The sequence below is a fragment of the Nocardia sp. NBC_00508 genome (genome assembly GCF_036346875.1).
Taxonomy (GTDB): Bacteria; Actinomycetota; Actinomycetes; order Mycobacteriales; family Mycobacteriaceae; genus Nocardia.
The window spans coordinates 7,166,960-7,397,645 of record NZ_CP107852.1 but is presented as its reverse complement, the minus strand read 5'-3'; the positions used below and the strand labels follow the sequence as shown (position 1 = coordinate 7,397,645).

At 67.0% G+C, this 230,686-nt stretch carries 186 protein-coding genes and 7 pseudogenes (2 of these 193 cut by a window edge); 98 read left to right on the top strand and 95 right to left on the bottom strand.

The features are described 5' to 3' along the window. Positions 1–69: the 3' portion of a wax ester/triacylglycerol synthase family O-acyltransferase gene (locus tag OHA40_RS33220; protein ID WP_330230748.1), read on the top strand. Its footprint begins 1,299 nt before the window's first position; 69 of the gene's 1,368 nt are visible here — the last part of the coding sequence; its start codon lies beyond the left edge, outside the window; the stop codon is at positions 67–69. Positions 70–93: 24 nt separating this feature from the next. Here the strand turns inward: OHA40_RS33220 and OHA40_RS33215 are convergent, their stop codons facing one another. Both OHA40_RS33215 and OHA40_RS33210 read right to left on the bottom strand, forming a co-directional pair. After that, the gene (locus tag OHA40_RS33215; RefSeq protein ID WP_330230747.1) at positions 94–750 is read right to left on the bottom strand and encodes a DUF2267 domain-containing protein; all 657 of its coding nucleotides are present in this window, start codon (positions 748–750) and stop codon (positions 94–96) included. A 470-nt stretch (positions 751–1,220) separates the two neighbouring features. Next, positions 1,221–2,096, bottom strand: coding sequence for a DUF302 domain-containing protein (locus OHA40_RS33210; RefSeq protein ID WP_330230746.1), 876 nt, complete (start codon positions 2,094–2,096; stop codon positions 1,221–1,223). Between the two features lie 214 nt (positions 2,097–2,310). On the opposite strand from OHA40_RS33210, the gene OHA40_RS33205 reads away from it, so the two are divergent. From OHA40_RS33205 to OHA40_RS33195, 3 genes are read left to right on the top strand one after another with little or no spacing between them, the layout of a single operon-like run. After that, positions 2,311–2,793: an adenosine-specific kinase gene (locus OHA40_RS33205; RefSeq protein WP_330230745.1), complete on the top strand. Its 483-nt coding sequence runs from the start codon at positions 2,311–2,313 to the stop codon at positions 2,791–2,793. A 17-nt stretch (positions 2,794–2,810) separates the two neighbouring features. After that, a complete protein-coding gene (locus OHA40_RS33200; RefSeq protein WP_330230744.1) occupies positions 2,811–3,722 on the top strand; it encodes an ABC transporter ATP-binding protein in 912 nt (303 codons plus the stop codon). Next, complete coding sequence (locus tag OHA40_RS33195) at positions 3,719–5,326, top strand: ABC transporter permease (protein ID WP_330230743.1); 1,608 nt, start codon at positions 3,719–3,721, stop codon at positions 5,324–5,326. Before OHA40_RS33200 ends, OHA40_RS33195 begins: the two co-directional genes overlap by 4 nt. 26 nt (positions 5,327–5,352) lie before the next feature. On the opposite strand, the gene OHA40_RS33190 is transcribed toward OHA40_RS33195, so the two are convergent. After that, positions 5,353–6,342, bottom strand: a complete 990-nt coding sequence (locus OHA40_RS33190) for an Acg family FMN-binding oxidoreductase (RefSeq protein ID WP_330230742.1) — start codon at positions 6,340–6,342, stop codon at positions 5,353–5,355. Between the two features lie 206 nt (positions 6,343–6,548). Between OHA40_RS33190 and OHA40_RS33185 the strand changes: the two are divergent. Both OHA40_RS33185 and OHA40_RS33180 read left to right on the top strand, forming a co-directional pair. Beyond that, a pseudogene (locus tag OHA40_RS33185) lies at positions 6,549–7,079 on the top strand (HAD family hydrolase); the annotation flags it as partial. Positions 7,080–7,239: 160 nt separating this feature from the next. After that, positions 7,240–7,768 (top strand): annotated as a pseudogene (locus tag OHA40_RS33180) (glycosyl hydrolase family 65 protein); the annotation flags it as partial. Here OHA40_RS33180 and OHA40_RS33175 read toward each other — a convergent pair. Beyond that, positions 7,769–8,632 (bottom strand): universal stress protein, encoded by an 864-nt coding sequence (locus tag OHA40_RS33175; RefSeq protein WP_330230741.1) that lies wholly within the window; start codon positions 8,630–8,632, stop codon positions 7,769–7,771. Positions 8,633–8,818: 186 nt separating this feature from the next. Between OHA40_RS33175 and OHA40_RS33170 the strand changes: the two genes are divergently transcribed. The 3 genes from OHA40_RS33170 (at position 8,819) to OHA40_RS33160 (ending at position 37,194) form a co-directional block, all read left to right on the top strand. Beyond that, positions 8,819–10,531: a SulP family inorganic anion transporter gene (locus tag OHA40_RS33170; RefSeq protein WP_330230740.1), complete on the top strand. Its 1,713-nt coding sequence runs from the start codon at positions 8,819–8,821 to the stop codon at positions 10,529–10,531. Positions 10,532–10,600: 69 nt separating this feature from the next. Beyond that, positions 10,601–11,506, top strand: a complete 906-nt coding sequence (locus OHA40_RS33165; RefSeq protein ID WP_330230739.1) for a universal stress protein — start codon at positions 10,601–10,603, stop codon at positions 11,504–11,506. Positions 11,507–12,732: 1,226 nt separating this feature from the next. After that, positions 12,733–37,194, top strand: a complete 24,462-nt coding sequence (locus tag OHA40_RS33160) for a non-ribosomal peptide synthetase (protein ID WP_330230738.1) — start codon at positions 12,733–12,735, stop codon at positions 37,192–37,194. Between the two features lie 426 nt (positions 37,195–37,620). Here OHA40_RS33160 and OHA40_RS33155 read toward each other — a convergent pair whose 3' ends face one another. The 3 genes from OHA40_RS33155 to OHA40_RS33145 all read right to left on the bottom strand — a co-directional run bounded on the left by OHA40_RS33155 (position 37,621) and on the right by OHA40_RS33145 (position 43,630). Beyond that, the gene (locus tag OHA40_RS33155; RefSeq protein ID WP_330230737.1) at positions 37,621–39,972 is read right to left on the bottom strand and encodes an arylsulfatase; all 2,352 of its coding nucleotides are present in this window, start codon (positions 39,970–39,972) and stop codon (positions 37,621–37,623) included. A 373-nt stretch (positions 39,973–40,345) separates the two neighbouring features. Beyond that, positions 40,346–42,181 (bottom strand): acyl-CoA dehydrogenase, encoded by a 1,836-nt coding sequence (locus tag OHA40_RS33150; RefSeq protein ID WP_330230736.1) that lies wholly within the window; start codon positions 42,179–42,181, stop codon positions 40,346–40,348. Positions 42,182–42,403: 222 nt separating this feature from the next. Beyond that, the gene (locus OHA40_RS33145; protein WP_330230735.1) at positions 42,404–43,630 is read right to left on the bottom strand and encodes a TetR/AcrR family transcriptional regulator; all 1,227 of its coding nucleotides are present in this window, start codon (positions 43,628–43,630) and stop codon (positions 42,404–42,406) included. Positions 43,631–44,183: 553 nt separating this feature from the next. Between OHA40_RS33145 and OHA40_RS33140 the strand changes: the two genes are divergently transcribed. Together OHA40_RS33140 and gndA are read left to right on the top strand one after the other, a co-directional pair. Further along, positions 44,184–45,104, top strand: a complete 921-nt coding sequence (locus tag OHA40_RS33140) for an alpha/beta hydrolase (protein ID WP_330230734.1) — start codon at positions 44,184–44,186, stop codon at positions 45,102–45,104. A 316-nt stretch (positions 45,105–45,420) separates the two neighbouring features. Then, a complete protein-coding gene (gene gndA / locus OHA40_RS33135) occupies positions 45,421–46,866 on the top strand; it encodes an NADP-dependent phosphogluconate dehydrogenase (RefSeq protein ID WP_330230733.1) in 1,446 nt (481 codons plus the stop codon). A gap of 161 nt (positions 46,867–47,027) precedes the next feature. Here gndA and OHA40_RS33130 read toward each other — a convergent pair whose 3' ends face one another. Next, on the bottom strand, positions 47,028–49,016 hold the full coding sequence (locus tag OHA40_RS33130; protein WP_330230732.1) for a heavy metal translocating P-type ATPase: 1,989 nt from the start codon (positions 49,014–49,016) through the stop codon (positions 47,028–47,030). A gap of 94 nt (positions 49,017–49,110) precedes the next feature. Here OHA40_RS33130 and OHA40_RS33125 point away from each other — a divergent pair, with 94 nt between their 5' ends. The 3 genes from OHA40_RS33125 to OHA40_RS33115 all read left to right on the top strand — a co-directional run bounded on the left by OHA40_RS33125 (position 49,111) and on the right by OHA40_RS33115 (position 52,483). After that, complete coding sequence (locus tag OHA40_RS33125; protein WP_330230731.1) at positions 49,111–49,473, top strand: ArsR/SmtB family transcription factor; 363 nt, start codon at positions 49,111–49,113, stop codon at positions 49,471–49,473. 576 nt (positions 49,474–50,049) lie between these two features. Next, on the top strand, positions 50,050–51,042 hold the full coding sequence (locus tag OHA40_RS33120; protein WP_330230730.1) for an EamA family transporter: 993 nt from the start codon (positions 50,050–50,052) through the stop codon (positions 51,040–51,042). Positions 51,043–51,478: 436 nt separating this feature from the next. Next, positions 51,479–52,483: a hypothetical protein gene (locus tag OHA40_RS33115; RefSeq protein WP_330230729.1), complete on the top strand. Its 1,005-nt coding sequence runs from the start codon at positions 51,479–51,481 to the stop codon at positions 52,481–52,483. Between the two features lie 74 nt (positions 52,484–52,557). Here OHA40_RS33115 and OHA40_RS33110 read toward each other — a convergent pair whose 3' ends face one another. The 3 genes from OHA40_RS33110 to OHA40_RS33100 are packed head-to-tail and all read right to left on the bottom strand — an operon-like array spanning position 52,558 to position 54,118. Further along, positions 52,558–53,172, bottom strand: coding sequence for a hypothetical protein (locus tag OHA40_RS33110; RefSeq protein WP_330230728.1), 615 nt, complete (start codon positions 53,170–53,172; stop codon positions 52,558–52,560). Next, positions 53,162–53,731 carry a TetR/AcrR family transcriptional regulator gene (locus OHA40_RS33105; RefSeq protein WP_330230727.1) on the bottom strand — a complete coding sequence of 190 codons (570 nt, stop codon included), beginning with the start codon at positions 53,729–53,731 and terminating at the stop codon, positions 53,162–53,164. Before OHA40_RS33105 ends, OHA40_RS33110 begins: the two co-directional genes overlap by 11 nt. Before the next feature lie 48 nt (positions 53,732–53,779). Further along, positions 53,780–54,118: an MmcQ/YjbR family DNA-binding protein gene (locus OHA40_RS33100; protein ID WP_330230726.1), complete on the bottom strand. Its 339-nt coding sequence runs from the start codon at positions 54,116–54,118 to the stop codon at positions 53,780–53,782. 305 nt (positions 54,119–54,423) lie between these two features. Between OHA40_RS33100 and OHA40_RS33095 the strand changes: the two genes are divergently transcribed. Next, complete coding sequence (locus tag OHA40_RS33095; RefSeq protein ID WP_330230725.1) at positions 54,424–55,878, top strand: lipase maturation factor family protein; 1,455 nt, start codon at positions 54,424–54,426, stop codon at positions 55,876–55,878. A 199-nt stretch (positions 55,879–56,077) separates the two neighbouring features. Here OHA40_RS33095 and OHA40_RS33090 read toward each other — a convergent pair whose 3' ends face one another. From OHA40_RS33090 to OHA40_RS33080, 3 genes are all read right to left on the bottom strand, one after another. Continuing rightward, positions 56,078–56,818, bottom strand: coding sequence for an SDR family oxidoreductase (locus OHA40_RS33090; protein WP_330230724.1), 741 nt, complete (start codon positions 56,816–56,818; stop codon positions 56,078–56,080). Positions 56,819–57,003: 185 nt separating this feature from the next. Continuing rightward, positions 57,004–57,159, bottom strand: coding sequence for a hypothetical protein (locus OHA40_RS33085; RefSeq protein ID WP_330230723.1), 156 nt, complete (start codon positions 57,157–57,159; stop codon positions 57,004–57,006). 29 nt (positions 57,160–57,188) lie between these two features. After that, positions 57,189–57,659, bottom strand: a complete 471-nt coding sequence (locus OHA40_RS33080; RefSeq protein WP_330230722.1) for a hypothetical protein — start codon at positions 57,657–57,659, stop codon at positions 57,189–57,191. A gap of 329 nt (positions 57,660–57,988) precedes the next feature. Here OHA40_RS33080 and OHA40_RS33075 point away from each other — a divergent pair, with 329 nt between their 5' ends. Further along, positions 57,989–58,573 (top strand): TetR/AcrR family transcriptional regulator, encoded by a 585-nt coding sequence (locus tag OHA40_RS33075; RefSeq protein ID WP_330230721.1) that lies wholly within the window; start codon positions 57,989–57,991, stop codon positions 58,571–58,573. After that, the gene (locus OHA40_RS33070) at positions 58,570–59,796 is read left to right on the top strand and encodes an NADH:flavin oxidoreductase (protein ID WP_330230720.1); all 1,227 of its coding nucleotides are present in this window, start codon (positions 58,570–58,572) and stop codon (positions 59,794–59,796) included. The genes OHA40_RS33075 and OHA40_RS33070 overlap by 4 nt, the downstream gene beginning before the upstream one ends. A 139-nt stretch (positions 59,797–59,935) precedes the next feature. Here the strand turns inward: OHA40_RS33070 and yczR are convergent, their stop codons facing one another. After that, entirely contained in the window at positions 59,936–61,357 is a 1,422-nt protein-coding gene (yczR, locus tag OHA40_RS33065; protein ID WP_330230719.1) for an aminotransferase-like domain-containing protein, read from the bottom strand. Positions 61,358–61,421: 64 nt separating this feature from the next. Here yczR and OHA40_RS33060 point away from each other — a divergent pair, with 64 nt between their 5' ends. Beyond that, positions 61,422–61,769 (top strand): cupin domain-containing protein, encoded by a 348-nt coding sequence (locus OHA40_RS33060; RefSeq protein WP_330230718.1) that lies wholly within the window; start codon positions 61,422–61,424, stop codon positions 61,767–61,769. Between the two features lie 73 nt (positions 61,770–61,842). Here the strand turns inward: OHA40_RS33060 and OHA40_RS33055 are convergent, their stop codons facing one another. Then, entirely contained in the window at positions 61,843–62,079 is a 237-nt protein-coding gene (locus tag OHA40_RS33055) for a hypothetical protein (RefSeq protein ID WP_330230717.1), read from the bottom strand. A gap of 6 nt (positions 62,080–62,085) precedes the next feature. Between OHA40_RS33055 and OHA40_RS33050 the strand changes: the two genes are divergently transcribed. Then, complete coding sequence (locus OHA40_RS33050; RefSeq protein WP_330230716.1) at positions 62,086–62,349, top strand: hypothetical protein; 264 nt, start codon at positions 62,086–62,088, stop codon at positions 62,347–62,349. A gap of 26 nt (positions 62,350–62,375) precedes the next feature. Here OHA40_RS33050 and OHA40_RS33045 read toward each other — a convergent pair whose 3' ends face one another. Both OHA40_RS33045 and OHA40_RS33040 read right to left on the bottom strand, forming a co-directional pair. Further along, a complete protein-coding gene (locus tag OHA40_RS33045) occupies positions 62,376–62,972 on the bottom strand; it encodes an NADPH-dependent F420 reductase (RefSeq protein WP_330230715.1) in 597 nt (198 codons plus the stop codon). A gap of 42 nt (positions 62,973–63,014) precedes the next feature. Further along, entirely contained in the window at positions 63,015–63,842 is an 828-nt protein-coding gene (locus OHA40_RS33040; RefSeq protein ID WP_330230714.1) for an inositol monophosphatase family protein, read from the bottom strand. 136 nt (positions 63,843–63,978) lie between these two features. On the opposite strand from OHA40_RS33040, the gene OHA40_RS33035 reads away from it, so the two are divergent. Continuing rightward, the gene (locus OHA40_RS33035) at positions 63,979–64,881 is read left to right on the top strand and encodes a LysR family transcriptional regulator (protein WP_330230713.1); all 903 of its coding nucleotides are present in this window, start codon (positions 63,979–63,981) and stop codon (positions 64,879–64,881) included. Positions 64,882–65,103: 222 nt separating this feature from the next. Here the strand turns inward: OHA40_RS33035 and OHA40_RS34855 are convergent. Next, positions 65,104–65,292 (bottom strand): annotated as a pseudogene (locus OHA40_RS34855) (hypothetical protein); the annotation flags it as partial. A gap of 897 nt (positions 65,293–66,189) precedes the next feature. Here OHA40_RS34855 and OHA40_RS33025 point away from each other — a divergent pair. Genes OHA40_RS33025 through OHA40_RS32970 form a run of 12 tightly spaced genes read left to right on the top strand, consistent with a single transcriptional unit; the run spans position 66,190 to position 84,519 of the window. Next, positions 66,190–66,459: an acyl carrier protein gene (locus OHA40_RS33025; protein WP_330230711.1), complete on the top strand. Its 270-nt coding sequence runs from the start codon at positions 66,190–66,192 to the stop codon at positions 66,457–66,459. Next, entirely contained in the window at positions 66,456–72,380 is a 5,925-nt protein-coding gene (locus OHA40_RS33020; RefSeq protein ID WP_330230710.1) for an aminotransferase class III-fold pyridoxal phosphate-dependent enzyme, read from the top strand. Before OHA40_RS33025 ends, OHA40_RS33020 begins: the two co-directional genes overlap by 4 nt. Next, complete coding sequence (locus tag OHA40_RS33015) at positions 72,377–73,234, top strand: hypothetical protein (protein WP_330230709.1); 858 nt, start codon at positions 72,377–72,379, stop codon at positions 73,232–73,234. Before OHA40_RS33020 ends, OHA40_RS33015 begins: the two co-directional genes overlap by 4 nt. Next, positions 73,231–73,485, top strand: coding sequence for an acyl carrier protein (locus OHA40_RS33010; RefSeq protein ID WP_330230708.1), 255 nt, complete (start codon positions 73,231–73,233; stop codon positions 73,483–73,485). The genes OHA40_RS33015 and OHA40_RS33010 overlap by 4 nt, the downstream gene beginning before the upstream one ends. Beyond that, a complete protein-coding gene (locus tag OHA40_RS33005) occupies positions 73,482–75,224 on the top strand; it encodes a fatty acyl-AMP ligase (protein ID WP_330230707.1) in 1,743 nt (580 codons plus the stop codon). The genes OHA40_RS33010 and OHA40_RS33005 overlap by 4 nt, the downstream gene beginning before the upstream one ends. Next, positions 75,221–76,630, top strand: a complete 1,410-nt coding sequence (locus OHA40_RS33000; protein WP_330230706.1) for a cytochrome P450 — start codon at positions 75,221–75,223, stop codon at positions 76,628–76,630. Before OHA40_RS33005 ends, OHA40_RS33000 begins: the two co-directional genes overlap by 4 nt. Continuing rightward, positions 76,627–79,374: a PEP/pyruvate-binding domain-containing protein gene (locus tag OHA40_RS32995; RefSeq protein WP_330230705.1), complete on the top strand. Its 2,748-nt coding sequence runs from the start codon at positions 76,627–76,629 to the stop codon at positions 79,372–79,374. Before OHA40_RS33000 ends, OHA40_RS32995 begins: the two co-directional genes overlap by 4 nt. Continuing rightward, positions 79,371–80,663: an aminotransferase class I/II-fold pyridoxal phosphate-dependent enzyme gene (locus tag OHA40_RS32990; protein ID WP_330230704.1), complete on the top strand. Its 1,293-nt coding sequence runs from the start codon at positions 79,371–79,373 to the stop codon at positions 80,661–80,663. The genes OHA40_RS32995 and OHA40_RS32990 overlap by 4 nt, the downstream gene beginning before the upstream one ends. A gap of 1 nt (position 80,664) precedes the next feature. Next, positions 80,665–82,071 (top strand): nucleotidyltransferase domain-containing protein, encoded by a 1,407-nt coding sequence (locus OHA40_RS32985; RefSeq protein WP_330230703.1) that lies wholly within the window; start codon positions 80,665–80,667, stop codon positions 82,069–82,071. Further along, complete coding sequence (locus OHA40_RS32980; protein ID WP_330230702.1) at positions 82,068–82,802, top strand: HAD family hydrolase; 735 nt, start codon at positions 82,068–82,070, stop codon at positions 82,800–82,802. The genes OHA40_RS32985 and OHA40_RS32980 overlap by 4 nt, the downstream gene beginning before the upstream one ends. Then, a complete protein-coding gene (locus OHA40_RS32975) occupies positions 82,787–83,728 on the top strand; it encodes a diacylglycerol/lipid kinase family protein (RefSeq protein WP_330230701.1) in 942 nt (313 codons plus the stop codon). The genes OHA40_RS32980 and OHA40_RS32975 overlap by 16 nt, the downstream gene beginning before the upstream one ends. After that, entirely contained in the window at positions 83,725–84,519 is a 795-nt protein-coding gene (locus OHA40_RS32970) for an SDR family NAD(P)-dependent oxidoreductase (RefSeq protein ID WP_330230700.1), read from the top strand. Before OHA40_RS32975 ends, OHA40_RS32970 begins: the two co-directional genes overlap by 4 nt. A gap of 304 nt (positions 84,520–84,823) precedes the next feature. Here the strand turns inward: OHA40_RS32970 and katG are convergent, their stop codons facing one another. Both katG and OHA40_RS32960 read right to left on the bottom strand, forming a co-directional pair. After that, positions 84,824–87,055 (bottom strand): catalase/peroxidase HPI, encoded by a 2,232-nt coding sequence (gene katG / locus OHA40_RS32965; RefSeq protein WP_330234467.1) that lies wholly within the window; start codon positions 87,053–87,055, stop codon positions 84,824–84,826. Positions 87,056–87,093: 38 nt separating this feature from the next. Next, on the bottom strand, positions 87,094–87,510 hold the full coding sequence (locus tag OHA40_RS32960; RefSeq protein ID WP_330234466.1) for a Fur family transcriptional regulator: 417 nt from the start codon (positions 87,508–87,510) through the stop codon (positions 87,094–87,096). Positions 87,511–87,804: 294 nt separating this feature from the next. On the opposite strand from OHA40_RS32960, the gene OHA40_RS32955 reads away from it, so the two are divergent. Then, the gene (locus tag OHA40_RS32955; RefSeq protein ID WP_330230699.1) at positions 87,805–88,131 is read left to right on the top strand and encodes a hypothetical protein; all 327 of its coding nucleotides are present in this window, start codon (positions 87,805–87,807) and stop codon (positions 88,129–88,131) included. A gap of 363 nt (positions 88,132–88,494) precedes the next feature. On the opposite strand, the gene OHA40_RS32950 is transcribed toward OHA40_RS32955, so the two are convergent. Then, positions 88,495–88,827 carry a hypothetical protein gene (locus OHA40_RS32950; RefSeq protein WP_330230698.1) on the bottom strand — a complete coding sequence of 111 codons (333 nt, stop codon included), beginning with the start codon at positions 88,825–88,827 and terminating at the stop codon, positions 88,495–88,497. A gap of 242 nt (positions 88,828–89,069) precedes the next feature. On the opposite strand from OHA40_RS32950, the gene OHA40_RS32945 reads away from it, so the two are divergent. Then, on the top strand, positions 89,070–91,127 hold the full coding sequence (locus tag OHA40_RS32945) for an ATP-binding protein (RefSeq protein ID WP_330230697.1): 2,058 nt from the start codon (positions 89,070–89,072) through the stop codon (positions 91,125–91,127). A 225-nt stretch (positions 91,128–91,352) separates the two neighbouring features. Here OHA40_RS32945 and OHA40_RS32940 read toward each other — a convergent pair whose 3' ends face one another. From OHA40_RS32940 to OHA40_RS32865, 16 genes are all read right to left on the bottom strand, one after another. Continuing rightward, on the bottom strand, positions 91,353–92,378 hold the full coding sequence (locus OHA40_RS32940; RefSeq protein WP_330230696.1) for a saccharopine dehydrogenase family protein: 1,026 nt from the start codon (positions 92,376–92,378) through the stop codon (positions 91,353–91,355). A 31-nt stretch (positions 92,379–92,409) separates the two neighbouring features. Next, positions 92,410–93,591, bottom strand: a complete 1,182-nt coding sequence (locus OHA40_RS32935; RefSeq protein ID WP_330230695.1) for an acyl-CoA dehydrogenase family protein — start codon at positions 93,589–93,591, stop codon at positions 92,410–92,412. Beyond that, positions 93,588–94,961 carry an FAD-binding oxidoreductase gene (locus OHA40_RS32930; protein ID WP_330230694.1) on the bottom strand — a complete coding sequence of 458 codons (1,374 nt, stop codon included), beginning with the start codon at positions 94,959–94,961 and terminating at the stop codon, positions 93,588–93,590. Before OHA40_RS32930 ends, OHA40_RS32935 begins: the two co-directional genes overlap by 4 nt. Before the next feature lie 44 nt (positions 94,962–95,005). Further along, a complete protein-coding gene (locus OHA40_RS32925) occupies positions 95,006–95,329 on the bottom strand; it encodes a hypothetical protein (RefSeq protein WP_330230693.1) in 324 nt (107 codons plus the stop codon). After that, the gene (locus OHA40_RS32920) at positions 95,326–96,624 is read right to left on the bottom strand and encodes an ATP-grasp domain-containing protein (protein ID WP_330230692.1); all 1,299 of its coding nucleotides are present in this window, start codon (positions 96,622–96,624) and stop codon (positions 95,326–95,328) included. Before OHA40_RS32920 ends, OHA40_RS32925 begins: the two co-directional genes overlap by 4 nt. Before the next feature lie 22 nt (positions 96,625–96,646). Continuing rightward, the gene (locus OHA40_RS32915) at positions 96,647–97,690 is read right to left on the bottom strand and encodes an NAD(P)/FAD-dependent oxidoreductase (RefSeq protein WP_330230691.1); all 1,044 of its coding nucleotides are present in this window, start codon (positions 97,688–97,690) and stop codon (positions 96,647–96,649) included. A gap of 1 nt (position 97,691) precedes the next feature. Beyond that, positions 97,692–99,236, bottom strand: a complete 1,545-nt coding sequence (locus OHA40_RS32910) for a class I tRNA ligase family protein (protein ID WP_330230690.1) — start codon at positions 99,234–99,236, stop codon at positions 97,692–97,694. Continuing rightward, a complete protein-coding gene (locus OHA40_RS32905; protein ID WP_330230689.1) occupies positions 99,233–99,610 on the bottom strand; it encodes a cupin domain-containing protein in 378 nt (125 codons plus the stop codon). Before OHA40_RS32905 ends, OHA40_RS32910 begins: the two co-directional genes overlap by 4 nt. 70 nt (positions 99,611–99,680) lie before the next feature. Then, positions 99,681–100,976, bottom strand: a complete 1,296-nt coding sequence (locus tag OHA40_RS32900) for a lysine N(6)-hydroxylase/L-ornithine N(5)-oxygenase family protein (RefSeq protein ID WP_330230688.1) — start codon at positions 100,974–100,976, stop codon at positions 99,681–99,683. A gap of 215 nt (positions 100,977–101,191) precedes the next feature. Then, positions 101,192–102,811, bottom strand: a complete 1,620-nt coding sequence (locus tag OHA40_RS32895; RefSeq protein WP_330230687.1) for a peptide ABC transporter substrate-binding protein — start codon at positions 102,809–102,811, stop codon at positions 101,192–101,194. Beyond that, positions 102,808–104,061: an MFS transporter gene (locus tag OHA40_RS32890; protein WP_330230686.1), complete on the bottom strand. Its 1,254-nt coding sequence runs from the start codon at positions 104,059–104,061 to the stop codon at positions 102,808–102,810. The genes OHA40_RS32895 and OHA40_RS32890 overlap by 4 nt, the downstream gene beginning before the upstream one ends. A gap of 63 nt (positions 104,062–104,124) precedes the next feature. Continuing rightward, the gene (locus OHA40_RS32885) at positions 104,125–105,069 is read right to left on the bottom strand and encodes an isocitrate lyase/PEP mutase family protein (protein ID WP_330230685.1); all 945 of its coding nucleotides are present in this window, start codon (positions 105,067–105,069) and stop codon (positions 104,125–104,127) included. Between the two features lie 65 nt (positions 105,070–105,134). After that, positions 105,135–106,520 carry an NB-ARC domain-containing protein gene (locus tag OHA40_RS32880; protein WP_330230684.1) on the bottom strand — a complete coding sequence of 462 codons (1,386 nt, stop codon included), beginning with the start codon at positions 106,518–106,520 and terminating at the stop codon, positions 105,135–105,137. Between the two features lie 397 nt (positions 106,521–106,917). Then, positions 106,918–107,070: a hypothetical protein gene (locus OHA40_RS32875; RefSeq protein ID WP_330230683.1), complete on the bottom strand. Its 153-nt coding sequence runs from the start codon at positions 107,068–107,070 to the stop codon at positions 106,918–106,920. Between the two features lie 125 nt (positions 107,071–107,195). Further along, positions 107,196–107,609 (bottom strand): rhodanese-like domain-containing protein, encoded by a 414-nt coding sequence (locus tag OHA40_RS32870; protein WP_330230682.1) that lies wholly within the window; start codon positions 107,607–107,609, stop codon positions 107,196–107,198. Positions 107,610–107,845: 236 nt separating this feature from the next. Continuing rightward, positions 107,846–108,451: a cysteine dioxygenase gene (locus OHA40_RS32865; protein ID WP_330230681.1), complete on the bottom strand. Its 606-nt coding sequence runs from the start codon at positions 108,449–108,451 to the stop codon at positions 107,846–107,848. Positions 108,452–108,973: 522 nt separating this feature from the next. Between OHA40_RS32865 and OHA40_RS32860 the strand changes: the two genes are divergently transcribed. Beyond that, positions 108,974–110,149: a DUF3089 domain-containing protein gene (locus tag OHA40_RS32860; RefSeq protein ID WP_330230680.1), complete on the top strand. Its 1,176-nt coding sequence runs from the start codon at positions 108,974–108,976 to the stop codon at positions 110,147–110,149. A gap of 152 nt (positions 110,150–110,301) precedes the next feature. Here the strand turns inward: OHA40_RS32860 and OHA40_RS34850 are convergent, their stop codons facing one another. Both OHA40_RS34850 and OHA40_RS32850 read right to left on the bottom strand, forming a co-directional pair. Beyond that, entirely contained in the window at positions 110,302–110,631 is a 330-nt protein-coding gene (locus OHA40_RS34850) for a peptidoglycan-binding domain-containing protein (protein ID WP_442943868.1), read from the bottom strand. 132 nt (positions 110,632–110,763) lie between these two features. After that, positions 110,764–111,639, bottom strand: a complete 876-nt coding sequence (locus OHA40_RS32850) for a BTAD domain-containing putative transcriptional regulator (RefSeq protein WP_330230679.1) — start codon at positions 111,637–111,639, stop codon at positions 110,764–110,766. A gap of 412 nt (positions 111,640–112,051) precedes the next feature. Here OHA40_RS32850 and OHA40_RS32845 point away from each other — a divergent pair, with 412 nt between their 5' ends. The 8 genes and pseudogenes from OHA40_RS32845 (at position 112,052) to OHA40_RS32810 (ending at position 118,908) form a co-directional block, all read left to right on the top strand. After that, entirely contained in the window at positions 112,052–112,996 is a 945-nt protein-coding gene (locus tag OHA40_RS32845; protein WP_330230678.1) for a serine/threonine-protein kinase, read from the top strand. Between the two features lie 422 nt (positions 112,997–113,418). Further along, positions 113,419–113,637, top strand: a pseudogene (locus OHA40_RS32840) (alpha/beta fold hydrolase); the annotation flags it as partial. Positions 113,638–113,823: 186 nt separating this feature from the next. Then, positions 113,824–114,522: a hypothetical protein gene (locus OHA40_RS32835; RefSeq protein WP_330234465.1), complete on the top strand. Its 699-nt coding sequence runs from the start codon at positions 113,824–113,826 to the stop codon at positions 114,520–114,522. Positions 114,523–114,834: 312 nt separating this feature from the next. Then, on the top strand, positions 114,835–115,515 hold the full coding sequence (locus OHA40_RS32830) for a TetR/AcrR family transcriptional regulator (protein ID WP_330230677.1): 681 nt from the start codon (positions 114,835–114,837) through the stop codon (positions 115,513–115,515). A gap of 369 nt (positions 115,516–115,884) precedes the next feature. Then, a complete protein-coding gene (locus OHA40_RS32825) occupies positions 115,885–116,637 on the top strand; it encodes an SDR family oxidoreductase (protein WP_330230676.1) in 753 nt (250 codons plus the stop codon). Positions 116,638–116,647: 10 nt separating this feature from the next. After that, on the top strand, positions 116,648–117,631 hold the full coding sequence (locus tag OHA40_RS32820; RefSeq protein WP_330234464.1) for an NADPH:quinone oxidoreductase family protein: 984 nt from the start codon (positions 116,648–116,650) through the stop codon (positions 117,629–117,631). A gap of 42 nt (positions 117,632–117,673) precedes the next feature. Next, positions 117,674–118,435, top strand: coding sequence for a 3-oxoacyl-ACP reductase FabG (fabG, locus tag OHA40_RS32815; RefSeq protein ID WP_330230675.1), 762 nt, complete (start codon positions 117,674–117,676; stop codon positions 118,433–118,435). A 20-nt stretch (positions 118,436–118,455) separates the two neighbouring features. After that, complete coding sequence (locus tag OHA40_RS32810) at positions 118,456–118,908, top strand: MaoC family dehydratase (RefSeq protein WP_330230674.1); 453 nt, start codon at positions 118,456–118,458, stop codon at positions 118,906–118,908. Between the two features lie 74 nt (positions 118,909–118,982). Here OHA40_RS32810 and OHA40_RS32805 read toward each other — a convergent pair whose 3' ends face one another. Beyond that, the gene (locus OHA40_RS32805; RefSeq protein ID WP_330230673.1) at positions 118,983–119,357 is read right to left on the bottom strand and encodes a cupin domain-containing protein; all 375 of its coding nucleotides are present in this window, start codon (positions 119,355–119,357) and stop codon (positions 118,983–118,985) included. Positions 119,358–119,423: 66 nt separating this feature from the next. On the opposite strand from OHA40_RS32805, the gene OHA40_RS32800 reads away from it, so the two are divergent. The 3 genes from OHA40_RS32800 to OHA40_RS32790 all read left to right on the top strand — a co-directional run bounded on the left by OHA40_RS32800 (position 119,424) and on the right by OHA40_RS32790 (position 122,496). Further along, positions 119,424–119,864 carry a MarR family winged helix-turn-helix transcriptional regulator gene (locus OHA40_RS32800; RefSeq protein ID WP_330230672.1) on the top strand — a complete coding sequence of 147 codons (441 nt, stop codon included), beginning with the start codon at positions 119,424–119,426 and terminating at the stop codon, positions 119,862–119,864. Between the two features lie 287 nt (positions 119,865–120,151). After that, positions 120,152–121,375 carry an acyl-CoA dehydrogenase family protein gene (locus OHA40_RS32795; protein ID WP_330230671.1) on the top strand — a complete coding sequence of 408 codons (1,224 nt, stop codon included), beginning with the start codon at positions 120,152–120,154 and terminating at the stop codon, positions 121,373–121,375. 119 nt (positions 121,376–121,494) lie between these two features. Then, a complete protein-coding gene (locus OHA40_RS32790; RefSeq protein ID WP_330230670.1) occupies positions 121,495–122,496 on the top strand; it encodes an NADP-dependent oxidoreductase in 1,002 nt (333 codons plus the stop codon). An 84-nt stretch (positions 122,497–122,580) separates the two neighbouring features. On the opposite strand, the gene OHA40_RS32785 is transcribed toward OHA40_RS32790, so the two are convergent. Both OHA40_RS32785 and OHA40_RS32780 read right to left on the bottom strand, forming a co-directional pair. Next, positions 122,581–123,201 carry a TetR/AcrR family transcriptional regulator gene (locus OHA40_RS32785; protein WP_330230669.1) on the bottom strand — a complete coding sequence of 207 codons (621 nt, stop codon included), beginning with the start codon at positions 123,199–123,201 and terminating at the stop codon, positions 122,581–122,583. Between the two features lie 140 nt (positions 123,202–123,341). Beyond that, positions 123,342–124,697, bottom strand: coding sequence for an MFS transporter (locus OHA40_RS32780; protein WP_330230668.1), 1,356 nt, complete (start codon positions 124,695–124,697; stop codon positions 123,342–123,344). Between the two features lie 336 nt (positions 124,698–125,033). Here OHA40_RS32780 and OHA40_RS32775 point away from each other — a divergent pair, with 336 nt between their 5' ends. After that, positions 125,034–126,707: a cutinase family protein gene (locus OHA40_RS32775; protein WP_330230667.1), complete on the top strand. Its 1,674-nt coding sequence runs from the start codon at positions 125,034–125,036 to the stop codon at positions 126,705–126,707. 139 nt (positions 126,708–126,846) lie between these two features. On the opposite strand, the gene OHA40_RS32770 is transcribed toward OHA40_RS32775, so the two are convergent. The 3 genes from OHA40_RS32770 to OHA40_RS32760 form a co-directional block, all read right to left on the bottom strand. Then, the gene (locus OHA40_RS32770) at positions 126,847–127,242 is read right to left on the bottom strand and encodes a hypothetical protein (protein WP_442943867.1); all 396 of its coding nucleotides are present in this window, start codon (positions 127,240–127,242) and stop codon (positions 126,847–126,849) included. 194 nt (positions 127,243–127,436) lie between these two features. Then, positions 127,437–128,636 carry a lipase family protein gene (locus OHA40_RS32765; RefSeq protein WP_330230666.1) on the bottom strand — a complete coding sequence of 400 codons (1,200 nt, stop codon included), beginning with the start codon at positions 128,634–128,636 and terminating at the stop codon, positions 127,437–127,439. 39 nt (positions 128,637–128,675) lie between these two features. Then, positions 128,676–129,617, bottom strand: a complete 942-nt coding sequence (locus OHA40_RS32760; RefSeq protein WP_330230665.1) for a carbon-nitrogen hydrolase family protein — start codon at positions 129,615–129,617, stop codon at positions 128,676–128,678. A 639-nt stretch (positions 129,618–130,256) separates the two neighbouring features. Here OHA40_RS32760 and OHA40_RS32755 point away from each other — a divergent pair. Further along, complete coding sequence (locus OHA40_RS32755) at positions 130,257–130,898, top strand: antibiotic biosynthesis monooxygenase family protein (RefSeq protein WP_330230664.1); 642 nt, start codon at positions 130,257–130,259, stop codon at positions 130,896–130,898. A 48-nt stretch (positions 130,899–130,946) separates the two neighbouring features. Here the strand turns inward: OHA40_RS32755 and OHA40_RS32750 are convergent, their stop codons facing one another. Further along, the gene (locus OHA40_RS32750) at positions 130,947–132,296 is read right to left on the bottom strand and encodes a family 1 glycosylhydrolase (RefSeq protein ID WP_330230663.1); all 1,350 of its coding nucleotides are present in this window, start codon (positions 132,294–132,296) and stop codon (positions 130,947–130,949) included. A gap of 676 nt (positions 132,297–132,972) precedes the next feature. On the opposite strand from OHA40_RS32750, the gene OHA40_RS32745 reads away from it, so the two are divergent. Continuing rightward, the gene (locus tag OHA40_RS32745; RefSeq protein ID WP_330230662.1) at positions 132,973–134,088 is read left to right on the top strand and encodes a hypothetical protein; all 1,116 of its coding nucleotides are present in this window, start codon (positions 132,973–132,975) and stop codon (positions 134,086–134,088) included. A 30-nt stretch (positions 134,089–134,118) separates the two neighbouring features. Here OHA40_RS32745 and OHA40_RS32740 read toward each other — a convergent pair whose 3' ends face one another. After that, positions 134,119–135,105: an aldo/keto reductase gene (locus OHA40_RS32740; RefSeq protein ID WP_330230661.1), complete on the bottom strand. Its 987-nt coding sequence runs from the start codon at positions 135,103–135,105 to the stop codon at positions 134,119–134,121. A 506-nt stretch (positions 135,106–135,611) separates the two neighbouring features. On the opposite strand from OHA40_RS32740, the gene OHA40_RS32735 reads away from it, so the two are divergent. The 3 genes from OHA40_RS32735 (at position 135,612) to OHA40_RS32725 (ending at position 138,501) form a co-directional block, all read left to right on the top strand. Then, positions 135,612–136,448 carry an SDR family oxidoreductase gene (locus tag OHA40_RS32735; RefSeq protein WP_330230660.1) on the top strand — a complete coding sequence of 279 codons (837 nt, stop codon included), beginning with the start codon at positions 135,612–135,614 and terminating at the stop codon, positions 136,446–136,448. 74 nt (positions 136,449–136,522) lie between these two features. Then, entirely contained in the window at positions 136,523–137,572 is a 1,050-nt protein-coding gene (locus OHA40_RS32730) for a 3-oxoacyl-ACP synthase III family protein (RefSeq protein WP_330230659.1), read from the top strand. 2 nt (positions 137,573–137,574) lie between these two features. After that, positions 137,575–138,501 (top strand): hypothetical protein, encoded by a 927-nt coding sequence (locus OHA40_RS32725; protein ID WP_330230658.1) that lies wholly within the window; start codon positions 137,575–137,577, stop codon positions 138,499–138,501. Positions 138,502–138,550: 49 nt separating this feature from the next. On the opposite strand, the gene OHA40_RS32720 is transcribed toward OHA40_RS32725, so the two are convergent. The 3 genes from OHA40_RS32720 to OHA40_RS32710 all read right to left on the bottom strand — a co-directional run bounded on the left by OHA40_RS32720 (position 138,551) and on the right by OHA40_RS32710 (position 142,322). Continuing rightward, the gene (locus tag OHA40_RS32720; RefSeq protein ID WP_330230657.1) at positions 138,551–139,129 is read right to left on the bottom strand and encodes a DUF2165 domain-containing protein; all 579 of its coding nucleotides are present in this window, start codon (positions 139,127–139,129) and stop codon (positions 138,551–138,553) included. Between the two features lie 302 nt (positions 139,130–139,431). After that, positions 139,432–141,396, bottom strand: a complete 1,965-nt coding sequence (locus OHA40_RS32715) for a glycoside hydrolase family 15 protein (RefSeq protein WP_330234463.1) — start codon at positions 141,394–141,396, stop codon at positions 139,432–139,434. A 749-nt stretch (positions 141,397–142,145) separates the two neighbouring features. Next, a complete protein-coding gene (locus OHA40_RS32710) occupies positions 142,146–142,322 on the bottom strand; it encodes a hypothetical protein (protein ID WP_330230656.1) in 177 nt (58 codons plus the stop codon). Between the two features lie 147 nt (positions 142,323–142,469). Here OHA40_RS32710 and OHA40_RS32705 point away from each other — a divergent pair, with 147 nt between their 5' ends. After that, a complete protein-coding gene (locus OHA40_RS32705) occupies positions 142,470–147,926 on the top strand; it encodes an ATP-binding protein (RefSeq protein ID WP_330230655.1) in 5,457 nt (1,818 codons plus the stop codon). A 127-nt stretch (positions 147,927–148,053) separates the two neighbouring features. On the opposite strand, the gene OHA40_RS32700 is transcribed toward OHA40_RS32705, so the two are convergent. The 4 genes from OHA40_RS32700 to OHA40_RS34845 all read right to left on the bottom strand — a co-directional run bounded on the left by OHA40_RS32700 (position 148,054) and on the right by OHA40_RS34845 (position 151,551). Continuing rightward, positions 148,054–150,093: an ATP-binding protein gene (locus tag OHA40_RS32700; RefSeq protein WP_330230654.1), complete on the bottom strand. Its 2,040-nt coding sequence runs from the start codon at positions 150,091–150,093 to the stop codon at positions 148,054–148,056. 56 nt (positions 150,094–150,149) lie between these two features. Then, positions 150,150–151,058: an AfsR/SARP family transcriptional regulator gene (locus OHA40_RS32695; RefSeq protein WP_330230653.1), complete on the bottom strand. Its 909-nt coding sequence runs from the start codon at positions 151,056–151,058 to the stop codon at positions 150,150–150,152. A gap of 83 nt (positions 151,059–151,141) precedes the next feature. After that, complete coding sequence (locus tag OHA40_RS32690) at positions 151,142–151,441, bottom strand: alpha/beta fold hydrolase (protein WP_330230652.1); 300 nt, start codon at positions 151,439–151,441, stop codon at positions 151,142–151,144. After that, complete coding sequence (locus OHA40_RS34845; RefSeq protein WP_442944090.1) at positions 151,438–151,551, bottom strand: hypothetical protein; 114 nt, start codon at positions 151,549–151,551, stop codon at positions 151,438–151,440. The genes OHA40_RS32690 and OHA40_RS34845 overlap by 4 nt, the downstream gene beginning before the upstream one ends. Before the next feature lie 271 nt (positions 151,552–151,822). Between OHA40_RS34845 and OHA40_RS32685 the strand changes: the two genes are divergently transcribed. After that, the gene (locus tag OHA40_RS32685) at positions 151,823–152,995 is read left to right on the top strand and encodes an aminoglycoside phosphotransferase family protein (protein ID WP_330230651.1); all 1,173 of its coding nucleotides are present in this window, start codon (positions 151,823–151,825) and stop codon (positions 152,993–152,995) included. Between the two features lie 239 nt (positions 152,996–153,234). Further along, a complete protein-coding gene (locus OHA40_RS32680) occupies positions 153,235–154,488 on the top strand; it encodes a cytochrome P450 (protein WP_442943864.1) in 1,254 nt (417 codons plus the stop codon). On the opposite strand, the gene OHA40_RS32675 is transcribed toward OHA40_RS32680, so the two are convergent. Together OHA40_RS32675 and OHA40_RS32670 are read right to left on the bottom strand one after the other, a co-directional pair. Beyond that, positions 154,454–155,431 (bottom strand): serine/threonine-protein kinase, encoded by a 978-nt coding sequence (locus OHA40_RS32675; protein ID WP_330234461.1) that lies wholly within the window; start codon positions 155,429–155,431, stop codon positions 154,454–154,456. The two genes, OHA40_RS32680 and OHA40_RS32675, sit on opposite strands and share 35 nt — an antisense overlap. 193 nt (positions 155,432–155,624) lie before the next feature. Beyond that, positions 155,625–155,891 carry a hypothetical protein gene (locus OHA40_RS32670; RefSeq protein WP_330230650.1) on the bottom strand — a complete coding sequence of 89 codons (267 nt, stop codon included), beginning with the start codon at positions 155,889–155,891 and terminating at the stop codon, positions 155,625–155,627. 538 nt (positions 155,892–156,429) lie between these two features. On the opposite strand from OHA40_RS32670, the gene OHA40_RS32665 reads away from it, so the two are divergent. Together OHA40_RS32665 and OHA40_RS32660 are read left to right on the top strand one after the other, a co-directional pair. Beyond that, a complete protein-coding gene (locus tag OHA40_RS32665) occupies positions 156,430–157,179 on the top strand; it encodes a FadR/GntR family transcriptional regulator (RefSeq protein WP_330230649.1) in 750 nt (249 codons plus the stop codon). Then, positions 157,179–157,922 (top strand): hypothetical protein, encoded by a 744-nt coding sequence (locus OHA40_RS32660; RefSeq protein ID WP_330230648.1) that lies wholly within the window; start codon positions 157,179–157,181, stop codon positions 157,920–157,922. The genes OHA40_RS32665 and OHA40_RS32660 overlap by 1 nt, the downstream gene beginning before the upstream one ends. A gap of 593 nt (positions 157,923–158,515) precedes the next feature. Here the strand turns inward: OHA40_RS32660 and OHA40_RS32655 are convergent. After that, positions 158,516–159,136 (bottom strand): TetR/AcrR family transcriptional regulator, encoded by a 621-nt coding sequence (locus OHA40_RS32655; RefSeq protein WP_330230647.1) that lies wholly within the window; start codon positions 159,134–159,136, stop codon positions 158,516–158,518. A gap of 250 nt (positions 159,137–159,386) precedes the next feature. Here OHA40_RS32655 and OHA40_RS32650 point away from each other — a divergent pair, with 250 nt between their 5' ends. Both OHA40_RS32650 and OHA40_RS32645 read left to right on the top strand, forming a co-directional pair. Beyond that, on the top strand, positions 159,387–160,313 hold the full coding sequence (locus OHA40_RS32650; protein ID WP_330230646.1) for a metal-dependent hydrolase: 927 nt from the start codon (positions 159,387–159,389) through the stop codon (positions 160,311–160,313). Positions 160,314–160,321: 8 nt separating this feature from the next. Next, positions 160,322–161,482 carry a hypothetical protein gene (locus tag OHA40_RS32645; protein ID WP_330230645.1) on the top strand — a complete coding sequence of 387 codons (1,161 nt, stop codon included), beginning with the start codon at positions 160,322–160,324 and terminating at the stop codon, positions 161,480–161,482. Positions 161,483–161,560: 78 nt separating this feature from the next. Here OHA40_RS32645 and OHA40_RS32640 read toward each other — a convergent pair whose 3' ends face one another. Beyond that, on the bottom strand, positions 161,561–161,767 hold the full coding sequence (locus tag OHA40_RS32640) for a hypothetical protein (protein WP_330230644.1): 207 nt from the start codon (positions 161,765–161,767) through the stop codon (positions 161,561–161,563). A 247-nt stretch (positions 161,768–162,014) separates the two neighbouring features. Here OHA40_RS32640 and OHA40_RS32635 point away from each other — a divergent pair, with 247 nt between their 5' ends. The 3 genes from OHA40_RS32635 (at position 162,015) to OHA40_RS32625 (ending at position 164,862) form a co-directional block, all read left to right on the top strand. Further along, the gene (locus tag OHA40_RS32635) at positions 162,015–162,677 is read left to right on the top strand and encodes a cyclase family protein (protein ID WP_330230643.1); all 663 of its coding nucleotides are present in this window, start codon (positions 162,015–162,017) and stop codon (positions 162,675–162,677) included. A 79-nt stretch (positions 162,678–162,756) separates the two neighbouring features. Beyond that, on the top strand, positions 162,757–163,584 hold the full coding sequence (locus OHA40_RS32630; RefSeq protein WP_330230642.1) for a helix-turn-helix domain-containing protein: 828 nt from the start codon (positions 162,757–162,759) through the stop codon (positions 163,582–163,584). A 90-nt stretch (positions 163,585–163,674) separates the two neighbouring features. Further along, on the top strand, positions 163,675–164,862 hold the full coding sequence (locus OHA40_RS32625; RefSeq protein ID WP_330230641.1) for a methyltransferase: 1,188 nt from the start codon (positions 163,675–163,677) through the stop codon (positions 164,860–164,862). Positions 164,863–164,926: 64 nt separating this feature from the next. Here OHA40_RS32625 and OHA40_RS32620 read toward each other — a convergent pair whose 3' ends face one another. Together OHA40_RS32620 and OHA40_RS32615 are read right to left on the bottom strand one after the other, a co-directional pair. Next, positions 164,927–165,535: an SLATT domain-containing protein gene (locus tag OHA40_RS32620; protein WP_330230640.1), complete on the bottom strand. Its 609-nt coding sequence runs from the start codon at positions 165,533–165,535 to the stop codon at positions 164,927–164,929. 230 nt (positions 165,536–165,765) lie between these two features. Continuing rightward, positions 165,766–166,050: a hypothetical protein gene (locus OHA40_RS32615; RefSeq protein ID WP_330230639.1), complete on the bottom strand. Its 285-nt coding sequence runs from the start codon at positions 166,048–166,050 to the stop codon at positions 165,766–165,768. A gap of 745 nt (positions 166,051–166,795) precedes the next feature. Between OHA40_RS32615 and OHA40_RS32605 the strand changes: the two genes are divergently transcribed. Beyond that, a complete protein-coding gene (locus OHA40_RS32605; RefSeq protein WP_330230638.1) occupies positions 166,796–167,188 on the top strand; it encodes a hypothetical protein in 393 nt (130 codons plus the stop codon). A 239-nt stretch (positions 167,189–167,427) separates the two neighbouring features. On the opposite strand, the gene OHA40_RS32600 is transcribed toward OHA40_RS32605, so the two are convergent. Next, positions 167,428–168,018, bottom strand: a complete 591-nt coding sequence (locus tag OHA40_RS32600) for a TetR/AcrR family transcriptional regulator (RefSeq protein ID WP_330230637.1) — start codon at positions 168,016–168,018, stop codon at positions 167,428–167,430. 87 nt (positions 168,019–168,105) lie between these two features. On the opposite strand from OHA40_RS32600, the gene OHA40_RS32595 reads away from it, so the two are divergent. Further along, positions 168,106–169,122: a saccharopine dehydrogenase gene (locus tag OHA40_RS32595; RefSeq protein WP_330230636.1), complete on the top strand. Its 1,017-nt coding sequence runs from the start codon at positions 168,106–168,108 to the stop codon at positions 169,120–169,122. Positions 169,123–169,126: 4 nt separating this feature from the next. Here OHA40_RS32595 and OHA40_RS32590 read toward each other — a convergent pair whose 3' ends face one another. The 6 genes from OHA40_RS32590 to OHA40_RS32565 form a co-directional block, all read right to left on the bottom strand. Then, a complete protein-coding gene (locus OHA40_RS32590; protein ID WP_330230635.1) occupies positions 169,127–169,756 on the bottom strand; it encodes a response regulator transcription factor in 630 nt (209 codons plus the stop codon). After that, on the bottom strand, positions 169,753–170,859 hold the full coding sequence (locus tag OHA40_RS32585) for a sensor histidine kinase (RefSeq protein ID WP_330230634.1): 1,107 nt from the start codon (positions 170,857–170,859) through the stop codon (positions 169,753–169,755). Before OHA40_RS32585 ends, OHA40_RS32590 begins: the two co-directional genes overlap by 4 nt. A 14-nt stretch (positions 170,860–170,873) precedes the next feature. Next, positions 170,874–171,839, bottom strand: coding sequence for an SDR family NAD(P)-dependent oxidoreductase (locus OHA40_RS32580; protein ID WP_330230633.1), 966 nt, complete (start codon positions 171,837–171,839; stop codon positions 170,874–170,876). A gap of 94 nt (positions 171,840–171,933) precedes the next feature. Next, a complete protein-coding gene (locus OHA40_RS32575; RefSeq protein ID WP_442943863.1) occupies positions 171,934–173,172 on the bottom strand; it encodes a NupC/NupG family nucleoside CNT transporter in 1,239 nt (412 codons plus the stop codon). A gap of 180 nt (positions 173,173–173,352) precedes the next feature. Next, positions 173,353–174,336, bottom strand: coding sequence for a hypothetical protein (locus OHA40_RS32570; protein ID WP_330230632.1), 984 nt, complete (start codon positions 174,334–174,336; stop codon positions 173,353–173,355). Positions 174,337–174,526: 190 nt separating this feature from the next. Further along, on the bottom strand, positions 174,527–175,546 hold the full coding sequence (locus OHA40_RS32565) for an aldo/keto reductase (RefSeq protein ID WP_330230631.1): 1,020 nt from the start codon (positions 175,544–175,546) through the stop codon (positions 174,527–174,529). A 44-nt stretch (positions 175,547–175,590) separates the two neighbouring features. Here OHA40_RS32565 and OHA40_RS32560 point away from each other — a divergent pair, with 44 nt between their 5' ends. From OHA40_RS32560 to OHA40_RS32535, 6 genes are all read left to right on the top strand, one after another. Next, entirely contained in the window at positions 175,591–176,289 is a 699-nt protein-coding gene (locus tag OHA40_RS32560; RefSeq protein WP_330230630.1) for a TetR/AcrR family transcriptional regulator, read from the top strand. Between the two features lie 439 nt (positions 176,290–176,728). Beyond that, complete coding sequence (locus OHA40_RS32555) at positions 176,729–177,040, top strand: hypothetical protein (RefSeq protein ID WP_330230629.1); 312 nt, start codon at positions 176,729–176,731, stop codon at positions 177,038–177,040. After that, a complete protein-coding gene (atpB, locus tag OHA40_RS32550) occupies positions 177,037–177,759 on the top strand; it encodes a F0F1 ATP synthase subunit A (RefSeq protein WP_330230628.1) in 723 nt (240 codons plus the stop codon). The genes OHA40_RS32555 and atpB overlap by 4 nt, the downstream gene beginning before the upstream one ends. 68 nt (positions 177,760–177,827) lie before the next feature. Beyond that, entirely contained in the window at positions 177,828–178,088 is a 261-nt protein-coding gene (gene atpE / locus OHA40_RS32545) for an ATP synthase F0 subunit C (protein WP_330230627.1), read from the top strand. A gap of 4 nt (positions 178,089–178,092) precedes the next feature. Next, complete coding sequence (locus OHA40_RS32540; RefSeq protein WP_330230626.1) at positions 178,093–178,560, top strand: F0F1 ATP synthase subunit B family protein; 468 nt, start codon at positions 178,093–178,095, stop codon at positions 178,558–178,560. Next, entirely contained in the window at positions 178,547–179,083 is a 537-nt protein-coding gene (locus OHA40_RS32535) for a F0F1 ATP synthase subunit B family protein (protein WP_330230625.1), read from the top strand. The genes OHA40_RS32540 and OHA40_RS32535 overlap by 14 nt, the downstream gene beginning before the upstream one ends. Before the next feature lie 10 nt (positions 179,084–179,093). Here the strand turns inward: OHA40_RS32535 and OHA40_RS32530 are convergent, their stop codons facing one another. Further along, positions 179,094–180,434, bottom strand: a complete 1,341-nt coding sequence (locus tag OHA40_RS32530) for an amidase family protein (RefSeq protein ID WP_330230624.1) — start codon at positions 180,432–180,434, stop codon at positions 179,094–179,096. A 238-nt stretch (positions 180,435–180,672) separates the two neighbouring features. Here OHA40_RS32530 and OHA40_RS32525 point away from each other — a divergent pair, with 238 nt between their 5' ends. From OHA40_RS32525 to OHA40_RS32515, 3 genes are read left to right on the top strand one after another with little or no spacing between them, the layout of a single operon-like run. Then, entirely contained in the window at positions 180,673–181,317 is a 645-nt protein-coding gene (locus OHA40_RS32525) for an urea carboxylase-associated family protein (protein ID WP_330230623.1), read from the top strand. Then, entirely contained in the window at positions 181,304–182,425 is a 1,122-nt protein-coding gene (locus OHA40_RS32520; protein ID WP_330230622.1) for an NADH:flavin oxidoreductase, read from the top strand. Before OHA40_RS32525 ends, OHA40_RS32520 begins: the two co-directional genes overlap by 14 nt. Positions 182,426–182,483: 58 nt before the next feature. Further along, on the top strand, positions 182,484–183,317 hold the full coding sequence (locus OHA40_RS32515) for a polysaccharide deacetylase family protein (protein ID WP_330230621.1): 834 nt from the start codon (positions 182,484–182,486) through the stop codon (positions 183,315–183,317). Positions 183,318–183,336: 19 nt separating this feature from the next. On the opposite strand, the gene OHA40_RS32510 is transcribed toward OHA40_RS32515, so the two are convergent. Next, on the bottom strand, positions 183,337–184,941 hold the full coding sequence (locus OHA40_RS32510) for a PucR family transcriptional regulator (protein WP_330230620.1): 1,605 nt from the start codon (positions 184,939–184,941) through the stop codon (positions 183,337–183,339). A 555-nt stretch (positions 184,942–185,496) separates the two neighbouring features. On the opposite strand from OHA40_RS32510, the gene OHA40_RS32505 reads away from it, so the two are divergent. Genes OHA40_RS32505 through OHA40_RS32490 form a run of 4 tightly spaced genes read left to right on the top strand, consistent with a single transcriptional unit; the run spans position 185,497 to position 188,535 of the window. Next, complete coding sequence (locus OHA40_RS32505; RefSeq protein WP_330230619.1) at positions 185,497–185,895, top strand: TOBE domain-containing protein; 399 nt, start codon at positions 185,497–185,499, stop codon at positions 185,893–185,895. Positions 185,896–185,906: 11 nt separating this feature from the next. Then, positions 185,907–186,680 (top strand): molybdate ABC transporter substrate-binding protein, encoded by a 774-nt coding sequence (modA, locus tag OHA40_RS32500; protein ID WP_330230618.1) that lies wholly within the window; start codon positions 185,907–185,909, stop codon positions 186,678–186,680. A 50-nt stretch (positions 186,681–186,730) separates the two neighbouring features. Then, positions 186,731–187,489, top strand: coding sequence for a molybdate ABC transporter permease subunit (gene modB, locus OHA40_RS32495; protein WP_330234459.1), 759 nt, complete (start codon positions 186,731–186,733; stop codon positions 187,487–187,489). Next, complete coding sequence (locus tag OHA40_RS32490) at positions 187,486–188,535, top strand: ABC transporter ATP-binding protein (protein ID WP_330230617.1); 1,050 nt, start codon at positions 187,486–187,488, stop codon at positions 188,533–188,535. The genes modB and OHA40_RS32490 overlap by 4 nt, the downstream gene beginning before the upstream one ends. 113 nt (positions 188,536–188,648) lie before the next feature. On the opposite strand, the gene OHA40_RS32485 is transcribed toward OHA40_RS32490, so the two are convergent. Beyond that, positions 188,649–188,882: an imine reductase family protein gene (locus OHA40_RS32485; protein ID WP_330230616.1), complete on the bottom strand. Its 234-nt coding sequence runs from the start codon at positions 188,880–188,882 to the stop codon at positions 188,649–188,651. Between the two features lie 181 nt (positions 188,883–189,063). Here OHA40_RS32485 and OHA40_RS32480 point away from each other — a divergent pair, with 181 nt between their 5' ends. After that, positions 189,064–190,470: a selenium-binding protein SBP56-related protein gene (locus OHA40_RS32480; RefSeq protein ID WP_330230615.1), complete on the top strand. Its 1,407-nt coding sequence runs from the start codon at positions 189,064–189,066 to the stop codon at positions 190,468–190,470. A gap of 253 nt (positions 190,471–190,723) precedes the next feature. Continuing rightward, on the top strand, positions 190,724–191,542 hold the full coding sequence (locus OHA40_RS32475) for a class I SAM-dependent methyltransferase (protein WP_330230614.1): 819 nt from the start codon (positions 190,724–190,726) through the stop codon (positions 191,540–191,542). A 116-nt stretch (positions 191,543–191,658) separates the two neighbouring features. Here the strand turns inward: OHA40_RS32475 and OHA40_RS32470 are convergent, their stop codons facing one another. Continuing rightward, positions 191,659–192,318 (bottom strand): hypothetical protein, encoded by a 660-nt coding sequence (locus tag OHA40_RS32470; RefSeq protein ID WP_330230613.1) that lies wholly within the window; start codon positions 192,316–192,318, stop codon positions 191,659–191,661. Positions 192,319–192,336: 18 nt separating this feature from the next. Here OHA40_RS32470 and OHA40_RS32465 point away from each other — a divergent pair, with 18 nt between their 5' ends. Further along, positions 192,337–192,591, top strand: a complete 255-nt coding sequence (locus OHA40_RS32465) for a hypothetical protein (protein WP_330230612.1) — start codon at positions 192,337–192,339, stop codon at positions 192,589–192,591. A gap of 8 nt (positions 192,592–192,599) precedes the next feature. Here OHA40_RS32465 and OHA40_RS32460 read toward each other — a convergent pair whose 3' ends face one another. The 3 genes from OHA40_RS32460 to OHA40_RS32450 all read right to left on the bottom strand — a co-directional run bounded on the left by OHA40_RS32460 (position 192,600) and on the right by OHA40_RS32450 (position 194,327). Then, a complete protein-coding gene (locus OHA40_RS32460) occupies positions 192,600–193,022 on the bottom strand; it encodes a VOC family protein (protein WP_330230611.1) in 423 nt (140 codons plus the stop codon). 93 nt (positions 193,023–193,115) lie between these two features. Next, positions 193,116–193,529: a DUF7144 family membrane protein gene (locus OHA40_RS32455; protein WP_330230610.1), complete on the bottom strand. Its 414-nt coding sequence runs from the start codon at positions 193,527–193,529 to the stop codon at positions 193,116–193,118. A 384-nt stretch (positions 193,530–193,913) separates the two neighbouring features. Then, on the bottom strand, positions 193,914–194,327 hold the full coding sequence (locus OHA40_RS32450; protein WP_330230609.1) for an SHOCT domain-containing protein: 414 nt from the start codon (positions 194,325–194,327) through the stop codon (positions 193,914–193,916). 745 nt (positions 194,328–195,072) lie between these two features. Here OHA40_RS32450 and OHA40_RS32445 point away from each other — a divergent pair. After that, a complete protein-coding gene (locus tag OHA40_RS32445) occupies positions 195,073–196,551 on the top strand; it encodes a metallophosphoesterase family protein (protein ID WP_330230608.1) in 1,479 nt (492 codons plus the stop codon). A 29-nt stretch (positions 196,552–196,580) separates the two neighbouring features. On the opposite strand, the gene OHA40_RS32440 is transcribed toward OHA40_RS32445, so the two are convergent. Then, the gene (locus OHA40_RS32440) at positions 196,581–197,702 is read right to left on the bottom strand and encodes a helix-turn-helix domain-containing protein (RefSeq protein ID WP_330230607.1); all 1,122 of its coding nucleotides are present in this window, start codon (positions 197,700–197,702) and stop codon (positions 196,581–196,583) included. A 169-nt stretch (positions 197,703–197,871) separates the two neighbouring features. Between OHA40_RS32440 and OHA40_RS32435 the strand changes: the two genes are divergently transcribed. Together OHA40_RS32435 and OHA40_RS32430 are read left to right on the top strand one after the other, a co-directional pair. After that, positions 197,872–198,711 (top strand): hypothetical protein, encoded by an 840-nt coding sequence (locus OHA40_RS32435; RefSeq protein ID WP_330230606.1) that lies wholly within the window; start codon positions 197,872–197,874, stop codon positions 198,709–198,711. 142 nt (positions 198,712–198,853) lie between these two features. Beyond that, positions 198,854–199,249 (top strand): nuclear transport factor 2 family protein, encoded by a 396-nt coding sequence (locus tag OHA40_RS32430; protein ID WP_330230605.1) that lies wholly within the window; start codon positions 198,854–198,856, stop codon positions 199,247–199,249. A 27-nt stretch (positions 199,250–199,276) separates the two neighbouring features. Here OHA40_RS32430 and OHA40_RS32425 read toward each other — a convergent pair whose 3' ends face one another. Further along, a complete protein-coding gene (locus OHA40_RS32425; protein ID WP_330230604.1) occupies positions 199,277–200,593 on the bottom strand; it encodes a glycosyltransferase 87 family protein in 1,317 nt (438 codons plus the stop codon). A 451-nt stretch (positions 200,594–201,044) separates the two neighbouring features. Between OHA40_RS32425 and OHA40_RS32420 the strand changes: the two genes are divergently transcribed. Next, entirely contained in the window at positions 201,045–201,950 is a 906-nt protein-coding gene (locus OHA40_RS32420; protein ID WP_330228469.1) for an IS5 family transposase, read from the top strand. A gap of 241 nt (positions 201,951–202,191) precedes the next feature. Here OHA40_RS32420 and OHA40_RS32415 read toward each other — a convergent pair whose 3' ends face one another. Then, positions 202,192–202,611, bottom strand: coding sequence for a DUF6223 family protein (locus OHA40_RS32415; RefSeq protein WP_330230603.1), 420 nt, complete (start codon positions 202,609–202,611; stop codon positions 202,192–202,194). 216 nt (positions 202,612–202,827) lie between these two features. Here OHA40_RS32415 and OHA40_RS32410 point away from each other — a divergent pair, with 216 nt between their 5' ends. From OHA40_RS32410 to OHA40_RS32400, 3 genes are all read left to right on the top strand, one after another. Further along, on the top strand, positions 202,828–203,943 hold the full coding sequence (locus tag OHA40_RS32410) for a sensor histidine kinase (RefSeq protein WP_330230602.1): 1,116 nt from the start codon (positions 202,828–202,830) through the stop codon (positions 203,941–203,943). Further along, entirely contained in the window at positions 203,940–204,602 is a 663-nt protein-coding gene (locus tag OHA40_RS32405) for a response regulator transcription factor (RefSeq protein ID WP_330230601.1), read from the top strand. Before OHA40_RS32410 ends, OHA40_RS32405 begins: the two co-directional genes overlap by 4 nt. Positions 204,603–205,372: 770 nt before the next feature. Beyond that, complete coding sequence (locus OHA40_RS32400) at positions 205,373–205,783, top strand: hypothetical protein (protein ID WP_330230600.1); 411 nt, start codon at positions 205,373–205,375, stop codon at positions 205,781–205,783. Between the two features lie 19 nt (positions 205,784–205,802). Here OHA40_RS32400 and OHA40_RS32395 read toward each other — a convergent pair whose 3' ends face one another. The 3 genes from OHA40_RS32395 to OHA40_RS32385 all read right to left on the bottom strand — a co-directional run bounded on the left by OHA40_RS32395 (position 205,803) and on the right by OHA40_RS32385 (position 207,805). After that, positions 205,803–206,351, bottom strand: a complete 549-nt coding sequence (locus OHA40_RS32395) for a hypothetical protein (RefSeq protein ID WP_330230599.1) — start codon at positions 206,349–206,351, stop codon at positions 205,803–205,805. A gap of 16 nt (positions 206,352–206,367) precedes the next feature. Then, a complete protein-coding gene (locus OHA40_RS32390; RefSeq protein WP_330230598.1) occupies positions 206,368–206,634 on the bottom strand; it encodes a helix-turn-helix transcriptional regulator in 267 nt (88 codons plus the stop codon). 214 nt (positions 206,635–206,848) lie between these two features. Next, entirely contained in the window at positions 206,849–207,805 is a 957-nt protein-coding gene (locus OHA40_RS32385; protein WP_330230597.1) for a LysR family transcriptional regulator, read from the bottom strand. 64 nt (positions 207,806–207,869) lie between these two features. On the opposite strand from OHA40_RS32385, the gene OHA40_RS32380 reads away from it, so the two are divergent. From OHA40_RS32380 to OHA40_RS32340, 9 genes are all read left to right on the top strand, one after another. After that, positions 207,870–209,000, top strand: a complete 1,131-nt coding sequence (locus OHA40_RS32380; protein WP_330230596.1) for an XdhC/CoxI family protein — start codon at positions 207,870–207,872, stop codon at positions 208,998–209,000. Between the two features lie 80 nt (positions 209,001–209,080). Beyond that, positions 209,081–209,971 (top strand): FAD binding domain-containing protein, encoded by an 891-nt coding sequence (locus OHA40_RS32375; RefSeq protein ID WP_330230595.1) that lies wholly within the window; start codon positions 209,081–209,083, stop codon positions 209,969–209,971. Between the two features lie 2 nt (positions 209,972–209,973). Further along, entirely contained in the window at positions 209,974–210,492 is a 519-nt protein-coding gene (locus tag OHA40_RS32370) for a (2Fe-2S)-binding protein (RefSeq protein WP_330230594.1), read from the top strand. Then, a complete protein-coding gene (locus OHA40_RS32365) occupies positions 210,489–212,879 on the top strand; it encodes an aerobic carbon-monoxide dehydrogenase large subunit (RefSeq protein ID WP_330230593.1) in 2,391 nt (796 codons plus the stop codon). Before OHA40_RS32370 ends, OHA40_RS32365 begins: the two co-directional genes overlap by 4 nt. Before the next feature lie 13 nt (positions 212,880–212,892). Then, complete coding sequence (locus OHA40_RS32360) at positions 212,893–213,798, top strand: XdhC family protein (protein WP_330230592.1); 906 nt, start codon at positions 212,893–212,895, stop codon at positions 213,796–213,798. After that, the gene (locus tag OHA40_RS32355; protein ID WP_330230591.1) at positions 213,795–214,388 is read left to right on the top strand and encodes a nucleotidyltransferase family protein; all 594 of its coding nucleotides are present in this window, start codon (positions 213,795–213,797) and stop codon (positions 214,386–214,388) included. Before OHA40_RS32360 ends, OHA40_RS32355 begins: the two co-directional genes overlap by 4 nt. Next, entirely contained in the window at positions 214,388–215,272 is an 885-nt protein-coding gene (locus tag OHA40_RS32350) for an AAA family ATPase (RefSeq protein ID WP_442944089.1), read from the top strand. The genes OHA40_RS32355 and OHA40_RS32350 overlap by 1 nt, the downstream gene beginning before the upstream one ends. A gap of 13 nt (positions 215,273–215,285) precedes the next feature. Further along, a complete protein-coding gene (locus OHA40_RS32345; RefSeq protein ID WP_330230589.1) occupies positions 215,286–215,897 on the top strand; it encodes an SRPBCC family protein in 612 nt (203 codons plus the stop codon). Continuing rightward, entirely contained in the window at positions 215,894–217,093 is a 1,200-nt protein-coding gene (locus OHA40_RS32340; RefSeq protein ID WP_330230588.1) for a vWA domain-containing protein, read from the top strand. The genes OHA40_RS32345 and OHA40_RS32340 overlap by 4 nt, the downstream gene beginning before the upstream one ends. 82 nt (positions 217,094–217,175) lie before the next feature. On the opposite strand, the pseudogene OHA40_RS32335 reads toward OHA40_RS32340, so the two are convergent. The 7 genes and pseudogenes from OHA40_RS32335 to OHA40_RS32305 all read right to left on the bottom strand — a co-directional run. Then, positions 217,176–217,511: pseudogene (locus tag OHA40_RS32335) on the bottom strand (AMP-binding protein); the annotation flags it as partial. Next, positions 217,508–218,452 carry an alpha/beta hydrolase gene (locus OHA40_RS32330; RefSeq protein WP_330230587.1) on the bottom strand — a complete coding sequence of 315 codons (945 nt, stop codon included), beginning with the start codon at positions 218,450–218,452 and terminating at the stop codon, positions 217,508–217,510. The pseudogene OHA40_RS32335 and the gene OHA40_RS32330, both read right to left, overlap by 4 nt. After that, on the bottom strand, positions 218,449–219,324 hold the full coding sequence (locus tag OHA40_RS32325) for an SDR family oxidoreductase (protein ID WP_330230586.1): 876 nt from the start codon (positions 219,322–219,324) through the stop codon (positions 218,449–218,451). Before OHA40_RS32325 ends, OHA40_RS32330 begins: the two co-directional genes overlap by 4 nt. Beyond that, positions 219,324–220,787, bottom strand: coding sequence for a flavin-containing monooxygenase (locus tag OHA40_RS32320; protein ID WP_330230585.1), 1,464 nt, complete (start codon positions 220,785–220,787; stop codon positions 219,324–219,326). Before OHA40_RS32320 ends, OHA40_RS32325 begins: the two co-directional genes overlap by 1 nt. A 2-nt stretch (positions 220,788–220,789) precedes the next feature. Continuing rightward, entirely contained in the window at positions 220,790–221,293 is a 504-nt protein-coding gene (locus OHA40_RS32315; protein WP_330230584.1) for an SRPBCC family protein, read from the bottom strand. A gap of 27 nt (positions 221,294–221,320) precedes the next feature. After that, positions 221,321–222,355 carry a PDR/VanB family oxidoreductase gene (locus OHA40_RS32310; protein ID WP_330230583.1) on the bottom strand — a complete coding sequence of 345 codons (1,035 nt, stop codon included), beginning with the start codon at positions 222,353–222,355 and terminating at the stop codon, positions 221,321–221,323. 14 nt (positions 222,356–222,369) lie between these two features. Beyond that, positions 222,370–223,260, bottom strand: coding sequence for a metal-dependent hydrolase (locus OHA40_RS32305; RefSeq protein ID WP_330230582.1), 891 nt, complete (start codon positions 223,258–223,260; stop codon positions 222,370–222,372). A 98-nt stretch (positions 223,261–223,358) separates the two neighbouring features. Between OHA40_RS32305 and OHA40_RS32300 the strand changes: the two genes are divergently transcribed. Further along, positions 223,359–223,976 (top strand): TetR/AcrR family transcriptional regulator, encoded by a 618-nt coding sequence (locus OHA40_RS32300; RefSeq protein ID WP_330230581.1) that lies wholly within the window; start codon positions 223,359–223,361, stop codon positions 223,974–223,976. A gap of 66 nt (positions 223,977–224,042) precedes the next feature. Here the strand turns inward: OHA40_RS32300 and OHA40_RS32295 are convergent, their stop codons facing one another. Further along, positions 224,043–224,282: a hypothetical protein gene (locus OHA40_RS32295; protein WP_330230580.1), complete on the bottom strand. Its 240-nt coding sequence runs from the start codon at positions 224,280–224,282 to the stop codon at positions 224,043–224,045. 448 nt (positions 224,283–224,730) lie between these two features. Then, a pseudogene (locus OHA40_RS32290) lies at positions 224,731–225,502 on the bottom strand (class I SAM-dependent methyltransferase). Positions 225,503–225,732: 230 nt separating this feature from the next. Between OHA40_RS32290 and OHA40_RS32285 the strand changes: the two are divergent. Then, the gene (locus tag OHA40_RS32285; protein WP_330230579.1) at positions 225,733–226,686 is read left to right on the top strand and encodes a fatty acid desaturase; all 954 of its coding nucleotides are present in this window, start codon (positions 225,733–225,735) and stop codon (positions 226,684–226,686) included. Between the two features lie 363 nt (positions 226,687–227,049). On the opposite strand, the gene OHA40_RS32280 is transcribed toward OHA40_RS32285, so the two are convergent. The 5 genes and pseudogenes from OHA40_RS32280 to OHA40_RS32260 form a co-directional block, all read right to left on the bottom strand. Next, complete coding sequence (locus OHA40_RS32280; protein ID WP_330230074.1) at positions 227,050–228,285, bottom strand: IS110 family transposase; 1,236 nt, start codon at positions 228,283–228,285, stop codon at positions 227,050–227,052. Positions 228,286–228,499: 214 nt separating this feature from the next. Next, positions 228,500–228,685 carry a hypothetical protein gene (locus OHA40_RS32275; protein ID WP_330230578.1) on the bottom strand — a complete coding sequence of 62 codons (186 nt, stop codon included), beginning with the start codon at positions 228,683–228,685 and terminating at the stop codon, positions 228,500–228,502. 39 nt (positions 228,686–228,724) lie between these two features. Further along, positions 228,725–229,576, bottom strand: a complete 852-nt coding sequence (istB, locus tag OHA40_RS32270; protein ID WP_330230577.1) for an IS21-like element helper ATPase IstB — start codon at positions 229,574–229,576, stop codon at positions 228,725–228,727. Then, positions 229,573–230,391: pseudogene (locus OHA40_RS32265) on the bottom strand (Mu transposase domain-containing protein); the annotation flags it as partial. The gene istB and the pseudogene OHA40_RS32265, both read right to left, overlap by 4 nt. Positions 230,392–230,446: 55 nt before the next feature. After that, on the bottom strand, positions 230,447–230,686 hold the 3' portion of the coding sequence (locus OHA40_RS32260; RefSeq protein WP_330230232.1) for an IS256 family transposase. 993 nt of this gene lie beyond the right edge of the window; the window shows 240 of its 1,233 coding nt (coding positions 994–1,233); the start codon falls outside the window, past its right edge; the stop codon is at positions 230,447–230,449.

Here is a 230,686-nt window from a genome sequence, read left to right as displayed (position 1 = left end):
GAGATCCAGCGGCTGCGGGAGCACGCCGAGTTACGGCGGCTGCCCCGGCCGGGGATGGCCGGGGAGTGAACAGGGACGACGGGCCCTCCTGGATCAGCGTGTCGATGCGGTGGAGCCGGTCAGCCCTTCGGCGAGCAGAATCCGGTGGGCCTGCTGAGCCGCGGATACCCGCGCGGCGTTATGCGTTTCGCCGCCGAGCGGTTCCTCGAGGCCGCGAACGAGGGCTGCCACCGCGTCGGACAGCGCCCGCAGCCGGTTGTCGAATTCGTCGATGCGAGACGGCTGCGGTCGGGCGACCGCCGCCGATGCCGACAACGTGCTGGCGAGGTCCGATCCCCGCAGGATGGACCGCAGATTCTCCGGCAGCAGCGCGAACACGTGGTCTAGCTGTCCGGGGGAGAACAGGTCGGTGAGCGAATCGGTGACCGCGCCGGCGAGCGCCACTGCCTCGTCGCGCGAAACGCCTGCCTCGGCGGCGAACTGGGCGAGGAACGACGGCACATCGTGCCGGACGGGGACGTGCGCGGGAACCCAGCCTTCGTAGAAGATCCCGCGCAGCAGTTCGGGCAGCTGGGCGCTCAGGTGCGCGGCCGCACTGACGCCGATGCGGTCACGCACCGAATGCAGCCAGGCGCGCAGAGCGCGGTGCGCGAAAGGACGGTCCTCGGTACCGAGCCCGTCGGCAACGGCGCGCAGCCACTCGTGAGCGGTGTGGACCGCAGGGGCGAGGGGGTCACGGTGATAACTCATGGGTTCGCCTTTCACGGATGGGTCGAGGAGCGAATGCGCGGCGTCCGATCGGATCGCGCAGCACCCCGCGCCCGACGCTGAACAAGCAGACGTCGCGGCCCGGTGAACTCGTCGCGGTGGGCGCGCACGTAGTCGACGGCGGCGGGTAGGAGAGCCATGTCGTGTACCGCACTACCCAGCCCCGGAGTGTCGAAACGGGGCGGTCGGGAGCGTGCTGGATCTCCATATCCACGAGCCTGCTCGCGTGCGCCGGGTCGGGTGAGAGGCCTCGTGCCCGTGCCGGTGGGACCATCGTCACCGCTGGTCACGCCCGGCGATTCCACTGCAGACAGGCTGCGCCGCCACGCGCGCGAGCCCCAGTGAACCGGACGACGTTCGCCCCTACCGGTGATCCGCCCGCGCCGCCCCGCGCAGAAGTAGACCGTTCGGCCTCGCGGAGAGCCGGAGGCCGGGTTCGGCGCGGAGCCCGATCACGCCGGTGCCGGTTCACGGAGGCTCTCCAGCGCGGCGGCGAGTAGCCGGCGCGCGTCTTCGGCGACCGGCCGCAGCGCCGGCTGGGTGCCGCGCACCAGCAACTCGGGATCCGTGGCCTCGACCAGCGTGCCGGTGTCGACCGAGCGCACCACCACACTGCACGACAGCAGTAGTCCGGCCTGGCGATCGGCCGTCAGCGCGCGATAGGTCAGCCCCGGATCACAGACACCGAGGAGCAGGTAGTTCTCGATGTGTTCGCCGAGCGCCTCGTGCAGTGTGGCCTGCACATCGACCTCGGCGATCACACTGAGCCCCTGCTGCCGCAACGCCTCCCGGGTTCGTCGGACAGCCACGTCGAACGGCGCGTCGAGATGTATCGAGATGGCCGGCGCGGGGGCCACCGGCAAGCGGATCTCCGTGAGCAGCCGCCGTGGATCGGTCACCTCGTCGGGACCGATCAGGTACGCCTCGGTCGGCGGTCCGGTCGGCCGATAGCCGGAGTTGTGCAGCCATTCCCGCAGCGCCACATAGGCGGCGCCGAGATCGCGGTAGCTGCCGCGGTGGCAGGTGCGGGCGACGAGCGTTCCGGGCACCACCACCACTTCCGCGCCGGAACTCGGGCCCAGCTTCGGCGCTGGTTCCACCGGTACGCCGAAATCCACCGGGATCGCCTCGTCGACGGGCAGCTCGTGGTGGAACGTGATCGTCGGCGCACCACTGGCGGTCAATCCGGCGCGTTGCGCGATCTGGGTCAGTTCCCGCATTCCCTCGACGATGTCCTCGCCGAGCAAAGTCGGGTTCGGACGGATCTCCCGTGGTACCCGCAGCACCGTTTCGGGTGCCGACTCCACCAGAGCCACCCGGTACTCCATCGAGGCCTCCTCGGTTCATCTGCGATGAGCGTGCGCCGCGCGGGTCGCCACTGCACAGGGGCGAAGGTCCCGCGACAGGGGGCACTACCGCCGTCAGGGCGACCGGTGTCGTGTCGAATCCCGGTGCCACCGACCGGCACAAGGGAAGAAGATCCCGCCCCGCCGGGACCAATTGCCCTGACGGCCGCGACGCGCCGAGTCGCACGATGTTCCGATGGAGTTGACTGCGGTGCGTATCGACAAACCGGACGATCTCAACGTGATCATCGGGCAGTCCCACTTCATCAAGACGGTGGAAGACCTCCATGAGGCACTGGTCGGGATCGGTCCGCAGCTGCGCTTCGGGCTGGCGTTCTGCGAGGCATCCGGGCCGCGGCTGGTCCGTCGCTCCGGCAACGACGATGACCTGGTCGAGCTCGCCACGAAGAACGCGGTCGCGGTCGGCGCGGGACACTCGTTCATCGTGTTCCTGCGCGAGGGATACCCGGTCAATGTGCTCAACGCGGTGCAACACGTTCCGGAGGTCTGCGGCGTTTTCTGTGCCACAGCGAATACTGTCGAGGTGCTGATCGCGGAGACGGAGCTGGGCAGGGGCATAGTCGGCGTGATAGACGGGGCCGCGCCGCTTGGCGTGGAAAGCGCGGACGACGAGGAAGACCGCAGGCAGCTACTCCGCCGGATCGGCTACAAGCTGTAGCCGAAAAGGATGCCGCGATGACCGAGCCCGCGATCTGCATCACCGGTCTCACGAAGTCGTTCGGTACCGTGCGGGCGCTCGACGGTCTGGACCTGTCCGTGCGCACCGGTGAGATACACGGATTTCTGGGGCCGAACGGCTCGGGCAAGACAACGACGATCCGGATCCTGCTCGGACTGCTGCGCGCCGACTCCGGGACGGTGCGCATGCTCGGTGGCGATCCCTGGTCCGACGCGGTCGCCCTGCACGCCCGGTTGGCCTACGTGCCCGGTGAGGTCCTGCTCTGGCCCGGGATCACCGGTGGCGAGGTGATCGACGTGATGGGGCGACTGCGCGGGGATACCAATCGGCGGCGCCGCGCCGAGCTGCTGGAGAGATTCGATCTGGACCCGCACCAGAAGGCGCGCGCCTATTCGAAGGGCAACCGGCAGAAGGTCGCGCTCGTCGCGGCATTGTCCTCGGACGCGGAACTGCTGCTGCTCGACGAGCCGACCGTCGGCCTCGACCCGCTGAAGGAGGCCGAATTCCAGCGCTGTATCACCGAATCGAAGAGCGAGGGCCGGACCGTGCTGCTGTCCAGCCATGTTCTCGCCGAGGTGGAGGCGCTGTGCGACCGGGTGAGCATCATCCGGCGCGGACGCACCGTGGAAAGCGGCACGCTGTCCGAGCTGCGGCATCTGACGCGCACCACGATCACCGTCGAAACCATCCGGCCGGCAACGGATCTGGACGCGGTGACGGGCGTGCACGACCTGGTCCGCGACGGCACGCACACCAGATTCGACGTCGACACCGCCCACCTCGACCCGGTGCTGCGCATACTGGCCGATCTCGGCGTACGCAGTCTCACCAGCGCACCGCCGAGCCTGGAGGACATCTTCCTGCGCCACTACGGCGCCCCGGTCCCGGCAGCCGAGGAGAAGCGGTGAGCGTCGCGTCGATGCTGCGCCAGAACACCCCCGGAGCAGGCACCCTGCTGCGGTTCGCGCTGCGGCGCGAGCGATTCACGATGCCGTGCTGGGTGGTCGGCATCGCCGCGCTGCTGGCGTTCCAATCCCTTGGCAGTCAGCGCTTCTACGACACACCGCAGAAACTCGCGCAGATCCGCGAGACGATGAGCGCCAACGCGGCCGCCATCGCCATGGGCGGGCCGACCCAGCTGCTGCACACCATCGGCGGCGAGATCGTGTTCGAGATCTTCGCCTATCTGGCGGTCGTGGTCGCGTTGATGAACATGTTCCTGGTCGGGCGGCATACGCGCTCGGACGAGGAAACCGGGCGGGCCGAACTGTTCCGTTCAGCCCGAGTAGGACGCCGGGCCCCCGCCGTCGCGGCGCTGGCGCTGGCCGGGCTCGCCGATGTCGCCGTCGTGCTGGTGGTCTTCGCCGCCGCGGTCGGCACCGGGCTTCCGGCAGGCGGTTCGCTGCTGCTCGGACTCGTCACCGGCGGTGTCGGCGTCACCTTCGGCGCTCTCACCGCGGTCGCGGCGCAGATCTTCGAGAACCCGCGCAGCGTCTACGGAGCAGTCGGATTGGCTCTCGCGGCCGCCTACGTGGCACGCGCGATCGGCGATGTCCGAGGCGGTGCCGCTTCCTGGACATCGCCGATCGGGTGGGGGCAGCGCAGCTACCCGTTCGCAGGCGACCGCTGGTGGACTCTGCTGCTGTTCGCCGCCGCGACCCTCGCGCTCACCGCCGTCGCGTTCGCCCTGCTCGAACGGCGTGACTTCGGCGCGGGACTGCTCTCGTACGGGACCGGTCGCGCGACCGCGTCGTGGGCGCTGAGTTCACCGCTGGGCCTGGCCTGGCGGCTGCAGCGCGGCTCGGTGTGTGGTTGGGCGATCGGTGTTTTCGCGCTTGGCGCGGCATATGGCTCGTTCGCCGACAGCATCGAGGACTTTCTTGCCGACAATCCGGAGATCGCCGCCTACCTGCCCGGCGGTGTGGCCGACGCGGTGGATTCGTATCTGGCACTGACGGTCTCGATCGTCGCGCTACTTGCCTCCGCGTTCGGAGTCAGCAGCGTGCTACGCGCCCGCGGCGAGGAGACCGCGGGCCGAGCCGAACCGGTGCTCGGTTCACCCGTCAGCCGGTATTCCTGGCTGGCGAGCCACCTGGCGGTCGCTCTGGGCGGCAGTGCGTTCATGCTGGCTGTCGGGGGTTTCGGCATCGGGCTGGCGTACGGGTTGACGATCGCGGATGCTGTTCAGCCGCTCCGGATGACCGGCGTGGCGTTCGGGTACGCGCCCGCGGTCTGGCTGGTGGTCGCCGTCGCGGCGCTCGGATTCGGCTGGTTGCCCAAGGCGGCCGTCCCGCTGGCTTGGGCGGCGTTCGCCTACTGTGCCGTCGCCGTGCTGTTCGCGACGGCCTTCGATCTGCCCGACTGGTTCGACGATGCGTCTCCGTTCACGCATACTCCGCGGGTGCCACTCGAAACCCTCACCGCCGCACCGATTCTCGTGATCACCATGGCAGTAGTGGCCGCACTGGCGATCGGCATCGCCGGATTCCGCCGCCGTGATGCCGGGTACTGACCCGCGGTCTCGATGGCGGCGCGGAGTCAGCTCTCGGATTCGGGCATGTCGAGGATCTCGGTGAGTGGTCGGCGCGGTGTCGCCGGACCTTCCTGCGCGGGCTCGGGCTCGAGTCCCACCCGGATCAGGACCTGTGGCAGGTGGGAGCGGCCGGTCAATTCCTGGACGACGGCGCGACTGCCCGGCATCTCGGTGAGATGGGTCAGCGGACATGTCGCGAACCCCGCGAGGGTGCACTCGAGCAGCACGGTGGACAGCACCTCACCGCAGCGCAGCAGGTCGTCCGGCGCGTCGCTGTCGGTGGACAGGACGAGGATCACCGAATGGTCCGCGGTGATCTCGCTGCGCCGCTGTGTTCCAGTGGCCGCCGGAAACTTACGTCCCACGCTCACGCGCTGCCGTTCCTCCGGGGAGATCAGGGCTTCCCCCGGGACACCGGCATCGGCGACCGTGTGCCCCGTCCACCACTGCAATTCGGCGTGGTATCCGGAGTCGTAGCGACGCAGGGCCGCGGTCATCTCCGAGGCGCGGGCCAAGGTGGGCCGGCTGTCGTCCCGCAACACGTCCAGGGTGGCATCCTCCGGGTCGAAGGTGGTCCGCAGGACCGATTCGAAATCGGACCACCCGGTCGGCGCCGCGAACGGCAGCCGGTCGGTGTGCCGCCGGAGAATGGCGTCCGCGCGGGCTCGGTCGCCATCGGTCACGATCTGGGCCGGTCGGAAGGCGATGGTGGCCAGGTGCTCGCGACGGTTCGGGTCGGGGAAGCGGGCGACGAGGATCCGCCAGCCGGTCGCGGCCATGGCTGCGCGCAGGTGGTTCAGGGCGATACCGCAGCTGATCAGCATCTGCCTGCCGAATGTATCCGTCGCCGGCAGCATGCGTTCGGGCTCAGCGAAAAGGCGCAGCGCGTCGCCGTCGAATGTCCAGTGCCAGGGCTGGCTGTTGTGTAGCGACGGCGCCCTGGCAGCGAGCAGGACGGCCTTCTCGATGGTTGCACCGGTCGGTAGCTGTTTCATATCGCTGACGGTAGGTCTCGGACAGCCGGTGCCGGAGGAGTCGTTGGTCCCGGATCTCGCCGCGGTGGTCCCGCCTGTCCGGCTGCGGTAGCGGACCTTTGCCCCTGGACGGGACGAATCGACTCGTTCAGGCTGGACGAGTGGAGAACGGTGCACCGGCGGCGCCGCGGATCGATTCGCGCCACCACGACGCGGTGATCTTCGACATGGACGGGGTGGTGACCGACAGCGCGTCGATTCACGCCGCGGCCTGGGCGGAACTGTTCGACGACTTCCTGACCCGGCGTGCGGCGGGCGCCGGACAGGACCGGTCCCCGTTCACCGAATCCGACTACCTGCGCTTCGTGGACGGCAAACCACGATATCGGGGCGTGGAGGACTTTCTTGCCGCGCGCGGCATCACCCTGCCCTGGGGCAACGCCGCCGGAATCCGCACCGGCGTGTTCTCCGCCAGCCGCCACTGCGTCGAGGTGCTCACGGCCGCCCGGATCACCGACCTGTTCACCGTGCGGGTGGACGGCGTCGATGCCGAGGAGCTGGGTCTGCCCGGAAAACCCGACCCGGCAATGCTGTTCGAGGCCGCACGCAGGCTGGACGCCGAACCCGACCGTACGGTGGTCGTGGAGGACGCCGAGGCGGGCGTGGCGGCCGGCCGACGCGGCGGCTTCGCGCTGGTCATCGGCGTCGACCGGCATGCGAACGCCGACCGTTTGCTGACATCGGGCGCCGACGTGGTACTCGACGACCTCGTTCGGGTGCGGTTACGCGGGGGCTTCCGGCGGATGCCAGAGGTTCCGGACGTCGTCGAATGCTGTTCTCGCATCGAGGATCTGCTGAGCACGGAGAAGGCCGCGGTACTGCTCGATTTCGATGGAACTCTGGCCGATATCGTCGCCGCTGCTCGGCCATCTCGGCTACGAGCTGCCCGGCGAGATGATCCCCCGCACGATCGACTACTACCTGGCGCGCACCTCCCACGGTTCGACACTGAGCGCGCTGGTGCATTCCTGGGTGCTGGCCCGCGCCAACCGCGATCGCGCCGTGGAATTCTTCGATCTCGTGCTCGAGTCCGACGTCGCCGACATCCCAGGGCGGCACCACCGCGGAGGGGATTCACCTCGCCGCGATGGCAGGCAGCATCGATCTGCTGCAGCGCTGCTTCACCGGGCTGGAGATCCGCCGCGATCGGCTGATCTTCTGCCCCTACCGGCCGGAATCGCTCGGTTCCCTGTCGTTCCCGATGGTCTACCGCGGCCACCGGCTCACCGTGCGCGTCAGCGGCGACGGCGTCGAGGTCAGTTCGGATCCCGGCGCGTCGCCGCCGATCGAGATCACCTGCCGGGACCAGGCCGCTCGACTGGCGCCCGGGGATACGGTCAGGTTGCCGCTGAACCCGGCAGCCCGACCGGTGACGGCGAGCGAGTGATCAGCTCACCGACCTGACGATGATCACCGGCTTGTTCGCCCCGTGCAGCACCGCCTGGCTGACCGAACCGAGGGTCATCCCGGCGAAACCGCCACGCCCGTGGCTGCCGACGACGATCAACTGCGCATGCTCGCCCTCCTCGAGCAATCGCTTGGCGGGGCGGTTTTCGACGACGATGCGCCGCACCGGCACCTCCGGATACTTCTCGCCGTACCCGGCCAGGCTCTGGGCGAGCAGTGCCTCGGCCTCTTCCTGCATTTCGCTGCGCGAGGCATAGCGGAAGAACTCCGACCAAGTGTGCACCGCGACCAACTCCGCACCGCGGTGCGCGGCCTCGTCGAAGGCGATCTCGATGGCGTGGGCGCTGCGCCCCGACCCGTCGACGCCGACCACCACAGCCCCGTCGGAGGGGTCTGCGGTCTCCGGGATCACCGCGACGGGGCATGCGGCGTGCCGGGCCAGCGCCGTGCTGACCGAGCCGAGGACGGTGCGGCTGAAGGCGCCGAGCCCGTGGGTGCCGACGACGAGTAGACGCGCGGAGCCGGATCGGTCGCGCAGGACCGGGATCGGCGGTGCCTCGACCAGATCGGTACTGATGTCGAGTTCCCCGGTGGGGGAGGTTGTCGAGACGGCGGTTTTGCGCGCGAGGTCGAGCGCTGTCCGTCCCTCCTGCAGGTAGCTGTCGTAGTCGAGATACGGAACACTGATTCCGGGGCCGAAGTCCCTCGGCGCGCCGATCGTGTACACGATGTGCAGCGGCGCGCGACGGTTGGCCGCATAGATGGCGGCCCAGCGCACGGCGGCAAGCGCGGGCGACGAGCCGTCGACGCCGACGAGGACGGGGGGATTGTTGCTGGCGCGCACGGCCTGCTCCTCTGCGCGGTGTGCTGCGGAACTGGAGGATTACGACGCTACGGGCGGTGGGAAGCGGACGGACAGAGCCCACCGACACCTACCGTGGGACCTTCGCCCCAAAACTGATGATCACCATTGCCGGGCGGAGTCCGATTTCGGCCGCATCCTCGGCGGTCGGTAGGCGATGCTGGAACGGTGCTGGCACGTTTGCTCCCAGGGATCCGGCAATTCGAGGGTTACCAGCGGGCATGGCTGCGGTCCGACCTGCTCGCGGGTATCACCGTGGCCGCGTACCTCGTCCCGCAGGTCATGGCCTACGCGACCGTCGCGGGACTGCCGCCCGTGGCGGGGCTGTGGGCGGCATTGGGGCCGCTGGCGGTCTACACCCTGCTGGCGACCTCGCGTCAGCTCTCGGTAGGTCCGGAGTCGACCACCGCGCTGCTCACCGCCGTCGCGCTGGCTCCGCTCGCGCTGGGCGACCCCGCTCGGTACGCCGCACTGGCGGCGGTGCTCGCACTGCTGGTCGGCGTTCTGTGTCTGGCCGGTGCGGCCGCCCGGTTGGGCGTGCTGGCGGATCTGCTGTCGAAACCGGTTCTGGTCGGGTACCTGGCGGGCACCGCCGGGATCATGATCGTCGGCCAGCTCGAGTCGGTGACCGGGGTGCCGGTCGAGGGCGAATCCATTCTCGCGGAACTGCGTTCCTTCCTCGAGAACCTGGACCAATGGCACGGGGCCACCGTCTGGCTCGCGGCGGCGGTGCTGACGGGTCTCTTGGTGCTGGCTCGGCGTGCTCCGCGGGCGCCGGGGCCACTGATCGCGGTGTTGCTGGCGACCGCGGTGGTGGCGGTCTTCGCTTTGGACCGTTTCGGCATCCGCACGGTCGGCGCGATCCCCGCCGGGATTCCGGCGCCCGGCCTGAACTCGGTCGCCATGAACGACGTCGCGGCGCTGATCCTCCCCGCGGTCGGCATCGCGGTAGTGGCCTTCTCCGACAACGTCTTGACCGCCCGTGCGTTCGCGGCCCGCCACGGATACCGCGTGGAAGCGAACACCGAACTCGCCGCCCTCGGCGCGGCCAACCTCGGGGCCGGGCTGCTGCACGGATTCCCCGTGAGCTGTTCCGCCAGCAGAACCACGATCGCCGACGCCATGGGCGCTCGCACCCAGCTGTACTCACTGGTCACGCTCGGCGGTGTGCTCGCGGTACTGTTCGGAGCCCGCGGCATCCTCGCGGCCTTCCCGACCGCGGCGCTGGGAGCGCTGGTCATCTACGCGGCGCTGCGGCTGATCAACCTGCCGGAGTTCCGTCGTATCGCCCGATTCCGGCGTAGCGAGCTGGTGCTGGCGCTCGGCACGGTCGTCGCGGTACTCGGCCTCGGTGTGCTCTACGGCGTGCTGATCGCGATCGCGCTGTCGATCTTCGATCTGCTGCGCCGGATCGCCCGCGCCCACGACGCGATACTCGGCTTCGTCCCAGGGCTGGCCGGAATGCACGACGTCGACGACTATCCCGACGCGAAACCTGTTCCCGGACTGGTGATCTACCGCTACGACGCCCCGCTGTGCTTCGCCAACGCCGAGGACTTCCGGCGCAGGGCGCTGGCAGCGGTGGATGCTCGGTCCGGACGCGGAGGTCTTCCGGTGCGCTGGTTCGTGCTCAACGCGGAGGCGAACGTGGAAGTCGACCTGACCGCGCTGGACGCGGTCGAACAACTCCGGGCCGAACTGGCCGAGCGGGGGATCGTCTTCGCGATGGCGCGCGTCAAACAGGATCTGCGCGTCGACTTGGACGCCTCGGGGTTGACATCGAGGATCGGCGAATCGCACATGTACCCGACGCTGCCGACCGTGGTCGCTGCCTACCGCGCGGACCGGAATGCGGGGTCCGACGGCCCGTCCACCGAATGACCTTCGTCTCTGCCGGTCGCACGCAGGACGCGCGATGCTCGAAGTCGTGGCAGCAGAGAGGACACGCCTATGGCCGCCACCGAAAGCGCCTCGCACTCAACAGCGGTCGACTATCCCATCCTGGCGGCCGTGGACGGCTCGCCCAGCTCGTTTCAGGCGGTAGCGTGGGCTGCCGTCGAAGCAGCCCTGCATCACCGCGCCATGCACATCGTCACCTCGATGGCGATCCGGACCGGTTTCGGGCCGGGCATCTCGCTGGGCGAGGCCGACCTGGAGTGGTTGCGCAGCGACGGCGAACGCATCCTCACCGAGGCCACGCGCGTTGCACGGACGGCCGCGCCCGGCGAGGAACCTGCCATCACCACCGAGCTGACCTTCGAACTGATCATTCCTCTGCTCATCGAGCGGTCGGCGCGAGCGCGGATGTTGGTGGTCGGCAGCCGCGGGCGCGGCGCTTTCCAGCGGGGACTGCTCGGTTCGGTGAGTACCGCGACAACTCACCACGCGCACTGTCCGGTCGCGGTGATCCACGGTGCCTCGGCGATCGATGCCGTGTCGGCTCGGCAACCGGTGCTCGTGGGAGTCGACGGAACCAGCAACAGTGCGCCCGCCGTCGAGCTCGCGTTCGAGGAGGCGTCTCGGCGGAATGTCGACGTGGTCGCCTTGCACGCCTGGAGCGACAGCAGCGGGCTGGACGTACCGGTCCGCGGATGGGACGGCGCTCGGGAATCCGCCGAGGCGGTCCTGGCCGAGAGTCTCGCGGGCTGGGCCGAGCGCTACCCGGACCTCGCCGTGCGGCGCATCGTCACCGTGGACCGCCCGGCGCGATCCCTGCTCGATCAGTCGGCGAACGCCCAGCTCGTGGTGGTCGGCACGCACGGTCGAGGCGGATTCGTCAGCATGGTGCTCGGGTCGACGAGCAATGCGCTGCTGCACTCGGTAGAGGTGCCCCTGCTCGTCGTTCGTTCGCGATGACCTTGATAAAACACATCTCCCAGATCGAAGGGCCGGCTTATCCGCCGCGGGCGACGTAACCCCTCGCGCGATGCAGCTCATCGCCGAACTATTGTCCGGAGAATTCGCGGCGGAGGTGTCGGACGCAGAGCCGATACGCCTCTGATCGAGGTCGAGTTCCCTTGCGGGAATTACCCGCTGCCCAATGGCCCGCGCTCGGCACGGCCGACGAGCAGATCATTTCCGCCGCCAGGCCGATCCCGTTGCGCTGTTGGCCAGCTGACGCGTGACGTCTCACCCGCGACCGACCGGCACGACACCTGGTTCTCGGCCGCGACCGGCGGATGGCTGCCCGGATTCTGTTCGCTGGACCGGGGTCATCGCGGATACCGCAGCATCACGATCTGCCACGCCGGCCCAATAATGACCGGCAACCCTGTCGATAGCTTGCACTGAAAAGAAATTCGATAACCAGGCCATACTGTTGTCGCAAGTGATCTCGGCGGTTTCCGTCTTTCCGTATCCAGCATTGCCGCAATGAAGCTGGCACCGCAAGGATGAGCGGCTACGAACGGAAAGGAATTAAGTGTTGCCATGGCATTGCCATAAGCGTCACCGTGCACATCTTGCCGCAAGAGGTCGAGCCGGAGTGGGTGGGATGACACGCAGACTGGTCGGTACTGGCCGACCGACAGCCCGAGACCGCCCATCCCTGGCCCGTTTTGATCCGAACGTAGGATGTACCATCCCAGATCGCGGGTTTGGCCACGTGGATCTGCTTGTAGCGCCGACGACGCTGCGGACGATATGGGTGCGGAGTGGCCATGTCGACCGGGTCCATGGTGGTCACACCGCCTCGGATGAGGATCGAAACGCCCGGCTCGCAGACGGAGTTGGGCGGTCGATATGGCTACACTGAGCCTGACTGCTGTCAGATAGCTTGTACCACCCTGAGCGTTCCTGCGTCACCACGTATTCAAAGGTCTTGTTTTCAGATTCCGAGACGTTGAGAAATGCCGACATGCGGGAGGTGTGGGAGTCGCCGTAGAAGTCTCCACGGCGCTCGGTTGAGATACCGGGCGCGGACGGATCGAGCTGTACGCGGTACCTGATCGGCGCGTTGAAGAGCAGGGGTAGCGCCGTTTCGAAGTAGACAAAGTGCATATAAAAGGCAGATTCCGGATGCGGTGAGGCGACGTGCTTCCGCTGTACTCGCGCGCGTCCGGGTATGAATAAGGGGTCACGCGATGAATCTGAAGTCAGACGGAACTGCCGACGGCGATCTGGGGCTGATTCCACTCTCGAGGGCGCAGTACGGCATGTGGCTCGCTGACCACGTGCCCGGCGGACCGGCTGTCAACATCGCACAGTATGTCGAGATCCAAGGTCCGGTAGATATCGACGCGTTCGCCAAGGCCGTGTACGACGCCGGGCACGAAACGGAGTCTCTCGTCGTACGGGTAGTCGAATCCGACGGTCGGCCATACCAATTCGTCGACCGCAGCATCGGCTACGAAGATCCCGTGCTGGATGTCAGTGACGCGGACGATCCGGTCGCGACGGCGATGGAATGGATGCGCCGCGACTACAACACGAAGGCGGTCGACCTGAGCCGGGACCGGCTCACCGAGACGCGGCTGCTCAAGGTCGGCGAAGACCACTACTTCTGGTACGGACGCGCCCACCATCTCGTGGTCGACGGCTACGGCGCGTTCAATGTCGTCACCCGGATCGCCGAACACTACAACGCCCTGGTCGAGGGCAGGCCGCCGACGCGCTTGGTCGCGGCGAGCCTGCGCGACATCATCGAAGCGGAGCGCACGTATCGCGCCAGCCCCCGGTTCGAATCCGATCAAGCGTACTGGCTCGACAAGGTCGCGGACATCCCGCCGCCGGTGAGCCTGTCCGGCCGCACCGCGCGGTCGAGCAAATTCGACCGCGTAGCAGGCTTGCAGCTTCCGTCGCAGTTGTCCGACATGCTCGATCGATTCGCCGACGAGATGGATGCCTCGGCCGCCCAAGTGGTGATCGGCGCGTTCGCCGCATTCCTCTCCCGAATGACCGGTACCGACGACGTCGTGCTGTCCATGCCGGTGAGCGCGCGCGTGACGAAGCGCCTGCGCAATGCCGCCGCGATGTTGGCGAACATGGTGCCCATTCGATTCGCCATCGGCGCGACGACCACGGTGGAAGAGGTGGTCCGCGCGTCGGTGTCCGAGCTCGTGTCGGCCATGCGGCACCAGCTGTACCGCTTCGAAGACCTGCGCCGAGATTCGAAAGCGCTGGACGCGTCCGCGAACTCGTTCGGCCCGATCGTCAACATCCTGTTCTTCGATTCGGAGATCCGCCTCGGCTCAGCCGCAGGACGATACCGCGCACTGACCTCGGGCGTGCTCGACGACCTGCAGCTGAACCTGTACCGCTCCGGTGCCGATGCGCCGCTTCTCATCGAGCTGCACGGCAACGCGAACCTGTACGGGCAGGACGAACTCGAATCGCACGCGCACCGGTTCATCGACTTCCTGTCCCGGCTGATGGAGTCGCCGCTGGACACGCGCGTCGCCGACATCCAGCTCGTCGGCCCGGCCGAGGAACTGCGGATCGTCGAGGAACTCGCGGGACGCGACGGCGAATCCCCTTCTGCGACATTGGTGGACCTGCTCACCCGGCAGGCGGCCGCTACTCCCTCCGCCGTGGCCGTCACCTCCGGCGCGACCGCGCTCACATATCGCGAGTTGGATGAGCGTTCCAACCGATTCGCCCGCAGGCTGATCGCTCTCGGTGCGGGACCGGAAGCACTGGTGGCCATCGCGATGCCGCGGGACGCCGATCTGATCGTCGCTGTGCTCGGCGTGCTGAAATCGGGTGCGGGGTATCTTCCGTTGGACGTGGCCCACCCCGCCGACCGGATCGACTACGTGCTGAACGACGCTGGTCCGATCGCTGTGGTGACGACTCGAAGCATGCGCGAGCAGGTGCCGGGTGATCCCGGCCGCGTGGTGCTGTTCGACGACGTTCCCGCTACGTGCGACAGTGACGCGGATTCGATCACCGATGCCGATCGGAAGCGACCGCTGCGTCCCGGCCACCTCGCCTACGTCATCTACACATCCGGATCGACCGGGCGGCCGAAGGGCGTGTCGATCACCCATCGCGCCGTCGCGACGTACTTGGTGAACTCGTGTGCCGAGATCGGCATCCGCACCGAGGACGTGTGGACGTTGTTCCACTCGTTCGCCTTCGACTATTCGGTCTGGGAGATCTTCGGCGCGTTGGTCACCGGCGGCCGCATTGTCGTGGTGGACAGCCTCACCACGCGCTCGCCCGACGACGTCGTGCGCCTGGCGGCACGCGAGAAGGTGACTGTCTTCAGCCAGACACCGTCGGCGTTCTCCCAGTTCGCAGCCGCCCACCAGCGGTACGCGCACGCCGATGCGCCCGAAGGCGAGCTCTCCCTTCGATTGGTCATCCTCTCCGGCGAAGCGCTGAATCCGGCAGGGTTGGCCGACTGGTACGAGCACAACCCGAACCTGCCCGTGCTGGCCAACAGCTACGGGATCACCGAGACGACTGTGTTCGTCACCTACACCGATCTGACCGCGGACGTCGCGGTGCCCGGCGCGCCGAGCACGGTCGGTCCGGCGCTGCCGGGCTTGCGGACATATGTCCTGGACGAGCGGTTGCGTCCGTGCGCACTGGGCGCCTGGGGCGAGATCTATGTCGCGGGAGACCAACTCGCCCGCGGCTACCTCAACCGTCCCGCGCTGTCCGCCGGACGCTTCGTCGCCAATCCGTTCGGCACGACCGGCGAGCGTCTCTATCGCAGCGGCGACATCGCGCGATGGAATCACCAGGGCGAGTTGGAATATCGCGGCCGCGCCGACCAACAGGTGCAGTTGCGTGGGTTCCGGATCGAGCTGGACGAGATTCGCAACGCCCTGCTGACGCACAGCACCGTCTCGACCGCGGTCGTTGTCGTCCATCTGCCCGGCACGGAGGCGGCCCGGCTCGTCGGATATGTCGTGCCCGCCGGCGACGCCACGTGCACGGCCGACGCCCTGCGCGCGCACGTGGGTGCACTGCTGCCGGAGTACATGGTTCCGTCGAGCATCGTCGTCATAGACGCGGTGCCGTTGACCGTCAACGGCAAAGTGGACTATCGGTCGCTGCCCGAGCCGGTCTTCGATTCGGCCGCGGCGTACGTCGCACCGCGCACGGTGGTCGAGGAGTCGATCGCCGACGTGTTCGCCGAGGTTCTCGGCACGGAGCGGGTCGGCGTGCTGGACAGCTTCTTCGAACTCGGCGGCAATTCGATCACCGCGACCAGTGCCGCCGTGCGCATCGCGGAGGTCACCCGGTGCGACGTGTCGGTGCGTGACCTGTTCATCAAGCAGACGGTGGCCGAACTCGCCGCTCATCTCGAAGACGGGCACCGCTCCGACCGTCCCGTGCTGAAGGCGGCGCCGAGACCCGAGCCCATCCCGCTCGCCCCCGCCCAGAACCGGATGTGGCTGGTCAATCAGGCCGATCCGGAGTCGGCGGCCTACAACATCCCCCTCGTGGTACAGCTGTCCGGACGTCTCGACGCCGAGGCGCTGCGCGCGGCGCTGACGGACGTGATCGATCGGCACGAGTCGCTGCGCACCTGCTATCCCACCGTGGATGGTGTGGGGACACAGGTCGTCGTGCCCGCGGAACAGGTCGTCGCCGATCTCGATCTGACCCCGCAGCCGACCGATCCCGACGATGTCGCGCACCGGATTCGCGAACTGGCTTCCATCGGGTCCGACCTGCGTGGGCGCCCGCCTATCCGGGTCGCGCTGCTGGCGACAGCCGACCGGCGACAGCATGTGCTCGTCGTGGTTCTGCACCACATCTGCTGCGACGGTTCGTCGCTGCGGCCACTCGCGGCCGACGTCGCGACCGCCTACGAGGCAAGGGCGGAAGGCAAGACGCCGGACTGGCAGCCCTTGACCGTGCAGTACGCCGACTACAGCATCTGGCATCGCAGCCTGCTCGGCGGCGCGGGCGATCCGAATTCGCTCGCGTCGCGCCAGTTGCGCTACTGGGCAGCGCAACTGGCAGGTATGCCGCCGGTGCTGGAGCTGCCCGCGGATCGTCCGCGTCCGGCCCGCCAGTCGATGCGCGGCGACATCGCGGACACCGTGATCCCGGCCGAGACCTTCGCCGGAATCGAGCAGTTGGCTCGTGCGGCCAACGTCACGACCTTCATGGTCGTCCACGCCGCGCTGGCCGTGCTGCTGGCCCGGCTGTCGGGGGCGGCGGACATCACCATCGGGACACCGGTCGCCGGTCGTGGCGAGCGCGCGCTCGAGCCGCTGGTCGGCATGTTCGTCAATACCGTGCCGCTGCGCACCGAGGTGCGTTCCGAGGAGCAGTTCCTCGCGTTCTTGTCGCGTGTCAAAGCCGTCGACGTCGACGCTTTCGCCAACAGCGACCTGCCTTACGAACTCGTCGTGGAGGAACTGCATCCGAAGCGGTCGATGGCGTACGCATCGTTGTGCCAGGTGTACCTCGCCTTCGAGAACATGGACCGCGCGAGCTTGGAGCTGTCCGAGCTCACGGTCGAGCTCCTCGATCCGGGGGCCGAACCGGCGAAGGTGGACATCATCGTCACAGTCGCCGAAAACACCGCAGGCGGCGGCGATGTCGCATTGCGGATCAACTACGCCACCGACCTGTTCGATCGGGAGACGGTCGAGGAGCTGGCGGCGCGATTGAATCGAATCCTCGATACCTTCGTGTCGAATCCGCGGGCGCGGGTGGGCGATGTCGATCTGTTGTCGGGGATGGAGCGTCTGGGGTTGGTCCCCGCGTCAGGTGGACGTGCCGAGGATCCGCGGGTGTTGGCCGAGGTGTTCTCGGTGCGGGATCGGCGTGCGCCCGCAGTGGTGTCGGGCGAGCGTGTGGTCTCGTACGGAGAGTTGGACGACTGGTCGAATCGTGTTGCGCGGGCGTTGATCGAGTGGGGAGTCGGTCCGGGGGACCAGGTCGCACTGGCGATGGGGCGGTCGGTGGAGTACGTGGTCGGGGTGTGGGCGGTGGCCAGAACCGGTGCCGCGTTCGTGCCGGTCGACCCGCGGTACCCCAGCGAACGGGTCGCGCATATGGTCGCCGACTCCGAGATCGAGGTGGCGATCACCGTCGACGCCTCGCGCTCTCTGCTGCCCGGCCAGGTGCGGCAGCTGGTCCTCGACGACCCCGCGGCGAAGGCATTCATCGCGACGCAATCCCCGGCCGCGGTGACCGACGCGGAACGCCTGCGGCCCTGCCGGATCCTCGATACGGCGTACGTGCTGTACACGTCGGGGTCGACGGGCACGCCGAAGGGTGTTGCGGTCACGCATGAGGGCCTGGCGAATTTCGCGATCGAGCAGCGGGAACGCTATCAAGTCGACCACCGGTCGCGGGTGTTGCAGGTGGCCGCCCCCGGGTTCGACGCGGTGATGCTCGAGTTGCTCATGGCCCACGCGAACGGCGCGGTATTGGTGGTGTCGCCGCCGGAGGTGTTCGCCGGGACCGCGTTGGCGGAGTTCATTCGCGCGCACGAGGTGTCGCATGCGTTCGTCACGCCGAGTGTGCTGGCGACGATGTCGCCTGCCGGGCTCGATTCACTGCGGGTGCTGGTGGCGGGTGGGGAGGCGGTCTCGGTCGAGACGGTGACGGTGTGGGCGCCGGGACGTCGGCTGCACAACGGATACGGGCCTACCGAAACCACGATCATGGTCGCGATCAGTGATCCGCTGTGTGTCGGCGACCCGGTCACGATCGGCGGCCCGATCCGCGGCGTCGACGCGGTGGTGCTGGATGACCGGCTGCGGCCCGTTCCGGTCGGGGTGACCGGACAGTTGTACGTCTCCGGCGTACAACTGTCCCGCGGATACCTCAACCGGCCCGCCGCCACGGCCGTCACGTTCGTCGCCAACCCCTACGGTCCGGCCGGTACGCGCATGTACGGCACCGGCGACCTGGCGCGCTGGACCGCCGATCAAACCCTGGAGTACCTCGGGCGCACCGACTTCCAAGTGAAGATCCGCGGCCAGCGGATCGAACTCGGCGAGATCGAAGCCGCCCTCGCCGGCCATGCCACGGTGGCGACGGCGGTAGCGGTGGGCGTCACCACGGATGGCGGATCGCGCCTGGCCGCGTACGTGGTGCCCGCTGACGGCGCCGTCGACCCGGCGGAGCTGGTGAAATATGCCGCGCAACGCTTGCCGTCCCACATGGTCCCGGACACGGTGATGGTGCTCGACACGCTCCCGCTGTCCTCGGTGGGCAAGGTCGACCGTAGGGCCTTGCCGGAACCGGAGTTCGCGCCTGCCACCGAATTCGTCGCGCCGCGCAACGCGACAGAGCAGATCGTCGCCGATATCTGCGCGGAGGTCCTCGGCGTCGATCGCGTCGGCGTCCTGGACAGCTTCTTCGATCTCGGCGGCAACTCGCTGTCGGCCACCCGGGCGGCGGCGCGGCTGAGCGGCGCGTTCGGCGTCGAAGTGCCGCTGCGCACGATCTTCGAGACGCCGACGGTCGGGGCATTGGCGCAGCACCTGCGCAGCGCCGAGGCGGCAGGACGGGAACCGCTCGTGCCGCAGGAGCGGCCGGAACGGATACCGCTCTCGCCCGCTCAGGCGCGCATGTGGTTTCTCAATCAGTTCGACACGAGCTCGCCGCTGTACAACATTCCGCTGGTTGTCCGCATGTCGGGCGATCTCGACGCGGTGGCCATGCGCGCGACGATCGCGGATGTGCTGGAACGCCACGAGTCACTCCGTACCGTCTATCCGGACAGTGACAGCGGACCACACCAGGTGATCGTCTCGCTGGAGACCGCCCTGCCCCCGTTGACGCCAGTGCCGGTCGCACCGAGCGAAATCGAGGCGCGCATCGCCGCGGAGGTGACCGTCGGGTTCGACGTCACCTCCGAGGTGCCGTTCCGGATCGCCTTGCTGCGCAGCGCAGCCGACGAACACACGCTGGTACTCGTCGTTCATCACATCAGCTTCGACGGCTCGTCGCTCGCACCGCTCGCCGCGGACCTGATGACCGCGTACCAAGCCCGGGTCCGCAACCAGACACCGCAGTGGGCCCCGTTGCCCGTGCAGTACGCCGATTACACCCTGTGGCAGCGGAAGTTGCTCGGCAGCGAAAACGACCCGCACAGTCCGACCGTCGCCCAGACGGAGTATTGGCTCAGGGCGCTCGCCGATCTGCCCGAGGTGCTCGATCTGCCCACCGACCGTCCGCGGCCGGCGAAGCAGTCGTTCCGCGGTGCGACGGTGTCGACGACCCTGCCCGCCGAGCTCCATCGTGCGGTCGTCACGCTGGCCCGCCGCCACGACGCCACGGTCTTCATGGTGATGCACGCGGCGTACGCGGCCTTGCTGGCCCGGCTTTCGGGAACCGGTGACATCGCGGTCGGCACACCGATCGCCGGTCGCGGCGAGCCAGGGCTCGACGGCCTGGTCGGCATGTTCGTCAACACACTGGTGTTGCGGACGCAAATCGAGCCCGGCGCGTCCTTCCTGCGGATTCTGGACCAGGTCCGGGCCACCGACCTGGCCGCGTTCGAGAACGCCGACATTCCGTTCGAGCGTCTGGTCGAGGTGCTCAATCCGCCGCGCACGACCGCGCACGCGCCGTTGACGCAGGTGGGATTCTCGTTCCAGAACATCGAGATTCCCACCGTCGAGTTCGATGGCCTGACGGTTTCCACCCGGATGGCCGATCCGAGCATGGCCAAATACGACGTGCATCTCAATCTCGTCGACGCTCTGGAACCGGACGGCGAACCGGGCGCCATGGCAGTCGAATTCGGTTACGCGACCGATCTGTTCGACGAAACGACGATCACCGCGATGTTCGACCGCTACCTGCTGCTGCTGCGCGCGATCGTCGAGGATCCCAGCCGTGCCGTCGGCGACATCGATCTGCTGACCGCATCCGAGGCACGCGAACTGGCCGCGCGTTCGACCGGAGCGACGACGCGAGCGCCGTCGGCGACCATCGCGGCCCTGTTCGCCACGCAGGCGGCGGCGACACCGCAGAGCACAGCGTTGCTCGACGCCGAAGGCGGCGATCGGCTCAGCTACCACCAGTTCGCGGCACGGGTGAACGCGCTGGCCCGAGCGCTGATCGGACGCGGGATCGGCCCGGATACCGTGGTGGCCGTCGCGATGCATCGCTCTGTCGATCTGCTCACCACGCTGTATGCGATCCATGCGGCGGGCGGCGCGTACCTGCCCCTGGATCCGGATCATCCGGTCGAGCGCATACGTGCCGTCCTCACCGCCGCGCAGCCGAGGGCGGTGCTCACCCGTCCGGTCGACGGGGCGAGCCTGCCCGACGACGTGCCGGTATGGACGCTCCAGGAATTCGAGGCCGAGCTCACGGAGCCGTCGCCGGTGACGGATGCCGATCGAACCCGGCCGCTGCATCCGAACGATCTGGCGTACGTCATCTACACCTCCGGCTCGACCGGCGTGCCCAAGGGCGTGGCGGTACCGCATGCCGCGGTCGTGAATCAACTCCGGTGGATGCGGGAGCACTACCGGCTCAGCGGCGACGACGTCATGCTGCTGCGGACGCCGGTGACGTTCGACCTGTCGGTCTGGGAGCTGTTCTCCGCGTTGACCTGTGGTGCGGCGTTGGTTGTCGCGGGTCAGGACGCGCAGCGCGACCCCCGCGCCGTGGCCCGGCTGATGGCCGAACATCGCGTGACAACCGTGGATTTCGTGCCGTCATTGCTCTCGGCTTTCCTCGAGGTGGCCGACCCGCACGAGTTCCCGGACCTGCGGCGGGTGCTGTGCATCGGTGAGGCGCTGCCGGCCGAGACCGTCCGCCGGTTCCGGGATCTCAGCGACGCCCGCATCGACAACCTGTACGGACCCACCGAGGCCGCGGTCAGCGTGACCGCGCACCGCATCGACGCGGTCGACGGCGTCGCCGTACCGATCGGTGTCCCCGAGGCGAACGTGGTCGTCCACGTGCTGGATTCGCGGCTGCATCCGGTTCCGGTGGGCGTGACCGGTGAGTTGTACCTGGGCGGCGTTCAGTTGGCCCGGGGATACCACGACCGTCCCGGTCTGACGGCGGCGACGTTCATCGCCGACCCCTTCGGCGACGCCGGCGGTTCCCGGCTGTACCGCACCGGCGACCTGGTTCGCTGGGACGAGGCCGGTGCCCTGCGTTACGTCGGGCGCGCCGACACGCAGGTGAAGGTTCGTGGCCTCCGGATCGAGCTCGGCGACATCGAAGCCGCGCTGGTCGCGCACGAGCTGGTGAGCGCGGCCGTCGCGCAGGTGCGCACCGACGGACGCGATCAACGCTTGGCCGCCTACGTGGTTGCTGGAGAAGCCATGGATGCCAAGGAGATTCGCGGCTTCCTGCTGGAACGACTGCCCGCCTACATGGTGCCGTCGTCGGTGGTCAGGATCGACTCGATCCCGCTCACCGTGAACGGGAAGGTCGACTACCGAGCGCTGCCCGCGCCGAGCGATCAGCAGACCGAATACCGCGCGCCGCGAGGGCTCGTCGAACAGACCATCGCCGCGGTATTCGGCGAGCTGTTCGACCGGCCCGAGGTCGGCGCCGACGACAACTTCTTCGACCTCGGCGGAAATTCGCTCATCGCGACCCGCGCGCTGAGCCGCATCGGCGACGTCGTCGACGTGTCCATCCCGGTCCGGGTGATCTTCGAGGCGCCGACCGTCGCCGAACTCGCCGAGCGCATCGCGCAGTTGCGTGCGCTCCCGAGCCTTCCCGCGCCGGTACCGAAACCGCGGCCGGATCGTATTCCGCTGTCGCATGCGCAAACTCGGATGTGGTTCCTCAACCAGTTCGATCCCGATTCACCCGGATACGTTGTGCCGCTCGCAATTCGGCTGGATGGTGTCCTCGATCTCGAGGCGCTGACCGCGGCCATTGGTGACATCGTCGAGCGGCACGAGAGCCTGCGGACGATGTATCCGGCCGTCGACGGCACGCCGACCCAGGTCGTGCTGGATGCGGCCGACGTCCTCGCCGGCTTCGATCTCACCCCGCAGCCGATCGGTGAGCGGGAGCTGTCCCGCCTGCTGGCGGAGTTCTGCGGCGTCGGATTCGACGTGGCGAAGGGCGTGCCGCTGCGCGTGGCGCTGTACCAGCTGTCGGATGAGGCCTGGACGGTCGCGTTGGCCGCGCACCACATCAGCTGCGACGGCTTTTCGGTGGCGCCACTGGCCGCGGACCTGGTGACGGCCTATCGGGCGCGGTCGGGCGGGAATGCGCCCGACTGGGCGCCGCTGACCGTGCAATTCGCCGACTACGCCCTCTGGCAGCGCGAAGTGCTCGGCTCGACGGACGATCCGGGTTCGTATATGGCCCGCGACATCGCCTACTGGCGAGCCCAACTCGCGGGCATACCGGACCTGATCGAGTTGCCCACCGATCGGCCGCGGCCGGTCGAACAGACCCAGCGCGGCGCGGTGATCCATGTCGCGATCCCCGGTGAGCTGCAGGGGCGGGTCCAGGCGCTGGCGCGCCGAGCCGGGGCCACGACGTTCATGGTGGTGCACGCGGCACTCGCGGTGGTGCTGTCTCGACTGTCCAGCAGCGATGACGTCACCATCGGTGTGCCGCACGCGGGTCGTGGCGACCGGTCGCTGGACAACCTGGTCGGGATGTTCGTCAACACCTTGGTGATGCGCACCCGGATCACGCCCGACCAGACCTTCCTGAGTCTGCTGGATCAGGTGCGGCGCACCGACATCGCGGCCTTCGACCACGCCACCGTCCCATTCGAGCAGTTGGTGGAGGCGCTGAACCCGGCACGGTCGACCGCGCACACGCCGTTGTTCCAGGTGCTGCTCGCCTACCAGAACATGGCGCAAGCGCGCGTCCAACTTCCGGATCTGGCCGTCGAGAGCGTGGATCCCGGCGACAGTGCCGCGATCTACGACCTGCTGCTCATGATGACCGAAGGCCACGGCGCGCACAACGAGCCGACCGGCATGACATTGCGCCTGACCTATGCCACCGACCTCTTCGACGAGGACTCCGTCCGGCGCTTCGCCGAGCGATTCGTCCGCGTTCTGGACGCCGCCGCGACCGACGCCGAGTCGACCGTCGGTGCGATCGACCTGCTCGACGATGCCGAGCGGCACCAGGTGCTGGAGCGATGGAACGACACCGGTGGCTCCGCCGCGCCCGGCCGGACACTCGTCGACGCCTTCGACGAACAGGTCGCGCGCACTCCGGACCATCCGGCGATCCGCCTTCCGGGCGAAAGCGCGTTGACCTACCGGGACTTCGACACTCGGGTCAACCGCTTGGCCCGCTGGCTGATCGCGCGTGGCGCCGGACCGGAAACGGTTGTGGCGGTGGCGATCCGCCGATCGACCGAGCTCGTCACGGCGCTGTACGCGGTGGTGAAAGCGGGAGCAGCGTTCCTGCCGATCGACCCCGGTCACCCGAGCCAACGGATCGCGAACGTGCTGGGTGCGGCACAGCCGCTGGTGGTGCTGACCACCTGCGCCGATGGCGACACGCTGCCCGGGGGATTCGAGTCCGTTCCGATCGATGGACTGGACGTCGCCGGTCTGTCCGATGCGCCGATCCTGGACGCGGAGCGGAGCGCGCCGCTGCGACCGGACAACATCGCGTACGTGCTGTTCACCTCCGGCTCCACCGGCGTTCCGAAGGGCGTCGCGCTGACCCATGCCGCGACCATGAGCCAGTTGGCCTGGGCGCAGCGGCAGTGGCCGCACGACGCGTCCGACGCGGTGCTGCACAAGACTCCGATCACGTTCGACATCGCCGTGTGGGAGTTGTTCTGGCCGCTGCAGACCGGCGCGCACATCGTCGTGGCCGAGCCCGGCGGACACCGGGATCCGGTGTATCTGACCGACGTCATCGCGCGTCATCGGATCACCACGGTGCACTTCGTCCCGTCGATGCTCGATGTCCTCCTCGAGACCACCGGCGCTGAGTTGCCGTCGATCCGGCGGGTGTTCGTCGCGGGGGAGGCGCTGGCACAACGGACGGTCGATGCCGCGTCGCGCGTGTTCGGTAACGCGGACCTGGTGAACTGGTACGGACCGGCGGAGGCAGAGGTCGTCACAGCTCAGCGGTGCATGCCGAATGCGACGACCACGACGGCGGTCCCGATCGGTGCACCGGCGTCCGGGATGAAGGTCTACATCCTCGACTCGCGGCTGCGACCGGTTCCGGTCGGCGTCGTGGGTGAGCTGTACGTCTCGGGCGTCCAGTTGGCGCGTGGTTATCACGCGCGCGCCGACCTCACGTGCGGCGCCTTTGTCGCGCATCCGTTCGGCACAGCGGGTGAACGGTTGTACCGCACCGGCGATCTGGTTCGGTGGCGCAAAGCCGGAGAGCTGGAGTACTTGGGCCGCGGCGACTTCCAGGTGAAGGTGCGCGGCCAGCGCGTGGAACCGGGTGATGTCGAAGCCGCACTGCATGCGATTCCGCAGGTCGCGCGTGCCGTGGCGATCGTGACGGCGGAACGGATCGTCGGCTACGTGACACTGACGCCGGGCGCGGTCATCGATGGCCGCGCGATCCGCGACCAGCTCACCCGGACGCTGCCGTCCTACCTGGTTCCGGACGGCGTGCAGGTGCTCGACGCGATGCCGCTCACCGCGAACGGCAAACTCGACCGTGCGGCGCTGCCGCAGCCGGTGTTCGACAGCGGCGAGGCGTTCGTCTCGTCACGGACCGACCGGGAGGCGGTGCTGGCGCGTCTGGTCGCGGAACTCACCGGCGCCGACCGCGTGAGCGTTACCGCGAACGTCTTCACAATCGGTGTCAATTCGCTGTCCGCGGCCCAGCTCGCGGCGCGAGCCCGGGCAGCCCTCGGCGTCGACGTCGGAATCCGGGACATTTTCGACGCACCGACGATCGCCGGACTGGCCGAACGGATCGCGACGCGAACCCGATCCGCGGTCGTGCCGCTCACACCGCGGCCGCGGCCGGCGGCCATTCCACTGGCGGCGGCGCAACGACGGATGTGGTTCCTCAACCAGCTCGACACCGACTCGGCGGCATACAACATCTGTTTCGCGGCGAGGTTGACCGGCCCGCTGGACGTCGACGCACTGCGAGCGGCGTTCCGCTATGTGGTGACCCGGCATGAGCCGTTGCGAACCGTGTATCCGGCGGTCGACGGCGAACCGTGCCAGGTCGTGCAAGATGCCGCGGCGATGACCGCGGATGTGTTTCTCGACCCGGAGCCGGTCGGCGGCGAGACGGAACTGGCCGAACGCATCGGCACCGCCGTCGCGACGGGATTCGATATCGCGCAAGCGGTACCCGTCCGGGCGAGGCTGTATCGCACCGCGGCGGACGATCACGTGCTGGTGCTCGTGGTGCATCACATCGCGGCCGACGGCTCGTCGATGGCTCCGCTGGCCCGTGATGTGTTCGCCGCCTACCGGGCGCGGGTGAACGGCCGCGCACCGCAATGGGAACCGTTGACGGTCCAGTACGCCGACTACGCGATGTGGCAGCGCGAGGTACTCGGCTCCGAGGACGACCCGACGTCGCTGATGGCGCGCCAGCTCGAGTACTGGCGCAAAGCCCTCGCCGACGCGCCGGAACTGCTCGGTTTGCCGACGGACCGGCCGCGGCCGGCGACCATATCGACGGCAGGCGGCAACATCCGCTTCGAACTGCCGGCCCGGCTGCACGACGACATCGTGCGGCTGGCGCATCGTGAGGGTGTCACCGTGTTCGTCGTGTTGCACGCGGCATTGGCGATTCTCTTGGCGCGCACCGCGCACAGCGACGACATCTCGGTGGGCACCCCCGTCGCCGGTCGCGGCAGGCAGGAGCTGGACGATCTGGTCGGCATGTTCGTCAACACGGTGGTGTTGCGGACACGGGTCGACGACGACCGCTCGTTCCGGGAACTCTTGACCGAGGTACGCGACGTCGACCTGGAAGCGCTCGCGCACGCGGACCTGCCCTACGAACGGTTGGTCGAGGTTCTCGACCAACCGCGTTCAACGGCGTATTCACCGCTGTACCAGGTGATGTTCGGGTTGCAGAACACCCGCGCGGCCCGGTTCGAGCTGCCCGGCGTCGGAGTCGAACTCCTCGACCCCGGCATCGCGCAGGCCAAGGCCGACCTCACGGTGTTGCTGACCGAGCGCGTCGACGGTGCTCGACCCGCCGGGATCGACGGCGAGATCATCTATGCCACCGATCTTTTCGTCGAGTCCACCGCGATATCGATGGCGGAGAGGTTCGTTCGTGTCCTCGAAGCGGTCACCTCCGATCCGGCCCGCCCGATCGGGGCGATCGGGCTGCTGAGCGCCGAGGAGACCGAACAGCTGGTCCCGTCGAAAGGCGGCGCCGCCGCGCAGTCTTGCTTGCTGCCCGATCTGCTGGCTTCGGCCGTGGCGGCGGACCCGTCGGCGGTCGCCCTCGTCGGCAATTCCGAAACGCTCACCTACGCGGAGCTCGACCACCGGGCCGACCGGCTCGCCCGCCATCTGCTCGCCCGAGGTGTGCGGCCGGGCACACACGTCGCACTGGCCGTGCCGCGATCGGTCGACTACCACGTCGCGATGTGGGCGATCGCGAAAACCGGCGCGACCTTCGTTCCGGTGGATCTGCGGTATCCCGTCGAGCGAATCGCGCACATGGTGAACGATTCCGGCGTCGAGACCGGAATCACGCTCGCCGCCGCACGCACCGCACTGCCGGACGGCGTCCGATGGCTGGTGCTCGACGACCCGCGTTCGGCCGCCGAGATCGCCGCGCGGTCCGATCGCGCGGTGACGGACACGGATCGCGGTCGTGCACTGCGAGTTCAGGACGCGGCGTACCTGATCTACACGTCCGGATCGACGGGTACACCGAAGGGCGTCGTGGTCACGCACGAAGGGTTGGCGAACTTCGCGGCCGAGCAGCGGGAGCGCTATCGGGTGGATGCCACGTCGCGCGTGCTACAGGTGGCGTCGCCCGCCTTCGACGCGGTCCTGCTCGAGACCTTGATGGCGCACGCCGCCTGCGCGTCGCTGGTCGTATCGCCGCCGGAGGTGTTCGGCGGCCCGGATCTGGCCGAGTTGATCCGCACGCATCGGGTGTCGCACGCGTTTCTGACACCGAGTGTGCTGGCGACGATGTCGCCGGCAGGCCTGGAGTCGGTGCGGATGCTGGCGGTCGGCGGGGAGATGGTGCCCGCGGACCTGATCGCCGCCTGGGCGCCGGGACGACAGCTGCACAACGTCTACGGTCCGACGGAGACCACGATCGTGATCACGATGAGTGATCAGGTGCGGCCTGGCGACCCGATCAGCATCGGCGGCCCGATCCGGGGTGCGGAAGCCATGGTTCTGGACGCGCGGCTGCGTCCGGTGCCGGTCGGCGTCGCGGGAGAGCTCTACCTGTCGGGTGTTCAGTTGGCGCGCGGATATCTGAACCGCCGCGGCGCGACGGCGGCCGCGTTCGTGGCGAATCCCTATGCTGAGCCCGGTTCGCGGATGTATCGCACCGGCGACATCGTCCGCTGGAACGCACAGCGGGCACTGGAGTACATCGGCCGCAGCGACTTCCAGGTCAAGATTCGCGGCCAGCGCATCGAGCTCGGCGAGATCGACGCCGCGCTGCTCGCACATCCCCGGGTGGCCGCCGCGGTGACCGTCAGCCGCCGCGGACCCGGCGGGCAGCCTCTGCTCGCCGCGTACATCGTGCCGGAACCGGGAGCTGTCATCGAACCGGGCACCGTGCTCGATCACGTCGCCGCGGTATTGCCCGCTCACATGGTGCCATCGGCGGTCACCGTGCTCGATCGCATGCCGATCGGCTCGACCGGCAAGGTGGATCGGAAGGCGCTGCCCGAACCGGTGTTCCAGGCCGCCGCAGACGATGCCGTCGCGGCGTCGACCGAGCTGGAGCGCACCATCGCGGCCGCGTTCGCGGACGTGCTCGGCATCGCCTCGGTGGGGGTGACCACCTCGTTCTTCACCCTCGGCGGTGATTCCATCCTGTCGATCCAGTTGGCGTCTCGGCTGAAGTCGGCAGGTGTCGTCGTCACCGCTCGGGACATCTTCGAGCACAAGACCGTTCGGGCACTGGCCCGCGTGGCCGACGCCGCGGAACGGGTCTCGCTGGAGGAGCTGCCGGGCGGCGGTGTGGGCGAAATCCCGTTCACACCGGTGGTTTCCTGGTTCGTCGACCGGCTCGGGGCTGCACCCCGGTTCGCCCAGTCGATGCTGGTGCGCTTGCCTGGTGACACGCGCGTCGCGGAGGTGACCTCGACCGTGCAGGCAGTGCTCGACCAGCACGACATGCTGCGCTCGCGGCTGCGCGAACGACAGTTCGAGGTACTGCCTGCGGGCACTGTCGATGCCGCTGGTTCGGTGCTGACACGCACCTTCCGCGCCGACGCCGCGCCGGGCAGCGACGGATTCACCGCGGTGCTGGACATGGCACTGGCCGAGGCATCCGACTGCCTCGACCCGGCATCGGGCAGGATGCTGCAAGTCGTTTGCCTGCTTCCGGAATCGGGTGTGGCCGCGGATGCCCGTGCCCTCATCGTGATCCATCACCTGGTTGTCGACGCGGTGTCGTGGCGGATCCTGATCCCCGATTTCGTGGCTGCCTGGCAGCAGGTCGCGCAGGGGCGAGCGGTCGAGCTGCCCGCACAGGGCACGTCGATGCGCCGCTGGGCGCACGCGTTGGCCGACGCCGCCGCGGGCCGCGCCGGTGAGGTCGAGCTGTGGCAGCGGATGGGTGCGGCGGCCGATCCGCTGCTCGGCCGCGCGGCATTGGATCCCGCCGTCGACACCCACTCGACCGTGCGCCATCTGGCGGTATTCATCCCGACCGACGTGACCTCGGCGTTGCTCGACGCGGTGCCCGCAGCGGCGCGCGGCAGCGTCGACGACGCGCTGCTGGCCGGTCTGACCCTGGCGCTGACTCGCTGGCGCGGTCGGCGTGGCATCGCGCACTCGGGCATGAAGGTCCTGTTGGAAGGCCATGGTCGCGCGGAGCAGATCGCTGAGGGAGCAGACCTCTCCCGCACCGTGGGCTGGTTCACCAACACCTATCCTGTGGCACTCGAGCTGAACGGCACCGAGGCGGCGGACCCGCGCGCGGCGGTGAAGTCCGTCAAAGACCAGCTGCGCGACATCCCCGACAAGGGAATCGGCTACGGTCTGCTGCGCTACCTGAACACCGGGACGGCCGACCGGCTCGCGGCATTGCCGGAGCCGCAGATCAGTTTCAACAATCTGGGCCGGGTCGGCGTCGATCTCACGACACTGTCGGACCTCGCGTGGATTCCGACCGACGAGCGGTTCGACCGGCGGGCCGCGTTCGATCCGGATATGCCCGCCGCGGCGGCTGTCACGATCGATGTGAACGTCGTGGACACCGCGGCCGGGCCTCAGCTGTCGGCGCACGTGGGATACGCCGCGCGGTTGCTCGATCACGACGAGGTGGCCGAACTCGTCGACGAATGGGTCGATGCCGTGACCGAGATCGCCGCCGCGGCAAGCGCGGACGACGACTGGGGATTCTCGCGGGCCGACGTTCCGCTGGTCGACGTCACGCAGTCCGACCTGGACGCTTTCGCCGACCGGTACGGAACCCTGACCGACGTGTGGTCACTGGCGCCGCTGCAGGCAGGGTTGCTGTTCCACGCCGAACTCGCCGCGGGCGAACTCGACGTCTACACGGCGCAATCGGTGCTCGGCCTGTCCGGCGTCGTCGACGAGGACCGGCTCGAACGATCGGCGGCAGCGTTGCTCGCCCGGCATGCCAACCTGCGCGCCGCCTTCGTCCGGACGGCCGATGGCGTTCCCGCGCAGGTCGTTCCCGCCGCGACCGCGGTGCCGTGGCGAAGCATCGACCTGACCGGCAGCACGATGACACCGGATGAGCTGATCGCGGCCGAGCGGGCGGTCCCGTTCGATCCCGCCGATCCTCCGCTGTTGCGGTTCCTGCTCATCGCGGTGTCGCCACATGACTTCCGGCTGGTGCTGACCGCGCATCACCTGCTGCTGGACGGCTGGTCGTTGCCGCTGCTGTGGCGTGAGCTGATCGGCTTGTACGCGGTGGGCGCCCGGACGGACCTGTTGCCCGCTGTCGCGTCGTACCGCACGTACCTGGAATGGCTGGATCGGCGCGAGTTGTCCACCGGCGTCGAGGCGTGGCGAGACGTGCTGCGCGACTTCACCGAACCGACGCTGGTCGCCGATTCGCGCACGGACGCCACCGTCGACATTCCGATCGATCTCGAAGTCGTGCTCGATCGCGCCGCCACGGCCGAGTTGGTGGAGTTCGCTCGGGCACGCGCGGTCACGATGGCGACGATCGTGCAGTTCGCCTGGGCCATGGTCCTGGGGAACCAGCTCGGCACCGAACGCGTGGTGTTCGGAAGCACCGTCTCCGGGCGTCCCGCCGACCTGCCGGGCGTCGAGTCGATGATCGGCCTGTTCATCAACACGATTCCGGTCGCGGCGCACGTGCGCCGCGACCGGACTATCGAGGATGCGCTGAATCGGTTGCAGGCGAACAATACTCGCCTGCTCGACCATCACGACGTCGAGCTGTCGCAGATCCTGTCAGCCGCGGGCGCTGCCCAGTTGTTCGACACCCTGGTCGTCTTCGAGTCGTATCCGGTCGACAGCAGTGGACTGGGCGACGCGGACATCGACGGAATGCGGGTGGTCTCGTCGGACGGCAGTGACGCGGCGCACTACCCGATCACCGTCCAGGCGCACCAGACCGACGAGTTGCACGTCAGAATCCGATACCAGCGGGCCCGCATCGATGACCGGACCGCGGCCGGACTCGCCGCGCGTCTGGACACGGTGCTGCGCGCCATCACGACCGATCCGCAGGCGCGGCTCGGTGCGGTTGATCTGTTGTCCGCGGGGGAGCGCCGTGATCTGGTGCCCGCCTCGTGCGGAAGTGCCGAGTCGCCGCGCGCGCTCCCGGAGTTGTTGTCCGCCGGTGTGACGGTGAATGCGGATGGGACAGCGGTGGTTTCGGGCGAGCGCACGCTGTCATACGCGGAGTTGGATGCCTGGTCGAATCGGGTGGCGCGAGAGTTGATCGACTGGGGTGTCGGTCCGGGCGATCAGGTCGCGTTGGCGATGGCGCGGTCGGTGGAGTTCGTGGTCGGCATGTGGGCGGTAACCAAGGCGGGCGCGGCGTTCCTGCCGATCGATCCGCGGAATCCGGCCGAGCGCGCCGCGCACATGGCCGCGGACTCCGAGGTGCGGGTCGCGGTCGCGGTCGAGGCGTCCCGGGGACTGCTGCCTGACCTGGTCCGGCTGCTGGTTCTCGACGACCCGGACACCGAGAAGTCGATCGCGGCGCGATCGTCGGCAGTGGTGAGCGACGCGGATCGTATACGGGCAGTGCACGTCCGGGATGGGGCCTATGTCCTGTACACCTCAGGGTCGACGGGGACGCCGAAGGGTGTCGCGGTCACGCATGAGGGCTTGGCGAACTTCGCGGCGGTGGTGCGCCACCGCTTCGGCGTGGACAGCACGTCACGCGTGCTGCAAGCGGCCGCTCCAGGGTTCGATGTGGTGGTTCTCGAGGTGCTGCTGGCCCATGCGAACGGCGCTGTCCTCGTGTTGCCGCCACCGGACGTGTTCGGCGGCCCGGAATTCGCGGCGTTGATTCGGGCGCAGCGGGTGTCGCACGCGTTCATCACACCGAGTGTGCTGGCCACGATGTTGCCAGAGGGACTGGACTCGTTGCAGGTGTTGGTCGCCGGTGGCGAGGCGGTGACGCCGGAAACGGTCGCGGTGTGGTCTCCGGGCAGGCAACTGCTGAACGGGTACGGGCCGACCGAAGCCACGATCTTGGCCGGGATCAGTGATCCGCTGTACCCCGGTGATCTCGTGACGATCGGTGGTCCGATCCGTGGCGTCGAGGCGGTCGTGTTGGACGCGTGGTTGCGGCCGGTGCCGGTCGGCGTGGTGGGGGAGCTGTATCTCGCGGGTGTGCAACTGGCCCGCGAGTATGTGAATCGGCCCGCGACGACGGCGGGTGCGTTCGTAGCGAACCCGTTCGGTGCGGCCGGCTCGCGCATGTACCGCACCGGCGACCTGGCGCGCTGGACACCCGAGCACACCGTCGAATACCTCGGCCGCAGCGACTTCCAAGTCAAGATCCGCGGTCAACGCATCGAACTCGGCGAGATCGAAGCCGTCCTCGCCCGCCATCCCGGGGTGGAACACGCCGTCGTCGTGTTGCGGGAGGACGAGCGCGGTATCGACCGGCTCGTCGGCTACCTCGTCGGCGACGAGGAGGTGGATCCGAGTGCGGTCCGGGCGGACGCCCGGCTGCGGTTGCCCGGGCACATGGTGCCCGACGCCTGCGTGGTGCTCGATGAGCTTCCGCTCACCAGGACCGGCAAGCTCGATCGGCTGGCGCTTCCCGCACCGGAATTCTCCGATAGCCGGGAGTGGATCGCCCCGCGGACCGAGGCCGAGCGACGCGTCGCGGAAGTGTTCGGCAATGTTCTGGGCGTCGATCGGGTCGGAGCAGTTGATAGCTTCTTCGACCTCGGCGGCAACTCGCTGTCGGCGACGCGGGTGACCGCACAGTTGAGCACGGCGCTCGGCGTGCGCATCGGCGTCCGGGACCTGTTCGACACACCAACGGTGGCCGAACTCGCCGCAAGCCTGGCTACTTTCGAGCGCAGGGAGCAGGTGCAGCTGCGGCCACGCACTCGGCCCGCCCGTGTGCCCTTGTCTCTGGCGCAGCAGCGGATGTGGTTCCTCAATCAGCTCGACACTTCGGTCGGCGCCTACAACATCCCGCTGGTGATCCGGCTGAAGGGCGAACTCGATCTCGATGCCTTGCAACGCGCGTGCGAACTGGTCATCGACCGGCACGAGTCGCTGCGGACCAAGTTCCCGATCACCGAAGGAACACCGCATCAGGTCGCGGTCGGCGCCGACGAGGTCGTACCCGCGCTCACGGCGGTCAGGATCGATGAAGAGCAGCTGATGCCGCGGGCGGTCGCCGCGGTCTCGGCGAGCTTCGACGTGACACAGGCGCCCCCGCTGCGCATCGAGCTGTTCCAACTCGATGCCAGGGAGCACGTTCTGGTGATCGCCGTGCACCACATCTGCGCCGACGGACAGTCCATGATGCCGCTCGCACGCGACGTGGCGCTGGCCTACCAGGCGAGCAGGCAAGGGACGGAGACGATGTGGCCGGTCCTCCCGGTCCAGTACGCGGACTACACGATGTGGCAGCGCGAAGTGCTCGGCGACGAGCACGATCCCGCCTCGGTCATGTCCCAGCAGTTGCGCTTCTGGAAAGACACCCTCGGCGGGCTGCCCGAACTGCTCGAGTTGCCGACCGACCTGCCCCGGCCGCCGGTGGCGTCCATGCGCGGCGGCACGGTGGATTTCGAGATCCCCGCCGCGGTGCAGGCGCGGGTCGGCGCGATCGCTCGCGAGTCGAACGCGACGGTCTTCATGGTCCTGCACGCCGCGCTGACCGTCGCACTGTCCAGGTTGGCCGGTGTCGACGATGTCGCCGTCGGCACCCCGGTGGCAGGCCGTGGGGAGCGCGAACTCGACGATCTCATCGGCATGTTCGTCAATACGCTCGTGTTGCGATCGCGGGTGTCGTCGCGCCAGTCGTTCACTGAATTGCTCACCGCCACACGCGAGACGGACCTGGCCGCGTTCGCGCACGCGGACGTGCCCTTCGAGCAGGTGGTAGAGGCGGTGAATCCGCCACGCTCCACCGCGCATCTTCCGCTGTATCAGGTGACCATCGACGTCCAGAACCTCAGCGCGGCAGCGTTGGAGCTGCCGGGGCTCACTGTCGAGGCGGTCGAGAACGGGTTCGAACCCGCCCAGGCCGACCTGAACCTGAAATTGGTTGAGCGGCTCGGTGACCAGGGTCGTCCGGATGGCATCGTGGGACGGCTGACCTATGCGACCGATCTCTTCGTCGAAGAGACGATGACTCGGTTCGCGCAGGCGTACGTGCGGATCCTGGCGGAAGTGACCGCGAACCCGGAGGTCGCCGTCGGTGATATCGACCTCGTGGGTCCGGCGCAGCGGCGCGAATTGCTCGACGCGTCGGGCAATGATGGCGTCGCGGTTGCCGAGACGACCCTCGCGGAGCTGTTCGCGGCCAGGGCCGCCGCACAGCCGGATGCGGTCGCGGTGACCGATGGGGAGTCGCAGCTGACCTATGCGGAGCTGGATCGGCGCGCAGGCGCGGTGGCCGCTCGGCTCGTCGAATACGGCGTGGGGCCCGAGGCACTGGTAGCCGTGGCGTTGCCGCGCTCGATCGAGCTGATCGCCGGGCTGCTCGGCGTGCTGCGGGCGGGCGCGGGATACTTGCCGCTGGATGTGGCGTATCCGCCGGAGCGATTGCGGTTCATGCTCGACGACGCGAGCCCGGCGGCGGTGTTGACGTCGGCAGATCTGGTCTCGGCGGTGCCGGAGTACGCGGCGCCGGTCGTGCTCGTCGAGGATTGCGTGGACACTCCCGCAGGCGTTTCCGCACCGGCGGCGTCGGGTGCGCGACCGGGCAACGTCGCCTACGTGATCTACACCTCGGGCTCGACGGGCCGGCCCAAGGGCGTGACGGTCAGCCATCGGGAAGCGGTCACGTTGTTCGCCAACGCGGCCGAGCGGTTCGATGTCGGTCCCGACGACGTGTGGACGATGTTCCATTCGTACGCCTTCGATTTCGCGGTGTGGGAGATCTGGGGTGCGCTGTTGTCCGGCGGCAGGGTGGTCGTCGTCGACTACGAAACGTCCAGGTCGCCGGAGGCGTTCGTGGACGTCGTCGCACGGGAGCGCGTGACGGTGTTGAGCCAGACTCCCTCGGCGTTCTACGGATTCGCCGATGCCGAGCGCAGGTACCGCGAATCCGGTTGCCCGGCTGGTGATCTCGCCTTGCGTTACGTCGTCTTCGGTGGCGAAGCGCTCGACGCCTCGCGTTTGAGCGCCTGGTTCGCCACGCACGCGCCGGGGGCACCGCGATCGGTGAACATGTACGGGATCACCGAGACGACCGTGCATGTGACGTTCGCCGAGGTCACGCAGGCCGAGTCGGCCGGGATCGGGTCGCCGCTGCCGGGGTTGCGAGTTTATGTCCTCGATGGCCGGTTGCGTCCGGTGCCGATCGGAGCCGTCGGAGAGATCTATGTGGCCGGTGGGCAACTTTCGCGTGGCTATCTCGGAGCTCCGGCGCTGACCGCGGGCCGCTTCGTGGCGAACCCCTTCGACCCGAAGGGCACCCGGCTGTATCGGTCGGGAGATGTGGGCCGGTGGCGGAAATCCGCCAGCGGGCTGGAATTGCTGTACGCGGGCCGTGCCGACGCGCAGGTACAGTTGCGCGGCTTCCGGATCGAGCTGGGCGAGGTGGAGTCGGCGCTGCTGCGCCATCCGGGCGTCGCCGAGGCGGCGGCCGTGGTGCACCGCCACGACCGCGGCGTGGATCAGCTGATCGGCTACGTGGTCGGCGCCGACGGACAGCGGATCGATCCGAGCGAGGTCCGGATGTCCGCTGCTCAGGTGCTGACGAGCTACATGGTGCCGTCGGCGATCATGGTGTTGCCCGAGCTGCCGCTGACGGTCAACGGCAAGCTCGACCGGAAGGCACTGCCTGCTCCCGATTTCGACGAATCAGCGAGCAAGTTCATCGCGCCGCGGACCCACACGGAGAAGATGATCTGCGACGTTTACGCGCAGGTTCTCGGCGTCCAGCAGGTCGGCGCGTCGGACGGGTTCTTCGATCTCGGTGGCAATTCGCTGCTGGCCACGATGGTGGTGACCGAGTTGCGGGCCCACGGCGTGACGATCGCGTTGCCGTGGATGTTCGACGACGCGACGCCGATGGCGCTCGCGAGCCGGGCCGACGGCGCGGAGGGAGGCTCCGGCCTGCAAGTGCTGCTTCCGCTGCGTGCGAGCGGAGCGAAGCCCGCGGTATTCGCCGTGCACCCCGCGGGCGGTTTGGCGTGGTTCTACGGCGGACTGGTCGAACATCTGCACAAGGATCGGCCGGTCTACGGATTGCAGGACCCCCACGTCGTGGTAGGCGAACCAGGTGCGGCATCCGTGGATGAACTGGCGAAACGCTATGTGGCCGAGATCCGCCGAGTACAGCCGACCGGACCGTATCACCTGCTCGGCTGGTCCTTGGGCGGTGCGATCGCGCATGCCGTCGCGGTGCGGCTCCAGCGCGACGGCGCGCAGGTCGGCATGCTGGCCATGATGGACAGCGCTGTCGGCGCACCGGAGGCCCTGGCCGCGTCGATGAGCACCACCGCGGATGACCCCGCGCCGGGAGAACTGATGGCCGACCTGCTCGGCGGGTGGCGTGAGCTGTTCGATCTCGGCGGCGAGGTGACCGCAGGCACCCACGAGCAGGCATGGGCCGTCATCCGTGATCAGGTGACCGCGAGCGGGATGTTCACTTCCGAACAGGTCGATCGGGTCATGGAGAGCTTCGAAACCGCGAGCGGCATCGCCCAGGACTACCGGCCCGGAGTCTTCGACGGCGACGTCGTCTTCTTCACCGCAGGAAAAGACCGCGTCGACCACGACGCTGTCGTGCAAACGTGGCGACCCTTCATCACCGGCGACCTGCACAACACGGTCGTCGAAGCACGCCATCTCGAGTTGACTCACCCATACGCACTGGCCGTCATCGGTCCGACCCTCGAAAGGTTCATGAACGAATGCTGACGACTCTCCAGCAATTCCGTGCGAATTGTTGCGTCTGTACGGGCTGTCCGCGCAAACACGTCAGGACCCGAGCCTGATCAGAACCGAACTGCACGAGGTATACGCGGTCAGGCCGGGGGAGATCTGACCGGTTCCGATCGCGGGTCGGGCTCGAGCCGGGTGAGTGGTGTTGCACGTCGGCGCGTGTGACACCACTCACCTGTGATACCCGGGGACGGCCTGGCTGGTCAGCCGGATCAGGGTCGGCCCACATCCACTACGGCCGCGAAACCACCACAGCGACAGGCACATCCACCCGCACATCGACACACCGTGCCATCGCCGCCCCCGTCACCGCCGAAGATGCGCCAGCCGGACCTGCTCGATCTCCACCGCGGCTCTGTCGTGTGAGTCGGAGCGGAGGCGGCTCCCGGCTGAGCGGTGGGCCTACTGCCGGGCCATGTGCATGCGCATCTCGCTGTGCATATCGGTGATCAGCTCTCCGGAGAGGTCGACGACGACGGTGTGCAATGTGCCGGTGAACCGGAACGGAGGTTCGTAGTCGGAGACCACCGCGGAGCCCGGGTTGGCGCCGCAGGTCATCCCGCCGGGGTTGAACGCGACCGGCGTGATGAACGGGAAATCGGCCTCGCCGACCAAGCTGCGGTCGATGTAGAGCCGAGCGCGGCCCGGTGTGCCTTTGCCATTGGCGAAATCGGGCGCACCGGTGGGTTCGAATTCGAAGCGCAACTCGTGGCGGCCTTCGGGAACGAGGTCCGCGGGGGAGACCCGGTGGACGGTGCGCCGAACGTAGTTGTGGGCGTAGTGCAATCGGCCGTCCTTGACGAAGAAGGACCAGCCTCCGACGTTGGTGCCCTGGCAGAGCAGGACGCCTTCAGCGCCGCCGGGCGGGATCTCGACATCGGCGGTGACACTGTGCGGACGGTTCAATACCCGAGGGGAGACGGCCGCGGGCAGCGTCTCGGTGCCGGGCCGAAGTGTGTACCGGGTCTGTGCCTGCGTGATCTGCGGGCGCTCTGCCACCAGCCGTTGCAGGCCGCTGCCGTCGATGGGCAGTACCTCGTATCTACCGGCTTCCACGTACCACAGTGAGATCATTTCGATGAGCTTGTCGCGGTGTTCGGCGGCGAGGTCACGGGTCTCGGCGAAGTCCTCGGCGATGTGGTACAGCTCCCAGTGGTCGGCGTCCAGCTTGCCGAGGTCCTCCGCGGTGATAGGGCTGCCGAAGGGTTTGTCCGCCTCGGCGAAGGACGGCCCGGGCCACGGGCACACGGCCCGCCATCCGTCGTGGTCGATCGCGCGGTGACCGAGCATCTCGAAGTATTGCGTGTGATGCTGGGTCGGTGTGGTCGGGTCATCGAACGTGTGGGCGAAGCTGACACCGTGAATAGGCGACTGTGATACGCCTTTGATGGTGGCCGGGGGTTCGATTCCGAACGCGTCCAGGACAGTCGGAACAATGTCGATCAAGTGTGCGTACTGGGTTCGCACTTCACCCTGTGCCGCGATGCCGCGTGGCCAATGGACCAGAAACGGATCGCTGACGCCACCGCGGTAGGTCTCGCGCTTCCACCGCCGGAAGGGCGTGTTGCCCGCCGAGGTCCAGCCCCACGGGTAATGGTTGAACGTGGTCGGTCCGCCGAGTTCGTCGATGGCTCGAAGACTGTCTTCCAGCGGTTCCGGGGCGTTGTTGAAGAACTGCAGCTCGTTCGTGGTACCTGAGACGCCGCCCTCGGGGCTGGCTCCGTTGTCGGAGACGAGCATGATCAAGGTGTTGTCGAGTTCGCCGGTGTGCTCCAGAAACTCCAGCAACCGTCCGATGTGGTGGTCGGTATGCGCGAGAAATCCGGCGTAGACCTCCATCATTCGCGCGGCCAGGCGGCGCGCGTCAGGCGACAGGGAGTTCCAGTCCGGCACATCCGGGTCACGGCGGGAGAGCCGGGCGTCCGGCGGTACGACGCCCTGCCGGAGTTGGCGGTCGAAGGTGGACTCGCGGTAGGCGTCCCAGCCGTCGTCGAATCGGCCTCGGTAGCGATCCGCCCACTCCTTCGGTACATGGTGGGGTGCGTGGGTCGCCCCGGTGCAGAAGTTCAGGAAGAACGGCTTGTCCGGGGCGACCTGCTTCGCGCTGGCGATGAAGGAGATCGCCTTGTCGACCAGATCCGCGGTCAGATGGTAGCCCTCGTCGGGCGTCCGGGGCGGCTCGACCTGGTGGTTGTCGTGCACCAGATCCGGATACCACTGGCTGGTGTCGCCGCCGAGGAAGCCGTAGAACCGCTCGAAACCCCGGCCGAGGGGCCAACGATCGTAGGGGCCGGCCGCCGATTCCTGCTCCGACGGCACCAGGTGCCATTTGCCGACCATGTAGGTGTTGTACCCGTGCTGCAGCAGCATCTCGGAGAGGAATCCGTTCTCGAACGGAATGTTGCCGTTGTAGCCGGGATATCCCGTGGCTATCTCCGTGATGCCCGCCATCGCGTTGGCATGGTGGTTGCGACCGGTGATCAAGCAGGAACGCGACGGTGAGCACAGTGCCGTCGTATGCATGTTGTTGTACAGCAGTCCGCCCGCGGCCAGGCCGTCGATATGCGGTGTGGAGATGGGACTGCCGTAACAACCGAGCTGTGCGAATCCCGTGTCATCGAGCACGATGAACAGCAGGTTGGGCGCCCCCGGTACCGCACGCACCGGTTGGGGCCACGCGGGCCTCGACACGTCGGTCGTTCGCCCGATGATTCCAGGAAAAGCTGTTCCCCGCCGGTACTCCTCGAGCGCCATAACTCGTCCTCCGTCCTGCCGGATGGAACTGGATACCGCCAGCTTGCTCGTTCGAGCAGCGATGCAACGCATCGACACTGCGTCAACGAGATGGTTCGGCTGCGTGCCTTACTGGAATCGAATTCTTGCCCTGAAGCTCAGGCAACCCTCATCGTCAATGGCTCCGGAATGTGCAGGTGGCCGGGCCATGCCAATGCCGACCGGGGAGGACGAACGCGACCCATCCACTACTGCGACGGCACAGTGAAATGCTAAACGACGAGCAGCGCGGATGTCATTTTTTTCCGCTCCCGCGGCCAGTGCCATCTGGCCGCGGGAGCGGTGACTGCCGGGACCAGGTGACCCGGCGAGCCCACGTGTTCAGGCTCTGGTGTCAGAACGCGGCTTCGTCCAGTTCCATGACGCTGATGTCGACATCGGAGATGACCGACCATTCAGCGCTGAGGTGGGGGAGGACGGTCTTGGCGAAGAAGGACGCGACGGCGACTTTGCCCTCGTAGAACGCACGATCCCGGTCGCCGGTGCCGGAATCGAGGGCGGCGAGAGCGATCTCGGCGGCGACGATCAGCCGCCACGCGACGAGCAGGTCGCCGACTGCGAGCAGGAATCGCACCGAGTTGAGTCCGATCTTGTACAGCTCGGTGGGACTTTCCTGCGCGGCGAGCAGGTGCTGGGTGAACCTGCCCGCCATGTCCTGGACGTCCTCCAGCGCGGTGGCCAGCAGCACCTTCTCGGCCTTCAGGCGGCCGTTGCCGGTGGTGGACTCCGCTGTTTCCCGTATCTTCCCGGCGACGTGGGCCAGCGCGACGCCGTGGTCGCGGGCGATCTTGCGGAAGAAGAAGTCCTGCGCCTGGATGGCGGTGGTGCCCTCGTACAGCGAGTCGATCTTCGCGTCCCGGATGTACTGCTCGATCGGGTAGTCCTGCAGGAAGCCGGAACCACCCAGGGTCTGCAGCGACTCGGTGAGGTACTGGTAGGCCCGCTCCGAACCGACACCCTTGACGATCGGCAGCAGCAGATCATTGACCCGCGCGGCGAGTTCCGCGTCCGCACCCGAGATATGCTGGGCCACAATGTCGTTCTGGTGTCCAGCGGTGTAGAGGTAGATCGCGCGCAGGCCTTCCGCGTACGCCTTCTGCATCATCAGTGCCCGGCGCACGTCGGCGTGGTGGGTGATGGTCACCTTTGGCGCCGCCTTGTCCGCCATCTGCGTCAGGTCGCTGCCCTGCACGCGGGTCTTGGCGTATTCGAGGGCATTGAGGTAGCCGGTGGACAGGGTGGCGATCGCTTTGGTGCCCACCATCATGCGGGCTTCCTCGATCACCTTGAACATCTGCGCGATGCCGTTGTGCACTTCACCGGCCAGCCAGCCCTTGGCCGGGATGCCGTGCCCGCCGAAGGTGACCTCACAGGTGGTGGAGGCCTTCAGGCCCATCTTGTGCTCGACGTTGGTGACGAAGGCGCCGTTGCGCTCACCGATCTCGCCGGTCTGGTGGTCGAAGTGGAACTTCGGCACGAAGAACAGCGACAGGCCCTTGGTGCCGGCTCCCGCGCCCTCGGGGCGGGCCAGCACCAGGTGCATGATGTTCTCGAACAGGTCGTCGGAGTCGGCGGAGGTGATGAACCGCTTCACGCCCTCGATGTGCCAGGAGCCGTCCTCCTGCTGGATCGCCTTGGTGCGGCCGGCGCCCACGTCGGAACCGGCATCGGGCTCGGTCAGCACCATGGTGGCGCCCCAGTTGCGTTCGGCCATGAGCTCGGCCCAGCGCTTCTGCTCCGCGGTGCCGATGCCGTGCGTGATGTGGGCCATGATCGCGCCGGTCAGGTACAGGTAGGCCGCTGGCTGTGCGCCCAGGACGAATTCGCTGATCGCCCAGCTCACCATGGCGGGAGCGGGTACGCCGCCGATCGCCTCGGTCTTGCCTACGCGCCACCACTCGGCGTCCTGCCAGGCGCGCACAGCTTTCTTGAACGATTCCGGGAGGCTGACCGAGTGGGTGGCCGGATCGAAAACCGGTGGGTTGCGATCCGACTCAGCGTACGGTTCGGCGACCGGCCCTTCGGCCAGGCGCGCCGCCTCGGCCAGCATCGACCGCACGGTGTCGCCGTCCAGGTCGCCGAACGCTCCTGACTGCAAGATGGCGTCGAGTCCGTACACCTCGAACAAGTTGAACTCGAGATCGCGCACGTTGCTCTTGTAATGGCTCACGGGCCAAATGCCTTTCGGGAAACCGGCCGCTGTATCGGCGAGGGATGCGGTAGGGCGCACGGATCGGTGATCACCCACGGCATACTGTGCGGTACGGATGACCCGAAATCAATTCGAAGTTAATTACCACTAAGTTCATGGTCGAGCGTCCGGTTGCCTCCTATTCGCTGATAGCGCAGGATTGGCCCGGATAAGTGAATAGCGACTAAGTGGCGTAAATCACTATGTGGAAACTCGACCGCGGACCGGCGCCGATTCGATCCCTTCTCCGATCGCCACCAGGACGTCGACCAGATCGACGCGCCATCGAAAACGTGGATTGCGGACGGCGTCGATGACCACGGTGGCCACGGCGCGAATCAGCACGCGCGCGACCGGGGGAGACAACTCGGGCCGGACGGCCTGCAACATGCGGCCCCACTGGGCGATGCAGTCCAGGCGGACCCGCCGGTATCGCTGCACCGCGTCGACGGGCAGGTGCCTGGTCTCGCTGACGGTGATGGCGAGCAGATCGGGTTCGTCGGCGCCCAACTGGGCGAAGCTGCGCATGAGCGATCGCATCGATTCCTCGGCGCTGCGGCCATCGGCGACCGCACGGGCGAGCAGCAGGCGAAGCCATTCGTCCTGCCGGCGGACGATCTGGTCCAGCAACTCGGCCTTGCTCGAAAAGTGGTGGTACAGGGCGGGGCCCGTGACGCCTACGGCTGCGCCGATGTCCTCGATTCCTACCGCCGCATAGCCGCGAGTGCTGAACAATCGCGCCGCCTCCGCGAGCATTCGTTCCGACCGCAGCGCCCGGTCCAGTTCGGTGTTGCCGGTATCGGTGCGCGGTGGCCGGGTCGGCGCGCGGCCCGCCGGGTACTCGGGCAACTCGGTGGAGATCACGGCCGCGACGGCGGCGTCGAGCACCTGCGCGGCGACGGGTGCGGGCAATTCGGCACGGTAATAGGACGGACTGACCGCGACCGACAGCACACACCAGCTCAGCAGCTCGACATCCGGGGTGGTCAGCTCCGGCCGACGTGCGCGGATCGTGTGCCGCAGATATCTGGTGAGCCGCGAAACGCGGACCAGCACCGCGGCCTTGTCGGCAGGTGTCAGATTGCGGAACTCCAGCTGCCACAGCCTCGGCAGGCCGCGCAGTTCCAGTGCCACCCGCACCACCTGGGCCAGTACGGCGGCACCGGAATCATCGGCGCGGTACGCAGCGCCGAGCCGGTCCAAAGTGTCGTCGAGGCCCACCAGCAGGCACTGACCCAGCAGCTGCTGCTTGGTGCGGAAATGCCGGTACAGCGCGGCCGCCGAAATACCGACCGCCGCCGCGATATCGGCCATCGACGTGCCGTAGTAGCCGCCGTGTGCGAACGCGTCCACCGCGGCGTCCAGGATCATCGCGCGCCGATTCGGCGGCCTCCGCCGCGGCTCCCTGCCGTTGCCCTTCGTGCTCACGCGCACAGTGTCGCGTATCGAGCGCTCGGCAACCGGCCTTGGGGGCCGACCATCGGCGGGGACGGCTGCACCCGAACGTGGATGTCAGGAGTTGCGCCGGGCTACCAGGGCTACCAGATCGGCCGCAGTGCGAATTGCCTTCGTCCGCGGACGACCGTCGGTGGTTCCACCGGATCCGGGCCCAACTCGCGCCGCGGATCCGGGATCTGGGCCGCTCCACCCTGTGCAGGCCAACTTCTGGCCGACATCCTGCGACCGGGCACATCCGGAGTACAGCCAGAATGGGCTGATGAGCCCACTGCCCGCCTGCACAGCTTCAAAGCTTGACGACCAGATGCCTTCGTGTCATCGACGGTCGGAGCGCCGCACGGGTGGCCGCGGATCTTCGAGGGGTTCGATCAGCCGCATTCCATCGCATCGTGCCTTATCCCACTACAACGTGGAGTCCTCAACCAATAGTTGTGGCTAGCACGTGGATTGGTTGTTTGATGCCCGTCGCGCCATCTGGTTGCATTCTCACTCCGCACGGCACGCGGCTGCGAACGGGAGGAACATGGAGATCGGACTGAGATGGCTGATCGATGAGGAACTCGACGCTTACGTCGAGGAGAGTCGACAGTTCAATGCAGCCTCGAGAGCTGTCGCAGGCCCGACCACTGTCGAGGAGCTACGGCAGGCCCGGGACAGGCAGGCCACGTCTCTCACGCCATCGGGTAACAGGGCCACCCAGGACACCGCCGAATTCGGCGGGCGTCGAGTCCCGGTGCGGATCACCGTCCCCCGAGAAACCGAGATCCGTGGCGCCTACCTCGACATCCACGCCGGAGGGTTCTATCTCGGATCAGCGGCGAGTGGGGATGCCCGCAATGCTCGTCTGGCCGACAATCTCGGCGTGGCCGTGGTGAGCGTCGACTATCGACTGGCGCCCGAGCATCCATGGCCTGCGGCTCCCGACGATTGCGAAACCGCTGCCCTCTGGCTCCTGGAACGGGCGGAGTCATTGTTCGGGACAACGGAACTGGCGATCGGCGGAGCATCGGCGGGATCCACTCTGGCCATGACCACCTTGCTGCGTCTACGAGACCAGGGCCTCGCCGATCCGTTCGCCGGTGCTGTCCTTCAGTTCGGCGCCTACGACCTCAGCGGGCAATCTCCCGGCGCCAAACTGTACGCCGACGAGTTCTTCATCGAGGCGTATGTCGGCCACATCGCCGACCGGACCGACCCCGATATATCTCCCCTCTACGGCGACCTCTCCGACCTACCACCAGCGCTACTGGTAGTAGGACGTCTCGATATCCTCCTCGAGGACAACCTGGCTATGGCCGCCCGGCTCTCCGCGGCAGGAAACGATGTGGACATCCGGGTGTACCCCGAGTCCACACACGCATTCACCTTTCGCCCGACCGGCATGGCCGCCGCCGCCCTTCGGGATATCGAATCGTGGCTTGCATACCGTCTGGCCAGGAAATAGTCCAGCAGGCTGTTCGAGGGATCGCCTCTCTCCTCGAGGGCTGTCATCTCAGGAACTCTCGACGCATTGCGCGACTGCCCGATCCCTTCGCATGCAACCTTGCCGGTCTCTTTCGAAACAGGTCGGGCTTCGACGGTGGCTGTACGGAACGCACGGAGAACCGCACCTGGGCTGACGCACCGGACGCGACCATGCGCAACAGACTCGGACCGACCGGGTAGGTAAGGTCTGAGGCGTCGTGGAACGGACTCCACGAGGCACCCGCCGAACGGCTTCGCGCGGACACGCCACACCTGTCGAACGAGAGAGCTGATTGATGCCGACCTCTACAGCACGTGCACAGATCGGGGTCACCGGCCTGGCGGTCATGGGTAGCAACATCGCCCGCAACTTCGCCAAGCACGGCTATACGGTGGCGCTGCACAACCGCAGCATCGCCAAGACCGACGCACTGCTCGAGGCACACGGCGACGACGGCGACTTCGTGCGCACCGAAACCACCGAGGAGTTCGTCGCCGCGCTGGAGAAGCCGCGCCGGGTGCTGATCATGGTGAAGGCGGGTGCCGCCACGGATGCCGTCATCGAGGAACTCGCAACCGCGATGGAGCCGGGCGACATCATCATCGACGGCGGCAACGCCCTCTACACCGACACCATCCGCCGCGAAGCCGCGCTGCGGGAACGGGGATTGAACTTCGTCGGCGCCGGTATCTCGGGTGGCGAGGAGGGCGCGCTCAACGGCCCGTCGATCATGCCCGGTGGCCCGAAAGAGTCCTACGACTCGCTCGGTCCGCTGCTGGAATCGATCGCGGCGAAAGTCGACGGAACGCCGTGCTGCACCCATATCGGTCCGGATGGTTCCGGGCACTTCGTCAAGATGGTGCACAACGGCATCGAGTACGCCGACATGCAACTGATCGGCGAGGCCTACCACCTGTTCCGCGACGCGCTCGGCTTCGACGCGAAGCAGATCGCCGACGTGTTCACCCAGTGGAACTCCGGTGACCTGGAGAGCTACCTGGTCGAGATCACAGCGGAGGTGCTCGAGCAGGTCGACGGGAAAACGGGCCGACCGCTCATCGATGTCATCGTCGACGCCGCCGAGCAGAAGGGTACCGGGCGCTGGACGGTGAAGTCCGCCCTGGATCTCGGGGTGCCGGTGACCGGTATCGCCGAGGCGGTTTTCGCGCGGGCCCTCTCCGGTTCGCGCGCACAGCGTAAGGCTGCCGCCGGTCTCGCTGCGGGCCGGTTGGCGGACAAGCCCACCGATGTCGAGCAGTTCACCGAAGACATCCGGCAGGCGCTCTACGCGTCGAAGGTCGTCGCTTACGCCCAGGGCTTCGATCAGATCGCCGCGGGAAGCGCCGAGTACAACTGGCACCTGCGCCCCGGCGACCTCGCGACGATCTGGCGCGGCGGCTGCATCATCCGGGCCCGGTTCCTGAACCGGATCAAGGAAGCCTACGACGAGAACCCGGAACTGCCGAGCTTGATCCTCGCGCCCTACTTCCGTGCGGCGATCGAGACGGCGATCGACAGCTGGCGGCGCGTAGTGTCCACCGCGACCCTGCTGGGCATCCCGGTACCGGCGTTCGCGTCATCCCTGTCGTACTACGATGCCCTGCGCGCCGAGCGCCTCCCGGCCGCGCTCACCCAGGGGCAGCGCGACTTCTTCGGTGCACATACCTACGAGCGCATCGACGCCGAGGGCAAGTTCCATACGCTCTGGAGCGGCGATCGCAGCGAAGTCTCTGCGGACTGAGCAAAGCCTGTGCGTTCCTGTGACCGCAGGGTGTAATTGTCGCTTGCCGCTGTATGCGTCACTGCGGCGAATGCGCCCGCCCGGAGAGATCATCCTGAGTTGTTTTCCCTGGGGCACAGTGATTCTCGGCCATGTGAGCAGGAACAGCACGAGTAGCCCGACTACTCGGATCGATGGCGGTTTCCGGCGGCGCGTTCCCAGGCTGCCCCGCGTAGCAGTCGTAGCCCGTTGAGCCCCACAATGACCGTGGATCCCTCGTGTCCGGCGACGCCCAGCGGCAGGGGCAGGGTCCCGACGAGGTCCCAGACGGTGAGCACGCCGATGAAGGTGGCGGCTATGGCCAAGTTGGCCACGACAACTCGACGCGCCTGTCGTGCCAGCGCGATCACCGTGGGAATCGTGGTGAGGTCGTCGCGAACGACGACGGCGTCGGCGGTCTGCAAAGTCAGGTCGGCACCCGCGCCGCCCATCGCTATGCCTACCTCGGCGGCGGCGAGGGCCGGTGCATCGTTGATGCCGTCACCGACCACGGTCACCTTTTGTCCGTCGGCCTGCAGTCGCCGCACCGCGGTCACTTTGTCGTCGGGCAGCAGTTCGGCCCGGACATCGGTGATGCCGACCTGCGCGGCAATCCGGCCGGCGGTAGCGCGGTTGTCGCCGGTCAGCAGTACCGGCGCGGTGCCGGTCAGTTCGGTGGCGCCGCGCACGGCCGTCGTCGCTTCCGGTCGAAGCTGGTCGGTGATGGCCAGCACGCCGATCGGGAATTGCTCGCAGGTCACGATGACAGCGGTGTAGCCGCTGGTCTGCAATGAGTCGACGGTGGCGCGCACTGCCTCGGTTTCGGGAGTGCTGTCGGTTTCCGGTCCCATGGTGGCGGGGGAGCCGACGCTGATCAGCCGGTCGCCGACGCGGGCGGTCACGCCGCGACCGGGATGTGCGGTGAATCGGGCTATCTCGGGCAGTCCGAGGTCCCGGACGCGCGCCGCGCGCACGATGGCCGCAGCCAGCGGATGCTCGCTGGGCCGCTCGGCCGCCGCGGCGAGTCGCAGCACCTCGGCATCGCTGAATCGCGAGTCCAGACAATGGATTTCGATGAGTTCGGCCGCGCCGCGGGTGAGGGTGCCGGTCTTGTCGAACGCGATCCGCTCGGTGGCGCCGAGCTTTTCCATCACCACCGCGGATTTGACCAACACGCCGTGGCGACCCGCGTTGGCGATTGCCGCCAGCAACGGCGGCATCGTCGCCAGCACGAGCGCGCAGGGGGAAGCGACGATCATGAAAGTCATCGCCCGCAACAGAGCGCGCTGCACGGTGTCCCCGAGCAGCAGTGGGATGGCGAACACCGCCGAGGTGACCACCACCATGCCGATCGAGTAGCGCTGTTCGACCTTCTCGATGAACAGCTGTGTGCGGGCCTTGGTCTGCGCGGCCTGCTCGACCGATGCCGCGATCCGCGCGACCATCGAGTCCTCCGCGCGGCGCTCGACCCGAATACGCAGGGCGCCAGTGCCGTTGAGAGTCCCGGCGAATACCTCGTTACCGACGGTTCTGTCCACCGGTAGTGGTTCACCGGTGATGGTGGCCTGATCGACTTCGCTGCCGCCGGAGATCACGGTCGCGTCCGCGGCGATCCGCTCACCGGGCCGCACCACGACGACATCCCCGACTCGGAGTTCGGCGGCGTTCACCGTCTCTTCCGCATTGTCGCCGATCACCCGGTTCGCAGTGTCGGGCGTGAGATCGAGCAGCCCGCGCACCGAATCCTCGGTCCGGGCGGTGGCCAAGGCTTCCAGGGCGCCGGAGGTGGCGAAGATGACGATCAGCAAGGCGCCGTCGGTGATCTGACCGATTGCCGCCGCACCGATCGCCGCGGCGACCATGAGCAGGTCGACGTCGAGCGTCTTCTCCCGCAACGCCCGCAACCCCGCCAGTCCTGGCTCCCACCCGCCAGCTGCATAGCAGGCCAGATACAACGCCCACCACGGCCACTGCGGCCCACCGATCAGCTGCACCGCCAGACCAGCCAGGAACAACACCGCGGCCAAGGCTGCCCATCGAACCTCCGGCAGAGCGAACAACCGGGTCCGGCGCACCGGCACCAGACCGGGTATCGGATTCGGACGAGTCGGCGCGAGGGTCGGCGCGGCCACGGCTCACCTCCAAGACAGCGAATGAACAGACGGCCCAACCATATCAGAAAATATGAACAGGTCTTCATTTATTCCTGGAGTATGCTCTTCGGTTATGGGACACGGCATAGGAGGCAGAGACCGGCCTGCCGCGCGCCTTGATCCCGATTCCGCCAATCATGTGGCGACCACGCTGCAGGCGCTGGCCACCCCGAGCAGGCTGATGATCCTCACCGAGCTGCGCCAAGGCCCGCAATCGGTGAGCGCACTCGCCGACGCGATCGGAATGGAGCAGTCCGCTGTGTCCCATCAGCTTCGGCTGCTGCGCCACCTAGGGTTGGTCACCGGAGCCCGCACCGGCCGCAGCATCGTCTACAGCCTCTACGACAACCACGTCGCCCAGCTCTTGGACGAGGCGATCTACCACAGCGAACACCTGCGCCTCGGATTGTCCGACCGTCCCGAAAGCACGGGGTGACCGTCCGTATCCGACGGGCGACACTCCGGATCAGCCGAGCCGGGGCCGAAATCTTCAGCGGCCTCGAGGCCGAGACGCATTGCGCCACAGGACGGGTGCCGAATACATCCTGAGCATTGATCGATCACATCCGTATCTTGTGCGCCACGGCACAGCGCCAGACACATTTCGCAACATTTCCCCCGAGTTCTGGCAACCAACCGGCTGACAAATCGTTGCTTAGCAAACCTATGGTCTTGAGCTGTGAAACACGGCTGCGCGCAGCGCACGACGCCCCGATACCGTCCACTTTGGAGTGGAGCGGGCTGAATTGGGTCCACTCGCCTGACCGGTCGGCACACGCCGCAAATCCGGAGCCGACGCGTCGCTATAACCCAGCACAGTCGCGGGTCGAGCACGTGCTCCTGGCGGCGCACTGAGATAGCACCGGAACCACTCCTACGCAGAACGATTCGCGCGCCTCGCCGATCCACCTGAACGGTCGGCGAGTTGCGACGCGTCCGAATGCGGCTCGTGCACACAACCCACGCCGCTTACGCACACGGGCGTAGGCGCGTCCCCGAAACGGAGCAACACGTGGTCATCAGTCCTGTCCAGGACATCCCCGCACGCAGCGCGCCGCGCTTCGCCCCGCAACGCGGCGGCGTGCCCACTTCGCTACTCGTGATCGTCGCGATGGTCAGCATCCAGCTCGGAGCGGTCGTCGCCAAACATCTGTTCTCGATCGCCTCGCCCACGACGGTCGCGTGCGCCCGGATCGTGCTGGCCGGCGCGTTCGCCATGCTGCTGTGGCGGCCTGCGCTGCGAGTGGAGCGCACAGCGCTGTTCCCGATCGCCGGGCTCGGGGTAGCGATCGCCGCCATGAATGTGTGCTTCTACGCGGCGCTGGACCGCATTCCGCTGGGTATGGCGGTGACCATCGATTTCCTCGGCCCACTCACCATCGCGCTGATCGGCTCGCGCCGCTGGCGCGACGCGCTATGGGTGGCGTTCGCGGGCGCGGGGGTTTTGCTGCTGGTCGATAGCGAAGGACCGCTGTCATGGACCGGCGTACTGTTCGCTATGGCCGCCGGTGTGGGCTGGGCTGCTTACATTGCGTGCAGCGCCGTGGTCGGCAGGCATACCTCCGGGCACGACGGACTGGCCTTGGCCATGGGATTCGGCGCGCTGCTCGCGTTGCCGCCAGTGATCGCGAGTGGTGCTGCGATAGTGCTGAGTCCGGTGTTCCTGGTCGGGGCGGCGACGCTGGCCGTACTGTCCTCACTCGTGCCGCACGCGATCGAGTTGGAGGCTCTGCGCAGGATCACACCAGCGGTGTTCGGCGTGATGATGAGCCTCGAACCAGCGGTGGCCGCGGGCGTCGGACTGCTACTGCTGGGCGAGGAATTGCAGGTCGTCCAGTGGCTGGGTATCGGCCTGGTGGTCGTGGCGTGCGCCGGCGCGGCGCGCGGTCCCGGCGAAACGCAGTCTCGAACAGTGTCGAAGGAGCGTGTGCGGATGTCGCGTTCCAGGGGGCTGAACAAGCCCTCAACTCGGCAGCATTCGGCGTCGTCGCGGGCGGAATTTTAGTGAAAGTCGATGTCGGTCAGTGTATTTTGGTGCCGCTACCAGCAGCGCCACGATTGCGTCGAATGCGCGGCGCTCCACCGGGCTCCGTTGAAACTTGGACTATCAGTGAGATAGGCAACATCAAATCTCGGTGAACTTTTCGCATCTACCGCCGGGTACGTGATCGAATGCTCTGCAACTGACGTCGAACCCGCTTGCCGGTGCGGGTCCATGGATCCAGGAGGTTGTAGCTGTGGCCGACGCAAGCGTGCCCACGCTACGTCCGTCCGAGCTGGAAAAATCGGCCGAGCGTGACGCCGTTGCCGATGGCCCTACCCGGCAGCTCGGATATCGACAAGTTCCCGATGCCCCTACCCGGCAACTCGGGTATCGGCAGGTTCCGGATGGCCCGACCCGGCAGGTTGGTTATCGCCAGCTCAGGTCGCGGCCATCACGGATGGTCACGTTCCCCGAGGCGGCCGGAGACGGGCTGTTGCCGCAGGTCTCCGATGGAGACGTCACGACGTTTCTGGCGGACGCCTACCGGAGCCTGCCGCCCGCCGAGTTCGCGCGCATCGACGCCGTCTACACCAACGGAATCCGCGCGACCTGCCGCTGGCTGGCCGAACACAACGGGCAGCCATGCGATCACGACCTCAATCGGCACGACCAACGCAGGTGGCTCGACCCCCTCGGCGCCGGTCTCGCGGCGCACATGCTGACGGTCCTACAGCCTCGCCTCGCCGTGCCGGATCGCCTCCGTCAGGGTTCCGGCGGCGGATTGGTCGCCGAGTGGAACGACATCCTGAGCCTGTACCGGTTCCTCGGTGGTCTCGTCGCCGATAGTCCCAGCCGCGGACACACCATCACCCGCCTCCGCGGCGCTCAAGCCGCATTCCTGCTCCATGGACTGCGCCTCGATCTGCCACCGGATCTCGCGTACTCGGTCGGACCGGGGCTGACCACGACCCCGATCGATCACGAGACCATCACCCGTATCCGTGCCAGGACCGCCAACCCGGTGGAAGCGGCCGCGCTGGCCACCGCACTGTTCACCGGCGCTACCGCAATGGAACTCAATGCGATTCCCTGCGTCGCCCTCACCGCCGACGCGCTGATCTTCAACGGCCCGATCGGTTACGCACACGCTCCCGACCTATATGTATGGGCGATACCGCCGTTGGCGCGCCCGCTGCTCTACGAGGCCCGCGTCTACCGGGAAGCGCACGACACACCCAACAGCAAACTCTTCGCCGGTGCAGTCGGTGGAGCGGGCTTCCGTCTGCGCAGACTCGCCGCGGCATGCGAGGTGACCCTCCCGGACCTGTACCACTGGCACCACAGCTGGATACGACAAGCCGGGCTGCTCCGCATGTCCGAACAACCGACCCCGGTTCGCAACACCGATTTCCTGTTCGGCCTGAAGCTCGCTCCCCGCCCTCGCCGACGCCGCGCGCGCTGACGACGGCGATGACCCGGATCCGGCGCGATGGGTTCAGCTGGTGCGACCCGACCCAGGACATCCCCGGTTCCGATTCACATGCTCGGGCGAGGACGACCTCGCGTTGCAATGGGGACCTCCGGAATAAGATGGCAGACCAGCAGTTTGAGATAGAACAGCGGGACGAACCATGCCAGTAGCGCCGGTACCGGGAATGCGATCAGATTGACCAGGAGCACGGCCATATAGGCCGCCATGGCAACTGGACGGCGCAATCCGGCCGGAACGGATTCGATCAGAAGCGCGGACCCGAGCAGCAGCAGGGTGTTGGCGACGAACCACACCGGATCATCGAGCAGCAGGAAGCCGACAACGGCGAGATGCAGGGTGTGGACCGCGACGAAACCCAACCGGCCCCCCGATGAGCGGGTGCGGTGGTACCAGCGTTTCGCCGAGTTCGTCGCGTTGGTCAATACGCCTCCGACGACGTCGCAGGCAATAACGATCGACACCGCGATCTCCGCGACGCTGCGATCGGAAAACTTTGGCCAGCAGTAGCTTACGAGAAGCAGAAGACAGATCGCGCCGCCGACGTATTCCACGGCCGCCTCTGCCCGGCTCTTCCCAGGGCCCATGAACCGTTCCAGGCGTCCGGCCCACCCGGCAGATGTCGCCGGAATCGCCCAATCCGCTTGCAGATCACCGCGCATGGGGAGGCCCCCACAATCCGGCTAGCAGGCTGAAGATCTGATCGGTATCGCCGCCACCCGCGAGCGCCCAGTGATCGCCGACGCGGAGCACAGCGGCGGATGCCGAAGTCAGGAGCTCACGGTCCACGTCCGTGCGGATGACGCCGAGGTCGACGCCGTTCTCGATCACGGCGGCCAGCCAGGATCGCTCGTCTGCGGTGGCATTCCGGGTGATGGCGGCATCGGCGAGGGCCCGATCGAGGGGGTTGTCCTCGAGGAAGCGGACGAGTCCGGCCGAGTCCTCGCGGAGGCGCGCCCAGAACGCGTCCGGCGTATGCGCTGGGATCCAGGTGCCCAGTTGTCGCCGCAGCCGATCGGAGACGTCGGAGAGCACCAGCCCGAGGACGTCGTCCTTACCGTCGAAGTACTGGTAGGCGGAGGTCTTGGAGATAGCCGCGTTGGCGATGATCGCGTTGTATGAGGCGGCCTCAGGGCCATGGTGTGCGAACTCGGTCTTCGCGGCGTCGATTATGGCGCGTTGTCGTTCGGGTGGGAGCCGGTAGAAGCGAGGAAGGGGCATGTACCAATGGTACATGCCTCTGGTGCGCACCATTGGTGCACTTCTGTGTCACCGAGCGTCGTCGACCAGATGCCGGGGTGCGGCTTGCCGCCAGGAGTCGAGAACGATGGTTTCCAGTTCCTCCCCGTCCTCCAGCGCGACGAGACGCACCCGCACCCAGGCGTTGTTGGCTTCGTGCGCGGCGATCCAGAACTTGTCCGGTTCGGCGACAACGAGTTCGTCGCGCTCGGCGATGGGGCAGCGGACGGCCATCGACGTCTCGGCCTCCGGCAGCGTGAGGAACAACTTGCCTGCGACCCGGAAAGTCGCCATGCCCCACGTGAACTGTTCGGATGTTTCCGGCAGCGACAGGGCAAAGGCGCGGGCATCGTCCCCAGTGGCACTCATGCGCTGAATCCTTCCAGGCGTCATCGACACTCCCGAACGTGGTCGGGCGGAATCGACGCCGAATTCCGGCCTGGCACACGTGGCAACAGCTGGGTCCGCATAGGGCGCTGCACAACCCACGAAAGCACAGTTTGTACCCGATGTAGCGGGGTAGTCCTACCCGATGACGCCACGGCCCTGAGGCCGACCCGTGTCCTGCTCGACGCCGCGACGTTCCGGCATCCGCCCTCGGGTTCGCGGGCTGACGGGTTAAGGTGGGCGGAGGTGGGTTACGAACGTCCGCGATCCGAGGAGGAGTTGCGGGCATGGAATGGTTCACCGCACCCGAATACTGGTTGGGCAGGCAGGTACTGACGCGCGGTGCCGCAGCCATCTATCTGATCGCCTTCGTCGCGGCTGCCCGGCAGTTCCGGGCGCTGATCGGCGAGCACGGCATGACGCCGGTGCCGCGGTTGTTGGCGCGGCGGTCCGTCCGTGCGGCGCCGAGCATCTTTCATGTCCACTATTCCGACCGGTTCTTCGCTGTGGTCTGCTGGTTCGGTGCGGCGGTGTCCGTGGCGATGGTCGCGGGCGTGGCCGACTGGGTGCCGTTGTGGGCCGCGATGCTGCTGTGGCTGACGCTGTGGATCCTCTATCTCTCGATCGTCAACGTCGGTCAGGCATGGTATTCGTTCGGCTGGGAGTCCCTGCTGCTCGAAGTCGGCTTCATCGCGATCTTCCTCGGCAACGACCGCACCGCACCGCCGGTGCTGGTGCTGTGGCTCGCGCGCTGGCTGCTGTTCCGCGTCGAGTTCGGCGCGGGCCTGATCAAGCTGCGCGGCGATCGGTGCTGGCGTGATCTCACCTGCTTGTACTACCACCATGAGACGCAGCCGATGCCAGGGCCGCTGAGCTGGTTCTTTCATCACCTGCCCAAGCCGCTGCATCGGGTCGAGGTCGCCGCCAACCATTTCGCTCAACTCGTCGTGCCGTTCGGCTTGTTCGCTCCGCAGCCGGTGGCGAGCATCGCCGCGGCCATCATCGTCGCCACCCAGCTGTGGCTGGTACTGTCCGGCAACTTCGCGTGGCTGAACTGGGTGACGATCGTCCTCGCCGCTGGCGCGATCAGCCAGTCCTCGGCGGCAGCGGTACTCCCGGTGCCCACCCCGCCCGCTCTGCCGGGACCACCGCTATGGTTCGCGGGCCTGGTCATCGGGTTCACGGTGCTGGTGGTGTTCCTGAGCTACTGGCCCATGCGCAACATGATCTCCAGTCAGCAGCTGATGAACCGGTCCTTCAACCCCTACCACCTGGTGAACACCTATGGCGCCTTCGGCACCGTCGGCCGGATCCGCTTCGAGGTGGTGATCGAAGGCACCGCGGAGCCGACGATCACCGAACAGACCGCGTGGAAAGAGTACGAATTCAAAGGAAAGCCCGGTGACCTGCGCCGGCTTCCACGACAATGGGCGCCGTATCACCTGCGCCTGGACTGGCTCATGTGGTTCGCCGCCTTCTCACCGCACTATGCGCGGGACTGGCTGGGCCCGTTCCTGATGCGACTGCTGGAAAACGATCGGGCGACGCTTCGCCTACTCCGGTACAACCCCTTCCCCATGTCCCCGCCGCGTTACGTGCGCGCGCAACTGTACGAGTACCGCTTCACCACACCACGGGAGCTGGCTCGCACCAGAGCCTGGTGGCATCGCACGCTGGTGAGCCGATACGTCCCACCGGTAACCCTCACCGACGACCAACCCCGCCACCTCGGCCTCGAATGACGGTGGTGCGGCGGCGAGGAATCCGATGCGACACAGTCGAACACGCCGATTTGTTTCGCTGACCCATTCGCATCGCGCCGCACGGCGTGGTCGGGCTACCGCAGAACGCGTTTCTACCGCCGGTCGAGCTGGCTGTGTCCACCGAAATCGAAGCGGCCGCACAGCTATTGGAGTCGCGGCCGGGACGGTATTCCCTGGTTTACCGGGCCACCTCGAGCCAGTCCTGGTAGTGCGTGGGCGCCAGTTGTGCGTCCGGTCCCGCGGTGAGCACATCGCCGGTGACGGCTGCGAACATGCCGGCCTTGTCGTCGGTGATGACGGCCCGGCTGTCGTGCTGTGCCGCCACGGTGATCCTGCCGAGTTCATCGAGGGGAAAGACGTCCGGTCCGGCGATGTTCCTGATCCCCTGCAGCGGGGTGCCGGTGGAGACCTCGACGACCGCGTCGACGACGTCCGCGGCGGCGATCGGCTGGAGGCGGGTGGCGGGCAGGTGGACGGTGTCGCTGTCGGAGGTCGAGGAGAAGACCGCGTCCATGAACTCGAAGAACTGGGTGGCGCGCACGATGGAGTACGGCGTCGGCCCCTGCCGGAGCATGTCCTCCTGCAGGGTCTTGGCACGGTAGTAGTCCAGCTGGGGCACCTGGTCCACTCCGACGACCGAGAGAATGACGTGATGTCCGACACCGGCACGCTCTCCCGCGGCGAGCAGATTGTTCATGGAGGTGCGGAAGAAGTCCAGGGACGCCTCGTCGAAGGTCGGCGAGTTCGCCACGTTGACCACGACCTGAGCGCCCTCCAGCGCCTGGTCCAGGCCCTTCCCCGAAATCAGGTCGACACCGGTGGACGGTGCCGCCGGGATGGCCTCATGTCCGGCTGCGGTCAGCTTCTGGACCACCTGCGAGCCGATCCGTCCGGTACCGCCGATGACTGTGAGCTTCATGGTTCTCACCTTTCACGTGGGAACCCCCGGCATCCCCGGAGGTACATACCGGTCGATTGCACGATGTCCGAAATCCTGAGCACATCCGACCGGTTCAGCAGGGCGCACGCGTTGGTGATTCGGTCAGGTTCCATGCGGTCACGCGCAACAGGGACCAGCGTATGAACACCCGGTCGAAGCTTGCTTCATCCTTTGCGAGTGAAACGCCGCTCCACCGCGCCGCTGCCGGTGATCACCCCTTCTCGCCGGAAGTCCCGCGCCGCGTTGTCGATTCGGCCCTCGCGCAGCAGCGGATGCCGCACCCGAGCATGCGGACCAGCCGCCGCAGGGGCCGAATCCACGAAACGCAGGCACTCGTCGGCTCAATGGATCACGAATCGGCCAGGCTTGCCCGGGCCGCGGTCATGAAAGAGATCTTGTACTCCTCGAGGTGTTCGTTCACCTCGGCATCGATTTCCCGCCACACCGCCTGGTTGAGTGCGCGCCCGTAGTCGTGAACCGGGCCTTGGAGGACCGGCGCGCAGAGCAGCACGAGGCTGCGTTCGCCGATCCACAGCTTCGTCATCGTCGCTTGGGCTCGCGTCATCCAATCGTCCTCATCCTCCCCCCACGATTCCGGACGGGTGTAGGCGGCTCGCTCGGCCTCCTGCGCACAGGCGATGAAGTCCTTGATCGCTTGGACTTGTTCGGCGCGGCGCGCTTCGGCGGTGGCTGCGGCCTGCCGCTGCCGCTCGGTGCGCTCCGCGGATCGCTGCGTGGTCCGCTGCGTGAACGCCGTCAACCCGCCGCCCAGGACCACGCCGACAAGCGAAAAGGCAGACGCCCATAGTTCCCCCGGCATAGCTAGACCACTCCTTTGAAACCGGCTTGGATCCGTCCGGTCACATGGTGTCATTCGCGACTCGACAGGGACAACTGACTTCTGACCGGCGGTGCGCCGGAACGAATTCGGTTGTGCGGCTCGGCGACGAGCTCGGTCCGCCAGAGCGCGCACGATTGCCCCCATGCCGCTGCTCAGATGCTCCAGGAGTTGGCCATCCCGTGAACCGCCCGAGCACCGGCGGCAGTCCGATATGGATCATCGAACCGCGGCGGCCGACGTCGGGCGGAGTTGTCCCGATCGTTCAATCAATGATTGAAACATTGTTCGAGCCATGCTTGACTGGTGACATGACTGACCAGGTCTCCGCAGCGGTGAGCACCCGGGAGCGACTTCTTGCCGCCGCGGAACGACTGCTGTTGACCGGTCGATACGACGATGTGTCGGTCCGGAGCATCTGCGGCGAGGCCGGCGCGAACCCGGCTGCGGTGCACTACCACTTCGGGTCGAAGGACGCGCTGGTCGCGGCGTTGCTCGAGGACCGGTTGGGGCCACTGTGGGCAACGCGGTTGTCCGCGGTGACCGCCGAGCGCGGTTCGGTGGCCGAGGTCGTCGACGCCGTCATCGAGCCCTTCGTCGAATTGGCCGCCGATCCGGTAGGCCGGTTGCACCTGCGGCTACTGGCCCAGTTCGTGCTGGGGCGGCATGCGACCCAGTGGCGGCAGCCGTGGTTCCGGATGGACTCGTGGGTTGCCCTCCTGCCAGGAGTCGACGAGCAGGAGAGCCGCCGACGCTGGATGTTGGCCTTCGACTTGATCATCACGCGATTCGGCGGCGCCGCAACCACTGAGCGGACGATGTCGGACGCGGCGGTGGACTCTCTGCGTGACTTCGTTGTCGCCGGGCTGACCACCGCCAAGGGAAAACAGCGATGAACGAGATATTCGCACCGGCCGAGTTGGGGCCGATCACCTTGCGCAACCGGGTGATCAAGGCGGCGACGTTCGAGGGCCGTACCCCGGACGCACTGGTGACCGACGATCTGATCGAGTTCCATCGAGAGACTGCGGCGGGCGGGGTCGGCATGACGACGGTCGCCTATTGCGCCGTCACACCGGGTGGACGAACCGACCGGCATCAGATCTGGATGCGCCCGGAGGCGGTGCCGGGCTTGCGCAAGTTGACCGACGCTGTCCATGCCGAGGGTGCGGCGGCGAGTGCGCAGATCGGGCATGCCGGTCCGGTCGCAAACGCGAGATCCAACGGCGTTCCCGCGCTCGCTCCCAGCAGAATGATCAGCCCGCTCACGATGCGCTTCACGAAGGTGCCCGATCTGGGGGAGATTCGCGAGCTCGTCGCCGCGCACGCGAACGCGGCGACGCTGGCCGCGCACGCGGGATTCGACGCGGTGGAAATCCATTTCGGGCACAACTACCTGGTCAGCTCGTTTCTGAGCCCGAAGTTGAACCGGCGCACCGACAGGTACGGCGGTTCCACCGTCAACCGTGCCCGGTTGGCGCGCGAAATCGCCTGTGCGGTACGCGAAGCTGTGGACGGACGGCTCGCGGTGATCGCGAAGCTCAACATGGATGACGGCGTACCGGGCGGACTGACAGTGCCCGAGTCGCTGCAAGTGGCGGCGTGGTTGGAGACGGACGGCACGCTGGATGCGCTGGAACTGACCGCTGGAAGCTCGCTGCTCAACCCGATGTTGCTGTTCCACGGCCGTGCGCCACGCCGGGAGTTCGCGAACGTCCTTCCCATACCGGCGCGCTGGGGTTTCCGCCTTGTCGGCCGGTCCTTCCTGAAGGAGTACCCCTATCGAGACGGGTACCTGCTGGATCGGGCCCGCCAGTTCCGCAGGGAGCTGTCGATGCCGCTGATCCTGTTGGGCGGCATCACGAATCTGCGGACCATGCAGCAGGCGATGACCGAAGGATTCGACTTCGTCGCTATGGGCCGGGCGCTGCTGCGAGAACCGAACCTACTGCACCGCATCCGATCCGACGGCGCTACGCAGTCGGCCTGCGTCCACTGCAATGAATGCATGCCCACGATATATACGCGCACCCGCTGCGTCTACCGGCCCGATCGATCCGGTGCGCCGATCCAGTTGACGGTGTCCGGCATGGACGGCGGACCGAAGGAACAGATCTGACCGGCCGCGTTGCGGGCGACGTCGTGCGGACCAGTGCATGCCCGCGCGCTCCTGATGGCGCACGGCGAACAGGCCCCTCATCGACGACCTTCGCGGTGCCCATGCGCGAGCGGAGCTGACCGTTCTCGATTCTGCGCGGTCAGACAGCCAGTGTCGGCGGTGTGGTGGCCGGTTGCGCGGGTGGGCGATAGTCGTGCCAGGCGGTGGCGAGACGGGTGACAGCTCTGATGAGGGTGCTTTCCGGGTGGCGGAAGTGCAGGCGTATGTAGTCGTTGCTGCCACCGGCCGCGTCGAGCCCGCTGCCTGCGAGCACGGCGACACCGTGGCGAAGAGCGGTCTGGGCGAACGAGTTGCCGTCGCCGTAGGGCAGCCGCACCCACAGTGTCTGGCCACCGCGGACGGCCGACACCGTCCACTCGGGAAGCTGTGCGGCCAGCGCACCCAGAAGCGTGTCGTGGCATGACTGCCGTTGCGCCGCATGGCTTGCGCACAGTGGATCCAACTGGAGGACCAGCCGCGCCGCGGCGAGTTGCACCGGTAGATTTCCCCCGAGGTCATGTACCGCCCTCAGACGGGTGACGCGTTCTACGACCGGGATCGGCGCGCGGATCCAGCCGATGCGCAAGCCGCCCCAGATGCTCTTGCTCAACGACCCGATGGCGATTGCGGCGTCCGCGTCGACGGCGAACGGCGGTATGACCTCATCCGGGAACGCGAGGTCTGCGAGTACCTCGTCGGCGATGAGCGCGACGCCTGCGGCAGCGGCCACTTCGGCGATTCTCCGTCGGATCAGGCGGGAAAGAACTGCGCCCGTGGGATTCTGGAACGCCGGGGTGAGGTAGCCGAGGACCGGACGGCGCGCTCGGACAGCCGCCTCGAACCCGGCGAACCCGACCGGCAGTGCATCCAAGACGGCCGCTTGTTCGCGGAATGCCTCGAGCGCGCCTGGATAGGTCGGCGTCTCGACCAGAACTCGATCGCCGGGGGCAATGAACGCGCGCGCCAACAGTGACAGCGCTTGCTGGCCACCGTTGGTGACGAGAATCCGATCCGGATGCGTCGGCGCCCCCAGCCGGGTGTAACGCTCGGCAATAGCCTCGCGCAGGATCGAACAACCGGCAGGGTGATAACCGATGTCAGCGGTTATCGACGCCAACTCGGGCAGCATGGCGGTGAACGCAGCGGTCACCTCCGGGGGCGGTGCGGCGGGCGCGGCACAAGCCAGCGAGATCAGCTCAGGGTCCGGCTCCAGCAGATGCAGGAACATCGGCGCACTGGTGGTATTCGTCGCCGCCACCGGCGCCGCACCCGCGACCCGAGTGCCGCTGCCTTGGCGCCGTACGATCCGGCCTTCGCCTTCCAGAAGCCCGTAAGCGGCGACCACCGTACTGCGTCCGACGGAGAGAATCCGCGCGAAGACCCGATCCGGCGGCAACACACTTCCCGGCGGGAGTTCGCCCTCATCGATCAACTGGCGCAGCCGTGCCGCGAGCAGCAGATACAACGGACCGCGCCCCGTGGACCAACGGCCGAGACGATGCACTACTTCGATTGGCTCCATCAGCGAACCAATTTTGCCGGATTGGCCCTGGTCGTGCCAAGCCGAGCCCACCACCATGGCGCACATGAGCAAAGAAACGACCACTTCACCCAGCCGAGCTGTTTCCATCTCCGACACCATCGCCACATTGCCGGGGCCGTTCCAGCAACGCGAGTTGGCACAGGTCAATGACACCGTGGTCCGCGCCGCCCGGCTCGAGGGCGAGTTCCCCTGGCACTACCACGACGAGGACGAACTGTTCCTGTGCTGGGACGGCACCTTCCGCATCGAACTCGAAGGTCGCCCACCGGTCACTCTCGGGGCGGGCGACCTCTTCGTCGTCCCCAAAGGAATCCGGCATCGCCCCGTCGCGGAGACCCGGGCCCACGTCCTGCTTGTCGAGCGACCCGAGACCAAGCAGTACGGCAACTGAATATGCTGCGGCCGAATAGCTGGGGTTCCGGTAGTAACCGCCGGAAAAACAACGGATATGGCGTAGCTGCCGGTCAGCGCCGCCGATTGGCTCCTGGACCGAGCAGGCTGGTCAGCTCACGCATTGCCTGCGGTGACGGCTTGAAGTAGCGGCGCAGGTTCTCGGCCTTTCGGTGTCGCGATTTGGCCATCAGCTCGAGCAGGCTGGCCCCGGACTCCCTGAGGTGGGTCAGGCCCGAATGCCTGAGTTCGTGCAGATCCCAGCCGGTTCCGGGTCCGGCGAGCGCGGTTCGCGACACCAGTTCAGCCATTTGGCTGTGGACCTGCGACACACCATGCCGGACCCGCGCAACTCCAGCGCGGCCCGGCACCCGGTGATGAGCTACCTGCGTACCCATTGCACAGAACCCGATCTGAGCGTTGACATCATCGCCCGCGATTGCGTGCTGTCGCGCCGCGCGCTGTATCGCCTCAACGAACGGACCTTCTATCGCACCTTCCGCGCCACGACCGAGTTCACTCCGCTCGAATACCGCATCGCCGCACGCCGCACGTCCAGCAGAGATGTCCCGATGCGGTAGGCAGCAGAGCACCCGGGCCGTGTTGATCAGTGAGCGATCGAGATGGCGAAGGGCGCGAAGCCGCGTGATCGGATCACGTGCGGTACGAACAGGATCGCGGCTTCGGTGGCGCGCGCGGTCTCGATCCCGCCGAGGTCGGTGATCCACTCTTGGTGCCAGCCCAGGTCGGTGAGAAGCCCGGCCACGACCTGCTTGGCCTGCGCGTCGTCGCCGGAGAGAAATACCGTCGGGGCTTGAGTGAGGGTGGTGGGCGCGGTCATCACCGTGTAGAGCATCGTGTTGAGTGTCTTGACCACGTGCGTGTCGGGCAGGGCCGCCTGCAGTTGCTCGGCCAGGCTCGAGCCGGGGTAGAGCAGCTCTGCGGGCAGCCCGTCGGGTCCGTCGACGGTGGCGTTGGCGACATCGATCAGGATCTTGCCGCGCAGTTCCTCGCCCAGCGCGGTGAGCCGCTCGAACGAGCCGGTGCCCAGGGTGGCGTTGATAACGATCTGCCCCGCCCGAACAGCCGCAGTAGCAGCGCCCGGCGAACGATCCGCCACGGTCACATCATGTCCGGCCGAGCTGAGAGCGCTGGCCAAGTTGCCGCCGACGCGGCCGTTGCCGAGAATAGCGATGTTGCTCATGGTGAACAGTCCTTCTGTGTAGCGGTGTTGTGGTCGGTGGGGTCAGCGCGAGAGGGTGGTGACCGCGGCGGCGTGGACGCCGGGGGCGGTGGCCAGGAAACTGTCGCTGTCGGGGGTCCAGGGGCGGCCGTCGGTGGTGCAGATCTGTCCGCCGGACTCGGCGACCAGCAGCGCTCCGGGCAGCAGGTCCGCGCGGGCCCCGGCGAACTGCCAGAATGCCTCGATCCGCCCGGCGGCCACGTTCGCCAGATGCAGGGTCGCGGGCACGGCTGTGCGCACCACGAGCGCGTCGAGAAGCATCTCGGTGATCGAGGAACCCACCCGCCGCACCAGGCTCTCCTGCTCGTCCGGGCGGGCCTGGCTCGTGGCCACGATGCTCAACCCGAGGTCGGTGGCCCCCGATACGTGCAGACGGCGACCATCGAGGTAGGCACCGCCACCGGCGAGCGCGGTGTAGGTGTGCCCGGTCAACGGCAGATGGACCACGGTGAGCACCGGCGCGTTCTCGCGCACCAGGGTGGCGGTCACCGCCCACTCCGGCAGGGCGTGCAGGTGATTGACGTTGCCTTCGGCCGGATCCACCACCCACCATTCACCGCCCGGCAGCGCGCCACCGTGGAGTTCCTGTTCCTGCTCCACCCAGCCGGCGTGCGGGCGCAGCGCGTGCAAGCGGGGGCGCAGGATGTCCAGGACCGCGTCGTCGTTGGCGGCCAGCGCACTCATCAATTCTTCACGGGTGCGGGACAGGGTGACCTCGCCAAAACGTTCACGCAACGGCGCGCTGGCCGCGCGGACGGCGGCCTCGGTCTGCGCGAGCAGTGCGGCGTCGGCGACGGTGGCGACGGGGGTGTCGGTCATCGACTCGGGCATGGTGGTGCTCCTTGTCTGAGCAGCGGTGATGTTCTCGGCCGGGTGAGTGGTCGTCGTTCGTTTCCCGGTCTTCTCGACCGTAGAAGCCGCCATCATTAACATCAAGTGCATGTAAGACACGCTTAAGATGACTGTCATGCAATTGGATTTGAATCTGCTCGCAGCCCTCGACGCGCTCCTGGAAGAAGGCAGCGTGGCAGGTGCGGCGGAGCGCTTACATGTCACCGCCCCGGCGATGAGCCGAAGTTTGGGCAGGATCCGGCGCACGACCGGGGATCAGATCCTGGTCCGCACCGGACGGACGATGACCCCTACGCCCTACGCGCTGGCTGTGCGCGAACAGGTCCACGATCTGGTGGGGCAGGCCCGCGGCGTGCTGGCACCCAATCGTGAACTCGACCTCGCCACGCTCGAACGCACATTCACCCTGCGCTGGCACGACGCCTTGGTCGCCCTCAGCGGCCCCCGCCTGCTCGCGGTCGTGCGCGAGCAGGCACCCCGGGTGCGGCTGCGTTTCATCGCCGAATCCAGCATCGACACCCCCGGGTTACGGCGCGGGGAAATCGACCTCGCCGCCGACGCCGACCCCCCGAACGCCCCCGAGATCCGCGCGGATCGCATCGCCCAGACCCAGCATGTGATCGCTGTGCGCCACGGGCACCCGCTCACCGAGGTCGAGACCCTCACCCCCGAGCGGTACGCCGCAGCCGAACACATCACCGTCTCGCGGCGCGGACGCCTGAGCAACCTTCTCGACGACGCGCTCGCCCGCCTCGATCTCACCCGCCACGTGGTAGCGAGCGCGCCCACCGAACGAGCCGCCCTCGAATTCGTGCGAGACTCCGACCTCGTCGTGACCACCCCGCAATCCACCGCGCGCGTGGGCGCGGCGGACCTCGGCCTGGCCCTGTTGGCGCTGCCGTTGCAGTTGCCGCCCGCTGCGGTGTACCTGTCATGGCACCAGCGCTACGACACCGACCCCGCACACATCTGGCTGCGCGAGCACGCACGAACCGCGTTGACCAGCGCGATGAGGTGACCAGCCACGCAGGAAGCCCGAGATCGGCTGCGGGACAGCGAATACGGCGGCATCGCCGCATCACGGCACAGCGACTGCTTCGGTCAGCCTCTTTCGCGCCATCGGCGAGGACAGTTGATCAGAAAAGAGTGTCGCGCACCCGCAGCGGCCGGTATCCGGAACCCCGTGATCACGCGGCAGGCGCGGCTTGGCCTGCGCGAGCGCGGGTCGGTGACGATCGCCAGCAGATCGTCGAGCAGGGCCGGTTGACAGCCACCGCAACCGCGAGATCCCCAGCGAGGCATCGGTCACCAGCAGCGCGTCCAGCTCCGCGCAGCGGGTCGGGGTGAACTCGTGGGCGAGGCGGTCGAAGGTCTCGCGCTGGGCCTGCTCGCGGGCGTGGGCGATGCGTTCGACCATGGTGACCGGGCCGAGCGGCGGCCGGTTCGGTCGAGGTCCTGTGGGCACGCGCCGCAACAGCCTCCGTAGCCGCCGCCCGACAGGTCAGCATCCCAACGACGCTCGGCACCGCCGCATCGGTCGGTGCCGAGCGCGCCCACCCGTGGGGAGAGGCGCACGCTCGACGCTCCACTTGCCACAGAGAAGTCAGATCGCTCGGTTGTGGCCAGTCACAGCAGTTCTGCATACTGCTGGCCAGTAATGAAAGCCGTCACATGCGGGGGCGGTCGCAGAAGTTAGCTGGTTCTCCGGGTCGGTGCACAGCCTCGGCGTGGACCTGAAGAGACTGTGACCTGACTTCCCATTGGTGCCGGAGTGCGGTACCAATGAATTCAAGAAGTAAATACCTGTTGGTCGGTATTAATTTCCACTTGTACCCCCGGTGAATGGGGTGTGAACAGCAGCGCTTCCAGAAATGGACACTTTATTGTGTCGCGCGGTAACAGTTGTTTCCTTTTTGCCCTGCGCATCGCCTTTGTCAAATCGTCTGAGACAGGGCAGGTCCGGCTGGGGTTTTCAGGCCTTGCCGATTTGTTTCGGAAACCAAACCGAAGGAAATTAGCTCAAAAGTTGCAATGGAATGAAACCCATGGTGCATCACGGGTTTTCACATTGCAGCCCGCATTGTGCGGGTGTACAGATGTGAGAACGCGTTGCGGTGCGTCGGCACCCTTGCGCGGTATGTGCGGGACCGCGGGATACGGCAGTCCCGTTCGCGGAAATCGGAGGGCATGTGATCGCAGACTCCGCGGGTGTCGAATCCTGCGCTGAACTGTGGAGATACGGTTCGTCGCAGTCGGAGGGGCGTCCAGTGGCACATATGTACCCCCGGTCGGGAAAAGCCTGCTGCGCGGCGGAAGGAGGCGCTCGATGAATGTATCCGATGCCATTGACGAACGGGTGCGCGCGTTGTTCTCGCGCGGTCTGCACGTGGCAGAAATAGATGTGGACACCCCATTGCTGGATTATGGCTTGGACTCGGTGCGGTCGGTGGAGTTGGTGATCGAGCTGGAGCGGGAGTTCGGCATCACGATCTCTGACGAGGAGGCCGCGACGCTACATACCACACGGGAAGTGATCGCTTGTGTGTCGGCAAAGGCGACACACAAGCGGCGCGCAGGGGCCGGAGCGCGAGCGTGACCGTGCATTCCAGGCTGCCGGAACAAGCGTCGCCCGCCGCATCCGGTCCCTTTACCGACTTCGCCGAGTACAACCGGCCTGGCTTGGCCCAGTTGCTGCGCGCCTGTCACCTGGACGTGGTGTACACCGCCGCGGAAGGCGACCATCTCGTCCGAGCCGACGGCACCCGGGTCCTGGATCTGGTCGGCGGGTTCGGCGCCGCGCTGTTCGGGCACAACCATCCAGCGCTGGTACGAGCGGCAACGGCGATGCTGAATCAGCAGGTGCCCTTCGTGGCGCAGGGCAGCGTCCGGCCGGGCGCCGCGAGGCTGGCGCGGCGGCTGTCGGAGTCGGTCGGCGCGAGCACCGGCCGGGAATACGTCGTCACCTTCGGCTCCACCGGGGCCGATGCGGTCGAAGCGGCGATCAGGCATGCCACGGTCGCCCATGCGCGAGCCCTGTCCGCATTGGACGCCGAGATACGGCGCACGCTGCGTCGGCTGCGCCGCGACGGCCTGCACGACGTCCGCCCGTCCGCGCCTGTCGACGACGCCGAGCCGCGGACGGCCGCAGCGGTGCTCACCGAGACGCTGGATCACATCGCGCGGTTACGTGAACGCGGGCCGGTGTTCGTCTCGCTGGCGGGCGCGTTCCACGGCAAGAGCGTCGGGGCCTTCGCGCTCACCGAACAGGCCGACACCCCACCCGACCTGGTAGTGCCCGGCCCGGAGCGGCGCAGGCTCGACACCTGGACGCCGGACGAGGTCGTCAGCGCGTTCGCGGATGAGCTGTGCACGATAGGCGTCATCGGCTTCGACGCCGCGGGAGCCCCCGTTCGCACCTGGCGGCGACTGTCGCCCGTCGCGGCGGTGTTCGCCGAGCCCGTGCAGGGAGAAGGCGGCGTGCGTGAGGTCCCCGCAGACACCCTGCGGGCACTGCGCGAACTCGCCGACCGGCACACGGCGGCACTGGTCTTCGACGAGATCCAGTGCGGCATGGGACGCACCGGAACGTTCTTGGCGTCGGCGCCGTCGGGAGTGCGCGCGGACTATTACCTGATGTCGAAATCGCTCGGCGGGGGACTGGTCAAGATCGCCGCGCTGCTGGTGGACCGGCGGCACTCCGTCGCCGACTTCGGGCGCTACCACACCTCCACCTTCGCCGACGACGAGCTGTCCGCGACGGTCGCGGACGCGGCACTGGACCTGTTGCGCGACAACCAGATCCGGATCAGCGACGCGGGGGCGCGGCTACGGTCGCGACTGGACGCGGTGGCGGGCCGCTGGCCGAAGGAGATCGTGGCCGTGCGCGGGCGCGGTCTCCTCCAAGGAGTGCAGTTGCGGGTGCCGGAGCCGGAATCGGCGCTGCTGCGCGAGATCTGCGCACCCGACCTCTTCGGCTACGTGGTGGCCGGATACCTGTTGCACCGGCACGCGATCCGGATGCTGCCGACGCTGTCGGCGCCGACTACGCTGCGCGTTCAGCCCTCGGCCTTCGTCACCGACAGCGACCTCGCCCGGCTGGCCGCAGCGCTGGACGACGTCGCCGCGCTGCTGCACCGCGGCCAGTACGCCCGGCTGCTGGCGCACTTGGCCACGCCGGTCAGCACCGAAATCTCGGCGCTGGACCGCGCTCCGCTCCCGCGGCGCGACGACACCCCACCGGCGCGGGACAGACACGAACGGATCAGGGTGGCATTCCTGGCAAACCTGCCGGAGACCACGGATCTGCGGCGGCTCGCCCCCGAGTTGGCGGAATGGACCGATGCGGAGTTCGCCGCGCTGTTCGAACGTCTGCGCGCGGTGGCCGACCCCTTCGAACTCACCAGGCAGACGGTCACTTCGCCGACCGGCGCCGAGGTGGAGATGTTGCTGATCGCGGTTCCGCTCACGGCCGAGCAGATCGTCGCGCACCAGCGCGCCGGCGAGCGCACCTACGTGCGCGATCTGGTGTGGCTCGCGGTCGAACAGGCGGTAGCGGCCGGTGCCAGGGTGATCGGTCTGGGCGGCTACACGTCGATCGTCACCGACGCCGCGCGCGAGGTGACGGAGGACGCCGTTACCGTCACTTCCGGCAACTCACTCACGGCGGCCTGCGCCCATGCGGTGCTGCGCGCCGAACTGGCCGCACTCCCGCCGGGGCAGCGGCGGGTCGGCGTGCTCGGGGCACTCGGCAACATCGGCGCCGTCATGGCCGAACTCGTCGCGCCGCTGGCTGATTCGCTGGTACTGGTGGGCAGGGCGGGCGCCGGAACGCGGCTGCGCCGGGTGGCCGCCGGGCTGCCGGGCGAGGTCGTCGTGAGCGAGGATCTCGCCGCGCTGCGCGATTGCCGGGTCGTGGTGACCGCCACCAACTCGGCCGCGCCGCTGGTTACGGCCGAGCATCTCGCCACCGATTACCCAGTGCTGATCTGCGATCTGGCCGTGCCGGGCGATGTGGACCCGGCGGTAGCCGAGCATCCGCACCTCACCTTGGTCGACGGCGGCCGCATGGCGCTGCCGCTCGGCCAGACGCCTGCTCTTCCCGAAACCGGGTTGCCCGCCGGAATCGTGTACGCGTGCATGGCCGAGACGCTGCTGCTCGGTTTCGAACCGCGCACCGCGAGCCCGTCCTACGGCGCGCTCACCGCGGCGGGCGTACGCGACGCGCGTGAACTCGCCGCCCGGCACGACATTCGCCCGGTTCTGCTGCCGACAGGAGCCACCACTGTGATCACCCCCGCCACCGCGCCCGGTCCTACGCCGATGTTCCTCGGCGCGGCCGACTTCACCCCGTCTCGGGCGGGCGGCAAAGCTGCCACCCTGCATGAGCTGCTTTCCGACGGATTCGCCGTCCCACCCGGCTTCGTCGTGCCCGCCGACCTGGACCTGGACGCCGTGTGCGACGACGAACTGACCGGCTGGGTGCGGGCGATCGGCGGCTTCCCGGTGGCGGCGCGCTCCAGCGGTGTGCTCGAGGACCTCGATGACGCCAGTTTCGCCGGGCAGTACGAGTCCTACCTCGACATCACCGACGCGGCCGCGCTCCGGACGCAGATCGAGAAGTGCCGCGCGTCGGTGCGTAACGAGCGGGTGCGGGCCTATCTGTCCCGGCACGGTCTGGCCGAGGCGAACGCGACGGTCGCCGTCCTGGTGCAGCGCATGGTCGAAGCCCGTTGCGCCGGTGTGGGTTTCAGTATCGACGTGCTATCCGGCGTCGAGGAGCACGCGGTGGTGGAGACCTGCCACGGCGTCGGCGAGCGCTTGGTCTCCGGACAGGTCGACCCGACTCGCTACACCCTGCGGCTGTCCGACGGGGGTGTGGTGGCGCGCGACGCGGGGGCGGAGGACGTCCACCTGGACGCCGCCGACACCGCGGCGCTGGCTGCGCTGCTGCTCACCGTGCAGGCGCGCCGGCATCGGCCACAGGACATCGAATGGGCGATCGACGGCGACGGCGCGCTGTGGCTGTTGCAGTCACGGGCGGTCACCGCGATCAGCTGGCGCACCGACATCGACCAGTTCTCCGATGCGGACCTGCGCGACGGCGGCGTCTCTGCACGGGTGTGCACGCCGATGATGTTCTCGTTGTACGACAACGCCTTCCAGTACTCGATGCAGCGGTTCTTCGAAGGGCTCGGGTTGGCCGAGCCGGGGGAGGAGCCGGACTGGATGGCCATGTACTACGGCCGTGCCTACTGGAACGTCAGCGCGGTGAAGAAGTGCTTCCAGCGCATTCCCGGCTTCGACGAGCAGCATTTCGACGACGACCTGGGCGTCCTCAACGAATACGGCCCGCAGGGGCCGATTCGTACCCCGAACACGCCGTTGACGATTGCCCGCGCACTGCCCGTCGCGTTGGCCGTGCAGCGCAGCTACCGTGCACAGCTCGACGCCGTCGACGCGTTCGCCGCGAGCTGGCCCGCCAAGCACGAAGCCTGGCGCGAACGAGTGCGCGCGCTGCCGCACACCGACGAGGCGACCTTCGCCGCCGACCTGGCCGATTGCCTGCTCACCGTGCATGCGGCCACCGAGCGCACCTATTTCACCACCATCTACCACAACTCCAGCGTGCAGACCGATTTCAAACAGCTGCTGGACAAAGTGGACGCCGCTACCGGCGCGACCACCTCGGCGATCGCCCTCATGGGCGGTCTCGCCGAGATCAGCCACATGGCGCTGCAGCGCGGCATCGTCGAATTGCACCGCGTGGCCGCCGAATCCGGTCTGGACGGCCCGGCCTGGGACGAGGCGCTCGCGGCTTTCCTGGACGAACAAGGTTTCCACGCCGACGCCGAACTCGACCTGACCTGCGCGCGCTGGTCGGAGGAACCGCAGCGAGTGCGTTCGATGATCGCGGTGATGCTCGACAACGGCACCGTGCCCGCCGATCCCGCGAGCACCCTGGTGGAGCAACGCAATCGGTATGAGACCGAATTGGCGGCGGTGCGCGCCCGGGTCCGTGCCCGGCCGACCACTCGGGTGCGGTACGCCAGGGCGCTGGACAAGCAGATCGAGCGGATGCGGCGCTATCTCGTCGCCCGCGAGCGGATGCGCGAATTCTCCTCGCAGTGCTACGCCGTGGTCCGCGCCTACGTGGTGGAAGCCGGTACCCGGCTGGCCACCGCAGGCGTGCTGGAACACGCCCATGACGCGTTCCAGCTGACGATCCACGAGCTCACCGATCTCGTCGCGGGGCGAGTGGCCGCCGCCGACCTCGCGCCGGTGATCGCCTACCGCCGCGCGATGTACACGGGCTATCGCGATCTGACGCCACCGCACGAACTCGGCGGCGGGGTGACCGTCGCGGCGGTGCGCGCGGTGGGCGATGGCGACCTGTCCGGCCTCGGGTGCAGTCCGGGCGTGGCCGAGGGCACCGCCCGGGTGATCACCTCGCTCGCCCACATCGACCAGCTGCGCGAAGGCGACATCCTCGTCACGCGGTTCACCGATCCGGGCTGGACACCCGCGCTGGGCTTGGTGGCGGGTGTGGTCACCGAGGTGGGCGGCATGCTGTCGCACGCGGCCGTGATCGGACGCGAGTACGGCATTCCGGCCGTGCTGAACGTGGCGGGAGCGACCACGGCGGTGCGGTCGGGTCAGCGCATCCGGGTCGACGGCGGTGCGGGTCTGGTGCAGGTCCTCGACTCTGGCGGCACGGCGGACGAACCCGTGCTGATCGAGTCGGCCTCCGACGCACCGCGACCGGACGCCGCCACGTGCGCCGTGCCGGACGCGGACCCGCCGCCGGTCCAGCCGATTCAGGAAATAGCAACGAGCACAACGGATCTTGTCATATCGCCGCGCACCGGTCGCGGCTCCGGAAAGGACACGACACTGACCGCACGCAAACGTCTCATCTGCCTCGCGGGTGGCGACGGTTCGGGCAAGACGACCCAGGTGGCCAGGATCGCCGCCGAGTTCGAGGCACAGGGGCACAGCGTCGCCGCGGTGACGATCTGGGACGCATTCCTCGATCCGAAGGTCTCCTCGAAGCTCCCCTGGCGCAATCCCGCCGAGATCTACGGCTACCTCCAGTTGCTCAGCCCGCTCAGTCGCGCGCACTTCCTGTTCCACGCCATGCAGCTGTCGCTCGACCTGGCCGCCGAACGCGGCGCGGACATCGTGCTCGCGAACGCCTATTGGTACAAGTACTACGCCACCGAAGTCGCGCACGGCGGAGATCCGGCCGTGCTGCGCAGCCTGGCGGCTGGATTCCCGGAACCCGACCGCACCTTCTATCTGGCCGTGCGTCCGCAGGAGGCGCTGGCCCGCAAGCGATTGCGCAGTGACTACGAGAGCGGCTACGGCGACGAGGAGTCGTTCCTGGCCTTCCAGCAGCGCAGTCACGAGGCGCTCGACGCGTTGTCGGAGGAGTACGGCTGGATCCGCCTCGACGGCGCCGCGGCGCCCGCCGAGGTCACCCGCGCCGTGCTCACCCAGTTGCGCGAGGACGACCGATGAGCGCCCCCCATACCCGCCGGGTGGCCCTGGTCGGCATCGACGGCGCGGGCAAGTCTTCGGTGCTGGCAGGGCTGCGCGCGCTGGCCGAGCCCGCGGGCGTCGGCACGTTCGCCTCGATGACCTGCCCCGACTTCCACGACACCGGGAACGTTCCGCTCGCCGATCTGTCCCGGCAGCTCCGGGCGTTCAGCGTCGGCTGCGACGAGATCGGTGACGTGGCGATGAAGGCCACCGCGATGTATCTGCAGATGACCCTGTTCGGCCCGGTGGAACAGCACTTTCTGCGCACCTGGTCACCGGATGTGCTGGTCTGCGAGCGGCATCCGTTGATCGAACTGCTGGTCTACGGCCCGCTGTACGTCGCGCTGGCGGGTACCGACGGACGCTGCCGCGAGCGGGAAGACGAGATCGCCGCGGTGCTGGAACGGCATCGGCCCGGGACCTTCGCCGACATCCTGGCTTGGCAGCACGCCCAGGCGGCGCGGCTGGGCAGTTCGCCGGACCCGTGGCTGCTGCTGTCGGAGATCGCGGAACTGGTGGGGCGCGACATCTCCGGCGCGGTGTCCGGCTTCGCCGAACGGTTCCGCACCACGCTGCCCGACGCGGTGCTGTGGCTTGACGCGCCGCCCGAGCAGGCCGCGGCCCGCTGTCTGCAGCGGTCTTCGCACGGGCCCGTCGAGGCTCATGAGACGGCGGAGCGGCTGGCCGCTCTGCGCACCGGCTATGAGCGGGTGCGCGAAACCCTCGCGACTGCTTTCCCCGAGGTGGGGTTCCACCGCATCGATACCGGCGACGGCGTCGACCTCGAGGAATCGGTGCGCGCCTGTGTGACGGAAGGGAAGTTGCTGGGATGAGCACGCGCGGAGACATCGGCGCGGCCGATCTGGAGGCGCGGGTACGCGCGATCGTCGGGGAAGTGCTGTGGGTGGCTGCCGCCGACTTGGACCCGGCGGCGCCGTTGATCGACTACGGACTCGACTCGCCGACCGCCATCGAACTGACCATTCAGCTGGAACAGGCCTTCGCCGTGACCATTCCGGAGGACGTCGCCGTCCGGCTGACCACGGTCGCCACGATCGTGCGATACGTCGAGGACCAGGCATGACCACACTATCCGAGGCACTACGCCCCGCACACGCGAGCATCGTGCACGCGCTGCTCGCGAGCGGTGAGCGTGGCGCGGCGTCCACGATCATCATGGCCGAGCGTGCCGCGGCGCACGGCGACGACGAGATCCGCTGGCGGCACGACGATCTCGTTGGCGTGGCGCGCCGGGCGGCGGCCGGTCTGGCCGACGCCGGGGTGCGCCAGGGCGACCGGGTGCTGCTGTGCCTGCCCACGTCGGCGGAGTTCGTCACGGCGTTCTTCGGCGCACTGCTGCTCGGCGCGGTGCCCACCGCGATCGCCACCCCGGGCGGGTTCGGCGCAGCGGAGATCTTCCAGGACCGCTTCACCCGGCTGCTGGGCTATCTGGAACCGGCGGCCGTGGTGGCGACCGGATCGGTGCTGTCCGGTCTGCCCCTGCCCGCGCCGGTGGCGGCGATCGACGCCTCGGCACTGCACGCGCTGGCCGGCGCGCCGGACGCGCCGGCGCTGGAGCCCCGCCTGCCCGCGCCGGACGATCTCGCGTTCATCCAGGCCACCTCCGGCTCTACCGGCGCGCCGAAGGGAGTCCAGGTCACGCACGCGAATCTGGCCGCCAATTGCGAGCAGATCGCGCGCGCCGCGGCGATGGGCCCCGGCGACACCTGGGTGAGCTGGCTGCCGCTACACCACGACATGGGCCTGATCGGCGGGTTCCTGACGCCGCTGTTCCGCGGCGCCGAGGCGGTGCTGATCCCACCGAGCCGTTTCCTGCGCCACCCGGGCGACTGGCTGCGCGCGGTCCACCGCCATCGCGGAACCATCACCGCCGCACCGAACTTCGCCTACGGCTATGCCGCGGCGCGGATCGCCGACAGCGAACTCGACGGAGTGGACTTGTCCGAGTGGCGGTTTCTGTTCTGCGGCGCTGAACCGATCCACCCGGCGACGGTACGACGGTTCGTCGACCGGTTCGGTGCCTGGGGACTTCCGGCCGACGCGCTCGTGCCTTGTTACGGGTTGGCCGAGGCCTCGCTCGCGGTGACGGTGTCCCGGCCGCGGGCGCCGATAGCGTACGACTCGGTCTCGCGCCGGGCACTCGCCGAAGACGGTGTGGTCGTGGACGTTCCGACTGGGGACGGCGACGCGCTCGAGATCGTCGACTGCGGTGCGCCCGTGGCAGGCACGGAGGTCCGCATCGTGGACGAGGACGATGCGCCGCGCGGCCCTGATCTGGTAGGTCGTGTGCAGTTCCGCGGACCGTCCACCACACCCGGCTACTTCCGGTTGCCCCAGGCCGGCGCCGCGACGCGCGTGGACGGCTGGTGGGACACCGGCGATATGGGCTATCTGCGGGACGGACGACTGCGGATCACCGGGCGGCGCAAGGATCTGATCATCATCCGGGGGGCGAACTATCTGCCCACCGACTTCGAGATCGCCGCCGAGCAGGTGCCGGGCGTGCGGCCCGGCGGCGTGGTGGCGGTGGGACGAACCGACGCCGAAGGCATGTCGGAGGAGCTGTATCTGATCATCGAATCAGCCCTGGAGCCAGTGGATTACGACGCGCTGGCCCGGGCCGTTCGCGCCGCGGTGAGCAAACGCACCGGCGTGCTGGCCGCGGGCGTCCGAATTGTCGCTCCGCGCAGCATTCCCAAAACCACCAGCGGCAAGGTGCAACGCGCCGCGGCGCGGCGCCTGCTCGAGGACGATCCGGAAGCACTGGTCGGCGCCGGGCACGGGGGAGATGTGACGCGATGACCCTGGTGACCCGAAACGGCGATCGCGTTCTCGACGGTCCGGTACAACGGCATCCGCTCGGTGCCTACCCCGATTATCGGGCCGACCCGCTCACCCTGTTCTACGAGTCCGCGCTCGCCTACGGCAGCGTGCGGCTGCGGCTGGCGCACCAGCACATGCACCTGCTGGTCGAGCCGGAACACATCGAACAGGTGCTGGTCACCCATGCGGCACGATACGAGAAGGGAATCAGCTACCGGAGCCTGAATCATCTGCTCGGCCCCGGCCTGCTGACCAGCGGCGGCGAACTGTGGAAACGACAGCGCGCCTTGATCAAACCGGCCTTCGCGCGCCGCCACGTGGAGACCGAGATCCCGCTCATGGTCGAGTGCGGACAACGGATGGCTACCCGCCTGGACGCACGCGCCACGGAGGGCGCGGCGTTCGACCTGGTGCCCGAGGTGATGGGATTCGCCGCCGACGTGGTGTGCCGCGCGGTGCTCGGCGCGGACATCGACGGCGTGCTCCCGCAGATCGAAGACGATGTGCGCGACGGGGTTTCCTGGGTGATGCGGCACATGGCCGCGCCGATCCAAGTCCCGCCCGAGGTGCCGACGCCGGCCAATCGGCGGCTGCACGGCGTGCGGCGGCGTTTGCACCATGTGGTGGACGAGGTGATCCGGCGTCATCGGCACAGCGACTCCGATGCCCACTCGCTGCTGGCTCGATTGCTCGCCGCGCGCGACGACGCCGGGCACGCGATGGACGACGCGCAACTGCGGCATGAGGTGCTGACCTTCCTGCTGGCGGGGCACGAGACCACCGGAGGAGCGCTGGCCTGGACGGTCTACGAGCTGTGCCGCAACCCGGCGGCGCTGAACCGGGTACGCGCCGAGATCGACGCGCTACCGAACGGTCTGGACGATCCGGACGCCGTGCGCGCCGCGCTGCCCGGATTGGAGCACACCGGCCGCGCCATCGACGAGGCAATGCGCCTGCACCCGCCGGCGTGGGCGTTCAGCCGCACGGCGCTCGAGCCGGACCGCTTCGACCGGTTCGATCTGGCTCCCGGCGCGATCGTGGTGATCAGTCCCTTCGTCAATCATCGGCTGCCCCGGTTCTGGGACTCGCCGCTGACTTTCGACCCCGACCGGTTCACGAAAGAGCGGAACCGGGCGCGCCCGCCGTTCCGGTACTTCCCCTTCGGCTGGGGCGCGCATCTCTGCGTAGGTCAGCAGATGGCGCTGATCGAGATCCGCGTGGGTCTCGCGATGCTGCTGTCCCGCTACGACATCGAACTGGTGAACGGGATGCGGGTGCGCGAGCGCCCCGAGATCTCGAACACCCCAGACCCGGTCCTGGTCCGCCTGACCCGGCGCGAGCGCGCCGCCACGGCGACACGGACAAGAGAGGAGGCCGCGCGATGACCAGTACCACCACCGGCGCGATACTGCGCGCCGAAACCCTCGCGAAAGACCCGGCGGCCGAGGCGCACGGGGGCGCCAAGGCAGCCAATCTCGCGAGGCTCCACGCCGCCGGACATCGGGTACCGCCGTTCGCGGCGCTGAGCACCGACGCGTGCGCGCGGGTACTCGCCCCGGCGGCGGACGCCGTCGCCGAGCTGCTGGCCGGGCTCGACCCGGACGACCCGACCGCGCTGCGGACCGTGTCGACCCGGATCCGCGCGCTCGTCGAGGGGCTGCCCCTGCCCGGGGACGTCGCGGCCGAACTGGACGCCATGATCGCCGAACTGTCCACGGCCGCGTCGTCCACGGCGCGGGACGTCCGCTTCGCGGTGCGCTCCTCGGTGCGCGGCGAGGATTCGGCCACCGACTCCTTCGCCGGACAGCTCGATACGGTGCTCAACGTCTCCGCAACGGACCTGCCGGTCGCGATCGGCACTGTCCTCGCCTCCGCCTGGTCGGAACGTGCGCTGTTCTACCGGGCGCGCCGTGGTCTCGACAGCGCGCCGATCGCCTGCGCCGTCGTGGTACAGGTGCTGCTGGACAGCGCCGTGTCCGGGGTGGTGTTCAGCTGCAATCCGCAGACCGGCGATCCGTCCGAAGCGGTCGTCGCGGCGGCACTCGGGCTCGGCGAGGGTGTGGTGGCGGGAACGGTGGACTGCGACACCTACTTCGTCGATCGCGGCACCCGCGTCATCACTTCGCGCGTCGTCGTCGACAAGCACAGTCGCGTGACACCGTCGCGTGGCGGTGCGGGCACCACCGTCGAAGATCTCGGCACCCCGGTGACCGCTGCCAGTTTGTCCGACCCGCAGATCCTCGAACTGGCCGACACAGCAGGCGAACTCGCCGACCGCTTCGGCACACCGCAGGACATCGAATTCGCCTACACGCCCGACGGGCGGCTGCACTTGTTGCAGGCCAGGCCGGTCACCGTGACCGGTGCGCGGGAGACCGTCTTCGACAACGTCAACGTCGCCGAATCGTATCCGGGATTGTCGAGCCCGCTCACCTTCTCCATCCTTCGAGCGGCCTACGAGCAGGTCTTCCGCGCGTGCCACCGGGATTTCGGCGCCACCGCGCGGATCGTGGAGCGCAACGCCGCAGACCTGTACCCCTATCTGGTCGGGACCGCGCGCGGCCGCATCTACTACAACATCAGCAACTGGTACCGGCTCTTCCTCGAGATCCCCGGCATGGACTTCGCCATCGAAGGATGGGAGGCCGCGCTCAACATCGAGAACCGGTACCGTCGGCCGGACGCGCCTGCCCGTGGCATCGCCCAGGTGCGCGCGATCGCCTCGCGGCTACGGGTCGTCGCGATCATCCTGCGCGGCTGGCTGCGACTGCCGCGGCGGCTGCGTGCGTTCTTCACCGAACTGGCGGCGGCCACCGCCGACCTCGAACGGCGCCTGAACGCGGAAACGCCGGAGCGCGAACGCGATGCAGAGGCGTTGCTGGCCTGGACCGAACGCTTCTTCGCCGAGCTCGTGCCCGCGTATTCGGTGCAGATCTTCAACGACTTCCTCGCCCAGCAGATGTTCCATGTGGTCGGGCTGCAGCTGGGTCGGGCGGGCCTGGCCGAGGACGCGGCGCTCACCTTGCGCAACGAATTGTTCTGCGGTGAGGACGGTGTCGACAGCGTCGACCCGGTGCGGTCGGCGCTCGCACTCACTGCCCGGGTGCGCACCGATCCCGCGCTGCGCGCGCTGTTCGACGGTCCCGCCACCGCGCGTGAGGTGTGGGCGGCGTTGTCGGACGACAGGTTCGCCGACTTCCGCGCCGCCTGCCTGCGCCACATCGCGGAGTTCGGCGACCGCACCGTGGACGAACTCAAGTTGGAGACCGATCCGCTGGGCGAGCATCCCGAGCGTTTGGTGCCGATGCTGCGTAATTACCTGCGCGGCGGGCAGAACGCCGATGACATGGTCGCGCGGGAGCAGGCCATCCGCCGCGCGGCGGAGGGAACAGCGGCACGACTGTTCGCACGTAACCCCGTGCAGCGCATCGCCTTCCGACTTGCACTCCGGCTGGCGCGCGAACACGTGAAGCAGCGGGAGAACATGCGACTCGGTCGCAGCCGCTCCTTCGGTTTGGTGAAGCGGGTGTTCCGCGAGTACGGCAGACAACTGCATATGGCAGGTCTGCTGGACGATCCGCGTGATGTCTTCTGGCTCACCTACGAGGAGATCGCCGCCCTCACCCGCGGCACCGCTGTGGACACCGACGCTGCCCGCACCGTTGCCCTGCGCAAGGCCGACCACGATCGCTGGCGTACGCAACGACTGCCATCCCGCATCACCACCACCGGGATCGCGGCGGCAGGCATCGCCGATCCCGGCCTGGAGGAACCCGGCGAAGGTGCCGTGGCCGGCGCCCGGGTGCTGCACGGAATCGGTTGTGCCCCAGGACGTGTCGAAGCGCCCGCGCTGGTGTTGCGCACCCCCGACCCGGACGTGGCGATCGACGGGCAAGTGCTGGTGGCCTCGACCACTGACCCGGGGTGGGTGTTCCTCATGGTCGCGGCGGGCGGCCTGGTGAGCGAGCGGGGCAGTCTGCTCTCGCACACGGCCATCATCGGACGCGAACTCGGCATCCCCACGGTCGTCGGCGTCCCGGGGATCACCCATCTGGTCGGCAACGGCGACGTCCTGGTGCTGGACGGCCGGGCCGGAACCGTGACGCTCGGACAGGAGCAGCGATCATGACCGCGCCCGATCTCGCCCATGGCGAGAACTTCAGCCTCGAACACTATCTCGACCCCGCGGCGCATACGTTCGAACAGCGTTTCGCGGAGTTCCGGCCCTACGCGGAGCACGCCCGCGGCAGCGGGTTCGTGCTGCGCGAGGTGGCCGGTCCTTCCGGCGCGATCGTGCCGGTGCGCGATCCGGCGACCGGCGCGACCGACGAGCTGATCATGCTCGGGTCCAACAACTACCTCGGTCTGGGCAACGAACCGCGGATCGCCGAGGCCGCCATCGCGGCGATCCGGGAATACGGTGTCGGGCATGGCGGCCCGCCGCTGCTCAACGGCACCACCACCCTGCACCGGCAGCTCGAGGAACGGCTGGCCGAGCTGAAGGGCTCCGAGGCGGCCATGATCTTCTCCTCCGGCTACGCCGCCAACGTCGGCTGGGTGACCGGTCTGCTGCGCAAGGGCGACGTGCTGCTCTACGACGAGCAGAACCACGCGAGCCTCTACGACGGCATCCAGCTCGGCCGGGTGCGCTCGATGGCCTTCGCGCACAACGACCTGCGTCACCTGCGCCACCGGCTGATGCAGATCCGGTGGCGCAACCCGGGTGCGAACATCGTGGTGGCCGTCGAAGGCGTGTATTCGATGGACGGCGATATCGCCCCGCTGCCGGAGATCCGCGCGTTGTGCGACGCGTTCGGCGCATGGCTGGCGGTGGACGACGCCCATGGCACCGGAGTACTCGGCGCCCGCGGGCACGGCACCGCCGAGCACTTCGGGCTCGGACCGGGCGCTGTGGACCTGTCCATGGGCACCTTCTCGAAGGTCTTCGCCGGCACCGGCGGTTTCGTGACCGGCTCCCGGGACCTGGTGGACACGCTGCGCTTCTTCGCCCGCTCCTACATGTTCTCCGCCGCGCTGGCGCCGCCGGTCGTCGCGGCGGTGCTCGCCGGGATCGACTTCCTGGCCGAGCATCCGGAACGGGTGCGGCAACTGCACGACAACGTGGCGTACTTCGTGCGCGGGTTGCGCTCCATGGGTTTCGTAGTGGATCCGCAGACCGCGATCATCCCGATCCTCGTGCCGCATCGCAGCGCCGTCGCGGACGTGGTCACCGCACTGCACCGGGAGGGGGTGTTCGTCAATGGCGTCGAATTCCCGGCGGTGCCCCGCGACCAGCAGCGCCTGCGAATCAGCATGATGGCCACCCTCAGCAGGGACCACCTCGACCGCGCGCTGAACCGGATCGACGCCGTCGCCCGCCGTTTCGGCTTCCATCCCGAACAAGAAGGGATCGCCTGATATGACCGACACCATGATCGCCGCAGGCGGGACGGACATCGAACGTCTGCTGGTGCACGCCGCGCTGGCCGCGCCCAGCGAATCAGAACGCGCCGAGCTGGTCGAGCTGGCCCACCGGGTCACGGAGTGGGCGGGGTTCTTCGAGCTGGCGCAGCTCAACGCGACCGCGCCGCTGGTGCGGCGCTCGCTGCTCGCCGCCGGGGTGTATTCGCTCGTCCCCCCGCTGGTGCGGGTACGGTTCGACGCCGTCGCGGAGCGGATCGGGGCCGCGAACGACCGCAGGCTGGCCGGTGCTGTCCAGCTGTTGCGCCGGTTCGACGAACGCGGTGTGCGCTGCGTGGTGCTCAAGGGCATGCTCTTCGCGACCGAGATCTACCACGACCCGCGCTACAAGCGGATGAACGATCTGGACATCCTGGTGGAACCGGAGCAGGTCGACGTCGTCATCGAGATCTATCGCGAGCTGGGGCTGTTCGCGACCTCCGAGCTGCTGGGCAAAGCGCCCAAGGTGCGAACCGAGCGCTCGCACCACCTGCCCTCGTTCGTCTCCCGCGACGGCGCGCTCGTGGTGGGCACACACTGGGGGCTGATCACGCCGCTCGCGCCGTACACGGTCGACTACGTCGCGATCTGGAAACGTGTGCGGCGCATCGACTTCCACGGTGTCCCCGCGTGGGCGATGGCGCACGAGGACAACTTGCACCATCTGGGTATCCACCTGCCCTACTACAAGACCGGCGTCCGCGAACTCGCGGACGTGTGGAACCTGGCCCGGTATGCGGGCGCTGATCTCGACTACGACCTGCTCGCCGCCGAGATCGCGGCAGCGGGCAGCGAAAGGCTGATGTACCACGCCCTTTCGCTCGCCCACCAGCTGGTGCCGAACTCCCGGTTCGCCGTGCTGCTGGACCGGATCGCGCCGCGCGTGGACCGGTTCACCCGCGGCGACACCGCGCGCAAGATCGCCGACGTGCACGCACTGCTCCGCAGCCGTTCCACGCACACCTCCCGAATCGAGAAGGCCTACACCGAGTTCAACATGACCGCCGACGCGCGGGAGAAGCTGGACGGGTTCGGCCGGCTGTGGTCCGGGCTGCTGCTGGTCCCGGGCGCGGAGGCGAACCGGATGAGCTCCCTTCGCGACCCCGGCGCGCTGTCCGCCCTCGGCGCCCGAGTTGTCGCGCCGTACCGCCTGACCCGCGTATTCCAGCGCGACCTCGGCCGATGGCTGTTCCCCGCCGCGCTCGCCAAGACGGTCTACGACTTGGGCGCGGCATATGCGGGGGAGCTGCGGTCGCGCACCGGAGTCGGCGGTGCGCGCCCCACGCCCCCCGGCATCGACGAATACGCGGCGCGGCTCGGGCTGACCAAGGCGGACCTGCAAGCGGTACTGGATAGCCAGGAATGAGCGCGAGACGCACCGTACTGTGGGACCTGGACGGCACCCTGATCGGGCTGCGGCAGCGCACGTTCGCGACGTTGATGCCCGCTGGGGCGGCCTGGGTGTTCCGCGATCTGATGCCGCCGCACCGTTTCCTGCCGATGTTGCGTCACACACTGCGGGACGTGCGCGCCAATGACACCGACCACACCAATACGGAGCTGATGCTGCGACTGCTCGCGGAACGCGTCGGCACCGGGCGCGACGTGGCCGCGGCCCGCCTTGCCCGGCTGTCGGAGGTCGAATTCGTCCGGCTGCGAGCGTGTTTCCCGCCGCTCTCGGAAGCAGTGACGGCGGTGAACCGGTTGGCGTCGGCGGGCGCGCGCCAGGTGGTCGCGACCAATCCGCTGTGGCCGCGAAGCACCGTCGAGACCAGGATCCGCTGGGGCGGACACGACCTCGCGTCGTTCGCCTTCGTCACCAGTGGCGAGACCATGCGCCGGGCAAAGCCGCGGCTCGACTTCTACCGCGAACTGCTCGACCGTCTGGGTGTGACGGCGGGGGAGTGCGTGATGGTCGGCAACGACCCACACCAAGACGGACCCGCGACGCAACTGGGAATTCCGGTGTTCCTCGTCGGCGCGCGGTTCGCGGACATACCACCAGCGGTGGCCCGGACCGGATTGGTCACCACGGGAGACCACCGCGCGCTTCGCCGGTGGCTCGGCATCGAGGAGAATTCGTGCTCGTCGTCCTGAACCCCCGCTCGAACGCGGGAACCGCGCTGCGTCGCTGGCAGCCGTTGGAATCCCTACTGAGCGAACGATATACGGACATGTCCGTCGAACTGCCCACGGGCGCGGAGCACGCCATCGAGGTGGTGCGCGCGGCCGTCGACCGGCCGGACCCACCATCTGTGCTCGTCGCTGCCGGGGGCGACGGCATGGTCAACCTGGTGTTGAACGCGCTGATGGACCCCGCCACCGACCGCCCGCGCGCTGCCGAGTCGGCGCTCGGCGCGGTGGGACTGGGCAGTTCCAACGACTTCCACAAGCCGGTGCCCCCGAGCGCACGCGTAGGCGGCATTCCGGTGCGGCTCGACGCGGCGCGTGCCGATCTCGTCGACGTGGGCAAGGCCAGCGTGCTGCTGTCCGATGGCACGCACGCGGTCCGTTATTTCCTGCTCAATGCCAGCATGGGACTCGTTGCCGCGGGCAATCATTCGTTCAACCACGCCACCGGCGTGGTCGGCTGGCTCAAGTCGCGCAGCGTCGAAGCCGCCATCCTCGCCACGGCGCTCACCACCATCGCCACGCACCGTCCGCTTCCGGTCGCGGTGCGCGGTGGCGACTGGATCCATACCGCGCCGATCACGAACATCGGCGTGCTGAAAAGCGTGCACTTCGCGGGCGGGATGCACTACGACACCGCGGTCACTCGCAGCGACGGCCAGTTCGATGTGAACATCTGGTCTGCGGCGGGCAGGCTGCGCACGCTCGGACTGATCGCCGGGCTGTACGCGGGGCGGTTCCGGCGCTCCCGGCTGGCGGCGTGCTACCGGGACGCGGCGGTGGAGCTGCGGCCGGACCGTCCGGTGCCGCTGGAACTGGATGGCGAGATCACGATGGTGGAATCGGCGCGGCTGGAAGTGCTGCCCCGGGTGCTGAAGGTGTGCGCCGCATGACCATCGTGCTCATTACCGGAGCCGCGAACGGCATGGGCGCGGCCACCAGCGAACATCTTGCGGCGCTGGGCTACACGGTCGAAGGATGCGACCGAGTGGCAGCCCCCGGCGTCGCCGAGGTGGACGTGCGCGACGCCGAGGCGCTGGGCCGCTGGGTGAAGGACGCGCACACCAGGCACGGCCGGATCGACGCGGTCGTCACCTTCGCGGCCTACGGCGTGGTCGGGTCGGTCGAGGAGACCACGCCCGAGGAGGCCGCGGCGCTGTTCGACACCAACGTTCTCGGCACCCAGCGGGTGCTGCGAGCCGTTCTGCCGCGGCTACGCGACCAAGGCACGGGCCGAGTGATCGTGGTGAGTTCGGGCGCGGGCGCCATCGCCGAACCTTACGGCGGTTGGTATTCGGCCACGAAGGCGGCAGTCGAACGGATCGGCGAGGCCGCTCGGATGGAGGCGGCCCATTTCGGCGTGCACGTGTCGGTCCTCATCCCGGGGTGGACCGTCACCCCCATCATCGACACGGCGGAGCACGTGTCTGCCCCGATCGCCGCATACGACCGTGACCGCGCGGCCGTGCTGGAACTGGTACGCGGCTATCTGGCCGCCGGACAGCCCGCCGCGGCGGTCGCCGAGAAGGTCGCGGCGATCCTCGCCGCCGACCGGCCACGGCAGTCCTATCTGTGCGGCCGAGACGTCCGGTTGTCCTTCTGGACCCGCAGGCTGGTCCCGGCCTTCGCCTACGAGCGATTGGTGCGGCGATACTACGGATTCCATCGCCCCTTCGGCCGATGACCCGAGGCTCCGCGCAAGCGCGGCAACGACCTTGCGCTCGCCACACGCAGCGATCCGGATATCGGCACGCCTCGGCAGCGCCGAGCAGGGCGAGCGAGAACTGGTGCTGGGCAACATCTCCGCCGATGGCGAATGGCAGCGTCTCGGAGACGAACCGACCGACCCGATCGCCGACGCGGAACTCCTCGCCCTGAATATCCGGCTCACGATCGGGAAATGCACGGCATTCCGCGAACCGACATGGTTCGCGGAATGCCGCCCGAGGCGTGGATGTCCGACCCGGGGGCCGGACATCGCACCGGGATCAGGCCAGTTCGAACCGGTCGAGGTTCATCACCTTGTCCCACGCGGCGATGAAGTCCTGGACGAACTTCTGCTTCGAGTCGTCCTCCGCGTAGACCTCGGCGAGGGCGCGCAACTGCGAATTCGATCCGAAGACCAGGTCGACGCGGCTGCCGGTCCACCTGACCGCACCGGTGGCGCGATCCTTGCCGGCGTAGGTCCCGTCGTCGGCCGGCGACGGCTCCCACTTCGTGCCCATGTCCAGCAGGTTCACGAAGAAGTCGTTGGTCAAGGACTCGGGAGTCGAGGTGAACACGCCGAGGGGCGACTGCTGGTAGTTCGCGCCGAGCACGCGCAGACCACCGACGAGGGCGGTCATCTCGGGAGCGCTGAGGGTCAGCAGGTTCGCCTTGTCGATCAGCAGGTACTCCGCCGAGAGACGGTTGCCCTTCCCGAGGTAGTTGCGGAAGCCGTCGGCATTCGGCTCGAGTGCGGCGAAGGATTCCACGTCGGTCTGCTCCTGCGTGGTGTCCGCGCGTCCCGGCGTGAACGGCACCTCGACGTCGAATCCGGCGTTCTTGGCGGCCTGTTCGACTGCTGCGCATCCGCCCAGCACGACGAGATCGGCGAACGACACCCTGGTATTCCCGGTCTGGGCGGCGTTGAAGGCCTCCTGGATCTCTTCCAGGGTGCGCACCACCTTCGCCAGTTCGTCGGGGTTGTTGACCTCCCATCCGGTCTGCGGCTGGAGGCGAATACGTCCACCGTTGGCGCCGCCGCGCTTGTCGCTGCCGCGGAACGACGATGCTGCTGCCCACGCGGTCGAAACGAGCTGTGCGACAGTCAGACCCGCCCCCAGGATCCGGCCCTTCAGGGTGGCGATGTCGACCGAGCCGATGAGGTCGTGCGTCACCGCGGGGATGGGGTCCTGCCACAGCAGCGGCTCCTCGGGGACGAGCGGCCCGAGGTAACGGACGATGGGCCCCATGTCGCGGTGGGTCAGCTTGTACCACGCCTTGGCGAACTCGTCCGCGAGTTCGTCGGGGTGGTCGAGCCAGCGACGGGTGATCTGCTCATAGACGGGGTCGAACCGCAGCGAGAGGTCCGTCGTCAGCATCACCGGGGTGTGGGTCTTCGACGGCTCGTGGGCGTCGGGCACTGTGCCCGCACCCGCGCCGTCCTTGGGAATCCACTGCCACGCACCAGCAGGGCTCTTGGTTTTCTCCCACTCGTGGCCGTACAGGGTTTCGAGGAAGCTGTTGTCCCACTTGGTCGGCGTGGGCGTCCAGGCCCCTTCGAGGCCGCTGGTGATCGCGTCCTTGCCCACGCCGGTGCCGAAGGAGCTCTTCCAGCCGAGCCCCTGCTCCTCCAGCGGGGCCGCCTCGGGCTCGGGGCCGACGAGGTCGGCCGGTCCGGCGCCGTGCGTCTTGCCGAAGGTGTGGCCGCCGACGATGAGCGCCGCCGTCTCGACGTCGTTCATGGCCATGCGGTGGAATGTTTCCCGAATGTCGATGGCCGCGGCGAGCGGGTCCGGGTTGCCGTTGGGGCCCTCCGGGTTCACATAGATCAGCCCCATCTGGACCGCGGCCAGTGGGCGCTCAAGGTTCCGCTCACCGGTGTACCGCTCGTCGCCGAGCCACGTCTGCTCGGGACCCCAGTAGACATCCTCCTCCGGCTCCCACTGGTCGATCCGGCCGCCGCCGAAGCCGAATGTCTCGAAGCCCATCGACTCCAGCGCGACATTGCCTGCGTAGACGATCAGGTCGGCCCAGGAGAGTTTCTTGCCGTACTTCTTCTTGACCGGCCACAGCAGGCGGCGAGCCTTGTCGAGGCTCGCGTTGTCGGGCCAGCTGTTGAGCGGCGCGAATCGCTGCATGCCGGCCCCGGCGCCGCCGCGGCCGTCGTTGATGCGGTAGGTGCCCGCGGCATGCCAGGCCATCCGGATGAAGAACGGCCCGTAGTGGCCGTAGTCGGCGGGCCACCACTCCTGTGAGGTCGTCATGACCTCCTCGATGTCCTGCTTCACCGCGGTCAGATCGAGGGTCTCGAATTCCGCGGCGTAGTCGAAACCCTCGCCCATGGGATTCGCGACAGCGGGGTTCTTCTGGAGGATCTTCAGATTCAGCTGGTTCGGCCACCAGTCACGGTTGCCTCCGCCCTCGGTCGGGTACTTCAGGCGACCGGACGCGACGGGGCACCCGGTTACTCCGGGTTCCGTTTGGGCCTCTGCAATGGGCGGATGTTCCTGAGGCACGGGCATGTCCTTTCGGTAATGGGGTGAATCGGCTGTGATCATGGGTGTGCTCGGGACGCTTCCGATGTCGCGCAGTCGGGGCAAAGCCCCCAGTAGATGACTTCGGCCTCCTCGAGGACGAAACCGTTGTGGTCCGACGCGGTCAGACAGGGCGTCTCGCCGACGGCACAGTCGACGTCGGCGATGACGCCGCACGACCGGCACACGACGTGGTGGTGGTTGTCCCCGACCCGCGTCTCGTAGCGCGCTACAGAGCCCATCGGCTGGATGCGCCGGACCAGTCCCGCGGCGGTCAGTGCTCGCAGCACGTCGTACACGGCCTGGTGGGACACCGCACCGAGGGTCTCGCGCACGCGAGCGAGGATCGAGTCCGTATCGGAGTGGGGATGGTCGTGCACCGTGGTCAGAACCGCCAACCGCGGTGCCGTCACTCGCAGGGCCGCCCCGCGCAACATGCGCTCGAAGTCCGAATTCTTGGGCACAATCGAAGTGTGCCGGTTTTTCTGGAATCAATCAAGTATCTGGGCTGTGCAATTTTGAGCGCAGCTCCGACCGGCCCGAACTCACTCGGAGCGCAGCAGCAGCCATCCGAGCCGCATGCGCCGGGATGTTGACATCACATGCTGTTGACAACGTATGATGTCAGAACCTCGCTCAGCCCGATCAACTCGATGCAGAAGACGCCGCGAGAGCTGTGGGCAGGCAGGCGCTTGAACCGATTCAGCAACGACCGTGGCAAGGGAGCAGGGGTGAGGGCGAAACCACCCGCGCTGGGATACCTCCGCAAGGATGTGTCAGGTGTGTCCCAGGCTTGGGACGAGGCGCAGCTGCGGAGCTTGGCGAAACGGCTGGGCTACGAACTGTCCAAAACCGTCACCTTCGGCGCAGGAACCGATGAGCCGGTGGACCGCTTGATCGACGCCGTCCGAGCCGGCGCGGTCGATGCGGTCATCTCACCGGGCCTGCATCACTTCGATGGGGCGGTACCCGAGGAATTGGTGGAGGTGTGCGACCTGATCACCGTGACACCACAGCAGACCTTCTCGCGAACGGTACTACCGCAACTCTGGGCGTAGGCCTGACGACTGGGCAGCACGCCAGGTCTGGTAGGCCCACGCCGGTACCCGAGGGTGTGCTCTTTGTCGACGGTGTCGACATCGGCGCCCCGGGAAATGCGCGACCCGCCCGGCGCCGCAGCAGCGCCGGGCGGGTCACTTCCCCGTTACCGAGCGGACGCCGCCACGTCCACCGGGCATAGCCATGGTACGCAATTGCGAAGCCATATAGGTGAAGCCACGCAAGATTCCGGAGAATGCGACGGTGACCGATCAGGAGTGAGCACGTCATGGGCGGGTGCACGAATTAGCTGTCGAACTCGTCGTGATTCGTTTCCGGCGTGCGGTTGTGCCGGTTGTCCGGTTCGACGAGTTGTGGGCGTGTCACTGCGGCTGGCAGTGGTTGCCGGTGGTCATTGCCTCGTTCGCGTTGTGGATGATGGTGTCGAGCTCGTCTCGGGTATGCACCAGGTCGGTGATCTGCCGATCGATCCGATCGCGTTCGGCCACAAGTCGATCCACCAGTGCCGGAGCAGATTCACCGGTGGGACAGGTGGCGGCGTGGCACGTGGTGACCGATGCCGTACCCGCCAATGGGGCGAAATCGCCGACGAGGTAGCGGTTTACGCAGCGACTGCCCGGCCCGTCGTCGAGGCTGGGATTCGACGGCATCGAACTACACGACGCCAACCCGGCTATCTCGACTACCCGAGTCATCAGTACTGACATAGCGAGGCCCCAAGGACGTCCAATAGAGCGATCGAGATTCCGAACGGACTGGGCGCCAAATGCTACACGTCGAGACCAGTTCGTTGCTGTCGGCTATCAGCGGGTGAGGTTCGGGATCATGCCGTTATAGCCCGGCTCCCGGCTGTTCAGGCCACGGTCAACCGTCCGGAGTTGGATCATGGTACGGGTAGCTGGAAGGCGGTTGCCGGAGGGGTGATTGGGGCCCGACGATGGACAAGCACATTCAGGTGGGCGATCGGGGGAGCGATCCGGACGATCACAAGTACCGGATGCGGATCAGCCGGTTGGCGATCGACAAGCTCGGAATAAAGCTCTATGACCGGGTTTCGGCCGTGCTCGCCGAATTGATCGCGAACTCCTACGATGCCGATGCCACGCTGGTGGAGGTATCGCTGCCGTGGGGTGTGACATTGGCGGGCACGGTCCGCTCCGCGGAGGAACCGCAATACGAGATCGTGGTCACCGACAACGGCCACGGCATGACCGCGGCGGAGGTGAATGAGCACTATCTCATGGTCGGTTCCGACCGCAGGATGCGGATGGGCTCGGATCTGTCCCGGGAGCAGAAGCGTCCGGTAATGGGCCGCAAGGGTATCGGGAAACTCGCGGCCTTCGGTATCTGCCGCACGATCGAGGTGATTACCGCGGGCGGCAGCATGGCGGATCGGACATCGCAGGGTTGGCCGGTGTCGCATATCGTGATGGACCTGCACGACATGCTGTCCGACACCGAACGCGACTACTACCCGATGGTCGGTGGACGCGACGGTACTTTCGCTGCACGCCGCGGCACCACGGTGATCCTGCGGGACTTCTTCCGCAAGCGGGTGAATTCCGGTCCGGAACTGAACCGGCAGTTGGCCGCGAGGTTCGGGATCGAGCGTCCGGACTGGCGGGTCGAGGTGCACAACAGCGCCGTCGCGGGTTCGGAGGAGAGTTTCATCCTCAGCGATCTTCCGATCGACGTGATGGAGGAAACCCGGATCGACGTGCGGCACCGGCCGGTCCGTGCGGGGCACCAGTTCCTTCCGGTCTCGGGCTGGGTGGCGTACTCCAAGCAGCCGTACCGGGACGAGTCCATGGCGGGTGTCCGCATCTACGCGCGCGGCAAGATCGTGGCGCAGACCAGGGATTTCGGCATCGCGGCCGGGTTCACCGGTGAATTCAAACTCCGCTCGTACCTGGTCGGCGCCATCCACGTCGACTGGCTCGACGACGAAGACGATCTGGTCCGGTCCGACCGCCAGGACATCATGTGGAGTTCGCCGCGCGGTGAGGCGCTGGCCGCGTGGGGACGTGATCTGATCAAGGAGATCGGCCGGATGGGGGAGCGGTCGATTCGGCGGCGGGTATGGGAGGAGTTCGTGGAGCGGTCGCGCGTGCACGAGACCTTGGAAGCGATCGCGCCGGGCGACAAGTTGTTTCGCGATTCGGTGATCGACGCCGCACGAATCCTGGTCGCGCACAAGGATCGGGCCGCACTGGAAGACGCGGCCCATGTCGAGAGCATTGTCCGGCTGGCGCTGTCGCTGGGACCGCAGCGCAGCCTGCTGGAGACGCTGAAGGAGATCGCGGAAGACGGGGACACTCAACTGGATGTGGTCGTCGCGCTGTTCGAACGCGCACGGGTCGCCGAAATCTATTCGCTGGGTCAGATCGCCAGCGAACGAGTGGCCGTGGTGGATCGCCTCCGCAGCCTCATCGACGACCATCGGTCACTGGAGCGGCCGTTCCAGGAGTTGATCGAAAGCGCGCCATGGCTGCTGGCGCCGGAGTGGACACCGCTGGGCATGAACGAGTCCCTCAAACGGGTGCGGGCGAGCTTCGAACGGTGGTATGCGCAGCAGTTCGGTGTCACGCTGGTGACGACCGCGATCGGCAGCGAGAAACGCGAACCGGATTTCGTGTTGCTGCACGATTCCGGTGAGCTGTGGATCGTCGAGATCAAGCGCATGGACTATCACCTCACCGACGAGGAGTACAACCGGGCGATCAACTACCTCTACGCCCTGGACGCCTTCCTCAACGAGAATCCACGCATCGGCACGCAGTTTCCCCGTCGCAGGCTGACCTTCATCGTCGACCACACCGACAAACTGCGTCCGGCCTCATTGTCGTCTCTGGACAGCGACGCCCGCGTCGATCGGCGCACATGGCGGGAACTGCTGGACGCGACATTACGTGCGCACCGCGACTTCCTCGAGCACGTCTACACGATGCGCGGCGAGGAAGACGAGACCCAACCGGGCGGAGCCCGAGCGGGGTGAGAACCGTACGCCCGCCCACCACCACGAACCGTCTATTCGACGCTTCCGTCAGGGTCAGCCCGCGCTGCCGCTCCCGGCTTGAAATACGGACGTCAAGAGCTCGGCGAGAACAGTGAGGATTTCCACAATTACTCCATCGTGTTCGGAAACAGGAAAGCCAGGAGTTTGGCCGGTCCGGTTGTCCGTTTCATGAACGCGACTTGAACAAGAAAAGTCGAATTCGACCTATTGTTCGCCGAGATCGAGGCGATCGAAATGCGCCGGGTGCAGTGCCCGCAGGAGTTCCGGGGCGTCGGCGATCCGGCCGGCGGTCAACACCCCGACGGCGTTGCCGGAGTGAATTCGGGTCAACACCTCGGCGATGATGGGGGCGGTGGCGGCATAGATATCACGACCCGCGGCGACGGCCCGGCGTTCGGCGCCGTTCGCGTGGGCGACAACCTCCACCAGGAACTGCTGGGCGGAGCGCCCGGTGTCGTCGGCGGGTTGGGGCGGGGTGAGGTCGGGCGCGGAAAGGTCCCGCAGTGGAGCGGCCGTCATGTAGGTGTCGAGAACTGCCGTGTCCAGGTGGTGGGGGATCGTGACGCTGTCGGCGGTCGTGAACTCGCCTACCACCGTCTGCTTTCCGACCGGCGCCGGATAGGTCCAGTCCAGCACAGGCGCGGCGTCGGTGCGGTGGACGAATCGGCCGCCGGAGAAGACGAGGCGCCGGCCGTCGCGGCGAGTCTTCGAGGTCGCCACGGTAGCGCGGGTGCCGAGGGTGGGGATCCAGCTGTCCAGAGCGTAGGCGAGGGTGATCCGGTCGGCCGAGGACCAGCCGCCCATGGCGGCGGTGGCGAGCAGGTCGCCGAGGCCGCCGTAGAAGGCGATGGACGGGGCGATCACGATGCCCGCGGACCGAGCCCGATCCGGATACCGGGTGACGATCTCATGGGCGACCTCGACCTCGGCGGCCACGTCGAGATAGTGCGTTCCGGTCCGCAGCGCGGACTCGGCGACGGCATGCGCGGTCCGAGCGAACGGACCCGCGGCGTTGACGACGGCGATTCCGCCGCGGAGGACGCGATCCAGCGCGTTGGGATCGTCGACGGCCGCCGGACGGACATCCAGGCCCGGATGGGTCGCGGCGAGCGCCCGCAGCCGGGCTTCGTCGCGACCCGACAGGATCGGCGTCCAGCCGCGGCGCACCAGCTCGGCCACGATGAAACGCCCGGTGTGCCCATATGCCCCATAGACGACAACAGCCGGCATCACGCCCCCTGATCGCTCGTTTGTCCGGCACCTACCGTACGAGACCGAGGCAGAGTTCGAAACTCGGTGTGCCGCCGAGCAAATAGGCACCCGCGGACTGGAGGATGCGGTCCTGGGCGACGATGTGCTGGCACATCGTCGTGGTGTCGCGCAGCCAGCGGTCCAAAGGCGATCGCTGGTAGATGGCGGAGGTCTGGCGCAGATCGTACAGGCGCTGGACGATGGAGCGGGCGGTGCGGAAGGCGTGCAGACGGGACAACGGCAGCGCCGCGCGTTCGTCGGGGGTGAGCGCGTCGAGAGTGCCGCTTCCGGACAGGACTTCCCACTGCCGGTGCAGCGCGGTGTACACACCGGAGCGGGTGGCGTGCAGGTCGGCCGCGCAGTCGGCGAGGGTGACCTGCACGCGGTAGTCGTCCGCTTTTGCGGCGGATTCGGCGAGGACGTAGTCGATCGCGGCGCGCGCGACGCCGAGCGGGACCGCAGGCATATTCCGCATGTGTACCTCGGGCTGTGCCAGCGGGCCGGATTCGCCACGAACGGTGGCGAATTCCAGGGTGCGCTCCTCGGGAACGAAGATATCGGCGATGGTGTAGTCGCAGCTGCCGCTGCCCGCGAGGCCCGTGGTGTGCCAGGTGTCGATCACTTCGACCTGGGCCCGGGGAACCAGGAACAGTCGGGAGTCGGGTGCGCCGGTGGCGTCGCGCTCGGGCGTGCCGTCGCGGTGGATGAAGGCGCCGGAGACGACCCAGTCGGCGTGGGTGATCCCGCTACCGAACTGCCAGCGCCCGGTCAGGCGGAAGCCACCGGGGACGCGGCCGGCCCGGCCGGTGGGGAACAGCAGGCCCGCGGTCACCATGTCCAAGCTGGGAAACATCTCCTTGGCCACGGACTCGTCCAGGAAACGGGCGTAGAGGCCGGTATCGGAGCCGATCATGGCACACCAGCCCGCGGAGGCGTCGCCATAGGCGATGGCCTCCACCACCTCGGTCTGTTCGATCGAGGTGAGTTCCGGCCCGCCCCAGGTGCGGGCGAACGCCATCCGGAATACGCCGGTGTCACGGAGCAGATCGACGATATCCGCGGGCAGTCTGCGGGCACGCTCGATCTCCTGGGCCCGTTCCCGCAGCTGGCGCGCGAGAGTCTTGGCACGAGCGAGTATTTCGGCCCCCGGGGCGGGCAGCGGTGCGGTGCCGAGTTCGTCGATGACGGTCATGCGCGTATCTCCTTGCCGAGCGGACGGATCGCCTGGGGTGGCTGGAAGAAGCCGTCCGGGTCGTAGCGTTTCTTGATCTGGGCCAACCGCGGATAGTTCGGTCCGTAGTAAGCCGACTGCCAGTCGGTGAGGGCCGGGTCGGTGAAGTTCACATAGGCCGCTTCGGTGGCGTAATTGCCCATTTCTTCGTGCAGCCCGTCGAGCCATTCGAGGTTGCTCCAGACCGTATGGGCCGGATCGCTAGGGAGCCACGAGGTGTCCATAGAGACCAGGAACAGTGTGTCGCGGTGCGGAAAGGCGCTGTCGGCCACCGGAACCCGATTGATCGCACCACCCCAGGCGAACAGGGCAACACCCGCGCCGTCGGGATTGGTGCTGCCAGGCCATCGCTCGACTGCGTCCACGATCGCCTGGATACCGCTGTCGGACAATGGTTTCGGCGTGCATCGGGTGCGGACCGCGAACGGTTCGCCGGATGTCTCATGGTACATGTAGTCTTTCGCGCCCCAGTAGCCTCGATCGGCGATGTCGGCGCGGGCAGGCCGCGCGACGTCGAGGGCGGGGGCGAGCAGTTCCCGGAGTTCGGCCGCGGGCCCGAGATGCTGTCCGATGATGGACACCACACCGGGATCATCGCCCGCGCGGCTCGCGCCGATCCGCGCCGCGAACTGGTCGGGGGCCTGCGCCATGATCTTTTGCAGCACGGCGAGCACCTGCGCGGCCTGCCGCCACGGCCATAGCAGCAGGCAGGTCGAGCTGGGCACGGGCGTGCGAGTGCGGAAGGTGAACGATGTGTTGACGCCGAAGTGTCCGCCACCGCCGCCGCGGCACGCCCAGAACAGATCGGCGTTGTCGGTGGCGTTGCAGACGAGGGCGGTGCCGTCGGCGAGGACGATTTCGGTCTCCACCAGGGCATCCGCGGTGAGGCCGTAGGCGCGCGACACAGCCGAGACACCGCCGCCGAGCACGAGGCCGCCGATGCCGACCTCGTCGGAGTTGCCGAGCGGAATCGCCAGATCGTGCCGCTGCAGCGCCTGGTAGATCGCGCCGTTGCGGGTGCCGCCGCCGACGGCCACCAGCCCGCTGACGGGGTCCACCCGGACGCTGCCGAGCCCCCTCAGGTCCAGCACGAGACCGGCGCCGACCGAGTATCCGGCATAGCTGTGCCCACCACCGCGCGCGACGACGGGCATGTTCCGCTCACGCGCCCAGGTAATGGCCCGCGCGACATCGGCGGCATGGCGCACCGACAGGACAGCCGTCGGGCGGATATCGGCATAGCGCTTGTTGAACGGCCTTGTCGCGTCCTCGAAACCCGCGTCACCAGCCACCCGGACTCGCCCTTCGACGAGGCGCTGCAGTTCCTTCATCGCGTCCTCTCCTTCGTCGCGCGTCGTCGGCGGGAGCGGCCGATTCACCGGACCTCCTCCAGGTAGGAGACGCCGGTAGTCGAGTTCGGGCCGTATCGCTCCCATTCCTCGCGCAGCCGCAGCAGCCCGGTGCCGGTGTGTTCAGGTTCGGAGCGAGCGAAGCCGGAGACCACCTCGCCGTCGTGCAGAACCATCGTGTAGGCCAGGCGCAGGATGCCGTCGGCGTCGCAGGTGCCGTTCAGCGCGCCGCGACGCACCTTGCCGCCGGAGAATTCGGCCCAGACCAGGTTGTCCTGCTGGTGGTAGCGGGCGATCACGCCATCGTCGCTGTCCGGGTTGCGGAATCGGCGTCCGTCGTAGTTGATCATTCGGCGGCGTCCAGCAGTCCGGCGGGCAGGGTGAAGGTGGCCCCGGCCGCGAGCGGGTCGATCGGGTCGCCGATCAGTTCGACGGAAGCGCTTGCCGCCTCGAGCAATTCGGCGCAGCGCGGCGCGTCGTCGGCCTCGCACACGACAAAGGAGTGCCTGGCGATGTAGCCACCGGGCGGCAGGCGCAGTTCGACGCCCGGCTCCACCATGACCGCGGCGGTGACCAAACCGGGAGCGTGCTGCGGCACCGTCACCGAGCGCACGATGCAATCGCGTTCCGGGTAACCGAATCGGATGCCAACGGCGGCACTGCGGGTTGGAGCGGTCGAGGGCCGGTGTCCGGTCGCGACATCGACGAGCACCTCACCCGGGTCGATGCCGGTGGCGATCTTGCCGAGGAACGGGATGAGGTCGCCGCCCAGCCTGCCGTTGACCTCGATGATCAGCGGCCCGCGTGCGGTCGGTTTCACCTCGGTGTGGGTGATGCCGTTCTCCACGCCGAGTTCCCGATGCGCGCGAGCCACGGTGTCCAGCAGAGCGGCGTCGCCCAGCAGCGGATCGGCCGCGTCGACGATGTGACCCACTTCCTCGAAGTAGGGTTGCAGCCCGGTGCGCTTTCTCGCCAGGTACATCGGCAGGTATTCACCCTTGTAGACCGCGGCGTCGATGCTGATCTCCGGGCCGACGGCGTACTCCTCGACAATGGCGGTGTCGCGGAACGGCTCGTCGCCGATGGTGCTCGCGCTGGTTGCGGTGCGAAAGGCCGTGTCGAGTTCGGCGCGGTCGTCGGCACGGACGACGCCCATGCTCGCACCCAGCGCCTGCGGCTTCACCACCACCGGGTAGCCGATCCGCTCGGCCGCAGCGCGGGCTTGGTCGAGGGATCTGGTGAGTTCGAAACGCGGCTGTACCAAACCCGCCGCGGTGAGTACCTGGCGGGCGCGATTCTTGTCGCGGCAGCCCCGCACCCCGACCGAGGTCAGCCCGGGCACTCCGAGCTCGTCCGCCATTTCCGCGGCGGGCTGCACCAGAGGTTCGTCCCAGCACACCAGGCCGACGACATGATGGCGAGCGGCGATCCGGCGGGCACGGTCGCGCAGGATCTCGTGGTCGAAGACATTGGCCACGACGATCTCGTCGAAATACTCCTGTTGCCAGGTCGGTTCGATGTTGTTCAGCAGCACCGGTTTCAAACCGCGCGAGCGGGCCCGTGCCGCGACAGATTTCACGAGGTATTCGCGGTAGAGCCGCAGTCCGCTGCCGATGGCGAGCAGAACGTCGCTGGAGGTGTTCATGGCATCCTCTCCTTCTTCGGCATCATGCGGCGAGCCCCGCGGCCGCGAGCTGCACGATGTGGTCGGCGATCAGTGGCGCGGTGCGGAATCCGTCGCCGCCGGTGGCGGCCCGCGCCCATACCGCAGGGCCCGGCCGCGCGAGCACGGCGTCGCCGGGCCGGGCGGCGACTGTGTAATGGCACTGTTTGACGGCGGCCACGGTGTACCGGTCCGGGTCGGTGAGGATGCGGGCGACATGCCTGCGTGCAGCGGCACGGTCCTCGTCCGCCGCGGTGAATGCCGGTACGGCGCGGCACAATTCGGTGGAGCTGAGCTTGAGCAGGGTGCCCGCACCCGGCGGCATGAGCCAGCCGTGACCGCAGGCGCCGACACGTCCGGCGATCGGCGCCCGCTCCCACCAGGGCGCCAGGTCGGCGGGCGGTTGCAGGTACACCGTCGTCTGCCGGTGCAGCACGGTCCGCACGTCGACCAGATCGCTGGTCCAGGCGCCGGTCGCGAGCAGGATGACGTCCCCGCTGAGCACAGTCCCGTCGTCGAGCGTGAGCCGGCCTGCGTCGCTGTCGACCGCGACGACCGCCCGCCACGGCCGCAGCGTCACGGCGGCTCGACCGCGCAACCATCGGGTCGCAGCATGCAGCACGCGTTCTGCGAGCAGCACTCCGGCGTCGGTCTCCTGCACGCCGAGATACCCGGTGGGCAGCACGAGGTGCGGAAGGTCCGTCGGCGCGAGCAGGGTGATCGACAGCTCGGCCTGGCGCGCCAGGTCGAGCACGGCGTCCACCGAGTCTGCGGGCCACCCCGTGACCACTCCGATGCGGCGATAGAACCGCCCACCCAGCAGCTCCTGCAACCGCAGCCAGCGCTGGTGCAGCGTCGCGGCGGCCAGGGTCGCGCTCGCATCGCCTGGCGTCAGTGCGCGCAGTGCCCGATGCTGGTCGAACGAGCTCGACGCCGGATTCGGGATCGGGCCCCGGTCGACCAACGTCACCTGGTGCCCTGCCCGCACGCAGCGGACCGCCGTGATCAGCCCGGTGACGCCGGCTCCGGCGATGACGATCGCGGCCATCTCAGGTCCGCACCGGTTGCAGGCGGGGCAGGCGCACCGGCTCGATCGTCGTGCGCTGCGCGACCGTACGGAGATCGCTGTGCGGCAGCATGTCCGCGCCGCGCAGCCCTTCGGCAGCCAGGTCGATGAGGATCGGCGCGGCGCAACGCAACAGCACGTCGACCTGGTGGCAGAAATCCCCGCCCGACCCGATGGTTGCGCGGTCGAGCCGGGCCAGCTGCTGGGTGAGGGCTTCGGCGGCCCGGTGCAGACTGAAACGGGGCAGCTCGTAGGCGCCGCGGAACCGTTCGACGATGCGGACCGCATCGGCGCGGCCCCGGTCGGACACCGGCAGCGGGCCGCGCCACACCCAGGCGTCCACCTCGGCGGCCACCCGGTTCCACGGCTCGACCAGCCGGGTGCGGGTCAACGCGACGAACTCGTCGTGGTCGAAGCTGGTGCGCTGCAATTCCGGGCTGCCCGCGGCCAGATGGAATCGGATCAGATCGCGTGGGACCGTTTCGGCGAGATCCCGTCCCCAGACGAGATGACCGCGGCTGGTGGAGAACTTTTCGTGCCGCAGCTCGTAGAACTCATTGGTGAGGAACAGCTTCGGCAGCGCGTACTCGCCGTAGGCCAGCAGCATCGCCAGACCGGAGATGCCGAACGGGTAGATATTGTCGATGCCGAGGAAGTACACCACTTGCGCTGCCGCCTCCAGGCGCCACAACGCGTCCTCGGCTTCCGTTTCCAGGCCACGCTTTTCGGCAGCCAGCATCGAGCAGTACATGGTCCAGGCAAGCGGTTCGGCATTGGGATTGACCACTTGGCCCGGCAAACCTGGCGCCGGGATGCCCCACGAGACCGGATAGGTGACCGGGAAGTCCAGCAGCGGACCCGCGAGCAGTTCGTCGATCACCTGCGCCGCGTGCGGCCGCAGCGCCGCGGCCCCGTCGGTGAAGTGGGCACGCAACCGGTCTCGGTACCGCTCCAGGGGCAGGACGAGGACCTCGACGTCGCGGATCTCCAGACGCTGGGCGGGATCGCGGGTCGAGCGGGGATCCAACAGTTCACCCGGTGTCACCGGGTGTCCGCAGCTTTCACAGAGACCTGCGCAGCTGTCGGCCAGGCACACCGGACAATTGCCCGCCACATGGCCGTCGACGAGATACTCGCCGGTGTTGGACACATACGGAAAAGGCATGGGCCGCAGCCGCAATGCGCCCTTGGCACGCAGCTCGGCGACCACGCGGGCGACGAAGGACGTGAAGCGCTCCTCCCAGCCGGTGAACGCGTCGACCGCGATGCCGAGCGCGGTGAGCGTCGCCTCGACCTCTTTGGCCGAACGTTCGACCAGTGCCTGCGGCGTGGCGCCGATGCGGTGCGCGGTCGTGACGACATAGCTGGAGGTGTCCTGGACACCGGTGCCGAACAACACCTCCCGCCCCGTAGCCCTGGCATAGCGGGTGTAGACGTCGGCGGCGAGGAACGGTCCGGCGATGTGCCCGAGGTGCAGATCGCCGTTCGCGGTCGGTGCGGGGGAGATGACGATCACGGGACCGGTCATGATCGGTCGCCGTTGTTCTCATGGCGTGCGAGGAATCGCGCGGACATCTCGGTGTCCCACCAGATGGCGTACCACTCGAAGTCGGCGTCGCCGACGTTGCGGACATGGTGGGTGGTACCGGGAACGAGGTGGGCGAGGTCGCCCGCGAGAAACTCACGGCGCTCGCCGTCCACGTCCAGGGTCGCCCGCCCGGACATCGCGATGAACAGTTCGTATTCGTGGTGAGCATGCGCCTCGGAGACGCCACCGGGGCCGAGCACACACCACGCACCCTCGAACGGGGCGTTCAGAACTGCCCATGGCAGCAGCCGTTCGGTGGCGACGCCATAGGCCTCGGTGAGGCCGGCGCGGTCCAGCCTGCGGATCTCACTCATGTTGTGTCCTTCCGGGCAGGTGCGGAGCGCTCCGCGGTGGTGCTCGGCTCCCGCCGCCAGGCTCGGCCGCTCATGCCGTCCGGCTTTCCGGTACGACGCCGGTGGTGACGTGGCGGCGGTCGACAATGTCGTCGACGATGTCCTGCGATCGGTGCGCCAGCACACTGATCAGGGTGTCGGAGATGCCGTGCGTCGCCTCGTTGACGCCTTGCAGATAGACCGCGCCCCAGGCGGATTCGCCGAGATCCAGACGATAGCGGCGGCTCACCGCCAGCTCGGTGAGCCCCAGCCGGTCGCCGAGCTGCTGGACGATCGCGGGCATCCGTTGCTGGTAGCCGGTGCCGAGCAGCACCAGATCACAGCGCACGGAATCGAGCTTGCCGGTCTTGCGGTCGCGCAACTCCAGCACGATCTCGTCGCCATCCATACGCGCGGCGGCCACCTCGGTCATCGAGCGGACCGCGGAGCGCCCCTGCCCGAGCATCCGTTGCTGGTAGAGCATCGAATACAGCTCGTCGAGGAACGGCGGGGCCAGGCCGGCGTAGTTGGTGAGATGGACCTCCTCGAGTATGCGGCCGCGCACCTCGGGCGGGCAGTTGTAGAACTCGTCGACGAACGACGGGAAGAACAGTTCGTTGACGAACTTGCTGGTCTGGTAGTTCTGCAGCCCGATGGACCGCATCACCATCAGCGGCGTGCTCTGCGGCAGATCGCTGTGCACGGCCAGGAACATCTCCGCGGCGCTCTGTGCCCCGCCGACCACTACCGGACGGATGGGCCGGTCGGCGGCGACTCCTGCGATCCGAGTGCAGTACTCGGTACTGTGAATCACCTTGTCGGCGGGGAGGTTCCGGAACACTTCCGGAATGTGCGGATCACGCCCGGTGCCGATGACCAGGTCGCGGCAGTCGATGGTGTCGCCATCGGCCAGCGTGACCGTCCAGCCGATGAGGCGCCCGTCGGCCGTGCGGCGCGGCTCGATCCGTGCGCACCGGGCGTCATAGCGCACCCGCACATGCTCGAGCGAGTGGGCGACCCACTGTTGATATTCCGACAACTCCCAGCGGTAGGGGTTGAAGGTGGAGAGGTTGACGAATTCGTCCAACCGCCTGCGCTCGTATAGGAAATTCAGGAACGAGAACCGGCTGCGCGGATTACGCAGGGTGACCAGGTCTTTGAGGAAAGACACCTGGCTGCGCGCCCATGGCAGCAGCAGATTGCGCTGCCATTTGACATCCGGATGCTGTTCGAGGAGCAGCGTGCGCTCGGCGAGGCGCGGCGCGGCCGATTCTTCGATAGCGACGGCGAGGGCGAGGTTCGCTGGGCCGGCGCCGATCGCCAGAATATCGACTTCGTGATCGGTCACATTTCCACCTGGGTTGTGCTTGGACTTGCGGAACACCGCTAGCCAGTGAATGCGCCGAAGGTGTTGTCCGACAGCGTTTATCCGATCCGAACATCAACCCACCGACACCGGCCGGACAAAGACCGCGACGCCATGCGTCGCGCGACAGGGCCGGGCACGGCAAAAGGCCCTGGACCGTGATAGTTCACGGATCCAGGGCCGCTCGAGCAGGCTGATCAGTCGCCGTTCAGTGTGACGCTGATCAGGTCGAGTTCGCGGAAAGGCGTGACCACGACATCGCGCAAACGATGCGACCATCCGGACTGCACCGTCTGGAACCAGAATGGGATGGCGGGCATGTCGGCCAGGATCTTCCGCTCGGCCTGCTGGTACAGCGCGAACGCCTGCTGTTCGGTCGGTGCGGCGTCGGCCTGCGCCAACAGCGCGTCCACCTCGGGGTTCGAATAGCGTCCGCCGTTCACCGCGGCGCCGGTGCGGTACATGGGATTCAGGAAGTTCTCGATCGCGGGATAGTCCGCCACCCAGCCCGATCGGTAGATCCCCGGGATGCGCTGGGTGTCGATCATGGTGCGGAACTCGCCGAGCGTGGCGACCGGCACGAACCGGCATTCGCGCCCCAGCGCCGCGGTGACGGTCCGGCAGGTCGCTTCCATCCACTCCTGGTTGGCGGAGTCGTTGTTCGACGTCAGCTCGATCGGGCCGGAGAATCCGGTCGCGTCGAACAATTCCTTGGCGCGCAGCGGCTGATAGGTGCACAGCTCGCCGCACTGACCGGCGATCCGGCCCGGGATTTGCGGCGGAATCAGCCCATCGGCGACCTGCTTGTCCCCGCCGAAGACCCGATCGATGACGTACTGCCGGTCGATCGCCATCGACAAGGCCCGGCGCAGTCGCGGATCCGCGTAGCGGCGGTCGTAGAGCGGGAACGAGATCGACTGGATACCGAGGTAGGTCTGGGACACGTGCCTGCCGGCGAGCTCTGCTTTGTACCGCCCACCCGCCAGCGCCGAGGCCGGGGTGATCTCCAGGAAGTCCAGCTTCTCCGCGACGACGTCGGCGTAGGCCGCCTCCAGTGATGGGTAGAACCGGAACTCTACGCCGGGAATGCGCGGCCGTTGTCCACGGTACCGATCGAAGCGGGTCAGCACGATATTCCGGCCGGGTTCGCGGGATACGAACCGGAAAGGACCGTTCCCGACCGGGTGCCGCTCGTAGGCGGCACGATCACGGAAAAAGCTTGCGGGAAGGGGAAAGAACGCGGCGTAGCCGAGCTGGGTCGGGAAGGCGGAGAAGGGGGCCGACAGCATGACGACGAAGCTGAGGTCGTCGACGACGCGCAGTCCGGACAGGTCGCGGGCCGAAGGCTGTGGCGCTGCGAGCGGACCGGATCCGTCCGGATCAGCGGGGTTGACCAGGTCGAATCCGTCGATATGGGACAAGAATGCAGCGCCGTGCTGACCGTTCGGCGCGTACGCGGTGTAGTTCCACGCGTCGACGAAGCTCCGTGCCGTGACCGGGCTCCCATCATGGAAGGTCCAGCCCCGACGCAGCGTGATCCGGTACACCCGCGCATCGTCGGTGTCGATCCGGTCCGCCACCGCGTTACGTGGCTCGCCGCTGCGCGGATCGTATTCGACAAGCCCGCGGAAGAGCGCGCCGATCACCTTGACCCCACCGCTTTCGGTGGTGTCGCCGGGAATCAGCGGATTGGCAGGCTCGGTTCCGTTGTAGCTGATCGTGTTCGGGCCGGTTTCGGTGTCGCCGCAGCCGGTGAGCAAAGCGGCGAGCAGGGCCGCGACGAGCAGCACCACCCGTCCGGTCCGGCCGGCGGTCATGACGTCGGCTCGTCGGCGCTCGACTCCGTCTCGGCGCGCACGGCCTTGTTCTCGCGGATGCCCGCGTACGCACACCATGCGGCGAACACGCCCAGCGCGCCACACAGCGGCCAGATGCCCTCGCCGAGTTGCGTCCACGCCAGCACGCCGAGGGCCGGTCCGAGCGCCATGCCCAGACCGAAGGTGGCCTGATGTGTGCCGATGTAGCGAGCCCGCACCGCGGCGGGGAAGGTTGACGGATACGCGAACATGGTGGGGCCGTTGACCATCACACCGGAGACGAAGACGATCGTGGCGAGGATGATCGGCACCGGACCGAGGCCGGCGAGTGCGTAACCGGCCACGCCAAGGCCCATGATCGCGGTCCCGACCGCGCCGACGAGGTGGGGACGCAGGTGTTTCACGTATGCCGTGATCTTCAGCTCGCACAGGATCAGGGTCACCGACGCGGTGACCAGCACAGCGCTGTAGAGTCCCGTGGAAAAGCCGTCGGCTTCGATGTTCAGCGGCAGCGCGACGGTGTATTGCACGTAGATGATCGAACCGACCAGCACCGAGGCGAGAAACAAGTGATAGCGCCGGTCGCGCAGAATCACTCCGTACCCACGGGACTGCTTCGGGGATTGCTCCTTCTCATCCTGTGGCGCAGCAACCTTCGGCAACAGCAGCAGCGCGAGCGCCGCATAGGCCAGCGCCGTCAGCGCGTCCAGCCACAGCAGAAGATTCCAGTCGATCAGGATGACCGCCGCGGCGACCAGCGGAGCGAGCGCCGCGCCGATGTTCAGCGCGATACGCATCATCGAAAACCCCATCACCCGATGCTCTTCGGGCATCAGATCGCCGAGCAGCACCGCGGCGGCTGGACGGTATGCCTGCGTCACCAGGCCGGTCGTCGCGACCGCGATCAGCAGGACGGCGTACAGCCCGGGCCGGCTCAGCAGCGGGATCAGCGCCAGCAGCGCCGCCGACCCCGTCATCGCGGCGATGATGGTGGGGCGCGGCCCGATCCGGTGGGTGAGTTCACCGCCGAGCATGGTGCCGAAGACAGCTCCGGCGCTGTAGGCGGTCAACGCCAGACCCGCCTGGCCGACAGTGAATTCGCGGTGGGTCAGATACAGCACAAGGAAGGTCTGCACGAAAGCGCCGAGCTGGTTCACCAGCACGCCGATGAGGAGATAGACGACCGGCCGGGGCGTCTCGCGTAGCGCGGTGAATACCCCGGTGCGGTTGGGGGTTTGGGTTGCGTTCATCGAAGTGCTCCTCGTTCGCCGGTGCGGCGGCCCGTTGGGGGGCGGGGAAGACGGTTTGGGAGGTCAGCGGGTGAACAGCGATTCGACAGCACCGAAATCGAGCGCATCCGACAGCGTTGCGTAGGTGCCGTGCTCCAGCAGCTCCCGGGCGGCCTCCTGAGCTCGGCCGTAGGCGGCCTGCGCCACGGCAGGGCCGAGGCTGACCCGGCGGACTCCGGCGGCGGCGAATTCGGCGACACGCGGCGCTCCAGGCCCGGTCATCACATTGATCGGCAGCGGAGCCTTGCCCACCAGGTCGGCCAGCGTTTCCAGGTCGAGCAGGCCGGGCACGAACAGGCTGTCGGCGCCCGCCTCCGCGTATCCGGCCGCGCGGGCGAGTAGCTCGTCGAAGCGACCCTCGGGTGTGCCGATGCCGAACAGATACACGTCGGTGCGTGCGTTGATGACCAGTTCCGGCAGCCCCGCCTCGGTCGCGGCGATCCGGGCCGCGCGCAGGCGAGCCGCTTGGGCGTCGCGGTCGAACAGCGGTCCGCCGGGGGCCGTGGAGTCCTCGAGGTTCACTCCGACCGCACCCGCCGCCACCACGGCCTCGATCGTGCTCGCGACGTCCTCGGGCGCCGGGCCGTAGCCACCCTCCACGTCCGCGGTGACGGGCAGATTGACGGCGGCGGCGATGACGCGGACCTGACCTACCGCCTCCTCCCTGCTCAGCCGCTGTCCATCGGTGCGCCCCAACACCCAGGAAACGGCAGCGCTGGTGGTGGCGATCGCGGGTGCGCCCGCCTGTGCGATGAGGGCCGCGCTGAGCGGGTCCCAGGCGTTCGGCAGCACGAACAGACCCTCCGCGTGCAGGTTCCGGAAGGTCGCCGCCCGGCTCCGCTGGATGTCACTGCCGCGCTGGATATCGTCCACCACGATGGCTCCTCCTGAGTTGATCATTCTGTCGAACTCGACGAAGGTAACCCCGAAATCCGGCCGGGCCGCGGGATCGGCGAACAGTGCGGACAAAAGAACGACAATGCCGCGCCCGCCGCCGGATACCCGGCGGATGTCCGTGCGTTCCGGTCAACCGGTCAGCGAGCGAAACCGCCTTCACTGAAACGGATTACGGTACGCAGCGGGTCGGCATTCAGCGCCTCCTGGTCGCGCCGAATGGCGAACCGGTCGGCCTCTTGGGCCAACAGCTGGCCGATCAGCGACGGCATCACATAGCGGTCCGGCTGCGAAACCCGATGCAGCAGACCGCCGTCGATCAGGCTGTCCATCGCGTATTCGGCGGAGTCGATCGAAATGTGCAGCGCACGAGCCAAACTGGTGGGCGTAACCTCGTCCGCGCCGTGAGCCAGCATGTGTAGCACATGCTTGGCCAATGGCGGACGGGACAGGTAGGCGGGCAACACCGCCTCCGCGAGGCCGATATCGCCGATGCGCAGCCAGTTCGCCACATTGACCCCGTCGGTCAGCCGCCCGGCGATCTCGGCCAGCCGACGGCCCGGTTGCGCCGCGATCTTGCGTCCCGCGATGGTCAACGCGAGCGGCAGGTACCCGCAGAACTCCGCGATGCGCAGACCGGACGCGTGTTCGGCGCGGATACGGTCGCTGCCGATCAGCAGGCGTAACAGGTCGATCGCTTCCATTCGCGACAGCGGTTCGAGCGTGATGCGCCGTACGCCGTCCAGGCCGAGTAGCCGGGAGCGGCTGGTCACCACGATCTGGCTGGTTCGCGAGCGGGCCAGTAGCGGCCGGACCTGCGGTTCGTCCCGGACATTGTCGAGCACCACGATGACTCGGCGTTCGGCGATCATGGAGCGGTACAGGCCGATGCGGTGCATCTCGTCGTCCGGTATCTGATCGGGCAGTATGCCGAGCGCGTGCAGAAACCCGGACATCACCTCCAGCGGAGCGGACTCGTGGCCGCGGCGGGCGCCCAGATCGGTGAAAAGCTGGCCGTCGGGGAAGTCCCCCGCCAGCTGATGGGCAAACCGTAGTGCGAAGGTGGTCTTGCCGATTCCGACCGGACCGCGCACCACGACCGGCGCCCTGCAGTCGGACATGCCGGTCATCGCGGCGCTGGCAGCGGTGAATTCGGCCAGGCGCCCGACGAAGTCGTGCGGTCCGATCGGCAGCTGCGCTGGTCGCGGCGGGCCGGACTCCGGGATATCGTCCCCGATCGGCGTCAGCGGTTCGGTCGGTGCGCCGTCGCCGCGCACCTCGTGCCAGCGTCTTTCCCACTCCTCGAGGTCGCCGCCACAGGCTTTCACGAAGGCCGAGGTCACGGGCAGTGTCGGCAGCCGGTGCCCGCCTGCCGCGTCGGACAGCACCGAGGGGGAGTACAGCGCCGCGCTCGCCATCTGCCGGTAGGACGGATTTCCCGCCGAAGCACGCAGTTTGCGTAGATCACCCGCGAATGCGGCGATCGGGCCGGATCGGGTGTCGATAGGTTTTTCTCGTCGCCCCATCGCTCACTATCACATCCTGAACTGCGTTGTGGCACGAGATGTCCCGTTACCGAGTGATACCGGCCGACCGCGATGTCGACCCCCCACCGGCGATGCCGCCACGTCCTGCCGCGTGCTGTCCGTGCCCCTGTCCGTCACGATCACCCTCCCCACGGGATGTCCGTTTTCCGCTTAGCGGAGTTCGGACGCCGGTTCCGCGATGGTGCATCCGGAGGGTGAACTGCGGGCATCGAAGTGGCGTGCAGCAGTCGACGTACCGCCTAAGCGTAAATCGCGCCAGAGTACTTGGAACATTAACGATTTCGATGATCTGATCGGCAAACTTCTCGCTCACGTATCTTTTGCGTGCGGAACTAGACGTAGCCCGCACGGCGGCGCGCATCTGCCCTGTCGCGGGCTACTGTCGGCTGTCGCCGCGCTCGGGGCCGAGCGTGCCCGCCAGCGCATTCCGTTCGACGCGGTGATACATCTCCGCCGGGGTGGGACTGGATGCCGTTGTCGCGCAGGGCGCGCCGCCATCGGTGTCGATGCCCGGAGACGATGTGGACAACGCTGCGGCGACTGTGGGACCGGGCTCGACGATGCGGTACAGAATCCGTTCCGGTGCAACGGCGTAGAGCTCGCTGAGCGGAACGCACCGCCGGTCGCGGCGAGACGGCCCAGCCAGGCCGGCGGCTACGGCACCGCCGGCGTGCCTCCCGGTACCACCGGCAACCCGGCTGCCTTCCACGCTCGGAAGCCTCCGACGAGGTCGGTGACATGACGCAACCCGAGACGGAGTGCGTCGGCCGCGGCGAGACTGGACGCGTAGCCTTCATTGCACATGATCACCACCGGAGTGGCTGCGTCGATGCTCGGGAGCCGGTGTTCGCCGACCGGATCGAGGCGCCATTCCAGCACGATTCGCTCGACCACCACCGCACCGGCGATCTCGCCCTCGGCGAGCCGGTTCGCATACGGCCGGATGTCCACCACCAGCGCCCCGTCGGCCTGCAACACCGCCGCTTGCTCCGGGGTGACCCGATCCAGTTGCACGCGGGCCTGCTCGACCATCTCCTCGGCACCGGTGGCCGCTGTTCGCTCGCTCATGCCTGCGCCTCGCTAGCGCTCGGCCCCGGCACGAGCGAGTGCTCGGCTGCGTCTTCTGTTCGCTCGCTGCGCTCGCTCATGCCTGCGCCTCGCTAGCGCTCGGCCCCGGCACGAGCGAGTGCTCGGCTGCGTCTTCTGTTCGCTCGCTGCGCTCGCTCATGCCTGCGCCTCGCTAGCGCTCGGCCCCGGCACGAGCGAGTGCTCGGCTGCGTCTTCTGTTCGCTCGCTGCGCTCGCTCATGCCTGCGCCTCGCTAGCGCTCGGCCCCGGCACGAGCGAGTGCTCGGCTGCGTCTTCTGTTCGCTCGCTGCGCTCGCTCATTACGCCCGCGAAATCCGTCAGCCTGCGGTACTCGCGTACCGGCCGCAGCGGTGGCGAATACGCATGGACCGAGGCCGCGGGGCGAGCACTGCGATTGCGGAGCCGGTGCGCCCGCTCGGGTCCGAATGCGACCGTGTCGCCCACCTGCCATTCCGCTGTCCGGACCGGACCGCCAACGTACAGATACTCCTCGCTGAGCTGGCCGATCGAGACGGTGAAGGCACCGGCCGCGCCGCCGTGGTCGTGCGGTTCCGTGCCCTGCCCCGGAGCCCACGACAGCAGCCACAGCTCGACACCCATGGTCAGCGCGAGCCGAGTCCACCAGCGCTGCTCGGCGGAGAACCGTGCGATATCCAGCAGCGGCGTCGCTAGTTCCGCGGCCACCTCGCTGGTCAGGTGGTGTAGTTCAGTGGGTGTCCACAGTGTCCGCTCCGGGTGGATCGCCTCCTGAACCAGCGGCACGTCGATGTCGGGATGGATATCCCGGGCGTGCTTGAGATTCACCGCGAGGGAACTGGTCACATGTGCTCCTGACGTGATCGTACGAACAACCCGGTTGGTACCTGCCGCGCGTGGCGCGCCCCAACGTCGCGCCGCTTGGATTATCCGCCGTCGACCTGCGCATGCCACCGAACAGAATCAGCGCGAACAAAATTCGACCGGCCGTCGGACGCAGCTGCCACAGGTCACTCCGGTGAAGGTGCCCAGGGACTCCTCGCCCACCGCGAACTCATCGGTCACTACGCGCGAGGCGCCACAGTGGGAGGCCAGATCCCGGAGGCGGGGGTAACCACCTTCGGTGCTCACGCATGAAATCTTCGCGCCGGAACTGCTGCCGACCGGGAGTCCCGGCGGCTACGACGGCCCGGTCGAATGGGCGCGCCCGGCGACGCGGGCATCGATAGTGGGGTAGCCGTACGGCGATAGCGTCCGGACTTGGCAAATCGTCGCTAGGCTGACGCCGTCGAAGGCGCCCGAACGAGCATCCGCGGTGTGGCATGGTCAGCGCTGATATCCGGGCACGACAGCACTAAGGGGTGCGGGATGCGAGACAGTCGGTGGCGGCGGGCAATTGCGGTCGCGGCGTGCGGAATCGGGGTGCTGGCGGGGTCGCCGGTGAGCGCGGCGAATCCGGTGGGCGACGCGGGCGTTATGTGGTTGTGCAGGCCGGACCGGGCCGATGATCCGTGCCGCGCTGGTTCGGCGACGACGGTGCGGCGGACGGGGCAGCCGGATGTGCAGGAGAAGCCGACGTCAGCGGGCGACACGGGAGTGGACTGCTTCTATGTGTATCCGACGGCGTCGTTGGAGCCGACACCCAACTCCGATACCGAGGTGACGCCGGAGTTGCGAGCGGTTGCCCAACAGCAGGCGGCGCGTTTTTCCCAAGTGTGTCAGGTGTACGCGCCGGTGTATCGACAACGGACTGTCCCGGCGCTGGTCGCGGAGAGGGCGTACACCCCCGAGCAGCGTGCCGAGATGGCGCGGATCGCGTACCAGGACGTGTTGCAGGCGTGGCGGAGTTACTCCGCCGAGCGCGACCGCGGCAGGCCGGTGGTGCTGATCGGGCATTCCCAGGGTGCGCGCATGCTGCGCCAGCTGATCAGGGAGGAGATCGAACCGCAGTCGGCCGTGCGTGATCGGATCCTGTCCGCGATCCTGCTCGGTGGCAATGTGGTGGTGCCGAAGAACGGTGACGTCGGCGGCGACTTCCACTATCTCCCGCTGTGTCGCGCCGAGCAGCAGACACGGTGCGTCCTCGCCTGGCAGACCTTCGGCGCGATCCCGCCTCCGGACAGCCGATTCGGCCGCAACCCGATGACCCCGGAGGAGCTGCCTCGGCCGTACGGCCCGGACTACGAGGTGGCTTGCACCAACCCGTCCTCACTGGACCGCAATGAACCCCGCACCGCGGACACTGTGCTGCGCGCGAACCCGGTGCCCAGCCCGCTCGGCGTCGAGCTGGCGCTGCGCCATGGACCGTCCGCCGTTGCCGCTCCCACCCCATGGCTGGTCCCCGCGGAAACCTACCGGCTCCAGTGCGTCCGTAGCGGCGACGCGAACGTGCTGATGGCGACCCCGGAAGCGGGCAGCCCCGGGTTGTACCCGGTTCCGAACGCGACGTGGGGTCTGCACCTCGTCGATGTGGAGATCGCGCTGGGCGCGCTGGTGCGTATCGTGGCGTCCCAAACCCGCGCCCATCACGCAGCGCACCGCTGAGTTCGCCTGCTGCACTGCTCGAGCCGACCGTACCGCGGCGACCGGCCGTGTGAAACGACCTGCCTGCCGAGCAGGCACCCACTGCTGAACTGCGGCCGCCAAGCTCGTCCCCGCGGCGATGCCGGAGACGAGCCGGCCGGCCGGAGCGGTGCTCAGAGGGCGTACAGCGCGGCCCAGGTCTGCGGGCCGACGATGCCGTCCACCTTCAGGCCGAACGCACTTTGGACGTGCACCACGGCGGTCTCGGTCTCCGACCCGAAAACGCCGTCCACCGTGACGCCGAGCAGGCACTGTGCCTGGCGGACCGCGTCACCGGTGCTGCCGCGCTGGATGGTCGGCTGCGCGCTGGTGTACGCGCAGCCCGCGCTGCGGGAGGCAGGATCAGCGCCGGGGGAGGCGGGTTCGGCAACGGCGGGCCCGGCTGCGGCGGCCAGCACGGCGGTGGTGAGGGTGGCGGCGGCGATGAAGCGACGAAGAGCCATCGGTTTCTCCTGTCGAGGTGTGCGAACGGTGAGCTGTTTGCTCCCTGATCAGCAAGGTATGGGCCGCGTCTTCGAGGTTTCTGGAGGCTTTCTTCAGCGCTCGATCGTGCTGGAAATACTTGCGGCGGTGGGTCAGTCGCCGCGCGCCTCGAATCGCAGCGTGGTGGAACCGAGGCGGATGAGATCGCCGTCGTGCAGGGCCGTATCGGCCCCGATGAGGATGTCGTTGACGTAGACGCCGTTCGCCGAGTCGCGGTCCCGGATGAACACACCCTCGTCACGGTGCAGGATGCGCGCGTGCTTGCGGCTGACCCGGTTGTCGTCGTCGATGACCACGTCGTTGCCCGGCCCGCGGCCGATGCACAGTCCCGCGGCCGGGATGGGGATCGGCATGCCGCCGGCGCCACGCAGCCAGGCCTGTCGCCGCACACCGGGCGCGTCTCGCATCGTGGCGCGCTGCGCGGAGGTGCCATCGGGGAGCACCTGCTGGTTGCGCACCGCGTCCTCCAGCGCCACGGTCTGCGGATCGGGATCGACGCCATGCTCCTGCCGCAGGTTCCGGCGGATGCGCAGGCAGGCGGCCAGCGCGTCGGTCTGACGACCGGTCCGGTACAGGGCGGTGATCAGCAGCCGCCAGAGCTGCTCGTCCAGCGGGTAGTCGGCAGTGAGCGCGGTCAATTCGCCGATCGCCCCGGCGGCGCGACCGCAGGCGATGTCCGCCTCGATCCGATCGGCGACGGTGCAGCGCTGCAGCTCGCTCATCTTCACCGCGAAGTTCGCCGCGAACCGGAACTCGTGCAGGTCGGCGACCGCGTCGCCGCTCCACTCGGCCAGCGCGGCCGCGAAACGCCGCGATGCGCCCTCGAGATCGTCGGCGTTCCTCGACTCGACCCCGCGGGCGAGAGCGCGCTCGAACCGACCCAGGTCGCACTCGTCATCACCGATGTCGAGCTGGTAGCAGCCGCCGGTCACCGATCGCAGCAGTCCGTCGGCTCCCGCGCCGCGCAAGGCGGTGCGCAGATTCGAGACGTAGACGTACAGGTTGTTGACCGACCCGCTCGGCTCGTCGTCCCACAGTGCTTCGACGAGTTTCCCTTCGTCACCGGATTGCCGCGATTGATGACGAGGACGGCGAGCAGGGCGCGCACCTTGGTCCCGGAGAGGTCGATCGGGTGTCCGCCGACGAGCAGTTGCACCGGCCCCAGCACGCGCGCGTCGAGCGGAAGCCCTTGGCCGTGCGCGGATTCCACTGCCTATCCTCCCAAAGAGATTGCACGCGAGGCGGACTCGGCGCGGCAGTCGTGGCGAATGCGTACAGGATACGCGGTGCCGCCCGCCTACTCGAGTGCGCGAATCGGCCCTGCCCGACCGGCTTCACGGCGCTATTCTCGCCGGGGGAGTCGCTGAGGAGGATATCGGAGTGTCCGCTGCGGAACTGACGACCGGTACAGCGCTCGCGGGGTATGTGATCGAGAAGAAGCTCGGGTCCGGCGGTATGGGCACGGTCTATCTCGCGACGCATCCCAACCTGCCGAAACAGGTCGCACTCAAGGTACTCGCCGAGACCCACGACACCGCGGGATTCATCAACGAGGCACGGATGGCCGCGCAGCTCGAACACCCGAACATCGTGGACATCAAGGACTACGGGGAGGCGGATGGCGCCCTCTGGATGTCGATGCAGTATGTCCCGGGCGGCGATCTCGCTCAGGTGGTGGCCGGGCATCGCAGGGGCATCGCACCGGACCGTGCGTTGCACATCCTCACCGAGGTCGCGAAGGCGCTCGACTTCGCCCATGCGCGCGGTGTCGTTCATCGAGATATCAAGCCCGCCAATATCTTCCTCGCCCCTGGCGAAGGTGGCGTAGACCGGGTGCTGGTCGGCGACTTCGGCATCGCGCGGGATGTGGACGCCACCGTCACCGGGACGGCCAGCCGCACCGACGCGTACGCACCGCCAGAGCAGCGCGCGGTCGCCTTGGCCCAGCGCTGCCATTTCACCACCGCGGTGCCGACCGGCGACGGCTACCACGCGGTAGTGCCGAGTACCTCCGATGGCGGGCGGCGTTGTCTGCTGTCCTTTGCCGACTCCCATCCAACGGGATCGGCGGATCGGACCGCCGCACCCATCGAAGGGGTGCGTGCGCTGCAGGATGCATTGCGCCGCTGCTACCACCGCGAACTTCCCTCGGTAGACGGTATCTACAGCTCCGCGACCGGCCTGGCCGTCCTCTACGTGCAGGATCTGCACCGGATCGATCAGGACGGCGTCTTCGGTCCGCAGACTTCCGGTGTCATGCAGTGGCCGCAATTCCGTGACAGCGACGGCGAATTCGCCGCCTGCACCAGGATCGGGCCGCTGTAGCAGGGACGAACCCGGATTCCGATCCGACGCGTGAATAACTCACGAATGCACAACCCGGAGGCGTCCAACCCGGGTGCGCAGGAGCGACGTGCCGCGGATCCGACCGCCCGTACCTACCGCCGCGACCCCGTCGGCCCGTGAGTGGTGGCGCTTGGCGCGGTAGCACCGTAATTGACGCGATTTCGGACTCGAGGACTTGACGTAGATCACAATTTGATGTTGAGTTCAGTTTCAATCACCGCTCCTTGGGTGGTCCGCCCGACCTGGTCGGAGCCCCATCCGAGCCATGACCTCACGCCAAAGGGGAACCGCATGGCCTCACTGATCGCGGCCGGTCTCGGTCTGCCGCTCGGCCTCCCTTGGGCTTGCCGCTCGCCGGAGACCGCCCGGTTCACCTTCCGCGCTCTCGAACCGAGGGGGACATGCGGATGAAGGTCGATCCGGCAGCGTGGGAAGCGCTCGGTTCCCGGCGCATCGCGACGAACGGGATCGAACTACGGATCGTCGAACACGTAAAGGGACCGGTCGTAGTTCTCTGCCACGGGTTTCCCGAACTCGCGTTCTCATGGCCGCACCAGGTTTTCGCGCTTGCGGATGCCGGGTATCGCGTTATCGCCCCGGGTATGCGCGGTTACGGCGGTCAGTTCTCGGGGATCTGCGAGGTGGCGGGCGCCGGTCATTGGACTCAGCAGGAGCGACCCGAGGTAGTCGACGATGCGCTGGGGGAGTTCCTCGACTCCATTCAGGAATCGACCGAATCGACTGCACCGCCGCGTATTCGAGATTTCTCGAACGTGAGGTTCGAGGCACAGAGAAGAAGGAAAAAGATGAGGAAGACGATTGCAGCTGCGACGCTGCTGGTGTCGGCACTCGGCGTGACGGCAGGAACGGCGTCCGCCGCACCGGCCGATCCTGGGGCTGTCGGGTACAAGGTATCGGTCGGAGAGCGATCGACGATGATCGACGTCGAGACCGGCTCGCTTGCCGTCGAAGATGGCACCCTGATGATCAAGGCGCCCAACGGCGTTGTCATGGCTGGTTCGGAATTGTCCTTCCGGGTAGATGATTTCGTCTTCCCGATCGCCGCCGATATCCGCGACCGCACTGCTACGTTGACGCCGCGGTTCGACCTCGAGCACGCGGCCTACAAGCCGGTCGCCCTGCCCTACGAAGACCAGGCTCCCTGGAAGACCCAGTACGACCGGGAACAAGCCGCCTGGGCACGATTGTCCTCCACAATCCTCATGGGAGCGACGATCGGCACCGCTGTCGGCGGCATCGGCGGCGCGGCGGTCGGTTGCGTGCTGGGCGGGATCGCCGGGGCGACCGTCGCTTCCGCGGCGATCATCGGCTTGTTCGGGGCCTTCCTTCCAGCCGCCGCCATCGGATGTGTGGGGGGAATCCTCGCCCTCGGTGCGCTGGGGACGTTGGCGGGCCAGCTTCTCATCACCGCTCCCGTCGCGATCATGGCGGCTGTCCAGTATTTCACGACGATCAATCAGCCGATGCCATCCCCGGCGAAGTGACGCTACCTCGCACGTCACCCATCCCGTGACGCGATCTCTGCCCAGTCGGATTCCAACCCCGGCTGGGCAGGGCCCGGGTCTTGGAAGTTGGGCTGCGACGCGGACTGGAAGAGCCATGAACAAGGCAGAGGTCCCGCAGCGACTTGAAGGCGGGTTCAAATTCGACTAGCTTCGCGGTTACGAATCTATGTTCGAGCGATTGAGGTTGTCTCGATCCGATGGGTCGCCGGGCGGGTCGGAGCTGAGTACAGACCGACTACCGGTATGCGACGATCACTGAGAGAATCCAGGGCAGAGCAGGGAGGGTGGTTGATGGCCAGAACGGCCGACGACGAAGCGGCAGTAGGGGAGATCCCCTCGCTGGCCGATACTTCCGCCCTCCGGGAACCCCCTCTTACGGCCCGCGGTTTACGAACGCGGGCGGCGCTGGTGGCCGCGGCCCGAGTGGTGTTCGAACGCGACGGCTACCTCGACGCACGGCTCTCGGATATCACGGTCGAGGCGAAATGCTCCACGGGTAGTTTCTATACGTATTTCTCGAGTAAGGAAGAGATTCTCCAGGCGGTCCTCGAAGTCTCCCAGGACGACATGCTGCATCCGGGGATGCCGCGTCTGGGCGCCGAGGAGGCATCTCCGGTGGCGGTGATCGAGGCGAGCAACCGCGCCTACTTCGAGGCATACAAGCGAAACGCGAAGTTGATGCTGATCCTCGACCAGGTAGCAGCGATCGATCCGAAGTTTCGCGAAATGCGCCGACGCCGCGCACGTGCCTTCTCCGACCGCAACGCTCGATCCATCAGGGATCTCCAGGAACAGGGCCTCGCCGACCGCGAACTCGATCCCCAGGCCGCGTCACGTGCGCTGTCTGGCATGGTCGGCCGGATGGCGTACTACGCGTTCGCCCTCGAGGAAGAGGCTTCGCTCGACGATCTCGTTCGAACAGCTACGCGCCTGTGGACCAACGCACTGAAAATCGACGAGTCGGCTAGCTGACCGAATCGCTTCCGCTGCCACCTATTTCGCTCGCGAATGAACAGCGGGCAACCCTGGCGAGCACTCGGCCCGTTTCGGCGAGTGTATCGACCAGCGCATTCGGTAAGCGCGAACGTCGTCGTGCCGATTGAGCGCGATCTACATCGCCGGCCGGTAGTGAGCGTCCGACTCGCGGCCGGGGTTGGATCCGCGCTGCATTGGTGGCACGCCGCAGAGGCGGCATTCCATTGATGTGACTCACGTCATATGAACGGAATCGGCAGTGGCCTTGACCGCTATCCGGGCCATCCAGCATGGTGTCCGAAGCTAAGCAAGCGCTTAGTAAGCTCCACAAGAGTGGCAGTTTGGGCCATCGGAAAGAAATCACCCATGAAGAGGTTCGAAGGCAAAACCGCGATCGTCACCGGCGCCAGCCGGGGCATCGGGCTGGGCATCGCGCAGCGACTGGTCGAGGACGGCGCGAACGTCGTGATCACCGCACGCAAGCAGGAGGCCCTCGACGCAGCCGTCGAAGCGCTCGGCGGCCCGGACCGGGCGCTGGCGGTTGCCGGCCGCGCCGACGATGTCGACCATCAGGCCGAGACCGTCAAGCGCGCGATCGACGTCTTCGGCAGCGCCGACCTCCTGGTCAACAACACCGGCATCAACCCGGTCTTCGGCCCGATGGTCGAGCTGCCGCTCGATGCCGCTCGCAAGATAGTCGAGGTCAACTGCCTGGCCGCGCTGTCCTGGGTGCAACAGGCCTACCACGGGTGGATGAAGGAACACGGCGGCGCGGTCGTGAACGTCGCGTCGGTGGCAGGCGTCAAACCCGCCCCCGGCATCGGGTTCTACGGCTCGAGCAAGGCGATGCTCATCCACATCACGCAGGAACTCGCCGTCGAACTCGGCCCCGGTGTGCGAGTCAACGCCGTCGCGCCCGCTGTCGTGAAGACCAAGTTCGCCAGCGCGCTTTACGAGGGCAGGGAAGACGAAGTCGCTGCGGCGTACCCGCTCAATCGGCTGGGCGTACCCGAGGATATCGGTAGCGTCGTCGCATTCCTGCTCTCCGCGGATGCGAGCTGGCTGACCGGCCAGCTGCTGGTGGTAGACGGTGGGCTCACCCTGACCGGCGGGGTGTGACATGGTGCGCATGAAGGCGTGGCGGGTACACGAGCTGGGCGAGCCGAGTGCCGTCCTGCGGCTCGAAGACGTAGAGCGCCCGGAACCCGGCCCACGGCAAATCCTGGTACGGGTTACCGGCACCGCCGCCAACTTTCCCGATGTGCTGATGTGCCGCGGCCATTACCAGGTCAAACCGTCTTTGCCATTCACGCCCGGTGTCGAACTGTGCGGCGTAGTCGTCGCGGTGGGATCCGAGGTGACCGAGGTCTCGATCGGCGAACGTGTACTCGGCGGCACCGTTCTGCCGCACGGGGGATTCGCCGAATTCGCGATCATGGATGCGACTCAGTCGTTTCCGGCACCACAGTCGATGAACGATGCCGAAGCGGCGGCGTTGTATATCGGATATCAGACCGGATGGTTCGGATTGCATCGGCGAGCCGGACTGAAAGCGGGAGAAACACTGCTGGTACACGCCGCGGCGGGTGGAGTCGGCAGTGCCGCTGTTCAGCTCGGCAAGGCCGCGGGCGCCCAGGTGATCGGTGTCGTCGGTGGGGCCGAGAAGGCTTCCTATGCCAAAGAATTGGGCGCCGACGTGGTTATCGACCGTCATCGGGAGGACTTCGTCGAAGTAGTGAAAGACCTCACGAACGGCCGCGGCGCCGACGTGATCTACGACCCGGTCGGCGGTGATGTCTATCAGCGGTCCACGAAATGCATCGCTTTCGAAGGCCGGATCTTGGTCGTCGGTTTCGCGGGCGGCGACATCCAGCAGGCGGCACTGAACCACGCCCTGGTCAAGAACTATTCGATCGTCGGCCTGCATTGGGGCCTCTACAACACCTACGACGCCGCTTCGGTGTCCGAATGCCACAGCGCGCTGAGCACGCTCGCCGCCGAGGGGCTGATTCGGCCATTGGTGAGCGAACGACTGCAACTGGAACAGGTCGCCGACGGAGTACAGCGACTCGCGGACGGCAAGACCGTCGGCCGCGTGGTCTACGCGGCGTGAGTGTCCTTCTCCCTGAAAACACCCCTTGCTGAGGAGCACCAGATGAACAACGAGACCCAGCGGATCGCCATCGTCACCGGCGCGGGGCGAGGCATCGGAGCCGCCGTGGCCCGACGCCTCGCGAGCGACGGCATGGCAGTGGCGGTGCTCGATCTCGACGAAAGTGCCGGTAAGGCAATCGCTGACCAGATCGAGTCGGCGGGTGGACGCGCGCTCGCGGTCGGTGCCGATGTTGCCGACGAAGCCGCGGTGACACAGTGCGTCGACCGTGTCGTCACCGAACTCGGCCCCCCGACCGTGCTGGTCAACAACGCCGGGATCACCCGCGACAACCTGCTGTTCAAGATGACCACCGGCGACTGGGACGCCGTCATGAACGTGCACCTGCGCGGTTCGTTTCTCCTCTCCCGCGCCGCGCAAACACACATGATCGACCAGAAGTGGGGCCGCATCGTCAACCTCTCCAGCACATCGGCGCTGGGCAACCGCGGTCAAGCGAACTACGCAGCGGCCAAGGCCGGATTGCAGGGATTCACCAAGACCCTCGCGATCGAACTCGGCAAGTACGGGGTCACCGCGAACGCCATCGCCCCTGGCTTCATCGAGACGGAGATGACCGCCGCGACCGCCGAGCGCATGGGCATCCCCTTCGACGACTTCACGAAAGCGATCGCGGCGCAGACTCCGGTGGCCCGAACCGGCACCCCTGACGACATCGCCCACGCCGTCTCGTTCCTGGTGAGCGAAGGTGCGGGATTCGTTTCCGGCCAGGTGATCTACGTCGCCGGCGGACCTCGGAATTGACGCGGGAAGGAGCAGAAACGGTGCAGATATTCCACGGCCCGACCGAGCTGGAGTCCGCGGTCGGTACCCACCTCGGATTCAGCGATTGGCACACGATCACGCAAGAGCAGGTCGATCAGTTCGCGGAAGCGACCGGCGATCACCAGTGGATTCACGTCGACCCGGAGAAGGCGGCCGCGGGACCCTTCGGCACGACCGTCGCGCACGGGTTCCTCACGCTGTCCCTGGTGCCGATGCTGACCCAGCAGGTCTATACCGTGCAGGGCCTGTCCATGGCCGTCAACTATGGCACGGACAAAGTGCGGTTCCCCGCACCGGTTCTGGTCGGATCCAGGATCCGGGCGGGGGTCGAGTTCCTCTCGGTAACCGCAGGCGCCTCGGGCTGGCGGGCGGTCTCGCGCGTGACGATCGAGATCGAAGGCTCGAACAAGCCCGCCTGCGTGGCTGACTCCGTGGCGGTGCTGGTGCCCTGACACCCGCGTGCGGGACTCCGCGGATTGACCTGGTCCCGACCTGAACCGCCTGGCGGCATGGCCGGGGGAATCGACTAGTTGGCCCAAGGCGGCGTGAGGGTACTGCCGTCGGCGAGCTCGGCACTGAGGCCGACACGTGTAGTCACCCACATGTGTGCCGGCTCGTCGGTCGGATTGGCCACCGCTAGCGCGGAGCCTGCTGGAGCCACCGCCGCGTCACCGGCTCCGAGTTCGGCGGCCTCGCCGTCGATGGTGAACCGCAGTCGACCGGAGAGGACATAGAACGCTTCTTCGTGACTGATCACGTGCGCCAGCCCCGCGGTTCCCGCCGGGACTTCGGTGCGCCAGGCTGCGAGGTCCCGGCTGCCGGTGGCCGGGCTGACGTAGGACGTGAAGCGGGCGCCGTGGATCTCGTGAACGACGGCCTCGGTACTGCGGATGAAAGACATGCATACTCCATATGGTCAATCTGCTTGTCTATATAGACAAGCAGATTGACCAGCTACAGTCAAGCCATGGACGACGCCTTGGCCTTCTCCGCGCTCGTGCTCGCACTCTCGGGACAGTTGGTGCAGGAGATCCACGATCGGGTCTCAGAGCAGGGATTCGAGGGCCTGCGTCCGGCCCACGGGTTCGCCTTCGCCCGCATCTCCTTCGGCGGCGCCACCACGGCCGACCTCGCCGAACATTTGGGGGTGACGAAGCAGGCCGCCGCCCAACTGGTCAAGGAACTGGTCCGCAAGGGATATGTGCTGCGTCGACCGCATCCACACGATGCCCGCGCCAGGCTCCTGGAGCTGACCGAGGAGGGCTGGGCCGCCACCCGCGCCGCCGATCAGGCGGCTCGGGCTGCCGTCGCGCCCTGGCGAGAGGCGCTGGGCGAGGCACGCTTCAGGGAGCTCGTCGCCGATTTGGTCCAGATCGCGCCACAGGGACCGATCCGCCCCGCCTGGTGAGCAGGAGGCAACAGGAATCAACGAAGTTGAAATTGACGCCAGATTCAATTATTGTGCGGACTGAAGCCATGCCGGATAAGCCACGAGGAGGGCTCGGATAGTCAGCGCCGCCGGTTCGATTGTCGTGGGTCAGCTGCCGAAGGGCGTCACCGGAAAGATCCTGAAACGCGCCATCGGCTGGAACTTGCAGGCAGACCGACACCGAACCATCCCCCGGACAGCGCGAGGTTATCCGCGACGTCATCGCCGCAGCGGTGCGGAACTCACCGCCGATCACGAGGAGTTCGATGTTCGAGTTTTCCGATACAGCCCGCAAATACCAGGAGGAACTGCTCGCCTTCATGGACGAGCATGTCTACCCCGCCGAGCCGGTCTACGAGGCACAGATGGAGGAGTCGGGTGATCCGCATTTCCACCCGCCCATCCTGGAGCAGCTCAAGACCGAGGCGAGGAAACGCGGTCTGTGGAATCTGTTTCACCCGCATCCGGAATGGGGGCCCGGCCTGACCAATCTGGAGTACGCGCCGCTGGCCGAAATCATGGGCCGCAGTGTGCATCTGGCTCCCGAAGCCACCAACTGTAATGCCCCGGACACCGGCAATATGGAAGTCCTCACCCTTTTCGGCACGGCCGAACACAAGCAGACGTGGCTCCAGCCGCTACTGGACGGCACGATCGCGTCGGCGTTCGCGATGACCGAGCCGGAAGTCGCCAGTTCCGACGCCACCAACATACAATTGCGGATGGAGCGCGACGGCGACGAATACGTCCTCAACGGCCGAAAATGGTGGACTTCCAACGCCATGCACAAGAACTGCAAGGTGCTCATCGTGATGGGCAAGACCGATCCCGCGGCGCCCCCGCATCGCCAGCAGAGCATGATGGTCGTCCCGATCGACACGCCAGGGGTTACCGTCCTGCGCAATCTGCCGGTCTTCGGGTACCAGGATAGGGAAGGGCACGCCGAGGTCGTATTCGAGAATGTCCGGGTGCCACGAACGGCACTGCTGGCCGGCGAGGGTGACGGGTTCATGATCAGCCAGGCTCGGCTCGGGCCCGGCCGGATCCACCATTGCATGCGGTCTATCGGAATGGCCGAACGCGCGCTGGATCTGATGATCGATCGAGCGCAGGCACGAACGACTTTCGGTGAGCCGGTAGCCAACCGCGCCAATATTCAGGACTGGATCGCCGAGTCGCGCATCGAGCTCGAGATGGTCCGCCTGCTGACTCTGAAGGCGGCGTATCTGATGGACACCGTCGGAAATCGCAACGCGCGCATCGAGATTGCGGCGATCAAGGTGGCGGCGCCGCAAGTCGCCCTGAAGGTGATCGACCGGGCTATCCAGGTTCACGGCGGCGGTGGTGTCTCCGACGACTTCCCGCTGGCGAACATGTATGCCCTCCAGCGGACTTTGCGTCTGGCCGATGGTCCCGACGAGGTCCACAAGCGAACGATCGCGCAGATGGAGTTGCGCCGCCGGGACCCCGCTTGGGGTCGGAGCGCGTAACTACCGGCATCGACCCATCACCCGTCGGCGACCCGGAACTCGGCGCGCTCTGATCGGAAATCCTCGGCAGGCAATGCGCCGGGATCGACAGCACATCGACTTGCAGGAGAGGAAAACACGTGACGAAGACCCAGCAGGTGCGCCTTGCCAAAAGGCCCTCCGGGAAGCTCGAGGCCGATACCTGGAATGTGACGACCGAGGAACTTCCCGCCATCACGGCCGGTCAGATTCTGGTGAAGGTCGACTACATCTCGCTGGACCCGGCTATGCGTGGCTGGTTGAACGATGTGCGTTCATATGTACCGCCGGTGGGTATCGGAGAGGTCATGCGGTCACTGGACATCGCGACGGTCGTCGAGTCCTCGCACCCGGATTTCGCCGTCGGGGACACCGTGAGCGGCACGTTCGGAGTGACCGAGTACGCAATCAGTGACGGCCGGAATGTACAGCGGGTCGATCTCGGCATTGCGGCGGGGCCGACCTGGCTCGGCACACTCGGAATGCCTGGAATGACAGCGTATTTCGGACTGCTCGAGGTCGGCAAGTTGCGCGCCGGTGACACCGTCGTGGTGTCCGCGGCCGCCGGGGCGGTCGGCAGCGTCGCAGGCCAGATCGCAAAGGCAAAGGGAGCGAAGGTCATCGGCATTGCGGGCGGCGAGGACAAATGCCGTGTGCTGACCGAAGAGCTCGGGTTCGATGCGGCGATCGACTACCGGAACGAGAACGTCCTCCGACGGCTTCGAGAGGTTGCGCCCGACGGGATCGATGTGTACTTCGACAATGTGGGCGGGGAAATCCTGGATGCCGCGCTCGCCAATCTCCGGCGCGGCGCCCGGGTGGTGATCTGCGGTGCGATATCGGCGTACAACGAGGAGAAGCTGCCGCCGGGACCTTCCCGCTACATGTCCCTGCTGGTCTATCGGGCATCAATGACGGGGTTCGTGGTGTTCGACTACGCCGACCGCTACGGTGAGGCGATCAGCGAGATCTCGGAGTGGGTGTCCGCGGGCCGTATCAAGAGCATGGAGCACATCGTCGAGGGTGGGGTCGCGCAGTTCGGCGAGACGCTCGACATGCTGTTCACGGGAGCGAACAAAGGAAAGCTCGTACTCGCTCTGTGACGAGGCTGCTCGTGGGATCCTGTGACGCCCGTTTGCCCGCCGATGTGGATCCGGTGAGCGGCAGCACGTAGGCCGGGACCCGTCTCAGGGGGAAGTGGTGCCACTCGGACGGCGTGCGCCGACGATGCGCAGCGCGAGGTCCGCGTAGAAGTCGGCGATGTCCTCGGGAGACCACGAGCCGTCCTCGTGATACCAGCGAGCGATGTCGACACCGAGCGACAGAAGAGCGGTAGCGGCCATATGCGGATCCGGTGTGTTGAATACGCCGGTCTCGACGCCATCTGCGATCAGGCTGCGGAGCTCGTCGTGAATGTCGCGGCGGAGATCCTTGATCTCCTGCTGATGCGGCGCGTCGAGGGCGGCGAGTTCGTAGTTCACCACGCGAGCGATGACATGAGCCTTGGCATGGTGTTCAGCGAAGTCATGCATGACCGCGATCAATTGATCGGTGGGGTCCTCGGCCGAGCCGATGGCGGTACGCACCAGATCCAGCGTGGCCTGATGCCCGGTCTTCGAGATCTGATAGAGCAGTTCTTCCTTGGAACGATGGTGCACGTAGATGGCCGCGGTGCTCAAACCTGCGATAGAAGTGATATCGCGCGTTGTCGACCCGTGGAAGCCTCGTTGCGCGAAGGCGATCGCGGCAGCGTCGAGTAGTCGAGAGCGGGTTTCGTTCGCTCGTGGGCGGTCCTCGGCATCGGTCACCCGGATAGTCTCTCACCTGCGTGCCTGGCGGTCGGTGGCCCGCGTCAATCGGTCACACCCACCGCCCTCGGCGTCCAGGGCGCGGAGCCCTGAACGCCGACAGCTTCTGGAGTAGCGATTACCGGCTCAGACGAGATCGGTCAGGGCTGGACGGATGCGGAGACCTGCCCGCCAATCGTCGCGGACTGCTTGGGCGCAACGGTTTCCGGCAGCGCCCAGGCGCTGCCGAGAGTGCACAGCGCCATGATCATAAGGAAAGCGGAGACCGCCGCGGTCGATTCTGTCGCTGCGAGCAGCGCGGTCATCAGGAATGGGGTGCCACCACTGACCAGGATCGCGGCCAACTGGTAGGCCAGCGTTATGCCCGAGTAGCGAACCCGGGGCTCGAACAGTTCGGCAAGATACGCCGCTAGCGGGCCATACACCAGGCCGGAGCCGATGCCTGTGCCAACTACGGACGCGACCAGGATCCCGGTGAGCGAGCCTGTGTCCACCAGCCAGAAGTAGGGGAATGCCCAAAGCGCCATGATCGCTGCGCCGGTCAGCATCAACGGGCGGCGACCCATGCGGTCGGACAGCGAGCCGGCAAGATAGATGACCGGCACGCTGATCGCGGAGGAGATCAGGGAGACCGCCAACACGCTATTACGCTCCAGTCCGAGTTCCCGGACACCATAGTCGAGCACACCCGCAACGCTGATGTAGAACATGGCGTTCGTTCCGAACAGCAGGCCTGCGCCGAGCAGCACCTGCTTCCGGTGCTTCCGCAGCACTTCGAGAATCGGGGCCTGCGCGATCGCCGTCGAGGCTTCGTCGGCACGGGTTTGGAGCCGACGGAATTCAGGGGAGTCCTCGATGCGGAGTTGAATGAACAGCACCACAAGAAACAGCACGGCGCTGGACAGGAAAGGGATGCGCCAACCCCAGGCCAGGAAGTCGGCCCCTTTGACGAGTGCGCCGACCAGAAGAAAAGCACCCGTGCCGAGCAGCAGGCCGAACGGTACGCCCATCTGGCCGAAGGTGCCCGCTTGGCCTCTGCGGTTGGGCTTGGTGGTTTCCGTGAGAAGCAGGGTCACCCCGCCCCACTGGCCGCCGACGGCGATGCCCTGGAGGAACCGCAATGTAACCAGCAGAATCGGCGCGGCAACCCCGGCCGATTGAGCGGTCGGCAGCATACCGATCGCGCAGGTGGATACCGCGACAAGGATCAGGCAGGAGACCAGTGCCGGCTTACGGCCGAAAGTGTCGCCGATGTGTCCGAACAGCAGTCCGCCCAGGGGCCGGGCGACGAAGCCCGCCCAGAACGTGCTGAAGGACAGCAACGTACCCATCAGTGGCGACGAATCGGGAAAGAACAGCTTGCCGAATACCAGGGCAGCAGCCGTTCCGTAGATGAAAAAGTCGTACCATTCGATCGAACTGCCGATCAGGGCAGCGGCCATGAGTCGCCGTAATTTCTTTTGATCCGGTCTGCCGGAATCTGTGTTCGGAGTCATACCTATCTCCAATTCGAGAACGAACCTGATGTGACGCTGGTCACGGTCAGTGGGCGGCACGTTACTTGAAGTTGACTTCGAATTCAACTGCTGCGCGCACGCATCGCCGACTGCCCCGGAGCACAGGAGCCATCCCGGTCAGGTTCCCGAACCGCGCCAGTGACCGGCTGAGCGCCCGGAATCGGCGCATCGACCACGTGGGATGGGGCCGCCGTGGCAGTCCGAGATCCGGGCCGGTAACGCTCGCATCCCCAGCTACGACCTCCTTGGTGACGCATGGCTTCGTCGGGGGGCCTGTTCGTCCTTTTTTATTGGAGATCGAATGGGGATCAGGACGTGGCTTTTCGCGAGTTCATTGCGCGGCATCGCATCGCTTCGGCCGTTGTCGCGCCGGCAGTGCTGGGGGTGACGGCTGTCGTCGCCGCCTCATGGGCACTGACATCGGCGCCGCACACCGAGGATACGCAGCTCAAGGCATCCGTCACGGAGTGCCACGACATGGTGACCATCTCGGTGGCCGGCCGCGGCGACACTCCTGTCGCGGGCACCACCAAGCTGCTTGTCGATGCCAACGGTCAGGCATTGCCCGCCGCGCTGTCCGGCGACCACAGCAGCGAGTGGGTCGATCCGGTCGTCAACGCGCCGGCCGGCGCAGTCGATCCCGGCTCGTATGCCGCTGTCTACATTGCGTACCCGGCGAACATGGCCACCTACGAAGACGCCGTCACCGCCGGTGTCGCGAATACCGAACAGGTGATGCGGGAGATCTCGAGGGCATGTCCCGACACCAAGTTCTCGATCGTCGGGTACAGCGAGGGCGCCGACGTCGTCCGCCGCGTCGCGATGGAGATCGGACATCAGGAGACCGACGGGGACGGTGCATACGGGATCGTCGATCCGGCCGATGTCGTCGGTGTCGTCATCCTGGCCGACTCGGGGCGCTCGGCGGGAGACGGGCCATTCCCCGGTTCGAAGGACCCGTTCGGCAATCCCGACGGCTTCGATCAGCAATATCAGAACGGCGCGAAGCCGGTGCCCGGTCAGGGTGCGCTGCCGGGAACCAGTGGCGACTTCGGTGCGCTGAACGGCAAGATCGCGTCGTTCTGCTCCGACGGCGATCTCACCTGCGCGGCGCCGGAGAACATCTCACTGCTGCAGTTGGTGGTCAACGTGGGCCGGCAGTTGAACGTCGACGCGCTCGAAAAAGACGGGCTCACACCGGCGACAGGGCAGGACGTCGCTGTTGTCCTCAGTCGTATCGCGTTCGCGGCGTTCGCGGACATTCAGTCGCAGCCGAACTGGATGCAAAGCGACGAGACGTTTCTCCAGGTCCTGCTGAGGGTGTCGGATCCGGCATACAGGCCGGGTGAGACGCCGAAAGCCCCGGCGAAGGCGGAGTCGATCGCCACGAACGAGATGTCGCCGCTGGCCTACCTGCCGCAGAAGGTGCTGAACGAGATCATCGGTCTCATCGTGACGAACCAGAACACGATCCCGGTGATCATGAGCGACCCGTACCAGCAAACGCTGGGGCCGAACCACACCGGTCACCACTTCGACTACTGGCGTGACGCCGATCCTGCCGACGGCAAGCCGCTGACCTCCGCCGAGTACGCGGCTGCCTGGCTCACGCACCTGGCGAAGCAGGCGCAGGCGGGTAAGCCCGTCGACACGACCGCCAAGCCGGAATCGGCGGATCTCGCCGCCGTGTACAAGGCGGTGGCGACGTCCTCCGCGGCGCCGACGAGTGAACCGGCCAAGAGCACGGCCGCGTCAGCGACCACTACTGCCCCCGCGAAGACCGATGTCAGCAGCACGACGGCGAGCCCGGTGCCGACGACTTCGGCACCGGCGTCCGAGACCCCGAGTGCCTCGGCCACACCGCAGGTGACGACCCCACCGGCCTCATCTTCGGCCGCGGCACCCACCAAGACCACAGATCCCACTACCACGACAACGGGATCCCCGGCGCCGACCACGACCAGCGCCGGCCCGAGGACATCGAATTAACGGTCGCGTCGGTTCCATCGGCCCGCGATGATAGTTGCCAGGCGCGTCCCGCGATCCGCGCCTCGCAGCGCGTCCGGGGCGTCTGCGGCGAGATCGGCGCAGGCCCGACGGACATCGACGAAGGCGCACCTCGCCGCGGTCAGTCGTCAGCGCGGTGCGGCGGGCGCGCGTTCGGCCGGGCTGAACCGAGGTGAGCTCGAGCGCATTTCCGGAAATCCGCGACCAGGCGGCTGTTGTCGTCGGCGCGGGTCGCCACCACGACGTGGCCCGGCTCCACGTCTTCGAGCGGAACGGTAGTCAGGTCGGGGCGAAGGGTTTTGGTGTGCCCTCCGGTGGGCACGATCGCCACTGCCTGCCCGGCTGCGATGAGTTCGAATTTGTCCTCGACGGACATGACGAGAGGACCGTCGGGCGCTCTGTGGCCGTCGAGCCGGGGGTCGATGCGCCAGAAGGCATTCCAGGCCGGATCGTGCACTCGGGGTAGCGGTTCGTCGTAGTGAACCGTTACGTGCAGCTGGTCGGTGGCGAACGGCAACCGGGTGACCGCCGACCGCCGATCGCCTGCTGCGGGTGGCGGAGATCGCTGAGCATGTCGATGTGCTGGATTGCATTCGAGGTGCGGGTGCCGAGCTGGAAGCCCGCGGCCGGTGGGTCCGGTGCTGATCGTGGCCGGTGGGCTCGGTCTTGATCGTTGCCGGTGTGGCCGCGCTGATGTGGCGGCAACGGCGGTCAGCTGGGCGTGAACTGTTGTTGGAACCAGGCGAGAATCTCGGCAAGGGCGACCCGGGCAGTGCCGGAGTGATCCAGGTCGCCCAGGTTGTGCAGCGTCGCGTTGCCGCTGCGCAGGGCCTGGAGGCAATGCTCGGCATTGGTGTAGGGGACGGCGCGGTCGCCGGTGGCGGCGTAGAGGCGGACGGGCACGCGGGGAGTCCAGTCACAGGTGCCGTCACTATCGGCGAGCGCCCTCGCACCGGCGCCGGTCGGGTCGGCGGCCAATGAGAGGAAGCGCGGCGTCAGCAGCTGCGGCGGGGTGAGCGCCAGTGAGGTCACGATGGTGATCTCATTGTGGGTGCCGTCGAACAGCTGCTCCACCTTGTCGGCGTAGGGCTGCTGGAAGGCTTCGGCCGGATTGCGGTAGAGGTCGTGAATCCGGTCCATCGAGGTGATCCAGTAGGCGAGAAACAGGACCGCCGCGCCCGGCGTGACGCGCCCGTCGAGCGCGGCGGGCGCCTGGACGAACTTCAGGTCGTAGGGGCCGCTGACCGGGGCGAGTGCGGCGACCCCGAAGTCCGGGACCGCTCCGGCTTGTAACGCCTTACCCAGCGCCATCGCGGCGTGGCCGCCTTGGGAGAAGCCGGTCACCAGCACGTTCGGGTCCAGTTCGCGGCGATGTTGCGCGGCCAACGAAGCAGCGGCGCGTAGCAGGTCGGCAGACGCGCTGACCTCGGAGGGAGCATGGGTATAGGGATGCAGGCCCGGGCCGTTCCCGAGTCCCAAGTAGTCCGGAGCGACCGCCGCGTAGCCCACGGCCGCGAACATCACCGCACGCAGCCGGTCGGGCAGGTTGCGGGTATCGACCGATGGCGCGTCGCGCTTCAGCACCATGGTCCCGTGCTCATAGGCGACCACCCGCAGTCGACGAGACTCGCTGCGGGGCAGCACCACCAACCCGGTGGCGGTGGTCGGTTCGCCTTGTGGGGTGATCGTCCGGTAGTCGACGCGGAAGGCGTCGACACCGTTGCGGACGGGAGTAGCGATCCCACCGTCGGCCAACAGCGCCGCCGTTTGTTCCGCAGGCAGACTTACCAGGGCAGTGCTGGACACGATCTCGCCCCGGCTCGGCGGCAGCCCGCGCTCGGGGCTCTCGCATCCGGCGACGGCACCCAATAGGGCGACGACCGCGACCAGACAACGCCTCGGACCGTGCATAGTCGATCCTCCCGATGCTCATCTATCGGTTCGACTCCATCATCGCGCCCGCGATGTGGTGGAGTCTATGACCACGTTCGCGCGGTACCAGCGCCGACCGTGCCACCGCTGGTAATGCCAAGCAGCGGTGGGGACGACGCCACGTCGATGCAGCCAGAACCGTTCGGGCGCAACAAGTTCCGGCCTGCGAGAACCCGGTTCGATCTCGGCCTGCACGATCCCCTCGCCGTCCTCGCGGCGGCGTTCGGCAAGCACGGTTCCGTCCGCATCGACGATCATGGTCGCGCCCTCGAAGTGCCCGCGATACGAGACGGGTAGCCACGGCATCGGACAGGCCAGCTCACCAGCATGGCCTGCATGCACCACCGGTGCACCCACATAGCGGGAGAAGGTAGCCGCGGCATTGCGCGCGGTTGCGGCATTGCGCCGCTCGAGGCGAGCGAACACGCTGTGCGGCAGCCACTTCGGCACCGACCACCATCCGGATCCCGTCATGACCAGATCCACTCGACCGCGCAGCCTGCGCACTGTTCGAGTGCGCATCAGCTCCCAGCAGACGGCAGCCCCGATCCGGTACGCACCGGCGGTCAGCACCCCGTCGTCGTGGCCGCCGATGTAGAAGGCGTTCTCCCACATCGTCGGCAGATCCTTGTCGTGCCGCCCGAGGACACCGGTCGCATCGGCGAGCAGATAGGCATTGCGGACCTGCCCGTCGCCGTCGCGGCACAGAAACGACCCGCCGACCAGCGCCTCGAAGCGGCGCGCAACTCGGCACAGCAGCGCGGTCGCAGCACCGTCGAACGGCAACGCCGCATCGGCCAGCTGATCCAGGAAGCCGATCCCGGTGGAGAAGAACTCGGGCAGGGCGATGATCTTCGCACCGGCCCGGCCCGCTTCATCGGCAAGTCGCTCGCACGCGGCCAGATTCGCCGAAATATCGCCGGGTACCGCGACCAGCTGCACGGCGGCTGCTCTCACCATGAGTAAACGCTACTGCAGAATCGGCGGCATCCTGCGGTTCTTACCCGCACACCGCGGCCATCACGCCCCCGTGGCGCTGCTCTGATCGCATCGAGTGCTGGTTTCCAGATCGACCGGAAGGCGCCCGGGGTGCGGATCGAAAGCCTTCGCCACCGACGCCGATGTCCCGCTCGGCGACGTCGGTCGCTATGTCTGGTACGGCGATGAACAGGGTTTGCCGGTGACCGACAGCCTGGACCGGCCTGCTCTCGGGACCCACCTCGAGTTGGTACCCCCGGACTGCGATCCCACGGATCGTAACGGCCTGCTGCACGTGGTGGAGGGGGACATGGTCGTCGACCTATGGCCGGTCCATGCGCGTGGTCGATCTCAATAGCCCCTGAAACCCTTTTCGCTACTGCGGTGCTGTCGGTGCCCGGCTGACGTCGCGTGCGGAGCCGGATTCTTGCTCTGTTGACTTTCGTGCTCGCGATCGACCTGGCTGGGGCACAGACAACCTCCAGCTCGACGAGCGATAGGTAACCGTGAGCACCGAATGGTAGAGCATGCATGGCTCGCTCGCACGCGACTGCGAGATCGACAACAGCGGAACCGAAGACGCTTGACCTCGACCGCAGTCCGGGGAGGACACTGTGGCCCATGACCGACAACGAAGTCACCACTATCGACGTGTTCGAACTGCCCGCCGCGAACATCGGCGAGTTCATCGAGAACTGGCGCGACCTCGGCGGATACCTCACTGGCGCAGCCGGTTTCCGTGCAGCGCGTTTGCACCGCGCTATCGACTCCGACGTCCGGTTCCCGGTTGTGGACTTCGCGCGCTGGGACACCACCGAGCAGGCCACCTCCGCACTTCAGGACCCCCGAAGGCAGCAGTGGTCGGACGCACTGCCCGCTGACGTCCGCGCCACGACTGCTCTCTACGAAACGATCTACGACTTCCGGCCGCCCACGGATCGCGAATTCGACGGCCCCGGCGTCACCTTCATGAACATCTTCGAGATCTCGCCCGATGCGGTGGACAGCTTCGCCGTCGGGTGGAGCGACCGTGCCCGCCTCATGCGATCAGCTCCGGGTTTCCGCGATGTACGCCTGCACCGCGCCGTCACCGCGGAGGCTCGCTTCCGGCTGGTCAACATCGCCCACTGGGACAGCGTGGCTGCCTGGCGAGCCGCCGCACAGAACTCGACCATGACGGCAGCGACGGGCGCGGCTCGCACGCACGCCACCCCCAACACCGCGATCTACGAGATCGTGAGCGAAGTACCCGGAAGCGCATAGACGCCTATGCGCTTCCCGCTGGCCGACCGCCGCGCCCATCGGGGCACGCTACGGGCCTGCGACCGGGCTCAGGCAGCTGGCCGGTGGATCGACAAGGAAGCAGATGGCCGGGCTGCGGGTGGGGCGATAGCCATCGGGGACTCCGCCCGCCGCGACGATCCCGGTGTAGGTGTCGACCGCGTCGGTGGGATGGCGAGTGCGGCTCGGGTCGGCGCGCACGTCGACGGTGTAGAGGCCGAATCGTGGTGTGTAGCTGCCCCATTCGTAGTTGTCGGTCAGGCTCCAGTAGTTGTAGCCGATGACGTTCATACCGTCGGCCTTGGCGCGCTGGATCCAGTAGACGGTGTCACGGAGATGATCGGTGCGGGTGTAGCCGTCGGCGCGCGGACGGCCGTTCTCGGTGGGCATGCCGTTCTCGACGATGTAGAGCGGCTTGCCCGGAAACCGGCGCGAATAGTGTTGCAGCGCATAGTAGATGCCCTCCGTACGCAACGGCAGCTCCCAGATGTGCGGACCCGGCAGGCTGGGCATCGCCGATCCGGCCGCCGCCGCTATGGACGAGAGCAGCGACTGGGCGGGATCGTAGGCGAAGTAATAGTCGACACCCACATAGTCGAGGCGGTCCGCGATGCGGTCGATCAGCGCACCGTTGACCTGGGCCTCCGAGCCTGCGACATAGCCGACGTTGCTGGTCACCTCCGCGCCGGGCCGGACCTCGTGGATGTAGTCGTAGATGGCATTGTGCGCCTGCGCGATCCGCTCCAGCATCTCGGCCGCGTCGGCGGCGCCCCTGCGGGCCTCGTGCACGATGTAGGCCACCGGCTCGTTCACTGTGACCCACAGCGGATTGCGGGATGCGTAGCGGTCGACAACCGTGCGCATGTTGACCAGCCAGTCGTTCACCATGCCCGGATTGCGCCAACCGCCGCGGTCGACGGCCCAGCCGGGGTACACCCAGTGGTCCAGGGTGATCATCGGTCGCATCCCGGCCCGCACGATACTGGCGATGACCGCGTCGTAGAAACGGAATGCGGCGGGGTCCCAGACCCCCGGCGCAGGCTGCAGCCGTGCCCATTCGATCCCGATTCGGAACACCCGCACGCCCAACGCAGCCGCCATCTGGATGTCCGACGCATGGCGGTCGTAGAAGTCGACCGAATCGTGAAGCTCGTCGTAACTGGGGTTCGCGGCGATGTAACGCGTCCAATTGCTGTCGGGCGCATGGCCTTCGGACTGGAACCCGGAGGCCGCTACGCCCCAGAGGAATCCCTCGTCGAGTGGCGGTAAGGCGGCGGCAGGCCGTATCAGTGGGGTAGCCGGGGAGTGCGTACAGAGCAGCAGAGTCGACGCCGCGGCGGCGAGCGCGGCCAGGACGTACCGACGAAACCTGGATCGCATCGATTCAGGGTAACTGGATACTCGCTTCCAGATCGTCGAAATCCGCATGTCGAGATAGCTACTCGGCTGGTGCGGCACCCCAGAGCTTCGCAGAAGGTGCCCGGCCTATACCGCATTGACCGCGGCTACATGGTGTTTGTCGTTTCGGGGGGAGCGCGCCCCGCGGCGGAACCGGCCGGGTGCTACGCCGAATTCCCGACGGAAGGCGTTGGCGAAGCCGAATTCCGAGGCGTACCCGACCTGGGTGGCAATGGCGCGAGCGGTGCGTCGGTGTCCCGCAGCAGCCGGGCTCCGCTGCTGCGCCGCCACCACGTCAGATAGGCCATGGGTGGCTGTCCGACCATGGCGGTGAACTTGCGCGCGAAAGCTGTCTTGGACATGCCGATCTCGGCACCGAGATCCCGCACTGTCCACCGGCGAGCCGAATCGGTGTGGATGTGATTGAGCGCCGCTGATCGAACGGTGGGCGCCGTTCAGCCCGGTCGCGTGCAGGGGGACCGAGAGCATGACGGCACGACACACCAACAGGGACAGCTGGACAGCGGACTGTGCCGGACGACCGCGCGGCGCTTGCTCGAGCGACTACGCCGAGGGCGAAACGATTACGTGCTGAACCCGATTCGCATCGATAATGTGCCGCAGCAACCGATGTTCGAACCCCCGGAGGGTGACCCGTATGGACGATGTACTGCTGACGCCGCCAGACGCGGACGAGGTGCAGCTGCTGGCGCGCGGCGTGGTGTCGGCCGCGCAGGGGGAGAGCGGTCTGACGCCGTTGCAGCAGTTGCTGATTCCCACGCTGTTCCTGTCCATGACCGGCCACCCGGTCGAGTTGGCAATACTGGAGCCCATCACCGCGCCCGAATTCGCGGTCGGACTGGCCAGGCGCAACCGGATCTTCCGTGCACGGATCGTGCAGACCATGCTGCTGGCGGCGCTGGTGGTGCGCCCGCTGCCGCCGGTCGTCGCGACCCGATTGCGGGAGTTCGCCGACGCATTGGACGTCGACGATGACATGATCGCGGTGGCGCAGCAGTACGCCGAAGGCGCCATCGATCTCGCCGCGGTCGATTTCGCCCGTAACGGATACCTCGGCGACCTCGACCCGCGCAGGCTCACCGCGCTGCACACCCCGAGCCTGGACAGTTCCTGGGACCAAGTCAGCGACGACCCGGGGCTCGCCGCACGCTGGGCGTCGCTGCGCGACCTGCCGGTGGGAACCCTCGGCCGCGGCGTCGCCGACTTCTACCGCGATCGCGGCTTCGTCACCCCCGGTCTGCCCGGTTCGGCGCCACCGCTGCTGGCCCAGCACGATTGGGTGCACGTGCTCGCCGGATACGGCACCACCTTGGAGAACGAGATCGAGGTCTTCGCCTTCATGGCCCGCGCCAACGACGACCCGCGCGCGTTCAGTCTCCTCGCCATGGTGGTCTCGCTCTTCGAAACCGGCTACCTGCGCGCCGGCGCCGGCCTGTTCGAGGCCGACGCAGGCCACCTGCGGACCGCGGGCATGGCCAACCGCCTCGCCGACGCCATGCGCCGTGGCGCCCGCACCCAGGGCAGCCACGACTTCCTCGACCTGGACTGGTTCACCCTCGCCGACCGCCCGATCGCTGTGGTGCGCGACGACATCGGCCTGACGCCCAAGGCATCCGCCGCGGTCGCCGCCGGAGCGGTCGGCCCGTGGGAAGACGGCGGCATCACACCATTCCAGCTACATTCAGCCGAGCGAGCGGCCGAAGCCGATGGACAGGCATACGTCCCATGGCAACCCGACCCCTCGCGCGATTGACGGTGGCCAATGGCCACCAACCTCTCGGCCTCAGCCGTTGACGAAGGTGAGGCTGGTCGCGTCGTAGCGGGTGCCTGCGACCTGCTCGGGCGGGGCGGCGGCCTCGATCGCGGCGAGGTCCTCGGTGGACAGCTCGACGGCCAGGGCCGCGACGTTCTCCTCCAGGTACCGCTGCCGCCGGGTGCCCGGGATCGGCACCACGTCCTCGCCCCGGTGCTGCACCCAGGCCAGAGCGAGCTGGCCGGCGGTGACGCCCTTCGCGGCAGCCAGCTCGTCGAGCTTCGCGACGATCGCCAGGTTCCGTTCGAGGTTGCCCTCGGCGAAACGCGGCTGGCTGCGCCGCACGTCGCTCTCCGCCAGCCTATCGATCGAGCTGTATCGGCCGGTCAGGAAGCCGCGCCCCAGCGGGGAGAACGGGACGAGGCCGATGCCGAGATCGCGGCAGACCGGGGCGATCTCCGCTTCCAAGTCGCGGGTCCACAGCGACCACTCGCTCTGTAGCGCGGCGATCGGGTGCACCGCGTGCGCCCGCCGGATGGTTCGCGCACCGGCCTCGGACAGCCCGAGGTGGCGGACTTTCCCGGCGCGCACCAGCTCGGCCATGGCGCCGACGGTCTCCTCGATCGGGACCTGTGGATCGACCCGGTGCTGGTAGTAGAGGTCGATGTGGTCGACGCCGAGGCGGCGCAGCGACGCCTCGCACGCCTGCCGCACGAAGGCAGCGTCGCCGCGGACCCGGGTCGGCTCGCCGAGGCGGTTGGCGAAGCCGAACTTCGTGGCCAGTACCACCTCGTCGCGCCGCCCGGCGATGGCGCGCCCGATCAGCTCCTCGTTGTGCCCGGCACCGTAGAAGTCGGCGGTGTCCAGGAAGGTCACCCCGAGGTCGAGGGCGTAGTGCAGCGTCGCGATCGACTGCGCGTCGTCGGTGGCGCCGTAGCCGTGGCTCATTCCCATGCACCCCAGGCCCTGCGCGGGGACCGCGAGTTCGCCCAAATGCCGGGTGGGAATGTCGATCATGCCGCTACCTCCTGAGCTCGGAAACATCTGCCCGCGACGCTAGGTGCTGGAGCGCGCTCCATGTCAACCAGTCCTACGGCGACACCGGCCGTGCGGTCTCGAGGCGACCCGGGCAACACCGGCGCGGCCGCATCGGTCCGGGAGTCGAATAAAGCCGGCCGACAGGCTGAAGGATCTCGACGCGATCACCGGCCTGCACGGTGCCTTCGCCCAACTCGCGAGGACTACGCGATCGACACCGGGGATCTCGACGCGGAGCAGACCGCCACTGCATCCGGCGCATCCTCGATTCCGGCAAGCACCAACTCATCCGACACGACACGATCAGGCCGCGGTGAGATCCGAGTCTCCGTTCGGCACTCACCCCGGCTGGTGTCGAGGATCGCGACCTGGGCGACTGTCCGATGCCGTTCCAGTGCATCGCGTTCGAGCGCAACCCGGCAATCTGGGCCAATCGGCTCGTGTCAGCAATCTTCTAGGAAACTTCTGTGGCAAGGTAGTCGACCGTGAAGACAATCCTGATCACGGGGGCAACATCGGGCATCGGTCTCGAATCCGCTCAGCAGCTGGCGGCGGAGGGGAACCGGCTTGTCTTGGTCGGGCGAGATCCGCAGAAATTGTCCGATACGGCGAACCTGGTGCGGTCCGCGGGGGCGGCAGACGTCGACACGCTGGAGTGTGATTTCGCCTCGCAGTCGTCTGTCCGGCAGCTCGCGAAGGCGGTTCTTGCCGCGTATGACCAATTGGATGTGCTGGCCAACAATGCCGGCACTTACCACAAGACTCGAATCGAAACCGAGGACGGTATCGAGGCCACGTTCGCGGTCAACTATCTCGGCGGTTTCCTCCTCACCGAACTGCTGACGGATCTGATGGTGCACAGCGCCCCGTCGCGCATTGTGTTCACCTCGTCGGTCATGCAGTTCGGCGCCACCATGGATTTCGCGGATCTGGGCTTCCGGCACGGATACTCGGGAGAGAAGGCGTACAGCCGCTCCAAGCTGGCAAATGTCCTCTACACCCGGGCGCTGGCGCGACGCCTCGAGGGAACCGGGGTGACGGTGAATGCCTTTCACCCCGGTGCGGTGGCGACCGGAATCTGGGATTCGATGCCGTGGTTCGGACAGCCCTTGGTCGCGGTCGCCAAGCGACTTTTCATGATCTCCGCCGCGGAGGGCGGCCGGGCACTGACCTATCTGGCCACCGATCCTGAAGTCGCCAAGGTTACCGGCTGCTACTTCCAGAAGAACCGCATCAAGGCTCCATCGCGCCTGGCACAGGACGACGCGGTCGGACAGCAACTGTGCGTTATCAGCGCGTCCTTGGTCGGGATGTCCGGGTAGACGCAGTCGAGGACAGCGTTGTCGCCCAGCACAACACAACCTTTGTCGCCGACTGAAGCAGAAAGCAGGGGTCCATGCTTCGTACTCGTTTCGAGTCGATCGGCTCGTACACACCGACGACTGTCCGCTCCACCGAAGATCTGCTCGCCGAGCTGACGGTGCCGAGGTCATTTGATCTGGAGCGAATCACCGGAATCAGGAATCGGCGCGTCTACAACTCCGATCCGAACCGGTATGAATCGTCCTTCGAGCTGGCGTCGCGCGCGATAGAGGACTGTCTGCAGCACTCCGACTACGAGGCCGACGAGCTGGACGTCATCATCTCGGCCTCCATCACTCGGACCCATGGCAAGGAAATCTTCTGTTATGCACCGTCTTTCGCGCTGATGCTGGGCAACGCGATCGGCGCGAACTCGGCGCGTCACTTCGACGTCTCGAACGCCTGCGCCGGCATGATCACCGGGGTAATGGTGCTCGACCGCATGATCAAGGCCGGTGTGGTGCGCAACGGCCTGGTGGTCAGTGGGGAGCAGATCACGCCGATCGCCGAGACAGCGGTCCGCGAGATCAGCGAGCCCTACGACCCACAATTCGCGTCGTTGACGGTCGGGGATGCGGCGGTCGCGGTCGTGCTCGACAACCGCGGCGACGACAACGACGAGATCCACTACGTCGAACTCATGACCGCGGCCGAGGGCGCCGAGCACTGCATCGGTATGCCCAGTGACCGCACCAGCGGGATCGCGATGTACACCGACAACCGCGCCATGCAGAGCGAAGCCCGCTATCAGCAGGCCATCGACCGCTTGGCCGACTTTCTCGCCGATACCGGGCGCACCTGGGAGAGCGAGAAATACGACTACTGGATCCACCACCAGTTCAGCGCTCCGGCCATCGAATACATCTCGCACTTGACCGAACGGCATTTCGGCACGCCGATGCCGCAGGCTCTCAACGTGCTGCACGACTTCGGCAATACGGCTACAACATCGCATTTTCTGGTACTGCACGAACATCTCGCGCAACAAAAGATCCCCAAAGGGTCGAAAATTCTCATGATCCCCGCGGCATCGGGAACTGTCTCCGGATACCTCGCCGCGACCATCTCGCGTTTGGAGGGATGAGCATGGCAACGACGATCATCTCAGCCGCGACGAACTCCGACCTCGACACCGGCAGCTACTTCGAACTGGCTGCTCGCGCGGCACTCACCTGCGTAGAGCGCTCGGATGTCCGCCTCGACGAGATCGGAATGCTGATCAACACTGGTGTTTTCCGGGACAGCAACATCTCCGAGCCCGCGGTGTCGGCGCTCATCCAGAAGCGGATCGGCATGGGACTTGCCTACGAAGCGGGGCGTACCCCCGCTTTCTCCTTCGACCTGATGAACGGCGCCACCGGCTTGCTGCACGCCATCGTGACCGCCGAAACCTTCCTCGCCACTGGCGGTGTGGAGTACGCGTTGCTCGTCGCGGGCGACACCCACCCCTCGACCGAGCGGCGCGTTGCCGATTTCCCTTACACCGCTACCGGCGCCGCGCTGCTGCTCGGAACTTCGCCCAGCGCGGGCGGATTCGGTCGGCTCCATACCTGCGATACCGCCCGCGCGGCCGGCCCGATTGCCTGGGTTGCGCTGGGGGAAGCCGGCACAGGTGGCCGTCACGCGATGTGTATTCGTCCCGGTGCCGAGGACCCGCTCGACCTGGCGACCGCGGCCGTGCGCGCCTGTTTGGACGAGGAAGGGCTCGACGGAGGCGATTTCGCCGAGGGGCGTGCAGTACTGCTGGCTCCTGCACAGGCATCCGGATTCCACGCCCGCTTGGCAGATGCACTCGTCATCACCTCGCACTCGGTCGTGGGTCTCGACCCATCGATCGGTGACCCATACACCGCGGCCCCGGTGCATGCCTACCTGAACGCGCTGCATGCGGGCCTGCTCGACACTGCGCGCACAGTAGTGTTCCTGGCCGTGGACGGGGCATCGGCGGCTTGTCTCGCCTACCGCCCGCGGCTCGCGTCGCCGTCACACCCCAAGGCTCTCGCCTACGGGTGAAGTGAAGAAGTGAGGGCCGGTACCCGCCTGCGCCCCGCAGTGAGTTGACCTAGTGTCGAGACCCTTTCGGTGGCATGGGCGCATGATGCGGGGCGATCGAGTCCGGCAGGTGAACGAGGATCAGGCCGACGGCGGCGATCAAAAAGTTCTGCAGCGCAGCCGAGGACGCGTTCACCTCCTTGTTCGCCCACATCCGGAACCATTCACCGCCGACGGTGAGGAACCCACCCGCGAACAGCATGACCGCCATCGTCCAGCCCAGACTCGACAGTCTCACAGCCACGCCGAGGTCGGCGCGAAGTCGGCGCGGCCGTCCCGTCAGTACTCGGCCCCATACCGCCGCGGCGGCCAGCAGTACGAAGGCGATCAGGAACTCCCAGATCACGATCAGGATGTAGGCGACAAGTGCGACACCGCTGTTGGTGATCGCCCGCCAGTCCGTCCCCGGATTGTGGATCGTCGACCTCATCGACAGCACAGCGGCAACCGCGTTTCGATTTGTGTCGGTGTCCACGCAGTTGGTGATCGCGACGAACAGATAGTAGAACCCGGTGATCACCGCGAGTATCGCCACGGCCGTTCGACGGCTACCCGCGATGTCGAGAACCCGTGCACCACTGTGTCTCATATATCCCTACCTCAGATCGACTGGCATCAAGTTAGGCCGTCGCGGCCTCGGCGTCCTCGATTTCTCGACATGAACGCCGTTGCCGCAGCGGACATTACCGCCAGTAACAGCCAGACGCCGACCATCAGGTCCTCGCCTTGGTACGCCGCACGGACCGCGCCGCACCTCAGCTCGAGCGCAGCAAGTAGCGCGCCTGCGACAGGCAGTCCCGCATGTGCACGCTCCGCCGAGCTGGTCCTGGCGCATGGCACTAACCGACCGGCTACGCCCGGCGTGGAGGTGATGGCCTGCATCCGCAGGGGTTATCGGTGGATGTATCCCAGTGTGTAGGGTGCCTCACCCAGTCGTGGGGCGATCGATTCCCCGCCGAGTGCCTGCCGCAGTACGGCCTGTTCGTCTTGGATGACGTGCATCACGGCGTTGATCAGGGCGAGGTGGGTGAACGCCTGAGGGTAGTTGCCCCAGTGCCGGCCGGTTCGCGGGTCGATCTCCTCGCCGTAGAGGCCCAGAGGGCTGGCGTAGGCGAGGAGTTTCTCGCACAACTGTTTGGCTCGCTTCTTTTCGCCGATCTCCGACAGCGCCGAGACCAGCCAGAACGAGCAGATCGTGAAAGCGCCTTCTTCCCCGGCGCATCCATCATCGGTTTCACTGACGCGATATCGCAAGACGAGGTCGTCTTCGGTCAGTTCGTCGGCTATGGCCAGCACGGTGTTGCGTACCCTGTCGTCGTCGGGGGGCAGGAAACGAACCAAGGGGATGAGCAGGGTTGAAGCGTCCAGCGCCGTGCTGCCGTAGTACTGGGTGAACACCTGTCGGGAATCGACCGCATTCGTGCATATGTCGGCGTGGATTTCATCGGCGGCCTGTTGCCAGCGGTGCGCGCGTTCGAAGTCCTGGTGGATGCGGGCCAGCCGGGCACCGCGATCGGCGGCAACCCAGCACATGACTTTGCTGGAGGTGAAGTGTTGCGGCTTCCCACGAACTTCCCAAATGCCATGGTCGGGCTCGCGCCAAGAGGTGAGGGCGCTTTTGACCGCCCGGCCCAGCAGCGGCCATGCCCGTGCATCGATTTGATCTTGGTGGCGGGCATAGAGATAGACCGAATCCAGCGCCGCGCCCCACACATCGTGCTGGCGTTGCCGGTATGCATCGTTCCCGATGCGCACGGGCGCGGCATTGTCATAGCCGCGCAGGTGGGTGAGAGCCTGCTCGCCGAGATCGGTCTCGCCGCCGATGCCATACACGATCTGCATGTCCCGGACGTCTTCGGCCAAGTCGAGGATGTAGGAGAAGAAGTCGTTCGCCTCCCAGGTGAAGCCCAATGTGTACAGGCCCCACAGCGCGAATGCTGAATCGCGGATCCACGAGTAGCGATAGTCCCAATTGCGTTCTCCACCTGGGGTTTCGGGCAGCGATGTGGTGGCGGCAGCAGCGATGGCGCCGGTCGGGGCGAAGGTCAGGCCCTTGAGGGTCAGCGCGCTCCGAGTCAGCTGGGCTGTCCACGGGTGGTCCGGAAATCGCCCGCCCGCCAGCCAGTGCCGCCAATGGTGGATCGTCCGCAGCAACCGTTCATCGGCCTCCTCAACCGAACGGGGGGCGTCGCGGCTGCCCCAGGAGAGCGCGCAGAAGCGCGTATCGCCCGTCTTCAGCAGGGTGCGGGCGACCGCGTGCGTACCTTCCAGCCCCAACCGCAGGTCGGTGCTCAACGTCAACCGCAGGTCGATTCCGTCGGCACTGGCCTGCGCGAGGTGGTAGCTGTCGACGTACTCCCAGCGGACGCGATGCCTGCCGTAATCGAAGGCCGGCTGACAGTCGAGGCTGAATTGGATCTGGCCGGTCTCACAGTGCACCGTCCGCAGCAGGATGTGCTCGGCGTCGTAGTCGGTGGGAGTCCGACGATGAGCGCTACGGCCGGGTGTCTGGTGCCGCCAGGGCCCGACCAGCAGCACATCGCGCACTGTCGCCCACCCTTCGCCACTGCGCCAGCTCGTCTCCATGACCATCGTGCCCGGGATGTAGCGGCGATCGGTGGGCACAACGAAGTCGGCGGGGGCGAACCGAAATGAGCCGGCGGAACGATCGAGTATGGCCGCGAAGACACTGGGGGAGTCCATGCGGGGTAGACACATCCACTCGATGGCTCCGCTGGGGGCGATTAGGGCAGCGACCTCGCAGTCGGAGATGAAACCGTAGTCGTCGATACGCGGGAACGCCGTGAGCCGCGGCGTGTGTTCGATCTCGTCGTCCATGTGCTGCTCCATCGTCATCTCGGCGCTGACATCTGGCTGGTTATCCACGCGATTGCCTGGTGAACCGTCTTCTTCTCGACCAGGCCGCGAGCGGGATCGGAGACGTGAGCGATGTGGCGTTTCCAAAAGCCCACCACCTTGCCGGTCGGATCGGCAAGCCCTGCGTGCCGCTCGGCCGGTTCGTCCGATCAACCGTTAGCTGATCGATATCCGAGGCGCTCTGTGTGCCGGGTTGCTTGTCGTCCGAGCCGTCGACAAACCGGTCGTGTTGCCTGCGGAGCCGGCGCCGAGCCAATTGCCCGCGAGGAAAGAGCGGTACCGCTTCGACAGTTTCCCCATTCGGCCCGCTTCCAACTCGATTGGCCCTGAGCCCGCCGACATGTGTTCGAACACAAACGATCCCGCACGACACGCGCAGGCACGAGAACCGCGACTGCGAGCGACAGGGAACTCGCGCGCATGACAACTTCATCGGCGTGTCGCAACGCAGCGGCCCTTGCCGCCGATCCAGGATCGGCGGCCGCTACGGGTTGAACCGACCGGCTGGCGACGTCCGGGCTGGATGCCCGCGCATGTCTGATGTCGCAGCACTTGTGCCCGGTCATCAGTTGTTCTGGTCCCCTGATTGCGGACACGGCACTCCCAAACGTGAAAACGGGTCTCGAAGCGTCCACGCGGGTATTCTTGGCCGGTCTTGTCGTGCTCACCTGGCCGGTCCGGGAGATGAGCTTGCCTACGAGGGGGACACTGCTGGTGGCTCGGACTGTTCAGGGCATGGGAGCCGCAGCGCTCACGTCCCTGAGTTCGAGCGCGCCCAACGCCGCCAGTCCGCGCAGCGGTACTCGGGCGTGGTCGATGCGGGGTTCGGCATCGGGCTCGGCAGTTGCCCTCGGCATGGTGCTCAGGGGTATCCGCACCGACACCCACCGACGTGGGACAGACATTCGCGCTGCTACTACCGTTACCGGCGCGGTGGGATCACCGATATACAAAGCGCATGGGCAGAAGAAAGCTACACAGCACCCGAATTTGAGAGCCGCAAGCCTCGCCCGGTCGACCGGGCGAGCACTTTGGAGAGAAAGGGCTGTCGATTGTTCAGCCGTATCGCGATCGTGAACCGTGGAGAGGCCGCGATGCGGCTCATTCACGCCGCCCGGGACCTGGCGGCGGAGACGGGGACGCCGATCGAGACCGTCGCCTTACACACTGACGTCGACCGCACTGCCACGTTCGTGCGCGCGGCAGATATCGCCTACGATCTCGGTCCCGCGTCCGCGCGCCCGTACCTCGATTTGAAAGCGCTGGAGCGCGCGCTGGTCGAGACCGAAGCCGACGCCGCGTGGGTCGGCTGGGGCTTCGTGGCGGAAGACCCGGCGTTCGCGGAGCTGTGCGAGAAGGTCGGGGTCACCTTCGTCGGGCCGAGCGCGGAGGCCATGCGCAAACTCGGCGACAAGATCGGCGCGAAGCTGATCGCCGAAGAGGTCGGTGTGCCGGTCGCGCCGTGGAGTCGCGGAGCGGTCGAGACCCTGGACGCCGCCCTGGCGTCGGCAACCGAGATCGGCTACCCGCTGATGCTGAAGGCGACCGCGGGCGGCGGCGGGCGCGGCATCCGCGTGATCAGGAACGAGGCCGAGCTCGCCGACGCCTACGAGCGCACCAGCCAGGAGGCCGCGCGAGCGTTCGGCAGCGGCATCGTGTTCTTGGAGCGGCTGGTCACCGGTGCCCGCCATGTCGAGGTCCAAGTGATCGCCGACGGCGAGGGCACCGCATGGGCACTCGGCGTTCGCGACTGCTCGGTGCAGCGGCGCAATCAGAAGATCATCGAGGAGTCGGCCTCGCCGGTGCTCAGCCCGGAGCAGGCAGCCGAGCTCGCGGCGTCGGCTGAACGGCTGGCCCTCGCGGTCGGTTATCGCGGTGCGGCGACCGTCGAGTTCCTCTACCACCCCGGGGACGATCTGTTCGCGTTCCTCGAGGTCAATACCCGCCTGCAGGTCGAACACCCGATCACCGAGTCCACCACCGGGTTCGACCTGGTGAAGGCGCAACTGTGGGTGGCATCCGGCGGCAGGCTCGATGGCGAGCCGCCGAGGGAACGCGGGCACGCCATCGAGGCTCGACTGAACGCCGAAGATCCAGACCGCGATTTCGCGCCCTCCCCGGGCCGCATCGCGCGGCTGGACCTGCCCGCCGGGCCGGGTATCCGCGTGGACACCGGCGTCAGCGCGGGTGACACCATCCCCGCCGACTTCGACTCGATGATCGCGAAAATCATTGCCTACGGCCGCGATCGCGACGAGGCGCTGGGTAGGCTGCGCCGGGCGATGGCGGAGACCACGGTGATCATCGAGGGCGGCGCGACGAACAAGAGTTTCGTGCTCGACCTGCTCGACCAGCCCGAGGTCATCGACGGCAGTGCGGACACCGGCTGGATCGACCGCGTCCGCGGCGAGGGCAGGCTCGTCTCGCACCGGCACTCCGCTGTCGCGCTGGCGGCCGCCGCCATCGAGGCATACGAGGAGGAGGAGCGCGCCGAGCGGCAGCGGCTGTTGTCGACGGCGTTCGGCGGCCGGCCACAGGTGCAGCACGAGAGCGGCCGACCGCTGGACCTGAAGCTGCGTGGCGCCGACTACCGTGTGCGCGTCGCGCGGGTCGGCGCGCATCGGTTCCGCGTCGGCATCGAAGCGGGTGACGATGTCCGCACCGCCGACGTCGAGCTCGACCGCTTCGACCGGCACACCGGACAGATCGTCGTCAACGGCACCCGGTACCGCCTGGTGACCGGCACACACGGGCCGATCCACCTGGTCGAAGTGGACGGCGTCACGCACCGGGTCAACCGCGACGAAGGCGGAGTCGTCCGCTCGCCCGCGCCCGCGCTGGTCGTGGCCACACCGCTGGAGCTCGGCGCCGAGGTCGAAGCGGGCGCGCCCGTGCTGGTGCTGGAGAGCATGAAGATGGAGACGGTGCTTCGGGCGCCGTTCCGGGCGCGGCTGAAGGAATGTGTCGTGTCCGTCGGTTCGCAGGTGGAGACCGGTGCGCCGCTGCTGCGGCTGGAGCCGCTCGCCGACGACGCCGAAGAGAGCTCGGCCGCCGAGTCGGTCGAACTCGACCTTCCCGTGGCGCCCGGGACGATCCCGGCACGGGAGCGCCTCACGCGCGGCCAGGAGGACCTGCGCAGCCTGCTGCTCGGCTTCGATGTCGACCCGCACGACGAAGGCCGAGTGCTCGACGACTACCTCGTCGCGCGCCGGGTGTCCACCGAGGACGGCCACCGGCCGCTGGCCGAGGAACTCGAACTCGCCGAAGTCTTCGCCGATCTCGCCGAGCTGGGCCGCAACCAGCCGGCCGGCGAAGACGGCGCCGGCGGCGGCCATGTGCACAGCGCCCGCGAGTACTTCCATACCTACCTGCAGAGCCTCGACGTCGAGCGGGCCGGGTTGCCGGAGGCATTCCAGGCCAAGCTCGCAAAGGCCCTCGGGCACTACGGAGTCACCGAGTTGGAGCGCTCCGCCGAGCTCGAAGCCGCGGTGTTCCGGATCTTCCTCGCCCAGCAACGCCTGTCCGACGCCGCGACGGTCGTCACGACCTTGCTGCGCGTGTGGCTGCGGGAGGCGCTGCCGGATGAGGTGCTGCGCGAGCCCGCAGGCCTCGCGCTGGAGCGGCTGGTTGCCGCCACGCAGGTTCGCTTCCCGGTGGTCGCGGACCTCGCGCGTGGTGTGGTGTTCGCCTGGTTCGGCCAGCCGCTGTTGCGCCGTAACCGGGCCCGCGTCTATGCCAACGTCCGCGCGCATCTACGCCACCTGGACGCACACCCCGACGCGCCGGATCGCGCCGAGCGCATCGCCGAGATGGTGCGCAGCACCGAACCGCTGGTGCGGCTGCTCGGCCAGCGGCTGGTCCGCGACGATCTGGACAATACGATCATGCTGGAGGTGCTGACCCGGCGGTATTACGGCAACAAGGGTCTCACCGGCCTCCGCACCAGTGAGGTCGCCGGTTGCGCGTTCGTGGTCGCCCAGCATTCGGGGTCGTGTGTGATCTCGTCCGCGGTCGGCTTCGCGGCGCTGGGTAGCGCGTTGCAGGGGCTTGCGGAGCTGGCGAGCAGCGAGGACACCGTCGACGCCGACATCTACCTCGCCTGGGAGGAGCAGCCGGCGGACTCGGACGTGACGGCGGACACGCTGCACGCGGTCGTCAGCGCGTACCCGCTGCCGGACCGGGTGCGCAGGCTCACCGTCGCGATCGCGGGCCGCGGCGGTGCGGTGATGCACCACCACTTCACGTTCCGTCCGTCGCCAGCCGGGATGGCTGAAGAGCGGCTGATCCGAGGGCTGCACCCGTACATCGCGCAACGGATGCAACTGGAGCGGCTGAGCAAGTTCGACCTCACCCGGCTGCGGTCGTCGGACGAGGAGGTCTATCTCTTCCGATGCGTGGCGCGGGAGAACCCGTCCGACGACCGCCTCGTCGCGTTCGCACAGGTACGTGACCTGACCGAGTTGCGCGACCACGACGGCAGGTTGATCGCGCTGCCCACGGCCGAGGACACCATCGCAACCTGCCTCGACTCGATCCGCCGTGCGCAGTCGCGGCGACCGACGGTGAAGCGCTTCAACATCAATCGGATCGTGATCTACGTCTGGCCGCCGAGTGACATCACCCGTGCGGAGCTCGAGATGATCGCCGGGCGTGTGCTGCCGACGACCGCGGGTGCCGGGCTGGAGGAGATTCTGTTCATCGCGCGGCAGCGCGACCGGACGAGCGGCGAGCTGACCAAGATCACCGTACGGATTTCCTTCGACGCCACCGGCGGCACCGAACTGACCATCGGCGAGCCCTCGGACGAGCCGCTCGAGCCGCTGGACGACTACCGGCAGAAGGTGTTGCGCGCGAGCAGTCGCAACACGGTGTACCCGTACCAGCTGACCGACCGGCTCGGCGACTTCGTCGAGCACGACCTCGACGACGACCACGTGCTGGTGCCGGTCGACCGGCCGAAGGGGCACAACACCGCGGCGATCGTCGCGGGCGTGATCACCACACCCACCGCGCGGCACCCGCAGGGCGTTACGAGGGTTGTGCTGCTCGGCGACCCGACGAAGTCGCTCGGTGCCCTGTCGGAGCCGGAGTGCCGCCGCGTGATCGCCGCGCTGGACTTGGCCGAGCATATGCGGGTGCCGCTGGAGTGGTACGCGCTGTCCTCGGGCGCCCGCATCTCGATGAAGTCGGGGACGGAGAACATGGACTGGGTGGCGGCCGCGCTCAAGCGGATCGTCGAGTTCACCCAGGGCGGCGGTGAGATCAATATCGTCGTCGCTGGCATCAATGTCGGTGCGCAGCCGTACTGGAACGCCGAGGCGACCATGCTCATGCACACCAAGGGAATCTTGGTCATGACCCCGGATTCGGCGATGGTGCTCACCGGTAAGCAGGCGCTGGACTTCTCGGGCGGCGTGTCGGCCGAGGACAACTTCGGTATCGGCGGCTACGACCGGGTGATGGGCCCGAACGGGCAGGCACAGTACTGGGCGCCGAACTTGGCCGCAGCGCGGGACGTGCTGATGTCGCACTACGACCACACCTACATCGCACCTGGCGAGCAGACACCGCGGCGGGCGGAGACGACCGACCCCGTCGACCGCGACATCTCCGACTTCCCGCATGCCATGGTGGGTAGCGACTTCACCACCGTCGGCGAGATCTTTTCCGCGGAGGCCAACCCGGACCGCAAGAAGCCGTTCGACATCCGCAGCGTGATGGCGGCGCTCGCCGACCAAGACCACTCGCTGTTGGAACGCTGGGCGGGCATGGCCGACGCGGAGATGGCCGTGGTGCAGGACGCCCATCTCGGCGGAATCCCGGTGTGCCTGCTCGGCATCGAGTCACGGGCGGTACCGCGGCGGGGCTTCCCGCCTACCGACGGCCCGGACACCTATACCGCGGGCACGCTGTTCCCGCGGTCGTCGAAGAAGGCCGCGCGGGCAATCAACGCGGCCAGCGGTAACCGGCCGCTCGTGGTGCTGGCGAACCTGTCCGGCTTCGATGGCTCGCCCGAGTCGATGCGGAAGCTGCAGCTGGAATACGGCGCGGAGATCGGCCGCGCGATCGTGAACTTCCGTGGACGCATTGTGTTCTGCGTGATCTCGCGATATCACGGCGGGGCGTTCGTGGTGTTCTCGAAGGCACTGAACCCCAACATGACCGTGCTGGCGCTGGAAGGCTCGTTCGCCTCGGTACTCGGTGGTGCCCCCGCCGCCGCGGCGGTGTTCTCCGGCGACGTCAAGGCCCGAACCGCGGCCGACTCGCGGGTACGGGACCTGGAGGCCAGGGCCTCAGCCGCCGCTGGCGCGGACCGCGCCGCGTTGACGGCGGAACTCGATGAGCTCCGCACATCGGTCCGGGCGGAGAAGCTCGGCGAGGTGGCCACGGAGTTCGACGGCGTGCACAACATCCAGCGGGCTGTCGAGGTCGGCTCCGTCGATGCCGTCATCCGCGCCGCCGAACTCCGTCCGCGCATCATCGAAGCCATCCAGTCCTCGGTGAGCTAGCACGGCAGTGGAACAGCCGGGGCGGGGTTTTGCCTGCTCCGCCCCGGCGCCGAGATCTCCCGCTTCAGCTGACGGATCTCCCCGTTCGCTGCGGGGGTCGTGCCGCGCCCTGAACCCGGTGAGAACGTCACTGGCCATTCAGCTCGTGATGCCACAGCAGATCGCTCATCCGCTCCACACCGGTGGTGAGATGGCGGCGGTAGGTGCTGAACGGCAATCCGAGCAGCTCGGCCGCCACCTCTTGAGTGGGAGCACCCTTGAAATAGGCGACCGTGACCGCACGGTACAGCTTCTCGCCACCCCGCTCGCCTTGCAGCGACTCGGCCGCACCCGCGAGTATCTCGGGCAGGTTCTTGCCGCTCTCGAGTACCACGCGGCTGCGGGCGAGCGGGTTGTCGGCGAGCGCCGCGGGTCGATGCAGCGTACGCAGGGCTTCGCGGACCGCCCCATCGAATTCCGGACGGGACAGCACGACCAACTCACCGCGGCGGCGCACTGGTGCGCCGGCCATGGTGGAACCCGAGAGCATGGCATCCGACTTTTCCTGCAGCCACGGGCCCGCGGGCTGCGCACGCCAATCGTGCGCGAAGAGTGCATAGCGGTGATCGCCAACGGTGGGCGGAGCAACAATGGGCACCATATTGATGTCGCCGAGGTGTTTGTCCCAGTATCCGTCGTCGCGCATCACGACGTACGACCAGGCGAGCCGGTCACCGCGAATCATCTCTCCGGTTGCCCGCCACTGGGCGAAAGTGGTCGAGGGGGCGGGCCGCTGGTAAGCCGCAGCATCTATCGTGAAGCGGGCCAACGCCATGTACTCACCTGCGCGCAGGGGCCCGTTCGCCCTGGCATGATGCCACGCCGCCGCGACAACCGGATCGATATCCGATCCCACGGGCTCCGATAGCTCGAGCCAGGCCGAGAAGCCGGCCGGTTCTCCGGTGTGTGTCGAGTGATAGACCCGGAACGCCTCGGGCTGCCGGTCCAGCCAGTACGCGGCGACCGACGCAGATTCCTGCCCTTCGGCCTGCTCGACCAGCTCCAGCACGCGCTCGCGGTGCGCCCGTTGATAAGGCCGGTCTTCCACGAGTCCGACCTCACGCCAGATGTTGAACTCCGACATCTGCCGGTCGGTGCGGAAGAGGAAGATCAGCGCGCCGGTGGCAGGCAGCAGACTTGAATCCGGTGCCGCGCGCAGCTGCGCGAGATGCAGTTCCCGCATCTGGTTGTGCATGTCGGCGAAGCCCTCCGGGTCTCGCCATCTGAGGTCGGCTTCCAGCGCTTCGCGGACCACATCGTGCGGGAACAGTCCCGCGGCAGTCGACTCGATGAACGGCTGGACGCGCAGCCAAGCGAACAGTTCCGCGGCGTCCTCGCCCATCAGCGCGCGCAGCAGCGACTCGGAGGTGACGTAGGCGTGCGCACAGACCTCCAGCGCCCTGCGGTGCTCGGGGCTCGGGGTGTCGCCGACGAGTTGGCGCAGTAGCGTGGCGATGGTGTCCTGGTTGGGTTTCCAGCTGGGTCGCACCGCGTTGTCCCGGACCGTGACGGCCGCGGCGAGGGCGAGCGCGAGCGGATTGCCGCCGGTGAATTCCAGCAGCGCCTGCTGGGCGCTGACCGGCACCTGCCGGGCGTGCAGGAACTCGGCCGCCTCGTCCGGCGCGAGGTTGCGCAACGCCGTGACCTGGAGCAGATCGGCCCATCCCGGGTCGGAGGTCCACAGCGGATCCGGCGGCACCCGCCCCGCCACCACAACGACCGCGCCCGCGGGCAGCTGGGGCAGGAATCGCTCCCACAGCCAGCCCTCCAGGCCCTGGGACATTTCGAAGGTGTCGACGAGCAGCACCACCCCCGGCTCGTGCACCGCAATACTCGCGGCAGCCACGAAGCCCTCCGGGGTGGGCGTCACCGTCCGGCTGTCCACCTCGACCACCGAGCGGCCCGCCTGCCTGGCCTCGCGCGCGAATCGCCGCAGCAGCATGGACTTTCCGATCCCGCCCGGTCCGTGCAGATACTGCACCGGACGCGCGTCGGGGCCACCGGCCAGTGCCGCACGGAACGCGACGAGTTCATCGCCGCGCCCGACGAAAGCGCGGTCCCTCCCGACAGCCAGACTGTCCGCGAGCACCGCGGGACCGTCGTGGGACAAGCCCATGGGACTCCTCACGGCGTTATTCCTCGAACAGGCGAGGGCAGGCAGCGAGTCAGCCCTCGCAGCCAAGGCTACCGAACGCGGGCCCCTGTCGTTTCGGAGGCTGTTGCCGAAACAGCAACTCGACCGGATGGGCCAGGCGGAATTTCGATCACGCTCGTCGGCAAGAGCAGGCTCGGGTCCTGTCGCAGAATCGCGTGCTCGAGTGCGCGCAGCATCGGACCCGGTTCGATGCCGACCTCGGTGATGAGCAGTCTACGCACGCGGCGCAGAGTCTCGAGAGCTTCGACCTGCCTTCCGCTGCGGTACAGGCCGAGAGCCAACAGCTCCCAGCGGCGTTCACGGTAGGGGGCGGCAACCACCGCCTCGGTCAGTGCGGCGATGGCACGCGTGGTGTCTCCGACGGCGATCCGTGCCGCCGGCAGTTCTTCGATCGCCACGTCGTGCAATTCGGCGAGTTTGGCCCTGATACCGATCAACTCCGGCGCGGAACCGAGCTCTTCCCACGGTTCACCGCGCCAGAGTGCGACGGCCGCTTCGAGATCGGCGACGGCGGCCGCGGGATCGCCCTCGGTGAGGTGCGCCAGTCCGCGGGTGACCAAGGTGGGCAGCTGCCCGTGATCGGTCAGCGGTCCCGGAATGGTCAGCGCGTAACCGGCGCGGCTGCGTTCCAGGTAGCGCTGACCGGCCGTAGGGCCCAGCTCGGCGCGCAGCCGCCAGACGATCGCGCGCATCGCCTGGGGGATGTTGCCCGGTGGGGCATCGCCCCACACCTGGTCGATCAGCTCCGCGTCCCCGACCGGGGCACCGCGCGCGGCCGACAGTGCGGCGAGCAGCTTCCGTGACCGAGGGCCGCCGAGATCGACGGACACGCCGTCGATCTCGATCTCGATCGGGCCGAGGATCCGGCAGAACAGTGTCGGCAACGCGGCGCCGTCCGCCGAGGTGTCGCTCATGGCGTCCCGTGCGGCACGAAACATAATCGGGTCCTTCGCTTTTCGGGCTGCCGTCGAGGAGTGTCCGGTGCATGGGGTCGAGGGCGACGACCCGCTGGCGGAACGGGCTACATCCCGGCGAGAAAGTCGAGGAGCAACTCGTTGACCCGGTCCGGCGCTTCGAGCTGCATCCAGTGGCCGACCCCGTCGAGCCGCTCGTATCGCCACGAGCCGCCGACATACTTCTCGGTTCCGGTCATCGATTGCTCGGTCAGGTACCGATCCTCGCTGCTCCACAGTCCCAGCACGGGTGCGAGTACCTCCGGCAGGTCGATGGGCGGTTCGACCAGCAGTTGTGGTCCCGCGCCGGTGCGGTAGAGGCCGAGGCTCGTGCTCAGCGCCCGCGGGTCGCGCAGCCGGTCGATCACCTCCTCCAGATCCGGGTGTGTGGCCAGCCACTGCCGGACATCGCCAGCACATCGGTGATCGGTTCCGTGACCGAGTGACCTTCCTTGGCTAGCAACAGCGCCGCCGTCATACCAACCGGGCCGCCGCCGACAACTACGACATCCACCGTTCGACCTCCTGATTCGCCGTCGTACGGTGGATACCTTCGCGCCGGTCGGAGCTCATCGACCAGACCAGATGATGCTCAGTTTCTGCTCATACAGCAGATCTCGCCGAATCGACTCGGCAATCGCCTTGCCGTACAACCATTTCGAGACCATGGGTTACTGTCCTGCGGACCCGTGCGCTGGCGATCCAGCTGCTCGGGCGGTTATGTCGTACTCCGGAATCGAGGCAAGCGAATGAACCACAAGCTCTGGTTGCTCGGACGGTCTGTCACAGTTGGTGCTCACATCCTGGGCGAGAAGATGCTCCGGCCCAAAGCCCGGGACGTCGAGGACGTCCCGGTCTCCGGCGAAACCCTCACACCGCGGTGGCTGACGGCCGTACTGTGCCGCGATGTCCCCGAGGCCGAGGTGCTCTCGTTCGAAACCTCCAACGGCAGCCGCGGAACATCCACTCGCGTCGCGATTCGTGTGGAGTACAACGACGCGGGCAAGCAGGCGAGCTTGCCGACCGATCTGTTCGCGAAGACGACAACCGCCTTCTCCCAGCGCATCCTGCTCGGTGGCGGCAAAATGATCGACGGCGAAACCCGCTTCTTCAGGGACTTCCGGCCCCAGGTCGATATCGAGGCTCCGATCGGCTATTGGGGCGCCGCCGACGCGGGGTCGTGGCGTTCGATCGCCCTGATGGAAGACATCGCCTCGACCCGCGGTGCGCGGTTCATCGAGCCGAACGCCCCGGTCGCCCGTGACCAGATCGAAGATCTGGTACGCAATCTCGCTCGGCTCCACCGCACCTTCTGGAACCACTCGTCGATCGCGGACCTCAAGAGCACGACCGAAGCGCTCCAGGCATATCTCGCCGCCATCGACATGAAGAAGCGTTGCGAGGTCGGCCTGCGGCGAGCCGAGGAAGTGGTTCCCGAGGCGCTGCACGGCCAGAGCGAACGGCTGTGGGCGGGTGTCGAGCGCGCGATCGACAAGGCGACGAACGAGCTACCCCAGACCCTGCTGCACGGTGACCCGCACATCGGCCAAACATACAGCACCGGCACAGGGCGAATGGGATTCGTCGACTGGCAGGTGGTGATGCGGGGAGGTTGGGCACACGACTTCGCCTACACCGTCAACTCTGGATGCGAGCCCGAGGACCGGCGTGCCTGGGATCGCGAACTGCTGGCGGCATACCTGGACGAGCTCGGACCGCTCGACGGCAAGGCCCCGTCGTTCGATGACGCATGGCTGGCGTACCGCCAACAGTCCATGTTCGCCTACGCGGCTTGGGCGTTCACGATCGGCAGGGCGGCATATCAACCCAAGATGCAGCCGGTGGAGACCTGCTTGACGCTGTTGAAGCGAATCACCACGGCCATCGACGATCACGATTCGCTGGACGCTCTCGGCGTCTGACACCGATCTCCTCCACTACCCATCACGGTGTCGCGGCCAGGCGGCAGTCCGGCCGCGCATCGGGCTCGAAAAACATTCTGCGGAGCAGGTTTCGTATGCACTGACAATGCTGTGCCGTGCGCGCTATACCATCGACCGGTTCCGGCATAGCTCCGGTAACCCGCTCCAGTGCAGCGTCCGGCTAGGGAGCGGTACTTCAGCAATCATGCAGTGCCTACGAATAGTTGGGAGTTTGCTCCTTGAGTACGCCGCAGTCTCGGGTTTCAGCTCAATCGTGCCCGGTGGTGCACGGCTCTCCGATCGATTCCGACGACCCACGGGTGCCCATGTACGCGCCCGAGTTCGCGGCCGATCCACACCGCTTCTACCACGAAATGCGCAGACGCTACGGGTCTTTGGCGCCGGTGGAGCTGTCGCCCGGCGTCCCCGCCACCCTGGTGGTCGGCTACAGCACCGCAGTGCGGATCCTCAATGATCCCGAGCACTTTCCCGCCGACCCGCGCGCCTGGCAGAAGAACATTCCCGCTGACTGCCCCATCCTCCCCCTCTTGGAGTGGCGGCCGATGGCCAGTCGTAGCGCCGGGGCCGACTTCGCCCGCTACCGAGGGGCGATCACCGCGAGCATCGACGAGGTCGATCTGTATGCCCTCCACGCCATCGTGGAGGGTCTTGCCATCCCACTGATCAACTCCTTCTGCCAGGACGGGTCCGCCGACCTGATCCGGCAGTACGTGTTCCCGCTGGTATTCGAAGTCGTCAACTATCTGCTCGGCTGCACCCCGGAGATCGGCGGGCAGATCGCCGCCGGTACGGCCGCCCTGCTCGAAGGTGTCGACGCCGAGAAGGGCAACCAGATACTGGGGGAGGCGCTGATGAAGTTGGTGGCACTCAAACGCGCCGAACCCAAGCGCGATATCACCTCGGTACTGCTCCAGCATCCCGCCCGGCTGGATGACGTCGAGGCGTCCCACCACGTGTCACAGGTCTACGGCACCGGGATCGAATTCGAACTGAACCTGATCACCAACACCCTGCTGCTGATCCTCACCGACGAGCGCTTCGGTGACAGCATCCTCGGCGGCAACCTGTCGTCTCGCGATGCCCTCGACGAGGTCTTGTTCAACGACCCGCCACTGGCGAACCTGCTGATCACCTACCCCCGCCATCCGATCCTCATCGACGACATCTGGCTGCCCGCACACCAGCCCGTCGTCATCAGCATGGCCGCCTGCAACAACGACCCCGCAATCCGTACCGACGACCTGACCGGCAACCGCTCCCACCTGGCCTGGGGGCTCGGCCCACACGCCTGCCCAGCGCGACCCCTGGCCTACCTGATCGCGCAAGAGGCCATCGACCAACTCCTCGACGCACTGCCGGAGATCACACTGAACCTGCCGGACCGGACACCCGACTGGCGGCCAGGTCCCTTCCACAGGGCACTGACCGAACTGCCGGTCACCTTCCCACCCACCGCTCCGCTGAACACCTGACAATCGACGCCTCCCGTTCTTTCCGTCCGAGGGTGGTGTTCAGCAGATGCGATCGGGTGAATGCCACCTTCAGACGGTTCAGTAGGGGAGCGAGGGGGCGTGGATCAATGTCCTGGAGCGCCTCGGTGAGCAGGCGGATGGGCTCGGTGCACGAGTCGTAGCGGGCACCGGGGTCTTTTGCGAGCGACCGGTGCAAGATCGCGTCGACCTCGGGCGGGATCCAGTGCCTGCGCTCGGAGATCTCGGGGGGTGGGTCGTGCAGTTGAGCCTCTGCGGTGGCCATGAGGTCGGCGCGGGGGAATGGCGGGCGGCCGGTGAGCAGTTCGATGGCCGAGCAGGCGAGCGCGTATTGGTCCGTCGCAGGGGACACCGCGCCCGCCTGTAGCAGTTCCGGTGCGGCATACGGCACCGACACCACGACGAAACCGTTGTTGGCCAGGGGAGGTTCGGGCCGGTGCAGCCACCGGGCCTGGTCGAAGTCCGAGATTTTCACTGTCGCAGGTTCGTCCGCGCCGACCAGCACATTCGCCGGTTTGACGTCGAGATGGACCACATCGTTGGCGTGCGCGAAATCCAATCCTGCCGCGACATGGTTCAGCAGGTGCAGAACCCGTCGCAGATCCGGGTGTTGGTGTGGCATCCGCACCAACGTCGACCCCGTCGCGCCCGCCACGTACTCGCGCGCCGACCACAGCCTGCCGTCGGTTTCACCGTGTGTGTAGATCCGAACGATGGTGGGATGCCGCAGCGCGGACAAGATGTCGAACTCGTGCACAAATCGCGCACGCGCCTCGGGTGATCGGCTGTCGTCCGGCCCGAGAATCTTCAGCGACACAGGCTGCGAGCGTTCCAGATCCTCGGCCAGATACACCCCGCTGCTGCCGCCATGACCTAGCCGGGCTTTCACCATGAATCCAGCAAACCGGTCACCTGGCTCGAGCATCACCGCCTCACCATAGTTCGCCGGCGTCCGCTTTTCGACACGCTCGGCGGTGTCGGGGACCATGCTGATGCTGCAACCGGGCCGCGCCGGCTCGACAACGCCGAGCAAGGCAAATAGTGGCAGTTGCCAGGGACAGCGGGTGCCGGCCTACGTCACCGTGCTCGCCCGCACAGCCGATGCGCGAGAAGCAACGTCACGCCCATGCCCGCCGTCCGGCCCCCAGCGGTCCCGGCGGGATGAGTTTCGCCCAGAATTCGTGGCGGACCGCATCCCACAGCCTCGCCAGTTCTGGAAGAAGTTCTCGTGCTTGCGCGAGATCCGGATAGTTGCCGGGGCTGAAGGCTACCACCGGCGAAGCGTCGGATGCGTCGTGCACGGCGACAATCGCAATCAGATGATGCTGAACCAAACCCCAGGTCACACGCAGTCCGTCGACTTCCGTGCGGCGTACATCATCCATCTTCGCCACCCCGTCGCCGTGCGCTTGTCTCTCGCATTCGGCGACCATCAAGTGGCCGCACTCGGCTATGCGCCGCTATCTCGGCTGGCAACTCGGCTTGGTCACGGATGCACCACCGGAGGCGCTCGCCAGGACTGGTCGGGTTCTCGGACATCGGGGATTCCTGCTTCGATCGTGACGCCTGCGCGTCAAAGTACCCAAGTCGGCTGTTCGCACGGTCTTGAACATAAGACATTAGATTTCATAGTTCAATGGTTCCGCGTGAGTAACTTGTTGAATCCTGCCGCCCATCCCGCCCTCATCTCGGCAGCCGCAGTTCCGCGGAACGGTCTTCTGAGGAGATTCAGGCGTCCGGCGAGGACCCGGACCGCTCGATGGCCGCGAAACACGCCTAGGCTCCGGCGGGCGGTCCGGCCCGAGAATCGATACCCGACCAGCACGTCGAGGTCGACGGCGTGACTACTTCATATAACTTTATAGTTCATATTTCAATTGTTCAGGTCTAGAATAGTGTTACGCCCCGTCACGAGGAGTCGTGTTGCCCCACCAGGAGAGTGCCGGATTGACCGCGCTCGGTGCTGTGCTGTCACCACTCGAGGGTGGCGGTCCGAAAACCGAGGCAGTGGTGCAGCGGCTATCCGCTGCGATCAGCCTCGGCGTGATGGCGGACGGCCAGCAGTTGCCGAGCGAGACCGATCTCGCCAACCAGTTGGGTGTGTCGACGATGACCCTGCGGGAGGCGCTGGCCGTACTCCGGCAGCAGGGAATCGTCCACACCAAGCGCGGGCGCGGGGGAGGCAGCTTCATCCGCGGCTCGGCGGAAGTCCTCGAGAACACCTCGCTGGTGCGGTTGCAGCAGATGAGCATCCAGGAGCTGCGCGATCTCGGGGACGAACACTTCGCCGTCACCGGAGCGGCTGCTGTGTTCGCCGCGCGCCGCGGATTGCGCGCCGATATAGCCCGGCTCCGCGCCCTCGCCGACCGGCTGAAGGACAGCACCGAACTCGCGACGGCACGCCGGGCCGACAGCCGCTTCCATATCGAGATGGCGGTGTGCGCGCAGTCCACCCGGCTGACCCGCGCCGAGGTCGCCCTGCAGGCCGAACTCTCCGCCCTGCTCTGGCTACCCCGGCTGAAACTGGACCCGGCGGCCGAGGCGACCGCCCATCGCGACCTGGTGGATGCGATCGAACGAGAAGACGATGGCCGAGCGAGAGAACTGGCAGAATCACATACTGAATCACGCATCCGCCGCCTCGTCGCCCTACGCTTGGAGCTCAGTGATTGATGAGGGACACCGATAACTTTCCCGCCTCGGTGACCGTCGAGTCGCTCGCTGATGCCGTCACGAAGCTGGCCGACGACGTTTACCTGTCGCTGGCAACCATCGGAACCGCGCTGACAACCCTATGGGATGGTCTCGCCGAAAAGCGGCGGTCCGCTCCCCGGTCGATAGATCTCGCACCGCTGCGCGAGATCATCGTCGGCGAGCTCGAGCGGCGCGGACGGCTGGTCAACGGTGCAGGCGTCGTGATGGCCGACAGCGTTCTCATGGATCGCCCCCGATACCTGGAGTGGTGGCTTCTGGACGCGCGACGTGGACCGCAACGCCTGGTGCTGGAATTGAATCCCCACAATGAATACTTCTACGACTACGCCGCAATGGACTGGTTCGCGATCCCGCGCGACGAGGGTCGGCGATGGGTGCAAGGGCCGCACCTCGATTACGCGTGCACCGATCAGTACGTTTGCACATTCGCGATACCGGTCACGACCAGATCGGAGACCTTCCTCGGAATTGCCGGTGCCGATGTGCCGGTGGCTTCGATCGAGGAGGCCTTGCTTCCGCGATTCCGGGCCGCCGGTCAGCGGGTAGTGCTGGTCAACAGCGAGGGGCGCGTCATTATGGGAACCGATCCCGAATTCACTACCGGATCCAGGACGAGCCGGATGGATCGATCTACCGCATCGGTCCCGATCGAGGCGGTGCCCTGGTCGTTGCATCCGCTGGGAACCACGACATCCCACTGACCCGCAGAACACCACATCGCCTCGACGCGGCGCCACGACGCACATCGGCGAATCAGTAGATGAGCCTCCAGGGTGACCGACGAGCCTGGCTGCGCGCAGGGACTCGGCTGCCGCTGTCAGCGCCTTCCGGTGCAGTACCCCTCAGGGGTGTACTGACAGGGGCGCTCGTTGCGGCCTCCGTACCCCCCGTGATTGCTGCTCCGGCTGCGCTCTCCAACCCCTGAACCACGCCGGTCCGCAGGGTCATGCGAATACCGGTCCGCGCTGACAGCCACCTGAGGCTCTGGCGAGACGATAGCTGGCGTCACCAGTGCGCCTCCGATCAAGGCGATGGCCACCACTCGACGCACCGGCCGCTGCTTCATTGCATGCTCCATAAGATTTACCCGTCGTTTAACGTGCCGTTAGATAACGACACGATAATCGATGGCTCAACGTCTAGGGAAGCGATTTGGCGGAATATGTGAACCGTTCGAGGTGGCCCCCAGGCGTTGGGAGCAGCGAGCACGGGCAGCCCCCGCCTGATCGGCATGCTGTGCGTGGTCGCCCACGACGGTCCGGATTCGACAACGCCCTCGCGTCGTCAGGGATACCTAAACACTTGGCGATGGATGCAGTTGAGCGATGATCGCCGCGCCCATCCAACGTCGCAGATATCGTCGAAGATCGTCCTCGCTCCGTGGTGGATTGCCCGGGGAAACGAAGAACGACTGCATGGTTCGCAGGACGTATTCGACGAGCTCGTGCAGAGATGCGTCGTCGTACCCGTAGTGCTCCCAGTCGACGTCGAAGCGTCTGATCATCGTCATTCCGAAGGTTCGCGCCTCTTCGGAAGTGAGGCCCTCGGGGTGGGCGTTCGAGTACGTTCCCGTCAGCAGAATGCCCAGATGAGGCGTTCGACGTACCTCGGCCAGCGTGTAGACCACTCCCTCGGTCATCGCTTCAGCAGGGTCTTCGATGCCGCTCACATGCTGCGTCAGCCGATCGAGAAATCCGTCGACCGATGCGATCGCGGCGGCCTTCATCAAAGCGTCCGCACTGGGAAAGTATCGGTACACCGTCTGACGGATGACGCCCAGGGACTCCGCGACGTCGGCGATGCTGATTTCCGAACCCGTTCGCCCGATCAGATCGACTGCAGCGGCAACAATCCGACAGGACGCTTCCTCGTCACTGCCCGGTGGACTCCCGCCCCACCCGCGCCTTCCTGCCACTGCCCCGCTTCCTCGGCTCGAACCATGTCGGTCGCACGCAGCCCTCCGCGTGGGAAAAGCCCGCCGACTATCCGGATCAGGGGCCCTGACGCTACCACAGCGCCGTCCCGTCATCTGTTGCGCGATTCGCGACGACGAATGTGATCATACACAGATTCGATCGTGTGTATGATCAGCGCCACCATGGCTTCGGCGCATCCCGAACGACGGCGCCGGACCAGCCCACTTCCGTACGACGAGGTATCGCAAAGTGACCGATCTTCATGTCCGAAAGATGAGTTTCGCGTTCGCGGATTACGATGTCCCCTTCCTCTGGAACGAAGAGAATCCAGCCTTCTCGAGCATGGCCAACGCGGTCTCGTTCCTGGCGATCGGCTTCGAAAAGATGATCGTGAAGATGATCCTTCAAACCAAGCCGCTGATCACCGATCCCGCGGTCGCCGAGGAGGCAGACGCGTTCATGCGTCAGGAAGGACAGCACTCGGCAGCGCACCGCCAGCATGTCAAAGGCCTGATCAAGCGGTACCCGAGGCTGCAGGAGACGCTCGACGAAGTAATCGGCGAGTTCGACCGGCTGACCAAGGAGACCTCGCTGAACTACCGGCTTGCCTACACCGCCGACCTGGAAGCGACCTTCACTCCGGTGTTCAAGCTGATGCTGGACAACGATTCGACTTTGTTCCGGCCCGGAGACGACCGGGTCGCGTCACTGTTCATCTGGCACTTCGTCGAGGAAGTCGAGCATCGAAGTTCCGCGCTCATCATCTTCGAGTCCGTTGTCGGAAGCGATGCCTACCGGATGCGCATGGCCCCATCGATCTTCCGGCACGTCATGAAGGTCATCAGGGTGGCCTGCGAAGGCTTCAACAAGCATGTCCCGCTGGAGGATCGGAAGATCGATGCCCTATCGATGTTCGCGTCCCACCGGCGTAAGCAGAACCTCCGCAAATGGCTACCGCTGCTCCATCCGGAGGAGAACGGCCCGATGGAGCGCGCGTTCGACCATTTGCCGCTCGGCGAGCAACTCGCCGCGTTGGTGGGGATCGTCCGCAGCCAGTTGCCGAAACACAACCCTGCCCACGAAAAGCTGCCCGCACTCGCCGATGTGTGGTTCGAGCGCTACGAGGCAGGCTACGACGTCTCGCACTGGTACACCGCCGACACGGTCGCATCGTAGGAGGACTGATGGCCGATCATTGCTCGCCCACCTTCGAGCACCTCGCGACGGAACTCGGCTTCTCATGTCAGGAGACCGGTGGACTCATCGAGGTCCGTAACCCGCTGTCGTTGGAGAACTGGACCCTGCCGGTCCTCGAGTTCACCATCGTTCTGGGCTCGGTGCTCGCGCTCGCGCTCGCCATCGTGCGACTGCGCCGTAACGGCGATCCCACCAACCTGGTGCTGTGGTTCGGTGCCACCGCATACCTGTTCGTCATCGAACCACCGCTGTATTTTCCCGCTGCATTCGGCATCGAAGACCATGTCGACACGATGTTCGCGCACAACGTGTTCACCGTGGACTTCCTGTGGGGCCGACTCCCGCTGTACATCATCGCGATCTACCCGCTCATGGCCACGCTGGCCTTCGAAATCGTCAGAATGCTCGGCGTCTTCCGGCAGCACAGTGTGCTCGTAGGCGCGGTCTGCGTAGGTTTCGTCCACCACGCGTTCTACGAGATCTTCGACCACCTCGGACCACAGCTGAGATGGTGGGAGTGGTCGACTGCGAACCCGATCAATCAACCCATGTTCGATTCGGTCCCGCTGCCGAGCGTGGTCGTCTTCGCCGCTCTTTGGCCGATGTCGCTGGCACTCTGTGTCCAGTTCTTCGTCGGTCGCTACGTCGACCACGGCCACCGATTCTTCGGCCTCCAGTTGGTATGGCGCACAATAGCAATCGGTATCCTGGCGTCGCTTGGCACTTTCATCCTCCCGATACCCGCGACAGTCCTCGGAATGGGGAGCACGACGATCCGGGGAGTCCTCTACGCGGCGGAACTGGTCGTCGTCACACTTGTCGCGATTCCGATTCTGGCCCGGCAATGGTTGCGCCTGCGACGGGAACCATCGGATGTGCCCCCGTACACGAACCACTTCGTGCGGTATTACAGCGTGGTGTACCTGTGCGTTATGGCGTTACTCTGGGTCACCGCGTTCCCCGACTTCTTCGGCGCCGTCGGCGGTTTCACAGGCGGGGGAGACCCCGTCGGGAACCTCTGGTACACACTGGCGTGCTTCGCCGTTGCCATTCTCTGTGTAATCTCCACATTCGCCGTGCCGCAGAAAGCAGCAGAAGAGAGCACGATCCCTTCCGCCAGAGAACCTGCGGGGTCCGATACGGCATAGTCGACCGCCGATCGGTTCCTCCCATGACCAGGGCGAACCGAGCAGAGGTACCGACAAGGGCGAGCCGGAGTACGGCCGTCAGGGGAGATGCATCAGCTGCCGGGAAAGGGTGAACAGCCGGCGGGCGAGCTTCACGACAGGGATGCCCAGCGGAAGCAGGATTACCGTCACGCACAACACCGCACCGACGAGCCACAGCACGGCTGCGAGGATCCCCAGCACCGTACCGAGCACGGCTGTGAGGATTCCCAGCACCACGCCGAGCAGGCCCTGTAGCAATCGCATGATGACCTCCTAGCTCCCAGTTTGCCCCTCTTGGGGCCGGGGCGCACTTGCCCGTGCCGTCCCGCCTCGACCGGCACGTCCGAACGCCGCCGGGGCGCATCCGGTCGCCATGGAAGCCCTTGCGCGACAGCTCACCGGATGGGTCGCGGAGTCGCCGGACCGCGGGAATCGGTCGCATCGGTCGTAGGGATCGCGGAGGTCGGCGGCGCCACGTCTTCCAGCGGGATCGGCCGGTACGGTCTCTAGCATGAGCAAGGCGATGGTGGAGCTGTCCCATCCGATCTCGGATGGCATGCTCACCTATCCGGGCCTGCCTGGACCGCGAGTCAGCACAGAGTGTTCGCGTGAGCAGTCGCCGCTCATCGACATGGCCTACGACATCGCGCGCGTGGATATGGTCGGCAAGACCGGAACCTATATCGACGCGCCTTTCCATTTCCACGCCGATGGCGCCGATATCGCCGACCTGCCGCTGGAGCGGCTGCTCAATGTGCCGATCGTGGTGATCCGCGTGGCGGAGACCCGGGTGGTGGGGCCGGATGTGCTCGGCGACCCGGCGCGGCTATGGGGCAAGGCGGTGCTGGTGCACACCGGATGGTCTGCCCGGTGGGGTTCGTCCGCGTACCGAGGCCCGGGGCATCCGTTCCTGGTCGGCGAGGTTGCGGACGCGCTGGTCGCCGCCAATGTGGCTGTGGTGGGAATCGACTCGCTGGATATCGACGATACGTCCTTGCCGACGCGGCCGTGCCACCACACGCTGCTCGGTGCGGGGATCCCGATCATCGAGCAGATGACGAACCTGGAGGCAGTCCCTGACGTCGGTGCCAGGCTGGTCGCACTGCCGGCGCCGGTGCGCGGGATGGGCTCGTTTCCGCTGCGCGCTGTCGCCTGGACCGATCACGGCAGCTGACCGCGCGGTAGGCGCCATCTGCGTCGCCGAGGGAACATTTGTCCAAGACACGACCATCGAAGTCGGCGATGGTAGAGGCATGCGCAGTTACGGAACCGGGTCCGCCGCTACGGACCGTGATGCCGAGAACGGCTGGGAGGTCGCCCGCCCCTTCGGCGGTACGTCTCTCGACGGCGTCGGGATGGCTGGGTTCCGCGACGTCAGCGCTATCGGGCTGGACATGCAGGTGCTCCCGCAGCCTGCTGTGATCGTCGTCATCGGGCTGGGGGACGCCCCGTTGACAGTCGAGGACTCCGCTGGGCACCAGCCCCTGCGAAGCTTCGTCGCCGCGTTGTCGCCAGGCGCTACCCGCATCCGCGGCGAGCACGTCGAGTGCATCGAATTGCGCTTGTCACCCCGGGCCGCCTACGCGCTGCTGGGAGTCTCCCCCTGCGAACTGGACGGGTCCGTCACCGGTCTCGACGAGTTGTGGGGGCGGACCGAGCGACGCCTCCGTGAGCAGCTGACCGACGCCACGACCTGGCAGGAACGCCTCATTCTGATGGGCGGGTTCCTGACGGAGCGGGCTGGGCGGGCACCGGCGATGGCGCCTGAGGTGGCCGCCGCCTGGGACAGCATCGTCGCGCACCGAGGCCGGATAGGCATCGGTGACCTCGCTGCGTCCTGTGGGTGGAGCCGCAAGCGGCTGTGGTCCAAGTTCAGGGCTCAGATCGGCCTCACTCCCAAGCGCGCCGCCATGCTGGTCCGGTTCGATCACGCCGCCCGAGCGCTCAGCGCCGGCGAGAACGCCGCCGACGTCGCCCTGGCGTGCGGATACACCGACCAGCCCCATCTCCATCGCGACGTGCTGGCGTTCGCCGGGTGCACACCGGCCGCCCTGGCCGGTAGGGCGACGTCCGCCGGCTGACCCCTGGAAGCAACGGCACAGACCGGTCACACGCACGGCCGCACACGTGGTTCGTGCGCGCGTCCAATACCCAAAGGAAGGAAGGCACCTATGACGAACACCGATGTCCGAGCGGCAGGCATAGTTGACCGTGACCTGATCGCCCGGCTCGCTTTTGGGAGCATGGCAGCGCAGACTCTGCGCGCGGCAGTCAGGTTGCGAGTGGTCGAGTTGATCGGCGACAGGCAGCGTCAGGCCGCCGACGTGGCCGAGGACGCCGCAGCCGCGCCCCAGCCGATGACCCGGCTGCTACGCGCCCTGGCCGGTCTCGGCCTGTTGCGGGAACACACCCCCGGCTCCTTCTCGGTGACCCCGGCGGGCGCACTCCTCGACCCCCACCACCCCGACTCGCTCACCTCGTTCGTGCGGATGTTCACCGAGCCCGCGGTGCTACGCGCCTGGGAGCACTTGGACGGCAGCGTCCGCACCGGCGACATCGCGTTCGACAACCTCTTCGGGACGGACTTCTTCACTCACCTTTCGCAACACCCCGACCTGTCGGCGGAATTCAACGCGGCGATGAGCCAAGCCGTCAGCGAGACCGCCGCCGCGCTGCCGAGCGCCTTCGACTTCGGCCGGTTCACCACCGTCACGGATGTAGGTGGCGGCGACGGAACACTCCTGGCCGGCGTACTCGACGCGCATCCGGGTCTCACCGGTTTCGTCTACGACACGGCGGAGGGCCTGGCCCGGACGCCGAAAACGCTGGAGCGGCACGGGCTCACGGAACGCTGTTCCCTGATCGCCGGGGACTTCTTCCGTTCAGTTCCCGCAGGCTCGGACCTCTATCTGATGAAGAGCGTCCTGCACGACTGGACGGACGAACAGGCGGTCACGATCCTGCGCCACTGCCGCGAGGTGCTGGCGCCCGGCGGCCGCGTCCTGATCGTCGAGCCCGTGCTTCCCGAAGTCGTCGACACCAACGCCGACGCCCACGCCGCCGACGACGGAATCACCTATTTGAGCGACCTCAACATGCTGGTGAACGTGGGTGGTAGGGAGCGCACGCGCAAGGACTTCGAGGACGTGTGCCACCGCGCGGGGCTATCCCTCATATCGATTACTCCGCTCACGGGGGCCGCACCGTTCTCCCTCATCGAGGCCGTGGCCGACCGACCGACCGACCGCGGAGCGCATAGTGCAGAACGCGACGACCACAGTTCACCCAAGGATCGGAGCCGCCGCTTCCCTCCCGAGCCTCGGACAGTAGCGGCCGCAATCGGGTTCCCGCCGCTGTGACCATCTGCTCGAATCCGGAGGTAGCCGAACGGCTTCGGGCAGAGTGGGCGGCGGGCGCCGGAGGCTACAGTCCTTGCCTGCGATCGAATCTGCTGATCAGCGCCTCGGCCGACAGCTGGAATTCGGCCGTCCAGGTGTCTGTTTCGAGTGCGATTATCTCATTGACTCTGCGAGAGAAGTCTCTGAGCAGTTGCATTCGTCGATCTATCTCCGCGTTGGAGTTCGCGGACGCTCTCGAAATAGATGCCCACTCGAGTTGAAAATCGCACAACATCGCATTGATCAACTGCGCGCTTCGGATGTCGCGCATCCAAGCGGTCGAGATTCCGAAGAATCGGTCGAATGCGACGCATCCGGCGGCGCATGCGAGCAGCGCAAAGCCCCAACTCGGATTGACAGCGTCGACTCCCGCGGTAGTCAGCAGGGGTACCAGAGTTCCGAGTAAGCCCAATATGATCATCGACGCGGTGAGGGCTCGACTGGCCTGGCGTTTGGTTAGTTTGTCTCTCGAATACCAATCGCGCGCCTCTATGGCATACGTCTCGACGCGACGGAACAACTGCGCAAGGGTCTCATCGGAACTCGACCAATCGGTCGAACGGATGTCGGGCGAGGGCGGCACGCCGAGGTCCTGCGAGCGATCCGCGCCGGTCGGCGATCGGTACTCTGTCACCGTCGTACTGTAGCGCCCGCACTCCGTCGGCTGGCAGCCGAGTCGGAGACCATGTGAGGCAGCGGGTTTCGCCCGTTTCGGCGATAGCCTCCCGGAGCGGTGCCGAACTCGCTCTCGAACGCCCAGATGTACCGACCGTGCACCGTTGCCAGTGGCGTCTCGGGCCGTCAGGGATGCCACGGCGGTGCGGACCAGGGCGGCGCCGCGGTGCAAAACGCTCGCTATGGCGGTTAGCGGCGGACCGCGGCGAGGATCGCGCCATCGCGGTCGAGGATGGCGCGAACCGCGTCGTGGTCGTCGGGGGTCAAGGAAGCTCGCCGCCGTTTCCAGAAGGAGAGGCTTGCCGCCAACCCGGGATCGACTGTGGCATGGGCACGGCAATACTCGGCCAGCGCCACCCGCAACTGCGGAGACGTCGTCGGCTGTCCAGCGAGATCGATGAGGCTTGTGAGCGTCTGACAGGCGGACACGAAGTCACGGACCGCGGCGGCCGGGCTTGTCGTGGGCTGTCTCATCGTCACCTCGTGTAGGTCGTACGTGTCCGAAACGGTCCCGCTTCTGCACCCGCTCACTGAAAACGCCTGCACCAGACGGCCTTTCGCGCTATCAGCGTAAGGCCTCACCGCCCTGGCCTGCGCAGCACACGCGCATCACGTGGCGACCTCCGCTACCGATGAGAGAACCATGCGTGGGCTGATCGCCAGGCTGGCACGCACTTCGCTTCCGTGCCCGAAGGCGGGATCAAGATCGAGCGCTCGATCGAATCTCCCTATCGGCGATCGGACCGCAGGACCGGCTGCGCGGTAGGTGGATAGGCCGTGCGCGGAGACGCAGTGGCACTGACAGCCAACCGTTCCGGCATCTAGGGCAACGGTTTCGGCAGCTGACCTCGGCGGTCCGGGTCGGCGACCGGGGGTCGATCGTCCTTCCGGGCGGTTCACTGATCACCAGAGTGCCGAAGGGTCACTGCCTCGGCAGAGTATGCAGGGATACCTGGCTCAGCCGACCCGACTCGATCCGTGCGGTCAGGGATGTGTGGTCTGGCTGCCTGCGTCGATCTGTCGACGAGTCGGGGTTGAGCAACCGCAGCCGGTATCGGTAACGCTGTGCATGTTGCTCAAAATTTGCTATAGGTGGCCTCCGCGTTGATGCGCACCCGTTTCGGCAACGCCCGTGCCCCGGGGTTGCGACTCGAGGCAAGCCCGGCTTGGCTGGTCTACATACGCAGCGAGGAGGTTCAGGACCAAGGAAGGAGTGGTCATGTCCAAGACAGCGACCAAGAAGGTCGGCGAATCCAGCTCCGAACGACCGGAGACGGCAGCTTCCGTGCCGAATGCCGAGACCGAACCCTCGACCACCGGATCGGACACAGCGACCACCGAGCGCGCTGGGTTACGTGTCCCGATTCCGACGCTCGGAGTGCGGATGGCGCGAGTCCCGCTTCCACCCGGGCCGCGCACCGTGGCCGCTGGTGTTTCGTCGGCGACGGGGGCGGTGCGCAATCAGGTGCCCGATCGGGAGTCGTTGCTCTACTACGGCGGACTCGGCGCGGCGGCGGTCACCGGCCTGGTGTCGTGGCCGGTCGCCGGTGCGATCGGCGCCGGGGTCTGGGTGGCCGAGCATGCCCGTCGGGAGTCGGGCACCGCGCGATAGTCGAACCGACGAGGTCGCTGAGCAGCGGCGGTTGCGCACCGCTGCTCAGCGATTTCCCCGCCACGGCCGTCGACGAAGCGCCGGTGCAGTCCGGCCGAGCCCCGCACCGGCCCGGCATCCGCTCGAAGAAGTCGCGGTCGCGCCCCAGCAGCGGCTCCACCGCCTACACGAACGTCGATCGGACTGGGCATTTCGGCGCGCACACCTGAGGCGATTCGGCTGCGCCGGATCCGGTCGACCTAGCCCTCGGTCCTGGTGTCGAGGCTGCCCACGATCAGGTCGGTCAGTGCGGTGATCGCGTCGGCGGCGGTTGCCTGCTCTCGGTTGAGTTCGGCGGCGATCGCCTCGGCCGCGCCCAGCAGGCCGACACAGCGCAGCCGCAGCGCTTCGGTCGTGCGGCCGGAGTGTGGCAGCAGTGCGGCGGCCATCAGGTCCGTGTAGCTGTCCAGCATCTCGTGCTGGATCGCCTCCATGTCCGGATTGCCTTTCAGCGCAGCGGAAACGGCGTTGAACTCCGGCATGTCGGTGGCGCAGGCGAAGTACGCGGTGCTCATGACGCGGGCGATCTCGTCAGCGGTGGGTTCGGCATCCCGCAACGCTCGTGTCGTCGCGGCCCGGTGTCGTTCGTCGAGTCGCCGGTAGAGCGCGAGCAGGAGGCCAGGGCGGGTGCCGAAGTGGTCGTACACGATCGGCCTGCTCACCCCGGCGGCCTCCGCGAGGGCGGGCAGAGTCAGTTCGTCGGCACCTCGGGCTCGCACGATCGCCAAGGCGGTGTCGAGCAACTGCTCACGCCTGGCCTGCTTGGACAGGCGAGTTGGTGTTGTGGTCATCGTCCTCCCTTGCGTTGTCGCCCCAGTCTAGCTACAAAGTGTAGGTTACAAAATGTAGCTTCTTCGGCGTTACGAGAGGACACCACGATGGAACAGTCGAAATCGGTACTGATCATGGGCGGTTCGGGGCAGGCAGGCGCAGGCGCCGCCGCGATGCTGCGCCGATGGCATCCGGCGCTACCGCTGACGATCGGGGGTCGTGATCTCGGTCGCGCGCGACGGGTTGCCGACGAACTCGGCAATGCCACGGCTGTGACCATCGAGCTGCAGCGCAGCGATCTCGGTCTCCCGCCCGACCACGGCTACTCAGCGGTGGTCGCGGCGCTGTGGGACGAGCGCCTGCACGGCCTGCACTACGCACAACACCGCGGGTTGCCCTACCTGAGCATCTCCAGCAGCCTGGTGGATATCGCGCCCGAGGTCGTCGCGGGCGCCCAACGCGCAGGCGCCGCGCCGATCCTGGTGGCCAGCCACTATTTCGCTGGTCTCGTTGTCCTCGCGACACTGGACTCGGCCCGGGAGTTCGATCGAATCGACACCATAAGGATCGGCGCCGTACTGGATGAACAGGACACCGGCGGGCCCTCGGCGATAGCGGATCTGCAGCGCTGGTCGGCCGTCACCTCGGCGGGATTGGTGCGTCGTGACGGCGTCTTCACCTGGGTCACCGACTCCGATGCGGAGGTGGGTGTGCTCAGCGTCGACGGCACTGTATTGCCGAGCCAGAGCATCGCCATCCTCGACGTACCGAGCCTCGCCCTCGCAACGGGCGCACCGAACGTCCGTTTCGACTTCGCGGTCGGTGAATCAGCGAGCAGGCGCCGCGGCGAACCCGCTTCCACCGAGGTCCGCATCGACATCGAAGGAACTGGGCCGGCGGGTGCACCGCTGAGCAGCAGCCGGTACCTCGTCCACGCTGCAGGCCAGCGCCCCTTGACCGCACTGGGCGTCGCCCTCGGTGTCGAACGACTACTCGGTCTGCGCGGCGAAGCCGTGGCGCCAGGCATCCACACACCGGAGGCATTGCTCGACCCGGCCTACGCGGTCGAGCAAATGGCGGAGATCGGCACCACCTTCGTCGGCGCACCGGGGGGAGCGGGGTAGTCGTCTATGCCAGCCCGTGCCGCACGGCGAATACTGCTAGTAGCACGCGATTTCGGCTACCGGTTTTCGTCATCGCCGTGGCGATGTAGGACTTCACCGCTGTTATTCCCACGTGCATCGCGTCGGCGATCTCCTGGTTCGTCGAACCGGAACCCACCAACGCCACGACCTCGCGTTCACGCGGAGTGAGATCGTTCTCGGTCGGCTCCTGACGCTCGGCGAGGGCGCGGTTCACCAAGCGGCGGAGTACATCCGGGCTGAACGGACTATCACCCGCCGCAGCCTGTCGGATCGCCTGCAGTAGCTGCGGCGGGCTGGCGTCCTTGGCCAGGAAACCGCATGCACCGGCCTGCAGCGCCGGGTAGAGATGATCGTCGTCGTCGAAGGTGGTGAGCACAACGACTCTCGACACGGGTACCGATGCGGTGATCGCGCGAGTCGCCTCGATACCGTCCATTCCCGGCATGTGGAGATCCATGAAAACTACGTCGGGCTTGGTGTCCTGGGTGAGCCGGACCGCTGCGGCTCCGGCGCTCGCTTCCCCGACCACAGCGATATCGCCTGCGCTTCGGCACAGCATGCGCAGACCGGCTCTGACGAGCGCCTGATCGTCGACGAGGAGTACCGAGATCACGATATTGTCCTAGGTGGAAGCGTGGCGTGCAGGCGCCAGCCGTCGCCGTCCGGCCCGTAGTCGAGATCGCCATCGAGGGCTTCGAGTCGCTCACGCATCCCGATGAGGCCGAATCCGCGGTTACGCCGCCGGAATTGCGACTTTCGATGATTGCGGACATTGCGGACCGATACCGAGATCGCGCCGCCGTCGGTGACATCGGCCCGCACGGTCAGCGCCGCGCCGGTTTCGGAATGCTTGATGGCGTTGGTGATCCCTTCTTGGATGGTGCGGTACAGCACCAGTCCACGAACACCGTCGACGTCGGTGATGGCGGGGTCGATCGTGGACTCTACGCGCAGTCCCGCCATCCTGGCATTCGCGAGCATTGTGTCGATCAGCTGAGGTAATGCCGAACGATCGTCCACCAGTAAGGATCCGACACCCGCGGTGCCGGTGTCGCGTAGGACGTTCATCAATTCGTGCAGATCGCTCAGCGCCGTGTCCGCCGCGCTGTGGATATCGGAAAGCACGTGCTCGATTTCGTCCGGGGCGAGGGTGGAGACGTGCCGTGCCATCCCGACTCGAACGAGTATGGCCGAGACGTGATGGGCGACGACGTCGTGGAGATCGCGGGCGATCTGCTCCCGTTCGGATCGTCGCGCCGATTCGGCCTGCAATCCCACATTCCGCTCGGCCTCCTCTGCGCGACGCCGCAGGGACGCGATGTAGCCGCCGCAGAGCACTGGAACGACGACCAACAGCAGCAGACGATAGACCAATGGCACTGATCCGGGATGGCTCGCCTGGCTCTCGATCGCGACGTATCCGCCGCACAGCACAATGACACCAATTGCTTGCTGTCTCGGTCCTCGCCTCAGGGCGACTTCGAACAAGGCGACGGCAGCCCACGCCTTGACACCGATGCCCACCGATTGGCCGTACCCATGGGCCACGACAAGAAGCACCGCCTGCCCGCACAAGACCGGCAGCGGCCGGCGGCCCCCACCGATCAGCAAGACGCCCGAGACGATCGAGATGACGATGTCGATGCCGTTGGCGCCTTGAACTGCCACATAGGCCAAGCCGATCGGTATCGCGAGTGGCCGAAATACGGCGAGCATATGGCGAACCGCCTTCAGCCGGGGACGCCCGGTGGCATCCTCATTTTCCCACCGCCGAAGGGGCCGCCACCGACGAGGACAGTCGAACCGACCATATAGCCGAAGTCATCGGAACACAGCGCGAGGATTGCGCGTGCGATCTCCTGCGGTGTGGCCATACGGCCGAGACCGGCGACATTGAGCGGGCCCCAGGCGTCGCGGAAGGCGTCCCACACCGGATCCGGCATGCCGCTCGGCCGAACCAGCGCGGTGTCGGTCGTGCCCGGCGCGATCGCGTTCACACGGATGCCCTGACTGGCGTAATCCAGCGACAAGGCTGCCACCAGGCCCTGCAGCGCCAGCTTGCTGGCACTGTATGCCGCGCCGCCAGGCCGCCGTGACTCCGAGGTCGTGCAGATGATCACGCCGCCTCCTGATCGAAGCATCAGCGGGACTTCATGTTTGACCGCGAGGAACACGCCGCGCAGATTCGTGTTCAGCACGTCGTCGAAGTGCTCGACCGGCATTTCGTGGGCAGGTGCGGTGATAGAGATACCGGCGTTGTTCAGCGCGACATCCAGTCGACCGAATTGCCGGTCCACCTCGGCGAGGAGGTTCTGGACCTCGTCGGCGACGCGGACGTCGGCACGGACAAATCTGGCCGCGGAACCGATGGAGCGCTCGATGCTGCGACCGCGATGTTCCCGGCGCCCACAGAAGACCACCGAGGCCCCTTCGTCGGCGAACGCGCGAACGGCGGCTTCACCGATTCCGGATGTGCCTCCGGTGACCAGGATGACTTTTCCCGCGAATCGCCCCTGCGGCGGTGCTGCCGGAAGTGGTGCGGTGGGCGGATTTCGCAGGTAGGCGGGCACCGTTGTCGCCGTGGTCACCGCCACCGCACCGGCAGCAGCGGCGGCAAGCCCGACGAACGCTCGACGCGATCGGCTCGGCTCTGCCGCGGGGTCTTGTGGCGCATCGCTGTGTGTCACGTCGCTCATGTCCCCAATGGTCATCGCGGTCCTCCGGTCGCGGTACCTCCTTTCGGCCGCAAGGAATCAGCCGTCAGGGTGACAACATCGGGCCGACCGGCCCCTAACTCAGGAGCCCCACGATGGTGGCGGACAGGAAGCTGACCAGGGTGGCGCCGTAGAGCAGGCGGAGTCCGTTGCGGGCGATGACAGTGCCCTGTTTTTCGCTGAGGCTGCGGACGGCGCCGGTGACGATCGCGATGGTGGAGAAGTTCGCGAACGACACGAGATAGGTGGACACGATCGCGACGGTGCGGTCGGACAGTCCGGCGTGTTGCTCGTTCAGTTCCTGCATGGCGACCACTTCGTTGGACACCAGTTTGGTGCCCATGAATCGGCCCGCGGCCGCGGCCTCGTGCCACGGGATGCCGGACAGCCAGGCCAGTGGTGCGAAGACGTGCCCCATGACGTCCTGGAACGTGGTGCCGTCGAACAGCGCGGCAAAGACTCCGTTGATCATGGCCAGCAGGGCGATGAATCCGATCAGCATGGCCGCGACGGTGAAGGCGACCTTGAAACCGACCAGGATGTAGTCGGTGAGCATCTCGAAGAACGACTGACGCTTGCGGCTATCGGCGACTTCCTCGCTGAGCAGTTCGGCATCGTCGGCGTCGGTAACCGGGTAGGGATTGATCAGCGAGCACACTACGAACGCGCCGATCATGTTGAGCATGATCGCCGCGATCACGTATTTCGGGTCGATGAGCTGCATGTAGGCGCCGAGGATGGCTGCCGAGACCGTCGACATCGCCGATGCGGCAAGGGTGTACATCCGCTCCGGCGGGATGTCGTCCAGCATGGCGCGGAGCGAGATGAACACCTCGGACTGGCCGAGGATGGCGGCGGCAACCGCGTTGAACGATTCGATCTTGCCGTAGCCGCTCACCCATGACAGCAGCAGGCCGAGGTATTTGATGATCAGCGGCAGCACCCGCAGGTGTTGCAGGATGCCGATCAGAGCGGAGACGAACACGATCGGCATCAGCACCGCGAACAGGAATGCCGGCCCGCTGCTGCCAGTGGTGGGCAGGTCGCCGAAAACGAACGCCGTGCCCTGGGCGGCGTAGCCGAGTAGGTGGGCGAAACTGTCGCTGACCGCGCGAATCACGGTGCGCCCGATCCCGGTTTTCAGCAGCAGCGAACCGAGCGCGATTTGCACGATCAGCAGAACCGCGATCCGCGGCAGCCTAGCGACGGCGGCGCGGCGATCGGTACTGGGCAACCATGCCAGCAGCAGGAAACACGCCAGCCCGACAATTCCGATCAGATAATGCACGCGCACCTCGGATGCCTTGGCGCGCACCCGCTTTTGGCAGCACCTCTCATGTCGGTCCATAGTGAGGTGTCCCCGAGGCTGAGAACCCTTTGGCGAAATATCGTGGCGCAGAGGCTCGGCGGGCGACCGTCAGTCGCCGGATCCGTCAAGCCGACGCGCACGCATGAAGCGCGTGACAGGCCGTGACGGTGCGCCAACCGGGGAGGACTACACCCAGGGAGCCACGGGATACCACGGGATGATGTCGCGCATGGCCAGTAGGCGCACGTCCCAGTAGAGGAAGGTGAAGACGCCGACGACGAGTAGTGCGGTAGCGCTGAGGATGCTGACACGGCGCGGATCGGCTTGGAACCAGCGTTGCAGGCGACCACCGACGACAACGGTGAGGATCAGCAGGACGGCGAGGATGAGGATATTGCCGATGGACTGCAGGACGAACGCCCCTGCGGCGTAGAGGGGGTTGCCTTCTTCGGCGACGTCGCGGAACAGCTTGCGGAACAACGGGAACGGCCGTCCGATTAGGAAGGCACCGATCAGGCCGCCGAAGAAGATCAGAGGCGCGTTCGGGAAGCGGGCGGCGACGCGGGCGAACGGGTCGCGCACCAGGCCGAGGACGGCGAGTCCGAGGTAGGTCATAATCACCCCGATCACGCCGAACACCACCATGGACTGGACGAGGCGCGCGGGCAGCCGGCCGGGTTGGCTGGGCGCGGTGTCGAATTGCGGCATGTCGGTACCGAAGATGCCGACGACGACACCGTAGGCGGCGGACACGACGACCATGCCCGCCGCCATCCACAGCAGGGGCCGCAGCACCGCCCGCACCCGGTTCCACCAGCCGCCCGCGCTGCCCGCCATCGGCGCCACCGCACCGAACACGGCGATATTGCACGCGGTGAACGTGCCTGCCAGGCCGGAGACGAACGCGAACACGACACCCGCACCGATTCCGGCGATCGCGGTCTCGTCGGCATCGTGGCCGAGCAGCCCGTCGGCCACCGTGCCACCGATCGCGCTGTCCACGAACGACGCCGACCACACCACTGTCAGCAGGAACCCGCCGAGCGCACCGAGCAGCAGGACCAGTCCACGCCGCCGTGGATAGTGCCCGTTGACGAACACGCTGGTCGCCTCGGACTGTTCGGGTGCGGGCGAATCGATTGCGGTGGAAGGGGACTCGAGCTGGGTCATCGGGATCTCCTTTCGGCCACTGCCCGGCGACGAAATACCGGGACACGCCTCATTGTCGGGTATCCGTGACCGGCAGTCGCGCTGAGTGACCGAGAACATCACCTACCTCACCGCGGCCCGCCGCGACCTGTGCGGCCGCGGGAAACCGATCAGCCGATGAGCGTGGTCTGGTGACCGACGTGACGAGCGATCAGCGACGCCGCAGTGCCGGGTCGAGCAGGGCGGGCGGCGTGTCGAACTTTTCGTGTGGGGCAAGGTCGGTGCCCGGAGCGACGATCGCGTCGATCGCATCGAGCACGTCGGCGGAGAGCACGGTGCCTGCCGCGGCGAGCTGCGAGTGCACATGGTCCAGCGTGCGGGGGCCGATGATCGCGCTGGTCACGGCGGGGTGCGCGGTCACGAATCCGAGCGCGAGCTGAATCATCGTCAGACCGGCCTGGTCGGCGACCTCGGCCAGCTGCCCGACCGCGTCGAGCTTGGCGCGGTTGGACGCAATGGCGGTGTCGAAGCGCTGCGGCAGCGACGCCGAGCGGTTGGTGGTGATCTCCTGACCCGCACGGATCGCACCCGACAGCCAGCCCGAGGCCAGCGGGCTCCATACGAGGACACCGAGCCCGTACTGCTCGGTCACGGGGAGGACATGGGTCTCGATGCCGCGCTGCAGGATGGAGTAGCCGGGCTGTTCGGTGACGTAACGGCTCAGGTAATTGTCTCGGGCGGCCCATTGGGCTTGCACGATGCGGTACGCGGGAAACGTCGAGGAGCCGAAGTACCGGATCTTTCCCGCGCGCTGCAGGTCGGTCAAGGCCGACAGGGTCTCCTCATCGCTGGTGCGCGGGTCCCATCGGTGGATCTGGTAGAGATCGATGTGGTCGACACCGAGACGGCGCAGGCTGTTGTCGAGTTCGGTGACCAACCAGCGGCGCGAGCTGCCCTGATGGTTGCGCTCGTCGCTCATCGGCATGGTCGCCTTCGTGGCCAGCACGATGTCCTCGCGGCGGCCGGCGATGGCCTTGCCGACCATCTCTTCCGACTCTCCGTCGCTGTACCAATCGGCGGTGTCGATGAGGTTGATCCCGGCCTCGAGGGCGGCGTCGACGATGGCGGTGGCTTCGTCCTGGGTGGTGCGTCCGATTCTGCCGAAGTTCATCGCGCCGAGCACGAGAGTGCTGACCTGCACGCCGGTGCGGCCCAAGGTGCGGTACTGCATGACTGTTCCTCCATGCGGGGTGAAGCGAGTTTGCGATGCGGAGCTTGGTTGCGGTTCGCCTGTCTGGCATCCTGAACACCCGGAACCTTGTTCCGGTTAACACCATACGGAACATGGTTCCGTTTGGCGAGTGGAGTAACGGAGGTAGCGGCGCAGTGACCGACATCGACAGCGGATCAGGATCGCCGGCCCCGCGGAAGCGGGCCGACGCCCGGCGTAACAAGCAGACGCTGCTCGATGCCGCCGCTGCGGTCTTTGTCACCTCCGGCGTCGAAGCGCCGGTACGCGACATTGCGGCCAGGGCCGGCGTGGGGACGGGCACGATCTACCGCCACTTCCCGACCCGAGCGGATCTCATCATCGCCGTCTACCGGCACCAGGTCGAGGCCTGCGCCGAGGCCGGTCCGGCCCTGCTGGCGAGCAATGCCGCTCCGTACGCCGCACTGGGCCAATGGATCATCCTCTTCGTTGATTTCCTCGCCACCAAGCACGGACTCGCTGCCGTGCTGCAGTCCGGCGACGCCGGCTTCGACACGCTGCACGCCTACTTTCTCGACCACCTCGTGCCGGTGTGCACTCGACTGCTCGACGCCGCCGCCGAGGCCGGCGAGATCCGCCCCGACATCGATGCCTACGAACTGATGCGCGGCGTCGGCAATCTCTGCATCGGCGCAGCCGATGACCCCCGCTACGACGCGCGTCGCATGGTCGAACTGCTCATCGCAGGACTGCACCGCCACTAGGAGAGCCAGCCGCGAATTCCTCACGTGGCGGCGCGCCGGCAGCAGCGGCATGGGCGGTCGCTGAGCGGCCACCGCCGAATCCCGCCGCGCTGAATCTGTCGGCACGCCGGGCTACATTCCCCGAGCAGTACGGGCGCCTGGCCGAAATCCGGTGGCGCCCTTGCGCTACCACTACGGCGTCCTGGTCGCCTTCTTCGATGATGCCGCCCGCTCCGGTGCGGCGGCGGTCATGCACTTCGGATGACCCTGAACCCCAGCCTCAGCCGGGAGGGTGTCCGATTTGTCCCAAACTCTTGTACTACCGGCCGTAGTAAGACACAATGATGTTGTGGCCGTATGTAGTGGCTCCGCTACATATCGCCATGCCATCACTATGGGAGGACATATGACGGTCAGCGTGGACCGCCGTCCGATCATCGTCTCCGCCGGAGTGGGAATCGTGGTTCTCGCGGCGGCCGGGATGCTGGATCGGCTGCTATTGGGTGTATTCATTTGTGTCGGAATCGCATTGGGATCTGTCAACGCGTGGCTCACCCGAGTTGCCGTCGGATGGATATCGTGTGATACCGGATCCGGCAAACAGCGTTTGACAGCGACGACAGGGTTGCGGTTGTTCGGTGTCACGACGGTCGCGCTGATCGTCGGTGTCCTGACTCGACCTGATGGGCTCGGCATTTTCTTCGGGCTGTTGGCCTTTCAGATCGCCCTGCTGCTCCGAGTGGCGGCGCCGGTGTTGCGAGCCGGCCGATGACGAAAGTCGAAGTGGGCCATCATGAAACCGCGCACGTCCTCGGCATGGACTTCCATGTCGACACCATCCTTGCCACCGTGGTCGCGGCTGTTGTCGTGGTGGGGCTCGCATTCTATCTGCGCGTCAAGCTGACGTCCGGTGTCCCGAACGGGGTGCAGTTGTTCTTCGAGACCGTGACAGTGCAGCTGCGCGGTCAGGTGGAAAGTGCTGTCGGACTACGCATCGCGCCATTCGTGCTGCCACTGGCGGTGACGTTGTTCGTCTTCGTTCTGCTGTCGAACTGGCTGTCCGTGCTGCCGGTGCAGTACGGCGACGGCGAGCTGATCAAACCACCCGCCGCGGACGTCAACTTCACCTATGCGCTCGCGCTGTTCGTCTTCCTCTGCTATCAGTCCGCGGGTATGGCGCGACGCGGCCCGATCGGGCATGTGAAGCAGGTGCTGAAAGGGCATACCGGCTGGGGCCCAATGATTGTCATCAACATCATCGAGGAACTGGCGAAACCGCTTTCACTGGCCCTGCGATTGTTCGGCAATATGTTCGCGGGCGGGGTGATGATCTCGGTGATCGCACTGCTCCCGGCATGGCTCAGCTGGGGCCCGAACGCCGCGTGGAAGTTGTTCGACCTCTTCGTCGGGCTCATCCAGGCCTTCATCTTCGCCCTGCTGACAGTCCTCTACTTCGGTCAGGCCACCGCGCTCGAGCACGAGAACCACTGAGCTGTGCCACAGCATCCTTGTTCCGGACAGGCACATTTCGAATCAACGGGAAAGGGAAGGAACAGAAAATGGCAGATGTGACCCATGCGACGATCGTCCAGGCGGCGGCGCTGCTCGCGGGCGGATTGATGATGGTCGGCGGCGCGATCGGCGCAGGCTATGGCAACGGCATGGCGGGTTCGGCGCTGATCAACGGCGTTTCCCGGCAACCGGAGGCCGAGGGCAAGCTGCGCGGCAATTATCTGATGGCGGTCAGCCTGGTCGACGCCGTGTACTTCATCAACCTGACATTCATGGCGCTGTTCGCCTTCGCGGCGCCGGGCAAGTAGTGCCATGACCACGAAAACCGCGGCGGAACAGAACTTCCTGATCCCCAACGGGACCTTCCTCGCGGAATTGTCGATATTCCTGCTCGTGCTCGCGGTCATCTGGCTTTTCGTCCTGCCGCCGATCCGCGATGTGCTCGCGCAACGGGAAGCCCGCGTCGCCAAGACCGCCGCTGATGGGCAACGGGCGCGGGAGGTCTTCTCTGCGGCCGAGGATCGGTATCGGTCCTCGGTGGCACAGGCTCGCAGCGAGGCGTCGCGGCTGCGCGAACAGGCCAGGGTCGAAGGCCGGGCGATCCTGATGTCCATGCGCGAGCAGGCGCAAGAACAGTCCGATGTGATGATGGCCGGGGCCACGATCGAGCTACGGGGCCACGCCGACACGGCGACGGCGCGGCTGCGTGGACACATCGACGCGCTGGCCGGTGATCTGGCAGACCGAGTGATCGGAGGTAGAGACGATGAACGAACGTGACGGCATCTACGACATCACCTGGAACTGGCCGGTATTCCTCAGCCAGCTGCTCGGCTTCGCCGTCATTCTCGGTGCGCTCGCCAAGTGGGTTGTGCCGCAGGTGAAGGCAATGATGCAACGGGCGCAGCACACGATTCACGGACAACTGGAGGAGAGCTCGCAGGCCGCAGCCCGATTGGCCGCTGCCGAACGGGCATTCGCCGAAGCGGCCGCGACGGCAGACATCGAAGCGGCTCACATCCGTCGGGAAGCGCGCGCCGACGCCGAGCGGATCCTCGCGGAACTGCGGAACACCACGGCCGCCGAGGTCGAACGGGTGCGCAGACAAGGCATGGACCGACTCCAGCAGGTGCATCGGCAACTGCTGGAAGAACTCGGGCACAACCTCACCACCACAGTGCTCGACCGTGCCGAGTTCGTGGTGCGCGAACGCCTCGACTCACCCCGGGCCAGATCGGACAGTATCGACACATTCCTCGACGAGTTGGCAGGACTCGCCGAGGAACTCCCTAGTTCCTCGTAACCTCGGTTCGTCATCTCACCTCGGCCGAGCGCCGGACGTGGTGGCACATGCGATGGGTCCAGGCTGCATCCGCAAGCAGATCGTGGTCCTGGCCGTAGGGCCGGGAGAGCAGGGCTCCGGAGCGCGGCCCGGGCCCGGATGCCGGAGTGGGAAGAGTGATGCCGCATGTGCCGAGGTAGCTCAGCAGCATGGTGGTGCGCAGGGTGGATGCATTGACTCGGTCGTAGTGGATATCGTCGGAGTCGAGGTCGGCGATCGCGGGTGGCGGGTGCCGCACGGTGGGACACAGCAGCGTGGCGCCGTCGAGTTCGGCAGCGAATGCTCGCCGCAGACCACGCATCGCGTCGTAGACCCGGTGGACCGTAGCTCCGGTATGCGCGTTGCTCGCGAGGCGGCGCAGGGTCGCCGCCTCGGCAGGAATGGTCGAGCCGAGGCGTCGACGATGCAGTTGGAATGCTTCGGCACCGACTATCGTGCCGTTGCGGTCCATCAGATCTTGTGCGATCGACATCGACGGCAGTGCACGGCTGACAATGTCGGCACCTGCGGCACCCAATTCCGCGACAAGTCCGCTGAAATCTCGCGCGATGCCAGGTGTGCTGTCCTCGGACCATTCACCAGCGGGGATGACGAATCGCGGCGGTCCGGAAGGGTGTGGCGCGCGGCATCGGGTAAGGGTCTGGTCGAGGGCGATGATGTCCTCGACGGTGGTTGCGAAAGTGCCGATGCTATCCAGGGTGGGTGCGAGTGGCGCGAAGTCATGAGGTCCGTAGCGCCCGGGGCTTGCCCGGTAACCGATGATGCCGCAAAAGGCGGCGGGTATCCGGACGGAGCCGGAGGTGTCCGTGCCGACGGCGAGGGGGACGATGCCCGTGGCGACCGCGACGGCGGATCCGGACGAGGAGCCGCCCGGAACCAAACCGGCGTCCAGCGGGTTGGGCGGCGTTCCGAAATGGTGATTGACGCCCAGTCCCGAGAACGCGAATTCGCTGAGATTCGTCTTGCCGATGGTGATCAGGCCGCTCTCGGCGGCGCGACGGACCAGGTGACCGGCCGCGCGGGCGGGTGCGTCGTGGACGTGGGCGGACGACCCGCAGGTGGTGACGACGCCTGGGATGTCGAACACGTCCTTCCAGGCGATGGGGATGCCGTCGAGCCGGCTGCGGGGCTCGCCTCGGCGGTGCCGGGCCGCACTGGTTTTCGCGTCGCTCCAGGCTCGTTCGGCGGATACCGTGATCATCGTCGTGGCCGCGCGGGGCTCTCGAGCGAGGCCGACGGCCGCGTCGGCCAACTCCGTCGGAGTCGTGTGCTGGGCGGCGAGCGCGGCGGCAAGCACGGTGGCGGAGGTCATTGTGCTGTGGCGGTCATACGGACTGTTCCGGCCAGAGTGAGTGCGCCGGCGTCGATCGGGTGATCGCAGTGGGGATGTGACGTCGTCATCGGCGGGGTGCTTCCTTCGGCTAGAGGTGTGCCCTCAACACCGTATGGCACGACGCACTCGGCTGACATGTGCGAACATACAGGAAATCTGGCATTCAGTGTAGAGAACTCCATTGCTGAGTGCTCTGCCGAATGTGTTGACTGCTGACATGACATTGCTGCGCGATCCTGAGCCGGTCACGATTCCGGCCAGAGAAGCCCGATCGGTGAGTCTGCGTGCCGGCGACCGTCTGGTGATAACCGATGTCTGCGGCGGCCAAGTGGGAGACGTGTTCGCCTACAACGCCTACGACATTTCCGAGCATCACAGTGCCGCGCACACGCGAACCCACAACGGCCGGTTGTTCCCAGCCCTCCTCGGTCGGTTCGTCACCAACCGACGCCGGCCCATCCTCACCTATCTCGCCGACAGTTCCCCCGGTATCCACGACATGCTGATCGCCGCTTGCGACCCGGAACGGTATGCGGCACTCGGGGATCCGGTGCACGCGTCGTGCGCGGACAACCTCCGGCGAGCCATGGCCGAGCGCGGGCACGAGGCGCTGCCGTTCATACCGCAACCGATCAATATCTTCATGCGCGTCCCGGTCTCCGACATCGGAGATCTGCCCTGGCTCGATGCCCCCACCGCACCGGGAGACACGATCACCTTCCGCGCCGAAATGGACTGCATTGTCGTCGTCTCGGCTTGCCCGCAGGACCACACCGTCATCAATGGCGCCGGACCGACCCCACTGGCCATGACCACCTACCGCCACACCACCGAGGAGACCGCCGCCGATGCCCACCACTGACCTCGCGCACTCTGCACTGGAGTCCTTCGAGCTCGAAACACTGCATCTGCGCAATCGATTCGCCACCGCTCCGATGTCCCGAATATCCGCGCAGCCTGACGGCACCCCCACCCCGCACATGGCCGAGTACTACCGCGGGTTCGCCTCCGGGGGATTCGGCCTGATCATCACCGAGGGTAGCTACACCGACGCCACCCACAGCCAGGGCTACTTCAATCAGCCGGGGTTGGTCACCGAGCGGCACGTCGCCGGCTGGCGCAGCGTGGTAGACGCTGTCCACGCCGCCGGAGCGCCGATCATCGCGCAACTCATGCACGCCGGCGCGATCTCGCAAGGCAACGCCTACGGCTTCGAGACCATCGCGCCCTCCGCGGTCCGCCCCCGCGGCGAGATGATGCGGGACTACGGTGGTGTCGGCGGAGGCTGGCCTGTGCCCCGGCAGATGAGCCGGGACGACATCGATAGCGTCATCGGCGGGTTCGTCACCGCTGCGACGAACGCACGGGACGCGGGATTCGACGGAGTCGAGATCCACGCGGCGAATGGATATCTGTTCGACCAGTTCGTCACCGACTACACCAACCACCGATCCGACGAGTACGGCGGTCCAGTGGAAAACCGCATTCGACTGACGGCACGCGTCGTGGCGGCGATCCGGGAAGCGCTCGGCACATTCACCATCGGGGTTCGGCTGTCGCAGACCAAGGTCAACGACTTCGTATACCGGTGGCCCGGAGCAGACGGGGACGCGCGGGTCATCTTCTCCGCATTGGCCGGCGCGACGTATCTGCACATCGCCAGCGAAGGCAAGGACTTCGTCGAGACCGCGCGTTTCCCCAGCGGTTCGACCATCACCGAACTCGCTCGAGAGGTGTCGGGCAGACCGGTCATCGCCAACGGCGGAATGCACGACCCGGTACAAGCCGCGGAGGTGCTGGCCGGTGGACACGCCGATATCCTTTCCGTCGGCCGCGGCGCCCTTGCCAACCCCGACCTGCCCCGACGTATAGCGGCCGGTGCCGCGCTCGACGCGTTCGACCATGAGATGCTCCATCCGCTGGCTACCCTCGACTGCGCCAGGGCCTGGCGCGAGAACAGCGGTAAATAGCGACGCAGGGGAGCAGGAGCAGACGATGGACCAGGGTTGGGCTCGTGGTGCGGCCGCCGTGGCTACGTTGACATTCGATGTCGACGCCGAGACACCGATACTCGCGCAGGGGCGCAGGTTCGCCGACCAGCCCATGGTGATGTCGCACCAGTCGTACGGGCCCGATGTGGGCGTGCCGCGGATCCTCGACCTGCTCGACGAGATGAGGGTCCCCGCGACCTTCTTCGTGCCGGGCTGGGTCGCCGAACAACGACCCGGCCTGGCGCGGTCCATCGTCGACCGCGGACATGAGGTTGCGCATCATTCCTACAGCCACCGACCGCCGACATCGATGTCCACGGGCGAGGAACGCGTCGACTTCGAACGGGCACTGGATGTTTTCGCGGCGCAGAACGTCGATATCGCCGGGCACCGCGCGGCGATGTGGAGTGCGACTCGCGACACGGTCGGTCTCATCGCCGAGCATGGGCTGGTGTACGACTCGTCCTTGATGGGGGACGACCGGCCGTACCTGGTGGACACCGAGCACGGGTCGGTGATGGAGCTACCGGTGCATTGGTCGCTCGACGACTGGGAGCAGTACGCATTTCTCCCCGAACCGAACATCGGTTCGGTCATCGAATCACCGGTCGAAGTCGAACAGCTGTGGCGCGCGGAACTCGACGGGATGCGCCGCTACGGATGCCTGTTCAACCTGTGTATGCACCCCTTCCTGACCGGTCGGCCCGGCCGGATGATCGCCCTGCGCAACCTCATCGCCTACGCGCAGGAATGCGCGGACGTGTACTTCGCCCGCTGCCGCGACGTCGCCGAGTGGGCGCGGGACGATCCCGAGACCCCACGCCGCCCGCTGCCGGACTACGACGTCGATCCCGCGGTGTACCCGGACTGAATCCCGCTGCCCGGCCGGATCATCGCGACCGGCCTTCCCCAGCAACCGGGACACTCCCGTTCGAGCCGAAGGATTCGGCCTCTAATGCCAGAAAGAGGTCGACCTTGTCCTCGATCCGGTTTACGTCCCGTCCGGTCAGTTCGGTGATCCGAGTAATGCGATTGCGCAGCGTATTGACGTGGACATGCAATGCGGCCGCGGTAACAGCCCATTGGCCGTCATGGGCGAGGAAGGTTCGCAAAGTACGCTCGAGCTCGGTCCGTGCCCGCGCGTCGTGGTCGCGGATGATGCCCAGCACATGCCCGGAGAATTGTCGAAGACTCTGATTGTCGATGAGGCCCAGCAGCATCCGATACGTCGCGATATCGGCGAATGTCGCGGTGCGCATGCCTTCCTTCGCACGCAGGACGTGACAGATCTCGCGTGCGCGTATCAGCGGTTCCCGCAGCGCACCGGCATCAGCGGCGAGTTCACCCACACCGATCACGATTCGCCGGTGATCGACGCGTCGCCCGATCTCCGCGGACAGTTCACGAGCAAAATCCGACAGTACGTCGATGGTGCGGTCCCACGCGAAGATCGCGACGACGTCTCGGCTGCCTGCGCCGATGAATACCGGAATGCCCTTGGCGGAGAAGACCGCGCCGACAGCGTCGCCGATTCCGTCGGACGGTGCCGATTCGTCGGTGGCACTCGGTACGATCGCGAGCACGGCCAGTGTCCGATCGGGTGGCACTCCGTACGCGGCCAGCCGCTGACTCACCTCGCCGGCGCGCCTCGGTCCGGAGAGGACCATCTCCAGCAGTTCACCGGCGAACCGCGCCTCGATGGCGTGCACAGCTTGCTGCTTGGTGACCTCCAAGCTCAGGAACCGCGCGGCCTGTGCCAGCGCATCCTTGTCCGCCGGCGTGAGTTCAGCGGTTGGCCGCAGGCAGTACAGGCCCGCGTCGATGTCCCCCAGGACACCCTCGACGAGGTAGAGCGCCGACGATGCCGCCCCGGCGATGTCGACCTCGATCGGTGGTGGTGTGCGGTTGAGGGCGGCCGAGGCGCGTCGAATCTGATCGTCGGTCAGTTCGCAGCCGATGCTGGCCAAACATCGGCCCATACGGTCGACCACGAGCAGCGGCAGATCGGTGTCGCGGCGGAGAATCTCGAGCACGCCTGCGGCGCCGCCACCGCGCGACAGCGAGGTGGCCAATGCGTTGCCGCGGTGGACGGTGGCAGTCAATTCCGCCTGCAGCGTTTCGTTCTGGATGCGGGAGGCAGCTTCGGTGATCGCGGCGAAGGGCACACCGATGCACAGTTCGACGAGCGGAAGTCCGCGCGACCGGCACGACTCCGCGAGGCCAGGAGGAATGGCCGGTGTTTGCGCGGTCAACCCGAACACCAGGCCCGCAGCCCGCGCTCGCGCCACGGAGTCCACGAACGCTTCGGCCGTGACGTGCGGCTGCCACAGGCCGTTCGTCAAGACCAACTCCCTCGCACGGATATAGCGCGATGGGTCGGGCAGCTCAGTGGTGTGCAACCAGACGATCTCTCGGTCGAGGGAATCAGCGAGGTCGGGTGTGACCACCTCCAGTCCCAGGGCAGGGTCGGCGACAAGTCGGCGAAGCGTCAGCACATATCCGAATGTACATACGAACGCCGGGATAGTGTATGAATACACATATCTCAGGACCTCCCAGTAGTGCTTGCATGAGGCTCATCGCAGGCTGGTCGTGGCAGTACGGCCTCGTCCCTGCGATGCAGGGTCCCCTCGCGCGCACATTCGGCAACACCGACTGCTCCTGGATCGCCGGCGCCATAGTCGCCGGCGTTCTCTACTACACCCTCGCCCGGCCACACCGCCACATCTCAGCGGCGACAGGTTGAACCATCCGGCCAGGACCGCCGTCGCCGATGGATCGCCGAGCAGAGTCGATGAGGGGCTCTGCTCGGCACCTCGGCTCGCCTTCCGCACCGCTTGCGGTATGTCGTGCTTATGAGCGGGCTCGAGCCGGATCCTCGTAAGGGTGGGGCGGCGAGGCTCATACCCGGAATCGTTCGGCAGTTCGCCCGGGGGTAGAGACTCCAACGCTCGCTGGCCGCTCGCCGTGCGGGTACGGAACTTCGGCGTGCCGATATCACGGCACGGATCGACTATCACTTCCGTGAATGCGGCAATAGACTAACTCTCGTGTCGAATCTACGGATCAGCGAAGTGGCCGCGCTGCTGGGTGTCAGCGATGACACGGTGCGCCGATGGATCGATCAGGGCCGTCTGACCGCGATTCAGCTCGATAGCGGCCGCAAGGGGGTCAGCGGCTGTGAGCTCGCCCAGTTCCTGCAGGCGAATGCCGAGGCGCCGCAGCCGGGCGTGACGGTCGCGGCGTCGGCCCGCAACCGGATGCGCGGAATCGTGACCCGGGTCGTGAAGGACACCGTGATGGCACAGGTGGAGATGCAGGCCGGACCGTTCCGGCTGGTGTCGCTGCTGAGCCGGGAATCGGTCGACGAGCTCGGTCTGGAAGTCGGCAGCGTCGCTGTCGCGTCCGTGAAGTCCACGCACGTCGTCGTGGAGATACCGGAGAGTTGATGAGGATGAGAATGGTTCGCAAGTTGTGTGCCGCGACCGTGCTGGCTGTCGTGACCGCGGCGGGCTGCGGTTCGGACGACAAGACCGAACACACCGGCGCACAGCATGTGTCGGGGACGGTGACCGTGTTCGCCGCGGCATCGCTGACCGAGACGTTCACCGAGCTCGGTGAACAGTTCGAGGCCGCGCACCCGGGCGTCAAGGTGGTCTACAGCTTCGGCGCGAGTTCGGCGCTGGCCGAACAGATCAACCAAGGCGCGCCGGCCGACGTGTTCGCCTCGGCGGCGCCGAAGAACATGCAGCAGGTCCGCGACAAGGGTGAGGTCACCGCCACTCCGGTAACTTTCGTGCGCAACCGGCTCGAGATCGCGGTGCCGCGGGGCAACCTCGGGCACATCACCGGGCTGGCCGATTTCGGCAAGACCGAGCCCAAACTCGCGCTGTGCGCGATGCAGGTGCCCTGCGGTGCGGCGGCCAGAACGGTGTTCGAGACGGCAGGCATCACGCCGCAACCGGATACCCGCGAGCAGGACGTGAAGGCGGTCCTGACCAAGGTCACGCTCGGTGAGGTCGACGCCGCGCTGGTCTACCGCACCGACGTCAAGGCCGCGGGGGACAAGGTCGAGGGAATCGACTTCCCCGAGTCGGGCAAAGCCGTCAACGACTATCCGGTCGCACCACTGGCGCATGCTCCGAACGCGGCGGCCGCGACGGCGTTCGTCGACTTCGTGACATCGGCTCAGGCCAAGACGGTCTTCGCCGCGGCGGGATTCGACACCCCGTGATCGCGCCCGCACGACGGCGGGCGGTGCGCGGACGGCGACCGGTCGCGCTGATGCTGCCCGCCGTCTGCGGTCTCGCATTCCTGGTCCTACCGCTCATCGGGCTGCTGGTGCGAGCGCCGTGGGAGACCATGCCGAGTCGGCTCTTCAGTTCCGAAGTCGGTCAGGCGCTACGGCTTTCGCTGCTGTGCGCGACCGTGGCGACGGTGATCTGCCTGGTACTGGGCATTCCGCTGGCCTGGCTGCTCGCGCGCGCCGAACTGCCGGGGCGCGGCGTCATCCGCGCCCTGGTCACCGTGCCGCTGGTGTTGCCACCGGTAGTCGGCGGTGTCGCGCTCCTGTTGGTGCTCGGCCGCCGCGGGCTGATCGGACGGCATCTCTATGAATGGTTCGGCATCTCCTTGCCGTTCACCACGGCCGGGGTGATCGTGGCGGAGGCATTCGTGGCCATGCCCTTTCTGGTGATCTCTGTCGAGGGCGCCTTGCGGGCGGCGGATCCGCGCTTCGAGGAGGCGGCAGCCACCCTCGGCGCAACTGGCTGGTATGTCTTCCGCCGGGTCACGCTGCCGTCGGTCCTGCCCGGCGTGATCGCGGGCGGCGTGCTGTGCTGGGCGCGTGCGCTCGGCGAGTTCGGCGCCACCATCACCTTCGCAGGCAACTTTCCCGGCCGGACGACGACCATGCCGTTGGCGGTCTACCTCGCGCTGGAGACCGATCCGGACGCCGCGATCGTGCTCAGCCTGGTGCTGCTGGCCGTATCGGTCGCCGTCCTCGTCGCGTTGCGCGAACGCTGGATTCGGGGTGTGGTATGACATTGGTCGCCGAACTGCGAGTCAGCAGAGGTTCTTTCGTCCTCGAGCTGCCGCTGAGCGTCGAACCGGGCGAAGTGGTCGCGCTGCTGGGCCCCAATGGGGCGGGCAAGACCACAGCCCTGCGGGCGCTGTCCGGATTGATCGCCCTGACCGACGGGCACATCCGGCTCGACGACCACACCTGGGACGCACCACCTTCGGTGTTCACACCCGCTGAACGCCGCGAAGTCGGCGTGCTATTCCAGGACTATCTGCTGTTCGGACATCTGTCGGCGCTGGAGAATGTCGCCTTCGGGCTCCGGGCCCGCGGATATCGGCGCGCCGCCGCACGTGAGCGCGCCGCTCAATGGCTCACACGTGTCGGACTGGCGGATTACGCGCAGCGCAAGCCCCGAGCGCTGTCCGGTGGGCAGGCTCAACGGGTTGCCCTTGCCCGTGCGCTGGTCACCGAACCAGAGCTATTGCTGCTCGACGAGCCACTCGCCGCGTTGGACGCCGGTACCAAGCTCCAGGTGCGCGCGGACCTCGCCCACCATCTGCGCGATTACCCGGGACACACGGTGCTCGTCACCCACGACCCGCTCGACGCCATGGTCCTGGCCGATCGGCTGGTCATCCTCGAGAACGGCGCGATCGTGCAGCAGGGGCCGCCCGCGGAGGTCGCGGCGCGGCCGCGCTCGGACTATGTGGCCGACTTGATGGGTCTCAACCTCTATCGAGGCACTGCCCGTGGCGCCATCGCCCAACTGGAGGGCGGCGGCAGCATCACCCTCGCCGAACCCGCTGAGGGGCCCGTGTACATAGCCTTTGCCCCTAACGCCGTCGGACTGCACCCGGAACGACCCGTGGGCAGCCCGCGCAACAGCTGGCCGGTCACGATCACGGGTATCGAGCAACACGCGCACACGACCCGCGTCCGTCTCGACGGTGTACCCCCAGTGCTCGCCGACATCACTCCGGCCACCGTCGCCCAGTTGCGCCTGCATCCGGGCCAGCGGCTGTGGGCCGCGGTCAAGGCCACCGAAACCCGCTCGTATCCAGCATGACGGGTCGTCCGGTGAGCATCCGCGTCACCGCAGGTCCAGCCACCGGCTAGTGCTCGAGGCCGGCGACACACCGCATCCGGAATGTTCACTTGGGTACTCACTTTCGCGTGGTTTCAGCCGTCTCGAGCCGCAACTGACGTTGCGGCGTCGACACCGGCGGTCCCGAGCAGGGCGGTGCCCCGCAGCCAGGCGTTCAGGACACTCCACATCATGGCCAGGCCGGCCACGTCGTGCAGCGACGCCAGCCCGTGGTCGGCACCCAGGTAGGTGACGGTGCCGAGCGCGTCGAGTGCCGGCTGGTGTGCCTCGAAGTCCGGCTGCGGCCCGCAGACTTTCCGGAGAACCACTACCCCCGCCCGCACGCTCCGCCGCCGCGCCGACGGTAGCTGGTCGATCTACGTCGAAAGGCGGAGACTTGTTACTGCCTGCCCGCGCCATTGCGGTACGCGGCCACACGGGTCGCGCCGACCTCGGGACCGCCAGGGCGAGGTGCGTGGGTCTCCGCCCGTCGGCAGGAAGGAGGCTGACATGAATCAGTCGGAAATGGACCCGACCTTCTATCGGAGCGCAGCGGAGGCGGCTGCCGCCCCACCGGAGCGGCTCGCATACGTTGTCGCGTTCGACCGCGCGGCACAGAAGCCAGATGCGCTGTCGGTCATCGATGTGGATCCGGGCTCGGCCACCTACGGCCAGGTGGTGGGCTGGACCGAGGTACCTCACCTAGGCAACGAGCTGCACCATTTCGGCTGGAACGCCTGCAGCAGCGCGCTGAAGCACGAAGGCCACCACACCGAAGGGCTGGCGCGGCGGTACCTGATCGTGCCGGGTCTGCGCTCGTCGCGCCTGTATGTGTTCGACACCCGACCCGACCCACGCCGACCCACCCTGTCCAAGATCGTGGACAGCTCCGAGCTCGCGGCCAGGGCCGGCTACTCCCGTCCGCACACGCTGCACTGCGGGCCGGACGGTGTGTTCATGACCTGCCTCGGCGCGGCAGACGGATCGGACGGACCGGGCGGGATCGCGCTGCTCGATCACGACACGTTCGATGTGCTGCGGCAATGGGAGACCGACCGTGGGCCGCAATACTTCGCGTACGACGCCTGGTGGCATCTCAACCAGAACACGCTGGTCAGCAGCGAGTGGGGCACTCCGTCCATGATCGAGGACGGGCTGAAACCGGAGCTGCTGCTGGCCAACGAGTACGGCCACGCGATCCACTTCTGGGACCTCACCGCCGGTCGGCACCAGCAGCGGATCGATCTCGGCGAGCACCACCAGATGCCACTCGAGCTGCGCCCTTCGCACGATCCGGACGCCACCTGGGGGTTCGTCGGCGTGGTGATCTCAACCGAGGATCTATCGGCCTCCGTGTGGCGTTGGCACCGAGACGGTGGAGCGTGGGCGGTCGACAAGGTGATCACCATCCCGGCCGAGCCGGCGGATCCCGACCTGCTGCCGCCGGCGCTGAAACCGTTCGGCGCGGTGCCACCGCTGGTCAGCGACATCGATCTGTCGGTCGACGACGCATGGCTCTACGTCTCGTGCTGGGGTACCGGGGAACTCGCGCAGTTCGACGTGCGCGATCCGGCCAATCCGAAACAGACCGGGTCCGTCCGTCTCGGCGGGATCGTGAGCCGCACCGCCCATCCGGCCGCGCCGGACCAGCCGCTTGCCGGCGGCCCCCAGATGGTCGAGATCAGCCGCAACGGTCGGCGGGTCTACCTCACCAACTCGCTCTACGGCGCGTGGGACGACCAGTTCTACCCGGAGGGGGTCGGCGCCTGGATGGCCGTGATGCGCACCGATCCCGACGGCGGAATGACCGTCGACGAGTCGTTCTTCCCACACGACGAAGACTTTCGAGGTCTGCGTGTGCACCAGGTACGCCTCCAAGGCGGCGACGCCTCCTCGGACTCCTACTGCTACCGGTAGTCGTGGAACCCCGTCAGCCGCGGCGCCGCGACGTACCACTGCCATGTTCGGCATCCCGTCGATCCAGCAGGGCGGGTAGCTCCTTCTGTCAACACCTTCGGCGGAGTGGCTGGTCGGGCATAGGCCCGCGGGAAATCCCCGCGGCCCCGCGCTGGTGGTCCCGTTTGCTGTGACCTCGGTCGGGTAAACACCTGCTCGCGCAGAAACCCATCTTCAGCAGCGTCCACCGGCCAGACGACAGAGGGAGCATCAGATGACCGAATCCGGCCCCGCTGATCTCAAGACGCGGCATCGCGCCATGTGGGCACTGGGCGACTACCCGGCCGTCGCCACCGAAGTCATCCCTGGGCTGGGCCGGCGTCTCGTCGAAGCCTGCCGTATCCGCCCGGGTCAGCGTGTGCTGGACATTGCGGCCGGATCCGGCAATGCCGCAATCCCTGCCGCGGAGACCGGTGCGGACGTCGTGGCGAGCGACCTCACGCCGGAGCTGTTCGAGGCGGGCCGTCGTATCGCCGCCGCCCGGGGCGTCGACCTACAGTGGCAGGAAGCCGACGCCGAGGCATTGCCCTACGCCGATGCCGAGTTCGACGTCGTGATCTCGTGTGTAGGCGTCATGTTCGCGCCGTTCCACCGGGCGGCCGCGGATGAACTGGTGCGGGTCGCCAAGCCGGGCGGCACGATCGGGCTGATCAACTGGACGCCCACCGGATTCATCGGGCAGATGTTCGCCACGATGAAACCGTTCGCTCCGCCGCCCCCGCCCGGTGCGCTGCCGCCGCCACAGTGGGGCGACGAGGCGCATGTCCGGTCGCTGTTGGGCGATCGCGTTACCGAGCTGGAGTTGCGGCGTGAAAGCGCGGTCATCGATCGCTTCGCCGACGGCGTCGCGTTCCGCGACTTCTTCAAGACTTACTACGGACCGACAGTCGCGGTGTACAAGGCCATTTCCACCGAACCCGACCGGATCGCGCGGTTGGACGGGGAGCTCGCGGATCTCGCTTCCCGGCATGACCTGGGCAACGGGCGGATGGAATGGGAGTACCTGCTGGTCACCGCACGCCGATCGGCCTGAACCGGCCAGATGCGGTTGCTCCGCGCGCCACTCGTTCGGCGTCCGATTCGGAACGCTGGAGCGCCCGTTCCGGAGCCGCAGCGCGACTGGTGTGCCTGCGGGCGCCGAGGCGTTGCTCAGTCAGCACTCTCATCGGCCGGTGTTCGGACGGCTATTTCGCCACCCAGTTCGTGGTTGCCGGACAGCCGCAGTTTGTCTCCGCTCCAGAATCGGCCCGGGTCGTACCAGTCGGGGCTACGGTGTTGGGGCAGCAGTCCCATCGCTTGGTATGTCGCAGCGACGATTTCGGCGCAATACGCGTTCTCCAGTTCCCGGGCAGCCGACTCGCTCGTTTTGCGGCGGGGGAGGCGTGCGCGGCCGCGTAGCCAGCGCCCCGCCAGAGCGGCGGTGGAGGGGAACGGTGTGCCGTCGAGCCGGGCGATCGTGCGCAGCACGGTGTCCTCCATCTCTCGGGTGGCAGCAGGGTCCAACTGGCGCAACCAGGCCTGTTGGCCGTAGCGGTGTGCCCACACCAGCACAGCATCGCGCAGGTTGTGTAACTGGACGCCGCGGTGCGTGGTTCCCGACCACATGTCGGTCAGGGATCGTCCGAGCTCCGCGTGCCAGATCAGGGCGGGCAGATCGTCGATCACGACGGACATCCCGACATGGTTCACCGGGCTGTTGGTCGTCATACGGATCACCCGGTCGGCTGTCGAATGGCCACGGAAAAGCCAGATGTCACCCGTACGGGTGACATCGACCGCTCGATCAAGACTGATGCCCATCCCCGTCATGGTCGTAGCCTATGCGGTATGAGGTGGTGGAAGGTGTTGGGATTGGCGGGTGCAGCCGGTGTGGTCGCCACCGGTGTCGTGGTGGTGCGCGCCGAGCGCCGGCGCCGTGCCTACACCCCGGACCAGGTCCGCGAACAACTGCATGTGCGATTCGCCCAGGCGACGTCGGCCCCGGAATCCGGGGATACCGCCGTTCCGGGACCGCGGACACTTTCCAGTGTCGGTGGGCGTATCCGACGATTGTTCCGTCGCCGATCACTGCAAGAAAGGTGAGGGACTGTTCATCGTTCCCGGCCGGTGGTGTCCGGGTTCTCGACGGGTCCGAGAAGGTCCCAGCGGTTTCCTGCAATGTCGAGGAAGACGGCAACCCTGCCATAGGGTTCGGTGCGCGGTTGGGTCACGAACTCGACGTTCGCTGCGGTCATCCGCGTGTATGCCTGGTCGAAGTCGTCGACGCGAAGGAAGAAGCCGACGCGGCCCGCGGTCTGGTCACCGACAGCGGCGAGTTGACGGGTGCCGTCGGCGCGGGCAAGCAAGATCCCAGTCTGCGCGCCGGGCGGGCGAACGACGACCCATCGTTTCGGACGCCCGTCGTTCGTCAGTGACGGGATGTCCTCGACCAGGTCGAAGCCGAGAGTATTCACAAAGAAGTCGATGGCAGGGTCGTACTCCGCGACGACAATGGCGATCAGTTCCAAGTGCACTCAACGAGGCTAGAAGGCGGTGCCGCTGGTTCGACGTATAGCGGTGGGCCCAGGCTCTGGCAGACAGAGCGGCCATTGTCCGCAGCCGCTGGGTCAGGGGCGATTCGGCTGCCAGGTGGTGACGGCCCAGATCACCACGACATCGAGTGCGATCACAAGGATCGACCACCCTGGGTAATAGGGGAGCCACAAGAAGTTTCCGAGGATGGACAGCGCGGCGAGGACAACGGCTATCACCCTGGCCCAAGCTGCTCCGGTCATCAGCCCGAGCGCGGCGATCACCAGGAGGATGCCGAGGACGAGATGAATCCATCCCCATCCGGTCGTGTTGAACTGGTAGGTGTACTCGGGTCCTGCCACGTAGATTTCGTCTTTGGCGATCGCGGAGATTCCCTGGAGAATCGAGGCGATACCGGTGATCAGCAGGAGGATCGCCGCGCCGATCGACGTGCCGGCCGCAACAGCCTGTCTGGTCGGGTGCTGGTTGGGTTCGGTTGTCCTGGCCATGGGTCACACCTCTGCTGGGTGGTCGTGGATTCGGATTCGGCACTGGTGCCGGTGGTCACGGCGGACAAATACGTCGGAATCCTGGTGGTACTCGGCACAGCCTTGTCCATATTTGTCGCGCATAGTTTCGCCGAAGCGGTCGGACAGGGTGTGCGCCAACGAAGTCCGATAATGAGGGCCGAGAAGCTCCGCGAATTGGGCAATTCCGTCTCGATTCTCAGTTCCGCGGTACTAGCGTGCGCCATTCCGGCGACCGGATGGCTGGGGTGGCTGGAGCCGAGGAGCCACCCAGCACGTTGCTTCGACGCAGTCACGCCCAACTGTCAGGCCCAGGTGCGACCTCACATCCTGAGTACGCCGACGAGGACGGGCTGGGCCGTAGGATCACGGCCCGGTCGACGCATTGGGTGCTGAAACGGGTTGCCCCAGGGCTTGAGCCTTGAGCTGCTCGAACTCCACGTCGGTGATGACACCGGCGTCGCGCAGGGCTTTGGCGTCGGCGATGCTCTCGGCCGGGGACTTGCCCGCGACTTGCCGGATGTACTGATCGGTTGCTTGCTTCGCCTCCGCCTGCGACCGTTGGGCGCGCAGCGCCATGCCCCGCCCCCGGACGATCAGATACACCAGCGCCGTCAGGTACGGCAACACCACCAGCGCGATCACCCACACGGCCTTGGCCACGCCGGAGACGGAGTGGTCGCGAAACAGATCCACCAGAATCTGGAACAGAACGATCAGGTACGCCACGAAGGCGAACACGAGGATCGTGTACCACACGTAATCCCAGAACGAATCCATGTTGTGAACCTCCTCGGGCGAGCCTTTCCCGTGCCCGCCGTCGAGTCCGGCTGCGGCGTATTCGAATCCTCTGGCTCACCACGTTGTTGATCGGACCATCGGTCGGCATTAGGGCCGAAAACAGACTTCTATTTTTCTTTGTCAACTATTCATCCCGCATCACGCCTCGACGGCAGTCGATAGTTTGAAATAAGCGCAGATCGACTCGGCGCCGTAGGGTCCCGACGGCAAAAGTGCCGAGCATATGGGCAGGTCGTTCGATTCATCCGTCCGGCCGGAAGAACCACCGACTTGAAAAGGCCGACAAATAATCATCGACTCTGACGAAGGAGTCGTCAAGATCAGCACGTATCCGGCGTAGGCGACTTTCTCGATATGGCCTACCCGTCTACGTGGGCGCACGGTCTGGCGGAGCGCAACCTTGCTGCGATGTAGGCCAACTGCCATGGCACACCGACTGGAGACCAGTTGCCGACACGGGGGCCACCGAATCACGACCGATGAACGTTCGGCTGCCGAAATCGCCGCGGAGATAGTTGGACTCGCGGGCTGGCTCCCCCCGACACCCGGTTCAGCGACCCCGATCGAATAGTCCGTGAACTGCGGCTGACGCGGACAGCGGCCTATTCAGGAAACCGGCGGCCAACCGACCGGCGCAGCTCAACCGTTGTTCACGGAGTGGCACGGTTGCCCCAATAACGTCGGGTCCGTCGATGCATCGACGAGACCTAGGTCAGGGGTTGCGATGGGCCACCACGAGTTCTCCCGTAGGACCACGCTCACCGCGCTGGCCGCAGTGGCCGCGCTTCCGGTCGGCGGACTCGCGCTGCTGGCGCCCCAGCCTCGTTCGCTCATAGCCCGGGATCTGGAGCTCATCACGGTGAGCGATCAGTCGGTGGCGGTCAGCTGGACGACCGCAGCGGCTGACCCGATCGGGCGCTGGCGGCCGGTCGCAACGGACACCGAACTCGCACTCGGACCGGCGGATTCGCGTCAGCCGCTGCCGGTCGTGCACTCCGACCCCGCACCCACCGCCTTCCACTACGTCGAAATCACCGGGCTCGAACCGGGCAGGCACTACCGGTTGGAGGCCCGCTCGCGCGGCGTGCGGGCAGCCTCCGGTTTGACGATGGGTTGGTGGAAAGAGGATCAGAAACACGAGTTCCGCACCCTCACGCCGCCACCAGGGCGGCTGCTGCGCACTATCGCGCTGGCCAACGACCTGCACTTCGGCGAGGAGGTGAGCGGCCAGATCGTGGCCGCGTTGCCGACCGGAGTGCGGCAGGAGCCCGGGATGGCCCCGTACCCGGCGGTGATGCTCGAGGCGCTGTTGACCGACGTGCGTGAGCCGGATCGCAACGTCGACCACCTGGTGCTGGCAGGCGATCTCACCAGTGGCGGCACCTCGAGCGAATCTCGTCAGCTGCGGCGTCGGCTCGACGATTGGGGCGAGCTCGGCGGAGACCTGTTGGTGTGCCGCGGTAATCACGACCGGCCGCGGGTCGGCGCGGACTGGCAGTCGGGATTGCGACTGCCGGGGACTGCGCACCACGACTGCTGGGGCCCGCACTTTCTGCCCCGACAGCGACTGTCCAGCTACAGTCTGGACGGGCTGCGGGTGATCGGACTCGACACCACCGATCTCGACGGCTCCGGCGGACGCATCGACGCCGAGCAGATTTCTCGCCTGCGCAGCCTGCTGCGCGCCGAGCCCGACCAGCCGACACTGGTTTTCGGCCACCACCCGGTGACCCGAGAGTCGGGGTTGAGCAACCTCGGCGGCCCGGGCTTCGTGCTCAACCGGCATGATGCGGCCACCGTGCACCAGCTCTACGGGCGCTCACCCGGTGTATTCCTGCACCACAGCGGGCACACGCACCGCAATCGACGCACGCGCCCGGACATCCGCATCCCGGTGGAGTTCTTGGAGGTGGCCTCGATCAAGGAATACCCCGCCGGTTACTCGCTGCTGCGGCTGTACGAGGGCGGGTACATGGTCACGTTCCAGACCACCCGCACGGCCGCCGCCCGCCGCTGGAGCGCCCGCACCCGCACCCAATTGTTCGGGCTGCAATCACGCTACAGTCTGGGATCACTCGCCGACCGAAACCATGTGGTGCGCCGCGATCTGTCCGGGATCAAGCAGATACCTCAGCCCCGCAAAGCCGCATTTGCGGCCCATCAATCCCAGCACCGTCGACTACACAACGCTGCCCAGCGATAGTTCGAGTTCGCGGGGCACACCGACGTCGATCACGACCGGTCGCCGGGTGCCTGGAGCAGCCGTGCTTGCAGCGCCAAATACAGCAGGGCCGCGTCGGCCGGCACTGCGAACGCTGAACCGGTGAGCCGCTCTATCCGCTTGAGACGGTGCAACACCGTGTTGCGGTGCAGGTGAAGGCGCTCGCCGACCGCCGACGTGGAGCCACCGAGCTCGTACCAGGCCAGGGCGGTCTGCACGAGAGCGTCGGCGTCGTCGGGGTGGAGTCGATCGAATGCGGCGAGCGCATCCGAGAGGACGTCCTCGGCGAGTTCGGAGTTTGCCGCGATCAAGGCACGCGCAGGCGACGAGGCGTACATGTGGATTCCGGTGTCCGCCGAGCTCAGACAGCGGAACGCGAGGCGGGCCTGCTCGAACGCGGCAGGCGCGGATACGAGGTCGGTGAACGGTTTGCTGGCACCGGCTCGCGTCCTCGCGGCGCGTATCGCGCGGTCGAGCGTGACCGGGGAGTCTGCGGCGGCGAGGGTTACCCGGTCGTCGGAGAGAAAGGTGCGAACAGTGGTCACTCCGGTCGCGACGAGGCGAATGTCGCCGACCAGGACGACGAACGTGCCTCGGGCGGGCAAGCGCATCCTTCTGCACAAGTCCTCGCGCCGCGTCGGTGGGAGATCGGGATCGAGCAGTGCCCGCAACAACCGGTGACCGGGTTGTTCGTCCGCGGCGACGACTATGCGCCGGTAGGCGTCGGTCGCCGCGACGGAGTACTCGTCGATGGTGGCCCACACCAGCGTCGACAGCTGGGGCAGAGCGGGACGGTCGTCATGGTCGGCGCGCTCGACGATGACCTCCCAGAACGCCAAGCCCGCGACGCGGAAGGCGTGCAGCAAACTGTCCAGCGGGATCCCTCGCTCGGCCTTGAGCCGTCCGATTCGGCGAGCAGGTTCGAGCGAGTGGGGGGTGTCGGCGATGGCGTCCAGCAATGCTGCGAGGCTGTCGGTCACAAGAGTCGTCAATTCGTGGTGACCGATCGCGGCGTCGCCGTAGTCCTCATCATCCTGTTCGATTCTGGCCGTCACCATCTCGGAGATCGCAGCCAAATCGGCCCGCAGCTCGCGAAGGAGGCGCGGGCACTCGATGTGCGTGTCCTGGGTCACTGCCGTCAACCTAGCGTCCGTTGTGCGTACGCACAACAGCGGTGTTCGAAGTGGAGGCATGCGCCCGTCGCCACGCCAGGCGGCCTCCAGCGACACTGAATTGCCCTGACCCACGCCCCGCCTGAACAAGGAGATCACCAGTGAACTGGGCGGGGTCTCGCCGATCATTGTGGTTCCTGGCCGGTGGTCGAAGGCCGATCTGCGCTACCAAGCCGAGCACGTCGCGACCCAGCGGCTGCACAACGCAGGTCATAACTGCATCTCGGGTCAAGCCTTGATTCTCAGCAGTGACTGGGATCAGCGCGCGGAATTCCTCGATGCGCTGCGCGATGTGCTCGACAAACTCCCCGGCCGCGCTCCGTGGTACCCGGGCAGTGACCGCAAGATGGCACTCGCCGAACATGCTTACCCCGCCGCCGAACGCCATTCGGGGCGGCTGCTGGTCGAGGTCGACGAATCCGCGTCGCAGGAATTGTTCACCACCGAGTACTTCGCTCCGGTACTGGGACACACCGCCTTACCCGGCACAGGCACGGGCTTCCTGCGTGCTGCGGTGACTTTCGCGAACGAACGGCTCGTCGGCACCCTAGGCGCGAGCCTCATCGTCGCGCCCGCCGACCGTGCGGCCATGGGGCGCGATTTCGACGAGGCGATCGCGGAGCTTCGTTACGGGACGATCGGCATCAACGTCTGGAGCGCCATGGGATTCCTCGTTGCCGGTCTGCCGTGGGGTGCCTACCCAGGCCACACACTCGATGCCGTCGGCAGCGGTATCGGTGTGGTCCACAACGCTTACCTGGTCGACGGTCCCGAGCGGGCCGTCCTCAGCGGGCCGTTCCGGCCCTTTCCGCGCACGATGGTCAACGGCGAGTTCGCGCTCTCGCCGAAACCGTCCTGGTTCGTCACCGCCAAGAACGCTGCGAGGACGTCCCGGAAGCTGACCGGCTATGCAGGCCAACCGAGTTGGCTGCGGCTGCCCGGCATCGTCGCCTCCGCGTTCCGTGTTTGACGCCCAGATCGTTCGCCTCGCCACACTCCGACGAACGGAGGGACGACCAACGACGTAGTTACCTGGTTCAGCGTGATCTCGCGGAAGCTTCCCAGGTCACATCGAGGACGACTGCTTACACAACGATCGGAGTTTGCCCATCATGACCACTACCACTCGCGAACTGTTCGAGCGCTACCACGCCTGCTGGGTAGACCGCGACCCGGACCGGATCGCCGAACTCCACACCGTCGACTCGGTGTTCCACCTGCACTCGGGCCAGGAGCCCGCGCGAGGTCGGGCCGCCATCCGCGAGGCCGCGGCGGGGACGTTGGCCTTGGTTCCCGACCTGACATTCCACCTGGTCTCGCTGCGCGTCGGGGAGGACTTCTGGGTGGTGCAATGGCAGCTGACGGGGACGTCGGCCACCGGCAACCGCGTACACGTCGACCTCGCGGATTATGTCCTGGTCGAGGACGGCGCGGTCAAGGAGAAGCACTCCTACGTCGACGGGGTCGCCATGCAGGCCGCTCTCTCCGAGCGGCCCGCTCAGGTATGACGGCTCGAATATCACTGCGCCTCAAAGCTATTCGCGTAGGTAGGAGGTGCCCCGCCCGCAAGGCGGGGCATCTCGACGCACCTCGGACGCCAACAGCGCGGTCGCCGCTGACATAGGCCGTTCGGGGCTACGAAGCGGATCGATCGGCCGAGCAATCGCCTCCCGATATGCCGCATGCGAGGACAAACGCGTGCGGTTCGGCATTTCCGGGTCTTCGCTTGATGATCGAGCGCGGCCGCGGCACAGCCGCACAATCGACCACACGGTCGCGCACAGCAACAGGCCGTTGCGCACTGTCAGAACGATTACTCCTGGCCAGCTTCCGGTGGCCACCCGGTCGTAGACGAACGGGAATTCCACCTGGCTCACAAGTGCCGTCGCCAGCACCAGCATCAGCACAGGTCGCTGCATGGTGTGCCGGTCGAGCGCGCAGACCGCGGCCACCGCCACCGCCCACACCAGGTATTGCGGGCTGAGGACCCGGCTGGTCAGCAAAGCCAGCAGCACCGCGGCCAACGCCAGATCCGTTGCCGCAGGCCGCGCGCGCCACCAAATGATCAGCAGCACAGCCCCACCGATGACCGTGGCAGCCACGCACCCTCGCGCCATCGCGGACACCAACGGCCCCGACAGTTCCTCAGCCCCGTAGCGATGCACGATGCTCCAACGGCCGTTCACCAGCCGGGCAATCAACAGCGGTGTGGCAGCGACAGATTCGATCTGCAATCCACGCTCGGACTGAAACTGCAGGAACGACCACGCGCCTGGGCCCAACCTCGTCAGTCCCGCGGCGGCCAGCGCGCCGACGCCGGCCGCTGCCGCACCGATCCGCCACAGCGCCGGCCAGCGCAACCCCAGCACAACCACCACCGGCCACACTTTCAACAACACCCCCGCCGCAACCGCCGCGCCGGCCGCCGCGGGCCGGCGCGTCGCCCACAACAGCGCCACGACGGCGGTCGCCGCCACGATCAGATCGAATCGGCCGTAACAGACGCGGCCGAGTAGCACCACCCCGACCACCCATACCCACGGCCCGGTCTGGGCTGCCTCCCGACCGTCGCGTCGCACGTCCCGGATCAACAAACTCAGCACGCCTGCGTCCGCCGCGGCGACCAGCGCGAAGAACCACCAGTTGTAGCCATGCCCGCCGCCGAACAGCCAGGGCACCACCAGCAATGCTCCCGCGCCGGGCGGGTACTGCCATTGCTCGTCATACAGCGGGAAAACGTTCTGGCTCACGATCACCTCGGCCCATCCCCGGTACAGTGTCAAGTCCGCGGCCGAGGCATCCCAGACGCTGTGCGGCAGCACCGTCACACCGGTGAACACCACCATCAGCATTCGTGTAACCCCCCACACCAACCACAACCTCGACACCGCCGACAGCCTGCGCACAAGGCCGCAGCCTATCCATCGCGGCAGCCGTCCCCAACCCGAGACGCAGATACCGTCGAGTGCGGTACCTACGCCACTGCATGGCCGTTCGGGCAGTCCCACATCTGGCGTCGCGTCCTGGACGGTGACGCGGAAGCTGGCGGGTTGATCGTCAGCCGTGCGGCTGGCCCTCGCGGATCGACGCGGTGATCACCTTGTGCGACAAGGCCGGTGAGGTCTGTCCCGACTTCGGCGACGCCCCTAGGTTCTGTCTCGAAGTGAAGTGATGGGTGGCACCGCTGTGCGGTGCCACCCATCAGCATGTTCGGTGAAAGTTGTTGGCCGCTTTGGCATATGGGTGAGGTCTCCGGTATTTCGGGTTAGCGACCAAGCAAACCTGAATAGTCCCGGAGACCTCGTGCCCAGCGTAGCGGTGGCGGGGCGGGCGGATCTGACCGATGCCCAGTGGGCGCGGTTGGAGCCGTTGCTGCCTCGACCGAAGAAGGCGGGCCGCCCGCCGAAGTGGACGAAACGGCAGCTCATCGACGGGATCCGGTGGCGGACCCGGGCCGGGGTGCCATGGCGCGACGTTCCCGCCGAGTACGGGTCCTGGCAAGCGGTCTACGGATTGTTCCGACGCTGGCAGCGAGCCGGCGCGTGGGCGGCGATCGTGACATCGCTGCAGGTGCTGGCCGACGCGGCCGGGGTGATCGACTGGCAGGTCAGTGTGGACTCCACGATCGCTCGGGCCCACCAGCACGCTGCTGGTGGGCGCCGCGACAGCGACCGGCAGGCCGAACCGCCAGCCGGGCCTGGTGAACGCGAGCCGGCCGATCACGGGTTGGGGCGCTCTCGGGGTGGGTGGACCAGCAAGCTGCATCTGGCGTGTGAGCAGGGCTGCCGGGTGTTGTCGGTGCTGGTCACCGCGGGTCAGGCCGGTGACAGTCCTCAGTTCACGGCGGTGTTGGACGGTATCGCGGTGCCGAAACTCGGAGGCGGACGTCCGCGGGTGCGGCCGGTGCGGGTGTTGGCCGACAAGGCGTATTCCAGTCGCGGTAACCGGGAGTGGTTACGTCGTCACGGGATCAGAGCAACGATCCCGGTCCCGTCCGATCAGGCCGCGAACCGGCTGCGCCGCGGCCGGGCCGGTGGGCGGCCGCCGACGTTCGATCCGGTGATCTACCGTGACCGCAACGCTGTCGAACGCGGCATCAACCAGCTCAAACAGCATCGGGCCGTGGCCACCCGGTTCGACAAACTCGCCGTCCGCTACCAAGCCACGATCCACATCGCTGTCATCAACCAATGGCTTCGACACTCGTGAGACGACCGGCCACAGGCCAGCCCTCACCACTTCGAGACAGAACCTAGGCGGATCCACTGGAGCATCGTCGGACTGCTCGGCTGCCTGACCCTCGCCTGTACGTTGCCGATGGCGTCGGTACTGTCCGGCGTGGCGGTCGTCGTTCTCGGTGCCGCGATCTACACCGCCCACCGCAAGTACGCCACCGGAACGGCCACCCCAGCGCGACCCCGATAGGCGGCCGAGCAGTGCATTCGAGACCTCAGCCCATACGGCCGACATTGCCTGAACGATTCAGTGCCAGCCCGCCGAGGACTACGCCGATCAGTCCGAACGCCATCGCCGCCCAAGACCCGACTATTCCATTGCCGGTGCCGGGACCACCGTCGGCGGTTGCCGCGAACACGCTACCGAGGACCAGGCTGATCAGCCCCGAGACCAGCGCCACCAGAGCACCTTTCCGACTGTTGCCGGTACTCATGCCGCCGATGCGGCCCAGAGCGAGGCAGCCGAACACCACGCTGGCCAGCCCCACCAGCGCGGTCACGGTGGGGCCGAGTCGCCCCGAGGTCATGCCGGTGACGGCGGCGCTCTGCTGGACCGAGGCCGCCGCCGGTGCGGCAAGCATGACACCTACGAGCAGAGCGGTTGCCGCGACGGCGGGCAGACGACGGACGGACATGCGGTCCTCCTGGGTCGAATGGCTCGATGTCGCCTCATCATGTCGGCCAGACCCGCCCTCGATCATCCTGCGGGAGTAGACAATTCATGCTGCCGCCGATGCCGTAGCCGACTACCGCAGACATGGTAGGAGCAGGGGATATACCGCGTCCGTGGTAATCCATCGATCAATCGCCGGGAGGAGTCGCCCGGGCCGGATTCCGGCTAGGGTGCACCCATGAGCAGGGCAGAGATCCGTATCGGTGACTGGGCGGTCGCCGTCGGCGTGGCGGCCACCCTGCTGATCACCGGCCTGTCCGGGCAATATTTCCCCACCATGCTCGATCCGCTGGGCTTTGTGCTGCTGACCATCGGCGGTCTGGCGTTGATCGCGTACCGCCGGGCGCCGGTCACCGTGCTGGCGGTGACGGGTGTGTGCGTACTGGGTTACCAGGCAATCGGTTTCGAGGTGCCCGCCATTGCCTTTCTGGTCGCCGTATATGCCACCGTCCGGGTCGGGCACCGACTCGTCGCGGCGGCGGGCTCGGTGCTCATGGTGCTCACACTGCCGTTCGCGATGCTGGTCTCGCACCCGCAATGGCCTGTGGACGAGGCGTTCACGCAGGCCCGCGGCGCGCTGCAACTGGCCTGGCTGGTCGCGGCGGCGGCAGCGGGTGAAGCACTGCGGCAGGCCGAACGCCGCGCGGATGAAGCCGAACGCACCCGTGAGGAGACCGCGCGATGCCGCGCCGACGAAGAGCGGCTGCACATCGCCCGGGAACTGCACGATTCGCTCACCCACCAGATTTCGGTGATAAAGGTGCAATCCGAAGCAGCCGTCCACGTGGCTCGCAGGAAAGGCGAAGAAGTACCGACTGCCCTGCTGGTCATCCGGGACGCGGGACGTGAGGCGGCTCGGGAACTGCGCGCGACCCTGGAAGCACTGCGCGACGACCGAGCCACCCCGCGGCCAGGGCTCGACCATGTTCGGGAACTGGTAGAACGCGCCCGCACAACAGGCTTGGACGCGACGCTCACGATCGAAGGTCAACGACTGGACCTACCGGCCGCGGTGGAGCGCACCGTCTACCGGATCATTCAGGAGTCGCTGACCAATATCTCCCGTCATGCCGTCGCCGCGACCGCAGCGATCCGCATCGACTACCAGCCCGACGCCCTGGTCGTACAGGTCGACGACGACGGTACGGCCGAACCGGACACCGTAGCGGTGCACGGCGTCGGTTTGCTCGGCATGCGCGAACGAGTCACCGCACTCGGCGGTCGGCTACAGGCGGCACCGCGCACCGCGGGCGGGTTCTCCGTCCGAGCCGAACTCCCGGTGGAACCATCATGATTCGTGTCCTGCTGGTCGACGACCAACCACTCATTCGCAGCGGATTCCGCGCACTGCTCGACCTCGAGGACGACATCGAGGTAGTGGCCGAGGCCGCCGACGGCAGCCAAGCCCTGGCACTGGCCCGCCAGCACCTGCCCGATATCGCACTCATCGACATCCAGATGCCCCGCATGGACGGCATCGAGGCGACCCAGCGCATCGCGGCAGACCCAACACTGGCCGGAGTGCACGTCGTTATTCTGACCAACTACGGCCTGGATGAATACGTTTTCCACGCGCTCCGCGCGGGCGCAGCCGGGTTTCTCGTCAAAGACGTTCTGCCGGAAGACTTCCTGCACGCCGTGCGAGTCGCTGCCCGAGGCGACGCCCTGCTCGCACCGTCGATCACCCGCCGACTGATCAACCGATACGTCTCCCAGCCTCTGCACACCGACGCCAGCACGAGGATGCCAGAACTGACCGCGCGCGAACGCGAGGCCGTCACCCTGGTCGCCCAGGGCATGTCCAACGACGAGATCGCCACCCGCATGGTCATCAGCACCCTGACCGCGAAAACCCACATCAACCGGGCCATGACCAAGCTCCAGGCACGTGACCGCGCGCAACTGGTAGTCCTCGCCTACGAATCCGGTCTAGTCGCCCCTCGCAAATCCTGACATCTCCGGGCAAATGCCGACGGCTCGACGCTCAAATATTCTCGGCACGAGGATGAACGGAACCATCGCTCCCTACCGCGATGCAGGAGGTTCGACAGGCCCATGATCCAGCTGCGATTGCCGTACAGACAGCGGATGGGCGACGCACGGTAATCCAGCGGGCCTCTATACAGCGACAATTCGCAGCTCTCAATCAGCGGCCGAGTCGTCCGAGCACCGGGCGGCCAGCCGTAGAGAGCCACCAACAAGACAGCCACATCCAAGCCACACCGATACCCGTCGAGACACCCGAGCCCCAACAGCCCGAGCACCATTCAAGATAGAGGACACATTCATCCGTTGCCGTGTGGCGAACAGGTTGGGGCCCTTGGTGATACAGCCGGATTTCAGACCGACCACCGCGGTAAGGAATTCGCGCGAGTCGGCGATGGCGCCTGCCCGAATGGGGACTTGCACTGAGGGAGAGACGAAATCAGGCCAATGGTCGGACTTGCGGACCTGCCTCGAGCTAGCGTGTCTGGCGACAGGGCTCGGCGACGTCGATCCAACGGGGGCAGCGGATGCCAGATGTGGGACCCGGCAGTAATCCTGGCGAGAGAGATCGCCCACAGCAAAGCAATCGTCAGCGGGAAGGCACGTGGGCGACGATCGGTGGGGCCGCCGGCGCCGTCGGCGTCGTCGTCGCTGTGATCTTCGGGATCGTGCAATGCTCGTCGGACTCGTCCTCGACCAGCACCCCCTCAGGTGTACCGCTGTCCGGCACATCGGTTGTGGCACCGACAACCTCGCCGGAACCGGCGATCCTCACCCAGGGTCATCAAAAGCTGGCAAACGTTCAAGGCATCGATCTGGACACCGGACAGATTCAAGACCAGGACCTGCCCGGCGTCGATCTGAGCCCGTCGAAGACCGCCGACAGCCTCAATGCAATGAGCCACGGCACACCACGATTCTCGATCCCCACAGACGAGGCAACCGGTCACGACGCGCACGATCGCTGCCGCGTGGTCGCAGCGGGCTCATGGACCAAGACCCTGGCCAACCTCTACGCCCTGCATATCGGCAACACGATCTGTGTGCGCACCGATCAGGGCAATCTCGCCGCCCTGACGCTCACCCACGTCCCCTCCGTCGCCGAGCAATACCTCGAATTCGACTTCGTGACCTGGCAAGATCGCTGAAGCCGCCAGTACCTCACGTCTAGTCTTCGGGCAGTGGGTCGGGCCGGGTCCAGCCGAGGATCATGGCTGGTGTGCAGCCGCCCACGAGCAGCGCGGTCAATGCCATCAGTCCGCCGGCGTAGGACATGTTTTCGTCGGCTCCTTCGGTGAACACCGAACCGAGGATCAGATAGATGATCGGGATCATCACCAGGTTCTGGGTGACCGTCAAGCCGATGGAGCGTGCGCTGTCCCGCTGCGCGATCTCGAACTCATCCAGGGCAGCCTCCGGCGCATCCCCGCGACGTCCGGAAACGATCTGAAGCGTAGTCCACAGCGGGAAGAACACCAGGCAGGCAGGCAACCACAAGAGCGGCGCCCCTGGTACGCCGAAGGCGCAGAGCACGCTGACGGCGAACATGAACGTGAACGTCAGCGCCAAAGCCACCACCAGCTTTCGGCGACGGCTCCTGGTTCGCCATCCGGGCAGCGACTTGGACCAGGTGCGTTCGTACTTGACGAAGCGGCGCGTGCGGTAGTCCTGATAACGGTGGATCAGGTTGCGCTGCTGTTGGGTAGCAGGGTTCATCGGAGACCTCCTTCGGTCAGACGTTGCGGCGGTAGAGCTCGGTGGACAGCGGCGTGAACTCCGAGCGGGAGAACACCGCCTCCACCGGCAACCCGAAGACGTCGCAGATGCGCAATGCGAGATCGAGGCTCGGATAGTGGTCGCCTCGTTCCAGCGCTCCCACGGTCTGGGGATTGACATCAATACGGGCAGCGAGCTCGGCCCGGCTCATCCGCCGCTCCGCGCGGAGCACGCCGATACGGTTGTAGATCGGGAGGCTTTCACCCCTCTTCACCGGACTCATACAAAGTATTGTTGTAAAAACCCAACAGACTGTCAAGTAAAGTACACGGCATCGGAATCATGGGGCCGTGCGTCGCGGTCGGTGCGGTCGCTCGGGATCGTCATCCGTCCCAGCACGACGCCGTCAGCGCGGTGCCGCCGCGCTGATCAGTCGGCACGCATCGTGGATCCGCGCTACCTCGGTCTCCTCTGCGGGAGGTGAGTGGTCAGCCCGTTCAACTCCACAGCGTCACATGCACTTTCGGACGGAACCGTGTGACGCCCACGCCGGACCCGCGGATCATCGCCTGGATACATCGCGGAGTGGTGATGAACCGCAGCAGTTCCGACACTGCGGGCTGGCGGGAATCGGGCGGCAATGTGGTGGCGCACCACTCGTCGGATACCTGAAGCCCGGGTCCCTTGATGTGGATCAACCGACCGGCCGCGAGGTCGGAGGAGACGGCGAAGCCAATCGTGACGGTGATACCCCCGACACGGCGGACCTCTTCGAGGGCGGCGGCGTCGCTCTGGAAGATCCGCTGGTGCGATTCGGGAACGGCCAACTCACGCAGCATCGTCGCGATATGCCCGTCGACACTGCCTGCGCTCGGGCCCAGCATCCACTGCTGCTCCCGCAGCAGCGCCGGATGCGGTGCGGCGCCTGCCAACGGGCTGTCGGGGCGCGCGACCGAAATGATCTGATACTTCAGGAACGGCCGGGCGGCGATGGTCGTGTCGGTGCTGTCCGAACCGGGCCCGAGCGCGATGTCCACCGCACGGGTCTCGATCAGACTGCGGAACTGGCTGGTGGGATGCACACTCAGCTCGACCGACAGGTCCTTCGCCCGCGCCGCGAACAAATCGATGAGGCCGGGCGCGGCATGTTCGGCGAACGTGCTCGATGCCGCGATATGGAGCAGCCGTCGACCGCGCGCCGCCTCGCTCACCTCGATCGCCGTCTGGCGCTGCAGTCCGAGAATCTCGATCGCCCGGCTGGCCAGGCGCAATCCGCCGGGCGTGAAGGCCAGACCCATCGCCGCGCGGGTGAAGAGCGGGTCATCGAGTTCCTTGCGCAGCTGAGCGATGTGCAGCGAGACACCGGCGTCGGACATCCCCAGCTCTCTGGCCGCCGCATGGACGGAGCCGAGCCGCACCACGGTCGAGTAGGCCCGAAGCTGGGCGGGCGTCACGATCCGAGTCTAGTTTGGAGGTGGACGCCGTGCCTACCGCCGCATCGCGCCCGGAGGACGCATCATGCAGGACGTGCTCACGGATCTGATGACAACCTGGAACGCCGGGGGCACAGCTGGGGTCGCGACGGTCGTGCGGACCTTCCGTTCGGCGCCGCGACCGCCTGGCGCGGCCATGGTCGTCGCCCCGGACGGGACAGTCGGCGGTTCGGTCTCCGGCGGCTGCGTCGAAGGCGCGGTCTACGAACTCGCCACCGACGTCATGCGGACCGGTCGTCCGGTATTGCAGCGGTACGGCTTCTCCGACGACGACGCATTCGCCGTTGGCCTCACGTGCGGCGGCACCATCGACATTTTCGTCGAAGCGGTCTCGCGGGAGACGTTTCCGGAACTCGGCGAGGTCGCCGCGGACATCACTGACGACCGACCGGTCGCGATCGCGACCGTCATCGAGCACCCGGACGCCGCCCGGGTAGGGCGACGCCTGCTGATCCGGCCGAGCGATGCGCACGGCACGCTGGGGTCGGCGCGCACCGATGATGCGGTGACCGATGACGCAGGCGGGCTGCTCGCGTCGGGACGCAGCGAGGTGCTTTCCTATGGTCCGGACGGGCAGCGTCGCGGCGAGGGCATGGCGGTTTTCGTCGCCAGTTATGCCCGGCAGCCGCGGATGCTGGTGTTCGGGGCGATCGATTTCGCCGCCGCCGTCGCGCAGCAGGGATCGTTCCTCGGGTACCGGGTGACGGTGTGCGACGCGCGGCCGGTCTTCGCCACCTCCGCCCGGTTTCCGACCGCCGACGAGGTCGTCGTCGACTGGCCGCACCGCTACCTGGCCGCGCAGATCGCGGCCGGCGCGGTCGATTCGCAGACTGTTGTCTGCGTGCTGACCCACGATCCCAAGTTCGACGTCCCGCTGCTAGAGGTGGCACTGCGTGCGCCGGAGATCGGCTACGTCGGCGCCATGGGATCGCGCCGCACGCACGACCAGCGGCTGTCCCGGCTGCGACAGGCCGGCCTCACCGACGAACAACTCGCCCGGCTTGCCAGTCCGATCGGGCTGGATCTGGGCGGCCGGACACCAGAGGAAACGGCGGTGTCCATCGCGGCCGAGATCATCGCGCGCCGCTGGGGCGGGCACGGCCGCTCACTGACCCGAACCGGCGGACGGATCCACCACCCGCCAACGGCCGATTAAGTGATTCCTTAATTCGGCCTTGACGACGGCGTCAGCGGGGCAGAGGCTGAGCTTCTTCCCATTGATGTGAGGTAGATCACATGCAAGTTCCTGGGCCATTCGAATACGAGCGCGCGACGGGCGTGGATCACGCCATCGGACTACTGGACCGGCTGGGGGAGGAGGCGCGCATCATCGCGGGCGGGCACAGCCTGCTCCCGATGATGAAGCTGCGTCTGGCCAATCCGGAATATCTCATCGACATCAACGACCTGGCTGCCGAACTGGGATACATCGTCACCGATCCGACCCTGGTACGAATCGGTGCGATGGTGCGGCATCGGCATCTGCTCGAATCCGACGATCTCGCCGCGGTGTGCCCGATCTTCCGTGACGCCGAGCGCGTGATCGCCGACCCGGTCGTGCGCAACCGCGGCACGATCGGCGGCTCGCTGTGCCAGGCCGATCCCGCCGAAGATCTCACCACGGTCTGCACGGTCCTCGGCGCCACCTGCCTGGTGCGCGGACCGTCCGGCGACCGGGAGATCGCGATGGACGACTTCCTGGCCGGTCCGTACGAAACCGCCATGTCGCGAAATGAACTTCTGATCGAGATCCGAATTCCCGTGCGGCATCGAACGTCGAGTGCCTACGCCAAGGTGGAGCGCCGGATCGGCGACTGGGCGATCGCGGCGGCCGGCGCGACGGTGACGCTGCACGGCGGGACGATAGCGGCCGCACGGATCGGGCTGACAGCAGTCGATCCCGATCCGGCGGCGCTCGCCTCTTCGATGGACGTGCTCATCGGTGAGCCGCCCACCGAAGAGGTCTTCTCGGAGGCGGGCCGCCGGGCGAGTGCAGCGTGCTCACCGGTGTCCGATGCGCGCGGCAGCGCGGACTACAAGCGACACCTCGCGTCCGAACTGACGGTTCGGTCGTTGCGCACCGCGGTCGAGCGCGTACTGAATGATCCTGCGCTGAAAGGTAACTAGCCATGCAGGTAACCATGACCGTCAATGGCGAGCAGGTGACCGCGGAAGTCGAGCCACGCACGCTGCTCGTGCATTTCCTGCGAGATCAATTGCGGCTCACCGGAACCCACTGGGGCTGCGATACCAGCAACTGCGGCACCTGCGTGGTGGAAGTCGACGGCGAGCCGGTGAAGTCCTGCACGATGCTGGCCGTCATGGCCCACGGTCGTGCGGTGCGCACCGTCGAGGGACTCGAGGTGGACGGCCGGCTCGATCCCGTGCAGGAGGGCTTCATGCAGTGTCACGGGTTGCAGTGCGGATTCTGCACGCCCGGAATGATGATCACCGCCCGCGCCCTGCTGGACCGCAACCCGAATCCCGACGAGCGGACCATCCGCGAGGCGATCTCGGGTCAGATCTGCCGCTGCACCGGATATACCACCATCGTCCGGTCGATCCAGTGGGCCGCGGCGAAGCAACGCGGCGAAGCCGCGGAGCCCGAACCCGCCCCAACGGCAGCGCCGGTAGGGAGCGCGTCATGACCGCCGTCGAGTCCCGGCCCGAAGACCGGGTCGACAACGACCGCAAGCCGTGCGGTCACGGCAGGATGCTCCGTAAAGAGGATCCCCGGTTGATTCGCGGACACGGCAATTTCGTCGACGACGTGTCGCTGCCCGGCATGCTGCATATGGCGATCCTGCGTTCCCCGTTCGCGCACGCGCGGATTGTGAGTGTCGACGTCTCCGCGGCACAGGCCCATCCGAAGGTCAAAGCGGTTGTCACCGGTGCGGATCTCGCGGCGAAGGGACTGGCCTGGATGCCGACGCTGTCCAACGATGTGCAGGCGGTGCTGGCGACGGACAAAGTCCGGTTCCAGGGCCAGGAGGTGGCCTTCGTCGTCGCCGAGGATCGCTACTCCGCGCGTGATGCTTTGGAGCTCATCAACGTCGAGTACGAGATGCTCGACCCGGTGATCGACGCCCGAACCGCACTGGCCCCCGACATGCCGGTGATCCGCGATGATCTCGATGGCAAGCGGGACAACCACTGCTTCGACTGGGAGACCGGCGACGCCGCCGCGACCGAGGCGGTGTTCGCACGCGCCGACGTCGTCGTCGAGCAGGAAATCGTCTATCCGCGCGTGCATCCCGCCCCGATGGAGACATGCGGCGCCGTCGCGGATCTCGATCCTGTGACGGGAAAGCTGACGCTGTGGTCGACGAGTCAGGCGCCGCATGCCCACCGCACGCTCTACGCGTTGGTGGCCGGACTGCCCGAGCACAAGATCCGGGTGATCTCCCCCGATATCGGCGGCGGGTTCGGCAATAAGGTGCCCATCTATCCGGGATACGTCTGCGCCATCGTCGGGTCGCTCTTGCTGGGCAAACCGGTGAAGTGGATGGAGGATCGCAGCGAAAATCTCACCAGCACCGGGTTCGCCCGCGACTACATCATGGTCGGCGAGATCGCCGCCGACGCCGACGGCAAGATCCTGGCCATCCGGTCGACCGTGCTCGCCGATCACGGCGCCTTCAACGGCACGGCCGCGCCGTTGAAGTATCCGGCCGGCTTCTTCGGCGTCTTCACCGGTAGCTACGACATCGAGGCAGCCTATTGCAAGATGACCGCGGTCTACACGAACAAGGCCCCCGGCGGCGTCGCCTACGCGTGCTCGTTCCGGATCACCGAGGCCGTCTACTTCGTCGAGCGGTTGGTGGACTGCCTCGCCTACGAGCTGAAGATGGATCCGGCCGAGCTGCGGCTGCGGAACCTCCTTCGCCCCGAACAGTTCCCGTACACCAGCAAGACCGGCTGGGTCTACGACTCCGGCGACTACGAGAAGACCATGCGCCTGGCGATGGACATGATCGGCTATGCCGCCTTGCGAAAAGAACAGCAGGACAAGCGCGCCCGCGGCGAATTGATGGGTATCGGGATGTCCTTCTTCACCGAGGCCGTCGGCGCGGGTCCGCGCAAGGATATGGACATTCTCGGACTCGGGATGGCCGACGGGTGTGAGCTGCGCGTCCATCCGACGGGCAAAGCCGTTGTGCGGCTGTCGGTGCAGACCCAGGGGCAGGGGCACGAGACGACGTTCGCCCAGATCGTCGCCGAGGAACTCGGCATACCACCGGACGACATCGACGTGGTGCACGGCGACACCGATCAGACTCCGTTCGGTCTCGGCACCTACGGCAGCCGGTCGACACCGGTCTCGGGCGCCGCCGCCGCACTGGTGGCGCGGAAAGTGCGCGACAAGGCGCGGATCATCGCCTCCGGCATGCTCGAGGTCTCTGTCGCCGACCTCGATTGGGAGAAAGGCTCGTTCCACGTCAAGGGCGATCCGTCCGCGGCCGTGACGATCCAGCAGATCGCGATGCGAGCACACGGCGCCGGTGATCTCCCCGAGGGCATCGAGGGCGGACTCGACGCGCAGATCTGTTACAACCCGGAGAATCTCACCTACCCCTACGGTGCGTACTTCTGCGTCGTCGACATCGACCCGGGGACAGCTGTGGTGAAGGTCCGGCGCTTCCTCGCCGTCGACGACTGTGGAACCCGGATCAATCCGATGATCATCGAAGGCCAGATACACGGCGGCATCACCGATGGTATCGGCATGGCGCTGATGGAGATCATCGCCTTCGACGAGGACGGCAACTGCCTCGGCGGCTCCCTCATGGACTACCTCATCCCGACGGCGCTCGAGGTTCCGCATCTCGAGACCGGCTACACGGTCACCCCTTCGCCGCACCACCCGATCGGCGCGAAAGGCATCGGCGAATCGGCCACGGTCGGATCCCCTGCGGCGGTGGTCAACGCGGTGGTGGACGCACTGGCACCGTTCGGCGTCCGGCACGCCGACATGCCGCTGACGCCGTCCCGGGTGTGGGAAGCGATGCAGGGTCGGGCCACACCGCCCATCTGAGTAGGCGCGAGCGATGGGATCACCGACGAAGATCACCGAGCGTGCACAGCAACTGGTCCGCACCCGGACTCCGTTCGTGCACGCGACCGTCGTGCGCGCACAGCAACCGACCTCGGCGCACGCCGGGGATGAGGCGATCCTGTTGCAAGACGGGACGATCGAAGGATTCGTCGGCGGCCAATGCGCCCAGAACTCGGTCCGCAAGGCGGCACTGGGTGCCCTGCAGTCGAACGAGAGTGTGCTGCTGCGCGTGCTGCCCGACGGTGATCTGCACTTTCCCGAGGCGCCCGGCGCGGCGGTGGTAGTGAATCCCTGCCTGTCCGGCGGAGCGCTGGAGATATTCCTCGAGCCACAGATCCCGGCGCCTCTGGTGCGCATCTGCGGCGCGACACCCATCGCGGACGCACTGGCCGAAGTATGCGAACTGGTGGGATTCGGGGTGCAGCGCAGTGCTGCCGGAGCAGACTCGCTGGATTCGCTGGTCGATACGACCGCGGTGGTGATCGCAAGCCATGGCGGCCAGGAAGCCGAGATGATCCGCACCGCGCTCGACTCGGGCGTGGGGTATATCGGCTTGGTGGCCAGCAGCATTCGGGGAGCATCGATTCTCGACGAGCTCGGATTGACCGACGCCGAGCGTGCGCGCGTGCGCACCCCGGTGGGTTTGCCGATCGGCGCCAAGACGTCTGCGGAGATAGCCGTCTCGATTGCCGCGGAAGTAATCCAGGCGATCCGCAAGGGTGGCTTGGCCGTCCCGGCCCGCCCGGCGAGCGTCGCATTCGAGACGCTCGATCCGGTATGCGGTATGACCGTGACGGTCGGGCCGGACACACCACGTCTTACTGTCGACGATCTCGACCACTGGTTCTGCAGTTCCCGCTGCCGTACCTCTTTCGCCGAGGCGCATCCGGGCTCATGACAATCGGATTCGTCACCGGAGTCGTCCTCGCCGCGGGAACCTCACGGCGTCTCGGTACTGCGAAACAGCTACTGCCGTATCGGGATACGACGATTCTCGGCGCCACCCTCGACGTGGTGCGATGCTGCGATTTCGATCAGGTCATCGTCACCCTCGGCGGCGCGGCGGCGGCGATCCGCCAGCAGGTCGATCTCACCGGCCTGGAGGTGGCCATGGCCGAGGACTTCCGTTCGGGCTGTTCGTCGTCGCTGCGTTCCGCCCTGAGCTCGGTCCATCCCAGAGCCGCCGGAGTCGTGCTGATGCTCGGTGATCAACCGGGTGTGTCGGCGTCGACCATCGACCGTCTGATCACCGAGGGAACGACCGCCGCGATCACGGTCTGCCGCTATCGCGACGGTATCGGGCATCCATTCTGGCTGAGCCGCAGCCCATTCAGCGAGTTGGCCCGATTACACGGCGACAAGGCGGTGTGGAAGATCATCGAGTCGGGCCGCTTCGCGGTGTCGCGGCTCGACGTCGACGCACCGGTGCCCTTGGACGTGGACACCTGGGACGACTACCAGCGCCTGCGCGCCGCGACGTCGCCATGATGTCGCCGTTCGACGATATCGGGGACGTGGTGCGTCGATTCGACGCCGACGACTACCTGCTCGATACCGGGACCGCCGCCGCCTTCTATCTGGCCACCACGTTGGGTCGGCCGCTGCTGCTGGAAGGCGAACCGGGAGTCGGCAAGACGACGGCGGCGAAGACCCTGGCTACCGTGTTGGGCGCACCGCTGATTCGCCTGCAATGCTACGAGGGCCTCACCGTGAGCGAAGCGCTGTACGACTGGAATTACCAGCGTCAACTGCTCAGCATCCGGCTCGCCGAGGCCCGCGGCGTCGACCTCACCGAAGCCGACCTGTTCACCGAGGCATTCCTGGTCGACCGCCCGATCCTGCGCTGTGTGCGGTATCGCGGTCCGACGCCGCCGGTGCTGCTGGTCGACGAAATCGACCGTGCCGATGACGAATTCGAGGCGCTGCTGCTGGAATTCCTCGGTGAGTCCGCGGTGACCGTGCCCGAACTCGGCACCTTTGCCGCCGAGCAGCCGCCGCTCGCGGTGCTGACTTCGAACCGCAGTCGCGACCTGCACGACGCGCTACGGCGGCGCTGCCTCTACCACTGGATCGACTACCCGGAACCGGCCCGTGCGGTGGCGATCGTGCGACGCACCGTGCCCGGGGCAACCGATGCGCTGATCGAGCATGCCACCCGATTCGTCGCCCACGCTCGCGGTCTCGATCTCGACAAACCGCCAGGTGTCGCCGAGACCATCGACTGGATCGCCGCGTTGGCGACGCTCGATGTCGCGGATCTCTGCGCGCCGGAGGCGATTGCCGCGCTGAGCGCACTGGCGAAGACACCCGACGACCGCGACACCGTGCACGCGGCATTCGCCGAATACACCCGAGACCTGGCTACCGGATGAGAGGGATACAGCAATGAAGATCGCCAACGAGTTCACCGTCAACGCACCCGTCGAGCAGGCATGGGAGGTGCTGACCGACCTCGAACAGGTGGTCCCACTCATGCCAGGCGCACAGAAGGTCGGCTGGGAGGGAGACGACTTCCTCGGCCGGCTCAAGGTCAAGGTCGGCCCAGTGACCAGCGAATTCACCGGGAAGGCGAATGTCGTCGAGCGCGACGAACACGACCATCGCGCCGTCATCAACGGCCGCGGCCGGGATTCGCGCGGATCCGGAAACGCCGCGGCGACCATCACCACACAACTGCGCGCAGAGGGCGACAGAACTCATGTCACCGTGGACACCGACCTCAAGATTGTCGGCAAGCTCGCCCAATTCGGCAGCGGGACGCTGCAGCAGGTGTCCGAGAAAATGATCGGTCAATTCGTCGCATCCTTGGAAGCGAAACTCGCGGCGGGCGATTCGACTGCCGCGCAGTCGGTCGCACAACCCGAGTCGGCACCGCTCGACCTCGTCGATCTCGTCGGGCCTGCGATGATCAAGAAGTATGCGCCCGCGATCGCGTTCGGGCTGGCGGTCGTGCTCGGAATTATTCTGGTAGGCAGGCAGATACGCAGGAAGCGATGACACGAGCCGTACTCCTGCGCGGCGTCGATCTGGCGGCATTCGCCGTCGCGATGGTCGCGCGGTTGCGGCGTGGTGGGGTCGCAGTGGCGCCGAGCGGGCCCGCACTGTACGTGCAAGCCTTGCGTCGCATGACGCCGCGATCGCGCACCGAGCTCTACTGGGCCACACGACTCACACTCGTCGATCGCATGCAGGATCTGGCTGCCTTCGACGCGGTCTTTGCGACGGTGTTCGCCGATGCGACGCTTGGCATGGACCCGCCGAGCCGAACGCACGGACTTCCTGCCCAACGCGTGTCGGCGCCGGGTGCGGGCCGTCGCGGGCAGCCTCGGCAAGGCGGCGAAGCCCCCTGGGCGACGATGCAATCAGCAACTGGTGCCGACCGATCGACCGACAAGGGTGCGGCGCTGCCGGACGTACTGCCGAGCCGGTTCGCCGCACGAGCGCAGGAACCGTTCGCCCGCTTCGAGCCGGACGATCTGCGGACAGTCGGCGCCTGGCTGGAACAGGCGGCGGCGCTCTGGCCGCAGCGCCGAAGCACGCGCTACGAAAACCATGCGCACGGCAAGCGGATCGACTTCCGGGCGACGATGAACAACTCCCGCCGCACCGGCTGGGAGTCGGCGGTGCTGGTCCGCACTCGTCCCCGGCGTCGCCCGCGCCGAATCGTCATGATCTGCGACGTCAGTCGCTCGATGCAGCCGTATGCAACGATCTATCTGCACCTGATGCGGGCGGCGATGCAGCGCCGTTCGCCCGATCGACCCGAGGTGTTCGCCTTCTCCACCTCGCTGACCAGGCTTACCTCGGTACTCGCGCATCGTTCTCCGGATGTCGCGGTAGCCCGCGCCAACGACAAGGTGACCGACCGCTATGGCGGCACGCACATCGGCCGATGCCTCGGCGCGCTGCTCGCAACTCCGTCCGGTAACGCGGTGCGCGGCGCTGTCGTCGTCATCGCATCGGACGGCTGGGACAGCGACACCCCGGATCTCCTTGCCCGTGCGATGGCTCGGATCCGGCGCCGGGCTTGGCGCGTCATCTGGCTCAATCCCCGTGCGGGCGAGTCCCGATTCCAGCCGGTCACCGGTGCGATGGCGGCGGCACTGCCGTTCTGCGACGTCATGATGCCTGCGCACACAATGGCGGGTATACACGCGTTCGTGCAAGTTCTGGCATCGTCGGTGGTCACTTGATGCGCGCTCCCGCGCAGGATACGTACGCGACACCCGGTTGGAGCCCAGCCCCTGGGGGGAGAGGCGTTGCGGGGCATCGGATGAGCACCACCCGTGCGCCCGCGTTGTTCAGCACATGCGCGAGCTGTTCGGCCGACAGCGTGTTGTACACCGAGAACGAGGTGGCGCCAAGGTGTTGCGCGGCGACTTCCAACGGGTAGAAGTCGATTCGGTTCGACATCATCAGCGCGACTGTGTCGCCGCGCCGCACGCCGAGGGCCGCCAGGCCTGCCGCGACCAGCCGGACCTGGGCCGCGTACTCCCGCCACGTCATGGTGTGCTCGTCGCCGGACGTGCGCAGTGCGATGGCGTCGGGGTCGATGGTCGCGGTGTGCTGAAAGGCCGCACACAGCGTGTCGAAACGAGGGCTGGTCGTCATGAGAGTCTTTCGGTCCGTGTGGTCGCGTCGAGAATGTCGAAGACGAAGCGGGCGGCAGCGCGATAGGCCGTCCGCGCTTCCGGGACGAGTGCGGGTAGTGCGTGGAAGACATGCATCTGGTCAGGCCACACCTCCAGTTCGCATGCCGCGCCTGCCGCACGTAGTCGCTCGGCGAGCGCGATCGCGTCGGCGGTGAAGAATTCGCTGGCGCCGGCGTGAATCAACGTCGGCGGCAAGGCCATTCCAGGGCCGGGCAGTAGTTCGAGCCGGTCAGCGGTGAACTGCGCGATCGCCGCCGAGGCGACCTGGACCGACATGATGCCGTCCCGTTCGCCGGCTTCGTAGCCGGCCGCGATCTCGAGGCTGAGGTCGGTCATGGGGGAGAACAGCAGCAGCGCAGCAGGTGCCGCACTTCGGCTGCGCGCGTTGGCGATCGCGAGATCGGCGGCCAAGTAGCCGCCCGCCGAGTCGCCCGCGACGACAATGCGATTCGCCGGATATCTGGCGAGCAACCACCGATAGGCACCGGCGACGTCGTGCGGAGCGGCGGGGAAGGGATGCTCGGGGGCCAGTCGGTAGTCCACGGCGAATACCGGCAATCGGGTCGCCGTGGACAGCCGCGAAGTCATCCCCCGGTACGAGCGCGCCGAGCCCGCGACGAAGCCGCCGCCATGCACGTACAGGATGACGGCATCGGTGCGGGTCGCTTTCGGACCGCGTACCCACTCGCCGCGAACCGCGCCGTCGATGATCGATTCGACGGCCGTGTCGCGCAGCACCGGCGCGAGCGATCGCATGGCCCGCTCGATGACTGGTCGGGCGAACGACAGCGTGTTCGAACTGACGGGCGTGCGCTGCGCCAATCGGCGCACGGTCAGCGCCGATACCTGACGCAGCGCCCGGGCACGGCGTGAGCCGCGCACGATATCCCGGCCCCTCACCGCATACTCTCCAGTCGGCGGAGCAGCTGGGCGACCCGCGGGTCGCGGGCGAGTCGGTGATCCAATGCGATGTTGACGACGCCGCGCAGCAATGCGTACGGCTCCCAACTGGTCGGTGCGACGGTGCGGGCGGCGCGGCGGCCGATGCCGTCGGCGATCACCCGAGCCGCCTCGCCCGCCGAGATCCGCACGTTGAGCGGCCACGGCAGCAGGCTGTCGAGTTCGCGTCCGATCTCGTGCTGGTCCAGCGTCGCGCGCGTCATCGCCGTGTCGATGATGCCGAGATATGACACCCCGGCCGTGGCGCCGAGACCGGCGAGCTCCACCCGCAGTGCGCGGCCGAGTTGTTCGACGCCCGCCTTGCTGATCATGTACGGGGCGCCGCCCATGCCTGGGGCAAAGGCAGCGCAGGAAGAGACGACCGCGACATGTCCATGCGTGGCGACGATATGGTTCAGCGCAGGGCGCACGGTGTTGAACACACCGGTCAGGTTGATGTCGATGACGCGGTCGAAATCGCGCCCATCCATCGTGCGCAGCGTCGCCGGTTCGGGCACGACACCCGCGTTGGCGACCACGACGTCGAGTCGGCCGAAGTGTTCGACGGTGCGCGTCACCGCCTTCGCCATGGCCTCCCGGTCCGATACATCCGCACCGATCGCCAGTGACCGGTTCCCGAGTTCCGCCGCCGCAGACTGGGCGCCGGTGTCGTCGATGTCGATGATCGCGATCGAGGCGCCGCGCCGACGCAGGATGGTGGCGAGTTCGCGGCCGATGCCCTGGCTCGCGCCGGTGATCAGCACGGTCTTACCGTCCACGTCGTAGTGCGGGTCGGTGATCCGGCGCAGTGGGTTGAGCTGTCCGATATCCATCAGGCGCTCACCTCGTAGGAGTCGGTGTCGAATCGGCTGGTGCGGCGGCGGTATTCGAAGCTCCAGTTGGGATACAGGCCGGCGTTGCGGCCGTCTGGGGTTTGGTAGTAGCCGGTGCAGCCGCCGGTGACCCAGACGGTTTCCGCGCTTCGCCGTGCCATCTCGTCCAGGAAGGCATCCTGCACCTGCGGCTTCACCTCCACTCGGCGCGCGCCGAGCGCGCGCATCGTGGTCAGGGCGTCCACGATGTAGGCGATCTGCGATTCGATCATGAAGATGGCGGACTGGTTGCCCGCGGCGCCGAACGGGCCGAGGGTGCAGAAGAAATTCGGGAATCCGGCGAGGGTGGCGCCGAGATAGCTTTGCGGCTGCTGACGATAGAGCTCGGCCATCGACAGCCCGTCGCGGCCGGTGAACCTTTCGAATGCGCTTGGGATCGAGGTGAACCCGGTGCCGTAGATGATGGCGTCGACCGCCCGTTCGGTACCGTCGCGCAGCACGATCGAGTGCGGCCGCACTTCGGCGATCGGGTCGGTGACCACCTCGACATTGGGCTGGTCCAGCGCGGGAAGGTAGGAGTCGGAGAAGATCGCGCGCTTGCAGCCGATCATGTAGTCCGGGGTGAGTGTGCGGCGAAGCAGCGGATCCCGGACTTGCCGCCGTAACTGCAGCCTGCCGAGCAGTTCATAGGGGTGCCGGAATCGTTTGTCGACGAATCCGACCAGGCCGAAGCCTTCCAAGGCGGTATACCAGCTGCCGCGGATCAGCTTGCCCGCCATGGGGACCTGGCGAAGCAGCAGCCGCTCCAGGCCGTGGGTGCGCCGGTCCAGGCGGGGCACGATCCACGGTGCCGACCGCTGGAACAACACGAGTTCGGCGACCTTTGGCTGGATTTCGGGTACGAACTGCACTGCCGAGGCGCCGGTGCCGATCACCGCGACCCGCTTGCCGGTGAGGTCGTAGTCATGGTCCCAGTGCAGCGAATGGAAAGCCTTGCCCGCGAAGGTGTCCAGGCCGGGCAGCGACGGATACTTGGCCTCGGCGAACAGTCCGGTCGCGGAGATCAAGAAGTCGGCGGTGAACGCACCTCGGGTGGTGTCGATGCGCCAGCGCGACACCTGATCGTCCCAGCGTGCATCGAGCATTTCCGTATCGAACCGAATATGGTGCAGTGCACCGTGTTCAGTCGCCACAGCGCGGATGTACTCGAGGATCTCGCCCTGCTTGCCGTACTTGCGTGACCAGTCCGGATTCGGGGCGAAGGAATAGCTGTACAGCTGCGACGGCACGTCACAGGCGCAGCCGGGGTAGGTGTTGGCCTGCCAGGTGCCACCCAGGTCGTCGGCACGCTCCAGGATGACCAGATCGTCGAATCCGGCCTGCCGCAACTTGATCGCCAGGCCGATGCCGCCGAAGCCGGCGCCGACTATCACGATCTGTCGATGTTCGCTCGAGGTAGCCATCGCTAGCGCGTCCTTCCGTGCAGGGTTCGGACCCGGGCCGTGCCGTTGGCGATGGTCGAGGTGACGAGTCGATTGGCGGGACTGGCCAACGCCAGCAGCGGTCGCAGCGCGGGTGTGCCCTCGAGGGCAAATGTCCACGTGAGGCGGGTGCCTTCGGTGCGCGGCGCGAGCACGATGTCTTCGGCGAAGCGTCGCAGTCCGGGGATGGATGCGGCGTCGACGGTGAAGGTCATCCGCTTGCCCTCGTCCCAGCGGTAGAAGCGCTCGTCCAACCGCACCACGCCGCCGAGGGTGACGGTGCGGGTGGCGCCGACGCCGAACGGGCGCGGTGCGGTCCATTCCATGGCACTGATCACCGGCGACCACGACACCAGCGCGTCATCCGCGGTCAATGCGGCCCACACGGCCGCGGGATCGGCCCCGATATCGACGTTGTGGACATAGCGTCGCGCGGCGGTCATGAGAAAGTCGTCGTCGGATTCGGCGAGTGCATAGCGTTGTGCCATGGACGTTTTCGTCCCTTCGAATGGGTTCTACAGGTCGAGGACCAGTGCGTCGCCCGCCGCACGGGAGACGCAGGTGAGTATGTGGTCGGTGCGTTCGGGATCGGGCAGGGTCCGGTCGCGGTGCTCGATGTCTCCGGCCAGCACCCGCGTCTTGCAGGTTCCGCAGAAGCCCTGCTGGCAGGAGTAGACGGCATCGGGAACCGCGCGCCGGATGGCGGCGAGCGCGGTCTCCTGCGCACCGACCCGGATCATGCGCCCGGTACGGGCCAGGGTGAGGTCGAATTCCCTGCCGCCGGTCACCGGCCGGGCGGAGAAGCGCTCGGTGTGCAGGGAGCCGGTCGGGTTGACGGTGAACATGGTCCGCTGGGCGGCGGCGAGCACCGGCGGTGGACCGCACACGTACACCGCCGCACCGGGTTCGGCGCGGCCGATCAGCTCCGCGATGTCGGGCACTCCGCATTCGTCGTCCGGACGGATCTCCGCATCGGGCAGTTCGTCCAGGAACGGCATCGATGCCCGCGACCGGCCGAGGTATATGAGGTGCCCGCGTGATCCGGCGGCCGCGACCATCGGCAGGATCGGGGTGACGCCGATGCCGCCAGCGATGAACAGGTATGACGGCGCCTCGACGAAGGTGAACGCGTTTCGCGGTCCGCGCACCCGCAGCATGTCGCCGACGCGCACATCCCGGTGCATCTCGATCGACCCGCCGCCGCCGTCTGCGATGCGCCGCACCGCGATTCGGTAACAAGACCGATCGCTCGGGTCGCCGCACAGTGAGTACTGCCGCTGCCTACCCGAGGGCAGGGAGACATCCAGGTGTGCGCCCGGCCGCCACGCGGGCAGCGGCGCGCCGGCCGCGCGCAGTGTGAAGGAGCGCACGTCCTCCGCCTCCACGGTCACCCGGCCTACGACAACGTCCAGAACGAATCCATTGCGTCGCACCGGATTCGATTGCGACATCAATGGCGCCGCGGGCCCGGAGACGAAGACCTGCTTGTAGGCGTCGATGACGGCTCCCAGCATCCGCAGGCTCGGAGGTGGGGTGAATTCCTCTGCCATCGTTCTGATCGCCATCAATGCCCGGCCCGCGCTGCGGGGGAGTGCGCGAGATACCGCAGCGCCTTGTCCATCGGACCGAGCTGGGAGGGGTGGAAGCCCAGGCGAAGATACCGTGGCGTTTCTGTGAAAAACGTCGTCCAACTGGGTATTACGCCACGCTTGGTGGCACTGACTAACTGCAGGACCCAGAATCGGCCCTTGTCCGCCGACGGATCCTTCCGGTACAGGTGGGCGGTCGAGACGATGAACAGCGGCAGCAACGTCGCGGTCGCCAGTATCGCGGTGCGCGCCCGGCGGGCATAGCTGCCGTCTACATGCATGTACGCGTCGAATACCACGCTGCGATGCTCGACCTCTTCCGCGCCGTGCCAACGGACCAGGTCCAGCATCGCCGGATGCATGCCACGTTCTTCGAGGATGTCCGCGTTCAACAGCCACTCGCCGATCACCGCGGTGAAGTGTTCCATTCCGGCGAACAGTCCGAGCCGTTCCTTCAGCCACTCCTCTCGGGCGCGGCCGGTGAGTCCGTGACCGCCCAGGACGCGGTCAACCAGCCACGCGATCTTGGACACGTACGAGTTGACGTCCAGCCCGATCGACTGCAGATGTCGGCGGGCGCCCTCATGACTGGCCGCATGCATGGATTCCTGGCCGATGAAGCCCTGCACCTCCTCCCGCAGCCGCTCGTCGTCGATGAACGGCAGCGCCTCCGCGAGGCATTGGGCCATGGCTCGCTCGCCCTCCGGCAGTACCAGATGCATCACGTTGACGATGTGCGTCGCGAGAACCTCGCCGGGGATGTAATGCATCGGGACCGAGCCGAAGTCGAAATGAACGTCCCGGGCATTGATCGCGTGCACTTCGTCGCGGTACGGGCGCTGCGTCGCGTCAGCCTTCTCAGCCATGCGTCGAGCGTACAGAGCAACATATTGCATTGCAATGTTGCAGCAACAATCGAGTCATCTATGTTGCATGATGTCGGGATATTGCTAGCGTTGAGACCGTGACAGCAGCCTCGTCAACGCCATCGGTGAGCCCGAAGGATGCCGACGACAGCATCGAATCGCGCATCTTGGACGCGGCCTTGGTTCAGTTCGAGAAGGTCGGTGTCAAGAAGACGACCATCGAGGATGTAGCTCGGCAAGCGGGGGTGGACCGCGTCACCGTCTACCGGCGCGTGGGCTCGCGCGACGACTTGGTGCAGGCGGTGGTCAGCCGCGAGGTCCGCGTGGTGCTCACCGAGGTGGCGCGAATCGCCGAGCGGCACGACGATATCGGCGATCTGGTAGCCGACATCTTCGTCACGGTGCTCACCAAGTGGCGCAACCACCCGCTGGCTCAGCGCATGCTGGCGATCGAACCCGAACGGGTCATCACCAAGCTCACCACCGACGGCGCAACGGTATTCACGCTCTCGGTCACGACTACCGCCGCAGCGTTGGAACGGGCGACCGCACGCGGACTACTGCCCGAAATCCCGGACCTGCTCACCCGCGCCGAAGTGGTCTGCCGCGTGGTCCACTCACTGATCCTCGCCCCGGTCGGCGGGGTGCGACTCGAATCGGATACCGAACTCACCGAATTCGCGAGAACGTATCTGCTACCGATCATTGTGGCCTGATCACTGCTGGAGGCTGGTCTCCGCGGTGCCGCCTGCTCATCGCACAGTGTGATTCGGCTATCCGTCTCAGAGCAGAGCGTGCTCAGACTTCACACATGCGCGCGTCCGGTCGATTCTTTCGCACCATTGGTCGTGCAGTGTTCTCCAGTCTTCGGCGGCCGCGCGGATCCACTTCTCTTCCAGCTCTGCCGCAGCCGACGCAGGTCCCTCCCGCTCGACCTCGTTCTCCGCGTGTGCGGCGCGGTCGACCAGTTCGGCCCAGCGATTGAAGTCCTGAGGTAGTGCGTTTCCGCCCTGATTGCGCATTGGCAGCTCCTTCGTGACTGTAGTTAATTGATCTTTGAATCTGTCCTTCTGCTTTGGCTCGCCGGAGGTTGGATCCGCCTGTCGCGGGGGTTGCTGTGGGCAGCGACCCGGCCACGCGCGGCTACCGTCTCGTCATCACGTGACCGACCGCGATGTCGGCGGGGTAGCGTCCATAGGGTTCTACCAGCCTCCCCGGCAATCCTATTTTGATTTCAGCTTGGTCACAGTTTATGCACTATCAGTTAACCGTGCATAGAGCTAGTTATGGAAAACCGCAGGTGCGCCACCATTTGGCCGCCTATCCGGGGAGTTTGCCAGATCTGTGTGATGCACATCACATCGCGTGGGCATGGTCTCCGGTTGATACCTCGCCTGAGGCTGGATCAGGTACACCACAGGCTCAGAACGCGAAGCGGTTCACCATGTCGTATTTCCTGGCCGATGTCGCTTACATCAGCCGATACAGCAGCCGCGGCGGCGTAGATGGGATCCTCTCGTGGCCCGCCAGCGCCGAGGTCTGCTGGAGAAAGCGCAACTGCGGATTCCAGCGCTCCAATTCGTGGACGTCACGGATGCCCCATGTGACGATGCCTTTGGTGAATATCTTCGACAGGCGCGGCCCTATCGGCGACAGCGTGTCGAAGAGAAGCTCCCCGGCGGCGAATCGATCCGTCAGAGCTGAAGCAGCGTGCGCACCTCGGGCTCGTGGAGGTACATGAACAAGCCTTCGGCGACGATCAACGCTGGCCGGTCGGTCGGAGTCTCGTCCAGCCAGCCCGCATCCGTCACCGACGAGCCGACCATTCGGCAACCGTGGCGGTCGTTGTACAGCTTTCGCCGCAACTCGATGACGTTCGGCTGGTCCACGTCGAACCACCGCACGTCCTGCGGCGGATGCAGCCGGAATGCCCGGGTGTCCATTCCGCACCCGAGATGCAGCACGACGGCGTTCGGATGGCGGCCGAGGAAGTCCGCGCTCCAGTCATCCAGCTGGGTGGCCCGCAGCGCCACCAGCCACTGGTTCGCCCCGGCCGCATGTAGCGGCGCATCCTGGCCCAGTCGTAGTCGATCCGGTCCACCGCCTCCGCCGCCACCTCGTCGCCGAGAATCGGTTGCGGCGAACGACTTTCGCAGGCCCGCAAGTACAGCGTGCCGAGGTTCGTCCACTCCACCGATCCCCACCGCACGTCGCCGAAATCGACCTTGCCCGCCTGCGTCATGACCGCCTCCTGGATGCGCGATAGTCGATCCACCGCAGCAGGAACTCGTCGCGATAGTCCTGCGTGACGAACTGGCACCCGAGCCGTCCCATAGAACCGGGCCGAACTCGCGTGAACCCGTTCTGTCACAACACTATTTCGTTGCACGGACGTAAGGGGTGCGACAGCCCCCGTAGGGGTGTTCGTCGGGCAGCTCGTGCACGCTCGGTTTCCGGAGGAAGGCCGGAGAGGTGACCGAGGGCGAGATGACCGAACGGCGCAGCGGCAACGCTGTCCGCGCGCAGCGCCGCGACGACAGGCAGCGGATCGGATCGTGGTTGACCGCCCTAGCGGTCGTACTCAATCTCCTGCAGCTCTTCGCACTACCGCTTCTGCTGTTGCCCCGCGACCCCGCGTGGGGCTGGGCACTGCTGCCGTTGGCGCTGCTGACGACGACGTTCTGGTCGGTGATTCACGAGGCCGTCCACGGCAATCTGCATCATCGGCGCTCGCTCAACGACGGGTACGGACGCGTGCTCGCCGTGCTGTACGGTTCGCCGTTCGCGCTGCTCAAAGCCGGGCATCTGCTACACCACCGCTACAGCCGGACCCGTGAGCGGGCCGAGGTCTACGACCCGGCGACGTCCAGCTGGGCGAAGGCCGCGCCCGGGTACTACCTGAGGCTCTTCGGCGGGCTGTATCTGCTCGAGGTCGCGGCGGTCGTGCTTGCGGCGCTGCCCGCCGCGGCAGTGCGCCGGCTCGGCCGCGCGGTGGACGGGCCGGACACAGTGGCGCGGCCGTTGCTCGAACGCGTCGCGCAGGTCGAGATGTTCCGGCAGTTCCGCATCGACGCGGCCGCGATCACGGTGCTCCACGGCGCGGCGTTCGTCGCCTACGGTAGTCACTGGTGGACGCTGCTCGCGGCGCTGGCTGGGCGCGGCGTGATCGTCTCGCTGGCGGACAACGCGTACCACTACGGCACCGATCTCGACGAGCCGCTCGAGGCGCTGAACCTGAAACTGCCCGCGCCACTGGAGGTCCTGGCACTGAACTTCAACCTGCACGGCATACACCATCGACGCCCGGGTCTGCGTTGGTACGAACTCCGACCCGCCTTCGACGCCGAGCGCGGCCGGTACGACTCCGGCTGGTTCCGTGCGGTGGCTCGCCAGATTCGCGGCCCGATCGGGATCACCGATCGCTGAGCCGACCGGCAAGGCGCGACGCTGATGCCGCGCCGGGATACTCCTCGGTTTCCATGCGCGAGGGCGACGCTGACGGTCCGCCTAAAAGGCCCTGATTGCCGGGCCAGCGCCAGATGCAGGCTGTTCAGGGGAGCGAAGTCAAAGCCATGGACCTTGATCGCCGCCTGGCACTCCCTGGGCGAACGAACGAAGCCCCGGCGCGTGATGGAAGGTGAGGAACCAGTAGTAACCGAGGGGGCCGATGCGTTCCTTGGGCCGTCCTATGTCCGGACTACCCCTGTTACTCATGGAAATCGAGGCCCGGATGGATCCGACATCGTTACCAGCCGTAGATGGAGAAAGACATCCCAGGAGGCTTGAATGTCAAGCAATAGCCTTCTCGCCCAGGTGAGGCCAGGCGGTGGCCTCGTTGTAGTGAGTGCCGGTTTTGAGGCAGCCGTGCAGGATGCCGACGAGTCGGTTGGCGAGCTGGCGCAGGGCGGGGTTGTGGCCGACGCCGCGGGCTCGCTGCCGGTCGTAGTAGGCGCGGGCACCCGGGGACCACAACAACGCGGAGAATGCCTGTGTTGTGAGGGCGTCGATGAGCCGGTCGTTGTGCACGAACCGGGCCAGAGCGACTTTCTTCTTGCCCGACGCGCGGGTGATCGGGGAGGTGCCCGCGTAGTTCTTGCGGGCCTTGGCGCTGGCGTAGCGGTCGGGGTCATCACCGAACTCTGCGAGCACCCGGGCACCGAGGACCGGCCCCAAACCTGGTTGGGACAAGATGATGTCAGCGGCCGGGTGCTTGGAAAAATGGGCCTCGACCTGCCCTTGCAGAGTCTTGATCTGGGTGTTGAGGACGGTCAGAACCGCCAGCAGCGCCTGCACCGAGGCAGCGTAGGCATCGGTGACGACCTCGGGTTGGCCGAGCTGGTCGGAGCGCAACGCGGTCTGGATCGCGGCGGCTTTGTCCGCGACGTTGCGGCGGCGCGCCCGCTTCAACGCGGCGCTGATCTGGGCGATCGTCAGTCGGGCTGCCTGGGTCGGGGTGGGTGCCTTGGCGAGCAGCTCAAGGGTGTCAGCGGCGTCGAGGTCGTCGAAGGCGGCCAGCGCCGCGGGGAAATAGTCACCCAGCGCGTGCCGCAGCCGCTGGGTGTGGCGAGTGCGTTCCCAGATCATCGTCTTATGGATGCGGGCCACCACCTTCACCGCCTCCGCACGCGCGGAATCCCCAGCGACAGACCGCAGTTCATGCGAGTGGGTGCGGACCATATCCGCCAGCACGTGCGCGTCGCCGGCGTCGCTCTTGGCGCCGGAGACCCCCAACCGGTCACGGAATCGGGCCGCCTGCAACGGATTCACCGCCAGCACCGTGTATCCCGCGGCGACCAGCGCCCCAACCCAGGGACCCCGGTCGGTCTCGATCCCGATCAGCACTTCGGCCTCATCGACGTCGTCGCCGACCAGATCCCCGATGATCGCGTGCAACCTGCCCATCCCGGCCACCCCCGCAGGAAGGCGCGCCTTGGCCAGACGGCGACCGGAGCCATCCATCACCTCCACATCGTGATGATCCTGAGCCCAGTCGTCTCCTACGAACAGTCGCAATGGTCCTCCCATTCTCGATGCCGATCACCGTCGAGCAGCCAGCGAGAGAACCATCAGCGACCTAATCAAGCAGTGCTCACATCACCACGAACGGGCACGACATCCCAGCAGCGATCAACTCTCCCGACCTACCGGCAGGGGCACAGTCTTTCTTCAGGACTCAACGTCCAGGACGCACGAGTGCTCACCTACCGGTCGGCTACCACCAAGGAGTTTGCCGGATGGCTCACTCCCCGAACTGATTAGGACGGTTGGCGGCGATGTGCTGCATGGCCTCGCGGCAGTAGCCGATCATCCGGTCGGGCAGCTCATCCGATGGAAACCATTGCAGTGCAGCACATTTGTCTGCCTCCTGATTTTTCGCCTCGCCCTCCCAAGAGCGCACATGACTGCGCTCATCGAATCTCCCCAACCGGGCTCGTCGAAACGCCCCACCCATGAGCGGTCCTGATTATAGGGGCTGCCGGTTCCCGGTCGTGGCGCGGCGGAGGTTGTCGGCGGTGGCCTGATGATCACGCAGCCGATAGGAATCGCCGTCGAGGTTGATGACCATCGACCGATGCAGCAAGCGGTCCAGCAGCGCTGCCGCGACGGTGTTGTCGCCGAGGATCTCGCCCCAGGATCCGACACCCCGGTTTGTGGTGATCACGATGGAGGTCTTCAAATAGCGTTGCGACACAACCTGAAACAACGCTGATGCCGCCTCGGCGGGTAAGGGGAGGTAGCCGAGTTCATCGATCACCAGCAACGCCGGACCGGCGTAGAAGCGCATCCTGGTCGCCCAACGGCCCTCGATCGCCGCCCGGTGACAGCGGGCCGCTAGATCGGCGGCGGTGGTGAAGTAGGTGCGGTAGCCAGCGTGCGCGGCCGCCCGCGCGAGCCCGGTCGCCAGATGCGTCTTGCCTGTGCCGGGCGTTCCGATGAGCAGGACGTTGGTGCCGGTTTCCAGGTAGCGGCAAGTGCCGAGCTCGTCGAGCAGCGGCCGGTCGATCCCGGACGCGGCATCGACGTCGAAGTTCTCCAGCGACGCCGGGGTCGGCAGGTTTGCGAATCGCAGCCGGCCGGTGAGGCGGCGGGCTTCGGTGTCGGCGACCTCGATCCGCAACAGTTTCTCCAACGTCGCGGTCGCCGAAAGATTCTGTGCGGTGGCGTCTTCCAGGATCTGCGGTAAGGATTCCGCGGCCGCGTGGAGTTTCAGGGTGGCCAGGTGTGACCGGAGTTGCTGGTAGCGGGTCGCGGTCTCGTCGGCGCCGACGGCTTTCGTGGTGCGGCGGCCGGCTTTCTTCGGGGCGGGTGTGGTCATTTGCGGCTCCTGGCAGTGGCGGCGCGCTCGTAGGCGGCCAGATCGGTGACCGTCGCGCCGACGGCGTCCGTGGCGGCGGTCGAGACGGTGGGGTCGGCGGCTGCGCGCAATGCCGCGGCGGCGGCGCGCGCGGCGTCGCCGGGCGGGATGCGTTCCTTGCGGCGGTGCGGGCGACCGGTGTTCGCCGCGGCCATCGCGGCGGCGTCCAGCGCGACGACGTGACCGTGGTCGCGGACGGTGGCGCCGAGCCCGTCGGCGGCGCGTTCGTGGCGGGCGATCACGATGCCGGCGGTGGTGGCGATGTCGATGTGGTTGCCGCGCAACGGTTGCGCAACGACCACTGTCGCCGACGCCAGCTGCGGTGGGACCGAGTAGCGGTTGCCGCGCCAGGACACCATCGCCTGCCTGGATGCGACTCTCGGTTCGGCGACCATCGCTGGATAAGGGTCGGCGGGCATGGGCCGCAACGGTTCCCGAGCCGCGACCGTCGCGACACTGGCGCGGCCGTCGGCGGTCGGCCGTAGCCGGGTGTCTCCGCGCAGCGTGCAGAATTTGTCGAGTGAGGCATGAGCTTGCTCGACGGTCGTCTCGTCGGCGAGTGTGCGCCACCAGCGTTGCGCGGCAGTGTGATTGACCTTCTCTACCACGCCCTTGCGGTTCCCGCGCCGGGGCGGGCAGATCGCCGGCACCACGCCGTAATACTTGGCGACCGCGGCGAACGACGCGGTGACCTGCCCGCTGGCGGGGTGGCAGACCGTGGACATGCGGTCGAACCGCCACGACCCGGTCACCCCGCCCAACGCCCGGGCGACGCGGGGTCAAGTCCAAGCGGGTGGTGTATCGGGGTGATTGCCGCGTGACCCTGTTCGGTCAGGCGGTCAGTGCTGGGGTGGTGTCCTCCTGTTCGGCGGGGTCGGTGAGGCCGCGGGAGCGGGCCAGCACGTCGAGGCCGAGGTAGCGGCGGCCTTCGATCCATTCGTCGTGTTGCTCGGCGAGCACGGCGCCGACGAGCCGGATGATGGCTTGACGGTCGGGGAAGATGCCGACGACGTCGGTGCGGCGGCGGATTTCCTTGTTCAGCCGCTCTTGGGGGTTGTTGCTCCAGATCTG

Coding starts and splice junctions, on each gene's coding strand:
- OHA40_RS32985 (WP_330230703.1), top strand. CDS start 80,665: ATGACCGACACCATGATCGCCGCAGGCGGGACGGACATCGAACGTCTG.
- OHA40_RS32880 (WP_330230684.1), bottom strand. CDS start 106,520: ATGGGGCGACGAGAAAAACCTATCGACACCCGATCCGGCCCGATCGCC.
- OHA40_RS32360 (WP_330230592.1), top strand. CDS start 212,893: ATGGGATCACCGACGAAGATCACCGAGCGTGCACAGCAACTGGTCCGC.
- OHA40_RS32470 (WP_330230613.1), bottom strand. CDS start 192,318: ATGACGGGGATGGGCATCAGTCTTGATCGAGCGGTCGATGTCACCCGT.
- OHA40_RS33080 (WP_330230722.1), bottom strand. CDS start 57,659: ATGCCGGGGGAACTATGGGCGTCTGCCTTTTCGCTTGTCGGCGTGGTC.
- OHA40_RS32340 (WP_330230588.1), top strand. CDS start 215,894: ATGACACGAGCCGTACTCCTGCGCGGCGTCGATCTGGCGGCATTCGCC.
- OHA40_RS32950 (WP_330230698.1), bottom strand. CDS start 88,827: ATGACTCGGGTAGTCGAGATAGCCGGGTTGGCGTCGTGTAGTTCGATG.
- OHA40_RS32960 (WP_330234466.1), bottom strand. CDS start 87,510: ATGTTGCGCGGGGCGGCCCTGCGAGTGACGGCACCGCGGTTGGCGGTT.
- OHA40_RS33015 (WP_330230709.1), top strand. CDS start 72,377: ATGAGCGCCCCCCATACCCGCCGGGTGGCCCTGGTCGGCATCGACGGC.
- OHA40_RS32740 (WP_330230661.1), bottom strand. CDS start 135,105: ATGATCGACATTCCCACCCGGCATTTGGGCGAACTCGCGGTCCCCGCG.
- OHA40_RS32755 (WP_330230664.1), top strand. CDS start 130,257: ATGACCGACAACGAAGTCACCACTATCGACGTGTTCGAACTGCCCGCC.
- istB (WP_330230577.1), bottom strand. CDS start 229,576: ATGACCACACCCGCCCCGAAGAAAGCCGGCCGCCGCACCACGAAAGCC.
- OHA40_RS33055 (WP_330230717.1), bottom strand. CDS start 62,079: ATGGCTGAACTGGTGTCGCGAACCGCGCTCGCCGGACCCGGAACCGGC.
- OHA40_RS32365 (WP_330230593.1), top strand. CDS start 210,489: ATGACCGCCGTCGAGTCCCGGCCCGAAGACCGGGTCGACAACGACCGC.
- OHA40_RS32765 (WP_330230666.1), bottom strand. CDS start 128,636: ATGCACGGTCCGAGGCGTTGTCTGGTCGCGGTCGTCGCCCTATTGGGT.
- OHA40_RS32605 (WP_330230638.1), top strand. CDS start 166,796: ATGTCCAAGACAGCGACCAAGAAGGTCGGCGAATCCAGCTCCGAACGA.
- OHA40_RS34845 (WP_442944090.1), bottom strand. CDS start 151,551: ATGACGGCGGCGCTGTTGCTAGCCAAGGAAGGTCACTCGGTCACGGAA.
- OHA40_RS33115 (WP_330230729.1), top strand. CDS start 51,479: ATGGTCACGTTCCCCGAGGCGGCCGGAGACGGGCTGTTGCCGCAGGTC.
- OHA40_RS32760 (WP_330230665.1), bottom strand. CDS start 129,617: ATGGTGAGAGCAGCCGCCGTGCAGCTGGTCGCGGTACCCGGCGATATT.
- fabG (WP_330230675.1), top strand. CDS start 117,674: ATGAACAACGAGACCCAGCGGATCGCCATCGTCACCGGCGCGGGGCGA.
- OHA40_RS33035 (WP_330230713.1), top strand. CDS start 63,979: ATGCAATTGGATTTGAATCTGCTCGCAGCCCTCGACGCGCTCCTGGAA.
- OHA40_RS32390 (WP_330230598.1), bottom strand. CDS start 206,634: ATGAGTCCGGTGAAGAGGGGTGAAAGCCTCCCGATCTACAACCGTATC.
- OHA40_RS32720 (WP_330230657.1), bottom strand. CDS start 139,129: ATGAGACACAGTGGTGCACGGGTTCTCGACATCGCGGGTAGCCGTCGA.
- OHA40_RS32355 (WP_330230591.1), top strand. CDS start 213,795: ATGACAATCGGATTCGTCACCGGAGTCGTCCTCGCCGCGGGAACCTCA.
- OHA40_RS32595 (WP_330230636.1), top strand. CDS start 168,106: ATGGAACAGTCGAAATCGGTACTGATCATGGGCGGTTCGGGGCAGGCA.
- OHA40_RS32325 (WP_330230586.1), bottom strand. CDS start 219,324: ATGGATATCGGACAGCTCAACCCACTGCGCCGGATCACCGACCCGCAC.
- OHA40_RS33070 (WP_330230720.1), top strand. CDS start 58,570: ATGAACGAGATATTCGCACCGGCCGAGTTGGGGCCGATCACCTTGCGC.
- OHA40_RS32410 (WP_330230602.1), top strand. CDS start 202,828: ATGAGCAGGGCAGAGATCCGTATCGGTGACTGGGCGGTCGCCGTCGGC.
- OHA40_RS32820 (WP_330234464.1), top strand. CDS start 116,648: ATGAAGGCGTGGCGGGTACACGAGCTGGGCGAGCCGAGTGCCGTCCTG.
- OHA40_RS32995 (WP_330230705.1), top strand. CDS start 76,627: ATGACCAGTACCACCACCGGCGCGATACTGCGCGCCGAAACCCTCGCG.
- OHA40_RS32540 (WP_330230626.1), top strand. CDS start 178,093: ATGACCACGAAAACCGCGGCGGAACAGAACTTCCTGATCCCCAACGGG.
- OHA40_RS32295 (WP_330230580.1), bottom strand. CDS start 224,282: ATGCGCAATCAGGGCGGAAACGCACTACCTCAGGACTTCAATCGCTGG.
- OHA40_RS32800 (WP_330230672.1), top strand. CDS start 119,424: ATGGACGACGCCTTGGCCTTCTCCGCGCTCGTGCTCGCACTCTCGGGA.
- OHA40_RS32585 (WP_330230634.1), bottom strand. CDS start 170,859: ATGCTCGCCGTATTTCGGCCACTCGCGATACCGATCGGCTTGGCCTAT.
- OHA40_RS32310 (WP_330230583.1), bottom strand. CDS start 222,355: ATGGCAGAGGAATTCACCCCACCTCCGAGCCTGCGGATGCTGGGAGCC.
- OHA40_RS32895 (WP_330230687.1), bottom strand. CDS start 102,811: ATGACCGCCGGCCGGACCGGACGGGTGGTGCTGCTCGTCGCGGCCCTG.
- OHA40_RS32395 (WP_330230599.1), bottom strand. CDS start 206,351: ATGAACCCTGCTACCCAACAGCAGCGCAACCTGATCCACCGTTATCAG.
- OHA40_RS32570 (WP_330230632.1), bottom strand. CDS start 174,336: ATGACCCAGCTCGAGTCCCCTTCCACCGCAATCGATTCGCCCGCACCC.
- OHA40_RS32715 (WP_330234463.1), bottom strand. CDS start 141,396: ATGACGATGGAGCAGCACATGGACGACGAGATCGAACACACGCCGCGG.
- OHA40_RS32525 (WP_330230623.1), top strand. CDS start 180,673: ATGACATTGCTGCGCGATCCTGAGCCGGTCACGATTCCGGCCAGAGAA.
- OHA40_RS33215 (WP_330230747.1), bottom strand. CDS start 750: ATGAGTTATCACCGTGACCCCCTCGCCCCTGCGGTCCACACCGCTCAC.
- gndA (WP_330230733.1), top strand. CDS start 45,421: ATGCCGACCTCTACAGCACGTGCACAGATCGGGGTCACCGGCCTGGCG.
- OHA40_RS32370 (WP_330230594.1), top strand. CDS start 209,974: ATGCAGGTAACCATGACCGTCAATGGCGAGCAGGTGACCGCGGAAGTC.
- modB (WP_330234459.1), top strand. CDS start 186,731: ATGCTGCCCGCCGTCTGCGGTCTCGCATTCCTGGTCCTACCGCTCATC.
- OHA40_RS32430 (WP_330230605.1), top strand. CDS start 198,854: ATGACCACTACCACTCGCGAACTGTTCGAGCGCTACCACGCCTGCTGG.
- OHA40_RS33045 (WP_330230715.1), bottom strand. CDS start 62,972: ATGAGCAACATCGCTATTCTCGGCAACGGCCGCGTCGGCGGCAACTTG.
- OHA40_RS32905 (WP_330230689.1), bottom strand. CDS start 99,610: ATGAGTGAGATCCGCAGGCTGGACCGCGCCGGCCTCACCGAGGCCTAT.
- OHA40_RS32870 (WP_330230682.1), bottom strand. CDS start 107,609: ATGAGCGAGCGAACAGCGGCCACCGGTGCCGAGGAGATGGTCGAGCAG.
- OHA40_RS32925 (WP_330230693.1), bottom strand. CDS start 95,329: ATGATCAACTACGACGGACGCCGATTCCGCAACCCGGACAGCGACGAT.
- OHA40_RS32455 (WP_330230610.1), bottom strand. CDS start 193,529: ATGGCCAGGACAACCGAACCCAACCAGCACCCGACCAGACAGGCTGTT.
- OHA40_RS33110 (WP_330230728.1), bottom strand. CDS start 53,172: ATGCGCGGTGATCTGCAAGCGGATTGGGCGATTCCGGCGACATCTGCC.
- OHA40_RS32710 (WP_330230656.1), bottom strand. CDS start 142,322: ATGTCTGTCCCACGTCGGTGGGTGTCGGTGCGGATACCCCTGAGCACC.
- OHA40_RS32980 (WP_330230702.1), top strand. CDS start 82,068: ATGAGCGCGAGACGCACCGTACTGTGGGACCTGGACGGCACCCTGATC.
- OHA40_RS32405 (WP_330230601.1), top strand. CDS start 203,940: ATGATTCGTGTCCTGCTGGTCGACGACCAACCACTCATTCGCAGCGGA.
- OHA40_RS32535 (WP_330230625.1), top strand. CDS start 178,547: ATGAACGAACGTGACGGCATCTACGACATCACCTGGAACTGGCCGGTA.
- OHA40_RS32920 (WP_330230692.1), bottom strand. CDS start 96,624: ATGAACACCTCCAGCGACGTTCTGCTCGCCATCGGCAGCGGACTGCGG.
- OHA40_RS33190 (WP_330230742.1), bottom strand. CDS start 6,342: ATGAAACAGCTACCGACCGGTGCAACCATCGAGAAGGCCGTCCTGCTC.
- OHA40_RS33090 (WP_330230724.1), bottom strand. CDS start 56,818: ATGAAGCTCACAGTCATCGGCGGTACCGGACGGATCGGCTCGCAGGTG.
- OHA40_RS32320 (WP_330230585.1), bottom strand. CDS start 220,787: ATGGCTACCTCGAGCGAACATCGACAGATCGTGATAGTCGGCGCCGGC.
- OHA40_RS33040 (WP_330230714.1), bottom strand. CDS start 63,842: ATGCCCGAGTCGATGACCGACACCCCCGTCGCCACCGTCGCCGACGCC.
- OHA40_RS32825 (WP_330230676.1), top strand. CDS start 115,885: ATGAAGAGGTTCGAAGGCAAAACCGCGATCGTCACCGGCGCCAGCCGG.
- OHA40_RS32795 (WP_330230671.1), top strand. CDS start 120,152: ATGTTCGAGTTTTCCGATACAGCCCGCAAATACCAGGAGGAACTGCTC.
- OHA40_RS33095 (WP_330230725.1), top strand. CDS start 54,424: ATGGAATGGTTCACCGCACCCGAATACTGGTTGGGCAGGCAGGTACTG.
- OHA40_RS32425 (WP_330230604.1), bottom strand. CDS start 200,593: ATGCTGATGGTGGTGTTCACCGGTGTGACGGTGCTGCCGCACAGCGTC.
- OHA40_RS32315 (WP_330230584.1), bottom strand. CDS start 221,293: ATGGCACAACGCTATGCACTCGCCGAATCCGACGACGACTTTCTCATG.
- OHA40_RS32860 (WP_330230680.1), top strand. CDS start 108,974: ATGCGAGACAGTCGGTGGCGGCGGGCAATTGCGGTCGCGGCGTGCGGA.
- OHA40_RS33000 (WP_330230706.1), top strand. CDS start 75,221: ATGACCCTGGTGACCCGAAACGGCGATCGCGTTCTCGACGGTCCGGTA.
- OHA40_RS32630 (WP_330230642.1), top strand. CDS start 162,757: ATGCGCAGTTACGGAACCGGGTCCGCCGCTACGGACCGTGATGCCGAG.
- OHA40_RS32350 (WP_442944089.1), top strand. CDS start 214,388: ATGTCGCCGTTCGACGATATCGGGGACGTGGTGCGTCGATTCGACGCC.
- OHA40_RS33165 (WP_330230739.1), top strand. CDS start 10,601: ATGGCCGCCACCGAAAGCGCCTCGCACTCAACAGCGGTCGACTATCCC.
- yczR (WP_330230719.1), bottom strand. CDS start 61,357: ATGGAGCCAATCGAAGTAGTGCATCGTCTCGGCCGTTGGTCCACGGGG.
- OHA40_RS33125 (WP_330230731.1), top strand. CDS start 49,111: ATGGGACACGGCATAGGAGGCAGAGACCGGCCTGCCGCGCGCCTTGAT.
- OHA40_RS32475 (WP_330230614.1), top strand. CDS start 190,724: ATGACCGAATCCGGCCCCGCTGATCTCAAGACGCGGCATCGCGCCATG.
- OHA40_RS32530 (WP_330230624.1), bottom strand. CDS start 180,434: ATGACCTCCGCCACCGTGCTTGCCGCCGCGCTCGCCGCCCAGCACACG.
- OHA40_RS33205 (WP_330230745.1), top strand. CDS start 2,311: ATGGAGTTGACTGCGGTGCGTATCGACAAACCGGACGATCTCAACGTG.
- OHA40_RS32725 (WP_330230658.1), top strand. CDS start 137,575: ATGGCAACGACGATCATCTCAGCCGCGACGAACTCCGACCTCGACACC.
- OHA40_RS33105 (WP_330230727.1), bottom strand. CDS start 53,731: ATGCCCCTTCCTCGCTTCTACCGGCTCCCACCCGAACGACAACGCGCC.
- OHA40_RS33140 (WP_330230734.1), top strand. CDS start 44,184: ATGGAGATCGGACTGAGATGGCTGATCGATGAGGAACTCGACGCTTAC.
- OHA40_RS32645 (WP_330230645.1), top strand. CDS start 160,322: ATGGCCGATCATTGCTCGCCCACCTTCGAGCACCTCGCGACGGAACTC.
- modA (WP_330230618.1), top strand. CDS start 185,907: ATGGTTCGCAAGTTGTGTGCCGCGACCGTGCTGGCTGTCGTGACCGCG.
- OHA40_RS32805 (WP_330230673.1), bottom strand. CDS start 119,357: ATGTCTTTCATCCGCAGTACCGAGGCCGTCGTTCACGAGATCCACGGC.
- OHA40_RS32750 (WP_330230663.1), bottom strand. CDS start 132,296: ATGCGATCCAGGTTTCGTCGGTACGTCCTGGCCGCGCTCGCCGCCGCG.
- OHA40_RS32305 (WP_330230582.1), bottom strand. CDS start 223,260: ATGGCTGAGAAGGCTGACGCGACGCAGCGCCCGTACCGCGACGAAGTG.
- OHA40_RS32945 (WP_330230697.1), top strand. CDS start 89,070: ATGGACAAGCACATTCAGGTGGGCGATCGGGGGAGCGATCCGGACGAT.
- OHA40_RS32935 (WP_330230695.1), bottom strand. CDS start 93,591: ATGACCGTCATCGACGAACTCGGCACCGCACCGCTGCCCGCCCCGGGG.
- OHA40_RS32375 (WP_330230595.1), top strand. CDS start 209,081: ATGCAAGTTCCTGGGCCATTCGAATACGAGCGCGCGACGGGCGTGGAT.
- OHA40_RS32685 (WP_330230651.1), top strand. CDS start 151,823: ATGAACCACAAGCTCTGGTTGCTCGGACGGTCTGTCACAGTTGGTGCT.
- OHA40_RS32580 (WP_330230633.1), bottom strand. CDS start 171,839: ATGAGCGACGTGACACACAGCGATGCGCCACAAGACCCCGCGGCAGAG.
- OHA40_RS32445 (WP_330230608.1), top strand. CDS start 195,073: ATGGGCCACCACGAGTTCTCCCGTAGGACCACGCTCACCGCGCTGGCC.
- OHA40_RS33075 (WP_330230721.1), top strand. CDS start 57,989: ATGACTGACCAGGTCTCCGCAGCGGTGAGCACCCGGGAGCGACTTCTT.
- OHA40_RS32415 (WP_330230603.1), bottom strand. CDS start 202,611: ATGTCCGTCCGTCGTCTGCCCGCCGTCGCGGCAACCGCTCTGCTCGTA.
- OHA40_RS32990 (WP_330230704.1), top strand. CDS start 79,371: ATGACCGCGCCCGATCTCGCCCATGGCGAGAACTTCAGCCTCGAACAC.
- OHA40_RS32745 (WP_330230662.1), top strand. CDS start 132,973: ATGGACGATGTACTGCTGACGCCGCCAGACGCGGACGAGGTGCAGCTG.
- OHA40_RS32890 (WP_330230686.1), bottom strand. CDS start 104,061: ATGAACGCAACCCAAACCCCCAACCGCACCGGGGTATTCACCGCGCTA.
- OHA40_RS33060 (WP_330230718.1), top strand. CDS start 61,422: ATGAGCAAAGAAACGACCACTTCACCCAGCCGAGCTGTTTCCATCTCC.
- OHA40_RS33210 (WP_330230746.1), bottom strand. CDS start 2,096: ATGGAGTACCGGGTGGCTCTGGTGGAGTCGGCACCCGAAACGGTGCTG.
- OHA40_RS32670 (WP_330230650.1), bottom strand. CDS start 155,891: ATGGATGATGTACGCCGCACGGAAGTCGACGGACTGCGTGTGACCTGG.
- OHA40_RS33025 (WP_330230711.1), top strand. CDS start 66,190: ATGAATGTATCCGATGCCATTGACGAACGGGTGCGCGCGTTGTTCTCG.
- OHA40_RS32380 (WP_330230596.1), top strand. CDS start 207,870: ATGCAGGACGTGCTCACGGATCTGATGACAACCTGGAACGCCGGGGGC.
- OHA40_RS32780 (WP_330230668.1), bottom strand. CDS start 124,697: ATGACTCCGAACACAGATTCCGGCAGACCGGATCAAAAGAAATTACGG.
- OHA40_RS32280 (WP_330230074.1), bottom strand. CDS start 228,285: ATGGGAGGACCATTGCGACTGTTCGTAGGAGACGACTGGGCTCAGGAT.
- OHA40_RS32915 (WP_330230691.1), bottom strand. CDS start 97,690: ATGGCCGCGATCGTCATCGCCGGAGCCGGCGTCACCGGGCTGATCACG.
- atpB (WP_330230628.1), top strand. CDS start 177,037: ATGACGAAAGTCGAAGTGGGCCATCATGAAACCGCGCACGTCCTCGGC.
- OHA40_RS32345 (WP_330230589.1), top strand. CDS start 215,286: ATGAAGATCGCCAACGAGTTCACCGTCAACGCACCCGTCGAGCAGGCA.
- OHA40_RS32565 (WP_330230631.1), bottom strand. CDS start 175,546: ATGCAGTACCGCACCTTGGGCCGCACCGGCGTGCAGGTCAGCACTCTC.
- OHA40_RS32930 (WP_330230694.1), bottom strand. CDS start 94,961: ATGAAGGAACTGCAGCGCCTCGTCGAAGGGCGAGTCCGGGTGGCTGGT.
- OHA40_RS32635 (WP_330230643.1), top strand. CDS start 162,015: ATGAGCAAGGCGATGGTGGAGCTGTCCCATCCGATCTCGGATGGCATG.
- OHA40_RS32600 (WP_330230637.1), bottom strand. CDS start 168,018: ATGACCACAACACCAACTCGCCTGTCCAAGCAGGCCAGGCGTGAGCAG.
- OHA40_RS32480 (WP_330230615.1), top strand. CDS start 189,064: ATGAATCAGTCGGAAATGGACCCGACCTTCTATCGGAGCGCAGCGGAG.
- OHA40_RS32465 (WP_330230612.1), top strand. CDS start 192,337: ATGAGGTGGTGGAAGGTGTTGGGATTGGCGGGTGCAGCCGGTGTGGTC.
- OHA40_RS34850 (WP_442943868.1), bottom strand. CDS start 110,631: ATGGCTCTTCGTCGCTTCATCGCCGCCGCCACCCTCACCACCGCCGTG.
- OHA40_RS33155 (WP_330230737.1), bottom strand. CDS start 39,972: ATGGCGCTCGAGGAGTACCGGCGGGGAACAGCTTTTCCTGGAATCATC.
- OHA40_RS33005 (WP_330230707.1), top strand. CDS start 73,482: ATGACCACACTATCCGAGGCACTACGCCCCGCACACGCGAGCATCGTG.
- OHA40_RS32675 (WP_330234461.1), bottom strand. CDS start 155,431: ATGCTCGAGCCAGGTGACCGGTTTGCTGGATTCATGGTGAAAGCCCGG.
- OHA40_RS32450 (WP_330230609.1), bottom strand. CDS start 194,327: ATGGATTCGTTCTGGGATTACGTGTGGTACACGATCCTCGTGTTCGCC.
- OHA40_RS33160 (WP_330230738.1), top strand. CDS start 12,733: ATGAATCTGAAGTCAGACGGAACTGCCGACGGCGATCTGGGGCTGATT.
- OHA40_RS33010 (WP_330230708.1), top strand. CDS start 73,231: ATGAGCACGCGCGGAGACATCGGCGCGGCCGATCTGGAGGCGCGGGTA.
- OHA40_RS32835 (WP_330234465.1), top strand. CDS start 113,824: ATGAGGAAGACGATTGCAGCTGCGACGCTGCTGGTGTCGGCACTCGGC.
- OHA40_RS32940 (WP_330230696.1), bottom strand. CDS start 92,378: ATGCCGGCTGTTGTCGTCTATGGGGCATATGGGCACACCGGGCGTTTC.
- atpE (WP_330230627.1), top strand. CDS start 177,828: ATGGCAGATGTGACCCATGCGACGATCGTCCAGGCGGCGGCGCTGCTC.
- OHA40_RS32730 (WP_330230659.1), top strand. CDS start 136,523: ATGCTTCGTACTCGTTTCGAGTCGATCGGCTCGTACACACCGACGACT.
- OHA40_RS33100 (WP_330230726.1), bottom strand. CDS start 54,118: ATGAGTGCCACTGGGGACGATGCCCGCGCCTTTGCCCTGTCGCTGCCG.
- OHA40_RS33200 (WP_330230744.1), top strand. CDS start 2,811: ATGACCGAGCCCGCGATCTGCATCACCGGTCTCACGAAGTCGTTCGGT.
- OHA40_RS32615 (WP_330230639.1), bottom strand. CDS start 166,050: ATGAGACAGCCCACGACAAGCCCGGCCGCCGCGGTCCGTGACTTCGTG.
- OHA40_RS32640 (WP_330230644.1), bottom strand. CDS start 161,767: ATGCGATTGCTACAGGGCCTGCTCGGCGTGGTGCTGGGAATCCTCACA.
- OHA40_RS32660 (WP_330230648.1), top strand. CDS start 157,179: ATGAGGGACACCGATAACTTTCCCGCCTCGGTGACCGTCGAGTCGCTC.
- OHA40_RS32830 (WP_330230677.1), top strand. CDS start 114,835: ATGGCCAGAACGGCCGACGACGAAGCGGCAGTAGGGGAGATCCCCTCG.
- OHA40_RS32520 (WP_330230622.1), top strand. CDS start 181,304: ATGCCCACCACTGACCTCGCGCACTCTGCACTGGAGTCCTTCGAGCTC.
- OHA40_RS32695 (WP_330230653.1), bottom strand. CDS start 151,058: ATGTTTCGTGCCGCACGGGACGCCATGAGCGACACCTCGGCGGACGGC.
- OHA40_RS32910 (WP_330230690.1), bottom strand. CDS start 99,236: ATGACCGGTCCCGTGATCGTCATCTCCCCCGCACCGACCGCGAACGGC.
- OHA40_RS32625 (WP_330230641.1), top strand. CDS start 163,675: ATGACGAACACCGATGTCCGAGCGGCAGGCATAGTTGACCGTGACCTG.
- OHA40_RS32490 (WP_330230617.1), top strand. CDS start 187,486: ATGACATTGGTCGCCGAACTGCGAGTCAGCAGAGGTTCTTTCGTCCTC.
- OHA40_RS32970 (WP_330230700.1), top strand. CDS start 83,725: ATGACCATCGTGCTCATTACCGGAGCCGCGAACGGCATGGGCGCGGCC.